The sequence below is a fragment of the Oceanobacillus picturae genome (genome assembly GCF_000612865.1).
In the GTDB taxonomy this organism is placed as follows: domain Bacteria; phylum Bacillota; class Bacilli; order Bacillales; family Amphibacillaceae; genus Oceanobacillus_B; species Oceanobacillus_B jordanicus.
Window position 1 is genome coordinate 1 of sequence record NZ_CCAX010000001.1, and the last position, 230686, is coordinate 230686.

Annotated in this window: 222 protein-coding genes, 2 tRNA genes, 1 rRNA gene, 1 other RNA gene, 1 pseudogene, 1 riboswitch and 7 other annotated features (1 of these 235 cut by a window edge); of the genes and pseudogenes, 185 read left to right on the forward strand and 42 right to left on the reverse strand. The window is 38.7% G+C overall.

What is annotated here, in order from left to right:
* Positions 1–212 precede the first annotated feature (212 nt).
* A 5S ribosomal RNA gene (gene rrf, locus BN988_RS00005) occupies positions 213–328 on the forward strand.
* Positions 329–411: 83 nt separating this feature from the next.
* Here the strand turns inward: rrf and BN988_RS00010 are convergent.
* Together BN988_RS00010 and BN988_RS00015 are read right to left on the reverse strand one after the other, a co-directional pair.
* Complete coding sequence (locus BN988_RS00010) at positions 412–612, reverse strand: hypothetical protein (protein ID WP_036572016.1); 201 nt, start codon at positions 610–612, stop codon at positions 412–414.
* Between the two features lie 96 nt (positions 613–708).
* The gene (locus BN988_RS00015; RefSeq protein ID WP_036572017.1) at positions 709–1959 is read right to left on the reverse strand and encodes a BaiN/RdsA family NAD(P)/FAD-dependent oxidoreductase; all 1251 of its coding nucleotides are present in this window, start codon (positions 1957–1959) and stop codon (positions 709–711) included.
* 189 nt (positions 1960–2148) lie between these two features.
* On the opposite strand from BN988_RS00015, the gene BN988_RS00020 reads away from it, so the two are divergent.
* From BN988_RS00020 to BN988_RS00040, 5 genes are all read left to right on the forward strand, one after another.
* On the forward strand, positions 2149–3771 hold the full coding sequence (locus BN988_RS00020) for a putative polysaccharide biosynthesis protein (protein ID WP_036572018.1): 1623 nt from the start codon (positions 2149–2151) through the stop codon (positions 3769–3771).
* Between the two features lie 11 nt (positions 3772–3782).
* Entirely contained in the window at positions 3783–4502 is a 720-nt protein-coding gene (locus BN988_RS00025) for a pseudouridine synthase (protein WP_036572019.1), read from the forward strand.
* A gap of 10 nt (positions 4503–4512) precedes the next feature.
* On the forward strand, positions 4513–5091 hold the full coding sequence (gene thpR / locus BN988_RS00030) for an RNA 2',3'-cyclic phosphodiesterase (RefSeq protein WP_036572020.1): 579 nt from the start codon (positions 4513–4515) through the stop codon (positions 5089–5091).
* Complete coding sequence (locus BN988_RS00035) at positions 5066–6001, forward strand: NERD domain-containing protein (RefSeq protein ID WP_081779320.1); 936 nt, start codon at positions 5066–5068, stop codon at positions 5999–6001. Before thpR ends, BN988_RS00035 begins: the two co-directional genes overlap by 26 nt.
* A 79-nt stretch (positions 6002–6080) precedes the next feature.
* A complete protein-coding gene (locus tag BN988_RS00040; protein WP_036572021.1) occupies positions 6081–6899 on the forward strand; it encodes a phosphotransferase family protein in 819 nt (272 codons plus the stop codon).
* Here BN988_RS00040 and BN988_RS00045 read toward each other — a convergent pair.
* Positions 6886–7173, reverse strand: a complete 288-nt coding sequence (locus BN988_RS00045; RefSeq protein ID WP_036572022.1) for a YtzH-like family protein — start codon at positions 7171–7173, stop codon at positions 6886–6888. The two genes, BN988_RS00040 and BN988_RS00045, sit on opposite strands and share 14 nt — an antisense overlap.
* 76 nt (positions 7174–7249) lie before the next feature.
* Here BN988_RS00045 and trmB point away from each other — a divergent pair, with 76 nt between their 5' ends.
* Together trmB and BN988_RS00055 are read left to right on the forward strand one after the other, a co-directional pair.
* Positions 7250–7894, forward strand: a complete 645-nt coding sequence (trmB, locus tag BN988_RS00050) for a tRNA (guanosine(46)-N7)-methyltransferase TrmB (protein WP_036572023.1) — start codon at positions 7250–7252, stop codon at positions 7892–7894.
* A gap of 101 nt (positions 7895–7995) precedes the next feature.
* Positions 7996–8850 carry a YtnP family quorum-quenching lactonase gene (locus tag BN988_RS00055; RefSeq protein ID WP_036572025.1) on the forward strand — a complete coding sequence of 285 codons (855 nt, stop codon included), beginning with the start codon at positions 7996–7998 and terminating at the stop codon, positions 8848–8850.
* A 49-nt stretch (positions 8851–8899) separates the two neighbouring features.
* Here BN988_RS00055 and BN988_RS00060 read toward each other — a convergent pair whose 3' ends face one another.
* On the reverse strand, positions 8900–9214 hold the full coding sequence (locus tag BN988_RS00060; RefSeq protein WP_036572026.1) for a PepSY domain-containing protein: 315 nt from the start codon (positions 9212–9214) through the stop codon (positions 8900–8902).
* A gap of 306 nt (positions 9215–9520) precedes the next feature.
* On the opposite strand from BN988_RS00060, the gene BN988_RS00065 reads away from it, so the two are divergent.
* Positions 9521–10591, forward strand: a complete 1071-nt coding sequence (locus BN988_RS00065) for a M42 family metallopeptidase (protein ID WP_036572028.1) — start codon at positions 9521–9523, stop codon at positions 10589–10591.
* Positions 10592–10721: 130 nt separating this feature from the next.
* Positions 10722–11225, forward strand: a complete 504-nt coding sequence (locus BN988_RS00070; protein WP_036572030.1) for a DUF84 family protein — start codon at positions 10722–10724, stop codon at positions 11223–11225.
* 25 nt (positions 11226–11250) lie between these two features.
* Here the strand turns inward: BN988_RS00070 and BN988_RS00075 are convergent, their stop codons facing one another.
* Positions 11251–11691 (reverse strand): YtoQ family protein, encoded by a 441-nt coding sequence (locus BN988_RS00075; protein WP_036572032.1) that lies wholly within the window; start codon positions 11689–11691, stop codon positions 11251–11253.
* A 388-nt stretch (positions 11692–12079) separates the two neighbouring features.
* Between BN988_RS00075 and BN988_RS00080 the strand changes: the two genes are divergently transcribed.
* The 8 genes from BN988_RS00080 (at position 12080) to BN988_RS00115 (ending at position 20162) form a co-directional block, all read left to right on the forward strand.
* Positions 12080–12394 (forward strand): thioredoxin family protein, encoded by a 315-nt coding sequence (locus BN988_RS00080; protein ID WP_036572033.1) that lies wholly within the window; start codon positions 12080–12082, stop codon positions 12392–12394.
* 59 nt (positions 12395–12453) lie between these two features.
* A complete protein-coding gene (locus BN988_RS00085; RefSeq protein ID WP_036572034.1) occupies positions 12454–13260 on the forward strand; it encodes a DUF1444 domain-containing protein in 807 nt (268 codons plus the stop codon).
* Between the two features lie 15 nt (positions 13261–13275).
* A complete protein-coding gene (gene ytpR, locus BN988_RS00090; RefSeq protein WP_036572036.1) occupies positions 13276–13878 on the forward strand; it encodes a YtpR family tRNA-binding protein in 603 nt (200 codons plus the stop codon).
* Positions 13879–14024: 146 nt separating this feature from the next.
* Positions 14025–16301, forward strand: a complete 2277-nt coding sequence (locus tag BN988_RS00095) for a DNA translocase FtsK (RefSeq protein ID WP_036572038.1) — start codon at positions 14025–14027, stop codon at positions 16299–16301.
* Positions 16302–16370: 69 nt separating this feature from the next.
* Positions 16371–17480: a nicotinate phosphoribosyltransferase gene (locus tag BN988_RS00100; RefSeq protein ID WP_036572040.1), complete on the forward strand. Its 1110-nt coding sequence runs from the start codon at positions 16371–16373 to the stop codon at positions 17478–17480.
* A 130-nt stretch (positions 17481–17610) separates the two neighbouring features.
* Complete coding sequence (gene murC / locus BN988_RS00105) at positions 17611–18915, forward strand: UDP-N-acetylmuramate--L-alanine ligase (RefSeq protein ID WP_036572042.1); 1305 nt, start codon at positions 17611–17613, stop codon at positions 18913–18915.
* 381 nt (positions 18916–19296) lie between these two features.
* Entirely contained in the window at positions 19297–19701 is a 405-nt protein-coding gene (locus BN988_RS00110; protein ID WP_036572044.1) for a DUF948 domain-containing protein, read from the forward strand.
* A gap of 29 nt (positions 19702–19730) precedes the next feature.
* Positions 19731–20162 carry a YtxH domain-containing protein gene (locus BN988_RS00115; RefSeq protein WP_036572047.1) on the forward strand — a complete coding sequence of 144 codons (432 nt, stop codon included), beginning with the start codon at positions 19731–19733 and terminating at the stop codon, positions 20160–20162.
* Positions 20163–20304: 142 nt separating this feature from the next.
* Here the strand turns inward: BN988_RS00115 and BN988_RS00120 are convergent, their stop codons facing one another.
* A complete protein-coding gene (locus BN988_RS00120) occupies positions 20305–22431 on the reverse strand; it encodes a cell division protein FtsA (RefSeq protein WP_036576189.1) in 2127 nt (708 codons plus the stop codon).
* 133 nt (positions 22432–22564) lie between these two features.
* Between BN988_RS00120 and BN988_RS00125 the strand changes: the two genes are divergently transcribed.
* From BN988_RS00125 to motS, 4 genes are all read left to right on the forward strand, one after another.
* Positions 22565–23638 carry a bifunctional 3-deoxy-7-phosphoheptulonate synthase/chorismate mutase gene (locus tag BN988_RS00125; protein ID WP_036572050.1) on the forward strand — a complete coding sequence of 358 codons (1074 nt, stop codon included), beginning with the start codon at positions 22565–22567 and terminating at the stop codon, positions 23636–23638.
* Between the two features lie 140 nt (positions 23639–23778).
* Positions 23779–24771 (forward strand): catabolite control protein A, encoded by a 993-nt coding sequence (gene ccpA / locus BN988_RS00130; RefSeq protein ID WP_036572052.1) that lies wholly within the window; start codon positions 23779–23781, stop codon positions 24769–24771.
* Positions 24772–24843: 72 nt separating this feature from the next.
* A complete protein-coding gene (motP, locus tag BN988_RS00135; RefSeq protein ID WP_036572054.1) occupies positions 24844–25668 on the forward strand; it encodes a flagellar motor protein MotP in 825 nt (274 codons plus the stop codon).
* Positions 25658–26440, forward strand: a complete 783-nt coding sequence (motS, locus tag BN988_RS00140) for a flagellar motor protein MotS (RefSeq protein ID WP_036572056.1) — start codon at positions 25658–25660, stop codon at positions 26438–26440. Before motP ends, motS begins: the two co-directional genes overlap by 11 nt.
* Positions 26441–26479: 39 nt before the next feature.
* Here motS and BN988_RS00145 read toward each other — a convergent pair whose 3' ends face one another.
* The 4 genes from BN988_RS00145 to BN988_RS00160 all read right to left on the reverse strand — a co-directional run bounded on the left by BN988_RS00145 (position 26480) and on the right by BN988_RS00160 (position 32332).
* Entirely contained in the window at positions 26480–27634 is a 1155-nt protein-coding gene (locus BN988_RS00145) for an acetoin utilization protein AcuC (RefSeq protein ID WP_036572058.1), read from the reverse strand.
* Entirely contained in the window at positions 27631–28284 is a 654-nt protein-coding gene (locus BN988_RS00150; protein WP_036572059.1) for an acetoin utilization AcuB family protein, read from the reverse strand. Before BN988_RS00150 ends, BN988_RS00145 begins: the two co-directional genes overlap by 4 nt.
* The gene (locus tag BN988_RS00155; RefSeq protein ID WP_036572061.1) at positions 28285–28941 is read right to left on the reverse strand and encodes a GNAT family N-acetyltransferase; all 657 of its coding nucleotides are present in this window, start codon (positions 28939–28941) and stop codon (positions 28285–28287) included.
* Positions 28942–29341: 400 nt separating this feature from the next.
* Entirely contained in the window at positions 29342–32332 is a 2991-nt protein-coding gene (locus tag BN988_RS00160; protein WP_036572062.1) for a transglycosylase domain-containing protein, read from the reverse strand.
* 118 nt (positions 32333–32450) lie between these two features.
* Positions 32451–32665: a binding site (T-box leader), on the forward strand.
* Positions 32666–32825: 160 nt separating this feature from the next.
* Here BN988_RS00160 and tyrS point away from each other — a divergent pair.
* A complete protein-coding gene (tyrS, locus tag BN988_RS00165; protein ID WP_036576191.1) occupies positions 32826–34100 on the forward strand; it encodes a tyrosine--tRNA ligase in 1275 nt (424 codons plus the stop codon).
* Positions 34101–34222: 122 nt separating this feature from the next.
* On the opposite strand, the gene rpsD is transcribed toward tyrS, so the two are convergent.
* Entirely contained in the window at positions 34223–34825 is a 603-nt protein-coding gene (gene rpsD, locus BN988_RS00170; protein WP_036572064.1) for a 30S ribosomal protein S4, read from the reverse strand.
* Between the two features lie 344 nt (positions 34826–35169).
* On the opposite strand from rpsD, the gene BN988_RS00175 reads away from it, so the two are divergent.
* Positions 35170–37002 (forward strand): sensor domain-containing diguanylate cyclase, encoded by a 1833-nt coding sequence (locus tag BN988_RS00175; RefSeq protein WP_051557586.1) that lies wholly within the window; start codon positions 35170–35172, stop codon positions 37000–37002.
* 141 nt (positions 37003–37143) lie between these two features.
* Here the strand turns inward: BN988_RS00175 and BN988_RS00180 are convergent, their stop codons facing one another.
* The gene (locus tag BN988_RS00180) at positions 37144–37629 is read right to left on the reverse strand and encodes a GAF domain-containing protein (RefSeq protein ID WP_036572066.1); all 486 of its coding nucleotides are present in this window, start codon (positions 37627–37629) and stop codon (positions 37144–37146) included.
* A 129-nt stretch (positions 37630–37758) separates the two neighbouring features.
* Between BN988_RS00180 and refZ the strand changes: the two genes are divergently transcribed.
* The 6 genes from refZ (at position 37759) to BN988_RS00210 (ending at position 44824) form a co-directional block, all read left to right on the forward strand.
* A complete protein-coding gene (gene refZ / locus BN988_RS00185) occupies positions 37759–38391 on the forward strand; it encodes a forespore capture DNA-binding protein RefZ (RefSeq protein ID WP_036572068.1) in 633 nt (210 codons plus the stop codon).
* 200 nt (positions 38392–38591) lie between these two features.
* Positions 38592–40283: a septation ring formation regulator EzrA gene (ezrA, locus tag BN988_RS00190; protein WP_036572069.1), complete on the forward strand. Its 1692-nt coding sequence runs from the start codon at positions 38592–38594 to the stop codon at positions 40281–40283.
* Between the two features lie 114 nt (positions 40284–40397).
* On the forward strand, positions 40398–41537 hold the full coding sequence (locus BN988_RS00195; protein ID WP_036572071.1) for a cysteine desulfurase family protein: 1140 nt from the start codon (positions 40398–40400) through the stop codon (positions 41535–41537).
* Between the two features lie 6 nt (positions 41538–41543).
* Positions 41544–42746: a tRNA uracil 4-sulfurtransferase ThiI gene (thiI, locus tag BN988_RS00200; protein ID WP_036572073.1), complete on the forward strand. Its 1203-nt coding sequence runs from the start codon at positions 41544–41546 to the stop codon at positions 42744–42746.
* A gap of 96 nt (positions 42747–42842) precedes the next feature.
* Positions 42843–43043, forward strand: a complete 201-nt coding sequence (locus BN988_RS00205) for an alpha/beta-type small acid-soluble spore protein (RefSeq protein WP_036572074.1) — start codon at positions 42843–42845, stop codon at positions 43041–43043.
* A 176-nt stretch (positions 43044–43219) separates the two neighbouring features.
* Positions 43220–44824: an amidohydrolase gene (locus tag BN988_RS00210; RefSeq protein ID WP_036572076.1), complete on the forward strand. Its 1605-nt coding sequence runs from the start codon at positions 43220–43222 to the stop codon at positions 44822–44824.
* 52 nt (positions 44825–44876) lie between these two features.
* Here BN988_RS00210 and BN988_RS00215 read toward each other — a convergent pair whose 3' ends face one another.
* Complete coding sequence (locus BN988_RS00215) at positions 44877–45677, reverse strand: NAD kinase (protein WP_036572077.1); 801 nt, start codon at positions 45675–45677, stop codon at positions 44877–44879.
* A gap of 157 nt (positions 45678–45834) precedes the next feature.
* Here BN988_RS00215 and BN988_RS18235 point away from each other — a divergent pair, with 157 nt between their 5' ends.
* The 5 genes from BN988_RS18235 to BN988_RS00240 all read left to right on the forward strand — a co-directional run bounded on the left by BN988_RS18235 (position 45835) and on the right by BN988_RS00240 (position 49864).
* Positions 45835–46422 carry a DUF2953 domain-containing protein gene (locus BN988_RS18235; protein WP_187120227.1) on the forward strand — a complete coding sequence of 196 codons (588 nt, stop codon included), beginning with the start codon at positions 45835–45837 and terminating at the stop codon, positions 46420–46422.
* A gap of 14 nt (positions 46423–46436) precedes the next feature.
* On the forward strand, positions 46437–46889 hold the full coding sequence (gene ytfJ, locus BN988_RS00225; protein ID WP_036572079.1) for a GerW family sporulation protein: 453 nt from the start codon (positions 46437–46439) through the stop codon (positions 46887–46889).
* A gap of 145 nt (positions 46890–47034) precedes the next feature.
* Positions 47035–47535, forward strand: coding sequence for a thiol peroxidase (gene tpx / locus BN988_RS00230; protein WP_036572081.1), 501 nt, complete (start codon positions 47035–47037; stop codon positions 47533–47535).
* Between the two features lie 154 nt (positions 47536–47689).
* Positions 47690–48676, forward strand: a complete 987-nt coding sequence (locus tag BN988_RS00235) for a class I SAM-dependent methyltransferase (RefSeq protein WP_036572083.1) — start codon at positions 47690–47692, stop codon at positions 48674–48676.
* A 6-nt stretch (positions 48677–48682) separates the two neighbouring features.
* Positions 48683–49864 (forward strand): acetate kinase, encoded by a 1182-nt coding sequence (locus BN988_RS00240; protein WP_036572085.1) that lies wholly within the window; start codon positions 48683–48685, stop codon positions 49862–49864.
* Between the two features lie 92 nt (positions 49865–49956).
* Here BN988_RS00240 and BN988_RS00245 read toward each other — a convergent pair whose 3' ends face one another.
* The gene (locus BN988_RS00245; RefSeq protein ID WP_036572087.1) at positions 49957–50385 is read right to left on the reverse strand and encodes a universal stress protein; all 429 of its coding nucleotides are present in this window, start codon (positions 50383–50385) and stop codon (positions 49957–49959) included.
* Between the two features lie 177 nt (positions 50386–50562).
* On the opposite strand from BN988_RS00245, the gene BN988_RS19035 reads away from it, so the two are divergent.
* Together BN988_RS19035 and ald are read left to right on the forward strand one after the other, a co-directional pair.
* On the forward strand, positions 50563–50724 hold the full coding sequence (locus tag BN988_RS19035) for a hypothetical protein (RefSeq protein ID WP_182858829.1): 162 nt from the start codon (positions 50563–50565) through the stop codon (positions 50722–50724).
* A 167-nt stretch (positions 50725–50891) separates the two neighbouring features.
* Entirely contained in the window at positions 50892–52010 is a 1119-nt protein-coding gene (ald, locus tag BN988_RS00250; protein WP_036572089.1) for an alanine dehydrogenase, read from the forward strand.
* Positions 52011–52045: 35 nt separating this feature from the next.
* On the opposite strand, the gene BN988_RS00255 is transcribed toward ald, so the two are convergent.
* On the reverse strand, positions 52046–53143 hold the full coding sequence (locus tag BN988_RS00255) for a M24 family metallopeptidase (RefSeq protein ID WP_036572090.1): 1098 nt from the start codon (positions 53141–53143) through the stop codon (positions 52046–52048).
* A 143-nt stretch (positions 53144–53286) separates the two neighbouring features.
* Between BN988_RS00255 and BN988_RS00260 the strand changes: the two genes are divergently transcribed.
* From BN988_RS00260 to BN988_RS00285, 6 genes are all read left to right on the forward strand, one after another.
* Positions 53287–53799 carry a DUF4178 domain-containing protein gene (locus BN988_RS00260; RefSeq protein WP_036572092.1) on the forward strand — a complete coding sequence of 171 codons (513 nt, stop codon included), beginning with the start codon at positions 53287–53289 and terminating at the stop codon, positions 53797–53799.
* 13 nt (positions 53800–53812) lie between these two features.
* The gene (locus BN988_RS00265; protein WP_036572093.1) at positions 53813–54478 is read left to right on the forward strand and encodes a PspA/IM30 family protein; all 666 of its coding nucleotides are present in this window, start codon (positions 53813–53815) and stop codon (positions 54476–54478) included.
* A gap of 74 nt (positions 54479–54552) precedes the next feature.
* Positions 54553–55188 (forward strand): DUF4247 domain-containing protein, encoded by a 636-nt coding sequence (locus BN988_RS00270; RefSeq protein ID WP_036572095.1) that lies wholly within the window; start codon positions 54553–54555, stop codon positions 55186–55188.
* Between the two features lie 15 nt (positions 55189–55203).
* Positions 55204–55599 carry a DUF350 domain-containing protein gene (locus tag BN988_RS00275; protein ID WP_036572097.1) on the forward strand — a complete coding sequence of 132 codons (396 nt, stop codon included), beginning with the start codon at positions 55204–55206 and terminating at the stop codon, positions 55597–55599.
* Positions 55600–55717: 118 nt separating this feature from the next.
* Entirely contained in the window at positions 55718–57253 is a 1536-nt protein-coding gene (locus tag BN988_RS00280; RefSeq protein ID WP_036576202.1) for a polyamine aminopropyltransferase, read from the forward strand.
* A 73-nt stretch (positions 57254–57326) separates the two neighbouring features.
* Positions 57327–58007 (forward strand): metal-dependent hydrolase, encoded by a 681-nt coding sequence (locus tag BN988_RS00285; RefSeq protein ID WP_036572099.1) that lies wholly within the window; start codon positions 57327–57329, stop codon positions 58005–58007.
* 41 nt (positions 58008–58048) lie between these two features.
* Here the strand turns inward: BN988_RS00285 and BN988_RS00290 are convergent, their stop codons facing one another.
* On the reverse strand, positions 58049–59275 hold the full coding sequence (locus BN988_RS00290; protein ID WP_036572101.1) for a prepilin-type N-terminal cleavage/methylation domain-containing protein: 1227 nt from the start codon (positions 59273–59275) through the stop codon (positions 58049–58051).
* 64 nt (positions 59276–59339) lie between these two features.
* Here BN988_RS00290 and BN988_RS00295 point away from each other — a divergent pair, with 64 nt between their 5' ends.
* The 12 genes from BN988_RS00295 (at position 59340) to BN988_RS00350 (ending at position 69159) form a co-directional block, all read left to right on the forward strand.
* Complete coding sequence (locus BN988_RS00295; protein ID WP_036572103.1) at positions 59340–59759, forward strand: type II secretion system protein; 420 nt, start codon at positions 59340–59342, stop codon at positions 59757–59759.
* Positions 59756–60208 (forward strand): hypothetical protein, encoded by a 453-nt coding sequence (locus BN988_RS00300; protein WP_036572104.1) that lies wholly within the window; start codon positions 59756–59758, stop codon positions 60206–60208. The genes BN988_RS00295 and BN988_RS00300 overlap by 4 nt, the downstream gene beginning before the upstream one ends.
* A complete protein-coding gene (locus tag BN988_RS00305) occupies positions 60201–61835 on the forward strand; it encodes a GspE/PulE family protein (protein ID WP_036572105.1) in 1635 nt (544 codons plus the stop codon). The genes BN988_RS00300 and BN988_RS00305 overlap by 8 nt, the downstream gene beginning before the upstream one ends.
* Before the next feature lie 12 nt (positions 61836–61847).
* Entirely contained in the window at positions 61848–62888 is a 1041-nt protein-coding gene (locus tag BN988_RS00310) for a type IV pilus twitching motility protein PilT (RefSeq protein ID WP_036572106.1), read from the forward strand.
* Between the two features lies 1 nt (position 62889).
* Complete coding sequence (locus BN988_RS00315; RefSeq protein WP_036572107.1) at positions 62890–64089, forward strand: type II secretion system F family protein; 1200 nt, start codon at positions 62890–62892, stop codon at positions 64087–64089.
* Positions 64090–64133: 44 nt separating this feature from the next.
* Positions 64134–64216, forward strand: a riboswitch (cyclic di-GMP riboswitch).
* Positions 64217–64252: 36 nt separating this feature from the next.
* A complete protein-coding gene (locus tag BN988_RS18475; RefSeq protein ID WP_036572108.1) occupies positions 64253–64609 on the forward strand; it encodes a prepilin-type N-terminal cleavage/methylation domain-containing protein in 357 nt (118 codons plus the stop codon).
* A gap of 87 nt (positions 64610–64696) precedes the next feature.
* A complete protein-coding gene (locus BN988_RS00325) occupies positions 64697–65449 on the forward strand; it encodes a prepilin peptidase (RefSeq protein ID WP_036572109.1) in 753 nt (250 codons plus the stop codon).
* 15 nt (positions 65450–65464) lie between these two features.
* Positions 65465–66364 (forward strand): type IV pilus biogenesis protein PilM, encoded by a 900-nt coding sequence (pilM, locus tag BN988_RS00330; RefSeq protein WP_036572110.1) that lies wholly within the window; start codon positions 65465–65467, stop codon positions 66362–66364.
* Positions 66365–66369: 5 nt separating this feature from the next.
* The gene (locus BN988_RS00335; RefSeq protein WP_036572112.1) at positions 66370–66924 is read left to right on the forward strand and encodes a hypothetical protein; all 555 of its coding nucleotides are present in this window, start codon (positions 66370–66372) and stop codon (positions 66922–66924) included.
* Positions 66905–67444, forward strand: coding sequence for a type 4a pilus biogenesis protein PilO (pilO, locus tag BN988_RS00340; RefSeq protein ID WP_036572114.1), 540 nt, complete (start codon positions 66905–66907; stop codon positions 67442–67444). The genes BN988_RS00335 and pilO overlap by 20 nt, the downstream gene beginning before the upstream one ends.
* Before the next feature lie 107 nt (positions 67445–67551).
* Positions 67552–67779 carry a hypothetical protein gene (locus tag BN988_RS00345; RefSeq protein WP_036572115.1) on the forward strand — a complete coding sequence of 76 codons (228 nt, stop codon included), beginning with the start codon at positions 67552–67554 and terminating at the stop codon, positions 67777–67779.
* A 72-nt stretch (positions 67780–67851) separates the two neighbouring features.
* On the forward strand, positions 67852–69159 hold the full coding sequence (locus BN988_RS00350) for a DRTGG domain-containing protein (RefSeq protein ID WP_036572116.1): 1308 nt from the start codon (positions 67852–67854) through the stop codon (positions 69157–69159).
* A 25-nt stretch (positions 69160–69184) separates the two neighbouring features.
* On the opposite strand, the gene BN988_RS00355 is transcribed toward BN988_RS00350, so the two are convergent.
* Complete coding sequence (locus BN988_RS00355; protein ID WP_036572118.1) at positions 69185–69496, reverse strand: YtpI family protein; 312 nt, start codon at positions 69494–69496, stop codon at positions 69185–69187.
* A 161-nt stretch (positions 69497–69657) separates the two neighbouring features.
* On the opposite strand from BN988_RS00355, the gene BN988_RS00360 reads away from it, so the two are divergent.
* Complete coding sequence (locus tag BN988_RS00360; protein WP_036572119.1) at positions 69658–70602, forward strand: DHH family phosphoesterase; 945 nt, start codon at positions 69658–69660, stop codon at positions 70600–70602.
* A gap of 102 nt (positions 70603–70704) precedes the next feature.
* Here the strand turns inward: BN988_RS00360 and BN988_RS00365 are convergent, their stop codons facing one another.
* The 3 genes from BN988_RS00365 to BN988_RS00375 all read right to left on the reverse strand — a co-directional run bounded on the left by BN988_RS00365 (position 70705) and on the right by BN988_RS00375 (position 71907).
* A complete protein-coding gene (locus BN988_RS00365; protein ID WP_231495179.1) occupies positions 70705–70899 on the reverse strand; it encodes a hypothetical protein in 195 nt (64 codons plus the stop codon).
* A 184-nt stretch (positions 70900–71083) separates the two neighbouring features.
* Positions 71084–71575 carry a sporulation membrane protein YtrI gene (gene ytrI / locus BN988_RS00370; protein ID WP_036572122.1) on the reverse strand — a complete coding sequence of 164 codons (492 nt, stop codon included), beginning with the start codon at positions 71573–71575 and terminating at the stop codon, positions 71084–71086.
* Positions 71575–71907, reverse strand: coding sequence for a YtrH family sporulation protein (locus BN988_RS00375; protein ID WP_036572123.1), 333 nt, complete (start codon positions 71905–71907; stop codon positions 71575–71577). Before BN988_RS00375 ends, ytrI begins: the two co-directional genes overlap by 1 nt.
* Before the next feature lie 139 nt (positions 71908–72046).
* On the opposite strand from BN988_RS00375, the gene dnaE reads away from it, so the two are divergent.
* The 8 genes from dnaE to BN988_RS00415 all read left to right on the forward strand — a co-directional run bounded on the left by dnaE (position 72047) and on the right by BN988_RS00415 (position 82748).
* Positions 72047–75412: a DNA polymerase III subunit alpha gene (gene dnaE, locus BN988_RS00380; protein ID WP_036572125.1), complete on the forward strand. Its 3366-nt coding sequence runs from the start codon at positions 72047–72049 to the stop codon at positions 75410–75412.
* 104 nt (positions 75413–75516) lie between these two features.
* Entirely contained in the window at positions 75517–76755 is a 1239-nt protein-coding gene (locus tag BN988_RS00385) for an NAD(P)-dependent malic enzyme (RefSeq protein ID WP_036572126.1), read from the forward strand.
* 31 nt (positions 76756–76786) lie between these two features.
* Positions 76787–77419, forward strand: coding sequence for a FadR/GntR family transcriptional regulator (locus BN988_RS00390; protein ID WP_315970419.1), 633 nt, complete (start codon positions 76787–76789; stop codon positions 77417–77419).
* A gap of 127 nt (positions 77420–77546) precedes the next feature.
* Entirely contained in the window at positions 77547–78407 is an 861-nt protein-coding gene (gene accD, locus BN988_RS00395) for an acetyl-CoA carboxylase, carboxyltransferase subunit beta (protein ID WP_036572128.1), read from the forward strand.
* An 8-nt stretch (positions 78408–78415) separates the two neighbouring features.
* On the forward strand, positions 78416–79360 hold the full coding sequence (accA, locus tag BN988_RS00400; RefSeq protein ID WP_036576210.1) for an acetyl-CoA carboxylase carboxyl transferase subunit alpha: 945 nt from the start codon (positions 78416–78418) through the stop codon (positions 79358–79360).
* A gap of 177 nt (positions 79361–79537) precedes the next feature.
* Positions 79538–80497, forward strand: coding sequence for a 6-phosphofructokinase (gene pfkA, locus BN988_RS00405; protein WP_036572129.1), 960 nt, complete (start codon positions 79538–79540; stop codon positions 80495–80497).
* 21 nt (positions 80498–80518) lie between these two features.
* Entirely contained in the window at positions 80519–82282 is a 1764-nt protein-coding gene (gene pyk / locus BN988_RS00410) for a pyruvate kinase (RefSeq protein ID WP_036572131.1), read from the forward strand.
* A 76-nt stretch (positions 82283–82358) separates the two neighbouring features.
* Positions 82359–82748 carry an FxsA family protein gene (locus BN988_RS00415; protein ID WP_036572134.1) on the forward strand — a complete coding sequence of 130 codons (390 nt, stop codon included), beginning with the start codon at positions 82359–82361 and terminating at the stop codon, positions 82746–82748.
* Positions 82749–82755: 7 nt separating this feature from the next.
* Here the strand turns inward: BN988_RS00415 and ytvI are convergent, their stop codons facing one another.
* Complete coding sequence (gene ytvI, locus BN988_RS00420; protein ID WP_036572135.1) at positions 82756–83865, reverse strand: sporulation integral membrane protein YtvI; 1110 nt, start codon at positions 83863–83865, stop codon at positions 82756–82758.
* A 282-nt stretch (positions 83866–84147) separates the two neighbouring features.
* Here ytvI and citZ point away from each other — a divergent pair, with 282 nt between their 5' ends.
* The 22 genes from citZ to BN988_RS00530 all read left to right on the forward strand — a co-directional run bounded on the left by citZ (position 84148) and on the right by BN988_RS00530 (position 106731).
* Positions 84148–85263 (forward strand): citrate synthase, encoded by a 1116-nt coding sequence (gene citZ / locus BN988_RS00425; RefSeq protein WP_036572138.1) that lies wholly within the window; start codon positions 84148–84150, stop codon positions 85261–85263.
* 74 nt (positions 85264–85337) lie between these two features.
* A complete protein-coding gene (icd, locus tag BN988_RS00430; RefSeq protein ID WP_036572140.1) occupies positions 85338–86609 on the forward strand; it encodes an NADP-dependent isocitrate dehydrogenase in 1272 nt (423 codons plus the stop codon).
* 341 nt (positions 86610–86950) lie between these two features.
* Entirely contained in the window at positions 86951–87889 is a 939-nt protein-coding gene (gene mdh, locus BN988_RS00435) for a malate dehydrogenase (protein ID WP_036572141.1), read from the forward strand.
* 212 nt (positions 87890–88101) lie between these two features.
* A complete protein-coding gene (locus tag BN988_RS00440; protein WP_036572143.1) occupies positions 88102–88578 on the forward strand; it encodes a MaoC family dehydratase in 477 nt (158 codons plus the stop codon).
* Positions 88579–88879: 301 nt separating this feature from the next.
* Positions 88880–89575 (forward strand): response regulator transcription factor, encoded by a 696-nt coding sequence (locus tag BN988_RS00445; RefSeq protein WP_036572145.1) that lies wholly within the window; start codon positions 88880–88882, stop codon positions 89573–89575.
* Positions 89572–90948 carry a two-component system histidine kinase PnpS gene (pnpS, locus tag BN988_RS00450; RefSeq protein WP_036572147.1) on the forward strand — a complete coding sequence of 459 codons (1377 nt, stop codon included), beginning with the start codon at positions 89572–89574 and terminating at the stop codon, positions 90946–90948. The genes BN988_RS00445 and pnpS overlap by 4 nt, the downstream gene beginning before the upstream one ends.
* 319 nt (positions 90949–91267) lie before the next feature.
* Positions 91268–93907, forward strand: coding sequence for a DNA polymerase I (gene polA / locus BN988_RS00455; RefSeq protein ID WP_036572149.1), 2640 nt, complete (start codon positions 91268–91270; stop codon positions 93905–93907).
* Positions 93908–93922: 15 nt separating this feature from the next.
* Positions 93923–94753: a DNA-formamidopyrimidine glycosylase gene (gene mutM, locus BN988_RS00460; protein WP_036572151.1), complete on the forward strand. Its 831-nt coding sequence runs from the start codon at positions 93923–93925 to the stop codon at positions 94751–94753.
* A 12-nt stretch (positions 94754–94765) separates the two neighbouring features.
* Positions 94766–95377, forward strand: coding sequence for a dephospho-CoA kinase (gene coaE / locus BN988_RS00465; RefSeq protein ID WP_036572152.1), 612 nt, complete (start codon positions 94766–94768; stop codon positions 95375–95377).
* Positions 95378–95497: 120 nt separating this feature from the next.
* Positions 95498–96529 carry a glyceraldehyde-3-phosphate dehydrogenase gene (locus BN988_RS00470; RefSeq protein ID WP_036572155.1) on the forward strand — a complete coding sequence of 344 codons (1032 nt, stop codon included), beginning with the start codon at positions 95498–95500 and terminating at the stop codon, positions 96527–96529.
* Between the two features lie 288 nt (positions 96530–96817).
* Positions 96818–97198, forward strand: a complete 381-nt coding sequence (gene speD / locus BN988_RS00475; protein WP_036572157.1) for an adenosylmethionine decarboxylase — start codon at positions 96818–96820, stop codon at positions 97196–97198.
* A 215-nt stretch (positions 97199–97413) separates the two neighbouring features.
* The gene (locus BN988_RS00480) at positions 97414–97803 is read left to right on the forward strand and encodes a hypothetical protein (protein ID WP_036572159.1); all 390 of its coding nucleotides are present in this window, start codon (positions 97414–97416) and stop codon (positions 97801–97803) included.
* Positions 97804–97843: 40 nt separating this feature from the next.
* Positions 97844–98326 carry a transcriptional regulator NrdR gene (gene nrdR / locus BN988_RS00485; protein ID WP_036572161.1) on the forward strand — a complete coding sequence of 161 codons (483 nt, stop codon included), beginning with the start codon at positions 97844–97846 and terminating at the stop codon, positions 98324–98326.
* Between the two features lie 31 nt (positions 98327–98357).
* Entirely contained in the window at positions 98358–99683 is a 1326-nt protein-coding gene (locus BN988_RS00490) for a replication initiation and membrane attachment family protein (protein ID WP_036572163.1), read from the forward strand.
* A gap of 27 nt (positions 99684–99710) precedes the next feature.
* Positions 99711–100640, forward strand: coding sequence for a primosomal protein DnaI (dnaI, locus tag BN988_RS00495; RefSeq protein ID WP_036572165.1), 930 nt, complete (start codon positions 99711–99713; stop codon positions 100638–100640).
* 200 nt (positions 100641–100840) lie between these two features.
* The gene (ytxC, locus tag BN988_RS00500) at positions 100841–101698 is read left to right on the forward strand and encodes a putative sporulation protein YtxC (RefSeq protein WP_036572167.1); all 858 of its coding nucleotides are present in this window, start codon (positions 100841–100843) and stop codon (positions 101696–101698) included.
* 54 nt (positions 101699–101752) lie between these two features.
* Positions 101753–101977 (forward strand) — a binding site (T-box leader).
* A gap of 53 nt (positions 101978–102030) precedes the next feature.
* Positions 102031–103974, forward strand: a complete 1944-nt coding sequence (gene thrS, locus BN988_RS00505; RefSeq protein WP_036572169.1) for a threonine--tRNA ligase — start codon at positions 102031–102033, stop codon at positions 103972–103974.
* A gap of 160 nt (positions 103975–104134) precedes the next feature.
* Positions 104135–104257: a sequence feature (ribosomal protein L20 leader region), on the forward strand.
* Positions 104258–104329: 72 nt separating this feature from the next.
* Positions 104330–104833 carry a translation initiation factor IF-3 gene (gene infC, locus BN988_RS00510; RefSeq protein ID WP_036572171.1) on the forward strand — a complete coding sequence of 168 codons (504 nt, stop codon included), beginning with the start codon at positions 104330–104332 and terminating at the stop codon, positions 104831–104833.
* 31 nt (positions 104834–104864) lie between these two features.
* The gene (rpmI, locus tag BN988_RS00515; RefSeq protein WP_036572173.1) at positions 104865–105062 is read left to right on the forward strand and encodes a 50S ribosomal protein L35; all 198 of its coding nucleotides are present in this window, start codon (positions 104865–104867) and stop codon (positions 105060–105062) included.
* 60 nt (positions 105063–105122) lie between these two features.
* Positions 105123–105479: a 50S ribosomal protein L20 gene (gene rplT / locus BN988_RS00520; RefSeq protein ID WP_036572175.1), complete on the forward strand. Its 357-nt coding sequence runs from the start codon at positions 105123–105125 to the stop codon at positions 105477–105479.
* Between the two features lie 294 nt (positions 105480–105773).
* Complete coding sequence (locus BN988_RS00525) at positions 105774–106049, forward strand: DUF1294 domain-containing protein (RefSeq protein WP_036572177.1); 276 nt, start codon at positions 105774–105776, stop codon at positions 106047–106049.
* Positions 106050–106158: 109 nt separating this feature from the next.
* Positions 106159–106731, forward strand: a complete 573-nt coding sequence (locus BN988_RS00530) for a TVP38/TMEM64 family protein (RefSeq protein ID WP_036572178.1) — start codon at positions 106159–106161, stop codon at positions 106729–106731.
* 57 nt (positions 106732–106788) lie between these two features.
* On the opposite strand, the gene BN988_RS00535 is transcribed toward BN988_RS00530, so the two are convergent.
* Positions 106789–107181: a hypothetical protein gene (locus BN988_RS00535; protein WP_036572179.1), complete on the reverse strand. Its 393-nt coding sequence runs from the start codon at positions 107179–107181 to the stop codon at positions 106789–106791.
* Positions 107182–107416: 235 nt separating this feature from the next.
* Here BN988_RS00535 and dut point away from each other — a divergent pair, with 235 nt between their 5' ends.
* Both dut and BN988_RS00545 read left to right on the forward strand, forming a co-directional pair.
* The gene (gene dut / locus BN988_RS00540) at positions 107417–107851 is read left to right on the forward strand and encodes a dUTP diphosphatase (protein WP_036572180.1); all 435 of its coding nucleotides are present in this window, start codon (positions 107417–107419) and stop codon (positions 107849–107851) included.
* 101 nt (positions 107852–107952) lie between these two features.
* Positions 107953–109038 (forward strand): M42 family metallopeptidase, encoded by a 1086-nt coding sequence (locus BN988_RS00545; RefSeq protein WP_036572181.1) that lies wholly within the window; start codon positions 107953–107955, stop codon positions 109036–109038.
* 278 nt (positions 109039–109316) lie between these two features.
* Here the strand turns inward: BN988_RS00545 and BN988_RS00550 are convergent, their stop codons facing one another.
* The 6 genes from BN988_RS00550 to sspI all read right to left on the reverse strand — a co-directional run bounded on the left by BN988_RS00550 (position 109317) and on the right by sspI (position 115275).
* Positions 109317–109949, reverse strand: a complete 633-nt coding sequence (locus tag BN988_RS00550) for a lytic transglycosylase domain-containing protein (protein WP_036572182.1) — start codon at positions 109947–109949, stop codon at positions 109317–109319.
* A 76-nt stretch (positions 109950–110025) separates the two neighbouring features.
* Entirely contained in the window at positions 110026–110694 is a 669-nt protein-coding gene (locus tag BN988_RS00555) for an ABC transporter ATP-binding protein (RefSeq protein WP_036572183.1), read from the reverse strand.
* Positions 110678–111823 (reverse strand): ABC transporter permease, encoded by a 1146-nt coding sequence (locus tag BN988_RS00560; protein WP_036572184.1) that lies wholly within the window; start codon positions 111821–111823, stop codon positions 110678–110680. The genes BN988_RS00555 and BN988_RS00560 overlap by 17 nt, the downstream gene beginning before the upstream one ends.
* The gene (locus BN988_RS00565; protein WP_187120228.1) at positions 111820–113031 is read right to left on the reverse strand and encodes an ABC transporter permease; all 1212 of its coding nucleotides are present in this window, start codon (positions 113029–113031) and stop codon (positions 111820–111822) included. Before BN988_RS00565 ends, BN988_RS00560 begins: the two co-directional genes overlap by 4 nt.
* Positions 113032–113065: 34 nt before the next feature.
* Positions 113066–114646 (reverse strand): DUF6583 family protein, encoded by a 1581-nt coding sequence (locus BN988_RS00570; RefSeq protein WP_036572186.1) that lies wholly within the window; start codon positions 114644–114646, stop codon positions 113066–113068.
* A 407-nt stretch (positions 114647–115053) separates the two neighbouring features.
* The gene (gene sspI / locus BN988_RS00575) at positions 115054–115275 is read right to left on the reverse strand and encodes a small acid-soluble spore protein SspI (protein WP_036572188.1); all 222 of its coding nucleotides are present in this window, start codon (positions 115273–115275) and stop codon (positions 115054–115056) included.
* Between the two features lie 165 nt (positions 115276–115440).
* Between sspI and BN988_RS00580 the strand changes: the two genes are divergently transcribed.
* From BN988_RS00580 to pheT, 3 genes are all read left to right on the forward strand, one after another.
* On the forward strand, positions 115441–116178 hold the full coding sequence (locus BN988_RS00580; protein WP_036572189.1) for a TrmH family RNA methyltransferase: 738 nt from the start codon (positions 115441–115443) through the stop codon (positions 116176–116178).
* Between the two features lie 420 nt (positions 116179–116598).
* Positions 116599–117633 (forward strand): phenylalanine--tRNA ligase subunit alpha, encoded by a 1035-nt coding sequence (pheS, locus tag BN988_RS00585; protein WP_036572191.1) that lies wholly within the window; start codon positions 116599–116601, stop codon positions 117631–117633.
* A 13-nt stretch (positions 117634–117646) separates the two neighbouring features.
* On the forward strand, positions 117647–120073 hold the full coding sequence (gene pheT / locus BN988_RS00590; protein WP_036572193.1) for a phenylalanine--tRNA ligase subunit beta: 2427 nt from the start codon (positions 117647–117649) through the stop codon (positions 120071–120073).
* A 64-nt stretch (positions 120074–120137) separates the two neighbouring features.
* Here the strand turns inward: pheT and rnhC are convergent, their stop codons facing one another.
* Complete coding sequence (gene rnhC / locus BN988_RS00595; protein WP_051557592.1) at positions 120138–121073, reverse strand: ribonuclease HIII; 936 nt, start codon at positions 121071–121073, stop codon at positions 120138–120140.
* A 151-nt stretch (positions 121074–121224) separates the two neighbouring features.
* On the opposite strand from rnhC, the gene zapA reads away from it, so the two are divergent.
* The 12 genes from zapA (at position 121225) to uvrC (ending at position 134385) form a co-directional block, all read left to right on the forward strand.
* On the forward strand, positions 121225–121488 hold the full coding sequence (zapA, locus tag BN988_RS00600) for a cell division protein ZapA (protein WP_036572195.1): 264 nt from the start codon (positions 121225–121227) through the stop codon (positions 121486–121488).
* A gap of 2 nt (positions 121489–121490) precedes the next feature.
* Complete coding sequence (locus BN988_RS00605; RefSeq protein WP_036572197.1) at positions 121491–122030, forward strand: CvpA family protein; 540 nt, start codon at positions 121491–121493, stop codon at positions 122028–122030.
* 235 nt (positions 122031–122265) lie between these two features.
* Entirely contained in the window at positions 122266–123984 is a 1719-nt protein-coding gene (gene polX / locus BN988_RS00610; protein ID WP_036572198.1) for a DNA polymerase/3'-5' exonuclease PolX, read from the forward strand.
* Between the two features lie 25 nt (positions 123985–124009).
* On the forward strand, positions 124010–126355 hold the full coding sequence (locus BN988_RS00615; RefSeq protein ID WP_036572199.1) for an endonuclease MutS2: 2346 nt from the start codon (positions 124010–124012) through the stop codon (positions 126353–126355).
* A 21-nt stretch (positions 126356–126376) separates the two neighbouring features.
* On the forward strand, positions 126377–126784 hold the full coding sequence (locus BN988_RS00620; protein ID WP_036572201.1) for a DUF350 domain-containing protein: 408 nt from the start codon (positions 126377–126379) through the stop codon (positions 126782–126784).
* Between the two features lie 173 nt (positions 126785–126957).
* Positions 126958–128667 carry a long-chain-fatty-acid--CoA ligase gene (locus BN988_RS00625; RefSeq protein WP_036572202.1) on the forward strand — a complete coding sequence of 570 codons (1710 nt, stop codon included), beginning with the start codon at positions 126958–126960 and terminating at the stop codon, positions 128665–128667.
* 131 nt (positions 128668–128798) lie between these two features.
* On the forward strand, positions 128799–129383 hold the full coding sequence (locus tag BN988_RS00630) for a TetR/AcrR family transcriptional regulator (RefSeq protein ID WP_036572204.1): 585 nt from the start codon (positions 128799–128801) through the stop codon (positions 129381–129383).
* A 16-nt stretch (positions 129384–129399) separates the two neighbouring features.
* Positions 129400–130173, forward strand: coding sequence for an enoyl-CoA hydratase (locus BN988_RS00635; RefSeq protein WP_036572206.1), 774 nt, complete (start codon positions 129400–129402; stop codon positions 130171–130173).
* A 27-nt stretch (positions 130174–130200) separates the two neighbouring features.
* Positions 130201–130974, forward strand: coding sequence for an electron transfer flavoprotein subunit beta/FixA family protein (locus BN988_RS00640; RefSeq protein ID WP_036572208.1), 774 nt, complete (start codon positions 130201–130203; stop codon positions 130972–130974).
* A 29-nt stretch (positions 130975–131003) separates the two neighbouring features.
* Positions 131004–131978: an electron transfer flavoprotein subunit alpha/FixB family protein gene (locus tag BN988_RS00645; protein ID WP_036572210.1), complete on the forward strand. Its 975-nt coding sequence runs from the start codon at positions 131004–131006 to the stop codon at positions 131976–131978.
* Positions 131979–132192: 214 nt separating this feature from the next.
* Positions 132193–132507 carry a thioredoxin gene (trxA, locus tag BN988_RS00650; protein WP_036572212.1) on the forward strand — a complete coding sequence of 105 codons (315 nt, stop codon included), beginning with the start codon at positions 132193–132195 and terminating at the stop codon, positions 132505–132507.
* 87 nt (positions 132508–132594) lie between these two features.
* Positions 132595–134385: an excinuclease ABC subunit UvrC gene (gene uvrC / locus BN988_RS00655; RefSeq protein WP_036576215.1), complete on the forward strand. Its 1791-nt coding sequence runs from the start codon at positions 132595–132597 to the stop codon at positions 134383–134385.
* An 88-nt stretch (positions 134386–134473) separates the two neighbouring features.
* Here uvrC and BN988_RS00660 read toward each other — a convergent pair whose 3' ends face one another.
* Complete coding sequence (locus BN988_RS00660; protein WP_036572214.1) at positions 134474–134911, reverse strand: DUF2507 domain-containing protein; 438 nt, start codon at positions 134909–134911, stop codon at positions 134474–134476.
* Positions 134912–135227: 316 nt separating this feature from the next.
* On the opposite strand from BN988_RS00660, the gene BN988_RS00665 reads away from it, so the two are divergent.
* The 4 genes from BN988_RS00665 to BN988_RS00680 all read left to right on the forward strand — a co-directional run bounded on the left by BN988_RS00665 (position 135228) and on the right by BN988_RS00680 (position 138937).
* On the forward strand, positions 135228–135848 hold the full coding sequence (locus tag BN988_RS00665; RefSeq protein ID WP_036572216.1) for a succinate dehydrogenase cytochrome b558 subunit: 621 nt from the start codon (positions 135228–135230) through the stop codon (positions 135846–135848).
* Between the two features lie 28 nt (positions 135849–135876).
* The gene (sdhA, locus tag BN988_RS00670) at positions 135877–137640 is read left to right on the forward strand and encodes a succinate dehydrogenase flavoprotein subunit (protein ID WP_036572217.1); all 1764 of its coding nucleotides are present in this window, start codon (positions 135877–135879) and stop codon (positions 137638–137640) included.
* A gap of 2 nt (positions 137641–137642) precedes the next feature.
* Complete coding sequence (sdhB, locus tag BN988_RS00675; RefSeq protein WP_036576218.1) at positions 137643–138407, forward strand: succinate dehydrogenase iron-sulfur subunit; 765 nt, start codon at positions 137643–137645, stop codon at positions 138405–138407.
* Between the two features lie 89 nt (positions 138408–138496).
* On the forward strand, positions 138497–138937 hold the full coding sequence (locus tag BN988_RS00680) for an acyl-CoA thioesterase (protein ID WP_036572220.1): 441 nt from the start codon (positions 138497–138499) through the stop codon (positions 138935–138937).
* Positions 138938–139049: 112 nt separating this feature from the next.
* Here the strand turns inward: BN988_RS00680 and BN988_RS00685 are convergent, their stop codons facing one another.
* On the reverse strand, positions 139050–139274 hold the full coding sequence (locus tag BN988_RS00685; RefSeq protein WP_036572221.1) for a helix-turn-helix domain-containing protein: 225 nt from the start codon (positions 139272–139274) through the stop codon (positions 139050–139052).
* 357 nt (positions 139275–139631) lie between these two features.
* Here BN988_RS00685 and BN988_RS00690 point away from each other — a divergent pair, with 357 nt between their 5' ends.
* From BN988_RS00690 to BN988_RS00725, 8 genes are all read left to right on the forward strand, one after another.
* Positions 139632–140036 carry a MarR family winged helix-turn-helix transcriptional regulator gene (locus BN988_RS00690; protein ID WP_390620588.1) on the forward strand — a complete coding sequence of 135 codons (405 nt, stop codon included), beginning with the start codon at positions 139632–139634 and terminating at the stop codon, positions 140034–140036.
* 22 nt (positions 140037–140058) lie between these two features.
* Complete coding sequence (racE, locus tag BN988_RS00695) at positions 140059–140880, forward strand: glutamate racemase (RefSeq protein ID WP_036572223.1); 822 nt, start codon at positions 140059–140061, stop codon at positions 140878–140880.
* A gap of 193 nt (positions 140881–141073) precedes the next feature.
* The gene (locus tag BN988_RS00700; protein WP_036572224.1) at positions 141074–142141 is read left to right on the forward strand and encodes a GerMN domain-containing protein; all 1068 of its coding nucleotides are present in this window, start codon (positions 141074–141076) and stop codon (positions 142139–142141) included.
* Positions 142142–142286: 145 nt separating this feature from the next.
* On the forward strand, positions 142287–143036 hold the full coding sequence (gene rph / locus BN988_RS00705) for a ribonuclease PH (RefSeq protein ID WP_036572225.1): 750 nt from the start codon (positions 142287–142289) through the stop codon (positions 143034–143036).
* A 13-nt stretch (positions 143037–143049) separates the two neighbouring features.
* Complete coding sequence (locus BN988_RS00710; protein WP_036572226.1) at positions 143050–143658, forward strand: XTP/dITP diphosphatase; 609 nt, start codon at positions 143050–143052, stop codon at positions 143656–143658.
* 61 nt (positions 143659–143719) lie between these two features.
* Positions 143720–144229, forward strand: coding sequence for a metallophosphoesterase (locus BN988_RS00715; RefSeq protein WP_036572227.1), 510 nt, complete (start codon positions 143720–143722; stop codon positions 144227–144229).
* Positions 144230–144562: 333 nt separating this feature from the next.
* A tRNA-Gly gene (locus tag BN988_RS00720) sits at positions 144563–144636 on the forward strand.
* A gap of 9 nt (positions 144637–144645) precedes the next feature.
* Positions 144646–144719 (forward strand) — tRNA-Arg (locus tag BN988_RS00725).
* Positions 144720–144814: 95 nt separating this feature from the next.
* On the opposite strand, the gene BN988_RS00730 is transcribed toward BN988_RS00725, so the two are convergent.
* On the reverse strand, positions 144815–145570 hold the full coding sequence (locus tag BN988_RS00730; RefSeq protein ID WP_036572229.1) for a MerR family transcriptional regulator: 756 nt from the start codon (positions 145568–145570) through the stop codon (positions 144815–144817).
* Positions 145571–145654: 84 nt separating this feature from the next.
* Between BN988_RS00730 and BN988_RS00735 the strand changes: the two genes are divergently transcribed.
* A complete protein-coding gene (locus BN988_RS00735) occupies positions 145655–146344 on the forward strand; it encodes a CPBP family intramembrane glutamic endopeptidase (protein WP_036572231.1) in 690 nt (229 codons plus the stop codon).
* A 113-nt stretch (positions 146345–146457) separates the two neighbouring features.
* Here the strand turns inward: BN988_RS00735 and BN988_RS18245 are convergent, their stop codons facing one another.
* Positions 146458–146784, reverse strand: a complete 327-nt coding sequence (locus BN988_RS18245) for a hypothetical protein (RefSeq protein WP_051557594.1) — start codon at positions 146782–146784, stop codon at positions 146458–146460.
* Between the two features lie 463 nt (positions 146785–147247).
* Between BN988_RS18245 and BN988_RS00745 the strand changes: the two genes are divergently transcribed.
* The 8 genes from BN988_RS00745 (at position 147248) to BN988_RS00780 (ending at position 157540) form a co-directional block, all read left to right on the forward strand.
* Positions 147248–148234, forward strand: coding sequence for a tetratricopeptide repeat protein (locus BN988_RS00745; RefSeq protein ID WP_036572232.1), 987 nt, complete (start codon positions 147248–147250; stop codon positions 148232–148234).
* Positions 148235–148379: 145 nt separating this feature from the next.
* Positions 148380–149666: a trigger factor gene (tig, locus tag BN988_RS00750; protein WP_036572234.1), complete on the forward strand. Its 1287-nt coding sequence runs from the start codon at positions 148380–148382 to the stop codon at positions 149664–149666.
* A gap of 346 nt (positions 149667–150012) precedes the next feature.
* The gene (gene clpX, locus BN988_RS00755) at positions 150013–151290 is read left to right on the forward strand and encodes an ATP-dependent protease ATP-binding subunit ClpX (protein WP_036572235.1); all 1278 of its coding nucleotides are present in this window, start codon (positions 150013–150015) and stop codon (positions 151288–151290) included.
* Between the two features lie 327 nt (positions 151291–151617).
* Entirely contained in the window at positions 151618–153951 is a 2334-nt protein-coding gene (gene lon / locus BN988_RS00760) for an endopeptidase La (RefSeq protein WP_036572237.1), read from the forward strand.
* Complete coding sequence (gene yihA / locus BN988_RS00765; RefSeq protein ID WP_036572238.1) at positions 153938–154519, forward strand: ribosome biogenesis GTP-binding protein YihA/YsxC; 582 nt, start codon at positions 153938–153940, stop codon at positions 154517–154519. Before lon ends, yihA begins: the two co-directional genes overlap by 14 nt.
* Positions 154520–154995: 476 nt before the next feature.
* The gene (locus tag BN988_RS00770; RefSeq protein ID WP_036572239.1) at positions 154996–155808 is read left to right on the forward strand and encodes a transporter substrate-binding domain-containing protein; all 813 of its coding nucleotides are present in this window, start codon (positions 154996–154998) and stop codon (positions 155806–155808) included.
* Positions 155809–156115: 307 nt separating this feature from the next.
* Entirely contained in the window at positions 156116–156784 is a 669-nt protein-coding gene (locus BN988_RS00775) for an amino acid ABC transporter permease (protein ID WP_036572241.1), read from the forward strand.
* A 15-nt stretch (positions 156785–156799) separates the two neighbouring features.
* Positions 156800–157540, forward strand: a complete 741-nt coding sequence (locus BN988_RS00780) for an amino acid ABC transporter ATP-binding protein (RefSeq protein WP_036572243.1) — start codon at positions 156800–156802, stop codon at positions 157538–157540.
* Between the two features lie 45 nt (positions 157541–157585).
* On the opposite strand, the gene BN988_RS00785 is transcribed toward BN988_RS00780, so the two are convergent.
* Positions 157586–158068 carry a LiaI-LiaF-like domain-containing protein gene (locus BN988_RS00785; RefSeq protein WP_036572245.1) on the reverse strand — a complete coding sequence of 161 codons (483 nt, stop codon included), beginning with the start codon at positions 158066–158068 and terminating at the stop codon, positions 157586–157588.
* 228 nt (positions 158069–158296) lie between these two features.
* Between BN988_RS00785 and hemA the strand changes: the two genes are divergently transcribed.
* From hemA to BN988_RS00825, 8 genes are all read left to right on the forward strand, one after another.
* Positions 158297–159667: a glutamyl-tRNA reductase gene (hemA, locus tag BN988_RS00790; protein ID WP_036572247.1), complete on the forward strand. Its 1371-nt coding sequence runs from the start codon at positions 158297–158299 to the stop codon at positions 159665–159667.
* An 18-nt stretch (positions 159668–159685) separates the two neighbouring features.
* Positions 159686–160504 (forward strand): cytochrome C assembly family protein, encoded by an 819-nt coding sequence (locus tag BN988_RS00795; RefSeq protein ID WP_036572249.1) that lies wholly within the window; start codon positions 159686–159688, stop codon positions 160502–160504.
* A gap of 21 nt (positions 160505–160525) precedes the next feature.
* A complete protein-coding gene (gene hemC, locus BN988_RS00800) occupies positions 160526–161455 on the forward strand; it encodes a hydroxymethylbilane synthase (RefSeq protein ID WP_036572250.1) in 930 nt (309 codons plus the stop codon).
* On the forward strand, positions 161455–162216 hold the full coding sequence (locus BN988_RS00805) for a uroporphyrinogen-III synthase (RefSeq protein ID WP_036572251.1): 762 nt from the start codon (positions 161455–161457) through the stop codon (positions 162214–162216). Before hemC ends, BN988_RS00805 begins: the two co-directional genes overlap by 1 nt.
* A 5-nt stretch (positions 162217–162221) precedes the next feature.
* Complete coding sequence (gene hemB / locus BN988_RS00810) at positions 162222–163205, forward strand: porphobilinogen synthase (RefSeq protein ID WP_036572252.1); 984 nt, start codon at positions 162222–162224, stop codon at positions 163203–163205.
* A gap of 50 nt (positions 163206–163255) precedes the next feature.
* The gene (gene hemL / locus BN988_RS00815) at positions 163256–164545 is read left to right on the forward strand and encodes a glutamate-1-semialdehyde 2,1-aminomutase (protein WP_036572253.1); all 1290 of its coding nucleotides are present in this window, start codon (positions 163256–163258) and stop codon (positions 164543–164545) included.
* A gap of 419 nt (positions 164546–164964) precedes the next feature.
* On the forward strand, positions 164965–166134 hold the full coding sequence (spoVID, locus tag BN988_RS00820) for a stage VI sporulation protein D (RefSeq protein ID WP_036572254.1): 1170 nt from the start codon (positions 164965–164967) through the stop codon (positions 166132–166134).
* 81 nt (positions 166135–166215) lie between these two features.
* Positions 166216–167229: a phosphotransferase gene (locus tag BN988_RS00825; protein ID WP_036572256.1), complete on the forward strand. Its 1014-nt coding sequence runs from the start codon at positions 166216–166218 to the stop codon at positions 167227–167229.
* Here BN988_RS00825 and BN988_RS00830 read toward each other — a convergent pair.
* Complete coding sequence (locus BN988_RS00830) at positions 167226–167414, reverse strand: hypothetical protein (protein ID WP_036572259.1); 189 nt, start codon at positions 167412–167414, stop codon at positions 167226–167228. The two genes, BN988_RS00825 and BN988_RS00830, sit on opposite strands and share 4 nt — an antisense overlap.
* Positions 167415–167551: 137 nt before the next feature.
* Positions 167552–167790 (forward strand) — a binding site (T-box leader).
* A 166-nt stretch (positions 167791–167956) separates the two neighbouring features.
* Between BN988_RS00830 and BN988_RS00835 the strand changes: the two genes are divergently transcribed.
* The gene (locus BN988_RS00835; protein WP_036572261.1) at positions 167957–170602 is read left to right on the forward strand and encodes a valine--tRNA ligase; all 2646 of its coding nucleotides are present in this window, start codon (positions 167957–167959) and stop codon (positions 170600–170602) included.
* A gap of 305 nt (positions 170603–170907) precedes the next feature.
* Here BN988_RS00835 and BN988_RS00840 read toward each other — a convergent pair whose 3' ends face one another.
* Both BN988_RS00840 and BN988_RS00845 read right to left on the reverse strand, forming a co-directional pair.
* The gene (locus tag BN988_RS00840; protein WP_036572263.1) at positions 170908–171786 is read right to left on the reverse strand and encodes an ATP-grasp domain-containing protein; all 879 of its coding nucleotides are present in this window, start codon (positions 171784–171786) and stop codon (positions 170908–170910) included.
* Positions 171779–172696 (reverse strand): ATP-grasp domain-containing protein, encoded by a 918-nt coding sequence (locus BN988_RS00845; RefSeq protein WP_036572264.1) that lies wholly within the window; start codon positions 172694–172696, stop codon positions 171779–171781. Before BN988_RS00845 ends, BN988_RS00840 begins: the two co-directional genes overlap by 8 nt.
* Before the next feature lie 86 nt (positions 172697–172782).
* Here BN988_RS00845 and BN988_RS00850 point away from each other — a divergent pair, with 86 nt between their 5' ends.
* The 26 genes and pseudogenes from BN988_RS00850 (at position 172783) to yajC (ending at position 195379) form a co-directional block, all read left to right on the forward strand.
* Complete coding sequence (locus tag BN988_RS00850) at positions 172783–174063, forward strand: bifunctional folylpolyglutamate synthase/dihydrofolate synthase (RefSeq protein ID WP_036572268.1); 1281 nt, start codon at positions 172783–172785, stop codon at positions 174061–174063.
* 148 nt (positions 174064–174211) lie between these two features.
* Positions 174212–175117, forward strand: coding sequence for an SPOR domain-containing protein (locus tag BN988_RS00855; RefSeq protein ID WP_036572270.1), 906 nt, complete (start codon positions 174212–174214; stop codon positions 175115–175117).
* A gap of 176 nt (positions 175118–175293) precedes the next feature.
* Positions 175294–175981: pseudogene (gene radC, locus BN988_RS00860) on the forward strand (RadC family protein).
* A 918-nt stretch (positions 175982–176899) separates the two neighbouring features.
* The gene (locus BN988_RS00865; RefSeq protein WP_036572273.1) at positions 176900–177940 is read left to right on the forward strand and encodes a rod shape-determining protein; all 1041 of its coding nucleotides are present in this window, start codon (positions 176900–176902) and stop codon (positions 177938–177940) included.
* A 12-nt stretch (positions 177941–177952) separates the two neighbouring features.
* Positions 177953–178843: a rod shape-determining protein MreC gene (mreC, locus tag BN988_RS00870; RefSeq protein WP_036572275.1), complete on the forward strand. Its 891-nt coding sequence runs from the start codon at positions 177953–177955 to the stop codon at positions 178841–178843.
* On the forward strand, positions 178840–179379 hold the full coding sequence (gene mreD, locus BN988_RS00875) for a rod shape-determining protein MreD (protein WP_036572277.1): 540 nt from the start codon (positions 178840–178842) through the stop codon (positions 179377–179379). Before mreC ends, mreD begins: the two co-directional genes overlap by 4 nt.
* Positions 179380–179495: 116 nt before the next feature.
* A complete protein-coding gene (minC, locus tag BN988_RS00880; RefSeq protein WP_036572280.1) occupies positions 179496–180179 on the forward strand; it encodes a septum site-determining protein MinC in 684 nt (227 codons plus the stop codon).
* A complete protein-coding gene (minD, locus tag BN988_RS00885; protein WP_036572282.1) occupies positions 180172–180969 on the forward strand; it encodes a septum site-determining protein MinD in 798 nt (265 codons plus the stop codon). The genes minC and minD overlap by 8 nt, the downstream gene beginning before the upstream one ends.
* 115 nt (positions 180970–181084) lie before the next feature.
* Entirely contained in the window at positions 181085–181855 is a 771-nt protein-coding gene (locus BN988_RS00890) for a M23 family metallopeptidase (RefSeq protein ID WP_036572284.1), read from the forward strand.
* A 4-nt stretch (positions 181856–181859) separates the two neighbouring features.
* On the forward strand, positions 181860–182705 hold the full coding sequence (locus BN988_RS00895) for a site-2 protease family protein (RefSeq protein ID WP_231495180.1): 846 nt from the start codon (positions 181860–181862) through the stop codon (positions 182703–182705).
* A 79-nt stretch (positions 182706–182784) separates the two neighbouring features.
* Positions 182785–182860, forward strand: a sequence feature (ribosomal protein L21 leader region).
* 17 nt (positions 182861–182877) lie between these two features.
* Positions 182878–183186, forward strand: coding sequence for a 50S ribosomal protein L21 (rplU, locus tag BN988_RS00900; protein ID WP_036572291.1), 309 nt, complete (start codon positions 182878–182880; stop codon positions 183184–183186).
* 12 nt (positions 183187–183198) lie between these two features.
* Entirely contained in the window at positions 183199–183525 is a 327-nt protein-coding gene (locus BN988_RS00905; protein ID WP_036572292.1) for a ribosomal-processing cysteine protease Prp, read from the forward strand.
* Positions 183526–183539: 14 nt separating this feature from the next.
* Complete coding sequence (gene rpmA / locus BN988_RS00910; RefSeq protein WP_036572294.1) at positions 183540–183830, forward strand: 50S ribosomal protein L27; 291 nt, start codon at positions 183540–183542, stop codon at positions 183828–183830.
* A 403-nt stretch (positions 183831–184233) separates the two neighbouring features.
* The gene (locus BN988_RS00915) at positions 184234–184773 is read left to right on the forward strand and encodes a Spo0B domain-containing protein (RefSeq protein WP_036572295.1); all 540 of its coding nucleotides are present in this window, start codon (positions 184234–184236) and stop codon (positions 184771–184773) included.
* A 12-nt stretch (positions 184774–184785) separates the two neighbouring features.
* A complete protein-coding gene (obgE, locus tag BN988_RS00920) occupies positions 184786–186066 on the forward strand; it encodes a GTPase ObgE (RefSeq protein WP_036572297.1) in 1281 nt (426 codons plus the stop codon).
* A 32-nt stretch (positions 186067–186098) separates the two neighbouring features.
* On the forward strand, positions 186099–186956 hold the full coding sequence (gene pheA / locus BN988_RS00925; protein WP_390620589.1) for a prephenate dehydratase: 858 nt from the start codon (positions 186099–186101) through the stop codon (positions 186954–186956).
* Between the two features lie 182 nt (positions 186957–187138).
* The gene (safA, locus tag BN988_RS19265; protein ID WP_051557597.1) at positions 187139–188092 is read left to right on the forward strand and encodes a SafA/ExsA family spore coat assembly protein; all 954 of its coding nucleotides are present in this window, start codon (positions 187139–187141) and stop codon (positions 188090–188092) included.
* Positions 188093–188331: 239 nt separating this feature from the next.
* Positions 188332–189075 carry an NAD(+) synthase gene (nadE, locus tag BN988_RS00935; RefSeq protein ID WP_036572301.1) on the forward strand — a complete coding sequence of 248 codons (744 nt, stop codon included), beginning with the start codon at positions 188332–188334 and terminating at the stop codon, positions 189073–189075.
* Between the two features lie 72 nt (positions 189076–189147).
* Positions 189148–189660 carry a YhcN/YlaJ family sporulation lipoprotein gene (locus BN988_RS00940; RefSeq protein WP_051557598.1) on the forward strand — a complete coding sequence of 171 codons (513 nt, stop codon included), beginning with the start codon at positions 189148–189150 and terminating at the stop codon, positions 189658–189660.
* 240 nt (positions 189661–189900) lie between these two features.
* Complete coding sequence (locus BN988_RS00945) at positions 189901–190632, forward strand: YebC/PmpR family DNA-binding transcriptional regulator (RefSeq protein ID WP_036572303.1); 732 nt, start codon at positions 189901–189903, stop codon at positions 190630–190632.
* Positions 190633–190976: 344 nt separating this feature from the next.
* Complete coding sequence (gene ruvA, locus BN988_RS00950; protein WP_036572306.1) at positions 190977–191582, forward strand: Holliday junction branch migration protein RuvA; 606 nt, start codon at positions 190977–190979, stop codon at positions 191580–191582.
* Positions 191583–191597: 15 nt separating this feature from the next.
* A complete protein-coding gene (ruvB, locus tag BN988_RS00955) occupies positions 191598–192599 on the forward strand; it encodes a Holliday junction branch migration DNA helicase RuvB (RefSeq protein ID WP_036572308.1) in 1002 nt (333 codons plus the stop codon).
* Positions 192596–192793 (forward strand): DUF2905 domain-containing protein, encoded by a 198-nt coding sequence (locus BN988_RS00960; RefSeq protein WP_036572310.1) that lies wholly within the window; start codon positions 192596–192598, stop codon positions 192791–192793. Before ruvB ends, BN988_RS00960 begins: the two co-directional genes overlap by 4 nt.
* 15 nt (positions 192794–192808) lie before the next feature.
* Positions 192809–193834: a tRNA preQ1(34) S-adenosylmethionine ribosyltransferase-isomerase QueA gene (gene queA, locus BN988_RS00965; RefSeq protein WP_036572313.1), complete on the forward strand. Its 1026-nt coding sequence runs from the start codon at positions 192809–192811 to the stop codon at positions 193832–193834.
* Between the two features lie 108 nt (positions 193835–193942).
* On the forward strand, positions 193943–195082 hold the full coding sequence (gene tgt / locus BN988_RS00970; protein ID WP_036572317.1) for a tRNA guanosine(34) transglycosylase Tgt: 1140 nt from the start codon (positions 193943–193945) through the stop codon (positions 195080–195082).
* Positions 195083–195121: 39 nt separating this feature from the next.
* On the forward strand, positions 195122–195379 hold the full coding sequence (gene yajC / locus BN988_RS00975) for a preprotein translocase subunit YajC (protein WP_036572319.1): 258 nt from the start codon (positions 195122–195124) through the stop codon (positions 195377–195379).
* 232 nt (positions 195380–195611) lie between these two features.
* On the opposite strand, the gene BN988_RS00980 is transcribed toward yajC, so the two are convergent.
* Positions 195612–195995: a TIGR04086 family membrane protein gene (locus tag BN988_RS00980; RefSeq protein WP_036572322.1), complete on the reverse strand. Its 384-nt coding sequence runs from the start codon at positions 195993–195995 to the stop codon at positions 195612–195614.
* A 142-nt stretch (positions 195996–196137) separates the two neighbouring features.
* Between BN988_RS00980 and BN988_RS00985 the strand changes: the two genes are divergently transcribed.
* Positions 196138–197436 (forward strand): ArsB/NhaD family transporter, encoded by a 1299-nt coding sequence (locus BN988_RS00985; protein ID WP_036572327.1) that lies wholly within the window; start codon positions 196138–196140, stop codon positions 197434–197436.
* A gap of 178 nt (positions 197437–197614) precedes the next feature.
* On the opposite strand, the gene spoVB is transcribed toward BN988_RS00985, so the two are convergent.
* The gene (gene spoVB / locus BN988_RS00990) at positions 197615–199168 is read right to left on the reverse strand and encodes a stage V sporulation protein B (RefSeq protein ID WP_036572328.1); all 1554 of its coding nucleotides are present in this window, start codon (positions 199166–199168) and stop codon (positions 197615–197617) included.
* Between the two features lie 129 nt (positions 199169–199297).
* Between spoVB and BN988_RS00995 the strand changes: the two genes are divergently transcribed.
* The 7 genes from BN988_RS00995 to dtd all read left to right on the forward strand — a co-directional run bounded on the left by BN988_RS00995 (position 199298) and on the right by dtd (position 208451).
* Positions 199298–199600, forward strand: coding sequence for a post-transcriptional regulator (locus BN988_RS00995; RefSeq protein ID WP_036572332.1), 303 nt, complete (start codon positions 199298–199300; stop codon positions 199598–199600).
* A 96-nt stretch (positions 199601–199696) separates the two neighbouring features.
* Complete coding sequence (gene secDF / locus BN988_RS01000; RefSeq protein ID WP_036572334.1) at positions 199697–201949, forward strand: protein translocase subunit SecDF; 2253 nt, start codon at positions 199697–199699, stop codon at positions 201947–201949.
* A 220-nt stretch (positions 201950–202169) separates the two neighbouring features.
* Positions 202170–202499 carry a LapA family protein gene (locus tag BN988_RS01005; protein ID WP_036572337.1) on the forward strand — a complete coding sequence of 110 codons (330 nt, stop codon included), beginning with the start codon at positions 202170–202172 and terminating at the stop codon, positions 202497–202499.
* 143 nt (positions 202500–202642) lie between these two features.
* Positions 202643–204964, forward strand: a complete 2322-nt coding sequence (gene recJ, locus BN988_RS01010; protein WP_036572339.1) for a single-stranded-DNA-specific exonuclease RecJ — start codon at positions 202643–202645, stop codon at positions 204962–204964.
* A complete protein-coding gene (locus BN988_RS01015) occupies positions 204954–205466 on the forward strand; it encodes an adenine phosphoribosyltransferase (RefSeq protein ID WP_036572342.1) in 513 nt (170 codons plus the stop codon). The genes recJ and BN988_RS01015 overlap by 11 nt, the downstream gene beginning before the upstream one ends.
* Before the next feature lie 250 nt (positions 205467–205716).
* Positions 205717–207921, forward strand: a complete 2205-nt coding sequence (locus BN988_RS01020) for a RelA/SpoT family protein (protein ID WP_036572345.1) — start codon at positions 205717–205719, stop codon at positions 207919–207921.
* 86 nt (positions 207922–208007) lie between these two features.
* A complete protein-coding gene (gene dtd / locus BN988_RS01025) occupies positions 208008–208451 on the forward strand; it encodes a D-aminoacyl-tRNA deacylase (protein ID WP_036572348.1) in 444 nt (147 codons plus the stop codon).
* Between the two features lie 210 nt (positions 208452–208661).
* On the opposite strand, the gene BN988_RS01030 is transcribed toward dtd, so the two are convergent.
* Entirely contained in the window at positions 208662–209726 is a 1065-nt protein-coding gene (locus BN988_RS01030) for an N-acetylmuramoyl-L-alanine amidase (protein ID WP_036572351.1), read from the reverse strand.
* Positions 209727–209838: 112 nt separating this feature from the next.
* On the opposite strand from BN988_RS01030, the gene BN988_RS19040 reads away from it, so the two are divergent.
* The 4 genes from BN988_RS19040 to ssrS all read left to right on the forward strand — a co-directional run bounded on the left by BN988_RS19040 (position 209839) and on the right by ssrS (position 213709).
* Positions 209839–210012 carry a hypothetical protein gene (locus tag BN988_RS19040; protein ID WP_182858769.1) on the forward strand — a complete coding sequence of 58 codons (174 nt, stop codon included), beginning with the start codon at positions 209839–209841 and terminating at the stop codon, positions 210010–210012.
* A 51-nt stretch (positions 210013–210063) separates the two neighbouring features.
* Positions 210064–210282: a binding site (T-box leader), on the forward strand.
* 105 nt (positions 210283–210387) lie between these two features.
* Positions 210388–211677, forward strand: coding sequence for a histidine--tRNA ligase (gene hisS / locus BN988_RS01040; RefSeq protein ID WP_036572355.1), 1290 nt, complete (start codon positions 210388–210390; stop codon positions 211675–211677).
* Entirely contained in the window at positions 211670–213451 is a 1782-nt protein-coding gene (gene aspS, locus BN988_RS01045; RefSeq protein WP_036572356.1) for an aspartate--tRNA ligase, read from the forward strand. The genes hisS and aspS overlap by 8 nt, the downstream gene beginning before the upstream one ends.
* Before the next feature lie 70 nt (positions 213452–213521).
* Positions 213522–213709, forward strand: a non-coding RNA gene (ssrS, locus tag BN988_RS18485) — 6S RNA.
* Positions 213710–213827: 118 nt separating this feature from the next.
* Here ssrS and BN988_RS01050 read toward each other — a convergent pair.
* The gene (locus tag BN988_RS01050) at positions 213828–214496 is read right to left on the reverse strand and encodes an RsfA family transcriptional regulator (protein ID WP_036572358.1); all 669 of its coding nucleotides are present in this window, start codon (positions 214494–214496) and stop codon (positions 213828–213830) included.
* Between the two features lie 363 nt (positions 214497–214859).
* On the reverse strand, positions 214860–216137 hold the full coding sequence (locus BN988_RS01055; protein ID WP_036572359.1) for a replication-associated recombination protein A: 1278 nt from the start codon (positions 216135–216137) through the stop codon (positions 214860–214862).
* A gap of 211 nt (positions 216138–216348) precedes the next feature.
* Between BN988_RS01055 and cymR the strand changes: the two genes are divergently transcribed.
* The 14 genes from cymR to udk all read left to right on the forward strand — a co-directional run.
* Positions 216349–216768, forward strand: a complete 420-nt coding sequence (gene cymR / locus BN988_RS01060) for a cysteine metabolism transcriptional regulator CymR (protein ID WP_036572361.1) — start codon at positions 216349–216351, stop codon at positions 216766–216768.
* Positions 216769–216858: 90 nt separating this feature from the next.
* On the forward strand, positions 216859–218001 hold the full coding sequence (locus BN988_RS01065; protein ID WP_036572363.1) for a cysteine desulfurase family protein: 1143 nt from the start codon (positions 216859–216861) through the stop codon (positions 217999–218001).
* Between the two features lie 15 nt (positions 218002–218016).
* Complete coding sequence (gene mnmA, locus BN988_RS01070; protein ID WP_036572364.1) at positions 218017–219129, forward strand: tRNA 2-thiouridine(34) synthase MnmA; 1113 nt, start codon at positions 218017–218019, stop codon at positions 219127–219129.
* A gap of 15 nt (positions 219130–219144) precedes the next feature.
* Complete coding sequence (locus tag BN988_RS01075; protein WP_036572367.1) at positions 219145–219807, forward strand: tetratricopeptide repeat protein; 663 nt, start codon at positions 219145–219147, stop codon at positions 219805–219807.
* Positions 219808–219826: 19 nt separating this feature from the next.
* Positions 219827–222139, forward strand: a complete 2313-nt coding sequence (recD2, locus tag BN988_RS01080; RefSeq protein WP_036572370.1) for an SF1B family DNA helicase RecD2 — start codon at positions 219827–219829, stop codon at positions 222137–222139.
* Between the two features lie 66 nt (positions 222140–222205).
* Positions 222206–222394, forward strand: coding sequence for a hypothetical protein (locus BN988_RS01085; protein ID WP_182858768.1), 189 nt, complete (start codon positions 222206–222208; stop codon positions 222392–222394).
* 48 nt (positions 222395–222442) lie between these two features.
* Positions 222443–223504: an AI-2E family transporter gene (locus BN988_RS01090; RefSeq protein ID WP_051557601.1), complete on the forward strand. Its 1062-nt coding sequence runs from the start codon at positions 222443–222445 to the stop codon at positions 223502–223504.
* A 165-nt stretch (positions 223505–223669) separates the two neighbouring features.
* Positions 223670–223882: a binding site (T-box leader), on the forward strand.
* Positions 223883–223935: 53 nt separating this feature from the next.
* Positions 223936–226575, forward strand: coding sequence for an alanine--tRNA ligase (alaS, locus tag BN988_RS01095; RefSeq protein WP_036572374.1), 2640 nt, complete (start codon positions 223936–223938; stop codon positions 226573–226575).
* Between the two features lie 174 nt (positions 226576–226749).
* Positions 226750–227019 carry an IreB family regulatory phosphoprotein gene (locus tag BN988_RS01100; RefSeq protein ID WP_036572375.1) on the forward strand — a complete coding sequence of 90 codons (270 nt, stop codon included), beginning with the start codon at positions 226750–226752 and terminating at the stop codon, positions 227017–227019.
* Positions 227020–227433, forward strand: coding sequence for a Holliday junction resolvase RuvX (ruvX, locus tag BN988_RS01105; protein ID WP_036572377.1), 414 nt, complete (start codon positions 227020–227022; stop codon positions 227431–227433).
* A 13-nt stretch (positions 227434–227446) separates the two neighbouring features.
* Entirely contained in the window at positions 227447–227734 is a 288-nt protein-coding gene (locus BN988_RS01110) for a DUF1292 domain-containing protein (protein ID WP_036572378.1), read from the forward strand.
* 314 nt (positions 227735–228048) lie between these two features.
* Positions 228049–229167: an endolytic transglycosylase MltG gene (gene mltG / locus BN988_RS01115; protein WP_036572380.1), complete on the forward strand. Its 1119-nt coding sequence runs from the start codon at positions 228049–228051 to the stop codon at positions 229165–229167.
* A gap of 477 nt (positions 229168–229644) precedes the next feature.
* Entirely contained in the window at positions 229645–230283 is a 639-nt protein-coding gene (locus tag BN988_RS01120; protein ID WP_036572383.1) for an O-methyltransferase, read from the forward strand.
* A 15-nt stretch (positions 230284–230298) separates the two neighbouring features.
* Positions 230299–230686, forward strand: partial view of a uridine kinase gene (udk, locus tag BN988_RS01125; RefSeq protein ID WP_036572385.1) — the 5' portion only. It continues 251 nt past the right edge of the window; the window shows 388 of its 639 coding nt (coding positions 1–388); the start codon lies at positions 230299–230301; its stop codon lies beyond the right edge, outside the window.

Below are 230686 nucleotides of genomic sequence, written 5' to 3' on the forward strand. Positions count from 1 at the left end.
GTGACACGTGGAGCTGACGGATACTAATAGATCGAGGACTTAACTAACATTTTCTATGATTCGTTGTTACCTCTTATTTAGTTTTTAGGGTATAAATAAAAACCCCTTGCATTTTCTTTGAAAAATGCATATAATATGGTCAGTTATCAAGGAAGTTTGAAGTGATTCATTTTCTTTCTATGAGAAACACAAAATGACCTATATGAATTAGGTCTGGTAGTAATAGCGGAGAGGTCACACCTGTTCTCATGCCGAACACAGAAGTTAAGTTCTCCAGCGCCGATGGTAGTTGGGGCTTTGCCCCTGCAAGAGTAGGACGCCGCCAGGCAATTTTAAAAAAGGTTATGCATTTTGTATGCATAACCTTTTTTTTGTAGAAAAAATAAACGTGCCATTATGGCACGTTTACTTTTAGCTCATTCCATACGGTCCGAGTTGCTCCGTATTCTCTCCGTCCTGTATTTTGCTACTCCCACTCATCTGTGTAACCAATGGGACCATTTTTTCTATGGTTTGATTGAAGTTTTGGTTATTCTTCGTCATCGTATAATACGTTGCAGCTCCTACTCCGACGGAAGCTAATATAGGTAACCACATTCCATTTTTCTGCATGTCTAACCATCCTTTCCTTGAAGCAGATTTTTTGTCAGACATGCTTAGGTTGGACGTAATACAGTAAGTCATACAAGGTAGCTAATACCAATAATATTAATCTGCTGCATTACTTCCCGCAAGTCTTCCTGTTACCAATGCGGAGGTAATATTATACCCACCAGTATAACCATGAATATCTAATATTTCTCCACAAAAGAATAACCCATTCATTAACTTAGATTGCATGGTATTAGGGATAATCTCTTTAATGGAGACACCACCTCCTGTAACAAATGCCTTTTCAAGGGGCAAGGATCCCTGTACATTAAATGTAAAGTTTTTCATGTCGGCTATAATACTGCGTATTGCCTCATGAGAAATATTTGCTCCATTTTGTTCAGGTGAAATTCCGTTAGCCTGTAAAAGATAATCCAAAAAGCGTTCTGGCACTAATCCTTTTAAAATGGTCTTAATAGAACGTTTTGGATGTTCTTTCATTGCCTTTAATGTTTCATCTAATAAAACATGCTCTTTAGTGGAAGGGATAGCGTCCAAGTGCATGGCTACTTGATCAAGACCGTTCATAAGTTCTTTTACAACAAATTGAGAACAACGAAGAACAGCAGGTCCTGAAACACCAAAATGGGTGAAAAGCATGTCCATCTGGTGTGTTATAATTGGCTTACTTTTTTTGTTAAGTACAGAGAGTGATACATCCCGTAGCGACAAACCTTGCAAAGCTTTCTCTTGGATAAACCTTTCATTTGAGGTTAGAGCAACTTCTGTTGGATAAAGCTCTGTAATCGTATGTCCAGCTTTTTTGGCCCAGGCATAACCGTCGCCTGTCGAGCCTGTATGAGGTACTGCTTTTCCTCCAACTGCGATTACAACAGAACTTGTTACAAAAGCTTGTTTGTCTTTCAAAATAACATGATGTGGTTCTTCATAAGAAAAATGCACTGCATCGACTTCAGTTTCTAACTTAACGTTTACCTTTAATTCATCTAGCTTATTTATTAGTGCATTTACAACTGTTTTTGCAGAATTGGAAACAGGAAACATTCGACCATGGTCTTCTTCCTTGAGTTCTACTCCTAGTTCTTCAAAAAAAGAGATAATATCATAATTATTAAAGACAGAAAATGCACTATATAAAAACCTACCGTTACCGGGGATGTGCTTAATGACTTCATCTTCTGGCAGACGATTTGTCACATTGCAACGTCCTCCACCAGAAATTGCTAATTTTTTACCTAATTTTTTTCCTTTTTCAATAAGCATGGTATTGGCACCCTTTTCAGCAGCCGCTATCGCAGCCATTAAACCTGAAGGGCCTCCACCAATTACAATTACATCATATTTCAATTTCTTCATTCCTTTCCTATGTATCATACCACTGGTATAATGTGATCTCAACGTTCAAGGGGGCGTCTAAAAGGTATTTCAATTGATGCCTTCTTGATATTCTTGAATGAATAAAAATTATCGTTATTAGAAACCTGTCTATTTATGATAAAATAGCAGATAGAATAGAAATTAGATGCAGGTGAAAAAATGTCGAATATAATCAGAGGCACCATGTTATTAACAGGTGCTTCCTTTTTATCAAAACTCCTTGGCATGCTTTATGTTATTCCATTTAATGCCTTGGTCGGAGAGACGGGAGGCGCGCTGTTTCAATTTGCGTACATTCCCTATAGTATATTTATTAGTATTTCAACCATTGGTGTTCCTTTAGCTGTTTCAAAGTTTGTGTCGAAGTATAATTCGGTTGGTGATTACGAAACAGGAATGAGGATGTTTAAAACAGGTATGACCATGATGGCGGTGACAGGACTGCTCTCGTTCTTGGCACTGTTTTTTAGTGCAGAATTACTTGCCGAACAAATGATTACCAGTAAGGATCCTGGTAGTATTTCCGTAGCAGATGTAACTTTTGTAATTCGTATGGTGAGTGTTGCATTGATCGTAATACCTGCAATGAGTATAGTGAGAGGGTTCTTTCAGGGGAATAATTCTATGGGCCCAACTGCAGTCTCTCAAGTAGTTGAACAAATCGTTCGTATTGTCGTTTTGCTAGGTGGAGCGTTTGTAATTTTGAAGTTTTTAAATGGTTCCATTACGACAGCGGTCGGATTTGCCACATTTGCTGCCTTTATTGGGGCACTAGCTTCATGTGTCGTGTTGTACATTTACTGGCGTAAGCGAAAGCCATATCTTACAAAGCAAATGCAACAGCAGCAATATACGTACGATATACCAACAAAGAGTTTAATAGCTGAATTGTTTCGTTATGCAGGTCCGTTTGTTTTGGTTGGTTTAGCTATTCCATTATATCAACTAGTTGACTCCTTTACCTTTGAACGGGCTATGGTTGCATCGGGTAGGCAAGATATATGGGAATTCTCCTTTGCTGTAATTAGCAATTATGGCCATAAACTTGTCATTATCCCGATAACACTGGCAACAGGGTTATCGCTTGCGATTATACCTGCAATGACCAAGTCATTCACGCAAAGAAATAGAGAGTTGCTTACAAAACAGGTTAATCAAACCCTACAAATCGTATTGGTGCTTGTTGTTCCAGCTATTATTGGGCTATCCCTGCTATCCGGCGAAGCTTATGGTTCTTTATTTGGTGCAATGAAAAGGATTGATGTATCTGGCCCCTTGCTAGGGCTTTATGCACCAGTTGCTTTGTTTTTTGCGTTGTACAGCGTATCCTCTGCTATATTGCAAAGTGTAAATCAGCAGAATTATGCTGTTATAAGTTTGCTTATAGGATTACTAGTGAAGATCCTGTTTAATATTCAGCTTATTCATATGTTTGGTGCTAAAGGAGCAATTATCGGGACAGCACTTGCTGCAATAATTGCAGTTGTACTTAATTTATATCGGATCAAAACATCCATCGATTTTTCCTTTAAACAAACATTCAAGCGGACGTTGCTTATTCTAATCTTCGTCATCTTTATGGCAATCACGATATGGCTAACCAAGTTTGTAGGAGGCATGTTTATACCTTATGAGGAAACGCGGACTGGCGCTACGATTATGCTAGCCTTAGCTGTCCTAACCGGTGGTACTGTTTATATGTGGTTTGCTTACCACTCTACATTACTTGAACGCGTGCTGGGAAACCGGATTCGTTTCCTGGATCGAATTTTTAGTAGATAGGAGAGACAAGGATGCGAGTTGATAAGTTACTGGCGAATAGTGGCTATGGCAGCCGTAAAGAAGTGAAAAGTCTATTAAAAGGAAAACAAGTAACACTCAACGGCATAGTCATAAAAGATGGAAGCACCCATGTAAATCCAGATACTGACAATGTTGAAGTGAATAACAAGAAAGTAAGTTACGAAAAATATATCTATCTTATGATGAACAAGCCACAGGGATGCCTTTCTGCTACAAAGGATGCTCGGGATAAAACTGTCATAGACCTATTGGGTAATGAAGAAAAGACCTACCAGCCTTTCCCGGTAGGACGTCTCGATAAAGACACAGAAGGGTTGCTGCTTCTTACGAATGATGGACAGCTAGCACATGAGCTGACTTCTCCAAAAAAGGATGTTAAAAAGCGCTACTATGCCAAAATTAATGGGGAAGTCCTTCATAGCCATGTAAAACTGTTCCAAGAAGGGCTCGTGTTAAAGGATGGGTACCATGCAAAGCCGGCTTGGTTGGAAATAATACAGTCAGGGACTACATCAGAGATAATAGTTACCGTAACAGAAGGAAAATATCATCAAGTGAAGCGTATGTTTGAAGCAGTAGATCGAAAGGTTCTCTACTTGAAACGTTTAGAAATGGGTGAGTTACAATTGGATAAATCCCTTTCACTTGGTGCGTACCGACCGCTTACAGAACAGGAAAAAGCGTATTGCTTCTCCATTAAACGTAAATAGAGGTGTTAACATGGGCAATCATTATTTTATCGCTGTTCCATTACCTGATCCTATCAAACAAGATTTATCAAGACTTCAGGCAAAGCTAAAAGAAAATCTTACGTATAAGCAATGGCCAGTCTCGGAAGATTTTCATATAACATTAAAGTTCTTCGGTGATTTATCCGATAATAAAGTACATCAACTAAAGGAACATTTGCCAGAGATTCAAAAACAATTAGCTTTTTCAATAAATGTTGGGAAAATAGGTTTCTTTGGTGATTCGAAAAGACCACGGGTATTATGGTCGGGAGTAGAAAAAACGGAATCCCTTCAGAGTCTTTATTCAGCCGTCGAAGAGATAGCTTCAGCTTGCGGTATTGTGAAAGAGAATAGACCATATCGTCCTCATATCACCATAGCTAAAAACTGGCTAGGTGAAGCAAAGGGAGAGCAAATAGAACAACTGGCTCACATGCACAATGAACAACAGATAATGAAGGTGGATCGAATAGTGCTCTATCAGATTTTTCCACAACAGCGACCGAAATACCATCCGGTTGCCACTTTTGAATTAAAGGGAGATGGTGATACTGGCTCAGCTGATTAAGTTGCAAGATTACATCACACGTTATGAGTGGGATACATATCGATATCCCAGTCAATATATAAGATTAAAGCAGGATAATTGGAAAAAATTATATGATCGTTGGTTAAACCCAATTGAAGAGCCCGAAAACTCGACACTTGATGACACGGATAGTTCTAGAATTTCCAAATTAAAATCATTTTTAAAAAAGGATGCTATTACATCGGAAGAAGTAGAAGCAGAACCAGAACAGGTACTTCCTAATACCGAAGCTGAGCTCAAACAATACTTTTTAGATCAACTATTTGATTTTCAGCTGAAATGGGCCACATCTACAGTGACGGAGCGTTCTATCATGCACAAGAAATATCGAGACGATTCGTTATTGAAATTCTTTCTGCAACGCTTTCCCGACTCTTATTTGCTCCTTTACTTTCCAATATTTTCAATAAAAAAAGCCCCTGTGGATGGCGAGATTCTTCTCATTGGACCACTAGGAATTGAAATAATATATATAGCAGAAACGGAAGATGAAGCATCCTTTATTGCTGGCGAGGAAAGAACTTGGACGATCCAGGGAGAAAAAGAAAGTAAAAAGATGCTAAATCCGTTGATTGCATTAAAACGAACAGAACAAATTGTCCGGAGTATTTTACGCACGAAAGACATAGAGTTCCCTGTGTACAAAACAGTTCTTTCCAGAACCAACTTAATCATTAACCATTATGAGCCCTATCAAACAAGGATGATTGATAAACGTTCCTTCGAAGAATGGTTCCAAGAGAAACGTAGCTCTTCTTCCCCGCTGAAGAGTAGTCAACTTAAGGCTGCAGGCACATTATTAACACATTGTCAGACCACTTCTGTAAAACGACCTGAATGGGATGAAGAAGCGATAACCTTTACATTTGCTGATGATGAAAAGAAATAAAATTTTAAAGTTGTATTTTTAATTCAATCCCTATAAAATAAGTAGTTGAATGCTATTTTTTGAAAGATGTGAGGAATATATGGTGAACTGGCTGAAGCAAGTTCTAGGAAAAGGCTGGGAAGTAACTCCAGCTGGTGGGCTTACTGGCGATGCATATTTAGCAACAAAAGAAAACAGGCGGTTGTTTCTTAAGCGAAACTCTTCACCTTTTTTAGCTGTACTATCAGCAGAAGGGATCGTCCCAAAGTTGATTTGGACCAAACGTATGGAGAACGGGGATGTCATCACAGCCCAGGAATGGCTGGATGGGAGAGAATTAAAACCTGCTGAAATGCAGCGTTACCAGGTAGCTGAGTTACTACGTAAGATACATGATTCCTCTGAATTACTCCATATGTTAATGCGGATTGGTAAAAAACCCGTCACTTCTGATGAAGGGTTTCTTTATATAACTGGTAGACTACAACAGTTGGGAATTGCTGAAAAGCATGCTTCTGTTGCTACAGCAATGTCATATTTGGAACAAATGCTCCCTGTTACGAGGCATCAACAGCAGGTTGTTTGTCATGGAGACTTAAATCACAACAATATTCTTCTGACCAATGAAGGCCATCTTTATTTAATTGATTGGGATAATGCAATGATCGCCGACCCTGTAATTGATTATGGGATGGTACTAAAATGGTATATTCCTCAGTCAGAGTGGGATGATTGGCTCCACCAGTATGGTGTATCAATGGACAGAGAGCTTGTTGAGAGAATGTTTTGGTATTTGCTTGTTGATGCTTTACATTACGTATGTTGGCATAGTGAGCGAAATGAGTTCGACAAAGTTACGGAAAGACTGCACAATCTTGATGAATTAAATAGCTATATTAAAACATCTATTTTGCTGTAAATTGATTAATTGCGCCAATCCATTGTTCAATATTGGCTTGATTCGCAGTAATATGCTCAGGAACGCTAGCAGCATTTTCACCCTGGGTGCCATAACTATATATATCTGGTAAGATATGGGCTAATTGCGTATCAGTAATACGATTTTCTGATAACATTGACTGGACAAGTCTCTTTATTTGTTGATATTCTGATACATTTCCACAACATTCTCCTGATTGCTCATCCAGTATATCCAAAAGAAGTACTAATTGATGATTGGTTGTTAAAGACATGTTCGATCACCTCTTGTCTTATTTTCAGCATTTTTAATAATAATATACACATTATAAACAGAGAAAGGTGCTATATATGCGTCAACGACACAAACCGTGGGCAGATACTTTTTTACAAGAGAATACACATCTAGTCATACCACAAGCTCAACAACATAAAGGCAAATGGAAAGAATTGTTTGGGAATGATAAACCTGTGCATGTTGAAATTGGCACGGGAAAAGGACAGTTTCTAGTTGGGATGGCTCAGCAGCATCCTGATATCAATTTTATCGGCATAGAATTAGCTAAAAGTATAGTAGTAACAGCTGCACAAAAGGTGTTGGATGCCCAACATAAGAATATTTTATTGCTAAATGAAAATGCCGCTGATTTCCGGGAAATTTTTGCTGATGGAGAAATTGCTTGTATTTATCTTAATTTTTCTGATCCATGGCCAAAAAACCGCCATGCTAAAAGAAGATTGACATATCAAAGTTTTTTAGAGCAATATCAAGAAGTTCTTGCGAATACCGGGGAAGTCATTTTCAAAACGGATAATCGTGGTCTATTTGAATATTCGCTTGTTAGCTTTTCACAATTTGGTATGCGTTTAAATGAAGTGAATCTTGATTTACATGCCATAGAGGACCCTTTGAATGTGATGACAGAGTACGAAGAAAAATTTTCAGCAAAAGGGCAACCAATATATCGATGCCGGGCGTTTTTCCCAGGCACTTAAGAACCTCCTAGTAGGTTCTTTTTAAATGAACAAATTGGTAACGCTTGCAGTAATTTCGAAGCTTTTGCTAAACTAAATACAGTATGGAAAGGGGAAAGGTTATGGAGAAATTACAAGTAGGCAGAGCCACATTGACCTGGTTACGGGGCGGCGTTACGCATATGGACGGTGGAGCAATGTTCGGCGTGGTACCAAAGGCATTATGGAGTAAAAAGTACCCAGTCAATGACAAAAACCAGATAGAGCTGCGTACAGATCCGATTTTACTACAAATTGACGGTAAAAACCTTCTAATTGATAGTGGGATCGGCATCGGGAAATTTACGGATAAGCAAAAAAGAAACTATGGGGTACTAGAAGAATCTTTCATAGAACAGTCCCTAATAGAACTCGGCTTAACCGTTGCGGACATCGATGGGGTTCTCATGACCCATATGCACTTTGATCATGCCTGTGGATTAACAGTAAAAGAAGGGGACACCTATCAATCTGTTTTTAAAAATGCAGTTATTTATACAACTGAAACAGAGTGGGCGGAAATGCGTAATCCTAATATTAGGTCTGTTAACACGTATTGGAAAGAAAACTGGGAGGCCATCAAAGAACAGGTTCACCCTTTCTCTAAACAAATGGAAATTTTGGATGGGTTACGTATAATACATACAGGGGGGCATAGTGACGGGCATGCAATTGTGTATTTCCAAGACGGGGATGACAGCTTTTTACACATGGCAGATATTATGCCGACTCATGCGCATCAAAACAAGCTCTGGGCACTTGCCTATGATGACTATCCTGTTACAAGTGTACATGAAAAAGAGAAATGGATGGCTACGGGGTATGCCAATAAAACGTGGTATACCTTCTATCATGATGCATTTTACAGAGCAATTAAGTTTAACGAAGACGGCGAAAAGATGGATAGTGTAGAGAAACAAGAATATACAGAGAGTTAACAATAAAAAACCAGACGACTTAGAAAAGTGTCTGGTTTTTTATTGCTTTTTAGGCCGTTTGTGTGGCGCCTAGAACAGCGCCAGTATCTACGTCAACGTGGAATTCATATTGCTTATTTTCTCCGTCGATGGTACGTGTTACCCCGCCACGGTAAGCATTATAAAGCAAGCCATCTTTTTCTATTTCCTCTGGTTTCATGTAAATCCATGATCCGCTTATAGGTCCTTGCTTCTTAAATGTTTCTTTTGCATGCTTCAGTGCTTTTTCAGGTGTAACACTTTGATAGTTATCGAATTGTTGTTTTGCCATATAGCCGATTACTGCACCGATTCCGGCGGCAAAGACTACTCGTTTTACACTCATTCTTCATCACCTCATGCTAAATTTTTGTTTGTAATCTCGTATATTATTTTCACTTAATAGTATAACTTATCCAATTAAAAATAGAAAATAATAAAATCGATATAGTGAAACTTTACTAATTAGCGATTTTCTAACCCTCCTGTAAGGATAAGCCAAAGACTACCTGCTTACCTTTTTTTGTTTTCTCTCCAGCTTCTTGTTCAGAAAGAACTACTGGTAGTTTTATAATGGATAAAAGTGAATAGTGGAAAGAGAACGACACTTTCCGGTATACTGATTATATTACATACTTGAAGGTGGGATAAGATGAAGCAGGATACATTGGAGCTTTTTAGAAACTTGACTGAATTACAAGGGGCACCAGGAAATGAGCATGCTGTAAGGTCTTTTATGAAACAAGAGCTAACAAAATATGCGGATGAAATTATACAAGACAACCTTGGTGGTGTCTTTGGTGTGAAAAAGGGAGACGAAAACGGACCTAAAGTAATGGTAGCAGGTCATATGGACGAAGTTGGTTTCATGGTTACACAGATTACGAAAAACGGTATGATACGGTTCCAAACACTTGGTGGCTGGTGGAGCCAGGTTCTTCTTGCACAACGGGTGCAAGTGATGACAGAAAATGGCCCAGTTGTGGGTGTAATTGGATCCATTCCGCCACATAATTTAACTGATGCGCAACGTCAAAAGCCGATGGAAATTAAAAACATGCTTATTGATATTGGAGCAGATGATAGAGAAGATGCCGAGAAAATAGGGATCAAGCCAGGACAGCAAATTGTCCCATTAACCCCGTTTACTCCTATGGCAAATGAAAAGAAGATACTGGCCAAAGCTTGGGATAATCGCTATGGTTGCGGATTATCTATTGAATTGTTAAAAGAGCTGCAAGGTGAAAAGCTACCAAACCAACTTTTCTCAGGGGCTACCGTTCAAGAAGAAGTTGGACTGCGTGGTGCGCAAGTAGCTGCTAATATGATTAAGCCAGACATTTTTTACGCATTGGACGCTTCGCCTGCAAACGATGCTTCTGGTGATAAAGAGGAATTTGGTCAGCTTGGACAAGGTGCGCTCTTACGTATTTTTGACCGGTCTATGATTACCCACCAAGGAATGAAAGACTTTGTTCTTGATACAGCAGAATCTAATAATATACCTTATCAATATTTCATTTCCCAAGGGGGAACAGATGCTGGACGTGTTCATCTATCCAATAATGGAGTTCCTTCAGCAGTCGTAGGGATATGCTCTCGTTATATTCACACATCTGCTTCTATTATCCATGTAGATGATTACGCAGCAGCAAAGGAATTGATTGTAAAATTAGTAAAACAAACAGATGCTAATATGGTAGAACAGATCAAAAAGGCTTAATTTTTCAATCTGCTTGATCTGATAAAGTATATCTAGTCTAATAAAATTCTTTGTTCCAGACTTTTTTGCAGACATGCTATGATATGTTGCAAGAAAGTCTGGAGTTTTTATTTTTAGAAGAGGTGAAAAGATGAATATAGTAGTAGGGTCCAAAAATCCAACAAAAGTAGAAGCGGCTCGAGCAGTGTTTACTTCCGATAGCATTGCCTCATTTGATGCTCCTTCTAATGTTTCCTCACAACCAATAACAGACGAAGAAACGAGAGAAGGGGCAATAAACAGGGCGAAACAATGTGCAAGCAATGATGAAGCAGACCTCGGCATTGGTCTTGAAGGCGGCGTGATGGAAGTGGATGGGGAGCTCTTCTTATGTAATTGGGGTGCGCTAGTCACAAAAGATGAAAAGATCTATACAGCTAGCGGTGCCCGTATCGCTTTACCAAGAGAGTTCGCTAAAGAACTTCATTCCGGCAAGGAACTAGGAAGTTTAATGGATGGTTATGCTCAAAGAGAAGGGGTCAGTAAAAAAGAAGGTGCTGTAGGTATTTTGACAAATGATCTTGTAAGTCGACAGGCGATGTTTGAACATGTATTAACATTATTAAAAGGCCAGTGGAGATTTTGGAACAAATAAAAAGCAGCGGAGTCGCTGCTTTTTTCTATGCATAGATATAGGCTAGTACTTCTAGTGCTTGATCAATTGTCTCAACGGTTACGTTTGCTTTATTACTTAACTCTTTTAATGGGTGTATTAAGGAATCTGGTCTCACAATAATGGTGGGTTTGTTTAGTGCTATAGCAGTGCTTGCATCCATTGCTGTATTCCATTGCTTGTATTGCTCTCCAAATAAAGCAATGACAACATCTGCTCTATTCATTAACACTTCTGTCCGCAGATTATTTACACTTGAAGCAGCATCGTCCTTGTATAGATTACTAGGTTGTTTACCAAGAATTTGTTCCCCTATGTTGTCTGAAAGCTCATGGTTTGTTTGCGGGGAGACAAAATGGAGGGGGAGCTTCTTTTCCTCCGCTTTTTGTTTTAGTTCGTTTCGCCAGTCATCGTGGATTTGTCCTGCTAAATAAACGGTTAGTTCCATTATATTCCTCCTCTATCTTTTTTTACCCCGGAGCAACCGTCCGTAAGACTCCCCCTTCAAAAACATATGGTGAAATCGTTAATTTTTAGTGGGAGTAAACGGACGCTAACACCCCGATTCTTTCCGCTACCAATCAGTGGGGGAAGAACGAAAATCCCACTGATTGAAGGTTCACTTTATATCGTATCGAAAATGACAGCCCTTGCAAAGAAATTAGCCTTCTGTGATAAAAGACGATACACTTTTGTTCCTTTCGTTTTCATAGTACAATATTTTCCGATTGTATATGATGTAATAGGTGAAAGTTTGAATTTGTTCCAGCTAGTATAGCCTTGATAATTGAATCTAACTCAAAAGAAAGATATGATATGAAAGGGAGTTGATACAAATGAAAAATCTTGAAACAGTTGAACAATTTAATGAATGGAAAAATAATGAAAATGTTATAATGTATTTCACTGCAGGCTGGTGTCCCGATTGTGTTGTTATCGAGCCGGTACTGCCAGAAATAGAGGAAGAATTTCCATCCTTTACGTTTATAAAAATAAACCGAGACAATTTTATTGAAATTTGCCAAGAACATGATGTATATGGAATACCAAGCTTTCTTGCATTTTCGAATGGCAAGGAAACAGGGAGGTTTGTCAGCAAGGATCGAAAAACAAAAGAAGAGATAGTGGAATTTATACAGGGACTTTCGTAGTCAATATAAAATCATTCCCTGTCCTTGATGGATGAAGTATGGACTAAGGAGGATGTAAGATGAAAATGACATCATTAAAATTAAAGCAAATTTTGCAGGAACGCTTGTCAGATACACGATATCACACATCCTACAATCGAGATAAGGACACATTTCGTGTGGAGTGGAAAGAATCAAGACAAGGTATAACCATAACATTACCTAACGTTGTTGCGAAATATAATCAGCGAGGCCAAGAAGCAATAGAAGAGCTCGTTGAACATATTACAGAGGCACTGCGGATTATGAACGAAGAACACCAATTGGCTGGAATGGAAAAAAATATTTTCCCTGTTATAAGGGCAACCTCTTTTCCTAATAAAACAAAGGCCAATAAAGAATTAATTAACAGGGAACATACTGCAGAAACCCGGGTCTACTATGCTTTGGATCTAGGCAAATCCTACCGCTTAATCGACAAGGATTTGCTTGAAAGCGAAGGATGGACCGAAGATAGGATTAATGAAATTGCTACGTTTAATTTACGTTCACTCGATTGTGATTATAATAAAGATACGGTAGCGGGCAATGATTTTTATTTTATTGCTAAACAAGATGGTTATGATGCAAGCAGAATACTTAATGAAGCATTTCTAGAAGAAATGAAAGCAAATATGAAGGGTGAAATGGCCGTAGCTGTACCTCACCAAGATGTTTTTATTATTGCTGATATCCAAAATAAGACCGGCTACGATATTTTGGCACAGATGAATATGAAATTCTTTGCAGAGGGAAGAATACCGATCACATCTCTACCCTTTATTTACGAAGACAAGCAGCTGGAACCAGTATTTATACTTGCAAAAAATAAACCAGAGAACAATTAGGGAAGGAAGAGTTAAATGGATGTATTTTATAACCCAGATGGTATTGGTGATGTACTTATCATTCCACTTAAAACAGGGGATCGTTACGAGCTAAAACATGATAAAGCAGGAGATATTACAAGAATTACGGATTCAGATGGAGCAATATTAGGCTACAACATATTTCAGGCTTCAAAGCACTTCACAAAGCTAACAAATGGAAAAAATACCATGACAGAAGCGTTGCTTGATGAGGTGAAGGAGTTATTTGCAGCAGAAAATGTAACGGACTCATTAGACTTTGACCTATCTCCGAAATTTGTTGTAGGTCATGTTTTAAGTAAAGAACCCCATGAAAATGCAGATAAATTAAGTGTCTGCCAAGTAGATGTAGGAAGTGAGACATTACAGATTGTCTGTGGTGCACCTAATATTGATAAAGATCAGTATGTTGTTGTTGCAAAGGTTGGCGCAACGATGCCAAGTGGTCTACAGATCAAACCGACAGAATTACGAGGTGTTCCTTCGAATGGTATGATATGTTCGCAAAAAGAGTTGGGTCTACCAAATGCACCGAAGGAAAAAGGGATATATGTCTTAGAGGAATCTTATACACCTGGGGATACGTTCACATTTTAATGGGAGCCAAAGTGTACTTACTATGGTATACCAAGCGAGAACAACCTTTGTTATTACATGGGTTGTTTTTATTTTGAGATCTACAATCCATATAAAACCTGTTAGAATGGTAATACACGACTTATGTATGAAATGAGTGATTAAAAATGTGGGATCAGTGGAAGAAAAAGATAAAAACACTCTTTGTTGAAGAGGAAGAGCAAGAACAACCAGAGCTAAAACAACAACACAAGCAAACACAGGATCTGCAGGCAAAGATGATGTACCAATATCCGAAAAAACCAGCTTTTCGGTTTCCTGTTATCCCAGATCAGCATGCAGATAATACTGATACTTCGACTTCTGTGGAACGAACAAGAGAAGTTCATGTAAAACCAAAACGAACAGTTAACAAAGAAGAAAAAACTTATCCAAATTATGGTAATAAAATTTACAAGAAAGAAATAGATACACCATTTAAACGTACAGAGGTGCCATCCCCTATATATGGGTTCCAGCAACGGAAAAAGAATAGTCATATCGAGGATGTTCCAGCGTTCAAGCGGAAAGAGGAGAGACATACAAACGAACTACCGATCTTGGATGAACGACAGGAAGTGGAGGATGTAACCAATACACCAAACCTTGTACATAAAGAGACCAGTGTTGAGAAAATGGCCGCTACTATCGAAGAGGTACAGCCTGTGGTTAAGGAACAAAGGGAGGAACCAGTAAAAGAACCGGCAGAGCAATCCTTTGCAAAAACGCACACAGAGACCAATGAAGGGCCTCAGGTAGGAACAAAAGAATCTTCGTCATATGAGAGAGAAAAGAGTAGCAGAAGCAATAGTACTGGTTCTGGAAACAGGACATCCGTCCAAGGCCCATTCAATGTCATTATGACACCAAGGGACAAGAAGCAATTATTTGAGAAACAAAAACAGCAAGAAAAGCTCGTGCAAACAAGCAGTTCGAATAATAATTCTTCTATTGTGACGAGACAAGCCGAAGAAGAGATTGTAGAAAACACAAAATCAATTCCAAATCATCTCCTAAATGATCCTGTTCAAAAGGATAATGCTGATCATATGTGGATAGAAGAACAGCAAGAATTACTGGAACAGACATTAAAGCACTTTAATGTCCGGGCGAAAGTGGTTAACGCAACACAAGGCCCTTCTGTAACACGATTTGAAGTCCAACCTGAGCTAGGCGTAAAGGTTAGTAAGGTGAAGAATCTAAGTGATGACTTAAAATTAAATATGGCTGCTAAAGACATTCGAATTGAGGCACCAATTCCTGGTAAAAATACCATTGGAATTGAGATCCCGAACCCTAACCCGCAAATGGTTGGTTTACAGGGGATATTTGAATCAGAAGCTTTTAAAGGCAGTGTCTCCCCTTTAACAATTGCACTGGGGTTAAGTATTGAAGGTCAGCCATTAATCACTAACATACAAAAGATGCCCCACGGGCTGATTGCAGGTGCGACGGGCTCTGGTAAAAGTGTTTGTATAAATACCATTTTAATCAGTCTTTTGTATAAAGCTAGTCATGAGGATGTTAAGTTTCTACTCATTGACCCGAAAATGGTAGAACTCGCACCATATAACGGTATTCCTCATCTTGTATCTCCTGTTATTACAGATGTAAAAGCAGCTACAGCTGCTCTGAAGTGGGCGGTTAGTGAAATGGAATCGCGCTATGAGCGATTTGTACAAGAGGGTGTCCGAGATCTTGAACGGTTTAACCAAAAGATATTAAAACAAGGTAGACCATCCGAGAAAATGCCATATATTGTCATCGTTATTGATGAGCTGGCAGATCTAATGATGATGTCACCACAGGATGTTGAAGAAGCAATTAGCCGTATTGCACAAAAGGCAAGGGCTTGTGGAATCCACCTACTTCTAGCGACACAACGACCTTCAGTAGATGTTATAACAGGTTTAATTAAAGCAAATATTCCCACCCGGATTGCATTCAGTGTATCCTCACAAGTAGATTCAAGGACCATTTTGGATACTGGAGGTGCTGATAAACTACTGGGTAAGGGAGATATGTTGTTTATCGAAAATGGAGCAGGTAAGAGTATTCGCCTACAAGGACCATTTGTTTCTGACGAAGAGATCGAGCGGGTTACAAGCTATGCCAGAGGGATTGCAGAGCCAAATTATTTGTTTGAGCAAGAACAGCTGCTCGAACAGATAGCAACAGATGACGAAGAGGATGAATTAATGGAGGACGCCATTGAATTTGTGTTGCATCAGAACAGTGCAAGCACTTCCCTTCTGCAACGCCATTTTAAGATTGGTTATAACCGTGCAGCGCGCTTAATAGATGCACTTGAAATGAAAGGGATTATTTCAGGGCAAAATGGGAGCAAGCCACGAGATGTTTTAGCAACGAAGGCACAAATAGAGGAATGGCAGCTGAACGATTAGCCTTGTTTCCCATATCTTTTTTCTATATGATAAGAGAAACAGATTATTAGATGTAAGGAGAAACAAATAATGAAGGAAATCTCGCAAAAATTAGAAGGGAAAATCAACCGGTTAACGAATAAGACATTTAAATTCGATGAACGTATTAGAGAAGGTTGGTTTTCCGCAGTATATTTTCTAAAAACAAAGGAAATAGCAGAAAACAAATTACCTGATAATAGTGTTACCATGCAATTTTTTCAGAAAGAGAGTGCTGTTTTATGTGGGACAGATGAAGCAATCGCATTGCTACACACTTTTGCCAAAAATCCCGAAACTCTAGAAATCCATTCGCTTAAAGATGGCGACAAAATTAGTCCTTTCGAGTCTGTATTAACAGTGACTGGAGCCTATCAGCAGTTCGGTTTCTTAGAGGGGATAATTGATGGAATATTGGCAAGAAGAACATCTGTCGCTACAAATGTATACAATGTCGTAAAAGCAGGCAGAACCTCCGGAAAGCAAAAGCCCGTCATCTTTATGGGGGATAGGGATGATCACTATACACAGCAGGCTGGAGATGGCTATGCTGCATTCATTGGCGGATCAACTGCACAGGCTACACACGCTATGAATGAATGGTGGGGGAAAGCAGGAATGGGAACAATGCCTCATGCCATGATCCAGATGTTCCGCGGCGATCTTGTTGCAGCTTCAAGAGCCTATCATGAAATGTACCCTGATGATGACCTTGTAGCACTTGTTGATTACAATAATGATGTTATAACAGATTCCTTAAAAGTTGCGCATGAATTCGGCAAGGATCTAAAAGGTGTACGCCTGGATACTTCGCGAACACTCGTAGATAAGTACTTCTTAAGGAATCATCATGTAATGGGAACCTTTGATCCTCGTGGCGTAAACCCTGAACTTATTTTTGCACTTAGAAAGGCACTGGATGATGAAGGGTTTGATTACGTAAAAATAATGGTTAGCGGTGGTTTCACCGAAGAACGAATCACCTCTTTTGAAAAAATCGGAGTGCCTGTTGATATGTATGGTGTTGGTGGTAGCTTACTTAAGATCAACATAGGGTTTACCGGTGACAACGTATTACTAAACGGTACACCTGAAGCAAAAGAAGGTAGGCGCTATCGACCGAATCCCCGACTTGAGAAGGTAGACTTTCTAAAATTGTAAGCTCAAGCTCATGGCGGCAACTTATTATTTAAATCCTTCTCTCATTTTGCTATAATAATAAAATAGGTGTAAAAATTTATCAGCTAATAGTTAAATAATCCTTTTTACGCACAATTTGGAGGTTCTTTTTATGACAACTTACCATTTTATTGGTATAAAGGGGACGGGAATGAGTGCTCTAGCTCAGATTCTTCACGATTCAGGTGAAAGAGTACAGGGCTCCGATGTGGAAAAACACTTTTTTACACAGGAAGCATTGGAGGAAAAGAACATTCCGATTCTCCCTTTTTCAGAAACGAACATTAAAGAAAATTTCACAATAATTGCAGGCAACGCTTTTTCTGATGACCATTCAGAAATAAAAGAAGCAAAAAGACAAGGTCTAACATTTTATAGGTATCATGAATTTCTTGGAGAATGGCTAAAACAATATACGAGTATCGCTGTCACGGGTGCACATGGTAAAACGTCGACTACAGGACTACTGGCACATGTCTTAAATGAAACGTTCCCTATATCCTATCTAATAGGCGATGGAACGGGCAAGGGACATGTTGACAGCCGTTATTTTGTTTTTGAAGCATGTGAATATCGCAGGCATTTTCTTAGTTATGAACCGGACTATGCAATTATGACAAACATTGATTTTGATCATCCGGATTATTTCACAAGCATTGATGATGTTTTTGAAGCATTTCAATCTATGGCAGACCAGGTGAAAAAAGGAATTATAGCCTGTGGAGATGACGAAGAGCTTCAGAAGATCCAAGCGAAGGTGCCGGTTGTTTATTATGGCTTCGCTGCTACTAATGATTTTCAAGCTCAGAATGTAGTGGAAAATGATGCAGGAACAACTTTTGATGTATTTGTGCGAAACACGTATTATAATACATTTACTATTCCAATGTACGGCAATCATAATGTCTTAAATGCGCTTTCTGTTATCGCGATTTGCCATTATGAAGAGGTTAAGGCAGAAGATATTAAAAAGATGGCGACATTCGAAGGTGTTAAACGCAGGTTTACGGAGAAAAAGGTAGCCAATCAGGTGTTAATTGATGATTATGCACATCATCCAAAAGAAATTACTGCAACGATTGACTCAGCAAGAAAGAAATATCCAAATAAAGAGGTCGTCGCTATTTTTCAACCTCATACATTTACGAGAACAAAAACATTTCTTGATGAATTTGCAGAAAGTCTTTCATTGGCAGACCATGTCTATTTATGTGACATATTTGGATCAGCCAGAGAAGAGGCAGGCAAGTTGACAGTGAATGACTTGCAACAGCGGATTGATGGAAGTGAAGTGTTACAGCTTGACCATACAGATGTTTTAATGGAGTATGATGATGCTGTGCTTGTTTTCATGGGTGCAGGAGACATACAAAAATTTCAAGAGGCTTATGAAGAAAAGAAAAACGTACGAAACTAATCAAGTAGAAAAGAATCTGTTATCAGGTTCTTTTTTTTTGAAAAAAATTGCAACCTCATCGTAATTTTTTATTTATGGATAAGTATGTTGTCTCTGTCGTCTGCTGTTGAGTGTGAGGTGTAACCGCGTATGTAAACACCATTCACCGCTTTTGTAAATATTATTTAAAGGGATTATTATATATATGTCGAATTAATAATAATAGAGGTAGTTTCACGAGCATGTTTAGTTCTTTTGTGTTAGGGTATTTATAAAAAAGGATTATTGTTGGTATAATTAATACGTATAAATTATACTTAAATGGCTTAATGGTTTGTCCTTTTTCATGCAAACAATGTCTAGTAGCCATACTATTGACAACAGAAGGAGTGATACTACAAAATGGAAATAATGCTTTATATTGCTGCATTGATTGTTGCGGTAGCGTTTGCAGTACTTGTTGTGTACGCAATTATGACATTGAAAGCAACAAAACAAACAATGGACAATGTTAAAGACTCACTGGATGGTTTGAACACCCAAATGAAGGGCATTACGGATGAGACCACCCAGCTCTTAACGAAAACAAACAGACTTGCTGATGATGTACAACAGAAGTCTTCGAAACTTAATGGAGTATTTGATGGAGCGAAGGGATTAGGAGAGACAGTGAGAGATTTTAATAACTCTCTAAGACAGCTGTCTGGCAGTATATCTCGCACAGCAAATCAAAATCCTGAAAAAGCAACACAGGCAGTTAAGTGGGCTTCAACACTGATGGAAGTATGGAAAAAGAAAAGTAAATAATAATAGTAAACATAAAAGGAGGATATCGCATGGCTGAAAATAACAACATAAATACAAAAGATTTTATTATTGGTACACTGATTGGAAGTATGGTGGGTGCAGCAGCAGCATTATTGCTTGCTCCTAAATCCGGTAAAGAATTAAGAAGTGATATTAATCAAGGGGCTGGGCAAGTAAAAGACCGTGCCAATGAATGGAAAGACACTGCCCAAGAGAAAAGTGTGGACTGGAAGGATAAAGCGTACACTACTGGTGCTGAGCTTAGACAAAAAGCAATGGATACAACATCGCAGTTATCCAAAAGCGCGTCAACAAAAACGAAAGAAATGACTAGCACAGTAAAGTCAAAGCTAAACCGAAAAAAATCTAAAGAAGATCAGGCACAACAGGCAGCTAATGATGTTGCCGAAGCAATAGAAGAGGCTACAGAAGAGTTAGAAGCAGCTAAGAATCAAGGATAGTCATCATATTATTTAAATTGAGAAGTATTTAAAAGTGATATAATAACAAATATGCCGAGCATTTATTCAAACCTCTTCGTTTGAATGATCGCTCGGCATTTTTCATGACATTTAAAATATAAGGTAAATCAAATAGTCCTAATTACCAGGTAATCCGAAGCTGGTCACCATGTTGAATCTCTGCGTCAAAGGAAGCGGGCACATCATTTATAAATAGTTTGAAGTCTCCACTTACTTTACTAATATCTATATCAATGTAACGAAAGATGTCTTGAAAAATAAAAGGCTCCACTTCTTTAGCTTTCATGCTTAAGTGATCCAGATTTTTCAATTCAGATTCAGGCAGAACAGTCTCTCCATCTCGTTTTACGGAGTAACAAGGGCTTTCTAATTCAATGTACTGCCCATTAAAGTAAACAGAAATGGTGTTTACAGCCTTTTTACCTAGCACGGTAAATAAATCGGATACAAGTGGGGTGCTAGCTGGTTCTATGGTCAGTTGATCGTTGTTATGAAGCACCTTGTCATCATTTACTTGATTATTGTTAACAAAAATTCTAGTTTCTCCTATCGAGAGCTTTACTTCCTCGTCATTTACATAAACCGAGAAAGAGCTGACCTGCTGTGATGCCTCTTTGCCAATATGCGGCAATAAATTTTTTACAGTTGTTTCATTTTCAAAGGTAATGTTATCTCGATCTTTAACAACATAGGTTTTAATTTGTTTTTTTCCATTTACGAAATAATTGGCATAACGTTTAATAGGTTGATTATTAAAATAGATTACTTTGGATGGAAGGTCTCCAATAAACTCTTCTAAAGTAATTAGAGCAGAGGAGCCATCTTCGCCTTTCTCTACCTGTACATTGTCGTTATTCAGTATAGTTTGTTCCACAGTTGCCTTAATGCCATTCACAGACAGTTGTGGTGCCTGTCCAAATTGCCCTGGTATTGTAATTTCCTTTCCATTAACGGTCGCCATAACAGCAGACCCAGGGCGACCATACATTTTTTGAATATCTATACCAGCCTGAATGAGGGCATCTCCAACGGTAAGTTGTTTCATTTCAAACATACGAACCTTTTGCTTATTTACATTAACCGTTACATAGTGAACTGGATTCTGTTTAGCGGCAATTGCGATACCAATAGGTGTCACAAAATCGGGGCCTTTTGGTAAAGTTTCCGATGAAACTAAATTTTGAATCGCATCAATTCCTCTAACTGCTACACGGTTCTCTGGTAATCTTAGTTTATCTGCTAATATTTTTGAAATCTCAGGTGTTAAACTACCACCACCTACCAACATGACGGCTTTCGGAGGAGTTGCATTTAAAAGTAGTATTTCTTCTGCTACTTTAGAGGCAAGGTATTCTACTTTATCGCGTATTTCTCCTACTAAGGCATCGTAGGTAATGGTTGTTTCGAATCCAAGAATATCAGCAACCATAGCTTCTCCATCATTGACAATATCTCGTTTTGTCTGTTCAGCCAAAGGAAAGTCCAGGAGATATGTATCACTAATGGCTTCTGTAATTTCATCTCCTGCCACTGGAACCATTCCGTAAGCAGCAACTGTGCCCGCATTTGTAATGGCGATATCACTAGTCCCAGCTCCAATATCAACTAAGGCTACATTAAGCCTTCTCATTGACTCAGGAACAAGAACATGAATAGCTGCTATTGGCTCTAAGGTAAGAGCGTCCATTTCAAGCGCTGCTCGTCCTAAGGCAGCCAATAGAGATTCAACTACGATTTTAGGAAGAAAAGTGGCAATAATTTCTACAGAAGCTTTCTCCCCGCTCTGATCAATCAGAGATCCAATTCTTTCCTCATCAATTTGATAGTGTAAAATGGAGTAGCCAACACAATAATAATTATGATAATTTTCTGCCTGCTCCTCTTGAGCGAGCTTGATTTGAGCAGCTTGTACGGCACTTAACTCCAAGTGTTTGATTGTTTCCTCTTCTACAATTGGCTGTTGATTCAGCTCGATCGTAGAGGTTGCCTGAGTTGTTTTCAAGGCTCTCCCTGCTGCTGCCACACAAACCTTATGCAAGCTTCCGTGTGTTTGTTCAAGCTTTTCTTTAACTTCTCGAATAATATCCGATACGGCTACCACATTATGTATTTGCCCATCTCGCATCGATCTTTCGGTATGTTCCTTTGTATAATAATCAATTACTTTAAATTTCGTTTCTTCTTTTTCTAAGATAATCCCTGTTACGGAGCGTGTTCCGATATCTAAAGCAAAAATACGATCGTCCATCATAAAATAACCCTTTCCCTCATAATCTGACTCTATTATAAACTTTTAGAAACTTTTTATCGACAAAGAAAAAGATATTAGCTATAATTGTCTCTAATTATTAAAAAACTGCAATCACAAGGGGAGTAGAAATATGAATGAAATGGATCAATTAAGAGAGCAAATGGACAGTGTGAATCTGGAAATCTTAAAGCTTATTAATCAACGAGCTGAGATTGTACAACAAATCGGTCAAATTAAGGCAAAGCAAAGTATGAACCGATTTGATCCAGTACGGGAAAGAGATATGCTGAATCAAATTACTAGCAAGAATGATGGACCATTTCAAAAAAGTACAATTGAACATATCTTTAAGGAGATATTTAAGGCGAGCCTTGAATTGCAGGAAGATGACCATAGTAAAGCATTACTAGTCTCAAGGAAGAAAAAGCCTGAGGATACAGTCATTGAAATTAATGGAGCGGCTATTGGGGACGGGAACACCCACTACGTGATGGGACCTTGTGCTGTAGAAAGCTATGATCAGGTAGATCAGGTTGCAGCAGCTGTTAAAAACAAAGGCATAAAGCTATTAAGAGGTGGCGCATTTAAACCACGTACATCTCCATATGATTTTCAGGGCCTTGGTATAGAAGGGTTACAAATCTTGAGAAAAGCTGCAGATAAGCATGGCTTAGCTGTTGTAAGTGAAATTGTAAATCCTGCACACCTTGAAGAAGCACTTGAATACTTAGATGTAGTTCAAATTGGAGCTCGTAACATGCAAAACTTTGAACTGTTAAAAGCAGCTGGTGACATAAATAAACCAGTTTTATTAAAACGAGGCTTGTCCGCTACGATTTCGGAATTCATTAATGCTGCAGAGTATATTATCTCTCGAGGAAATGGAAATATTATTCTATGTGAGCGTGGAATTCGGACATATGAAAAAGCAACACGAAATACGCTTGATATCTCAGCTGTTCCTATCCTGAAGCAGGAAACACACCTACCGGTTATGGTGGATGTGACCCATTCCACAGGGAGAAGAGACATCTTGTTACCTACAGCAAAAGCTGCAATCGCAATAGGGGCTGATGGTGTGATGGCAGAAGTTCATCCAGATCCTGCTGTAGCTTTATCTGATTCTGCTCAACAGATGGATATACCAATGTTTAATTCTTTTATGGATGATATTATAGATGTAGCAAATAAATTTAATCGATAATATAACAAATCCTTATGAATGTCGATTTAAAGGCTGAGCCATCACTTGATGATTCGGCCTTTAAATTTTTTGTAATTTTATTCATTGTAGAGTATGATAAAAAAATATAGGTTGTTTAGTTAAATAGGAGGTAAAGGAAATTGAATATTACAATATATGATGTAGCGAGAGAAGCTAATGTCTCCATGGCCACAGTATCTCGTGTAGTAAACGGGAATCCAAATGTGAAACCTACCACAAGGAAAAAAGTGCTTGCGACAATAGAACGTCTTGGCTACCGACCAAATGCTGTAGCAAGAGGACTAGCAAGTAAAAAAACAACTACTGTCGGGGCCATTATCCCCGATATTTCAAGTATCTTCTTTGCGGAGCTGGCTAGAGGAATAGAAGATATTGCCACCATGTATAAGTATAATATTATTTTGAGTAATTCCGACCAAAATAAAGATAAAGAATTAGGCTTAATCAATACCATGCTAGAGAAGCAGGTAGACGGGATTATTTTCATGGGTGGAGATATTTCGGAAGAGCATGTACAACAATTTAAAACATCCTCTGTACCAGTAGTATTGGCTGCTACCTATGATGAGAACGGCGAAATACCTTCCGTTAACATTAATTATGAAGAAGCGGCTTATGAAGCAACGAAATACTTGCTTGAACGGGACAGCCTACCTGCTTTTGTTTCTGGACAAGAAGATTCACATATTAATCTTCTTAAATACAATGGCTACAAAAAGGCATTGAAAGAAGCTTCTGTAGAGTTAGATGAATCGCTTGTTGTAAAAGGGGACTATTCCTATGACTCAGGTATTGATGCAGTTAACCAACTGCTTGAGTTGGACAAGACGCCAACCTCTATTTTTGTAGCTTCTGATGAAATGGCGCTTGGTGTCATCCATGGTGCGCAAGATAAAGGCTACAATGTGCCAGAAGATATAGAAGTCTTTGGGTTTGATAATACAAGACTATCTACAATGGTAAGGCCAACATTATCTACAATTGTTCAGCCGATGTATGATATCGGGGCTGTTGCAATGCGTCTCTTAACGAAATTTATGAACAAAGAAGAAGTAGATGATAAAAAAGTTGTGTTGCCACACCGAGTTGAAAAAAGAAACTCAACAAAGTAAAAAAGATGCCGATATAAAGAATAGAGAGAATCTTCATTCCCTTATTCCATTGTGACTTTGAGGAGAGAGAATATGAGAAAACGCGATATATTAACTCCTATCGGCATCACGTTAGGTTTTATCATGATCATGCTTGCCATAATGTCAAAAGGTGGTACCAGCGGCGCTACATTATTCTTGGATGTTTCATCCATCTTTATTGTAATCGGAGGTTTAGTTGCTTCCATGCTAATAAATTTTAAAATGGAGGAAATTAAACTCACTAGAAAAATTATTAGTGAGGCTTTTCACAAGAATGATCAGCGTCTCCCTGAGCTAATAGCGTTGTTTATCCGATTATCTGAGAGAGCCCGTCGTGAAGGCATACTTGCATTGGAAAATGAATTGGAAGATGTAGATGAGCCTTTTATTAAAAAAGGGGTCTTACTTGCAGTTGATGGGATGGAACCGGAAGTGATCAGCGATATTATGAACGCTGAAATCACGGCAACTGAGGACAGGCACTATAAAGGAAGAAATCTAATAGAAAAGGCTGGGGAGTATGCTCCGGCTTGGGGAATGATTGGTACATTAGTAGGGCTTGTACTGATGCTTAATAATTTACAGGACCCGGCCAGTCTCGGGCCTAGTATGGCAGTAGCTCTTCTAACAACTTTATATGGTACGGTCCTAGCGAATCTTGTATTCGTCCCCATGGCAAATAAATTAGAGAGCAAAACAGAAGAAGAAGTATTTATTAAACAGGTCATTATTGAAGGGGTTATGGGCGTTCAGTCTGGACAAAACCCACGCATTCTTGAAGAGAAACTATCTGCTTTTCTTTCCAGTGAGATTAAAAACCAACAGACATCGGTTGAAGATGAAGGTTTTGTAGGAGAGAGAGTTAATGAAGCGTAGGAATATAAGACGGAACAAAAACAAAGGTGCACCGAAATGGATGGTTACATATTCGGATATGGTGACCTTAATCCTTGTATTTTTTATCCTGTTATTTTCCATGTCGCAAATTGATTCGGTGAAATTTGAAGCAATCTCAGAATCCTTTCGAAATCGAATGATTTTTGATTTCTACCCATCCCCAGTTCCGATGGAAAATCCAACTGAGCATACAAGGGATGAGGAAAGTGGTAAGAATTCGAATGAATTTGAGAATCCAACACAACTGGAGAACAAAACAGATGATGACGATACAACACGACAGGATTCCTTGGACAACCTTATGGAAAATGTTGATCAATACTTAGATGAAAACGAGTTAAATAGTGTTATTTCAGCTACCCGTACGGATCAAGGGGTCGTACTGGTGTTGCAAGAAAGTATATTGTTTGATTCTGGTGAAGCGGAAATACTGGCAAGCGGAAAACCTTTTCTATCAAAAATTGCTTCCATGTTAGACAGTTTGCCAAATAATGTTAAAGTGGAAGGGCATACGGATGATAGGCCAATAGACAGCTTTAGGTATCCTTCCAATTGGGAACTGTCAGGAGCTAGAGCAAGCAGTGTCATACGTTATATGATAGAAGAAAATAAGTTCGATGAATCACGTTTTTCTTCAGTAGGGTATGGAGATACGAGACCACTAGTTGAAAATACTTCGGAAGAAAACTGGGCAAAAAACCGACGTGTCGAGATTGTTATATTAGAAGAAAGCCAGGGAGATGATGAGTAAACGCCATCTCCCTGGCTTTTTGTTAGGAAGGAAATTAGGTCACATAATTTTTTTTGTGTATTTTAACATGCTTTGTAATAGCTTCTCATTTTTTTCTGTTATTTCTGCTCTTCGGGGTATGGAAACAATCTCCTTTTCATCCTGCCAATACGCTGGAAGGGAAGTAGGCGCCTCCTTTTCCCACTGCTTCAACCAGGTAGTAGGGATCTTCCCTGTAAGGGCGCTGCCTTCATACATAATGTTCCAGAGTTGGCCCCATGCCCTTGGGACAACTCGCCAGATATCATATCCACCGCCACCTAGTGCAATCCATCTGCCACCACAATATTCGTGCGCGATTTCATGCGCAATTTTGGGGATATACTCAAAACTTCTCATCGTACTACATAAATGAGTTAATGGATCATAGCAATGCGCATCTGCACCGTTCTGTGTGATAATAATATCAGGCTTGAAAAAATCGGCAACTTCTTTGATAGCGCTGTCATAAACGGAAATAAATGAATCGTCCTCTGTAAATGCATCTAGTGGTAAATTAAAGGTATATCCATGGCCTTGTTTGAGTCCACGCTCATTTACATTTCCGGTCCCCGGGAAAAGGTATCTACCTGTTTCATGGATAGATAGGGTGCAGACATTCGGGTCATCATAGAAGGCCCATTGTACTCCGTCTCCGTGGTGCGCATCCGTATCCACATATAACACCTTTAAATCATACTTTTCCCTGAGGTATTTTATTGCCACTGCTCCATCGTTATAAATACAGAAACCAGCTGCTTTTCGTTTAAATCCATGATGAAGTCCACCTCCCAAGTGGAGTGCATGCATAGTCTGCTCTTCCATAACAGCATCGACCGCTGTCAGTGTACCGCCTACTACATAACTTGCAGCCTCATGCATATTCGGAAATATAGGTGTATCCTCCGTGCCCAGTCCAAATTGTGTAGCCTCACTTTCTGTTAACTGGGACTTACTCGCCTTTTTAATAGCTTGAATGTAAGCTACATCATGAAAAAGTGCGAGTTCGTCCTCTGTTGCTATCCGAGGAGCTAGCACTGCCTCTGCAGATAATTGACCTGTTGCCTCTAATAGCTCCTTTGTAAGCAATACACGTTTTTGGTTAAACGGATGATCTTTATTAAAGTGATAGTTTAACGTATTTTCTGAGAAGACGAACGCTGCGGAACATTTCATTGTTTTGGCCCCGGAATATTATTTGGCCACATTAGATCATACCCCGCATCTCTTAAATCCTGAATAATAGGGAGAGGATTCATCGTCTGGATCCGGAAAACAAGTATTTTGTAGGCGGGATCATCTTTATACGGATACACTAATACAGAAACAATATTTACTTTCCTTTTACCAAATATAGATGTAACTTCAGGAAGGATCCCTGGCCTATGCGGCACTCTTACTTCAATATGAGAGGAAGGCACATTCGTACCGGTAAGCTGAATCAATGTCTGAAGCATGTCCTTTTCTGTGACAATGCCAACAAGCCTATTATCCTTTCTCACAACAGGGAGGCAAGCAAATTCTTCATCATAAAAAATTCGAGCTATTTCTTCCACAAAATCAAGCGGATGAACGGTAACGACGGGACTACTCATAATGGTGTGAAGCTCATTTTTTAATTCTTCTGCCACTGTGTTATTTTTAAATATAGACGGAGAAGCATCGCGGATATCCCTATCAGAGATAATTCCTATTACATCTTTATTCTTCTCTACAATTGGGATATGTCGAATACGATTTAGTTGTAAGATGTGCAATGCTTTTTCAATCGTATCTGTTGGTGATAAAGTAATCACGTCTCGATTCATAATTTCTTCTACTAGCATTTAAAGCCCCTCCCTCATATTGCGGTATTGATGTCGCTGTAAGAAGCGCAGCTTATCAAAAGTCGTGACGGAATCATTAGTGACTTCTTTGCCAATTCTAACCATTAAGCAATTTGCTGGATGTGAAATGATTTCTGGATCATCGGTTGGAGCGGGGAGGAGGCCACCAGTAGCCATCATCTTCTCCATCACTTTCCGGTAGTCCCAAATGCTTAGTTTCGTTCCATCCAAATCCCAGTGCCAATAATACTCAGTCGAAATAATAATATAATTCTCCATATAGTCATCCATCATGGAGACTTGCAATAAACCTGAGGCTAATTTGGCTCCCCGATAGGAGGGAACTACTTCAATTGCGCCAAGTTCCATAAGTTCTTCCATCTTGAACTCGGACCAGCGTTCCAGCGGATCAGGGTGCAAATAAGTCACATAACCAATTATTGTATCTTCGGTTCGGGCAACTATAATTCTTCCTTCAGGGAAATCGGCTATACTGCGTAGTGCTTCAAATTGTTTTGGAGCGGGTCTGAATGCAGTCAGGTGTTCATGAAAATGGAAGTTTCCAAGTTCTTCACTGGACAGGGGACCTTCAATTGTTATACTGTCTCCATTATTACTTTCACGGCATAATGCTTGATAAGTTTTTGTATGTTCCAACTTTTTCACCACCTAATCTGTAAAACTAATACGCTTACATTCATTATACTAGATTACCGAACATTTATCCCGCCTCAACTGGCAGTAAAACCCCCACTTCAAGAATTTGGGAAGCAATCAAGCGTTCTAAGTGAGGGGAGGTAGGGAAAACCCACCAAATGAAGTTTCACTTTATTTAGTAATAAATGTGAAAAGGGTGAAACTTATCCTTTTTCAAAGTGTAGGACGCTGGGAAAAGGATCTATGGATAATCTTCCTTGTGATCTTCATTCACAATTATGCGTATTTCTCTACATAAAAAAAGTCGAGCGAACTCAAAACTCACCATGGAGTTTCAAAAGATCGCTCGACTTGTTCGTTTGCTAGGAAACTATAGCCAAGATATTACGAATAAGACGCGTTATTGTTCGTCCTCGCTATCATCTTGGTTATTTTCCTCATCTTGACTGCTTTCTTCATCTTGACTATTTTCTTCTTTTTCTTCTTCTTGGTCGTTATTGCTTTCTTCTTGTTGTTTATCTTCTTTTTTGCTTTCGTTATTTTCATCTGCTGTTTTTTTCTCATTATCGGTTTCCTTGTTTGAGTCAGGTGTTTCGGGCTCTGGCTCAGACGTATTACCAACCATTATTTCTTTTGAGGCAGCGGATTCTCTGCCGAAATAGTCAACAGCTTTTACGTGATAGATAGCATTATTGTTTCCGATGGTATAACTTGTTTCGGTCGTACTTCCTACAAGGCTAAATTTACCACCAGCCTTCGTAGCGCGATATACCCTGTATCCTACCACGTCATTGCTGCCTGATTTCTTCCAAGTTAATTTGCTTCCAGATTTGCTTAAGGATGTTGGTGCAGAGGGGTCTTTCCCGTCATCCTCAATGGCATCTCCTATTTCTGCTCCAGCTCCAGGTACACCAATCCTCTTCCACTTTTCTGTTTCTGTTCTAGGGTACAGTTGGGTAAGATCCGGTAGCTTATCATACCCGTTTCGTTTAAGAAACTCAGGGCTAAACATAAGACCATCTCCTGTTACAAACTCATCAGGAGTATTTGCACCTGCAACTACTGCCTTACCATTCACAATAACAGAGCTTCCGCTCACTAAGCTGTCATCCGTTTCAGTTGGTACATATTTCGCATTAAATAAATCTGATTTTACTAGTCCAGCTTTCTCGCATAATTCAGAAGGAAGCATTCCTGAAATCGCACAATAGCTTCGTTGGACAATACCGTCCGGACGTTTGAATGTTTCACTTGGTGTCACTAGCTCTGGATTAATTGCGGCAGCACTATTGATCAGCTCAGCCCATAATTTAAGGTTACGGTGACTATAATTTGTGCTCGCATTATTAATAGGACGATTGTTGTCATATCCAATCCATGTGCCAAAGGTAACGTTTGGATTTGTTGCAACGAACCAGGCATCATGATAATTATTTGACGTACCGGTTTTACCTGCCCAATCTACACTTCCATTTGATAGCTGTGGTCTCAGGTAACCAGCTGTTCCAGAACTAATAACATCTCGCATCATATCAATCGTTAAATACGTTGTTTGCGGACTGAACACTTCTACTGGCTCCGCTTTATGTTCATAGACAACATCGCCGTCTTGATTTGTTATCTTTTCAATCATATACGCGTCAGCGAATTTTCCGTTATTACCAAAGGTAGTAAATGCATTAATATTTTCTTCGAGGGTTAGTTCTGCTACACCTATTGATAGGGAAGCAATACCATACAGATCTTCGCTTATTGAAGTAATACCCATTTTCTCAAGGTACTTTTCTGCAGGATTAATATCCATAATACGAGAATAAATATCTGCTGCAGGCACATTATATGAGTTCTGTAAAGCCGTTCTAGCAGAGACGATTCCATGATAACCACCACCGTAGTTACCTGGTTCTCCATAATTCCAGCCACCTGATATCTGTTTCTTCACGTCAGCGACTGGGCTACCTGGTTGTATTACTCCTTCTTCCATCGCTGGGGCATAATCTAATAATGGCTTCATCGTACTACCATTTGAACGAACAACATTGTCGGAAATATAATTAATATTGTTATTTTCGTCATATCCTCGACCACCGACAAAGCTAATGATTCTACCGGTACTGTTTTCAATGAGCATTCCACCAGTTTGGACTCTCTCTTGTACTTCTTCTGTTTCGCCAGTTTCACTATTTGTCTCTGTAACGGTCACAGTTGGACCATAGTTATCATAGTTTGTCGCAACTTCTTGAAAAGCTTCATAGATGTCCTTATCAATGGTTGTATGAATATTGTAGCCGTTTTTCCGTAAGTCTCTTTCAGCCTTCACTTCATAGTCTTCCTTCAAAGCACTATCCTTCTCGAGATCATCTTTCGTGTAACCATCTTTCTCGGCTAGTTGATACATAATAACTTCTGTGGCCTTTTTTTCTACTTCAAAAGTTAAGTACGGATATTTCTCCACAGGGGAAGGGGAAGCTTCTTTAAAATCAGCCACAATATCATAATTGATGCTTTCATCATATTCTGCTTTTGTTATGTAGCTGGATTCGAGCATCCGGTTAAGCACTGTTTTCATTCGATTAATTCCCCGCTGTAAACCGTCCTCGTCTTTTAGATCTCCTCCGTTAAGAAAAGGAGTATAAGCGGATGGACTTTGTGGGAGCCCCGCAAGATATGCAGCTTGTGCAATATTGACGTCTTTTGCATCCACGCCAAATATTCCCTGTGCCGCTGTTTGTACACCGGCAATGTTGTTTCCGGAAGCGTCTCTACCATAAGGGACAATATTTAAGTATGCTTCAAGAATTTCATCCTTTTCAAAAAAGCGTTCCAGCCGTAAAGCAAGTAATATTTCTTTTGCTTTTCTTTCAAACGACACTTCGTTGGTTAGGATTTGGTTTTTAATCAGTTGCTGTGTAAGGGTACTACCACCTGTTTTTACTTCGGAATTTGTTACTTCCTGTAAAACTGCGCGCAGAATAGCCTTTGGCACAACACCATGGTGCTCTTCAAAGTTCTCATCTTCTGTTGCAATTACTGCATCCAGTAAGACTGGTGAGATGTTTTCTAGGGTGACTTCTTCTCTGTGTAAGTCAGACTGGACGTCGCCGAAATATTTGTCATCAGCAAAGTACAGCTTAGACGTTTCTTCATAGTTGTAAATGTCCTGTTGCATCGTTTCATAGGAGAGAACAGGCTCATCTTTTACCAATGAAGCAAAATATCCAGCCCCTACGCCGCCAGCAAAAAACATGCCAATAAAGCCAATTATTAAGAAAAACAGTAATACATTCCATCCTACGTCATAGGAAATCCGGGAGGAACGCTGAACCTTTCCAGATTTCCAGATTGATTTTAGCTTTTCCATATATTGATGAAACCGTTGTTTCCAATTCATCGCAAAACCTCCTAAAATACCTTTCTTATTATAGCATAATAATAGAATGGGGAGGAAAGATTTTCGGTTCGGTAATTGCTTTTTTAAATCAAATATGGTATAGATAAATACTATAAGATAATTTGTGTTGAAGGAACGAAGTAGTCGAGTAAATCCCTATTCTAGAGAACCGGCGGGTGGTGAAAGCCGGGATATATTTACTGACGAATTACATTCCGGAGCAATTTCGATCGTTTTGAGCGTTCGGAACGGTGGCAACATCGTTAACAATCCGAAGTGGCAGATTTTAAATTTGCAACAAGGGTGGTACCGCGTGTTAAACTCGTCCCTTTTTTATAGGGAGGGGTTTTTTTATTTTCCGCGCTAGAAAGTAATGACAAGGAAGTTAAAATTTTGAAGTCCCAAGTATAAGAAAAACGCACACATTCGTTTTAGGATGAGCGAAGGTGAGTTTTTTAATTTAGATTAAAAATGGAGTGTGAAGAGAATGGATATGGATATCTTACAGGACCTTGAAACAAGGGGACTAATACATCAGACAACGGATCGTGAGGCACTTGAAAAGCAATTGCAAGAAAAACAGGTAACATTGTACTGTGGGTTTGATCCGACAGCAGACAGTCTGCATATAGGACATTTGCTACCAATTACAATGCTAAAACGTTTCCAGAAAGCAGGACATCGCCCGATTGCCCTTGTTGGTGGAGGGACAGGAATGATTGGTGACCCAAGCGGAAGAACAAGTGAACGCTCTCTTAACGAGAGTGAGGTCGTTAAAGGGTATAGTGAAAAAATTAAGCAACAAATTGCCGGATTACTTGATTTCGATAAGGGCGAAAATCCAGTCGTCGCTAGAAACAACCATGACTGGCTTTCAAGCATGACAGTAATTGATTTTCTTCGTGATGCTGGGAAGCATTTTGGGATCAATTATATGCTCGCAAAGGAATCCGTTTCTGCACGTATCGAACAAGGGATCACATTTACAGAGTTTAGTTATATGATCTTGCAATCTCTTGACTTCCTAAAGCTTTACGAGCAAGAAAATTGTACATTACAAATTGGTGGTAGTGATCAGTGGGGGAACATTACCGCTGGTATGGAGCTAATTCGTAGGTCAAGAGAAAACCAGGAAGAAGAAATAAAAGTATTCGGCTTAACTGTACCACTTATCACAAAAGCCGATGGTACCAAGTTCGGGAAAACTGCTGGTGGAGCAATTTGGCTTGATCCAGAGAAAACCTCTCCTTATGAGTTTTACCAGTTCTGGTTAAATACAGACGACAGGGATGTTATCAAATTCCTTCGTTACTTTACTTTCATTTCAGAACAAGAGATGGAGCAGTTGGAAAAAGAGGTTAGTGATCAACCGGAAAAAAGGGAAGCACAGAAACGTTTAGCTGAAAAAATGACAGTTATTGTTCATAGTGAAGAAGCATTGGAACAGGCGAAGAAAATTTCTGCATCTTTATTCAGTGGTGATCTGAAAGACCTCTCTGGTGTTGAAATTAAGCAGGGATTCAAGGATGTTCCAACACATGAGCGTGCAAAAGAAGAAGTTGGGCTAATAGACTTATTGGTTGAGGCAAAAATCTCTTCTTCTAAAAGACAAGCGAGAGAAGATATCCAAAATGGTGCCATTTATGTGAATGGGGAAAGAGTGCAAGACTTGCAACATATTATTGGCCAGGAGGACCGAATCGAAGATGAATTTACCATTATTCGAAGAGGGAAGAAGAAATACACGTTGATTCGTTACGGCTCTTAATGAGTAGAACGTGAAAGACGGGAGTTGCTGCTGGATGCAACTCCCGTCTTTTACTAAAGATTAATAGAAAAAAGCCTGAAATACTTGTTAACAAGCATTTCAGGCTTTTCTTTAAGAAACGATTAACGAGAGTAGAATTCAACGATAAGTGCTTCGTTGATTTCAGCTGGAAGTTCAGAACGCTCAGGGTAGCGAGTGTACGTACCTTCCATTTTGTCAGTGTCAATTGTTACATATTCAGGTACGAAGTTGTTTACTTCCACAGCCTCTTTAACGATATCGAGGTTTTTGGATTTTTCACGTAAACCAACTACTTGACCTGGTTTTAGACGGTATGATGGAATGTCAACGCGTCCGCCATCTACTGTAACGTGACCATGGTTTACAAGCTGACGAGCTTGTCTGCGAGTACGGGCAAGACCCATACGATAAACGATGTTATCTAGGCGAGAATCAAGAAGGATCATGAAGTTTTCACCATGAATACCTTTCATTTTCCCAGCTTTATCAAACAAGGTACGGAATTGACGTTCGTTCAATCCATACATGAAGCGAAGTTTTTGCTTCTCTTGTAATTGTAAGCCATATTCAGAGACTTTTCTGCGTTGGTTTGGTCCATGTTGACCAGGAGCGTAAGGACGTTTATCTAGTTCCTTACCAGTTCCAGTTAATGAAATGCCAAGACGACGTGATTTTTTCCATACTGATCCAGTAAAACGAGCCATAAGACATTTCCTCCTTTTTATTTTATTTGCATAAAATAAGCGAGCGTGTTCCTATACGTTGTCCATTATGTTTTCATGTACCATCGCTCCAGCAGCTAAGAGTTACGCGATACACCTCATTCAAGTGATGAGGAACAAAATGGTTTCAAGCGTCCGGTTCACATAGGCTACTTTATTATTTTACACAAGGAATAGTATATAATTTCTTAGCTTATAAGTCAACCTTTATTGAGAAAACGAATTTAACGGGTAATATAATAGGAAATTAGGACTAGTTCGTTTATAATGATAACTAGTTAATTAGAGCACAATTCGTTTCGATATTAAGATAATAGGTGATAACTATGAAAAACACAGAATTGCTTATGGACAAGCTACGGAGTTTATACTTTGATTTGGCATCAACCCCCCTTGAGCAAAGTGACGCGAATACGCTATGTCGTGTTGCTGAGTGTATATGTAAAGTTCTCCCTGTTTCCTATTCAGGATTTTATTTGTTTAATGAATGGCAGAGAGAATATGAACTTTGTATATCAGATAGTCTTATCAGGGAAGTTCCTTTAAAAGAACATAGATTGTCAGAGAATGTCATGATGGGGGAGGAAGTTAACCATCAAATAATTCTAGAAAAGCAGGTCACCTTACTACATATTTTACCGGAAGAAGGACCCAAAGCCATATTGTGTATGGAACAGGAATTCCCAACTCCAGTAGATGAGTTGGCAGTTTTGAAGGCGGAAACGGAGAAGTTAATTTCCCTCTTACAATTAGATGGAAGAAGGATGAGAAGGAATCATGCGTATTTATTTGAATTAACTTCCCATCTGCTGTCTCTCACCTCTCAAAAAAAGATATTAAGTGAAATTGTTCAAGGACTTCGTAAACTATACCCGGAACTAGCTTATAATCTTTTGCTTTCACAGGATACCGAGTTAGAAGCAGAACTTCCTGTCAAAACGATAGAATATAGTGATGATGTGATAAAACGTGTAAGTACTTTGGCCTTTATTTCAGGGGAGATACAAATAGAGGAGCAATTAGATAAAACAGGCTGTTCCTTATATGCACCATTGGTAGGGAAACAAGGTGTATACGGGGTCCTCCAAGTGATTAGTGATAAAGGAATGTATATTCCCGAAAAGGAAATAAACTTTATATCCCAGATTGCTAGTACTGCCGGCAAGGCTATCGAAAACGTCACGCTTTATGAAAAATCAAATCACCTTGTCTCAGACTTAAAGTTAATTAATGAAGCTACACACAAGTTGAACTCGAATCTTGAAATGAAAGAGATCATTAATCTTGTCAGAGAGCAAGTAATGGATGTTTGTCATGCCTCAGAGGTCGGTTTCATTTATTACAACGGGGATAATGAAGAAAGGTTCGATGTTCTAACTGGAAGTACAGCGTTTTTTAATACAAATCCAGGAAGGAGATTTGCTGAGTATTTGAAAGACCATACAGATTGTAATGGGGAGCCATTGCTTAAAGGAGATTTTGATAGAATTGATCGATTTCCATACCGGTCTATTATAGCTATTCCGATGAGCCATTCTGACACAGTTCATGGTATTATTGCAATCTTGCACGAACAACCATATTTCTTTTCATTTAATACATTTAAATTAATACAATCACTCATACAGCATTCAACCTTAGCGCTGACAAATACAGTACTTAAAGATAAGTTGAAAAAGGCTGTTAAAACAGATTTTTTAACAAAACTCTATTCACGAAACTATTTAGAAGAAGAGATAATCGCTCATATGGCGACAGGTGAAATGGGAACATTAATCCTATTCGATATTGATGACTTCAAATCAATTAATGACACGTATGGACATCATATTGGTGATAAGGTATTGATACAGGTAGCGGACCTTGTTAAGTCAATTGTAAACAACCGGGACCTTGCAGCTAGATGGGGAGGAGAAGAACTCGCTGTCTATGCACCTACTATTACTATTAACGAAGGTGTGCAAATAGCTGGACTAATTCGAAGTCAAGTCGAAAAGCATACAAATCCGTCTGTAACTCTCTCTTGTGGTGTGTCCTCATGGGAACATACGGTTACAGATACTGTTAGTGAACTCTTTATTAGAGCAGACAAAGCTCTGTATGAAGCCAAAAACAATGGCAAAAATAGTGTTGTTAGATACGTGAAAAATAAGTCTTAGTTTACTAAAAGCCCGACGGTTACTCGGAAATTCTTTTCTAGAATACGAGTTTCATCGGGCTTTTTATATCTTAAAGAATATCTATTTAATTTTAACAATCAGTGGGGGAAGAATGAAAACCCCCACGATTGAAGTTTCACTTTATCCGGCTAAATGCTTTTCAAGTACATGGACAAACTGTTCTAAGTACGTTTGATCCACTTCGTCAAAACGATCTGAATTTGGGCTGTCTATATCAAGTACTCCATAAATTGTCTCGTTTAGTAGAATCGGTACAACGATTTCTGAGTTTGTCGCCCCATCGCAAGCAATGTGTCCAGGGAATGCATGCACATCCGCAATGCGTTGAGTTGCTTTTTCTTTAATAGCTGTGCCACATACTCCTTTGCCGTAGCCAATCCGGATACATGCTGGTAATCCTTGGAAGGGCCCTAATACAAGTTCATCTTCCTTCCAAACGTAAAACCCTACCCAATTTACGTCAGTGAGAAACTGATTTAATAAAGCAGATGCGTTTGCAAGTAAGGCAGTATGGTCATGCTCGCCTTCACTAAGTGCATCTACTTGCTTCACTAATAATTGATAGTCCTTTTCTTTTTGGCCTGAGTATGCTGTTGATTGAAACATATATGCACACTCCTTTCATTGTAATGTATGATAAGTTTGCAAATTCGACATCGTTAATTTTTTTGTCGAGCAAAAAATGCAGGATTACCCGTCTCTTTGTCGTAAAGGACAAGTAAGGAGTTGAATAGGATGAAACCAAACACATCAAAACAAAAAGTGATTGACGCAGCCTCGTCCCTGTTCTTTCAAAAGGGTTTTCATGGTACCTCGGTACGAGATATTGCAGAGCGTGCTTCTGTTAACGTGTCGCTCATCAGCTATTATTTTAAAGGAAAGCAAGGTCTTTTAGAATACGCTGTTTCGTATTATTATGAAGCATACTTGAAAGCGATAGAAGAAACTTTGCTCGAAACAGAACAGCTTTCTGCACTTGATCAATTGAAAGAGTTAATTTCAACTATTATACATTATAAACAAATGCATCATCAATTCTCCTGTTTTATTCATAGAGAACTGTCGTTGGATTCCGTATTTGTTAGGGAAATGGCGGTAACATACTTAGCAAAAGAAAACTTCTATGTAAGCAAGGCATTTGAAGCGGTTATTCGCGTTAATAAAAAGACAGACCCTGAGGAACGCAGTTTTTTACTCATGCAATTTAAAGGAATGCTGACTACACCATATATATTGCATAATGAATGGAAAAATCAAGTGGTTGGACAATACTCCCACAGGCAATTTGCTGAAAAATATGTGAAAAGTATCCATCACTGGATTGATTTCGCTGCAAAAGAGCCTGCTGACAAGACTGCTTCCTCTTAAAACGCATCTTTTCATACAATATGTTCATGAAAAATAAAGCATTAAATGTCGAAGCTGCAAATTATTTGTATTTTTTTAGCCAAAAACACTACGAACATGGTATTATAAGTACTATCATATTAAATAACGGTTTTTATGTTCTTCAAGAGGCTCTTCAACGTTTCATCCTCTTAAATAGGAATATAGTTAGGAGGCAATTTATGGCATACTTCATAGGAATTGTACTAGTTATCATTACATTAATTATTATCGGTCTTATTCTCAGAAAACGTGTATACGATGTCGTGGATCGTTACGAGGCTTGGAAAATGGACATTATGGGTCGGAACATTGCCTCACAGTTGGGAAGGATAAAGACATTAAACTTATCCGGAGAAACGCAGGATAAGTTTGAATCCTGGAAGGAACGCTGGGAGCATATCTTAACGAAAGAACTTCCTGATATTGAAGAGCATTTATTTGATGCAGAAGAGGCAGCGGACAAATACCGTTTTTCTAAAGCTAAAAAGACATTAAATAATGTAGAAGAGATTTTGCAAACAATCGAAGCTAACATAGAGAAACTACTTGCGGAAGTAGACATGCTGTTAGAGTCGGAAGAGCAAAGCCGAAAAGAAATGGACACTTTAAATCCTAAAATAAAAGCAATGAAAAAAGCACTTTCCCAAAACCGCTATCAATATGGAAAAGCCGAGCGATATTTCGATAACCAACTAGATACACTACAGGAAAAGACCTTGGTGTATGAGCAATCCACTGAGGCTGGAGATTATATGGAGGCTAAACAGATTGTCGATGAACTTACTATCGAGATTCATGAGCTTGAGGAGCAATTTGACGCATTTCCTTACTATTATAAGAAATGCAAACATGAGCTACCGGCACAATTAGATCAATTATTTTCCGGTCTTAAAGAGATGAAGGATGAAGGGTATCATGTCGAGCATTTGGCATTTGAAAAAGAGATACGTACATATCAAGAACGTCTAGCAAGTACAGTTGAAGCCATGGAAAAAGGCGAGACAAAAGAAGTAGAAGCAACTATGGAAGAAATGGAAGAGCGTATAAAAGAAATGTACGAGCTACTGGAAAAAGAAGCACTTGCCAAGAGCTACCTCGACACACAGGTACCAAGCTATCAGCAGGCTGTAGCAGATATGAACCAAGCTTTTCTAGACACGAAATCTGAAGTCGAGCAATTAAAGAAAGCCTATTACTTTGAAGATGGCGATATGGAACGCTATATGGCTTTAGAAAAGTCGATTGGAAAATTAACGGTTGAGCTAGAAGAACTGTCAGAAAAGCTTACAAATGATAAAGCTTCGCATTCGGAACTTAGAAATCTGGTAGAAGATGGATATATCCAATTGGAGGAAATGAAAGAAAATCATGAAGCCTTCAAGATACGGATCCGAAATCTGCGTAAAGACGAGTTGGAAGCAAAAGAGAAGTTGACGGAAATGCGCAATCAATTGTATGATATACAACGTAAATTAAAGAAGAGCAATGTACCTGGCATTCCGACCTTTATATGGAATTCCATGGAAACAGCGTCAGAGAAAAATAATCGCGTTATTAAAACACTCGAAAAGCAGCCATTGGATATGGCCGAAGTACAAAAGGCGTTAAGCGATGCTGCAACTGCCGTTGAGCAAGTAGCAGAGCAAACAGATATGATGCTTGAACAAGCGTATCTGACAGAACAAGTTATTCAATATGCTAATCGGTACCGCAGTCAATATCCATTACTTGCTGCAAAGCTAGCTGAATCAGAGCGCTTATTCCGTGCTTACGAATATGAGCTTTCATTAGAGCAAGCAGCCAAAGCAATTGAAGAAATTGAGCCAGGTGCTCTAAAACGTATAGAGGAATATCAGTTGACTGCAAATTAAACGATATAGGTAGCTTAAATAAATATTCATTAAAAAGAAAAAGGATATTATAGAAATATCCTTTTTCTTCTGTGTTCTAATATAATAAAAGGTTCATTGCAAGGAGTCCATATTATGATTTATTTAGATAATAGTGCAACAACAAAGCCTGATCCAGGTGTATTAACTAGTTTTGAACAAATCTCAAGCCATTATTTTGCAAATCCGTCCTCCATTCATCCTTTTGGTGGGGAAGCGGAGAAGCTATTGAATATGGCAAAGAAACAAGCAGCTGAGCTGTTGAGAGTGAAACAAGAAGAGGTTGTTTTCACCTCTGGGGGAACAGAAGGTAATAATATGGCGATTAAAGGTATTGCGTTACAGCACCAGCAACGCGGTAAGCATATTATTACAACGGAAATAGAACATCCTTCTGTATTTGAAGCGTGTAAAAGCTTAGAATCACTTGGTTTTGATGTTACTTATTTACCAGTTGATCAATCTGGCGTTGTTTCTGTACTTGATGTGAAAGCAGCAATTAGGAAAGATACCATTCTAATTAGCGTCATGCATGTGAATAATGAATTAGGGAGTATACAACCGATAAAAGAAATTGCTGACCTTGTTGCAACATACCCGAAATTATTTTTTCATGTAGATGATGTACAGGGATTAGGTAAAGTACCACTTACATTGTCTCATTCGGGCATTAATTTATGTACGATGTCAGGGCATAAGATTAATGGACTTAAAGGCACGGGGATCTTATATGTAGACAAACGAACAACACTTTTCCCTTTATTTCATGGTGGTGAACAGGAACGAAACCTACGATCTGGTACTGAAAATGTAGCTGGTACTGTATCGGTGGTAAAAGCTCTTCGTCTCATTAAAGAAAAAGAGGCTACAAAGCTTGCCAATCTATCCAGAGTCCGAGAATTTCTTCTCCATTCTTTAAAGGAAATACCTGAAGTAGTTATAAACACTCCAGATAACGCAGCCCCACATATTGTCAATTTTTCTGTGCCGGGTACAAAACCAGAAGTAATGATTCATATACTGGCAGAGAAGGACATCTATATTTCAACCAAATCTGCTTGCTCTTCTAAACAGTCGGATGAGAGCAGAATTTTGGTGGCATGTGGTTTTCCTCGAGATCGAGCCATATCTGCATTAAGAGTGAGCTTATCGTATGAGACTACGAAAGAAGAAATTCAACAATTTATAGAAGTGCTGAAACAGGCAATACATCAATTTAAAAAAGTTATGGAGTAGATAATAATGGAATATGATCACATACTAATTCGCTACGGTGAAATGGCGTTAAAAGGGAAGAACATTAAGAAATTTATTATAAGACTGCAGGAAAACGTTCAACAAAAGCTAAAAGCTTTTCCTAATGTAAAGGTAAAACGCACCCAGGGAAGAATGTTTATCATTTTAAATGGCTCAGATCCTGTCCCGATTATCGAAAAGTGTAAAGACATATTTGGAATTCAAAGTTTAAGCCTTGCTATAAAAGTAGAAAATGAACCAGAAGCAGTGAAAGAGGCAGCTCTTTATGCTTTGAAAAACAGTGAAGAGGTTAAAAAGTTTAAAGTGACGGTGAAACGAATTAATAAAGATTTCCCTATCCGTTCCCAAGAATTTAACCAAATTCTTGGGGGACACCTTTTAAGCAATACAGCAGGATACACGGTTGATGTCCATCAGCCAGATTTAGAAATAAAAGTAGAAATCAGAAATGAAGCAACGTATATTACATCAAGTGTTGTAAAAGGGCTAGGAGGCTTGCCTGTAGGGACTTCCGGGAAATCCCTTCTTCTATTGTCAGGAGGAATTGACAGTCCTGTTGCAGGGTATTTGGCAATGAAACGAGGCGTTCAATTAGAAGCGATTCATTTTCATTCTCCGCCGTTTACAAGTGATCGAGCAAAACAGAAGGTACTGGATTTAGCAAAACAACTTACCAGATTTGGTGGTTCCATTAAGGTGCATATCGTTCCTTTCACGAAGTTGCAACAGGAAGTATTTAAGTCAATACCTGATGGCTACGCGATGACGATTATGCGTCGCATGATGATGCGAATCAGTGAGAGGGTTTGTGAGCAGGAATCCATCTTGTCCATGACAACAGGAGAGAATCTTGGACAAGTGGCAAGTCAAACCATGGAAAGTATGAACACAATCAATGAAGTGACGAATTATCCCGTGATTCGTCCTCTCGTTACGATGGATAAATCTGATATTATCCATATCTCTCAGCAAATTGGGACGTATGAAACTTCCATATTGCCATATGAGGATTGCTGTACAATTTTTGTACCTAAAGCACCAAAAACGAAGCCAAAAAGAGAGAAAGCTAATTATTATGAATCCACAAAAGATTATACTGCGCTGATAGAGGAAGCAGTTTCTGGCATTGAAACAGTGAAGGTTACGGCAGAAACAACAATGGAACCAACGTTTGAAGATCTGTTTTAAATACAACTGATTTTTTTCTAAGATTTACCAGCTTAATCCGTGCATGTTTTCCCCTGAGATAACACATTCTATAGTTACCAAGGGAGGTGAACTAACATGGCAAGTAACAATTCTTCAAATCAATTATTAGTTCCTGGTGTTCAACAAGCATTGGACCAAATGAAGACAGAAATTGCTAGCGAGTTTGGAGTACAACTTGGTGCTGATACTACTTCTCGTGCCAACGGTTCGGTTGGAGGAGAAATTACGAAACGTCTAGTACAAATGGCTGAACAGCAATTTGGCGGACAGAAATAACAATTACAATTTTATAATTTATGGTTAGGACTGTCCGGAATCGGGCAGTCCTTAATTTTGGGCAAAATGAAACACTGGATAATTTTGAAAAATAGATATAAAAAGCTATATTACTTGCTAAACTGAAATATTCTTTTTAAAGTAAGATTAAACATATCTAGAGAGGGAGAGCACCTATGGGGGTACTTTGGTTTGGTGGAAACATTTACACGATGGAGAAGGAAGGAACTGCAATTGAAGCTGTCTACACTGAAGAAGGAATAATAAAGGATGTTGGCACTTATGAAAAACTATACCATACTTATGTAGCGTCAATTGAGCAAGTGGAAAACCTTCAAGGTAAGACAATGCTTCCTGGACTTGTAGATAGTCATTTACACATAATAGGCCATGGAGAAAAGCTACTCCGGTTAGATTTATCTCAAATGAAATCAGCGACAGAAGTAGTGGAGGCGCTGAGCAATCGGACCGCCAATCTAAGTGAAGGTGAGTGGCTGATTGGAGAAGGATGGAATGAAAATCAATGGCAAGACGCTTCCATCATACATAAAGAAGTGCTTGATAAAATTAGTCCCCATAATCCAATGATGCTTTCACGTGTTTGTCGACACGCCATATTAGCAAACACCAAGGCAATGGAGCTAGCAGGCGTAACGGAGGAAAGTCCTGATCCTCAAGGTGGCATTATCGTACGAGACGATGCAGGAGAGACGACAGGATATTTTTTAGATACAGCACAGGAACTCATTAAAAATGCCATGCCAAGTGTGTCACAAGACTATCTTGAGCAAGTTATTAATATTGCTACGGATGATCTTATGTCAAAAGGTTTAGTTGGTGGGCATAGTGAGGACTTAAACTATTATGGCGGTTTTCATAAAACATTTGGTGCGTTCAAGAATGCCATTGATGGAAAGGCGAGAAAGTTTAAAGCACATTTACTTGTCCATCATGAAGTGATGTCAGACATGGTTGATGAAGGACTAGGCTATCTTGAAGGTACCGAATATGTAGAATTAGGTGCAGTTAAGATCTTCTCTGATGGTGCACTTGGTGGCAGAACAGCATGGCTGACAGAAGAATACGCTGATGAAAAAGGGAATTACGGTGTGGCTATTCATAATGAAGAAACGCTTGAACATATAGTGAAAGAAGCACGGCGACATGGTTTACCAATTGCAGTTCATGCAATAGGAGATCAAGCTGTTGATGCAATAACTGGAATCATAAAAAAGCACCCATTGTCTAATGGGGCAAGAGACAGAATTATTCACGGACAAATCCTAAATGAACATTCTTTAAAAATGTTGAAAGAACTTCCCGTAGTAGTTGACATTCAACCTTCCTTTGTATCATCTGATTTTCCATGGGTGCTCGATAGAATAGGGGATAAACGGTTGGGCTTGTACTATGCATGGAAAACATTACTTGATGAAGGCGTAAAATGTGCGGGTGGATCAGACGCACCCATTGAGGAAGTTTCTCCCTTATTAGGAATAGAGGCAGCTGTAACGAGAAAGTCACAGATTGATAATCAGGTATACCGTCCAGAAGAACGTTTGAGCGTGTTTGAAGCAGTAACATTATACACTTCAGGCAGTGCCTATGTAATTAACCAAGAGGAAACTAGAGGCAAAATCGCACCTGGATTTAGTGCAGATTTTACGGTACTAGAAGAAGATATTTTCCAAGTACAACCGGAAACCATTCATGAAATTAATGTAGCAATGACAGTTATAGATGGAAATATCGTATATAAAAATGCCCCATCTCCATTATAGGAGAGGGGGGTTGTGTTTTGTTAAGAAATAACTGCAAGCTTCGATCGGAATCCTACAAAAACGTTCGTTTAACGCGATCCCAGTATGAATTGTCTTTAAGCTTCACTGTTTTAATTGCTTTGTCACTAAGTGTTATATTTAGCTCATGAATATTTCGAATAGAATAGGCTTCATTATCCAAGCCGATTATCGGATAATCATTTCCGTCCTGGATGATCTCTAATGATAATTTTCTATCACTGTTAAGTACAAAAGAGGAACCGAGTGTTCTGTATCGATTATTATTAATGGAAGCGAGCTCCGACACTTGGAAGCAAGGAATTTTAGGATCTATAACCGCGCCATTCGTTGATTTGTTATAGCCTGTACTTCCAGTTGGTGTTGCTACAATTAGACCGTCACCCCGGAACGTTTCAAAATACATATCGTCAATTTTAACGTCAATTACAATTGATTTAATTAAAGTAGAACGAACACTTAATTCGTTTAGACATTCAAAGGATGTTTCACCATTAACCTCCACGTTAATTACAGGGAAGCGGCGAACCTCCATCTCTGCATGCCTCATTGTATCTAGCATGTCATCAAAGTTGTCCATATTAAAATCACAATACAAACCAGACTCATTAGAGCGTGTAATTCCCGTATAAAGGCAATCCTCGCGAAAACCTGTTTTTCTGACTGCCTGCAAGAACATGCCATCTCCGCCAATACTGACGATTATATTTGCATTCTGTGGGTCCTCTACAATGTTAAAACCGTTTTCTGTTGCAAGGTCAAATAAAGTTTCTAATTTATTCTGTAATTCCTCATCCTTTTTATAATAAAAAAAGATATTTCTACGTTGCTCCATTTCTTTCCATACCTCCAATGCTAATTAGATACAAATATATCATACCATTTTGAAAGCGATTTAACCAAAAAGAGGAATATTGGAAGAGTAAAAAATGGAAATGTGTAGCAAAATAGTAATAGCTAACCAAATGAGCATGAGCGAAATGGGGTTTCCTATGATCTGGATGACGATTCTCCTTATTCTGTTATTAATTTTTTTACTACTCATCACTCGTGTCTACGTTACTGCTAACCTTATTTATACAACAGACAATCATTGGTTAGAGCTTCGTATACATGTGCTTCGTATTTGTGTCTTCCGCAGAAAAGTACCTATAGAAGCCGGTACTTCCGAGAAGGGCGCTCGCAATATATCCTTTTCCAACGTGAGAAGTGTATTGAAGCGGGAATTTCATATTGTGAAGGGACTTGGAAAGTCAGTGATTAACGTGCTAAAGCGTGTCCGTTTTCATAAACTTGTCTGGCATACAGAAGGAGGTACTGGTGATGCTGGAAGTACAGGACTTGTGGCTGGTGGGGTATGGTCAATCAAGGGAGCCATAATCTGTTACTTGGTACAGCATAGTCAGATGAAATGCAAACCTGTCATTCAAGTAGTTCCTCATTTTCAGCAACCATGTTTTTATACAAAAGTAGAATGCATTGCATCCTTACGAATTGGGCAAGCTATTTACGCTCTCGTCCTTATGTTAAAAAATACTGTAATTAAGGGAGAATCGTTTCAACCTAAAACTGAGGTATAGGAGGTAGATTAACTATGGAAGAACATCCAATACAAGGATTAATGACGACAGCAATGGAAAACTTAAAGGACATGATCGAAGTAAACACCATTATCGGAGATCCAGTTGAATCACCTGATGGGAGTGTTATTATCCCAGTTTCAAAACTTGGGTTTGGTTTTGCGGCTGGAGGTAGTGAATTTAATGCCGGCAAATCACAAGGTGATAGTGAAGTAGAATTGCCTTTTGGTGGAGGAAGCGGGGGCGGTGTTTCCATTACACCTGTGGCATTCCTTATTGTCAGTGAAAGAGGAATCAAAATGGTTCACCTTGATCAACATACTCATATTTATGAAAAGATGCTTGATTTTGCTCCACAAGTGGTTGAGAAAGTGCAACAAATTATAAAAGATTCCACACAAGGAAAAAAACCAAAAGAACAGCAATCTAGAAAATCCAAAGATTCCCCGTCTCAGTACGATATTTAAATGATTAGGCTTTCAATTTACAGAGTATGATGAATGTAATGGTTTTCAATAATTTATTGCTGAAATAAGGCAGAAATTGTTGGACAAGGTCCAAATTTATATTCATAATACAAGGGAATACAATTATTTAGGAGGAATGCTTCATATGGCAAATGTTACATTCCATCAAGACCCTGTCACATTAGTTGGGAAAGAAGTAAAGGTTGGGGACAAGGCTCCGGATTTTAAAGTTTTGAGCAATGATCTCAACTCTGTATCCCTTGGTGATTATGACGGGAAAGTAAAACTAATCAGTGTCGTTCCCTCAATTGATACAGGGGTATGTGCTGAACAGACAAAACGCTTTAATGATGAAGCGGATAAGATAGGTAATGTTAAAGTGTTAACAGTAAGTATGGATCTCCCTTTTGCACAAAAGAGATGGGTCAACAAGCACGAAATTAACAGTCTTGATACACTATCGGATCACCGAGATGCAAATTTTGGTCAGAACTACGGTGTGTTGATAGAGGAATTACGATTGTTGGCGAGATCGATTTTTGTTGTTGATTCGAACAACAACATCACATATGTTGAATATGTCAGTGAGGTAAGTAACCACCCTGACTATGATGCTGCATTAGATGCTGCCAAGAAAGCAGAATAATCGACTCCAATCTCTCTCGCTAATTAGTTGAGAGAGATTTTTACTGTGAAAACACTTTCAGTAAATTTCATAACATGTTTAGCTACCATTGCTTTGTACATAGCCATTTGTTTTGGTACAATAGAAACGCTTTAGGAACGAATGGAGGATTGTAATGGGGAAATCAAATGTAGAGCTATTATATGAATGGCTAGATCAAACAACGAACCTTATTCAACAACAACGTCATGAACCGTATTTGGATAGCCTGGCAACGACGATGGAAATTTTGTTTATGCAGGAAATACCAGAGAATCAAGATGACATAACTTCACATAAATTGCAGCAATCTATAACAGAACTTGACCTAACGGATTTTTCGAAAGAGGATGTTCGAAAAGCGACACAGTTGGCAATGCTAAAAGGGATGAAGGATTCAACTCAACAGCAACATTTGATGACACCTGAAACCGTAGCTTTGCTTGTTGCGTATTTCGCAGAAAAGGTAATGCTTGCAAACGAAAAGGTGCGGATATTTGATCCAGCAGGTGGTACTGCTAACTTGCTATCCACAGTGCTTGATCGATTACAACAGCCGGTTGAAGCATTTGCTTCAGAAGTAGATCCTACGTTGATACAGCTTGCTGTTATGAATGCTAATTTACAAGAGAAGCAAATCGAATTTTTCCATCAGGACAGCATTCGACCGTTTTTACTAGACCCAGTTGATTTGGTAGTGGCAGATTTACCAGTAGGCTATTATCCTGATGATGTTCAGGCAGCACAATATGAGCTGAAAGCTGATGAAGGACATTCATATGCCCATCATTTATTCATTGAACAAGGGATGAATTATACCAAACCAGGCGGCTATATGATTTTTGTCGTACCTGATTTTCTGTTTGATAGTGATCAATCGGACAAACTCCACCGTTACATCCAGGAGTATGCACATATTGTTGGGGTTGTTCGTTTACCTGAAAGTGTTTTTAAATCAGAAAAGAATGTAAAAAGCATTCTCATTCTGCAGAAAAAATCGCAGGATTCTCGCCCGCCAAAACAGCCTTTGCTTGTACAAATGCCATCATTGAAAAACACCAACGCCATGGCAGATATTTTAGGACAAATGAATAATTGGTTCCAAACGTATAATAAGGAGTGAGCAACAATGAGTAATGTATTGGCAATTAATGCTGGTAGTTCATCTTTGAAATTCCAATTAATAAAAATGCCAGATGAGGAAGTAATGGCAAAAGGATTAGTAGAACGTATTGGTCTTCCAGAAGCAGTTTTCACCATTGAAGTTAATGATAAAGAGGATAAATTTGTTGGAGACATCCCGAATCATGAAGAGGCTGTAAAGAAATTATTAGCTTCTCTAACGGATACAGGCGTTATTACATCCCTTGATGAGTTAGATGCAATTGGCCACAGAGTGGTTCATGGTGGAGAAAAATTCAGTGATTCTGTCAAGTTGACAGACGAAGTAATTCAAAGTATTGAAGAGGTTTCAGAGCTTGCGCCACTTCATAACCCTGCCAATTTAACCGGAATTAATGCATTCAAAGAAATTTTGCCGAATGTGCCAATGGTAGCAGTATTTGATACAGCGTTCCATCAAACGATGCCTGAATCATCTTACCTATACAGTCTTCCATATGATTATTACGAAGATTATGGAATTCGTAAATATGGTTTTCATGGTACATCCCACAAGTACGTTTCACAACGCGCTTCTGAGCTAATGGGCGTTCCACTTGAGCAATTAAGACTAATCTCATGTCACTTGGGTAATGGTGCTAGTATTGCAGCTATACAGGGTGGAGAATCTATTGATACGTCTATGGGCTTCACTCCATTAGCTGGTGTGACGATGGGAACACGTTCTGGAAACATTGACCCAGCACTTATCCCATATATTATGGAGAAAACTGGTAAGACAGCGGAAGAAGTAATGGACGTTTTGAACAAAGAAAGTGGAATGCTTGCACTTTCTGGATTCTCTAGTGACTTGCGTGATATTGAGCAACAATCAGGAGAAAACAAGCGTGCAGAACTAGCACTTGAAGTTTTCGCTGGCCGTATTCACAAATATCTCGGTTCCTATGCTGCAAAAATGTCTGGTGTAGACGCAATTATCTTTACAGCAGGTGTTGGGGAGAATAGTGCAACAATCCGTGAAAAAGTTTTACATGGTCTAGAATTCATGGGTGTATATTGGGACCCTGCACTAAACCAGATTCGTGGAAAGGATCAGTTCATTAACTATCCGCATTCTCCAGTTAAGGTTATTGTTATTTCGACTAATGAAGAAGTTATGATCGCTCGTGACACGTTGCGATTAGCTTAGATTTTTATAAAGGTTTTGCCATTATGAAGTGGCAAAACCTTTTTTAATCGGTTGATTGTTCCATTTGCTAATTTTAAGTAGATATGCTGTTTTTATCTTACAACTAACACGTCACACGAGGCATATCTCGTAATACTTTCGGAAACACTTCCAATTAAAAATCTTTCAACAGCACTCATTCCAGTAGCCCCACATATTATGAGATCTGCTTCGAAATCCTGTGCTATATCTTTTGCTATTTTGACCTTTGGGGAACCATATGCTACAGAGCGGACCAGGTCCTTAACTCCAGCAGTTTTTGCATTTTCAACATACGTATCAAGTAATTCTTTAGCATAGCTGTCAGCTCTTTCGGAGAGCGTACGATCATATGCCTCTGCGGAAGCAAACGTACGGGAATCCACGACATGTGCAAGAATTAAACGCGCATGATTGCGTTTTGCAATATCTAGTGACTTTTTAAAAGCCTTTTCAGACGCCTGAGAACCATCTACAGCTACCACAATATTTTTATATTCCATGCTACATCTCCCCCTTTCCTTTAAGTATATACCCATATAATTTGAATCACAATTGAAATCTTTTTTGTTATATAAATTTTCAATACTTTTTAGAAGCAGTTAATTGGTTTTACTGGAAAGAAGTAGGTAAGATAACGTGTCACGATTATGGACAACCTATAATGGGAGGTGATAATCTTGAGCAAACAAAAGAAAGATAATTCTCCAGAAAATATTTTTGAAGATGAGAAAGGCGTTGCAGCTGTACAGAACCAATTAAATGAGAGCTATCAAAGTGGTGTCGTTGAACAGCTGCACAACAATAAAAACATTCATACTTTTAATAACCGCAGAAGATAATATGCAGAAATAAGTCCTTCTTTTTAACGAAGGATTTATTTCTTCTTCCCCTTTGCGTAAGAATTTGGTAATGTAGCTTTAGGTACATAATGTAGTATAATGTTTGTGTGTTGTAAGTGCTTTCATGAAAGTAATTATGATTATACAGAAATTGGAGGGCGAGAGCGATGAAAATAGGGATTCCAAGAGAAATTAAAAACAATGAAAACAGAGTTGCTATGGCACCTTCCGGGGTACATACGTTATCTGATGCAGGACACGAGGTGTATGTGGAAACAGAAGCGGGATTGGGATCTGGCTTTACGGATGAACAATATATAGAGGCCGGTGCTATAATTCTGGAATCAGCACGGGAGGTTTGGGCGCAGGAAATGGTCATGAAAGTTAAGGAACCACAGCCTGAGGAGTATGAATATTTCTATGAAGGTCTTATCCTTTTCACTTATTTACATCTTGCAGCAGAGCCTGAGTTAACGAAAGCATTAATTGAGAAAAAGGTGGTTGGAATAGCGTACGAAACTGTACAGCTGGACAATCGTTCCTTACCATTGCTTACACCGATGAGTGAGGTAGCAGGAAGAATGGCCTCCCAAATTGGCGCACAATTTTTGGAAAAGCCTAAGGGTGGAAAAGGAATTTTATTAGCTGGTATTCCAGGTGTTAAAAGAGGGAAGGTAACGATTATTGGAGGCGGAGTCGTAGGAACAAATGCAGCAAAAATAGCTGTTGGTTTAGGAGCTGATGTCACAATCATTGATTTAAGCCCGGAACGTTTACGCCAACTTGACGATATCTTTGGCTCTAAAATTAATACGATGATATCCAATCCGCTTAATATTGGACTAGCTATTTCAGAATCGGATCTAGTTATTGGTGCAGTACTTATCCCAGGTGCCAAAGCTCCGAAGCTTGTGACAGATGAAATGGTGCAACAAATGCCCGAAGGTTCCGTGATTGTAGATGTTGCCATTGATCAGGGCGGCATTTTTGAAACGAGTGACAGAATTACGACACATGACAATCCTACTTATTCAAGACATGGCGTTCTCCATTATTCAGTGGCGAACATGCCTGGCGCTGTACCGAGAACGTCTACTATCGGTTTAACGAATGTAACAGTTCCGTATGCACTACAACTTGCTAATAAGGGGTATATAAAAGCCTGTTTAGACAATGAAGCTTTGTGTAAAGGCGTAAATACGTTAGATGGTTACGTGACGTATGAAGCTGTCGCAGCATCACACGGACTTGAGTTTGATGATGCACATGTATTGTTAGAAAGATAAAAAAGAAAGCCTGCAGATAGTCTGCAGGCTTTTGCTTACTCAATAATTTGTAGATCCTTTGGATATGCGGTTAAGATTTCCGCTCCTTTATCTGTCATGTATACCATGTCCTCGATTCGGACGCCACCTTGTCCTGGTACATAGATACCTGGTTCAATGGTATAGCACATTCCCGTTTTCAATGGGAGTGTGTTATTGCTGTGCATGGACGGGTATTCATGAGTTTCAATACCTAAGCCATGCCCTAGACGGTGGGTAAAGTAGTCACCATAGCCCGCAGTTTCAATATGACCTCTCGCAATTTGGTCGAGCTTTCCAACAGAGGTTCCTACTTCAGAAGCCTCAATCGCTTTTTGTTCAGCTTGTAATACCGTTTTGTAGATGTTTTCTTGTTCTTCGGTAATTGATTTGTATGCTACTGTTCTGGTAATGTCAGAACAATATCCTTCAAAAATAACACCAAGATCAAATAATACGATATCGCCTTTTTCAATCTTTTTCATACTTGGCGTTCCGTGTGGAGAAGCAGTTTTTGTTCCAGATAGAGCCATCGTATTGAAGGACATTTCCTGTATGCCTTGTTTCTTCAACTCATATTCGATTTTTGCAATTAGCTCCAGCTCACTTACGCCCTCCTGGATTGCTTCTACACCTGTTTTGACACCGAAATCAGCTAGTGCTGCTGCCTGCTTTAATAAAGTGTATTCTTTTTTATCTTTTACCACTCGTAAGTTGGCCAGTATTTCCTTACCATCACGAATAGTTGTATTCGATAGATACTGTTTTATTGCTTCGTAACGTTCTAATGTAATGTGATCATGTTCCAATCCAATGGAGGCTGGGACTTGGTTGGAGTCTTTTAGCCTTTTGGAGAAAAGCTCCCAAGGGTTTTCGTGATCACGGTAGCTGATAATTTCAAATTGCCAGCCTGCTTGTTTTGCATCCTCTACCTCCATTGATGGTACAATAAGGATAGGGTCCATGCTGTGAGATACATACACTGCAATTAAGCGCTCATGTGGCTCCGTATAGTAATTGCTTAGATAATAAAAGTTGGCTTTTGATGTAACAAACATACTATCGAGATCTTGTTCTTTCATGCTTTTTAATAATGAATCTATTCTACTTGTCATATAGGCACTCCTTCATATGTAGTGTTATACTAAAGTATAACAGAGAATCCCAAATGTAAAAAAATATTACTTTTTGAAACCAAATTCTTTTTAGAACGTAATACCTAATAGCAACAAAAGATATAATGATGTGAGGTGAGTTAATGGGGCTATTTTCCAGGATCTTTTCCAAAAAAAAGAATGATACAGCAGCTCCTCAAGAAAGAACAGTGCTTTCCATCAAAGTTGGCGATATTATCACCTATGACCTTAGGGACTTTGAGGTTGTTGGAAAGATAACATATAGAGATGGGAGCTATGAGTGGTATAGTTATCAATTGCTGGAAGGAAATGATACCATTTGGTTAGCGGCTGAAATGGATGATGAACTGGAGTTGGGGATATATCGAAAAGTACAAATTCCGATTCAAAAGCCGTATCCAAAAGAAATAACGTATGAAAACAGCAAATACTACTTGGAAGAGACAGGTTCAGCTAGGGTGACGGGTGAAGGAAGAAGCGCCTCTTTAAATGGTTCAGAAACCCACTATGCTGAATACATGGATGAGACAGAGCAAAGCTACCTCAGTTTTGAATCCTGGGGTACGGAAATAGAAGCTAGTTACGGTTATTCCATTGAAGCATATGAAATTAAAATATTAGCAGGATCTAAATAGGAGGAGAATATATATGTTTAAATTTTTTGGTCGAATGAAAACAGTTGTAAGTTCAGAGTTAAATGCCATGCTTGATAAAGCAGAAGATCCGGTAAAAATGCTTGATCAGTTTATGAGAGATATGGCAGAAGATATTCGAGAAGTAGAAGCAGCTGTTGCCAAGCAGATTGCCAATGAAAAAATGTTGAAAAGAAAAGCCAATGATGCTCAGGCAATGGTTGAAAAAAGGCAAAAACAAGCAGAACAAGCGATAGAGGCAGGTAATGATGACCTAGCTAGACGTGCACTGGAAGATAAAAAAGATCATGAAGCTACAGCAACCACATTGAACGAATCTTGGGAGCGTGCTGAACAAGATGCTACTTCACTTCGCTCAAAGCTTGATGAAATGAAAAAAGAATATCAAGAAATGAAATTGAAAAAGGATTCATTAAAAGCACGTGCTGAATCTGCAAAAACGAGAACGAAAATGAATCGTACGATGTCTTCTATCGGTAACGATGATTCCAAGCGTGGATTTGAGCGTATGGAAGAGAAAGTGATGCAATTTGAAGCAGAAGCTGAAACAAGTGAAGACATGTCCCAATCTAGTCGTACACTTGATGACGAGTTTGAAGATTTGGGCAAGAACGAAGTGGATGATGAACTAGCAGAGTTAAAGAAGAAAATGGGAAAATAAATTAGTTATTAATAGGAGCAGTACTGCTGCTCCTTTTAATAATATAAAACTTTAGTAGAGAGAGGGGGATTTTATTGTACAAAAAATGGCTGTTACTTGGAATGGTAATCATTATGCTAGGCGTACTTGCAGCATGTGGTCCTGGCGGTATGGAACAAGATGCCAATGTTAGTGCGGGTGATATGCCGGATGAACCGAGCAAATCTGAACTAGCTGCCGCTATAGAATCAGACAACAGTAATGAAATTGATGATTTAGTAGAGGAACATTTCCCTCTGCTTGATGTAGTGAATGGTGATACATATGAAGCGGAAATTTTTGCTACACAGCGTTTTACTAAAGAAGAGCTCGTATCATTGTTTTCTTCCGCTATAGAGCCGGAGAATGTAAGTGAAGAAAAAGATAATCAGCAAATCATGGTTTATCCAGATGACTTTGTTACACTGAAGCATAGTGAAAGCGATGATAACGTGATTTTAATTGAAGTTGCCAGTGAGGAGTTTGTTCGAAATAATTACTCACCAAGTTTTCTGCAGACGTATTTTACCTATCGACTGCTCGACAGTTTCTTAGGGAATGGCTGGAGTAATCGTAGAGCACGTTCTTGCCAATCGGGGGATTGCTATGGTGGTTATAAAAGTGGAAGTTACGGAGCGCCAAGTCGTGGAAGTGGAACATTCCGTGGAGGCGGTCCAGGTTCCGGAAAATAAAAGGAGGGTTTTTAGATGCAACCATTTATTGATACACTAATTTATTTTGTAATATCTGTCGTTATTGTATTGATCGGACTAATTATATTTGAAAACATGACAAGAAAATATAAAGACATGGAAGAAGTAAAGAACGGCAATCAGGCAGTTGCGTTATCGATTGCCGGCAAAATTATCGGTATTTGTATTGTATTAGCATTTGCAATTTATCACAGCATTCAGATTCAAGAAACCATCATTTGGGGACTGTTTGGTGTTGTTCTGCAAATGATCGCATACGCTGTGTTTGATCTGCTTACTAGAAAATTTTCTGTAGAAGAGCAGTTACTTAAGAACAACCTGGCAGTCGGAATTATTTCCATGGCTGTATCTATTGGTTTAGCATTAGTCATCGGTGCTTCCATAACCTAAAAAATATGGCGATTGTTTAAAACGGATTAAAATGGCTTCCGACGTTCTCTGACGCGGAAGCCACATTTATTTTCATGGAAGCAAGAAGATGGAGTGATTAAAAGTGAAAGATGCAGCTATGAAGAAAAGTACAATTATCTACTGGGCTTCAGGAATTGTATCCATTTGCGGTATTATATTCGAAGTGCTATTCGGCGCACTGGGGTCTTATATATTAGGCGATGGTGTAAAACAATACACCTTAACCATTTCTCTTTTTCTTACTGGTATGGGGATTGGGGCAAGTCTAAGTGAAAAAGTGATGAAAAACCTGATTATTTCTTTTATTTGGGTTGAATTTGGAGTAGCAATAATTGGTGGCTTCTCAAGCTTTACCATGTTTGGAATCACCGCAATTGCACCTGAGGGGACAGATGCCTTCTACCTCTACTTTATCACCGCATTAGTCGGTGCATTGACAGGTTTTGAATTACCTATACTAATTAGGAAAGCAAATGAGATAGGAGTATCACTTAATCGAAGTACAGCTAGAGTCTTATTTTCTGATTATGCCGGTGGCCTAGTTGGCGGTTTGCTATTTGTGTTCCTATTACGCCCTCAATTCGGTATGGTAAAATCAGCCTTTTTAGTTGGTTGTATTAACGTCACTGTTGCTTTGATTGTATTGTGGCTTTTTCGTAATGAAATTCGCCATTTTATAGTGCATGCTGTCTTTGGTGGCGTTATCGCATTGTCGCTCATTCTCGGACTGTTTTTTGGAGAAGAGCTCGCCTTTAGTTTTGAACAAAAATTATATAAGGATCCCATATTACATATGGAAGAAAGTAGCTATCAAAAAATTATCCTAACTAAAGATCAGAAGGACGTGCGTCTTTATTTGGACGGTTCATTGCAACTTAGTTCTACGGATGAATACCGTTATCATGAAACACTTGTGCATCCAGCGATGTCCTTTATAGATGAGCCTAAAAACGTGTTAATCTTAGGCGGTGGGGACGGGGTTGCTGCAAAAGAGGTATTGAAATATGATGGCTTAGAATCAATCACTCTAGTGGATCTTGATCCTGCTGTTGTCGAATTAGCGAATACTAATAAACAGCTATTGAAATTAAATGAGGGATCTTTAAAAGACCAAAAAGTGACAGTAAAAAACATGGATGCTTTTAAATATCTGGAAAATAGTGATGAATGGTTTGATGTTATTCTCGTTGACCTTCCAGATCCAAATAACGAAAGTTTAAACAAGCTTTATACAAAGGAGTTCTATTCGTTGGCAAGAAACCACCTAACAGCAGAAGGGGCGATGATGGTACAGGCTACAAGCCCTGTTTTTGCAAGAGAGGTTTATTGGACGATTTCTGAAACGATCGCTTCTACAGGCCTAAATACAGAGAATCTTCATGTGGATGTGCCTAGCTTCGGTAATTGGGGATTTGTCATGGCGAGCAGAGAGGAAATTGATATTCAAAACCTGACAATTGAGCCCGAAACCAGGTTCCTAGAGGAAGATATGTTAGGCAGCTTAACCGAATTCGGTAAAGATGAAGATCAAGAGATGATTGGGAAGGATGGGGAGGAAACGGTGTTAAAACCAAATACCCTAATCGATCCTCATTTAATTCAAATTTATGAACGTGCTTGGGAAAATTACTAAACGGGTAAAGGAATAGAGAACTTCTTATAGAAGAATAGTAGGGAGACAATCTTTAAAAAAGGAGCGAGATATCATGAAAGTATCTTATCACGGACATTCCGTAGTAAAAGTAGAGACCGCCACACAGACGATCCTTTTTGATCCATTTATCTCAGGTAATGAGGCATGTGATTTAAATGCCGACACGATTAAAGCAGATGTCATTCTACTCACACATGGCCACAATGATCATGTAGGGGACACGTTTGAGATTGCGAAGCGAAGTAATGCATTAGTCGTGGCACCTAATGAGCTTGCAGAGTACTTAGGCAATAAAGGATTGAGGACACACCCAATGCATATAGGCGGGAAGCACACATTCGAGTTTGGCCAAGTAAAATTCACACAGGCATTCCATGGTTCCGCCTACACACAAGAGGATGGATCAACTGTCTACACAGGTATGCCAGCAGGTATTTTATTAACAATTGATGGTAAGACCATTTATCATGTTGGGGATACTGGATTATTCTCAGACTTAAAATTAATTGGTGAAATGAACGACATTGATATTGCATTTGTACCAATTGGTGATAACTTTACCATGGGACCAGAAGACGCATTGGTTGCAGCTAAATGGATAAACGCTAAGACAACAGTGCCAGTGCATTACAATACCTTCCCAGTGATCGAGCAAAATCCAGACACATTTGCTGAGAAAGTGAGTGTGGGGGAAGGTAAAGCGATGAAAATTGGTGATGTTGTGAAGCTTTAGATAGGTGCTATAAGAAAAGCCAGGGAGCGGGTGCTCTCTGGCTATTTTAGTTGATAAATATTATACCCTCCAGGAGAAAAGCATTGCTTAGCGGTGTCCAGAACTTTTAAGTTAGAGTATAATGGTTGTTTAAACTCTGCCTCACCCTTAATACACATTGTACCTGCTCCCCATTCTGGGGTTATTGGACCATCAAATATAGCATTACCTTCTACTAAAATTATCGAGTTTTCTTGGAAGTGAAGCGATTTGTGGAATCGTGCGTCTCCTTTAATTTCCAATGTAGCATTCCCCATCATGTTAACATTGTTAAAAAAAATCCCATTTTTGCCTACCTTAAGGCTATTATTTTCTTGTAAGTTAAGATCCTTTTGAGACGAAAATGACCCATTAACATCCAAAGAGGCATTTCCCATAAGTTTTAAGCCGTTCTTAAAATTAGCATCTTTTCCGATTTGGGTAGTAGTGGACTCTTGTAATACCATATTGTCTTCAGCTATTAAATGACCGCCTATAGAAAGGTTACTTGCCCTTTTTATAGTTGCTGGACCACTGAGCTTAGCACTTTTCTTTACAATTAAATTGGCATTTTGTTCGAGGTTAAGCGATTGGTCTGTAAACAAATTATGGTCGATTGTAAATTTTATTTTCTGAAAGATAGATATGTTGTTAATAATCCAAGCACTACCGTCATGGACGGTAGGATTTAAACAAGAATTCCATTCACCTATTTGGTAACGGCTGAATTTAGTATTACCATAATAGTCACAATCTCCCTCTTCTCCAGGTGAATAATCTTCTTCGTCATTTTCTACATCATCAATATCATCGCTGTTTTCTAGTTGAATAGCTAGATTATAAGGCTCCGATTTGTTCCAAGTCGTTTCAGTTGTATATGTTTTATCGGTCTTACTTTTGACAGTTAGTTTAACCTGCATTGCCTCTGAATTATTAGCGTTTGTAAAACAACCATTTTCCTCTGTCAATTCTTGTTCGCCATTTGTTAAGTTAATAGAAACAACTTCTAGATCTCCATGTTCTCCGTCATAACAAATATTACGACCTTCCGTAAACTGATTTCTCATCTCACTAAGTAATACATTGGTATTTTGCTTCAAAGAGATATTAGCACTTGCCTCTTCTTCACTGCCTAATAGTTGCATTAAGACACCAGCAGATAATGTGATGACAATTGCTAATAAACCAAGTGCAGCAAGGAGTTCAACAAGTGTAATCCCTTTTTCATTATGAAGTTGTCGAAAATTCATATTTTCACATCCAATAAAAATGCTATAATAGGATAAAAGTCACATGTGAGGCGTGGTTATCAGAATGGTAAAAAAATCTTTTAACAATGATCGTGGTTTTACCCTTATAGAGATTATAGCATCAATAGCGCTTCTCGCACTAGTTATTATGGTACTTCTGCCAATATTTCCACAAATTTTTAAGTGGACTGGAAAAACGGAAAATGAACTTACTGCAAGTAATTTAGTAGGCCAAGTAGCCTATGCTGTTAAAAATGATAGAGTAGAAGATTGGTATCCTATCCCTGTCAAAGAGTGTAATGGGGAGGAAAAGGGAATTTCATATAAGACCTACACATTAAATAATATAAATTACCAGAGTACTATAGGTCTTTGTAAAGAGGCATCTGTTAATCTGTATCGCGCAGAAATAAAGGTTTATGGGGAAAACAATAACCTTATTAGTGAGTCTTATACATATATAAAAAGTGAGGAAAAACCATGAACTTGAAAGGTGAAAGGGGCGCGGCGCTAGTCTTAACTCTTTTAATGATTACATTACTGCTCTTATTCGTAACGATGTTGTCTGGACAAGTTATTCAAACAACAAAACAAGTTACGACAACAGAAAAACGTATTGATGCAGAGTTAGTTTCGCAAATGGGGATAGATTATGTGCAATCTGTTTTAGACACGTATGAATACAATGAGGTCCAAGATGTAATGGATTATTTGTCAACAAAATTGGATGAGTACTTGCAAATTTCAAAAACGAGAAATCCGATCCTTATACTGGATGAAGCTAGGCAGTTCGAAATTGAACTACCAGACCCTCTTCCTGAGGTTATTGAAGGAGAAGATTTAGAAGTTACCTATAGAAGTATTGGTAGATCAATGGATCAGACTATAGAAACTAACGATACTATTACCATAACCTTTGAAAGGGATGAATAATTTGATTACGCGTAAACGTCTTGGTGACTTGCTCCGGGATGCTGGACTGGTTACAGAACAACAAATAAACGAAGCGATAGAAAATAAAAAAAGCAACCAAAAACTTGGTGATGCCCTCCTCGAGCATGGCTTTATAACAGAAAAGCAATTGATTGAAGTGCTGGAATTCCAACTAGGCATTCCACATGTGTCGCTATATCGATATCCAATCGATGAAAATGTCCTCCAATTCGTAACAAGAGAATCTGCGCAGCAAAATTTGATTATGCCATTGCAGATTAGTGGTACGGAACTTATGGTTGCAATGAAAGATCCTATGGATTATTTTGTCATAGATGACTTGGAAATGGAAACAGGTTTTAGCATTTCACCAGTTATTGCTGCCAAGGATGATATCCTGTTTGCGATCAATAAATATTATTACAAAAACGAACCAGAAATGATCGATAACAATAAAAATGGGGAAACCGAAGCGCCGATTATTCAGTTGTTTGACCAGTTGCTTACAACTGCTGTTCAGTTAAAGGCGAGTGATATACATATCGATCCTCAGGAAGCAGCCGTTCAAGTCCGTTATCGGATTGATGGGAAACTGCAAACAGAAAAGATTGTTGCCAAGCAGATGCAAAATGCCTTGATTGCCCGGATAAAAATTTTGGCAGACTTAAATATTACGCAGACAAGGCTGCCGCAGGACGGAAGAATTAGAACGACGGTTGGTTTAACACCAGTGGACCTGCGAATTTCTTGTCTACCAACAGTTTACGGAGAAAAGGTTGTTATTCGAATACTGGATTTAAATCAAGCATTAAAGAAAGTTAATGAGCTAGACTTCTCGCAAAGCAATCTCAAAAAATATGAAGATTTAATAAGCCGTCCTTCAGGTCTTGTGCTCTTAACAGGCCCTACAGGTTCTGGAAAAACATCTACATTGTATGCGGCACTACATCAATTAAATTCAGAAGCGGTTAATATCGTGACAGTAGAAGACCCTGTGGAGTATCAGTTAGAAGGAATTAATCAAGTACAAGTGAACAGTTCTGTTGGATTATCTTTCTCAAATGGCTTGCGTTCCATTTTACGACAGGATCCTAATGTAATCATGGTAGGGGAAATTCGTGACCAGGAAACAGCAGAAATTGCAATTCGCGCTTCCCTAACAGGTCACCTTGTTTTTAGTACCCTTCACACCAACAGTGCAGTGGATGCGATTCCTCGTTTAATAGACATGGGAATTGAACCATATTTAGTTGTGTCCTCCTTATCTGGTGTCGTAGCCCAAAGGCTTGTTCGCAAGCTTTGTAGAGATTGTTTAATAGAGAGGCCTGCAACAGATATGGAAAAGGAGATCTTTGAAAACAATGGAATGAGCGTAGAACACGTCTATGATAGTGAAGGTTGTTCCGTTTGTCACCAACGTGGTTATCGTGGAAGAATTGTAGTCCAAGAGGTACTTGTAATCGATGATGCGATTCGCGGAATGCTATTGAATAATGGCTCTATGGCTGACATAAGAGCCTATATGAAAACCCAGGGAACAGCATTTCTGATGCAGGACGGACTTGAAAAAATTAAAGCTGGAAAGACGTCAATGGAAGAGATTATGCAAGTCTCCATTCGATTGTAGGGGGTAGTGAAAATGCGTGACATAATTGAAGAATGGCTTACAGAAGCATATAACGAGAATGCGTCAGATGTGCATTTAACAATTGGGAAAGCCCCCGTTTTCCGAATAAATGGCAAGCTGGTCGAGCAGGACAAGCCCAGGTTAAAGCCAACTGAAACGAAGCAAATTGTACAATCTATTATACCGGAAACTTTATGGGAAACGTTAGAGACGACGAGAGAGTTAGATTTCTCTTATGGTATTCAAGGAGTTTCCCGATTCCGGATAAATGCGTTTTATCAGCGCGGGGAATTATCTTTGGCAATTCGTATTATCCCGAACCGTATACCGTCAATTGAGGAACTGAATCTTCCTTTGGTAACGAAGGAAATTGTTCAGGAACCACAAGGACTTGTTCTGGTTACAGGGCCGACAGGAAGTGGTAAAAGCACGACACTTGCTTCCATGATTCATTTCATTAATCAGACAATGCAAAAACATATCATTACATTGGAAGATCCGATTGAATATATGCATACTCATAATCAATCAATTATTGATCAACGTGAGGTTGGATTTGATACAAAGAGTTTTGTTAATGGCTTAAGGGCTAGCCTAAGGCAAGATCCGGATATCATTTTACTTGGAGAGATGCGTGACCTTGAAACGATCTCTACAGCTATAACAGCTGCAGAGACGGGTCACCTCGTTCTAGGAACCCTTCATACAACAGATGCTGTTTCTACAATTGAACGGATTATTGATGTGTTTCCACCAGCACAGCAAACGCAAATACGTATTCAGCTATCAACGATTTTAAAAGCGGTAATTTCTCAACGTCTATTGGTCACAAAGGATCATACAGGAAGAAGGGCAGCAACTGAAGTGCTTCGAAATACTTCCGCTGTAAAGAACCTTATTCGAAATGAGAAATTGCATCAAATCCAAAATGTATTACAAACTTCAAGAGATCATGGAATGCATACATTAGATATGGAATTGAAGCGACTTCTGCAAGAAGACCAGATTTCCATGGAAGCAGCAGCACCGTTTATGCAAGGAAGGAGCTCCTAGTATGGACTTTCAATATGTCGGCAAACGGATGTCGGGTGAACGAATTAAAGGGAAAATTGATGCCGATTCAAAGCATCGAGCTCTTAACGAATTAGAAAAACAAGGACTCTTAATAACGCGAATCGAGGAAACGAAACCGTGGAATAAAGATATTATTTTGAATAAGCGTGTTAAAAACAAAGACTTTGTTCTATTCCTAAGACAATATTCTACACTGATTCATGCTGGTATTACCATAACAGATGCGACAAATACGATGTCAAAACAAACCGATAATTATGCGCTTCGTACGGCCTTAGATGATATGCTTAAACAGTTAGAGCAGGGTGTCTCGCTATCTACTGCAGCGGAAAAACACTCCAATGTTTTTCCTGAACTACTTGTAAATATGATTCATGCTGGAGAAGTGAGTGGGAAACTAGATGAAATTCTAAGCCAAATGGCTGATTATTACGAGAAAGAATATCGCAACAAGCAGAAAGTCGTCTCCGCTTTGCTATATCCAAGTGTGGTAGGCGTTATTACGCTCGTCTTAAGCGTTTTTTTATTGGTATTTATTGTGCCACAATTTGTAACAATGTTTCATTCATTTGGAGAAGAAATACCTCCATATACGCAATTTATCTTAAGTCTTAGTGACTGGCTTGGTGTTTATTGGTGGAGCATTACTCTTCTTATCGTATTACTAGTTTTTCTCGGCAAATATATGTTACGATATGATAGTTTTCGTTTTCGTATAGATACGTATAAGTTACGTTTTCCTTTTCTTGGTGTCCTTGCGCATAAGGGAGCATTGGTCCGGATGACGCAAACATTAAGCACATTGGTTAACAGCGCAGTTCCTATATTGGAAGCAGTCGAGATAACAGAAAAAGTTGTTGGGAACAAAGTGATACAAGAGGTACTGCATGATTCAAAGGAAAGTCTAAGTGAAGGTGAGTCGATAACAAAACCAATGAAAAACCACTGGGTTATACCTCCACTAATTATTCAAATGATGCAAATTGGTGAGAAAACAGGAACTTTAGATCAAATGCTAGCAAAAGCGGCTTCTTTCTATGAAGAAGAAGTAGAACAATTATCAAATAGAATTAAAACGTTAGTAGAGCCACTTATGATTATTGTTCTTACGTTCATCGTAGGTGGTATCATAACTGCTGTTGTTATCCCAATGTTTTCTATGTTCGAAAATTTACAATAAAAATGTGGCAATTTGTAGTTTCGTATACTATAATAGTACTAGGTAAATAGACGGATGCTATGAAGGATTATCTCTATGTGGGCACTTTGATAATTTGGAGCAAGTAGTGCAACCGACCTGACTGTGTTACTAAATATACATATTTAGAGAGGCGGGGATTTTTATGCTTACACGCATGAAAAAAATGTTGAAAAAAGAAAAAGGATTTACGTTGGTAGAGCTTCTAGCTGTTATTGCAATTTTAGCTATTATTGTGGCGATTGCGGTTCCTACAATTGGGAATGTGATTAGCAAGTCAGAGGAGAAAGCTACTACAGCTAATGAAGAATTGGTGGAAAATGCTGCAAGACTTGCCGATGTATCGGATGTTACTCCAGCTACTGGTTCTGCCTATACGATTGGTGAGTTGAAGACTGCAGGTTTCCTAGATGTTGGAGACGATTTTGAATTAAAAGGAACTGTGTTAGTGGAAACTACTACTGATGGCGGTAAAACTTTTACTTACACCGACCCAAAATAAATTAATCTATTAACCAAGCAACGCCCTTGCCCCAAAGCAGGGCGTTTTCTTCAATTTTAAACATCTTTAACATGAGGGAGTACGTAAATGGAAAGTGTCATGATTTTATTGTTTTTCGCTTTAGGCTTGCTCTTTGGGTCTTTTTTTAATGTGGTTGGACTGCGGGTTCCAAAGAAAATTCCTTTTGCGAATGACCGTTCCAGATGCCCAAACTGTGACCATCAACTGGCGTGGTACGATAACATACCGCTTTTATCATTCGCCATACAGCGGGGTAAATGTCGATACTGTAGAAAACCGATTTCTTCCATTTATCCAGTTGTTGAGGCACTGACAGGCGTGCTTTTTGCACTTAGTTACATACAAATTGGACTGCACAAGGAACTTCTTACTGCTTTGTTGCTCGTTTCGATGCTTATGATCATCCTTGTGTCAGATCTTGCTTATATGCTTATACCGAATAAGGTTTTATTATTTTTCTTGCCATTCCTCGCTATCATGCGCATTCTTGAATCTCTGGAACCTTGGTGGAGCAGTCTAGTAGGAGCCATTGCGGGTGTGGTAATTATTGCTCTTGTTATTATGATTAGCAGGGGTGGTATGGGCGCAGGGGATATGAAGCTTTTTGGTGTACTAGGGATTGTGCTTGGGTTACAAGGCACTCTTCTAGCTTTCTTTCTATCCTGTATCATTGGAGCAATAGTCGGGCTGTTGTTAATCGTGCTAAAAATAATCGACCGAAAGCAGCCGGTCCCCTTTGGGCCGTATATCGTGCTCGCTTCCCTGATAACATACTTCTATGGTGACGGATTAATAGACTGGTATATTACAATACTCTAATAAGGGCGTGACAGCATGGGATTTATGTCGAATGGCAGGGTTAATATCGTGATTACGAACCGAAAATTACGGTATACCTATCACAAAAGCAATAAGATGGAAGGCTTGCAAGAACACGGAGAGCTAGAGCTTCCTCCTTCTGTCTTAGAAGAAGGCAAGATAATGGATAAAGCTTTATTTTCTGAGCTCATCAGACAGCTTGTTCACGAGCATAAATGGAAAAGAAAAAAGCTTTTATTTGCGGTCCCTGATGATACGGTAGTAATCAGGCAATTAGAAGTGCCAGCAGCTTTATCAAGAGAAGAAGCGAAAGGCTATATCGAAACACAGCTGGGAAATAGTATTTATTTACCTTTTTCCAATCCTGCTATCGCGATTGATTTTCTTGAAAAACAGGTTGACAAGCAACATGTTTTACTGTTTGCCTATCCAAAAGAAAAGATAACGGATTATGTTGATGTTTTTGAACAGCAAGGACTGCGTCCCGTGGTGGCAGATTTGACCTCCTTGTCTGTATATCGTTATTACATGGCCACAAGGCAGGAAACAACACAACACCATATCCTTCTCGTTCACTGGAACGAAGATGCGCTTGTATTAACGGCCTTCAAAGAAAACAAGCCTGTATTTACAAGGAACATGAAGGTGGAACAAGCAACAGAGGAAGTAGATATGGAGCGAACTATTGATGAGTATTTAATTGAAATAAATCGCATCATTGATTTCTACCAATATTCCATTACAAAAGGGGATGCCCAAATAGAACTTCTTTTATTATCAGGTGATTATCCTGGTTTACCAATATTGAAACAACGATTTACAGAGTCAACCTTAGTGGTAGAGGATTTTACAAATGGCGAGCTACCTTCAAAATACACAGACGTTCTTGGTCTGGCAATGAAAAATGAGGTTTAAGCAACATGACTACGGAAATTAATTTTATTAAAAAGCAACCAAATAAGAAGCTTTTCCTAATCTTTTCTACAGGTGTGTTTTTGCTTCTTGCCTGTAGTATATTGACCGTTTTATTATTCCAGAAAAATAGCGTGGAGAAAGAAATTTCTGCTTCTGAAACCTATCTAACAGAGTTGGAGATTAAAATTGCTGAGCAGCAACAAGACACTGCGGGAACAAGAGAAATGGAGCAACTGCTTAATGAGATACAAGGAATTAAAGGAGAAGCCACGCCAGTAATACCTCTCTTTCATGTTGTGTACGGATTATTTGGTGGAGCCGAACAACTAGTGAGCTATGAAAATGTTTCTGCAAATTCATTTGTTGTGACAGCAAGTTACCCAAGTATGGACGATGTGGCAAAGTTTATCGCTGAGGTGTCAGATCTAACGTATGTGTCAGAGGTACAGTTAACGAGTGTTATCACAATGGAAGAAAACTATGAAGCTGTGTTAACTGTTCAATTGCAAGAAGAAATTCTAATGGAGGAGCTGAGCACACATGAGGAAGGCATTAAATAAAAAGCATTTATTTGTGTTGGTCAGCTCACTAATTGTACTCGTCCTCGTATATTTATTAGGATATCAACTTATGGTAAAACCACAGAAAAGTGAAGCGGATAGTCTACATAGCCAGGTATCCATGTTTGAAAAACAAGTTACTGCCAGCAACGGTAAAACGGAGAAAGATGTCACGGAAGATTTTACGACTATTACGCAGTTGATTCCTGATTATTTAGCAATGGATTCCTTATTACGCGAGATACAGAAGTTGGCAAATTCCAATGACATACGTATTGATTATATAGGTGCAATGAACGGAAATACGGAAGATACCGACGTTACGGAAGAAGAGACAACAGGGGTTGAGGAAGCTACCTATACGATGGAGGTCACTGGTGAAAGTGTGGAGAAAGTAAATCAGTTCTTAGATGCCTTACTTGAAGGGGAAAGATTAATTACAATCGAAACATTAAATTTGAACCAGGACGGGGATTCGTTATTTGCATCCATTTCCTTTTCTACTTACTATGCGGAATAGCCTCACAGAGGGCTATTTTTTTAACCTTTTTTCACCGGTGCATCTCCGATTGATCAAGTTCTGTTTTATGGACTTTTTTCATACATTGGTCAATAGGAGGAGATATTATGCGAAACTATGCTATTTTAAGGCTATTGTTAGCGGGATTTTTGCTATATTTTGCTTGGCCGGTAATTCCCTATGCAAACACGACAGTGGAAATGGTGTTTTGGGGAGGATGGCTCGGCTTTCTGTTCTTAGTTGTTGGAGCTAACTTTGCAACGTTTTTACAAATGACCAAACCACCAATTATGGAACAGCAAGAATCAGAGCGGCGCAAGTCCCATAATTATTGAGTTTCACTAAGAACAACTGTATAATAAAAGTTAAATATCGTACTAGTACAGTTGAAAGTTGGTGGGACACCATTGGCAACGAAACATGAGCAAATTATTCAACATATCCTGTCCCTATCTGTAGGCCATAAAATTTCAGTAAGGCAAATTGCAAAAGAACTAGGTGTAAGTGATGGGACAGCATATCGTGCAATTAAAGAAGCAGAGAATCAGGGAATCGTTAGTACCATAGAACGAGTGGGGACCATTCGAATCGAAAGAAAAAACAGAGAGAACTTCGAGAGGCTTTCCTTTGCAGAGGTAATTAATATTATTGATGGACAAGTTCTTGGTGGAAAGACAGGACTACACAAAACATTAAATAAATTTGTGATCGGTGCTATGCAGCTTGACGCCATGATGCGCTATACAGAGGCCAACTCCCTATTAATCATCGGGAATCGTGTCGAAGCCCATGAATTAGCATTAAATGAAGGCGCTGCAGTATTAATTACCGGTGGGTTTGATACAGAGGACCATATAAAACGATTGGCAGATGAAAAAGAATTGCCGATTATTTCCACAAGTTACGACACATTTACTGTAGCTGCCATGATTAATCGGGCCATATATGACCAACTAATCAAAAAGGAAATTGTTTTTGTTGGGGATATTTTCACTCCTTATGAAGTCTCTTGGTTTTTACAGGCCGGGGACACAGTTGGCGAATGGTATGAGTTAAATGAAAAATCTGGCCATACGAGATTTCCGGTTATCGATGATAGCAATAGGGTATTAGGAATGGTTACTTCAAAAGATGTGGTAGCCAAAGAAGCTAGTCTGTTAATCGATAAGGTTATGAGCAAGAACCCACAGGTCGTCCAGGCGAAAACGTCACTAGCCTCTGTTGCGCATATGATGGTATGGGAAGGCATCGAAGTCGTTCCGGTAGTTGACCAAGCCTCTCGTCTACAAGGGGTTATTTCCAGGCAGGACGTCCTAAAAGCCTTACAGCAAATTCAGCGGCAACCACAGGTTGGAGAGACCATTGACGATATTGTGTCACGATCGTTAATTGATTCTGAGGATGATAAACCGGTGTACCATGCAGATGTAACTCCGCAAATGACGAATCAACTTGGAACGCTTTCCAATGGAGTGTTTACTTCCTTAATCACTGAAGCGAGCAGTCGACTGTTAATGCATTACAAAAAAGGTGATTTAGTAGTTGAAAACCTCACCGTATATTTTCTTAAGCCAATGCAAATTGACAGCAAGCTTGTGATTAAACCAAAGTTGTTAGAAGCAGGCAGAATGTATGCGAAAATAGAAGTGGAAGTTTACAATGAACGAAAAATTGCAGGGAAAGGCTTAATCATGGCCCAATTGATTGATCGTTAGTAAGGTCCAAATTAAAAAGCTGACACTATTCGTCAGCTTTATAACCTGCAGGATTTAACCGCCTGTATTCATTTTTATAATGTCTTGCTTCCTTAAACCCAGTGTAAAGTTGAAAACCGCCTAGTGCGAAGAATAAGATACCGATAAAAAGAGATAATTGGGTTTGATAATACACATATTGATTAACGCCAAAGAATAACACGAAGCTACCTAGGCACATACGGGATCTTGCGTTAAAATAAACCTGTGTGAGACGATCCTTTGTTTTTAAGATCGCAACCTTGTAGTACACATAGAACACAACGGATAGGATGATAATAACCGGGAAAATAAACATGAAATCACTCCTAGAAAGTATGTATACGGATAAACCGTTTTACTTATTATAATGCGACTAAACCAGATCCAGCCCGGTGGACTGACTGATGCATCTTTATATATTGTAACTTTTTTGTATCGGTTTAGCCAGAAAGAAATGAAAATTGTGGAGGTAACGAAATGTCGATTCAGCAAATAATAGACACAATTAAGGCCTATGACACGATCATAATTCATAGACACGTCCGTCCAGACCCCGATGCGCTTGGGTCTCAAGGCGGGCTAAAAGAAATCATTCAAGCATCATTTCCAGATAAAAAGGTATATGCAGTAGGAGAAGTAGATGCCTCCCTGGAGTTTTTATTGAAAATGGATGTGATACCAGATGATACGTATAAGCAGGCGCTTGTCATAACCTGTGATACAGCCAATACCGATAGAATAAGTGATTCTCGCTATAATCTTGGCGACAAATTAATTAAAATTGACCATCATCCTAATATAGATCCATATGGAGATCTACGCTGGATAAATACGGAAGCAAGTTCTACAAGTGAAATGATTTATGAGTTGTACCTTCATGGAAAAGAGGAAGGCTTACAACTGAATGATAAATCAGCAGCTTCTCTTTATGCTGGCATTGTAGGGGACACTGGAAGGTTCCTATTCCCGAGTACAACGAAGAAAACTTTTCAATATGCCTCTGATCTTGTAACATATGAGTTTGACAGAACGGCACTTTATGACGGCATATATAACGTTAAGCAGCATATTGCAAGACTCCGTGGCTATGTTCTTCAACGCTATGAAATATCACCAAATGGCTTAAGTACAATTAAACTAACCAAGGACATTCTAGACTCTTTTCAGGTGGAACCAGTTGAGACAGGGCAACTTGTAGGTATCTTAGGCGAAGTGGAAGGAATAAAAGCATGGGTGTTTTTTATTGAGGAAGAGGACTTAATCCGTGTTAGACTAAGATCTAAAGGTCCGATTGTAAACGAGATTGCCGCAAAGTATAATGGTGGCGGTCATCCAATGGCTTCAGGAGCAACCGTATACAGCTGGGAAGAAGCAGAACAGGTTGTACAAGATTTAGAGGAAGTTTGCAAGGCATTTAAATGATAGACAGAGCGATTAGGGGAAGCATATACTGCTAAGCCGAAATAAGCCAGACGAATTCGACTGTATCTGAAGTTCGAATACGTTTGGCTTTTTCTTTGGAGTTTAAGTATAGTTATATTTTTCAGGGATGAGTGGAATAATCCAGCAGCCTTTTTGGGTTTCGTCATAGTGAACTTGTAGTTGCTCCTTTTCAATTCCGCGTTTTAGAATTCTAATAAGTTCGCGGGATTTAGCGTATGCAGTGTGGCCATTTCTTAATTGAGCTAGCTTTTCATCGCGCAGTTTATAATAAGACATGATGAGCATCTTATAACCATTCCCCTTTTTAAGGATATTATATGAAAAAGGATAGGTAAAAGGTGTCTCTCTATTGATAATAAAATCAAATTGTATCCGGTATAATTCTTTTATCTCCAACAACATGGCGGTGTCTCGACATGTTGAGTTAGAGGCTAGGGCCATGTGTTCTTCAATTTGACTACTAATTTACGGTTTCTGCTTCTAGAAAGACTTTGACTGTTTCGGATATGGTTAGTTTTCGAACGGTAAATTGGTAATGAATATCGTCTATGGTATATTCCTTATTTTCAATAGCAGAAATGAGGAGTTGGTCGATTTCGTCGACAATAGAGACACTTTGCCCCGTAATATGACTTATTTCATCCTTTACTAATTCTTCAAGTTTTGGAACAACGAGACTGTCCAATGAAATTTCCTCCGCATTTTCAATTGTTATATCTATCGCCGAAACAGTAACGGGGGTTTTTAAGTTTTCCGTATCCTTTAAGAGTGCCTCATTTTGATTTTTTAAGTCATTAACTTGGGAAGTAAGTTCAAGATTTTCTTTCAGCTGATTTTCATACATGGTGCCATGCATAAAAATAAAAATAATGTATGCAATAATTCCACCGACTAGTGAACCTGCAAAGAAACGCTGCCATGTTTTCTTCTTATGGTAAGGTGGAATATGCATTAGGATACTTCCTCTTGGATGAGCCATTCAATGAGCATGACGGCAGTCTTAACGCCACCCATAGCACAAAGTATCAATACAATTTGGCGAAAGATATCCATGGTTGAACCATCAAAAATTCCTCTTTCAAAATTGCTAAGTGCATCAAATGTTCCCCCAATTGCTGCAGCGATTGCCCAAATACGCAGTTTTTTTGCAATAGTGGCGATTGCCGATAATGGAGCATCCCCTGTAGCGAATTCCCCAATACTTCCGATAATAGATCCGCCCACCATTACGCCAAAGGCGATAAAGAAGCAATGTATGGCAGTAGCGAAAAAACGTTCTTCCATGAAAACGACTCCTTCCGAAGGCATGTCCTTACCATTTTATGAGGAGATTGAAGGCGTTATGATAAATAATCAGCATATACGTATGCATGTTCTATAGAGATTGTTATAATAGGAGTGAAAGAATAGAAGGCGGGATACTATGTCATATACGCATTTGCAAGTTAGAAGTGGCTATAGTTTTTTTAATAGCACCATCACGATAGAAAAGCTAGTACAAAGAGCAAGTGAACTAAATTTTGATGCGATCGCGTTAACAGATGAGAATGCCCTTTATGGCACTATTCCTTTTTATAAGGCATGTAAGGAAAAGGGAATCAAACCAATTATCGGGATGATCATTCAAATAGAAGATAAAGAAGACAACCAGGAGCAATGTGTGTTGCTGGCAAAAAATAATACGGGCTATCAATCGCTTATTAAAATCAGCACATGGATTCAACAACAAGACCAGGAAACGATTGATGCGGAAATGCTGCAAAATCTAGCACAAGATGTGGTTGCGATATTCACGCTAAGTAACTCCACATTTAGAACCCGTATGGAAACCGAAACGTTTGAACAATTACAGTCCTACATAAAAAACTGGGAGAGCCTCTTTGAAAAAGAAGACTTTTATTTAGGTATACAGAATATTCGAATTTCAAATGATGAAAAAATGCATTCTGTCCTTAAGGACTTAAATGAACGAGCTGGTGTAGCAGTCACAGTAATACATGACGTACGCTACTTAAATGCACAAGATGATATTGTATTTGATTGCTTGCAGTCAATGAAAAATGGTGAGAGTTGGGAAGTGAGTCAGAACGGGGCAGGTAACTCAGAGCGATACCTTACATCATCTGAGGAGATGGAGAATTCTTTCCATCCCTTTTGGCCAGAGGTTTTACTTGAGACAGAAGCGATAAAACAAAAATGTAATGTCTCGATACAATTTGGAAAGCCACTGCTTCCATCCTTTCCTGTGCCAGATCATACGGATGCGCAAACGTATCTAGAGGCTAAATGCTTTGAAAATCTAAATAAGAAATATAACCCAGTTACAGAAGAAGTTAAAAATCGACTTGAAGTGGAATTACGCATTATTGCAGAGATGGGATTTAGTGATTATTTTCTGATCGTAGCTGATTTTATCCAATACGCCAAAGCTAATCGAATTATGGTTGGTCCGGGTAGGGGATCAGCAGCAGGTTCTTTAGTGGCCTATTTACTGGAAATTATTGATGTTGATCCGATAAAATATAACTTGCTGTTTGAAAGATTTCTAAACCCTGAAAGACGGACAATGCCAGATATTGATATTGACTTTTCAGATACGAGAAGAGATGAAGTAATTGAATATGTGCGAGATAAATATGGAGATGACCATGTAGCACAAATTATTACATTCGGTACCTTTGCAGCAAGATCAATTCTTCGAGAAGTAATGAAGACGATGGAAATAGATCAACAGGATACAACATATATATTAAAGCATATCCCATTGCAAGCTAAGTTACCGATCCCAGAGCTTGTAAAGCAGTCAGCGGAGCTTGTTTCCTATATAAAACAGTCTCCTCAATTAAAAACATTGTTTTCCATAGCGGCTAGATTAGAGGGATTACCGCGACACGTCTCAACACATGCTGCGGGGGTCGTTATTAGTGAAGAAGCTCTTGTGGAACATATCCCATTAAGACCTGGGACAGGCACCACAATGCTTACACAGTTTCCAATGAATGAGCTTGAAGAGTTAGGACTGCTTAAAATCGATTTACTAGGTTTGCGTAACCTATCTCTAATTGAGCGAGTCGTCCGAAACATTCATTTTTCCTATAAGAAGCAGGTCGATGTACATAACCTCGAACAAGGAGATGACAAGACTTTTTCCTTGCTTAGACAAGGAAAAACAAATGGTGTCTTTCAGCTTGAGTCACAGGGAATGCAACAGGTTCTACGTAATTTACAGCCTACATCCTTTGAAGATATTGTTGCCGTGAACGCCCTTTATCGTCCAGGTCCGATGGAGTACATTCCAACCTATATAAAGCGTAAGAATAACAACGAACAGATTAGTTATCCGCATCCGGATCTAGAGCCAATTTTAGCCAATACTTATGGTGTCTTAGTTTATCAGGAACAGATTATGCAGATTGCCAATAAAATTGCCGGCATGTCCTTAGGCGAGGCGGATGTTTTACGTCGTGCTATTAGTAAAAAGCAAGAACATGTATTACAAGAGCAAAAGGAAATTTTCGTACAAGGCTGTCTGCAACATGGCTACGACAAAGCAGTTGGTGAGGAGATTTTTGCTTGGATTGTTCGCTTTGCAAATTATGGATTTAATCGTAGCCACGCTGTGGCCTACAGTATAATATCCTATCAGCTTGCCTTTTTAAAAGCACACTATCCAGCTGCCTTTTTTACCGAGTTGCTAAGTTCTGTAGCCAATCAGCAGGAAAAAATGCATCAATATATTCAAGAAATTAAAGAGCTGGGAATACAACTCGCAGCGCCATCTATTAACTTTAGCTATGGCCGTTTTTCTGTAGAAGGTTCTGGTATTCGTATGGGGCTTTCTTCTATTAAAGGGGTTGGCAATCAAGTGGTACAAGAGATTATTCGTGTAAGGAAGGATGCCCCGTTTAAAGACCTGTTCGATTTTTGTCTGCGTGTGTCCCATAAAATGGTGAACAGAAAGACATTGGAACTCCTTATTATGGCTGGAGCCTTTGATGAAACAAAAGATAATAGGGCTAGTCTTCTAGCGTCAATCGACCGGGCGCTAGAGCAAGGAGAGCTGTTCAAAGAATTTCAAGACCAGCCGAGTCTGTTTCAGGATAAAATTGAACTTGAGGCAGATTATGTCGAAATAGAGGATTTTAGTCCGCTGAAAAAATTGTCAGATGAAAAAGACCTTCTGGGAATTTATATATCCAGCCATCCTTTGCATGCTTACAGGGATTCGCTGAGGAGAATTGGTAATTTATCTATTTCTGCGGCATTAGCTCTAGAAACTAAAAAAGAAGTACAGTGTACCGTCATGATTCAACGCATCAAAACAATCCGCACGAAGCGTGGAGAAAATATGGCATTTCTTACGCTTAATGATGAAACGGGTGACATGGATGCAGTGGCGTTTCCAGAGCTATATCGAAACACTAGGAAATTAATAGAAGAAGAGAATGTAGTTATGGTTAAAGGAAGAGTGGAGGAACGTAATGGAACGAAGCAATTACTGCTAAGTAATTTAACGTCCTTCGAAGAAGCAGCATTAGAGAAAACGGAGAAAGAAGAAAGACTGTTTATCCGTACAACGGGCGAGGACAATGAGGAAGACTTAAAAGCGATCCGGGAAATTGTGAAGGAGCACCCCGGTGCTGTACCCATTATTGTCTTTCGGCAAAAACAACGAAAATCTTACAAGCTTGATAGTGAATACTTTGTAGATCCTTCGTATAAATGCGTACAAGCTTTAAAACAATATTTTGGCGATGAAAATATTGTACTCGACAAATCAGCAAAATAAACTATACTTTACAGAGTTTTACCATCTGTTATAATGTAATGGTTAAGGGTGGTCTGACCACTTTACGGCAATTTCTACTGCTAACAAAGGAGCGATAATCTAATATGGCAAGCTTAAGAGACGAAGCATTGCATATGCACAAAGTGAACAAAGGGAAGCTTACTACCCAATCTAAGGTACCTGTTACAAATGCAGAGGAACTTAGTTTGGCCTATTCTCCAGGTGTAGCTGAACCTTGTAAGGAAATCTATGATCGCAAGGAAACAGTCTATGATTACACAATGAAAGGGAACATGGTTGCAGTAGTCAGTGACGGATCTGCTGTATTAGGATTGGGAAACATTGGACCAGAAGCTGCATTGCCGGTAATGGAAGGGAAATCAGTCCTTTTCAAAAGCTTTGCAGGGGTGGATTCATTTCCTATATGCCTGGCGACACAGGATGTAGAAGAAATTGTTCAAACAGTAAAATTAATGGAACCTACATTTGGCGGGATTAATTTAGAAGATATCGCCGCACCGAATTGCTTTATTATTGAAGACCGGTTAAAGAAGGAAACGAACATTCCTATTTTTCATGATGATCAACACGGAACAGCAATTGTAACAGTTGCTGGACTAATTAATGCACTTAAACTAGTTGGAAAAAGTTTCTCCGATATCAAAGTCGTTGCGAACGGAGCAGGTGCTGCAGGGATAGCAATTATTAAACTTTTATATAATTTTGGTGTACGTAATATGATTATGTGTGATTCGCGTGGGGCAATATTTGAAGGGCGTTCCTATGGCATGAATGATATTAAAGAACGCGTCGCGACTTTTACAAATCAAGAGAAGAAAGAAGGCAGTCTAGAAGAAATACTAGAAGATGCCGATGTCTTTATAGGAGTCTCTGTTGCAGGAGCTTTATCGAAAGAAATGGTAAGTAAAATGAGCGATGATGCCATCATCTTTGCTATGGCAAATCCAGAGCCAGAAATTATGCCAGAGGATGCGAAGGCAGCAGGTGCTAGAGTAATTGGTACAGGCCGTTCTGATTTTCCTAACCAGGTAAATAATGTGTTGGCTTTCCCGGGGATTTTCCGTGGGGCTTTAGATGTTCGTGCGACTCGAATTAATGAGCGTATGAAAGTAGCTGCTGCTAATGCAATTGCTTCCTTGATTACCGAAGAAGAACTCAATGAAGATTATGTTATCCCTGGACCATTTGATTCCCGAGTGGCACCAATTGTTGCCAAATCAGTCGCACAGGCTGCGATGGAGTCTGGTGTTTCCAGAATTGAAGTTGACCCAGAAGAAATAGCAGAAAAAACGAGAAGGTTAACCCAAATAGATAATAAATAGGCGGTAGAAGGAGTGGGTCAGGTCTGTGGCTATGTCATCGAAGCAAAAGGTATACCAGGGCGTGTTGCAGGAAATACGTCAATACATTGATCAACAACACTTAATGCCCGGTGATAAACTTCCTTCAGAAAGAGAGCTAGCTGATACACTGCAGGCAGGCAGATCCTCCGTAAGGGAAGCATTACGAGCAATGGAACTGCTTGGTCTTATCGAGACGAAAAGAGGGGAAGGTACGTTTCTTAGTACGTATCGCCCTTATCAAACTGTAGAGCTATTATCATCCTTCATTTTAAAAGAGGCAAGAACAAGGGAGGACTTGTATCTAGCCAAGAAAATTCTTGAAAAGGAAGCGGCGAAACTTGCGTTTAGCCGAATGAATGTGCAGGATTTGGACAAACTCGAACAGTTACTTCATGATCCAGTCATGGGGCCAAACGATCGGCATGTTGCTTTCTTTAAATATTTATTTACAAAGTCGGAGAATCTATTGCTAGCCAGGGTTTGGCAGCTAATGGAAGAATTCTCCCATACGATTAACAAGCTATATTACAGCAAAGTTTTTTACATAGAGCTTGTAGAGTTGTATTCAACGAAAAATTATGAGTTAATTGAGCCTTTATTCGAGTCACTCGCAGTACAAGACGACGACAATCAATTTGAATAATTTTATTATATTTTTATAAACAATTTGAATTCTATTAAAGACGTTCATAAAGCTGAGCAAGCTCGGCACAAGCACTTGACAAGAAAATGGTATGATGCCAAGTGGTGTTGAAAAAGGAGGAATTACCTTGCTTAAAGATCTTTTTGGCAAGCGGAAGAAATATGCAACCATTCCAAATCACCAGGCGAAAACAGATGTGCCGGAAGGTTTAATGCAAAAATGCGATGGGTGTCACAAAATTTTCTACCGTAAAGAGATGAAGAAAAATTTAAATGTCTGCCCTAACTGCGGCCATCATCATCCACTATTAGCATGGGATAGAATTGAATGCCTCTTTGATATGGAATCTTTTCAAGAATGGGATAAGGATTTAATCACAAGCAATCCATTACAATTTCCTGGTTACGATGAAAAAATGGAAAAGGACCGCTTGAAAACAGGTTTGAACGAAGGCGTTATAACTGGAAAAGGCTTTATTGACGGCCAGCCAGCAGCAGTTGCTGTAATGGATTCAAGCTTTCGCATGGGAAGCATGGGTTCTGTAATAGGTGAAAAGATTGCAAGGGCGATTGAAAATGCTAGAGAAGAATCTCTTCCGTTTATCATCTTTGCTGCTTCTGGTGGGGCCAGAATGCAGGAAGGTGTTCTTAGTCTGATGCAAATGACAAAAACCTCTATTGCAATCAAGCGATTCAGCGATGCAGGTGGTTTAATGATTTCCGTTATGACTCATCCGACAACAGGTGGTGTTTCAGCAAGCTTTGCCTCACTGGGAGATTATAACTTTGCTGAACCAGGCGCACTCATTGGGTTTGCCGGGAGAAGAATCATTGAACAAACGATACGGGAGAAATTACCAGATGACTTCCAAACGGCTGAATTCCAATTAAAGCATGGCCAATTGGATAAGGTGGTTCATCGACAAGAGATGAAAACCCTATTTACTACGCTACTTGACATGCATAAGGAAGGCGGCGAAATTTCGTGAAGCAAGTGATGGAATTTGAAAAACCAATTGTTAACTTAAAGGAAAAAATTGCCGAGCTGAAAAATTTCACGAAGGATAGTGAGATTGACTTATCAGAAGAAATAAGTACTTTGGAAAAAAGATTGTCCGTTCTTGAAGATGATATATACGGAAATCTTAAACCATGGCAGCGTGTACAAATGGCCCGTCATCAAGACCGGCCCACAACTCTAGATTATATAGAAAAACTTTTCAGTAATTTTATTGAGTTTCACGGTGATCGTTTATTTGGTGATGACGAAGCAATCGTAGCAGGTATCGCGTATTACAAGGACCGTCCTGTTACCGTCATTGGGCATCAAAGAGGGAAAGACACCAAGGAAAATATAAGACGTAATTTTGGTATGCCACATCCTGAAGGATATAGAAAAGCATTAAGGCACATGAAACAGGCTGAAAAATTTAACCGACCGATCATTTGCTTTATTGATACAAAAGGTGCTTATCCAGGAAAGGCTGCAGAAGAACGTGGTCAAAGTGAAGCTATCGCTAGAAACTTAATGGAGATGGCGGGGCTTAAGGTTCCAATTATATGTATTGTGATAGGTGAAGGAGGAAGCGGTGGTGCACTTGCCCTTGGGGTAGGAGATCATATCCACATGCTGGAGAATTCTACATACTCTGTGATTTCCCCAGAAGGAGCAGCCGCACTTTTATGGAAAGATTCCGGCCTAGCACAAAAAGCTGCGGAAACAATGAAAATTACGTCCTATGATTTGAAACAGCTAAAGGTGATTGATAATATAATCCCAGAACCAAAGGGTGGGGCCCATAGAGATCTAGAACAGCAAGCAGACTATATGGACCATGTCATTGAACAATCGCTTAGCATGTTGAAGAAATATACTCCAGAGGAACTATTAGAAAAACGCTGGGAAAAGTATAAGCAAATTGGGGACTTTACAACATTGTAAGGTTGGACTGTTCTTAGGTTATAATAATAATACTTGGAAGAGGTTGACTTTGGAGTCAACCTCTGATTACTTTCATTAGCACTGTGGAAACAGTATAATTAATTGCTATTTTTTCTATTTCCCATTATCTTTGATAGTGAAGAAATATTTAGCAGTGAGGACAGAGGTGGAACGAATATGAAAAGAATTGGTGTATTGACCAGTGGTGGAGATGCTCCGGGAATGAACGCAGCTATTCGGGCTGTCGTTAGAAAAGCCATTTACCATGATATTGAAGTATATGGAATAAAATATGGTTATCAAGGATTAATGGAAGGAAATATTGAAAAAATGGAAATAGGCTCTGTAGGAGATATTATTCACCGCGGAGGCACAATAATTTATTCAGCAAGAAGTGAAGAATTCAAAACAGATGCAGGGCAAGAAAAAGGCATTGAGCAACTTAAAAAGTTTGGAATTGAAGGATTAATTATCATAGGTGGAGATGGTAGTTTTCGTGGGGCTCAGAAGCTAACGGAGAAAGGCTACCCTTGTATTGGTATCCCAGGAACAATTGATAACGATATTGCTGGAACTGATTTTACAATTGGCTTTGATACAGCGTTAAATACCATAATTGAAGCGATTGATAAGGTTAGAGACACAGCTACTTCTCATAAACGGACTTATATCATTGAGGTAATGGGAAGAGACGCAGGAGATCTTGCTTTATGGGCGGGACTTGCTGATGGTGCAGAAAGTATTCTTATCCCAGAAGTAAAAGACGAATTTGATGAAGTCATTGAACGGCTAAAACGAGGCCATGAGCGTGGGAAAAAGCATAGTATCATCGTCCTAGCAGAAGGTGTAGGCAGTGGCTTCGATTATGGAAAACGAATCGAAGAAACATCAGACTTGGAAACAAGGGTAACTGTACTAGGTTATATCCAACGTGGTGGATCACCTACTGCTTCAGACCGTGTACTCGCAAGCCGACTTGGTGGCTATGCTGTTGATTTATTACGTAAAGGGGAAGCTGGGCGTATGGTTGGAATCCAGAATAATAAATTGGTAAACCATGATATTTTGGAAATCCTTGCACAGCCACATACTATCGATAAAGACATGTACCAGCTTTCAAAAGAATTATCTATATAGGAACATTAGGAGGTAACTAGAATGAGAAACACAAAAATCGTATGTACAATTGGGCCAGCTTCGGAGACTATTGATAAGCTGGAACAATTAATTGAATCCGGAATGAACGTGGCAAGATTGAATTTTTCCCACGGTGATTTTGAAGAGCACGGAGCACGAATTAAAAATATAAGACAAGCTGCTGAAAACACAGGGAAAACAGTAGCTATTTTATTGGATACAAAGGGACCAGAAATCCGCACTGGGAAATTCCGTGATGGAGAAGCAGAGCTTATTCAAGGAGAAGAAGTATATGTTTCCATGAATGAAGAGCTTGAAGGTACTGCTGAAAGATTCTCGGTAACATACAGCGGTCTGATTAATGATGTCCACGAAGGCTCCAAAATATTATTAGATGATGGTCTTATTGAATTGGAAGTTTTAAGTGTTGACCATGATAATAATGAATTAAGAACAAAAGCTTTAAATTCAGGAACAATTAAAAATAAAAAAGGTGTCAATGTTCCAAATGTATCTGTGAATTTACCAGGTATTACCGATAAAGACGCCAACGATATTACGTTTGGTATTGAGCAAGATGTTGATTTCATCGCAGCATCTTTTGTTCGTCGTCCATCTGACATCTTGGAAATTAAAGAATTACTTGATACACACAATGCTTCACATATTCAAATTATCCCTAAAATTGAAAACCAGGAGGGTGTTGACAATATCGATAGCATCCTGGAAGTAAGTGATGGGCTTATGGTTGCACGTGGTGATTTAGGAGTAGAAATACCGCCTGAAGATGTACCGCTTGTACAAAAACAGTTAATTAAAAAATGTAATACAGCAGGGAAGCCTGTTATAACCGCAACGCAAATGCTTGATTCTATGCAACGCAACCCTCGTCCGACAAGAGCAGAAGCTTCCGATGTAGCGAATGCTATCTTTGACGGAACCGATGCAATCATGCTTTCAGGGGAAACAGCTGCAGGAATTTATCCAGTAGAATCTGTTCAAACGATGAGCAATATCGCAATAAAAGCTGAAACAGCGCTAAACCATGAATCCATTCTGAAAGATCGCTCTAAACATGTAGATATGACGATAACAGATGCAATTAGTCAGTCTGTTACACATACAGCAATGAATCTGTCAGTGAGTGCGATTATTACTCCTACGGAAAGTGGTCATACTGCAAGAATGATCTCCAAATACCGCCCACAAGCACCAATTGTGGCAGTAACTTTTGCAGATCGTGTAAAACGTCAACTTTCTCTTGTATGGGGCGTACACGCTGTACCAGGAGAGAAAGCAAATTCTACTGATGAAATGCTTGATATTGCTATCGAAAAAGGATTGGAAACTGGCGTTGTAGAACATGGAAGCAGAGTAATTATTACTGCCGGTGTCCCTGTAGGACAAAGTGGTACAACTAACCTGTTGAAAGTACATGTGATTGGGGACGTTATCGCAAAAGGACAGGGAATTGGAAAACGTAGTGCTTATGGAAAAGCTATCCATGCAAAAAGTTCACAAGAAGCCATTGATAAGATGGATGATGGAGACATTCTAGTAACATACGGCACAGAGAGAGAAATGATGCCTGCAATTGAAAAAGCCGGAGCAATTATAACAGAAGAAGGAGGACTAACCTCACACGCAGCTGTTGTGGGATTAAGTCTAGGAATTCCAGTTATCGTTGGCGTTAAAGATGTCTTTGATGTCATCACAGAAGGACAGGTAATTACCGTTGATGGTACAAAAGGGGATATCTATAAAGGTCATACAAGAGTCCTTTAATCCGTAAGAAAAAAGAAGGGAGACCTTCTTTTTTTCTTATATTTTAAATTAAATTTATTTAAAGGGAGGTACTGATATGCGCTGGTTGTTACTTAGCATGCTCCTATTATCTGGGTTGGAAATAGGAATGTTTATTTGGGTAGGTGGAATGATTGGGCCATGGTGGGTGGCACTCTTGATAATCCTTACTGGAATTATTGGTGTTTCACTTGCTAAGCAGCAAGGGGTTGAAACATGGAACAAAGCGCAACTCTCTATGCGTAATGGATCAGCCCCTACTCCTTATATCATTGATGGTATTTGTATTTTAATTGGTGGGATTTTTCTTTTCACACCTGGTTTTATTACAGACATCGCCGGTTTTATTCTCGTTATCCCATATACAAGAGCACCGTTCAAAGCTTACATCGGCAAACTTATTACGAAGATGATGAGTAAGAACACCATTATTTATCGCAAATGGTAGTGGTAGGTTATCCTTTCACTATAAATTGCCATATCTTCTGAGGTATTTCGGCTTTGTAAAACGCGTTAACAAGAATTAATAGTACAGGCGCAATAAGGAAGCCAAGCATGCCAAGCATTTGTACACCAACAAACAAGATAATAAGTGCTGCAAGCGGGTGTAACCCAATACTAGAAGCCAGTACTTTCGGTTCTAGGATCTGTCGTAAAATGACGATAATCATATAAATAACAATCAGGCCAATCGTCAGTGGGAAATTACCTGTCATATAAAGATAGAGAATCCAAGGGATAAATAGGATGCCTGTCCCAACATATGGCAAGAGATCCACACATGCTGCCAAGAAGGCAATGGTCAGTGGATGATCAACTTGCAGTACGATTAGGCCGATAAGTATGACAATAAATGTAATGAAGATAAGTGTAACCTGCGCCTTTATATACCCTGCAGTAGCTTTTTTTAGTTGAATCATAATTCGTTGTCCTGAACTATTAATACGAGCTGGAAGAAGGGATTTCATTTTCGTATTTAATAAATCCCAGTCATTTGTAATGATAAAAGAAGCCAAAACGATGAAAATAATAATGGTAACCGAATTTGGAAGTGTGCTGACAAAGGCAGGTATGGATAACAGTAGCTGTTGCAGAAATTCTGCAGCGGCTATTGCCATATTATTTGCAAAATCTGTAACTTTTTCTTTAATTGAAATTTGCTGATCTTCGTCTAATGTGTGAATAAGTGAAGCTAACTTCTGATAAAAGGGTAATAGATAGCTGTTCGTAAGATGGTCCAGTATCTGTGTGCCTTTTGCAAAGTAACCGGGGATTTTATCTGCAATAGATATGACACCATTAATAATTTCATTTACAATAAAAAAGATAAAGCTAATAAACGTAAAAAAGGCAGCAACGATGACTGTCAATGTTGCCGCAATCCGAGGAAATTTAAAACGATTTTGTAAAAAAGTCACAGCTGGATGCATACCCAGTGACAGCATTATGGCAATAATTAGTGGATAGATGAATTTGGCAGTATAATGAAACACTAAGAAAATAACTGTACATAGTAAGATGACAATAAATAAGCGCAACAGTTGATAAGAAAGCTGCTTGTACATAAAACGACCCCATTCATTAAAATAATGACGTATACTTTTTATTTATGCTTGTAAGTGAAGGTTTAGACTTACCAGTTTAGGGCGATTTTGAAAGGTGTAATGTAAGGAAAAAATTTACTTTTTTTAAAATTAATCTGTAATTTAATCGGTTTCAATTCACATTACATTCGAAATACTTTATAATTACCCTTGGGGATGGCAATATGAAACTATGAATATATTGTCGATTTTTAAATGGTCCTAATTGAATGGAACAATTAATAGAAAAAGGAGAGGTTTTCAATGACAACAACGAAAGGGCTTGAAGGCGTTGTAGCAACACAATCTTCCATAAGCTCCATCATCGATGATCAACTAACATATGTCGGTTACAAAATCGATGACTTGGCGGAAAATTCCAGCTTTGAAGAAGTAATTTATCTATTATGGAATCAAAAACTACCAAATAAGTCAGAGTTAGATGCTTTCAAAAAAGAGATAGCAGAAAATATGTCGTTGCCAGATGCAGTTATTTCTCATTTGCGTTCTTATGACCTGTCTACCGTTCATCCAATGGCAGCTTTACGTACAGCGGTTTCTTTACTTGGTCTGTATGATGAAGAAGCAGATGTTATGGATGAAGTGGCTAACAAACGGAAAGCGTTACGAATTCAAGCTAAGATATCAACAATTGTAACTGCTTTCGCAAGAATTCGTCAGGGTAAGGAGCCAGTACAGCCTAAGCATGACTATAATTATGCTGAAAATATTTTATATATGCTGAATGGCAAGGAACCAGAAGCAATCGAAGTTGAAGCGATAAATAAAGCGTTAGTTCTTCACGCAGACCATGAGCTTAATGCTTCTACTTTTACCGCCAGAGTGTGTGTCGCAACATTATCTGACGTTTATTCAGGCATTACGGCAGCAATCGGCGCATTAAAAGGGCCATTACATGGTGGAGCAAATGAACGAGTTATGCAAATGCTTACAGAGATCGGCGAAGAAGAAAATGCGATCCCTTACATTAAAAAAATGTTAGATAACAAAGAAAAAATTATGGGGATGGGGCACCGCGTCTACCGTGATGGTGACCCACGTGCTAAATTCTTGAAGGAAATGTCCAGACAGCTTACAGAGCTTACAGGACAATCTAAATGGTACAATATGTCGGTCGAGATTGAAGACTATATTAAAGAGACAAAAGGTCTTCCTGCAAATGTAGATTTCTATTCTGCTAGTGTTTACCATAGCTTGGGAATCGACCATGACCTGTTTACACCAATCTTCGCAGTGAGTCGTACATCAGGATGGCTTGCCCATATTCTTGAGCAATACTCAAATAACCGACTGATTCGTCCACGTGCTGAGTACAATGGACCAAGATCACCTAAATACGTTTCAATTGAAGAAAGATAAAAGAGATAGTTAGACACAGATAACGGGGAATGCGTTATACTAGAATCGAGAAAAGAAACAGGAGGTTTTTAACAATGACACAAGGAACAAAAATTACAGTTGAAAACGGAAAAATGAATGTCCCAGACGTTCCAGTAATTCCTTTTATTGAAGGAGATGGAACTGGCCCGGATATTTGGGCTGCAGCTAGCAGTGTAATTGAGGCTGCTGTTGAGAAGGCTTACAATGGCACGAAGAAAATAGAATGGTTAGAAGTATTTGCTGGTCAAAAAGCATTCGACCAGACAGGGGAATGGCTGCCAAAGGATACTCTTGATAAAATCAATGAATACAAAATTGCAATTAAAGGACCGCTTACTACACCAATTGGTGGTGGTATTCGTTCATTAAACGTTGCTTTACGTCAAGAGCTTGACTTATTCACATGCTTGCGTCCTGTACGATATTTTGAAGGTGTACCATCTCCAGTTAAACGACCAGAAGATGTAGATATGGTTATCTTCCGTGAAAATACAGAAGATATCTATGCAGGGATTGAATGGCAAAAAGGTTCAGATGATGTTAAAAAGGTTATTGAATTCCTTAAAAATGAGATGAATGTAAGCAACATTCGCTTCCCTGAAACGTCTGGTATTGGTGTGAAGCCAGTATCTGAAGAGGGTACAAAACGCCTAGTACGTTCAAGTATTGAATATGCACTGAATGAAGGACGTAAGAGTGTTACTTTAGTACATAAAGGTAACATTATGAAATTTACAGAAGGTGCTTTTAAAGCATGGGGATATGAAGTAGCTGAAGAAGAATTTGGTGATAAAGTCTTCACTTGGGCTGAATATGATCGCATTGTAGAAAAAGATGGAAAAGATGCTGCAAATAAAGCACAGGACGAAGCTTTAGCATCAGGCAAAATCTTAGTTAAGGATTCAATTGCCGACATTTTCTTACAACAGATTTTGACTAGACCGAAAGAATTTGATGTTGTAGCTACAATGAATCTTAATGGTGACTATATTTCAGATGCCCTTGCAGCACAGGTTGGTGGAATTGGTATTGCACCAGGAGCAAACATTAATTACGATACAGGGCATGCTATTTTTGAAGCTACTCACGGTACAGCACCTAAATATGCAGGACTGGACAAAGTAAATCCATCATCTGTTATCCTATCTGCAGTATTAATGCTTGAACACCTAGAGTGGAGAGAAGCAGCGGACTTAATTACGAAGGCTATGGATAAAACAATTGCATCCAAAGTAGTTACGTACGATTTTGCTCGACTTATGGATGGAGCAAAAGAAGTTAAATGTTCAGAGTTTGGTCAAGAACTTATTAAAAACATGAACTAATTATAAGCTATAGAATCTCTGAGTTCGGGACATTACAAAAAGTATTAGTCAAGAGAAGGACGATAGCTAGAATAAGCGTAAGAAATATACGGAGACTCCTTGAAAATCAAAAATCGATTTTCTGCGTGCGATACAATGCTGTCGAAGTCTTCCTTGTCCTATGGGAGGAAGGCCTAGGCGAGACCCCGGAATGCAGAGCATCCGGAGGCTCACCAGCCGCCCATGGAAAGCGGAGTATATTTCTGAGGCGATTTTCCAAAGGCTAATCTTTTAGATTTATCTTTTGCGTAAATACGTTTGTCCCGTCCTCACTGCAAATATTGTAAAAGGGGGACGTTAAAATGGCTATTAAAAGAAGTAAAATATCAGTAATCGGATCAGGCTTCACTGGAGCAACAACTGCTTTAATGTTAGCACAAAAAGAATTGGGCGATGTCGTGCTTGTTGATATTCCAAACATGGAGGATCCGACAAAAGGAAAAGCATTGGACATGCTTGAAGCAAGTCCAGTACAAGGTTTTGATGCGAAGATTACAGGTACGTCTAATTATGAGGAAACTAAAGATTCCGATCTTGTCATCATTACAGCTGGGATTGCTAGAAAACCAGGCATGAGTCGTGACGATTTAGTTAATACAAATGCTAAAATAATGAAGACTGTAGCCAAGGAAGTCGTTAAATATTCTCCTGATACCTTTATCGTAGTGTTAACAAATCCTGTTGACGCCATGACGTATACTATATTTAAAGAATCTGGATTGCCAAAAGAACGCGTAATTGGTCAATCTGGTGTATTGGACACAGCTCGTTTCCGTACATTTGTGGCCCAAGAATTAAATCTTTCTGTTAAAGACATAACAGGATTTGTATTAGGTGGCCATGGTGATGACATGGTTCCATTAATCCGTTATTCGTACGCAGGAGGAATTCCGTTAGAAAAGCTTATTTCCAAAGAGCGCCTTGATGCCATTGTAGAACGTACACGCAAAGGCGGGGGAGAAATTGTAGGCCTTCTGGGTAATGGAAGTGCTTATTATGCTCCTGCTGCTTCCCTAACCGTTATGGCGGAAGCAATTCTTAAGGATCAACGTCGTGTTATACCATCTATTGCTTACTTAGAAGGAGAGTATGGTTACAGCGATATTTACTTAGGAGTGCCAACAGTGCTTGGTGGAAAAGGTATTGAAGAAATCATTGAACTTGATTTAACTGAAGAAGAAAGAACTGCGCTTGATAAATCAGCAGATTCAGTTAAAAATGTCCTAAGTATATTGGGATAATTATGAAAGCCCTCTGCAGTTTCCAAATTGCGGAGGGTTTTTTTATGATTATTTTTACGATGAAGACTTTCTTTCATCTAGGTGAACAAATTCCTGATTGTATTTTTGTTATTTGCTTCCCCCTTTAGTACCTAGGCGCTTTGCATTTGTTCTGGTAAAGTAAGGTAAGGTTTGATATAATAGAAAGCGCTTACAATACGGAGGTGGTTGCAATGTTAGGGAAGAAAAGAAAGCTTGGCATGACGTTGAAGGATATACAGATAGGGGAAACGTATACGGCAATCAAAGTTATTGAGGACAAAGAGTTATTGCTCTATCTAGGATTAACAAATGATGCGAACCCATTATATATTCAGCATGATTATGCTTCACAGACTCCATATAAAGCCCCAATTGTTCCGTCAGTCTTGCTGTTTGGGATGGTATCCTCCATCGTATCAATGCATCTACCTGGTCCAGGTAGCCATATTACACAGCATGAGATGGCTTTTCCAAAGCCAGTTCTACACCAGACTGAAGTAAGGTTTAACTTAGAAGTAATTGCTATAGATGAAAAAGATCATACTGTTTCAATTAATGTTACAGGGTACGATGTGGATGGAGATAAGGTTATCATTGGAAAGTTGCAAGTTTGCCCGCCATATAAACCAAATTCGTTAACCGCAACATCCTTGAAAAACTTTTTCTGATCAAGAAAAATACTTATTGAGCCAAGTCGAACGGGCAACATGACGTTCGACATTTTCTTTTTAAAGAGGTTGTAAAGGGGGAAGTTTTGGGTCTGTGGTATGCGAGTTTTGCTCTTCATTCTTTCGCTATCTTAAGATGTATTGTTTCTAGATCCCCATTTTTAGACTGTTTTTTGTAAATTTTAGTTAACAAAGTTTTTAATATGTTCACATTGTCACCTATTCATTGTAAGATGAGGGTAGGTCGAACGTAATTAAATGGTAATAGATACGATATTCTCTAGAGAAATGGGGATTTTGAATGAAACAGAATATACTTATTGTAGATGATGAGAAGTCCATTGTGACACTTCTTAATTTCAATATTGAGAAAGCAGGATTTCAGACAGATGTAGCATATGATGGAGCCGAAGCGATTAAAAAGGCTGAGGCAAATGACTATGATTTAATCATTCTTGATCTCATGCTTCCGGAAATGGATGGGATGGAGGTATGCAAGTATCTCCGTAATAACAAAATTGATACACCTATCCTCATGCTCACTGCTAAAGATGAAGAGTTTGATAAAGTACTTGGTCTTGAATTAGGCGCTGATGATTATTTGACTAAACCGTTTAGTCCTAAAGAAGTAATTGCCAGAATGAAAGCTATCCTAAGACGATCTAACAAGGTAAGCAAATCAACCTATTCCTCTTTAAAAATAGGGGAACTAATTGTCTACCCTGAGCGGTATGAAGCTGAAATTGCTGATAGGGTCATAACATTTACAAGAAAAGAATTTGAATTACTCCATTATCTGGCGAACAATAAAGGAAAGGTAATTTCACGTGATCAACTGTTGAGTGGTGTTTGGGATTATGATTTTGTTGGAGATACAAGAATAGTAGATGTCCATGTATCACATTTACGAGATAAAATCGAACCGGACACCAAAAAACCTAAATATATTAAAACAGTTCGCGGTCTCGGGTATAAATTGGAGGAGCCTACTACATGAAAGCACTCTTTAAAAAACCACTAGCTACTTATTTATTTGGCATTTTCATTGTGGTTTTCGCCACAGGACTTGTCCTGTACCAAATTGTTGATAACATAGTTATTTTAGGGTCTGTTCTGCTAACCCAGTTTATAATTTTAACATTATTTTTAATGCATCTTTATGAACGTTACATACGTCCGATAAAGAAAGCAACACGTACCATTGAGGAAATAGTGAAGGGAAACTACCGTGCTAGATTCCATCATCCTAGCAATGATAGCATTGGTTTATTAAGTGCAAAAATAAATTCCCTTGCTCGGAATATTGGGGAGTTCGCCAGGCACGAGAAGATGCAATCGGAGCAATTATCAACTGTGATTGATAATACGCAAAGTGGTCTTATTCTAGTAGATGCAAAAGGGTATATTCATTTTGTTAACCGGAAATTCATCCACATCTTTGGTGGTGTACCAAAAGATTATAAGGGACACCTATATTACGATATATTAGAAAATGAAATTATTCATGAAACGGTACAAAAGACATTCTTATATGAAAAAAACGTAAAAGAAGCGTTTACCCACTTTAAAGGCATTGATAAAATCTATTTGGAAATTGTCGGTGCACCAATTTTTAATGAAAAAGGCATGCTGAAAGGTGCGGTATTAGTCATATATGATATTACAGAAATGAAAAAGCTGGAGTTAATGCGCAAGGACTTTGTTGCCAATGTTTCGCATGAACTGAAGACTCCTATTACATCGATTAAAGGGTTTGCGGAAACACTTTTGGATGGCACGATGGATGATAAAGAAGCTAGTAAGGAATTTCTCGGTATTATTTATAATGAGAGTGAACGTTTGCAATTACTAATTGAAGACCTCCTTATCTTATCTCGACTTGAAAAGGAAGATTTCCAGCTAGTATTATCTGAAATTAATTTAAAACAAGTTGTCGCAGAAGTGGCCATGTTAATGAAACATAAAATGGATAAAAAGAAGCTTTCGCTATCCGTTAATATTAGTGATGAAGCAATAATAAAAGCAGATAAAGAACGTTTAAAGCAAGTCATTATTAACCTTCTAGACAATGCGATCAATTATACCCCTGTCAATGGGCAGATCTGGATTAATGGTGAAAACACTAATGACAAGGTTATGATAGAAGTGAGGGATACAGGAATTGGGATAGCCCAAGAAGCATTGCCACGTATTTTTGAACGTTTTTACCGTGTTGACAAGGCGAGGAGCAGAGATACAGGTGGCACGGGGCTTGGTTTAGCTATTGTAAAACATATTGTGGAAGTCCATAGAGGGGATATTCAAATCAGTAGTGATCTAAACAAAGGCACAACGGTGTCTGTTACATTTAAAAAAGAACTGATCGATTAATATTTTGTATAGCATATGGAGAATGGAAGAGGGTGCCCCTTTTGGCTATAGGGTCATCTTCTTTCTTTTTATCTCGGTGCGACCGTCCGTAAGACCTCCACTTCAAAAACATGTGGTGAAACCGTTAGTTTTTAGTGGGAGTAAACGAACGCTAACACTCCGATTTCTTCAACTAACAATCAGTGGGGAAAGAATGCCCCCACTGATTGAAGTTTCACTTTCTATCCGGTGGCTCTATTCCTGTATATATTTTTTCACTTTCATGAAAGAGAATGATACTATAGGGGTAATGAAGATTCAGGAATGGAGGATTATTACGATGTCTGAAAAGCTTGTTTTAATAGATGGCAATAGTATTATATACCGCGCTTTTTTCGCACTTCCTTTGCTAAATAATGACAAAGGTGTTTATACAAATGCGGTGTATGGATTTACGACGATGCTACTTAGAATTCTGGAAGAAGAAAAACCAACACATATGCTTGTTGCGTTTGATGCAGGAAAAACGACGTTTCGTCACAAAACCTATAAAGAATACAAAGGCGGTCGGCAAAAAACGCCTTCAGAGTTATCAGAACAATTTCCCCTTTTAAAAGAAGTATTAGATGCCTTTCATATTCCTCATTATCAACTGGAAAACTATGAGGCAGATGATATCATCGGTACGCTTTCTAAAACAGCTGAGGAAAATAAATGGGATGTCACAGTTATTTCAGGGGACAAGGACTTATTACAACTTGTTTCTGATTCGGTAACTGTACGCCTAACGAAAAAAGGTATTAGTGAGGTAGAAGAGTATAATCCAGCCTTTTTAAAGGAAAAAATGGAGCTGCATCAGGATCAGATTATTGATTTAAAAGCACTTATGGGAGATAGCTCAGATAATATCCCCGGGATCCCTGGTGTGGGACAGAAAACCGCCACGAAATTGTTGAAGCAGTACAATACGTTAGAAGAGCTCTATAACCATGTGGATGAGGTAACTGGGAAGAAATTACAGGAAAAGCTGATTACATACAAAGACGATGCGTTTATGAGCAAAGAGCTTGTGACCATAGATCGCGAGTCTCCCATCACAATTAAGGTGGAGGACATTGCCTTTAATGGCTACCAACCAAGTGATGTTAGTGGAATTTTTAAAGAGCTAGGTTTCCAGTCATTGTTAGACAAACTTGAAGGAGATGTATCAGCAGAAGAACCAACAGAAACGGAATTGCAGGATATTGAATTTCAAATTGTTGAAGAAATTCATGAATCCATGTTTCTTGGAGATGAATCCATCGTTGTGGAAACACTTGGTGAAAATTATCACCAAACGGAAATCGAGGGCTTTGGGGTATTTAATCGCGAGCAAGCCTACTTTATCCCAACAGAAATTGCTTTATCTTCAGAAGCATTTAAAACATGGTTAGAAGACAGTAGTAAAAAGAAAGCAGTCTTTGATGCGAAAAAGACACTAGTAACACTCCTTCGAAATGGGATTCACATAAAAGGAATTACGTTTGATATGCTGCTTGCCTCTTATTTGCTGAATCCATCAGATAATAATCATGACATCCCTGCTATTGCAAATAGAATGGGAAAACAAGTTGTTCTCTTTGATGAGGAAGTTTACGGCAAAGGTGCGAAACAAAAGGTTCCAGAACAGGCAGTATTAGCAGAACACGTTGTTCGTAAAACAAAAGCATTGTTTGATTTAACAGAAAAAATGAATCAGCAGCTGATTGATAATGAACAGAAGGAATTATGTACAGAGTTAGAGATGCCACTTGCTTTAATTCTTGGTGAGATAGAACACTACGGTGTTGAGGTGGACGTTGAGAGACTTGAGGAAATGGGTATTGATTTGAAATCTAGACTAGCTGAATTAGAAAAAGAAGTACATGAGCTTGCAGGTGAAACCTTTAATCTTAACTCACCTAAGCAGTTGGGGCCTATTTTATTTGAAAAGTTACAGTTACCTGTTGTGAAGAAAACGAAGACAGGCTATTCAACTGCAGCAGATGTATTGGAAAAGCTAGAACATGAACATGAAATTATTCCAAAGTTACTTCTTTACCGTCAATTAGGTAAGCTTCAGTCTACGTATATCGAAGGATTGTTAAAAGTAGTAAATAAAGACACAAATAGAATTCATACACGCTTTAACCAGGCATTAACACAAACAGGCCGTTTAAGCTCAATTGACCCTAACCTGCAAAATATCCCGATTAGACTGGAAGAAGGCAGGAAAATTAGACAAGCTTTTATTCCTTCTAAGGAAGATTGGATCATGTTTGCAGCCGATTATTCACAGATTGAATTAAGGGTGCTAGCACATATAGCAAATGATGAGAAATTGGTGGCTGCCTTTAAAGAGGATTCCGATATTCATACGCAAACGGCAATGGATGTATTTCATGTAGAAAAAGACGAGGTTACCGGGAATATGCGGCGACAGGCCAAAGCGGTTAACTTCGGTATTGTATATGGAATTAGTGACTTCGGACTATCACAAAATCTAGGTATCACCCGCAAGGAAGCAAAAAAGTTTATTGAGCGTTATTTTGAGAGCTACCCTGGGGTTAAGGCTTATATGGACGAGATTATCCAAGAAGCAAAGCATCAAGGATATGTCACCACACTCATGAAGCGAAGAAGATATTTACCGGATATTACGAGCCGGAATTTTAATCTTCGTAGCTTTGCAGAAAGAACAGCAATGAATACACCAATTCAGGGTAGTGCAGCAGATATTATTAAGAAAGCCATGATTGACTTGCATGAAAGGCTTAAGGAAGAGAAGTTGCAGGCGCGTATCCTGTTACAGGTCCATGATGAATTAATTATTGAAGCTCCAAAAGAGGAATTAGACAAGTTAAAAGAAATAGTGCCGGAAATGATGGAAAAGACAGTGGATCTTATTGTTCCGTTGAAAGCAGATTATGCTTATGGTTCCAGCTGGTTCGACGCGAAGTAAGGAGAGACGAAAAACATGCCTGAATTACCTGAGGTAGAAACGATTAAAAATACGCTTAAACAATTGGTATTAAATAAAACAATTGAGCAGGTGGAGGTCTTCTGGCCCAATATTATAAAAGAACCAGATGATGTGCAGCAATTTCAAACATTACTAAATGGACAGACGATTTCGGATATAACAAGAAGAGGAAAGTTTTTACTTTTTCAGCTAGATGATTACGTTATGGTATCTCACCTTAGGATGGAAGGGAAATATAGTGTAGAGCCACCGGGGGAAGCGGTTAAAAAGCATACTCATGTAATCTTCCGTTTTACAAATGGCGAAGAACTTCGTTATAACGACGTTCGGAAGTTTGGTACAATGCATTTATATCAACGAGGCGAAGAGCTTCTTAATAAACCGTTGAATCAATTAGGTCCAGATCCATTTGATGCTACTTTTACATTTGATTACTTCTATCAAAAGTTGAAAAAAACAGAGCGGGTAATTAAGTCGGCCCTCTTAGACCAAACCATCGTTACAGGTCTTGGGAATATTTACGTAGATGAAACATTATATAAAGCTGGTGTCCATCCTTTAAAAAAAGCTAGTAAACTAACCAAAAAGGAAGTAAAGGCTATTCAGGAGCAAGCTATTGAAACATTAGCTGAGGCAGTCGAACTAGGTGGTACAACCATTCGTTCCTATGTAAATGGACAAGGGCAAATGGGAATGTTTCAACAGTCCCTATATGTATACGGACAAGAAAATAAACCTTGTAAGAAATGCGGTAAACCGATTATGAAGATGAAAGTTGGCGGCCGTGGTACGCATGTTTGTAGTACCTGCCAAAAAAATAATTGAGGTGGGAGAATAGTGACGCTTATAATTGGACTTACTGGAAGTATTGCCAGCGGGAAAAGCACCGTTTCTCTCATGTTTCATGATCTTAATGTACCGGTAATCGATGCAGATAAAATTTCTAGAGAAGTAGTAAATCCTCATGAGGATGCATACAATAAAATAGTGGATACATTTGGCAACAGTATTTTACAAGATGATAAAACCATAGACCGGGCAAAGCTTGGTGAAATAATATTTAATGACCACGTGATGCGAGAGAAACTTAATAACATCGTGCATCCTGCAGTACGTGAAAGGATGCTTGCTAAAAGAGATGCCTTTGTAAAAGCAGGTGTACCAACTGTTGTATTGGATATTCCTTTGTTATTTGAGAGTAATCTAACGCACCTTGTCGATAAGACGCTTGTTATTAGTGTGACAGAATCGGTCCAGCTAACTCGGCTAATGACTCGGAATGGCTATAATGAGCAAGAAGCAAGGCAACGCATACAGTCGCAGATTCCTATTACAGAGAAAGTAAAAATGGCAGATGCTGTCATTGATAACAATGGTACAAAGCAAGAGACGTATGAACAACTTGAACAGTTACTTCAACAATGGAGAGACCTAACTACTGAAAACTAACATCCGAACCTGACAATTTTGTCAGGTTTTTCTTTTTAATAAGACACACTAATTAGTTTTTATGTTATACTTATTTTGAAATATCTCGAGTAAAGTATAGCTTAACGGGAGGTTGTCTAAATGGGGAAGACAAAAATCGCGATAAATGGGTTTGGAAGAATTGGCAGAATGGTTTTTCGCCAACTGATATTGGACAGTGAAATTGAAGTGGTTGCAATCAATGCAAATTATTCTGCAGATACTTTGGCACACCTAGTTAAATATGATAGTGTACACGGTATTTTTTCAGAAGAAGTGAAAGCGCTTCAAAATGGATTGCAAGTAAATGAAAAGAAAGTAAAGATAGTAAATTCAAGGGAACCGGAGAAGCTTCCGTGGAAAAGCCTTGGGGTTGATATAGTTATTGAAGCAACAGGTAAATTCAAAACAAAAGAAAATGCTGGTAAACATATAGAGGCAGGAGCAAAAAAAGTAGTTATCACAGCACCAGGAAAAGGGTTGGACAGAACCATTGTAATGGGGGTGAATGAGACAGAATATGATCCCCATACGGATCACATTCTTTCCAATGCTTCCTGTACAACAAATTGTTTAGCGCCTGTTGTAAAAGTATTGGATGACCATTTTGGAGTAAAGAATGGCTTGATGACAACGGTCCATGCTTTTACAAACGACCAAAAAAACATCGATAACCCACATAAAGATCTTCGACGGGCGAGAGGTTGCACCCAATCGATTATCCCTACCTCCACAGGAGCGGCCAAAGCGTTAGGTGAGGTTTTACCTCATTTGAACGGCAAATTGCATGGTATGGCACTAAGAGTACCTACACCAAATGTCTCGCTAGTAGATTTAGTCGTAGATCTGAACCATCAGGTTACAATAGAGCAGGTTAACAAGGCTTTTGCTGATGAAGCAGCTGGAAGTATGAAGGGGATTTTACATTATAGTATAGAACCACTCGTTTCCATTGATTACACCACTACAAATTATTCAGCAATCATTGATGGACTATCTACTATGGTAATGGAAGGGAACAAAGTAAAGGTGCTTGCATGGTATGATAATGAGTGGGGATATGCTAAACGTGTAGGTGATCTAACAAAATATGTGGGGAAATATATGTATCGCACTTCTGCAGTGGTGTCGTAAACTACTTTCAAGCTGTATATTTTTGGGGGGTCAACCAGTACGGCTATAGATAAAACATATAATAGAAGTATTAGAAAAGAGAGAAAGATTGTTATAAGAACAACAATTATCGAACTTCTTTTTTTCGAAAAAAACGTGTTGCAAATCGAGTAGAAAACATATATACTTTTCGTTGTACTTCCTGATTAAATGGTTTATCCGCTTAAAGGGTTAGGACCTCATCGGACTAACTTTCCCCCGTGGCGGTGTTAGAAATCAGGAGGATCACCATAAATAAGGGGGATTTATATGGATACAATGGGAAGACACGTTATTGCCGAATTATGGGATTGTAATATTGATAAATTAAATGATATGGGATTGATAGAACGAATTTTTGTGGATGCAGCACTTAAAGCTGGTGCAGAGGTTCGAGAGGTAGCATTTCACAAGTTTGCACCACATGGTGTGAGCGGTGTGGTTATCATATCAGAATCACATTTAACCATCCACAGCTTTCCGGAACATGGTTATGCGAGCATTGACGTATATACTTGCGGAGACATTATTGATCCAAATGTTGCAGCAACATATATTGCTGAAGCGCTAGAGTCTAAAACTTTCGAAAAAGTTGAAGTTCCACGTGGTATGGGACCGGTAAAAGCAGGAAAATTCCAAAGCGTATTATAATATAAGAACAGGTTGACTAATTCAGTGATCAAACACTGCTAACTAGTCAACCTTTTATTTTCCCCTAAGTATAGCCACTCTTATGATGTTCAGTCTAGAGGAATTCCCTGAAACATGTTAAGATTAATAGTAATCTATTAAAGATGGATCTATTACATAGCGATCAGAATTCTTGCATTTAAGTTTGAGAATATATTCATGATGAGGTGTGCGATATGGGTGTTCGCAATACGATTGGAAAATATTTAAGTAATCATGCGGAAACAAAGGAAGATCACTGGGACGAGTCACTTAACACACATTACTATAAAACATCAAAAGACAAGGGATTACGTGCCCTTGAAGATATCATTAAAAATTCACCATCCTATGAATTAAATGCTGTATCAGCAGAACATGGCGAGATCAGTATGTACGTAAAAAAGGGGAAAAAGGCCTTTGTTGTAGCGACCGTTATTATGGTTAGGCCATATCAGACAGCCATTGATTTTTCGGTTACTACAGAGTCAGCCTTACCTTTCGATTTGGGCTATAGCTCAAAGTTAATCAAAACATTATACAATGAACTAAACAAACATTTGCAGCTAATTACGGATAAAAAATAGATTTCCTTCATGAAAAGACATAAAGGGGGGACACCACGACATGAGATGCTCCAATTGCCAATATAAAAGTACAAAAGTATTGGATTCGCGACCAATAGAAGAAGGTCGTTCCATTCGAAGACGAAGAGAGTGTGAAGCGTGTGGTTTTCGTTTTACTACCTTTGAAAGAATTGAGGAAGTACCGTTAATCATTGTGAAAAAGGATGGAACAAGACAGGAATACAGTAGAGAAAAGCTTATTCGTGGCTTAATAAAGGCATGTGAAAAACGCCCCGTTCCACTTGAGAAAATTGAAGCGGTAGCGATAGATGTTGAGAAAGAATTGCGAAACACTGGCATGTCTGAAATTGACAGCAACGAAATTGGAGAAATGGTGATGGACAGGCTTTCCGAAGTAGATGAAGTGGCATATGTCCGCTTTGCATCTGTTTATCGTCAGTTTAAGGATATTAGTGTATTTTTCGATGAGTTAAAAGATCTCATTAAAACAGATAAGAATGACGGTACACGTTCTAAACCGTAGTAAATTGGGTTAAGCGAAAGGGTTAATCACGATGAATTTTATTGGTAAAATTTTGCCTATTGAAGGCTATTATGTGGTGGTGAAATCATCTTTACCTGTCGACTATGCAAAATCATTGACCCATTTGTATCAGCCACTGATCGGAATCCAAGCTGTTACATTGTATTTGACATTATTGCATGAAGTAGAATTACAAAAGGAAGATTCACCTCAGACACATCATACATTAATGAATTATTTAAATCTCCCTCTTGATGAAATTTACCAGGCACGATTAAAGCTAGAGGGGATTGGACTGTTAAAAACGTACGAGAACAAGGGTGAAATGCAAAACTATTATACCTATGAGATCCAAAGCCCGTTCTCTGCAAAAAGCTTTTTCTTAGATGGTATGCTTACACAATTACTATACCATCACATCGGTAAGGATAAATTTGAACTATTACAGGAACATTATACAAAACAACCAGTCACAAAAGGGTCAAATATAACGGCCTCCTTCAATGAAGTGTTTCAAACCTTTCAGCCACAGGCTCCAGCCAATAAGGTGAAGCAGGACGAGAAAACAGCTTCAAGTGAAGCAGTATTTGATTTTACTTGGATGGAACAGATGCTTAGGCAACGCATGATACCAGCACAGCGTGTGTTAACTGGTGAGAATAAGCGACTAATCATTCAAATGATGCAGTTATATGATTTGGAAACTTTTGAAATAGAAAAGTCCCTTTTATGGGCACTTACTGAGGATAATGTACTTCACGCTGAAGAATTTAAAACAGCGTGCCATGATTTATTTAAATCAAAGTACAAAGAAACGGATATACAGTTAACCGAAAAACAATCGAGTCCAACACAGATATCGTCCCAAGAAGTCGTCACGAAGGAAGATCAATTAGTTATGGAACTTGAAAAGATATCTCCCAAACAGTTATTAGAGGATCTATCAAGCGGTAACCATGCTTCTGATCAGGATATGAAAGTCATCAGAGAAGTTATGACATCACAAGGACTTCCTTCTCCAGTCATGAATGTATTAATTCATTATGTGCTGCTCCAGACTAATATGAAGCTATCCAAGGCCTACTTGGAAAAAATCGCCAGCCATTGGTCTCGAGCCAATTTAAAGACTGCAAAGGAAGCAATGGCTTTTGCGAAGAGAGAAACAAAGAATTTCCAAAAAGGTAACCAAGCTACTTCAGGCTATAGAAAACCGGCGTCAAAAGAAATTATTCCGGATTGGTTCAAGGAGCGGAAGAAAAAGCAACCCTCCACTGCAAAGGAACAAAATGTAGATAAAGAAAAAGAACAACAGGAAATTGAGGCATTACTACGCCAATTTTCAGGTGAAAATAAATAAAAATAATCATTTGCAAGGATGATTGAGATGAAACCAGTACAATCTGAATTAAAACGCTGGATGGAGCAAAATGAAAATTTCCAGGAAAACTATAACCGTACGAGACAGGAAGTATTAGCTGACCCGGAAATAAAGGAATTTTTAGCTGCACATCCCGAATTAAAAAAGAACGAAATTAATAAGAGTTTAATAAAGCTCTATGAATATAAGACACAGTCAAAACAATGTGATCGCTGTAAGTCCTTTGGTAGTTGCCAGAATATGCTCCAAGGCTATTCGCCAATTCTGCACGTGGAAGATAACGAAATTCATCTTTCCTATGAAAAATGCCATAGTAGAGTTGATTACGAAAGGCAGCAAAAGCAGCATAAACTAATTAAAAGCCTATTTATGCCGAAGGAAATTATGCAGGCAACGATAGCTGATATTGACAGTGATCCCGAGCGAAGTGAGGCTGTTAGGCAGCTTTTACATTTTGTAGGACAGGTTAAAGAAGGGTTACCTAAAAAAGGTATCTACTTTTACGGACCATTTGGCGTGGGAAAAACGTATTTTCTTGGTGCTTTAGCAAATCAGTTGAAGGAGAAAAATATTTCCTCGACTCTAATCTATATGCCTGAGTTCGTAAGGGAAATAAAAGCTTCCTTTAAGGATGACTCGATTAATGATAAAATCGATTACTTTAAAAAGGCTGATGTCTTAATGCTTGACGATATTGGGGCAGAACTTCATTCAGCTTGGTTCCGTGATGAAATTCTGGGATCTATTTTGCAATATCGCATGATGGAGGGACTGCCGGTGTTTTTCACATCAAACTACAGTATGGATCAGTTAGAGGGTCATTTGGCTACCACTCGTGGTGGTGTAGAGGAAGTGAAGGCAGGTAGAATTATGGAACGAATAAAACAGGTAAGCAAAGAAGTGCGCATTGCCGGAGGAAACCGAAGAGACATCTAGTTTCTATGGGCTTGAAACTAGATAGGTAAATAGAAGATCTCCAATTTACTTATTAAAAATAGCTGGTGATAGAGCTTAGGACTCTGTTACCAGTTTTTTCTTTTTATTTACTATATTGACTAGTTTCAGTTGTTTATTCATTTTTTGTTCTCCTCGTCCATATAATGTAACAGTTTGGTGTTGGGTGAGGGTGATGATGATTGCTTGAAGTATATTTTGAGTCAGACAAAGAAGTAATCCGATTCTGTGAACTGTTATTTCGCTACAATAAGGGAATCGAGTTACACTGGAAAACCAATAAAGATTGGGGGAATCATATATTATTTGAAAAAGAGATAAAGTCAAATGAACTATTTGATGCCATTTCGAAGGCGATGGTTGAAGTATTTGTTACCCACCGTTTAACAGCAATGATAAACGCCATTATTGAAGAATATTATTATTATACAAACCAAGATGAAATGGAAAAAATACTTGAATTAACACAATGGATATTTGCAGGGGAAGATGAGGATAGTCGTCGTGTCAGAAAAGACAAAGATCCTAGGCAACTCTTAATGTCGCTTTTTATGGCAAACTTAAAAAACACGCCTACGGTGCATTATGATTCTATCGTAAAGTTTCGCTTAAACGCATTTAAAGACAAGCTAGTTCATTATGTAGGATTGGCAATAGATGAGTTCAAACGGGAAGAGGACCATCAAGAGTTTGTTTATTTGCTCCGTGAATACATTGCCAAAAAAGAGCCTAGCTTTAAAATTATTCATATTTTACAGGGCGATCCCTTTTCCTTTTTTAAGGAGAATGGAAAAAGGTTGTCTAAAATGGAACTACACTTGCTCATGCAAAAGGAACCGTTATATATTGTTGGGCTCGATGAAGATGAACTTAATTTGGCACCGCTTGTGGCTATGGCTCCAGAGAAAATTAAAATTTATGGAGACCATCCATCAGAGCCAAAAACCCTAACAGTTATTAATGTTTTTCAGGAAAGAGTAGACTTTGAACCATACAATAATTTTCCTTTCGCTTTTTACTTAAACAATCGCCAAAAATAGGGCTTGCATTTCTGTATAGCAACAGATATAATACTGATTATAAATTATCTCAACTTAAAGGTTTTGAGAAGGACATGATTTGTTGGACTGAGTTAGTACAGAGATGGGAGCCTTGGCTGTAAGCTTCCTCTATACCATCAACTGATTACCCCCTTTGAACCCTGCTGTGGAAATGAAGTAAATAGCAGCGTATGATCTGCGTTAAAGATGTTATGAAGCCGTAATTTATTTTTACGGAAACTTGGGTGGAACCACGACGTGTCAGCGCTCGTCCCTTTGCAAATAAGCAGAGGGATGGGCGCTTTTTAATTGTAGAGAAGGAGTGAGCAGAAATGTCAGAAGCAGTAACCATTATTTTTCCTGACGGAGCTGAAAAACAGTTTCCAGCAGGATCAACAGGAGAAGATATTGCGAGTTCTATCTCCAGTGGACTAAAAAAGCAAGCAGTTGCAATTAAACTGGATGGTGAACTAGTTGATTTAAAACGTGAGCTTTATCACGGTGGCAAAATAGAAATCGTCACCTATAAAAATGATGAAGGTATTGAAGTAATGCGCCATTCTACAGCTCATTTGATGGCACAAGCAATCAAGCGCTTGTATGGTGACGTTAATTTTGGTGTAGGTCCAGTGATTGAAGAAGGATTCTATTATGATATCGAAATGGATCAATCTGTAACACCAGAAGACTTACCAAAAATTGAAAAAGAAATGAAGCGTATTGTGGATGAAAGCTTGGAAATTAAAAGGATAGAAGTATCCCGTAACGAAGCAAAGGAAATGTTTAAGGACGATCACCTCAAACAAGAATTAATTGATGCCATTCCTGAAGAGGAACAAGTGACAATCTATAAACAAGGTGAATTCTTTGATCTTTGTCGCGGTATTCACGTTCCATCTACGAATAAAATAAAGGCATTTAAATTGTTAAGCATCTCTGGGGCATATTGGCGTGGAGATAGTAATAATCAACAACTACAACGTATCTACGGAACAGCTTTTGAAAAGCAAAGCCAAGTGGATGAGTATTTGCGGATTTTGGAAGAACGTAAAGAACGAGACCACCGTAAATTAGGCAAAGAGCTTGAGATATTTACTGTCTCACAAAAAGTTGGACAAGGGCTGCCTCTGTGGCTTCCAAAGGGTGCTACTATTCGCCGTAACATTGAACGTTATATTGTAGACCTTGAGGAACGCTTAGGTTATGACCATGTATACACCCCAGTACTGGGTAGTGTTGACCTATATAAAACAAGTGGCCACTGGGATCATTATCAGGATGACATGTTTCCAGTAATGGAGATGGATAATGAAGAATTAGTTTTACGTCCTATGAACTGCCCACATCATATGATGGTGTATAAAAACCAACTATATAGTTACCGTAACTTACCTGTGAGAATTGCAGAGTTAGGAACAATGCATCGCTATGAAATGTCTGGTGCCTTGGCTGGGTTGCAGCGTGTACGTGCGATGACATTAAACGATGCCCATATCTTCGCTCGTCCTGACCAATTGAAGGATGAATTTATTCGGGTAGTAGAGTTAGTACAAAAAGTATATGAAGACTTTGGTATCGAAGATTATTATTTCCGTCTTTCCTATCGTGACCCTGAGGATAAAGAGAAGTATGTAGATAATGATGCTATGTGGGAAAAAGCGCAAGCCATGCTGAAAGAAACAATGGAAGAAATGAATGTAGAGTATGTAGAAGCTGAAGGAGAAGCAGCATTTTACGGACCAAAGCTTGATGTTCAGGTGAAAACAGCTCTCGGCAAAGATGAAACACTTTCCACAGTTCAATTGGACTTCCATCTGCCAGAACAATTTGATCTAACCTATATTGGGGAAGATGGAAAAGAGCACCGCCCAGTGGTTATTCATCGAGGTGTTGTTTCTACAATGGAACGCTTTGTTGCATTCTTAATTGAGGAATACAAAGGAGCATTCCCGACTTGGTTAGCTCCCGTTCAAGTAAAAGTGATTCCTGTATCTCCACAAGTTCATCTGGAATATGCAAAAAAAGTGGCCGACGACCTTCGTTTAGAAGGTGTACGTGTATCCCTTGATGAAAGAGACGAGAAAATTGGGTACAAAATACGGGAAGCACAAACACAGAAAATCCCATTTGCACTCGTTCTTGGTGATAATGAGATTAATGAAGGTGCCGTAAATGTAAGACGCTACGGTGAAAAAGCTTCCAACACCTTATCTTTTGAGGCATTTAAACAATTAATTAAAGAAGAAATAACAAGTAAAACATTATTTAAAAAATAGATATCTAAAGGGTAAATCCGTTTTTAAAGGATTTACCCTTTTTAAATGGAGATATTTATGATAGAATGAATTTTGGTTAAGAAATCAATGTTGTTTACCATGTGTTGACAGCAGTGTTTATAAATGATATGATAATTAAGTTGAAAACATTATATGATCTTAAGACAAGAAGAAGCACCCGCTTCTCACCTGATCGACGCTCTATTGCAGTTGACTGGTTCCGAACTTTTTTAAACGATTGGAGACGTGTGGGTGCATTTTGTACCGACGCTTTTTTAATGTATATGATTCGCTTGTCAATAGAGATCAGAAACATGCAAAATAACTTTGGAGGTGGCTGGCTATTAGCAAAGATATGAATGTTAATGAGAAAATCCGTGCTAGGGAAGTACGTCTTATTGATTCAAACGGTGATCAGCTTGGAGTGAAATCACGCCAGGAAGCACTTGAAATCGCACAAACAAGAAACCTAGATTTAGTGTTAGTTGCACCGAATGCGAAACCGCCTGTTTGTCGGATTATGGATTACGGTAAATTCCGTTTTGAACAACAGAAGAAAGAAAAAGAAGCACGTAAGAAACAAAAAATCATTAATGTTAAAGAAGTACGCTTTACTCCAGGAATTGGCGATCATGATTTTGAAACAAAACTTAAGAACGCTAGAAAATTCCTAGAGAAGGGTGATAAGGTAAAAGCAGCAGTCCGTTTTCGTGGACGTGCTATTACCCACAAGGAGCTTGGACGTGAGGTGCTAGATCGTTTCGCTGAAGAAGTGAAAGATATTGCAACCGTTGAAACCAAGCCAAAAATGGAAGGTCGTAATATGTTTATGATGATCGCTCCAGTTAACGAAAAATAATATTTGGACAGCTTACGAGGAGGAAATAACTATGCCAAAAATGAAGTCCCATAAAGGTTCTCAAAAACGTTTTAAGAAGACTGGAACTGGAAAACTTAAACGCGCACATGCTTACACAAGCCATATGTTCGCAAACAAATCTCAAAAGCAAAAACGTAAACTTCGTAAAAGTAACGTTGTATCTGCTGGAGATTTCAAACGTATCAAAACAATGCTTCCATACAAATAAGTTAAGAAGCACATACGAATAAAAAGACTACTATGAGATGTATTTTAGGAGGGAATTTATATGCCACGTGTAAAAGGTGGAACAGTAACGCGTCAACGTCGTAAACGCGTCCTTAAATTAGCAAAAGGTTATTATGGTTCAAAGAGAACGTTATTTAAAACAGCAAAACAACAAGTAATGAAATCAGGTCAGTATGCTTATCGTGACCGCAGACAGAAAAAACGTGATTTCCGTAAACTATGGATCACACGTATTAATGCTGCAGCTCGTTTGAACGACCTTTCGTACAGCAAATTAATGCACGGTTTAAAAGTTGCTGGTATTGATATCAACCGTAAAATGCTTTCAGATCTTGCTATTAATGATGAGCAAGCATTCGCTCAATTAGCAGAAAAAGCTAAACAAGCCGTTAAGTAAAAAACGTTTAGGTACAGCTATTTCTAGTGGAGCTAAGTCTCCATCTGGTTCGGCTCTAAATGGTAGAAGACCAAATCTTTTATTTTATAAGAGATCTGGTCTTTTTTACACTTGAGGAAAGTATAAAATTCCAGCAAGGAAGCAAAGTCGACGCAGTTGAAATTTTGAGGTTCCAAGTATAAGAAAAACTTACACATTCGCTAAAGGACGAGCGAACACGAGTTTTTTAAAATAGCATAATACTTAGTCTATCATGTAAAATTATCAAGTAATTATAAGAAAGAAGGTATTCCAATGGATGAGCTGAATGGATTGCTGCTATATCTTCTAGGCGTTAACATCATTGCATTTATTATGATGGGTTTAGATAAGCAAAAAGCAAAGAAGAGACAATACCGTATACCCGAAAGGACGTTCTGGCTTTTAGCGATTGTTGGTGGAGCTCTAGGGGCGATTTTGGGAATGCAACGATATAGACACAAGACCAAGCATAAAACATTTGTATGGGGAATGCCTATCTTACTATTAGTCAATATAGCTTCCGTTGTATATCTGCTTTATTCCATTTAAAACTTTACATAACGCTCTATTAGGGCATAATCCGACAATGACCATCATATAATGAGGTGAGGAGGTGGGCAAAGAGGCTTGAGCAGGCTCTGAAGCGAGGAGGTTTGTTATGGAGCTGTTTGGAAATTACCTGATGGCGTTTATTGAAACAGGAGGATTTTTGGCACCGTTGTTATTCATCAGCTTTCACTTATTAAGGCCGTTATTTTTCCTTCCAGTTGTTTTCATTTGTATCTCCGGAGGGGTGCTGTTTGGTGCGGTTGCTGGCAGTGTTTATTCATTAATTGGTATTACGTTATCCAGTATTATGTTCTACTATGTAATTCGTTGGATGCCCGGAACGTTTAACAAATTAGTCCGTGTCAAACATAAATTAATCGGGAAGCAGACCTCATTCACACCATCTCAAATTGCATTACTTAGGCTTGTGCCATTTATCCATTTTCACTTACTTTCCCTATGTTTAATGGAAATATCAGCTGGCTTTAAGGATTACACAAAGTCTGCACTTATTACCAACATTCCATTAGCCTTTGTTTACACATCCATTGGTCAATGGATTTCTAATTTAACCCCACTTCATATCTTCATTTTCCTAATGGCTCTGCTTCCTTTATTATACTTATTGAGACGAAAAGAGATAATAATTAAATGGAATGAATTCTTCCACCCAGCGACATAATTTAATGAATAAACCACTCATCTGATGATGAGTGGTTTTTAGTTTGTTTTATACTATTTACTCAATGCTTGTAAGAAGCAGCTGATTTATTGGATGCTTCCATTCAATACTTGCATATGGATATCGCATTAAAATTTCTTTCTCCATAAAATAAAGATCATCTCTCGTAAGCCCTCTTAGTTCAAGGGGATCTCGTACCGTAACATGGATGTTAACTACTTCAAATGCATCCTCGGTTGTACCTAAATACTTTTCTCCTTCAAATAAACAACCTTTATAGACAAACTGCACATTTTTTTTACTATTATTTGGTTCGTCAAGAAAGAAAAATTCATTTGCTTCCTTAGCCAGACGCAGCCGCCGTGAAGGATTGCGATAGTATTGTATTAATGTATAAACGAGGAGTACCAGTGCGATGATAACTAGTACGCGAAATAGAATCACAATCATAAAGATACACGTCTCCCTGCAGATTAATACTCGTTATACGTATACCAAGGGAGGAAGGTTTCACTTTTTGACTAAAAAATAATTTCATGACTTAAGTTTTGTCTTGTTTAATATTAAAGGTCCAATCATGTTAAAATGAAATGATTGTAATGTTGATTAAGAAAGGCTGAACAAGTGCATCGCGATCGACGCACACATATTGTAGCTAGATGGAAATAGGGGAGAGGTTGATTACATGACATATACATTAAAAGTAAAATTAGTTGATGAGGAAGCAACATTACCATTCCGCGCAAATGAAGGGGATGCTGGGATGGATTTATTCTCAATTGAAGAAAAAACAATTAAAGCAGGCGAGTCAGCTTTAGTAAGAACAGGAATTCAAATTGAGTTACCACAAGGAACAGAGGCACAGGTAAGGCCTAGAAGTGGGTTAGCTTTAAAGCACTCTGTTACAGTTCTGAATAGTCCTGGAACAATTGATGAGGGGTATCGAGGAGAGATAAAAGTAATCTTAATTAACCACGGGAAAGAGGATTTCCAGGTTTTGAAACAAATGCGAATTGCCCAAATGGTTGTCGCGCCTGTCGCACAAGTAAAACTAGTTGAAGCAGTCACCTTATCTGAAACTGCTAGAAATAAAGGTGGATTTGGATCCTCTGGAAGATAAATGAGGATGCCTTATTAAAACTAAGTCTTCTGTTTTGTTATTTTTCAAAAAACGGTTATACTGAAAAGGAACATTATATTATAGGAGGTACTTGTACATATATGGCAAAATTAGATGAAACATTAACGATGCTGAAAGATTTAACTGACGCTAAAGGTATTTCAGGTAATGAAAAAGAAGCAAGAGAGGTAATGCAAAAATATATCTCTCCATATGCAGATGAGGTTTATACCGATAATCTGGGGGGGTTAATTGCTAAAAAAACTGGCGATGAAAATGGACCAAGCATTATGGTTGCAGGTCATTTGGATGAGATTGGCTTTATGGTAACACGAATCGATGAGAAAGGCTTCGTTTATTTTCAAACCATTGGCGGATGGTGGAACCAAGTTATGCTCGCACAACGTGTAACGATAATGGGAACTAAAGGAGATGTAACTGGTGTAATTGGTTCAAAACCACCACATATTCTCTCTGCAGAAGCACGTAAGAAACCTGTAGATATCAAAGATATGTTTATTGATATTGGTGCTTCAAGTAAGGAAGAGGCAAAAGAATTTGGTGTAAAACCTGGAGATTCCATTGTCCCTTATTTTGAGTTTACCCAAATGAATAACGAGAAATTGCTAATGGCAAAAGCATGGGATAATCGTATCGGATGTGCTATCGTAATTGAAGTGTTAAAACAGTTAAAAGATACAGAACATCCTAACGTTGTATATGGAGTGGGAACTGTTCAAGAGGAAGTCGGACTGCGTGGTGCTAAGACAGCTGCACATACAATAAAGCCAGATATTGGTTTTGGTGTTGATGTAGGAATTGCTGGAGATATGCCAGGTGTATCAGACAAAGACGCTGACAGTAAGCTAGGAGAAGGCCCACAGATTGTTTTATATGATGCTTCTATGATATCTCACAAAGGAGTGAGAGATCTTGTTTTAGCGACAGCTGACGAGAACAACATCCCTTATCAGTATACCTCTATCGCGGCTGGTGGTACGGACTCAGGTTCCATTCACTTAACTGCAAATGGTGTACCTTCATTATCTATCACGGTAGCTACGCGCTATATTCATTCTCATGCAGCAATTTTGCATCGTGATGATTTTGAAAATGCTGTTAAAATCATTGTAGAAACCATTAAAAAACTGGACGCAGATACAGTAAAAGACATTGTACTAAGTTAAGCAGGGATACGGAAATACCTTGCATAGACTAAAGAGTATAGAATAAAGAAACGCCGAACGAAATAGGAATTCTAAAAGAGTTCCCGTAACGTTCGGCGTTTATATGTCCACATTTTTTTGCCGCGGTGCAAACATCCGTAAGACTCCCACTTTAAAACATAAAGTTAAACCTTTAGTTTTTAGTGGGAGTAAACGGTCGCTAACACCCCGATTCGTTCAACTAACAATCAGTGGGGGAAGAAAGAACCCCCCACTGATTGTAGTTTCACTTTATGAAACTATGCAAAGTAGCTGTTCATAACATTTGTTACATAATTTTGTGTTTCTTTAAATGGTGGGATTCCTTGATGTTTGTCAACATTACCTGGACCAGCATTATAGGCAGCAAGTGCCAATTCCATATTTCCGTTATATCGACTAAGCATCTGACTTAAGTATTTTGCTCCGCCTTCTATATTTTGCTGGGCGTCAAATGGATTTGTTACTCCAAGCCCTTTAGCTGTAGCTGGCATCAGTTGCATGAGACCTTGGGCACCAGCGGTACTACGTGCGTTTTGGTTATAATTGGATTCATTTTTAATAACCGCATGTATAAGTTTTTCATCCAAGCCATACTTCGTCGCTGCTTCTTGTACATATGTATTATACTGTGTAGCAGCACCAGTTGCCTCTGTTGTGAAAGACGGTGACGGGCTGGATTGTATTGCAGTATAAAGAGTATTCATATTTGAAACATTTTTATTTAAATCAGCACTCTGAGTTGTTGCCTGGTTTATTCTTTCCTGTAGCATTTGTTTAAATGCTAATTCCATCATGGGGGAACCATTAGAGTAAGGACTTGAGCCAGAAGATGAAGTCAACGTAGCCATTGCCTGATATTGAATCATTTGTTGTAACTCTCTTATCTCCATAGTAACTGCCCCCTTTCTCTTTTAAAATAGCTTACAGGATTATTTTACTATAATCTATCTATTATGCAATATAAATTTAAACTGGAATAATAGACTTACCTGCTTCTTCAAGTAGGTTTTTATAAAAAGGATCTTCACCGATACAGATAATTCGATCACATAATGAGATAATTTCATCCATATCATGGGAAGTATAAACGATGATTTTGCCTTCATCCATAGCTAATCGTTTTAGATAGTTGCCGATCTCTTTGCGCGATTTAAGGTCTATACCTACTGTAGGCTCGTCAAGCAACAGTAGATCCGGATCATGAATTAGACTGATTGCAATGTTTAATTTACGCTTCATCCCACCAGACAAGGACTTAACAGGGTCCTTCCATCTATCAAGCTTCATATCCAAACAAAGTTGTTTTAGCTGGGTTTTAGTTCTATTGGTCCAGGCCAGCTTTTCAAAAAACACCATATTTTCCTCTACGGTAAATTCATCCCATAAGGCTATTTCTTGGGGGACAAACCCAATCTGTTTTCGGAGATTCTTTTTATCTTCAAAATTTCTTTCATACAGTGATAGGCTACCATTAGTTGGTTTTTGTAAGGTGGCAAGGATCTGAAGCAGAGTAGATTTCCCCGCACCATTTTCCCCAACCAATCCGATGACTTCTCCTGGGTTAACGATGAAACTAATATCTCGTAATACTTTTCGCGCTCCGTAATTTTTTGATAGGTTATGCACCTTTAACATTTCTCTTCTCCTTTCGTACAAACCATATTGCAATTAAGATAACAAATACTATGTTCCATCCATATCCAATTTCTTTAGAAAGAAAGGATGCTAGTGGATTTCCTAATTGAAGCCATGGATAGCGACTTATTAATCCTTCGGTCGGAAGAATGGCACCACTTACAATGGCAATTAAAAGTGTGAGCACAAACGAGAAACCATAATAGACAGGTAATTTATTAATCCATATGGCAAGTATGAATGCTCCCATTAAAACGGTAAGTCGAAAGGAGAGGACAGCTAAGGTTAATGCCAGCGTTACAGCTTCTCCTAAGAATTTGTAAAATACTGCAATTGTTATGATGTCTACAATGATAAATAACAGCAGATATAACATAGCATTTCGCAGTAGATAAGAGTTAAGTGCTATTCGCATAAAGAAAAAACGTGGCGATAAGCTCTTGCGTCGTTCCCGTATAATCCAATCCATTACCATAAAGGTCGAAAGGATTGAAAAAATGGCCCATAATCCCCAGGGATTAAATAAAACAAATCGGTTTTCATCCTCTTTTGTGTTGGCATTTAAAAACGTAAAAGAAGTCTGTAGTAAGTTTTCTTCTGCTTCTACTTCCTTACTTTTGTCCACGATTTCTTCCCATGTCCAAATTTGTCCTGTATTAGGATATTGTTCACTAAGTTCCTGAATAGTGAGCACTGCTTTCGTTCTACCGGTATCCTGCTGTACGTAGGACATCACCATTTCCGCAATAGGAGAGTAAGCAAAGGATAGGTCTGAACGATAGCTCTTGATCAGACGATTTCTATTTCCTTTTTTTATTTGTTCCTCATAGCCTTCCCGTATGATAAATACACTATCAAGCTGGTGCTGTTCCAGCTGAGTTAAAGCTTCATCTTCAGATAGTTGTTCAACTCGAATGATGGGTGTTTGTTTGATAGAATCAACCAAGTCCAATGCCATAGGGGTGGTCTCTTCTAAGACAATTCCTACCGGTACCTTGCTGTCTTGTTGTAGGGAATTCGTTAATCCCATAATGGCCAGAGTAGCAATAATAGGAAATAGGAGCCAAAAAAGAAGCGATCCCCAATGCTTTTTTAAATGGATGAAGCGTGTTTGAAGAATTGCTTTCATTCCTGAATTCGCTCCTTTCCTATAGCTGTCCCTATAAAAATAAGAGTAGTAGCCATCGTTAGAAGCAAGAGTGGAATATAGTCAACAAATACTCTGTTATTTAAAACAATTTCTTGCACCCAATGGAGTGCCTCCACTGAGGGAACATAATCTATAAATTTTTGGAAAAAGACTGGAAAGTAAATCGTCGGGATAAGTGCACCACTTATTAAAAGGTACACACCGCTTACTATACTTTGAAGTAACAATCGTAATTTTTGCGAGAAAATTATTATTTCTACCATCCCGAGAGCAAAGAGAAATTGAGTACTATAAAGCAAGCTAAGCAGTAAGACTCGTCCATAGTCTTTGATCGTCATATCCCAATCAAATAATGAATGAAAAAGAAAAAGGGCAATTGCGGAAAATAACGTAGCTACCATAAGTGTAACGCTCATTTTGGCTAAGGTTTGCTGTAACTCGGTAACACCATATAATTTCATCCGCTGCTTAAGTCGCACAGTGTCTTCCTTAGATAAGAAGTTATATATAACAAAAAGCCATAATGTTACAAAAGTAAACCAAAAAGACAAGCTATAATAATTCAGTGGGTTAGATGTAGCCGCATTGCTAATTTCACTTTCATTTACTATTCTGTCTTTTCCAATTGTATAGAAAAAGTATTCCTTGAATTGTTCAAATAATAGATCGCTTCTTGTTTGACTATCCATGTCTAACTGCTTCGCATAATAATTAATGGTCAGGATATTAGCCTGTGAAGCACGTATGTGTCGTGTCACGCTTTCAATTAACTCTCTTACTAATTGGCTCTGTGCCGGTTGTGTTGGATTACCTACAATTGGGAACTCTACTGATCGACCTTGATATAGGTCTTCTGTAAACTCTTTTGGGATGATTATATAAGCACTCAAGCTGTCATCTTCTATTCGTTCAATCGCCTGCTGTTCTTCCATTCCTCTAAGTTCGAGGAAAGAGCTCAGCGGGGTCTCTTCAATTAATTGACTCACAAGTTGTGTTTCTTCCGATTGGTCTTGATCAACGATCCCGACTTGAACAGGGGCATGCTCATCGTTAATAAAAAACTGAAGTATAATAAATAGCACAAGACCAGTTAATAAGATCGGAAAAAGCAAAAGAAGAGGAAGTGAGAGCCACTTCCTCCTAAACTGTAATACATTATTTTTAACAAATAATCTTACATTCCTCATGAAATGCATTCTAGCACTTCCATTTCTTTAAAGATTAAAAGCCTGCTCCTCCGTAAAGAAGGTTTGAAACCCATTGCTGGAATTGTGGTGTTACCTCAGTATTGAAGTATTGTGACAATTCATCCATGCTCATACTTCCTATATCTTTCACGTTGTCCTCGTTTGGTAGCTCGACACTATCAATTGTTTTCCCTTCAACAGCAGCGTGTAAGGAGAACATGTCTTGACTCATATCTGGCGTGTTCACAGAGAAGGAATGTTCAGAAGTCATTTGATCACCTTCATAATTTGCATTTCCAGACCAAATTAAGCTTCCTTCACCATTCATTGGATCTTCGAACGAGAATGTCCGCTCAAACTCACGTGCTGTACCATCAAGTGTTTCTTCACCAGTGTAAGAAAGAACCGTATCAGCGAAAGTTAACGCAAGTGTATCCGTTGCTTGATTATCTTTCCAGGATAGGTCTCCTGTTAAGTTCATCGTACCTTCTGTATACCCATCGTCATAACTGAAATCATAATTAAATGATTGTTTTGCATCTTCAAGAAGTTGTGTGCCTTTTACAGCCAAGGTAACGGTATCCTCATTTTCTGTTGAACCTAATTTAACAGAGAAATCTCGCTGGGCAATTAAATCATCTGTGACCCAAATTGTAGAATTTAGTCCATCTGGGATGCTTACTTTATCTATTTCATCAATTCCTTCTTCTAAACCAGCTTCAAAATCGGCGATAAATTGGTCAGCATCAGGCGACATTGCTGTACCACCAAACTGTTGTAAAGCCATTTGCTCACGAATCATTTCCTTTAGTTTTTCATCGTCTTTCATTTTCTCTAATGTTTTAACGATAATGTCTTTAACCTGTTCTTCAGAAAGATGTAGACTAATTTTTTCTGTGTCTAAAGAGTGATCTTGGACTTTAATAGATTCTTCCGTTTGTTCAAATGCATCTTCAGGTAGCTCTTCAAAAATCATCTTTCCATATTCTTCTTTAAAGTACTCTAGATCTTCCGAGTTTGTTCCTTCAAATAATTGTTCTAGATTCATAGATTCCTCACCTGTGAAGGTTTCCGGGTCTACTTCTTTTAATAAAGGTCCAAGGTCTTCATCTTTTAGTTGTAATATTTCATCGATGAATGGTAGGCCTAGAAGAATCTTCTCTGCTGTAACATGGAATTGAACCCCATCTATCTCCATTCCCCCGAATGATGCAGCTAGTTCTGTGGATATTTGTTTTTCTTCCATGTCAGCAGCAGTTGTTAAGGTGATAGTAGAGTTATTAATGATCTGGCTAGGATCCAATCCCATTCCGTATCCCATCCCACCATTTGGGTCATTATATTCAGCTGATAACTCAACTGTTGACTCAGTAGGATTTTCTTCTGATGTTTCTAACCAATCCATTTCCGGTTGGTATCGATCTTCAAATTTATCACCTATGTAATCAAGTGAGTTTTTCTCTGCTAAAAAGTACTGAGCCTTAGCCGAATTGTCTAATAATATAAAAGCAGCTACACTACCTCCTATCACTAAAACTGCGGCAACAATGATTGCAATAAGTCCTTTGGATACTCCTTTCTTTTTCTCTGGAGTATTGTTTACAGTTTCATCCATTATCTTGCTCCTCTCCTTTGTCCTTTATCATTATTATATATGCTTAGAGTAAAAATACATAACGACAAAGTATCTTCATTCTTTTTATCAGATAAAAAAAATATAGTCAAATGGTTTCACAAAGGTAGGTAAATAGATTGTCATACCAAGGCTTATAATACTTTGACTTCAAGATAATTAAGAGGGTAATTTGGCCTTGTTTATTTCCGTAATTTGTAAATATAATTGGTAATTTCAAGAAATTGAATCGATGTGCGTAGGTCTTTTTCTTTATTTTAAAAAAATAGATGCGAATCGCATCTATTTTAGTATCGGTCTATTTATTGCTTTACATGACCAGGTTTTTTTAGTTTTTTGTCTAGCATTGAGCGCCAAAGCGTAAACCTACTTCCCTTTTTGCACTTATTTTAGCTAGCAGTTGCCTTTTTAACACCTTGCTCAAGGGCGTCGATCATTTCTTGTTTTTCTTGTTCATCTGATGCATTCCAAATTAATTCAAATAGCACACCTAAACCCGGAAGCATTTTTTCTTCTCCATCCTGGATGGCATCCACGATGGTTGCTTCTAATTGGGATTGGTCATTTGTCGCGATATTTGATAGTATTGCTTTCCGTAAATTTAAATCCATTTCTATTCACCTCTTTTAGAAAAATTAAAGCTAGGGATAGTTTGACCAGGAAGTAAAATAATATGTATGATAATAAAAATGGATTTAATTAATACAAGGATTACGAATGCAAATTAATAATAATCGGATGTTTTAGCTAATTTTAATATGAAGGATGAAAAGTCTATGATCACCTCAGCAAAAAATGAAAAAATAAAAGCGTTACGTAAGCTACATAAGAAAAAGGAAAGAACGGAGACAGGAACTTTTCTAGTTGAAGGAAACCACTTGGTAGAAGAAGCATGGAAAAGTAATTGGACTATTATGGAGGTTATTGCCCAGGAGGGTGTTGAGCTACCGAAATGGTGTGAAGAAATACAAGTTATTTTTGTAACAGAACAAGTATTTCAGCATGTGTCCCAAACGAAGTCTCCTCAAGGGATTGCGGCGGTTGTAAAAATCAAACAAGCAATGGTCGATTTAGATAATCATCTGTTGTTAATTGATGCTATTCAGGATCCCGGAAATTTAGGAACGATGATTCGCACTGCAGATGCAGCTGGATTTGGTGGCATCATCCTTGGTTCAGGCACTGTTGATCTCTACAATGATAAAGTGGTTAGATCAACGCAAGGATCTCTGTTTCATATTCCTATCAAAGCAGCACCCCTAGATACAGAAATAAAGCAATTAAAGCATAATGGGTACACCATTTGGGCTACTGCTTTGCAAAATGCACATAATTTTAGTGAAACCAACAGAAATAGCAAAGTAGCACTTATTCTAGGAAATGAAGGTGCTGGTGTACAACAAGTTTTACAGGAAAAAGCAGATAATGTGGTGAAAATTCCTATTTACGGGGAAGCAGAATCTCTTAATGTTAGCATTGCAGCTGGAATTTTAATGTACTATATTAAAGGATAATGTTGCACAAGTAATTTAAATTGCATATAATAAGTGTATTCTTAATAGAAAAGCGAAGAAAGAGACAGATAACATGATCATGTGGGAAAGGGAAAAAATGCCTTGACTGAAAGCATTTTTACCATAACGACTGTTATTATTTCACTCTAGAGCTGACACCGGGACCCTGTTTTATACTACAGGTAAAGGTGATCCGGAACATTCCGTTATCATGTTAGAGCTGGATGCATTTTGTACGTTAATGCGTCAATTAGGGTGGTACCGCGAATTTATAGCCTCGTCCCTTTTCTGGGATGGGGCTTTTTGTATTCTTTTTTAAACGAGTCACTTCTCTCATTGTTGGTTTAAGCAGTTAAAAAAGAAGTATCTTTTAATAAAGAACCATGCGGCATTTACAAAGATAGAAGGAGGTAAAACAGTATGAAGGAACAATTGGAAACAATTAAACAAGAAGCACTTGGTAGGATTGTGAGTGCAAATGAATTAAAAGAGTTACAGGACATTAAGGTTGCCTACCTTGGAAAAAAAGGTTCTTTAACCAGTGTATTACGCGGGATGGGTAAACTATCAAAGGAAGAGCGTCCAATTATTGGGGAATTAGCAAATGAGGTACGCGAAACAATTACGACAGCCCTTGAAGAAAAGGGGCAAAAACTTGAAGAGCTCGCACTTGAAAAACAGCTGGAGGAAGAAGCAATAGATGTCACCTTGCCAGGTCGTCCAGTTAATGTTGGGGGAGAGCACCTTCTAACAAAAATTGTAGAAGAAATTGAAGATTTATTTATTGGGATGGGTTATGAAGTAAGAGAAGGTCCAGAGGTCGAAACAGACTATTATAACTTTGAAGCATTAAATTTACCTAAAGGCCATCCAGCAAGAGACATGCAGGATACATTCTACGTAACAAACGAATTATTAATGCGAACACATACTTCTCCTGTGCAGGCAAGGACGATGAAGGAATTTGACGGAGATCAGTCGGTCAAAATGATTTGTCCTGGAAAAGTGTACAGAAGAGATACAGATGACGCAACACACTCCCATCAGTTTACACAGATAGAAGGGCTTTATGTAGGGAAAGACGTCCGCATGAGTGATTTAAAAGGAACATTGGATCAGTTTGCGAAGAAGATGTTTGGGAAAGATCGGGAAATCCGTTTACGCCCTAGCTTCTTCCCATTTACAGAACCATCTGTTGAGATGGATATCTCTTGTAAGGTATGTAATGGCCAAGGGTGCTCTGTATGTAAGGGCACAGGCTGGATTGAAATTCTCGGTGCAGGTATGGTACATCCAAATGTGTTGGAAATGGCCGGGTATGATCCGAAAGTATACACTGGTTTTGCCTTTGGGATGGGTCCAGAACGAATTGCCATGCTGAAATACGGTGTGAATGATATTAGACAGTTCTATACAAATGATAAACGATTTTTGAAACAGTACCATAACGCGTAAGGAGGTAGAGGCAATGTTAGTATCACTTAATTGGTTAAAGAATTATGTAGATATTGGAGAGATAAGTCCGGAGCAGTTAGCTGAAAAAGTAACAAAGTCCGGTATTGAAGTGGAAAGTGTGGAGTACATTGCGGAGAAAAGTGAGAATGTGGTCGTAGGATATGTACAATCCTGTGAAAAACATCCTAATGCAGACAAGCTAAATCTATGTCAAGTTGATACGGGAGAAGAAACGTTACAGATTATCTGTGGTGCACCGAATATCGCGCAAGGACAGAAAGTTGCGGTAGCTAAGCCAGGGGCTGTGTTGCCAGGTGACTTTAAAATTAAGAAAGTCAAATTACGTGGCGTTGAATCAAACGGTATGATTTGCTCACTACAGGAACTTGGGATCGAAGAAAAATATGTACCAAAAGAATTCGCTGAAGGAATTTTTGTTTTTCCTGAAGATGTAACAGTGGGAGAAAGTGTAGAACCATTATTAAACCTTAACGACGCTGTACTTGAATTTGAATTAACACCCAATCGTGCGGACTGTCTTTCCATGTTAGGGGTAGCCTATGAAGTTGCTGCACTACTGGATCAGCCACTCCAACTGCCAAGTGAGGAAGTAGAAGTTACAGATGAAGATGCTGCAGACTATATAAAAGTTGAAGTCGAAGCTAAAGATTTAAATCCGTATTATGGAGCTTTTGTTATTAAAGATATTCAGGTAAAGGATTCGCCACTTTGGATTAAAAATCATCTAATCGCAGCGGGTATTCGCCCGATTAACAATGTAGTCGACATTACCAACTTTGTAATGTTGGAGTATGGTCAGCCATTACATGCATTTGATTATGACCGCTTGCAGTCAGAAAGTATCGTGGTTCGACGTGCTAAGGATGGCGAGACACTTGTGACGCTTGATGAGCAGAAAAGAACACTTTCAGAAGAACATCTGGTTATTACGGATGGTAACAAGCCTGTTGCATTAGCCGGCGTAATGGGTGGCCTTGATACAGAAGTTCATGAACAGACTAAAACGGTATTACTAGAAGCCGCTTATTTTGAATCGTCTGCTGTAAGGAAAGCAGTGAAGGATACCGGTTTACGTAGTGAGTCAAGTACACGTTTTGAGAAAGGAATCGATCCAAATAGAGTAAGAGAAGCAGGTCAAAGAGCATGCCAACTTTTAACACAATATGCTGGTGGGAAGGTCCTAGCTAATGTGGTTGAATTCGACCAAATTGATCGAACCGAGAAAAAGATTAAACTTGTGACAAGTGAAGTAAATAAGCGACTTGGAACAGAGATAACAGCTGAAGATATTGCTGATATATTTCGCAAGCTTCGTTTCCATTTTGAACAGGACCTTGAAGAATTTATTGTCTATGCACCAACTCGCAGGGGCGATATAACCATTTTTGAAGATTTACTCGAAGAAATTGCACGTGTATATGGGTACGATAACTTGCCTTTTACATTGCCAGAAGGGGAAGCCCATGCTGGGGCGCTTACAGAGACACAACAGCTAAAACGGGATGTGAAACGCTACTTACAAAGTGCTGGACTTATGGAGACAATAACATACTCCTTAACAAGCTCGGCGAAGATCAGCCAACTAATCAGTCCAGAAATTCAAACATTAGATCCACAAGCTGTTGCACTATCAATGCCGATGAGTGAGGATCATAAATATTTAAGGTTAAGTCTTTTGCCAGAGTTGTTAAGTACTATTTCCTATAACCAGGCAAGAAATCAAGCAGATCTGTTTTATTTTGAGCTAGGTAAAATCTTCGTTTCCCAGGAAAAGATGATTACGAGCCAACCATCTGAGCAACTTAGAGTTTCTGGTGCACTTTCTGGAAAATGGATGGAGCATCCTTGGCAACAGGAGAAAAAAGAGGTTGATTTTTATGTAGTGAAAGGCATAATGGAAGGATTATTCGACTACCTAAAATTACCCGTCTCCTTCAAAAAAGGGACAATACCACAGATGCATCCAGGAAGAAGTGCTGTAATACTTATTAATGGTAAAGAAGTCGGCTTTATTGGCCAAGTACACCCTAGTTTACAAAAGGAAAGTGGGCTTAAAGATACGTATGTATTTGATGTGAATATGGAAGAAGTAATTGCCGAGCATAGTGCTGTTCCTTCCTATAGTCAAATTCCGAAGTATCCTTCCATTTCAAGGGACATTGCCTTTATCATGGATAAGCAAATTCCTGCTGGTGATGTGAAACAGACGATTGTCGAATTAGGAGCTCCATTAGTGAAACAAGTGGATATATTTGATGTCTATCAAGGAGAAAACATTGGGGAAAACAAGAAATCAGTCGCGTACAGCTTAGTATATCAGCATCCTGATAAAACTCTTACAGACGAAGAAGTAGAAGAGTCTTACACTAACATCCTTCATCACGTAAATGAGAAATATGATGCATATGTAAGATCATAATAGTGATATTAGAAGCCGATCAATTAGTCGATACGATTAATTGGTCGGCTTCTTTTTTAGTTACTTATAAATAGGCTTTCGCTTTTGTGGTATTTGCAAAATGGGTCTTAGCACATTGGTTTAATGCATCTTCACCCTGTTCGGTGATGAGCCTGGCGATTACTTGGTCAACTTTTTTTGATGCTCCTTTCGGTATCGTAACACCAAGTTTTTCGGATAGCCTATCTATTTCATCGAGAAAACGACTTCTAGCAATGATTGATCCAGCTGCAACTGCAATGGAGTAGCTTTCTGCCTTTGTCATAAAATAGGTCTTTTCTGCAAGTAATTGTTTTTCCGAAGCAATATGCCGCTTATAAATTGCTGGCTCACAAAACTGGTCAATTAATACACCCTCCAGGGGTTTATCTTCTACTTTCTTTAAAAGGCTTTTAATGACAGAGTGATGTAGCATAGCCTTCATTTTACCTTGTGACCAGCCACTGGCCTGTAGTTTATTGTACTTTTCATTTGCTAGCACCATCAGCGTATAGGGGATGTTCATTTTTACAATTTCCCTTGAAAGCTTCCTTATGGTAGCATCGGTTAGGTTTTTGGAATCCTTTACCCCCATTTTTTTCAACGTATCAATTTGGTCTGCACTTACATAAACGCCAGCTACTGTGATGGGGCCAAAGTAATCTCCTGTACCAGCTTCATCTGTTCCTATATGGCTCTGGGAAAATAAAGTGGAAGGTGGTGCATATGTGGATTGCGGTTTCCCTGTGGAATTCTCTTTTTTTGTGGAAGTGTTTACTGTTGCATCTGTCCATTTTCCTGCTTCTTTTTCAGGACTTCCGCCTTGAAATAAAACCTTTCCAGATTTGTAGGCTGTTATGACCGCATGTTCGGTCTTTGCCCGAAAAACCGCTCCCTGTGGAGTAGTAGTTAGAGATGTATGATAATGTTGCATCATTTTCTTAATTGTATTATATGGTAACGTATGCACAGACTGTGGCATTTACTCAACTCCTCTTTTTCCGATAGATTGACTATAGCAAAAACAGCGACAGAAGAAAACGGGTTTGTTCCATGATATCTCGGTTTCCTAATTCATTCACTTCATGTTAATATAAGATGTAGAATTTTTTATCAGGCAGGAGGGTATTCCCGTGACCCAAAATAATAAATCGCGGATCACTGTTGATATACATAATAAATCATATACGATTGTTGGGGAGGAATCTGCAAGTCATGTTCGCCTCGTTGCCAGCCTAGTTGATCAAAAAATGAATGAAATCCAAGAGGCTAACAGGCACCTAGATACAACCAAGCTTGCAGTACTTACAGCCGTGAATACAATGAATGATTACTTAAAATTAAAAGAGGACTATGCAGCATTATTAGGTTCATTAAAAAAGAAAGAGGATAACTAGATATGTTTGATCTTATCATACTGATTATATTAATTTTTGGTTTATTCGTGGGATTGAAGCGAGGGTTCATACTCCAGCTATTCCATTTATTAGGGTTTGTTTTGGCCCTAATAGCAGCATCTCTCTACTATGATAATTTGGGTCCGAAGCTAAAACTGTGGATACCTTATCCCGATTTAACAGATCAGGGAGCTTGGGCAGATTTTCTTCAAGCACTTCCGTTAGAAAGTGGTTTTTATAATGCCATTGCCTTTGTTATCATATTTTTTGCAGTCAGAGTTATATTACAAATTATTGCCTCAATGCTTGATTTTGTGGCATCTTTACCTGTCTTGAATTCAGTAAATAAACTGCTTGGTGCAGTGCTGGGATTTTTAGAAGTTTATCTTTTATTGTTTATTGTCCTGTATATTTTGGCCCTTACGCCAGTTGCCAGCATACAATCATGGATAAATGACTCTTCCATTGCCCTTGGGATGTTAGAAAACACCCCTTATTTATCAGAGAAGTTAAAGGATCTTTGGTTTAATACAGTGGCCTAATCTGATTGAATAAACTAACTATAAATGAAAAAGCAATAGATGCACCATAACTGACTGGTTCAAGTAGTAGTGATACAGTTGTATGTCATGTACAATAGGTATTAACTAGTTTGAATCAGTCTTTTTTACACGTGAGGAATGTATAAAATTATGGCCAATAAGCAAAGTTGGCGTAAAAATAGTGGCCATGCTCAAAGGTTAGAAAGAGAATATTAATGAATGTAGGTGAATTAAAATGAGTGTAAATAAAAAAGATGTTATTAAATTACTTGAAAAAATTGCAATCTATATGGAATTAAAAGGTGAGAATACGTTCAAGATAGCTGCATACCGAAAAGCAGCACAGGGCCTTGAGAAGGATGAAAGGTCGCTTTCTGCTATTGAAGACTTTCAAAAAATCAGTGGGATTGGGAAGGGAACCAGCTCGGTAATAGAAGCATTCGTTGAAACAGGTAATTCGGAAACACTTGCACAATTAGAAAAGGAAATACCAGAAGGACTCATCCCTTTATTAGATTTACCTGGTCTTGGTGGTAAGAAATTAGCCAAGCTATATCAAGAACTTGGGGTAAGGGATGGAGCATCTCTAAAAGAAGCATGTGAAAATGGACAGGTTGAGGCATTAGCTGGTTTTGGGAAGAAAACGGCAGAAAAAATTCTTTCTGCACTAGAGGAAGTGGGGAAACGTCCAGAACGTCTGCCAATTGCTATTATGCTTCCAATTGCTGAAAAAATTGAAGCATACTTAAGCCAGGTTAGTGAAATCCAGCAGTACTCCCGTGCTGGTAGCCTAAGACGAATGCGAGAGACGATTAAAGACATTGACTTTATCATTGCGACCGAACAGCCTGAACGTGTTAGAGAGGCATTATTAAATATAGAGAGTCTTAAAGATGTAATCGCAAAAGGAGATACAAAGGTATCTGTGACACTTGAGGATATTTATGATATTAATGTAGATTTTCGTTTGGTTGATCAGTCCGAATTTGCTTCTACCTTGCATCATTTTACAGGGTCAAAGGATCACAATGTTGCCATGCGACAACTTGCGAAGTCTCGGGGCGAGAAGATCAATGAATATGGGGTAGACGTGGAAGAAACAGGTGAGACATTACACTTTCCTACTGAAGAAGCCTTCTTTAAACATTTTGGTTTACCATATATCCCTCCAGAAGTAAGAGAAAATACAGGAGAAGTTGAGGAATTCCTCCCTTCAAATAGCTTACTTGAGCTTACTGACATTCATGGTGACTTACATATGCATACCACAGCAAGTGATGGAGCACAGTCACTGGAGGAAATGGTAGAAGAAGCAAGAAGAAGAAACTATCGCTACATTGCGATTACAGATCATTCTAAGTACCTGCGGGTGGCAAATGGTCTTGATGAAGATCGTTTAAGGAAACAACGAGAACAAATTGAAAAGCTAAACGAAACATATAACGATATCCATATTTTTGCTGGAGTGGAAATGGATATACGTCCAGATGGAACGCTCGATTTCTCGGATGACTTCTTAAAGGAAATGGATTTTGTGATTGCTGCGATTCATTCCAATTTTAATCAGTCGAAAGAGAAAATAATGGGTAGGTTACAGACAGCGCTTGAAAATCCCTACGTGTCTTTAATTGCCCATCCTACAGGTAGGTTGATCGGAAGACGGGATGGGTATCAAGTAGATATGGAACAACTTATCAAAAAAGCAAAAGAAACAAATACAGCTTTAGAAATAAACGCCAACCCAAATCGCCTAGATATAGCTGCAGAGTGGGCCAGAAAAGCCCAAGAGGCAGGGGTGAACCTCGCAATAAATACGGATGCGCATAACTATCAAATGTTGGAGCATATGAAGTATGGAGTAGGCATTGCCAGAAAAGGTTGGATTGAAAAAGATACGGTTATGAATACGTGGTCCGTTGAAGAGCTAAAGAAATATTTTTCACGGAATAAATAAGGAAGAAAAAAGGAGTAACACTTTTATGAATGAGCGAATCCTACGGGTAATGGAATTCGATAAGATTATAGATCAATTAAAAGACCATGCAGCAACATCTTTAGGTAAACGTCTTGCTGTTCAAACAAAGCCATCTGTTGTAATGGAAGAAGTCATACAGCGCCAGAAAGAGACGGATGAAGCTTCGCAAATTGTGCGTTTAAATGCAGAACTGCCGCTTGGTGGTATTTCTGACATACGGGCAAGCATCAAACGCTCGGTAATCGGAGGTAGCTTAGGGACTGACGAATGTTTAGATGTGGCAAATACCATTTATGGTGGAAGGCAAGTTAAAGATTTTGTTGGCAAATTGGAAGAAACGTACCCTATCTTAGAAGAGCTTGTGGAGCAGATCACCCCATTAAGAGAACTTGAGCAACTAATAAAAAGCTGTATTGATGATCACGGTTATGTGATGGATAGTGCTTCCCAGAAATTACGCAGTATCCGTTCTTCTATAAGAACCTATGAAAGCAGAGTCCGGGATAGGTTGGAAAATTACACACGAACTAATAGCAATATGCTTTCGGACGCCATTATTACCATTCGTAATGATCGCTATGTACTGCCTGTAAAGCAAGAGTACAGAGGAGCGATAGGTGGCATTGTACATGATCAATCATCCTCAGGTCAGACATTGTTTATGGAACCTAAAGCAATCGTTGACTTTAATAACCAGCTCCAAGAAGCATCGGTAAAAGAAAAGCAAGAGATTGAAAGAATTCTTCAGGAAATCACCGAACAGATTGCATTAGAGGAAGCCCCATTACTAATCAATATCGAAGTATTATCAGATATCGATGTAATGTTTGCTAGAGCAAAACTGGGTAAACAAATGAAGGCTTCGATGCCGAAAATGAATGATAATGGAATAATTAAAATGCAACAAGCAAGACATCCACTCATCCCCAAAGAGGAAGTGGTCCCGAATGATGTGGAAATTGGAGAGTCATATACCTCTATTGTCATAACAGGCCCCAATACAGGTGGGAAAACAGTCACTTTGAAGATGATCGGATTATGCACGCTCATGGCACAATCTGGTTTACAAATTCCCGCATTGGATGGCTGTGAGCTTGCTGTGTTCCAACACGTTTTTGCCGATATTGGAGATGAACAATCGATTGAGCAAAACCTGAGTACCTTTTCATCGCATATGACCAACATCGTAGATATCTTGAAGAAGGTTGATGATAAGACACTAGTTTTATTCGATGAACTTGGAGCGGGTACCGATCCACAAGAGGGAGCAGCACTTGCGATGTCCATCCTAGATGATGTGATAAGTAGAGGAGCAAGAGTAATTGCAACCACTCATTACCCTGAATTAAAGGCCTATGGTTATAACAGAGAAAATGTCGTGAATGCTTCAGTAGAATTTAATGTGCAAACGTTACGACCAACTTATCGTCTGTTAATTGGCGTTCCGGGTCGCAGTAATGCTTTTGAAATCTCCAAAAGACTAGGGTTGGATAATCATGTGATCGACCAGGCTAAAGGGCTGATCGGTGTTGATACAAAGAGCGTTGAAAACATGATTGCCTCACTCGAAGATTCACAGCTTTCGGCTGAAAAAGAATACGAAGAAGCACATCGAACGCTTATAGCAAGTGAAGAATTACATCAAAACATAAGAAATGCCTGGAACCAATATGAACAGAAACGAGAAGCTTTATATAAGAAAGCGGAGGAAAAGGCAGAGAGAGCATTAGCAAAGGCCCGTGAGGAAGCCGAGCTAATTGTAGATGAAATTCGTAAAATGAAGACAGAGACGAAGTTAAAGGAACATGAGTGGATCGAAGCGAAAAAGATGCTAGAAGAGGCACAGCCTAAGCTACGACAAAAACAAAACGACCAACAGCCTTCCGCGCCGGCGCAGTCCAAGAAAGAGATCAAAGCTGGTGATGAAGTGAAACTTCTGAAACTTAATCAAAAGGGAACGATTGTAGAAAAAGTTAGTGATAAGGAATTCCTTGTACAAGTTGGTATAATGAAAGTCAAAATGAAGCGCGATGATCTCCAGCCATTAGGAAAGCAAAAACAAACATATGAAAAACCCCTCACTACAATACGTGGGTCTAATTATCATGTTAGTACAGAACTTGATCTACGTGGAGAAAGGTTTGAAGATGCTCTTTTAAAACTAGAAAAATATATTGATGACAGCTTACTTGCCGGGTATGGGAAGGTATCCATCATACATGGTAAAGGAACAGGTGCCCTGCGCAATGGTGTAAAAGAGTTTGTCAAAAAGCATCCGAGAATTGCGGGGCAGAGATCTGGAGAAGCGGGAGAAGGCGGTAGTGGAGTTACCGTCATAGAATTGCGTTAGTGACAAATAGGAGGAAGCGCTGTGAGCACATTTTGGGAAAATGTTATTGTTGTAACGGCTGCTAGGTACAGTGTGGTTATATTAGCCACACTTGTGTTCCTAGCCATATTTGAAACAGTAACATCTTATAGAAATTGGGAAGAGATAAAAAAGGGAAATTTAGCAGTGGCAATGGCGACCGGTGGGAAAATATTTGGTATAGCTACCATTTTTCGTTTTTCCATTGAGCATAATGATACGGTGCTTCAAAGTATAGGCTGGGGAGCATTTGGCTTTTTGTTATTATTGTTTGGGTATTTTATTTTTGAATTTCTCACTCCAACAATAAAAGTTGATGAAGAAATAGGAAAGGGAAACAAAGCTGTTGGTTTAATTTCCATGATGATATCCATTGGATTGGCCTTTGTTATTGGGGTTAGCATAGAATAGGGGAGCGTTATTATGATACTTGACAGGCTGGCGAAAATATTAACAGTTGTAGCGGTTATTTTTATGATAGTTGGCATCGTTTATTTATTTAAATAAAAGTTACATAAAATTTTCAAAAATTGAAATTTACCGTTATAATGAAAATAGTATAGTAATAAAGGAGGAGATATAGAATGGGGCAGAGTAAAAGATGGTTAAAGCATTACCCCTCTGAGATACCTACCAGTATTACGTATGACAGGAAGCCCTTGCACGCTTTCCTTGAAGAAAGTGCTTCCCGATTCGCAAAAAAGAAAGCGCTTTATTTTATGGGGAAGGAGATAAGTTTTGAGGCGTTATATGTGGAAGCAAAAAAAATGGCATCCTTTATGCAGAAGGAAGGGCTGAAAAAAGGCGATAAGGTCGCCATTATGCTACCAAATTGTCCTCAGGCGGTAATTGGGTACTACGCTACACTTATGGCTGGGGCAGTTGTTGTACAGACTAACCCTCTTTATAAAGAAAGAGAACTGGAGTACCAGTTAAAAGATTCAGAGGCAAGCTTCATTATTTGCTTGGATGTTCTCCTTCCTACCGTTACCAACGTTATTCCTAAAACAAGCATTATGCACACAATTGTCACGGGCATCAAAGATTACCTACCATTTCCCAAGAATATGGTTTATCCTTTTATTCAAAAAAGACAATATAAAATGGTCGTGAAAGTAGAAGAATCAGAGATAACCCATAGCTGGCAAAAAGCAATTTCCGCATTGGAAACAGCTTACCAAAAAGTGGATATTGATCCAATGGAGGATCTTGCATTACTGCAATATACGGGTGGCACAACAGGATACCCTAAAGGCGTTATGCTGACACATTACAACTTAGTTGCTAATGTACAAATGTGTGACGCTTGGTTATACAATACAAAAGGTGAAGAGGATATTGTTCTCGGAGTTCTGCCCTTCTTTCACGTGTATGGGATGACAACCGTCATGAATAACTCTATTATGGTAGGCTCAAAAATGGTATTACTGCCTAAATTTGATGCAAAGGAAGTATTGAAAACAATTGATAAGCAAAAACCCACGCTCTTCCCAGGAGCGCCAACCATCTATATTGGTCTGCTAAACCATCCTGATCTATCTAACTATGATTTATCCTCAATTGAAGCCTGCATCAGTGGATCCGCCCCGCTTCCTATCGAAATACAGGAGCAATTTGAGAAATTAACTGGTGGTAAATTGGTGGAAGGGTATGGACTAACAGAAACCTCGCCTGTAACCCATGCGAACTTTGTATGGGAAAACAGGATTAATGGAAGTATTGGAGTACCTTGGCCTGACACAGAATGTAAAGTCGTGCTAATGGAGACGGATGAGGAAGCAGAAATAGGTGAGATTGGTGAAATTGTAGTAAAAGGACCGCAAGTAATGAAAGGTTACTGGAATAACAAGGAAGAAACAGATCAAGTACTGAAAGATGGGTGGCTATTCACTGGAGACTTAGGATACATGGATGAAGATGGGTATTTCTATGTAGTTGATCGTAAAAAAGATATGATTATTGCAGGTGGGTACAACATTTATCCTAGAGAAGTGGAAGAAGTGCTATACGAGCATGAGGGTATTCAAGAAGCGGTAGTGGCAGGAGTTCCAGACGCATATCGAGGAGAAACTGTTAAGGCCTACATCGTACTTAAGACTGGATCTACTTTAAATGAAGAAGAATTAAATCGTTTTTGTAGAAAGCATTTGGCAGCATATAAAGTACCAAAAATTTATGAATTCAGGACAGAACTACCGAAAACAGCAGTCGGGAAAATACTTAGACGTAGCTTAGTAAACGAAGAAAAGGAAAAACGGAAAGAGGAAGAAACGGAACACATTCAAAAAGCATGAGCCAATATGGCTCTTGTTGGAAAAGTTTGGACAACTTATATCGGTTGACAGATATCATCTTTGATCGTAAAATGAAATATGAATGATGATTCATTCATTTGATTATTTCTTGTTTAGATTAGGAGATTAAGATGAATAAACGAAAACCAAAGTATAAGCAAATTATTGAGGCAGCAGTGGAAGTAATAGCTGAAAATGGTTATCATGCCTCACAGGTTTCAAAGATTGCCAAAAAGGCAGGGGTTGCAGATGGCACCATTTATCTATATTTTAAAAACAAGGAGGATATTTTAGTCTCTGTTTTTGAAGAGAAGATGGGACAGTTCATAGAACAAACCGAAAACTCCATTGAGCAAAAAGAAGATGCGAATAAAAAGCTTTTAGCATTAATTGAAATGCATTTTCAGCAATTAGCAAGTAACCCACATTTGGCTGTAGTAACGCAGCTAGAACTCCGTCAGTCTAATCCTGAGTTGAGGGTGAAAATTAACCAAGTTTTAAAGCCGTATTTGACTTTGATTGACAGTATAATTAAGGAAGGTATGGAGGATGGGCTTTTTCGAAAGGAATTAATTCTACCGCTAGTAAGACAAATGATATTTGGTACATTGGATGAAACGGTAACCAATTGGGTAATGAAAGAAAGGAAATACAACCTAGTAGATCAGGCTGGAGACGTTCACCAATTACTTACTAATGGCCTTACTGTAAAATAACAAAGGAGGGAGAAAGATGTCTATATTAGCTTATGATGTAAAGGACGGGGTAGCTTATCTAACTATTCAAAGTCCACCTGCTAATGCGCTCTCCAGCACACTTCTGCTTGAATTGGAAGAAAAACTAAAAAAAGTGGAAGCTGATAAGAGTGTGAAAGCAATTGTATTAAAAGGAGAAGGAAGGTTTTTCTCAGCAGGGGCGGATATAAAAGAGTTTACTTCTTTTCAAGATTCTTCAGATTCTAAATCACTAGCACAAAAAGGGCAAGAGCTTTTTAACAAAATAGAACATTTTCCAGTACCAGTTATCGCAGCGATTCATGGGGCTGCGCTTGGTGGAGGATTGGAACTGGCAATGGCATGCCATATTCGAATTGTTACAAAAACGGCTAAGCTTGGGCTGCCTGAACTTACTCTTGGTATCATTCCAGGTTTTGCGGGAACACAGCGCTTACCGCAGCATGTAGGGAATGCCAAAGCATATGAAATGATTTTATCTGGTGAACCTATATCTGGGGAGGAAGCATATCATTTTGGGCTTGCCAATAGGGTCGTGGAAGAGGATGAATTGTTTACCGAAACTAGTAAACTTGCAAAAAAAATTGCAGAAAAAAGTAGACCTTCCATTCAGCATATTATGAACTTAGTGCCTTATGCGAAAACGGAACTCTTTGACAGAGGGTTGGAGGCAGAAGCAAATGCATTTAAAGAAGTTTTTGGTTCCCAGGATGCTAAAGAAGGTATCCAGGCATTCTTGGAAAAACGCAAGCCAAACTTTATAGATAAGTAATCCACTTTTAATTGAGGAGGAACAAAATTGGATATATACGTACTGTTAAAAAGAACGTTTGATACAGAGGAAAAGATAAACATATCGTCAGGGAAAATTGAAGATGACGGCGCTGAATTTATTATTAATCCATATGATGAGTATGCTGTTGAAGAAGCAATTAACCAACGGGATGAGCATGGAGGAGAGGTTACAGTAGTAACGGTAGGAGATGAAGAATCCGAGAAACAACTCCGTACAGCGTTGGCAATGGGAGCGGATAAAGCAGTCTTAATTAATACGGAGGAAGATTTAGAAGATGGAGATCAATATACTACTTCACGTATTCTTGAAGCGTATTTTAAAGATAAACAAGTCGACTTAATCCTTGCTGGTAATGTTGCGATTGATGAAGCGAGTGGACAGGTCGGACCGAGATTAGCTGAATTGTTGGGTATGCCTTATATTACAACGATCACCAGCTTAAAGATTGATAATGAAACAGTTTCCTTAGAAAAAGATGTAGAAGGAGACGTCGAAGTCATAGAATCAACACTGCCTTTATTGGTGACATGCCAACAAGGTTTAAATGAACCAAGGTATCCATCACTTCCAGGCATTATGAAAGCGAAAAAGAAACCGCTTGATGAGCTGGAATTAGATGATTTAGACCTTGATGAAGATGAACTTGAAGCGAAAACGAGAACAGTCGAGATTTTTCTGCCACCGGAAAAAGAAGCTGGAAGAGTTCTTGAAGGGGAAATTGGTGATCAGGTTCAAGAGCTAGTATCTTTACTTAAAAATGATGCAAAAGTGCTATAAAACCGTTCAGTCAGAAAGGGGAAGACGTAATGAGTGATAAATTTTTAGTTATTGGTGAAGCAAGGGAAGGTACATTACGAAACGTGACCTATGAGGCGATTGCAGCAGCTAAGAAGATTCAGCCCGAAGGTGAAATTGTTGGCATAATATGCGGTGATACAGATCAAGGAAGCCAAGCTGAGGAAATGATCTATTATGGCGCAGATAAAGTAATCACAATAAAGCACGATAATTTGAAAGCGTATACGTCAGAAGGTTATGGGCAGGCCATACTTTCTGTAATAAAAGAAGAAGCGCCTTCTGGTATTGTTATGGGACACACCTCGGTTGGTAAGGATCTTACACCAAAGCTTGCAAGTAAATTAGAGAGTGGTCTGGTCTCAGATGTGGTGGATTTAGAGCTAGATGGGGGAACTCCAGTTTTTACAAGGCCGATATACTCTGGTAAAGCATTTGAAAAGAAAACGGTAACAAGTGGGTTAACATTCTTTACAATAAGACCAAACAATGTACCAGCACTGGAACGAGATGAAAGCCGGAAAGGTGACGTTATCACAAAAGATATAGATGTTGCAGGTATTCGAACTGTAATTAAAGATGTTATTCGAAAAGCAGCAGAAGGAGTAGATCTTTCTGAAGCGAATGTAATTGTTGCGGGTGGTAGAGGTGTCAAAAGTGAAGAAGGCTTCAAGCCATTGTATGAACTAGCAGAAGTACTTGGTGGAGCAGTCGGGGCCTCGCGTGGAGCATGTGATGCTGAATACTGCGATTATTCTCTACAAATTGGCCAGACTGGGAAGGTTGTTACTCCAGACTTGTATATTGCTGTAGGTATTTCTGGAGCAATTCAGCACCTTGCCGGAATGTCTAACTCTAAGGTTATTGTTGCCATTAATAAGGACCCTGAAGCAAACATCTTTAATGTAGCTGACTATGGAATTGTTGGGGATTTATTCGAAATCCTTCCATTGTTAATTGAAGAAATTAAGAAAATGAAGCAATAGAAAAAGCTATTGCTTTTTCTATTGTCTGTCCAGTTACTGCGGCCCGGAGGACCAGGTCATGCCGACGTTGACCCACAGGACGGGTCGGTCCTAGACGGCGTACCTAGTACAGGGCTCTGCGCTTTTCTTATGTATAAGCAAAGTATTCGCAAGGAAATAATAACGATGGTATACTCGGTGTATGATTTAAAGCTTCACTTAAGGAGGAATTAGAATGGCAATTACGAACGTAACAGATCAAAACTTCGCTAAAGAAACTGCTGAAGGACTAGTGTTAGCTGATTTTTGGGCACCTTGGTGTGGACCTTGTAAAATGATTGCACCAGTACTCGAAGAAATCGATGGCGAAATGGAAGATAAAGTACAGATCGTTAAACTTGATGTAGATGAAAACCAGGAAACTGCTGGTAAATATGGTGTTATGAGTATCCCTACACTACTATTGTTTAAAGATGGTAACGTAGTAGATCAAGTTATCGGTTTCCAACCTAAAGAAGCGCTTGTAGATCTTATTAACAAGCACGCGTAAAAATGGTATAGTGAATAGAAAGTAAATTAAAATCCCTTGTTGCCTATGTAACAAGGGATTTTCTAAGTGATAAAAGGAATGGATAACATGAATCAGACGATTAAAGAGAAACTGGCTGTACTGCCATTACAACCGGGCTGTTATTTAATGAAAGATAAACATGGTACCGTTATTTATGTTGGAAAGTCAAAGCTTTTACGGAATCGCGTTCGTTCTTATTTTACTGGTGCTAATGACAGGAAAACACAGCGACTTGTGCAGGAAATTATAGATTTTGAATACATTGTAACTACATCGGAGATAGAAGCTCTGATATTGGAAATGAATCTAATTAAGAAGTATGACCCTAAGTTTAATGTCATGCTCAAAGATGATAAATCCTACCCTTACCTAAAAATTACGTCTGAGAGACATCCTCGATTATTAATAACCCGTAAAGTGAAAAAAGATAAGGGAAAGTATTTTGGCCCATACCCGAATGTTATTGCAGCAAGAGAAACGAAGAAACTACTAGATCGCTTGTATCCATTAAGAAAATGTAATAACCCACCAGGGAGAGTCTGTTTATACTATCACTTGGGACAGTGTAAAGCATGTAGTGAAAATCCTCCTTCTAAGCAGGAATATTTTTCAATTGTGCAGAGTATCTCTTCCTTTTTACATGGAGGATATAAAAAGATTAAAGCCGATCTTAAGCGAAAAATGTTGCTGGCTAGTGAGCAACTAAACTTTGAACGTGCGATGGAGCTCCGTGATCAAATTGAGCATATAGAAATAGTAATGGAACAGCAGAAAATGACACTTAATGACAATGCGGACCGTGATATCTTTGGCTTTAGCTATGACAAAGGCTGGATGTGTGTTCAAGTGTTTTTCATAAGGCAGGGGAAGCTAATTGAACGTGATGTCGCGGTGTTTCCTTTCTTTGATGATGCAGCGGATACATTTCTCAGCTATGTCGGAAGGTTTTATATACACCAGCATCATCCAAAGCCGAAGCAGATTCTTGTTCCAATTGGTATTGATAATGATTTGGTGAAGGAATTATTAGAAGTAGATGTCCATACGCCATATAGAGGACGTAAAAAAGAATTGGTGGAATTGGCGACCAAAAATGCAGAGATCGCATTGAAAGAGAAATTCTCTCTTATAGAAAGAGATGAAGAGCGGACCATTGTGGCGGTTGAACAGTTGGGGGAAACACTTAACATTGAGACACCGCATCGCATTGAAGCCTTTGATAATTCAAATATTCAGGGTACGGATCCTGTTTCTGCAATGGTTGTCTTTATAGATGGAAAACCAAATAAAAAGGAATACAGAAAGTATAAGATTAAAGATGTAGAAGGACCAGATGACTATGATACCATGCGTGAAGTTGTTCGTCGTAGATACTCGAGGGTACTTAAGGATGGATTGCCATTGCCAGATATGATTATAGTCGATGGTGGAAAAGGACAAATGAGTGCAGCGTTAGATGTTTTGGAAAACGAATTAGGGCTTGATATTCCGTTATGCGGATTGGCGAAAGATGACCGCCATAAAACGAGTGAATTATTGTTCGGCTTCCCACCAGCAGTAATCCCGTTAAAACGTCAGTCGCAGGAGTTCTACCTTGTCCAAAGAATACAGGAAGAAGTCCATCGTTTTGCTATTACATTCCATAGACAGTTGCGGGGCAAAAACTTGTTCCAGTCAGAGCTTGATAAAATACCAGGAATTGGTGAAAAGCGGAGAAAATTGCTTCTTACTCACTTTAAATCAGTGAAGGAAATAAAGAAAGCAACTGTTACCGATATCACAAAATTAGGTATTCCAACAAACACTGCTGAAGATATTTTAGAGCATTTAACGAAAGAAAATAAGGGTAGCGACTAACATTTATTAGTCCCAAAATATGAAAAGCCACGTAGCATTTATGCTTCGTGGCTTTTCAATATAGAGCTTTCTAATAAGCTCATTAAATTTATTTCGTATACATAATATTGAATTGGACTTGGTGGATTTTTCGATGTATATCCTCTGTGCACTCACAATCGTGTCCCACTAATCTTTGTACAGCTTCTGCAAGAAATCCGGCTTCAAGTCGAAAATCAGTATTTAAGGGGGCTTGAAGTCGTTGTGCCACACTATCGGCCATCAACTGAAAGACTAGCTCCTTTTTCTTTTCTTTTACTAGCTCCAATTTTCCCCACCCTAATTTCTCGACAATATCATAAATATCCTCCATGGTTTCAAGAGCAAACTTTCTAGCAAGATTTCGTCCCATAAAATAAAGCAATGTATCGGATTCACTACCAAATATTTCAGGTAAACCAATGTATCGAAGTATATCGTATCCGGCGCCAGTGCTTTGAAGGTTAGTTAATAAAGAATTATCAAGTGTATCTTGTTCCTTTGACATGAATGTCATCCTTTCCAAATAGGTAGCCTGCTTCTTATGTATGAAGAAGTAAATTGCTAGTCTTATTATCTATATAATTAACGAAATTAGCAAGTGTACCGTTGGAAGTTACGCTTAAAAGTTTATTTTTTTCGGGAAGACTTTCTATAAGAATACGGTAACGTTTTCTTGACGCTTTTTCTAGTTAGAAGTACAATAAATATGTCGCAAATTGTACATTATGCAAATAGTAAGGGAGCAACACATAAACATATACTATTGGATAATGTTACTAGTTATGAAAATCGTAAACTTTGAAACTAAGGGGGGGTAACACATGGCAGAGCATCGTGAGTTTTTTTACAGGAGATTACACTCACTGTTAGGCGTAATACCAATCGGGCTCTTTCTGGTTCAGCACTTGGTGGTGAATCATTTTGCTGTGTATGGTGAAGAAAGTTTTAATAAGGCAGCTGGTTTTATGCATGGACTACCATTTAGGCTATTGCTTGAAACCGTAGTCATTTATCTGCCAATTCTGTTTCATGCAATACTAGGGGTCTATATTGTATTTGTCGCGCGAAATAACATGAAAAGATACAACTATTTCCGAAATTGGATGTTCTACGTACAGCGATTCACAGGCATTGTAACACTTGTATTTATTGCCTGGCATGTATGGGAAACACGGATACAGCTAGGGATGGGTAATGTAGATCTTGATTATAGTCTAATGGAAAATATTTTAACGACTCCATTTATGTTCTGGTTCTATATTATTGGTGTCATTTCTACTACTTTCCATTTTGCAAATGGTTTATGGAGTTTCCTTGTAACATGGGGCTTCACACAGTCACCAAAATCTCAAAAAATCGCTACATATGCAACATTGCTAATCTTTTTAGCGATAAGCTATTTAGGTGTAAGAACATTAATTCAATTTGCTTACGGCGTTTAATTTATAGAAAGAGGAGTGAGTGTTCATTATGAGTAATCGCAAAATTGCTGTTGTTGGCGGCGGACTTGCCGGCTTGATGGCAACAATCAAAGCAGCTGAAGCGGGTGTAAATGTAGATTTATTCTCTATTGTACCTGTTAAACGTTCTCACTCTGTTTGTGCACAAGGTGGTATTAACGGTGCAGTTAATACAAAAGGGGAAGGGGATTCTCCAGATATTCACTTTGATGATACAGTATACGGAGGAGACTTCCTAGCGAATCAGCCTCCTGTAAAAGCAATGTGTGACGCAGCTCCAAGTATTATCCATATGTTGGATCGGATGGGTGTAATGTTTAACCGGACACCAGAAGGGCTACTTGATTTTCGCCGTTTTGGTGGAACGCAACATCATAGAACAGCGTACGCTGGGGCAACAACGGGACAACAATTGCTATATGCATTGGATGAACAAGTTCGTCGCTATGAAGTTGAAGGGCTTGTTAATAAATTTGAAAGCTGGGAATTTGTTGGCGCCATTATAGATGACGAAGGAACAGGTAGAGGGATTGTAGCACAGGATATTAAGACACATGAAATTAAATCTTTCCCTTCAGATGCAACAATTATTGCTACCGGTGGTCCAGGAATTATTTTTGGTAAATCTACCAATTCAATTATTAATACAGGCTCTGCTGCAAGTGTGCTTTATCAACAAGGTGCAAAATATGCAAACGGCGAATTTATTCAAATCCATCCAACTGCAATACCAGGTGATGACAAGCTTCGTCTCATGAGTGAGTCAGCTCGTGGAGAAGGTGGACGTGTTTGGACTTATAAGGATGGAGAACCATGGTACTTCCTTGAAGAGAAATACCCTGCTTACGGAAACCTTGTACCTCGTGATATTGCTACACGTGAAATTTTTGATGTATGTGTTAATCAGAAGCTTGGAATCAATGGGGAGAATATGGTTTATTTAGACCTTTCCCATAAAGATCCAAAGGAACTGGACGTAAAACTTGGTGGGATTATCGAAATCTATGAAAAGTTTGTAGGTGAAGATCCTAGAAAAGTTCCAATGAAAATTTTCCCTGCTGTTCATTACTCAATGGGTGGTCTATGGGTTGATTATGATCAAATGACAAATATCCCTGGGATTTTTGCTGCTGGAGAATGTGACTATTCCCAACATGGTGGAAACCGATTAGGTGCTAACTCGTTGCTTTCCGCTATCTATGGTGGTTCGGTAGCTGGCCCTAATGCTATTAAATACATCGACGGACTGGATAAACATGTAGATGATATCTCTCCAGAGTTATTCGAGAGAACTGAAAAAGAAGAACGTGAGAAGTTTGAAGCATTAATGAATATGAAAGGTACAGAAAATGCCTATCAAATTCATAAAGAGCTAGGCGAATGGATGACGGATAATGTAACAGTTGTTCGAGATAATGAGAAACTATTAAAAACCGATAAGAAAATACAAGAGTTGTTGGAGCGTTGGGAAAATATTAACATTAATGACACTTCTAGATGGAGCAATCAAGGTGTAATGTTTACCCGTCAGTTGAAAAACATGCTTCACCTAGCTCGCGTTATAACAATCGGTGCATATAATCGTAATGAAAGTCGCGGTGCGCATTACAAACCAGAGTTCCCTGATCGTAATGATGAAGAGTGGTTGAAAACAACTGTTGCCGCATTTAACCAAGAGACAGAAGAGCCTGTATTTACATACGAACCTGTAGATACGTCTCTAATCAAACCACGTAAGCGCGATTATACAAAAAAAAGTGAAGGGAGTAAGTAATGATGGCTGAACAACAAACCGTTACGTTTATTATTACCAGACAGGACAGTCCTGAATCTGCTCCTTATGAAGAAACATTTCATGTTCCTTACCGAAAAAACATGAATGTTATCTCTGGCTTAATGGAAATACGGCAAAACCCGGTAAACGCGAATGGTGATAAAACCGCTCCTGTATATTGGGATATGAACTGTTTAGAAGAGGTTTGTGGAGCATGTTCTATGGTCATTAACGGAACAGCTAGACAATCTTGTGCAGCCCTAGTAGATAAATTAGAGCAGCCGATTCGTCTTGAGCCAATGTCTACATTCCCTGTTGTAAGAGATCTAATTGTTGACCGTGAACGAATGTTTGATGCATTAAAACAAGTAAAAGCTTGGATTCCAATTGATGGAACGCATGATCTAGGACCAGGACCTCGTATGCCTGAAAAGAAACGTCAATGGGCTTATGAGCTTTCAAAATGCATGACATGTGGTGTTTGTCTAGAAGCATGTCCTAATGTGAATGATAAGTCTAATTTCATTGGACCTGCAGCATTATCACAGGCACGTCTTTTCAATGCTCACCCAACTGGTGAAATGAATGCAAGCGAAAGATTAAATGGTTTAATGGAGGAAGGCGGTATTGATGGGTGTGGTAACTCACAAAACTGTGTACAAGTTTGTCCAAAAGGGATACCTTTGACTACATCTATTGCAGCCATGAATCGTGCTACAAACATTCAAGCATTTAAAAATTTCTTTGGTAGTGATCAAGCACATTAAGTGGTAGTAAAAGCCCCCTTTTGCCTCGATGGGTAACAAGGGGGCTTTGTGCTACACTATTATTTAGCGAACAATTGGAGGACTAAATAATGAAAACGATATCATATATTGAAAATCTAGAGGAGTGGAGAAGTTCTTTTTCTTTTTCCACACCTATAAAAATTCGATTTTCCGAGACGGACATGTTTGGACATGTTAATAATGTCTCTCCCTTTATTTATTTCGAACAAGCAAGAATTGAATTTTTAAAATCAGTTGGCTTATTCAATACCAAGTCTGAAGATGCTGGTATACCAGTGGTCGCCGATTTACAGTGCGACTACCTGCAACAAATGTATTTCAATGAAAACTTAACCATGTATGTAAAAGCGAATCATGTTGGCAATACGTCAATTGATATTCACTATATGGGGGTGGTTGATGGGAAAGTCGCTTTGACGGGAAGAGGAAGACTTGTTTATGTTCACCCTAAGACTGGGAAACCTATGCCAATTAGTGAAGAAATAAAAAAAGAATTGCTGGCAACATAGATTAAAAAAACTGTAGACACCCTACAGTCCATTAAGCTTAGTATGGTCCTGAAGTAATATCTCTCCATATACAAACAAAACCGACTTCCTGTTGAAAGTCGGTTTTTTAAATCTAGAGCTTTAATTCCCCCATACGAAGGAGCTCTACAACAGCTTGTGATCGCCCCTTGACTCCTAACTTTTGCATAGCATTTGAAATGTGATTGCGGACAGTTTTTTCTGATATGAAAAGCTCTTGAGCAATGTCTTTTGTTGTTTTATCCTGTACTAACAATTCGAATACTTCCTTCTCTCGCTTTGTCAGTAGTTGCTTCGGTTTAAACTCGTTGTCCTTCAAATGTTAACCCCTCCTTGCTCTTATAGAGCTGCAAATTGAAGGGAAATTATTTAGTCTCTATAAAGTATGAAGGGGATGAGAAAACGGTGCGTACAATTCCAATAACTTCAATGTGAAACAGATGAAATTTTGGTATAATAGGTTAATCATTTATTTTTATACCGATTGTGGCTATAATGGGAACAGTAGAATAGGACTAATTTAAAATGAAACATTTTGGCTGTTTACTGAATATTATAGGTTGAAATCCTGTTTACATGATAGTGGTTATCTTTAAGAGCAATGAAAGATCATTAGGGGGTTACATTTTTGAAAACCGATGCATCTACGATCACAATAAACAAAATAGAAAAACGTATGCGCTATATATCAGGTATTATTAAACAAAATGGACGTAAGATTTTAAATAACTATCCAATTACCTCCCCGCAGTTTGTTGCATTGCAATGGTTGCTTGAAGAAGGCGACTTAACAATAGGTGAATTATCAAATAAAATTAGTTTGGCATTTAGTACAACGACTGATTTGGTGGATCGTATGGAAAGAAATGAACTGGTAGAACGCGTTCGCGATTCTAAGGACAGAAGGGTAGTCCGAATTCATGTGTTAGAAAAGGGAGAATCCATCATTGAAGAGGTAATTCAAAAGAGGCAGGAATATCTTGGTGAGGTGCTTGATAAATTTTCCCTTGAACAAACAGAGCAATTAAGTGAGTTGCTCGATTTTTTACATGAAGAAATGATACAAGTAGATAAAAAATAATAGAAAAGTAGAGGGGATTTTTGTGGAGCAGGCAATCGGGGTCATTGACTCTGGGGTAGGCGGACTCACGGTAGCATATGAGCTGATGAGGCAGCTACCAAAAGAAAAATTAATCTATCTTGGAGACACAGCTAGATGCCCATATGGTCCTAGATCGGAAGAAGAAGTGAAAAAATTCACTTGGGAGTTAGTAGATTTTTTGCTGGAGAAAAATATTAAGATGCTCGTGGTAGCGTGTAATACTGCAACGGCGTTTACACTACAGGAATTACAGGAGAAATTAGATATTCCGGTTATCGGTGTTATTCAACCTGGTGCAAGGGCTGCCATTAAGTTTACGAGAAATAATAATATTGGGGTCATAGGAACAGAAGGAACAATTCGTAGTGAGGCTTATACCAAAGCACTTGAAAGCATCCATTCAAGCATAAAAGTAAATGCACTGGCCTGTCCGTTATTCGTACCGATGGTAGAACAGGGGATATTAACTGGGAAAAAAGCTCAGGAAGTTGTAGAGTCATCACTATCTCCCTTAATGGAAGGCGAGATGGATACATTGATACTTGGCTGTACACATTATCCTTTGCTTAAACAAACGATACAAAATGTAATGGGAGAGCAGGTGACAGTTATCTCATCGAGTGAAGAAACAGCCAGAGAAACGAGTACTATCCTCGATGTGCATAATATTATTAAAACAGGTGATGTCATACCTGTTCACGAGTTTTATACAACAGGTGAGTTGGAAATCTTTATTGAGATTGCTAAAAGTATATTCAAAGATCCATATTTACAAATGGTTACTATAAAAAAAGCTCAACTTGGGCAAACCCAGAAAACCTAATTTCATAGGTTACTGGGTTTTTTATTTATTTATTAGAAAGAATGGCCTTATCTTGCAAAATCGTGAAACATACTATTTTTCGACTTATATATAATGCATTTATTTCTTTCTCACTTATTTTTATCTTGTTTTGGTCTATTTTCACTGGAGGCTCGTATACATAGTAGTACAAACCATCCTAGGGGGGAAAGACATGTATAAGCGCGGGATATTATTAACAGGAAGTGTTACAATGGCCATATTATTATCAGGTTGTTTCCAGGGAGAGGAATCGCTGGAGGACATGGATCCACCACAAAATGCATCACCCGTTGATAATTTAGAAGACGGAGAAGAGAATGAAAGTGTGACATGGGACGGTGAAGAAACGGTCGTTAACGAAACAGTACCAAGAGAACTGTACTTAGTGGATGCAAATGGCATGGTAGCGGCACAGACTATAGAATTGCCTAATCCAGAATCAAAAGAGGTAGCTTCTCAAGTATTGGAACACTTAGTTAAAGGTGGGCCAGTCACTTCTATGTTGCCAAATGGATTCCAGGCGGTGCTGCCAGAAGGAACACAAATTCTTGGAGTAAACCTTCAGGAAGACGGTACGATAGTGGTCGATTTCTCAGAGGAGTTCCAAGACTATGAAGCAAAAGAAGAATTACAAATACTTGAATCAATAACCCATACACTGACCCAGTTCGATAATGTAAATACCGTTCAGCTGCAAATTAATGGACATGCGGTAAAGGAAATGCCAGTCAATGGCACACCAATTGGTGAAGGCTACTCTAGGGCAAACGGAATTAATGTTACAGAAACAGACAACACTGATTTAATTAATAGTAAAGCTGTTACGATGTATTATCCAACAGAGCATGATGAGAATCGTTACTACGTTCCCGTAACACAATATGTAGAGACAAATGAGGAAGACATTTATGCTTCCATTGTACAATCACTACTCGAGGGACCTGGTTTTAATACGAACGTGCAGCATGTCTTTAATTCTACTACTCTCCTAACAGGGGAACCAACACTTAGTGACGGTGTACTGAACCTAACATTTAATAAAGATATCTTACTGAAAGATGGAGAAGGTGTTATCGCAGACGATGTGATGGAGACGATTGTAAGGACATTGACAGAGCAGGAAGGTATTGAAGCAGTCGATGTAAAAGTAGAGAATGTCGAACAACTGGTAAATGAAAACGGCGAGACTTATGAGGAGCCTGTTACGAAACAACAATTTACACCAACTGAAAAGCTTTAAACGAAGGGGCTAAGCAATATAGCCTCTTTTTTATTTTTTAATCTTTAGGTTCGGGGCTTAAAATAGCCTTTTCTTATAATGTATTAACGTGTTGATTTCGTGCAAAATATGTTAAGCTATTGGTTGAAACAAGGAGGAGACATTCATGAGAAACGATGAAAGAAAAATAAATAGTTTACGGTCTGTAAATATTACAGCGAACTATATTACGCATCCAGAAGGCTCTGTGTTAATTGAGGTAGGTAATACAAAAGTAATATGCAATGCAAGTATTGAAGACAGAGTTCCACCATTTCTTCGTGGTCAGGGAAAGGGCTGGATTACTGCTGAGTATGCTATGCTACCAAGGGCTACAGAGCAGCGAAATATTCGTGAATCTTCTAAAGGGAAAGTTAGTGGAAGAACAATGGAAATTCAACGTTTAATTGGCAGAGCTTTACGCTCGGTTGTGGACTTGGACAGTATAGGAGAGCGTACTGTCTGGGTAGATTGTGACGTTATTCAAGCGGATGGTGGTACGCGCACAGCTTCTATTACAGGTGCATTTGTTGCTGTCGTCTTGGCATTCGGCAAACTATTAGAAGCAAAGAAAATCAAAAGGATGCCTGTTACACAATTTCTTGGTGCCGTATCAGTTGGTGTTTTACCAGATGGCACGGAAATATTAGATTTAAATTATGAAGAAGATTCTCAAGCAAATGTTGACATGAACATTGTTATGACTGGACAGCAAGAATTTGTAGAAATACAGGGTACAGGTGAGGAAGCTACCTTTACCGCTAATCAATTACAGACGATGCTCAAGTTAGCTGGAGAGGGAATAGAGCAGATTTTTGAAATACAACGTGAAACACTCGGTGACTTAGCTGAACGAATTGGTGAAACATTAGAATAACGGAGTGATTGTAATGGAACAAGTTCTCATAGCGACTAGGAATGCGGGGAAAGCTGCTGAATTTAAGCAATTTTTTTCCCATTATCATATCGAGGCATTGTCTATGCTTGATCTTGAGGAAGACATACCAGATGTTGAAGAAACTGGTGTCACCTTCGAGGAAAATGCAGCACTAAAAGCCGAAGAAATTTCTACAAAATTGGGGATACCTGTACTTGCGGATGACTCAGGATTGGTAATTAACGCTTTGAATGGTGAACCAGGTGTATATTCGGCCAGATATGCTGGCCTCGATAAAAACGATGATGCCAACATGGACAAAGTATTAAAGAAGCTGCAAGGAGTATCGAGGTTGGAGCGCACCGCCCGATTTGTTTGTGTTATTGCGTTGTCCATACCTGGAGAGAAAACAATCTTTCGAACTGGCTTCTGTGAGGGACACATTGCGGAAACAAAAAGCGGAACAAACGGTTTTGGTTATGACCCTATTTTTATACCAAACGATCAAAAGAAGACGATGGCTGAATTAACTGCCGAAGAAAAGAACCGTATTAGTCATAGAACGAAAGCTATTCAGCAGTTTGATGAATGGATAAAAGGGTATAAAGAAAGAAAAGCATAAGGAATTGGTTTTCTCTAATCATGTTGCCGCTGTGAGATTATACATATTTGGGGTGAAATAAATGACAAAGGTTCTTATAATAAGTGATAGTCATGGATTAACAGATGAATTACTGCAAATTAAAAAAGAGCATAATTTAGAATACATGATCCACTGTGGAGATTCTGAACTGGATCTTGATTCTGAGGAGATGGAAGGTTTCTTTAAAGTAGCAGGAAATTGTGACATGGACACAAGATATCCAGAAGAACAGACAATGGAAATTGATAAAATTAAAATCCTTGCTGTGCATGGTCACTTGCATAATGTAAAACAAAATTTGTTAACAGCTGGGTATCGTGCTGAGGAACTAGGTGCACAGGTCATTTGTTTTGGTCATACGCATGTGGCAGGCGCGCAACAGGTGAATGACCAGTTATTTATTAATCCCGGAAGTATTCGCCAGCCAAGAGGAAGAATGGAAAAGACGTATGCTATCATGGAGTGGGAAACACCAGGAGAAATTGACGTTACATTTTACACATTGGATGGCAAAGAAGTAAAAGATTTAGCTTCTCATGCATCCATATAAACGAGGAAAAAGAGACCTGCTAGGCTATTTTTTCACCAAGCCAAGCAGGTTTTAATCTTTTTTTAATAAAGTGTTGACATTTTCTCGATTTATTAATATAATATTTCTTGTCCGTTAAAAAAGTAACGAACAAAACAAACTGCTCTATGAGGGACAATTATTCATACATACATATCCAATGCGGGTGTAGTTTAGTGACGAGCAAGGCATCTACCGAGTAAACGTCGAGTTGCCTCGAAGCATGAATCATCTGTGAGTATTCTGGAAGATGTAGAGGCAGTAAAGATCTATTTATAAAACGTGTTATAATGAAAACACAATTGCATATTCTATGCGGGTGTAGTTTAGTGGTAAAACCTCAGCCTTCCAAGCTGATGATGAGGGTTCGATTCCCTTCACCCGCTCCATACATACTTGTCCCAGTAGCTCAGCAGGATAGAGCAACAGCCTTCTAAGCTGTGGGTCGCAGGTTCGAATCCTGCCTGGGACGTCTCCAAAAACCTTGCAAACACTTCGTTTGTAAGGTTTTTTTATATTCTACTTCTATGTATTTAAAAAGCCCTCTGGCAATCTGGGCTTCTTACACTAAGCTCTCACCTTATTATATTGTTCTATCGCTTCATCCAAATATTCTAGGATGCTTTCATCGACTGCATATAATTTCATTGCCTGTGAATCTTCTTTTGATTTTCTAGCCTCCCAAAATTTTCTTTCCAAATCACTATTTCCATTAAACATTTCTTTCGATAAGAGTAACGTATCTTCCGCTATAATTTGAGCTTCAACGGAGCTAGGGGAGTTTCCTGTATTCATACTTAATTCAATTCTTCTTATTAAATTAATCCACTTTTTAATATTGGATGAATCTGACTCCATTTTGGGGAGGTTATTTTCCAAAATTTCTTTTTCTTCCTCAACAAATAATTTAGCCATTATCTTCTTTTTATTTTCATTGCTAGAGTCAGGATCTTTGGAAACAAGAGGTAAAAGTCGCTCCCATGGTATGGAGCCTTCCAGCTTAATTGTATTAATAAGCGAATTTGTGTAGGCTAAGGCCTTCTTTAAATCTTCTATATTTGTAAGAAGCTGTTCCTTGTGGATTTCCACAATTTGTTCTATTGAGACTTGATTTATCATTTTTTTTATATTATCCAAAGACATAGAGGTTGATTTTAGTAGCAGAACTTTTTGGAGAAGTAGAATATCTTCTTCTGTGTAGCATCGCTTACCATTTTGATCTTTAACATGTGGTACTACTAAGCCAATGCTATCGTAATAACGAATTGTTCGTTTAGTTATGTTTAGTTTTTTTGCAACTTCACCGGTAGAAAAATATTTCATACAAAATTCCCCTTTTATCCTTGCAGGTTACGTAGCGTAATCTTTTATTCTAAATATACCATATTATATTTGGAGGAATCAGAATTGAAACATTTTTTTGAAGCAAAATGGACATCTAAGGAACTTATCATTTTACTGATACTTACTTTTTTAATTGTACCTTTCGCGTTAGAAGGACTATTACAAGAGCTATTAAGCAGCATTTTCCATAGTAATCTATATGCCGGTACGTTAACAGGATTGATTATGGCGATTGTTTTTACTACTGCTGTGTATGTGGTGGCTTTAAGGCCATTTAATTATAGTTGGCGAGAAATAGGGATTCATTCCTTTAAGGAGGATTACTGGAAATGGATATTTGTTTGGCTACTAATCTTAATTGCAACGAGTATCGCGCTTGTAAGCATAATGGACTTATTTGGTATAGGTACTGATAATGATAAAACAGAATCCTTAAAACAAAATATAAACTGGATAAACATAACGGTTGGCTTTGTCTCAGCCGCAATAATTTCTCCCATGTATGAAGAGATGTTTTATAGAGGATTTCTTTATAAGTGGTTTAGAGTTAAATGGGGGTTAGTACCTGGCCTCTTCTTTAGCTCCATAATATTTACGCTTGTTCACATACCTACGTATAATACGTTGCCTGTCAATTTTATTTCCGGTTTAATTTTCGCTTGGACTTACGAAAAAACAAATTCTATTATACCTGGTATGATTATTCATGGAACTTTTAACGGGATAGCGGTTATTCTAACTACTATAGCTTAATATATTTCGTTCGCCATCGTTCGTTTAAAATGTCTATTAAATTGAATGAAAAAAGAGCCTGCTCTTTTTAATAAAGAAAGCAGACTCTGCTCCATTTCATATAACACAATAAATTAACTTCTGTGTTTTTTATTACGTTGGTTTACACCGAGTACATTATTTCTATTATTACTGCACCTTCTTCTAGGTTGTTGTTCAGCTTCTTCGGCTTCTGCATCAACTTCTTCATTCTCACTATTAGCTCTAACATCACAACCGTTGACATAAACTTTTACAATATTATAGTTATTGTTCTTGTTTTTTAGATCATTCTCATTGTCATTCTCGTTGTCAACGTCGATATCGCTGTCAAAATCTACATCTGCATGCGCTTTAGCAAAGTAATATTCTTGGTTTCCATTCTGATCAAAGCTTCTGTTCTGACTTCTTCTTTTTCCCATTGTATTTCCCTCCTTTTATCTTGATAATGTATCTTATTCTAAAAGTGATAGTTTGGAATGGCAGTTTGCTCAAGTCAATCGTCTGTTTTTAGTAGAGGAGATAGTTTAAAGTTTAGTGGCTTTTGAAGGCGCGGTTCAAGATGGGTTATAGCAAACATTAAGTATCTGTGTTAAACTTTCTAGAAAAATGATTAAATTATATAACACTTACTATTTCGGCATGTTGACTTAGATTCATGTTATAATTACATAGCTTAGTTTTACATAGTATACGGTGGTCTGTAAGTGATTTGCGCTTATACATAGGTCTTACTTAAAAAGTTGTTAATTTAAAGAAACAGGCCAAAATCTCTTTTATTGGATTTGAAATTCTTTATAAAGAGGTTTATTTATACAAAATCAGGGTATGTATCTCTATTGACTGATTAATAATAGAATAAATACGTTGGAAAGGAGGAAATTGATGCAGCAGCATACAGAAAAAGAGAATGTTATTCTCTTCCCAAAGTGGAAAGATGTATTGGAAGAAGAGAGTGTGCAGGCTCTTAAAGATAAAAGGTATGAAGAGGCGCTTTCGAAGTTGGACAAATTGCTAAGCTACCACATAAGATCCCATGAGATAATAATTGGCAAGCTGATTTGTCTAATGGAATTAGACCGACATACTGAAGCACAAGAGATATGTGAGGAATTACTTACAGAGAAAGATGAGCATTATTATCATTACGTACATATTTATTTGACCATTTTATTTCAGACGAACCAATATGAATTGTTAATGGAGCAAGTGGATTATGAATTTGAAATGGGTGATGTTCCATCGCCATTAGAAGAACAATTTCAACAGTTATACACAATGAGCAGTAAGATGAAAGCAGATTTAACCGTGGAGACGTCAAGCTCTCAACTGAATGGTCTCGTTCAAGCCGCCGAGGAAGAGGATCATCAGGAGCAGTGGAGAATTGTAGAAAGTTTACGGCAAATGTCCGCACTACCAACTAAAACAATTCCACCGATGCTTGCTAATGAAAAAGTACACCCTGTAGTCAAAACGGTAATCATGCAATGGTTAGCGGAATCAGATTATAACCAAGAGGTAAGCATACATAAGTTTGGAAGGGAGCGCATCGTAACACCTTCCGAGTTAGAAAAGCTTGATGATATTGCGATATTGCATCAAGCCCGAAGTTTATTGGAAGAAACCGAGCAGAAAAACCCTACGTTATTTGATATGCTAGAAAAATTGTTATTTCGTTTCTTGTATGTACATTATCCAATACTCCCCCCTTCAGAGGAAGTATTCCAACTTGCTGAGGCAATAAAGCATGTTGGTCAGGAATACCTAGGTATACATATGGAAGAGGAGTCACCGCAATCTGAGAAAATGCAACAGTTTAGCGAAGAGGTTATGCTATGTGACTCCCTATACTTAAGCATTATTGAAGAGTAGTAGAAGCTGGGCTTGAAATGCTTGAAAGGCATAGTAATTATGTTATAATAAGATGGTTGTAAATTTAGATCATTATATAAGTAGTTATCATAATGAACGTGTAAAATGATTGGAAACAATAGATTTGATTTTGGAGGGAAATTTTATGTCAGTAAAATGGGAAAAACAAGAAGGAAATGAAGGGGTTCTTACTTTTGAAGTCTCCGCAGAAACGTTTGATAAAGGATTAGATCAAGCTTTTAAAAAGGTTTCCAAGGATGTTCAAATTCCTGGATTCCGCAAAGGGAAAATTCCGCGTAAAATCTTTGAAAATCGCTTTGGTGTAGAAGCTTTATATCAAGATGCTGTCGACATTGTTCTACCAGAAGCTTATATCAGTGCAGTAGAAGAAGCAGAAATCGATCCAGTAGCACAGCCGGAAATTGATATTGAAACAATTGAACAAGGCCAGCCACTTGTTTTCACTGCTAAAGTGACAGTTAAACCAGAAGTGACACTAGGTGAATACAAAGGTCTTGAGGTAGAAGAACAGTCTGTTGAAGTAACAGATGAAGATGTTAACCATGAATTGGAGCATCAACGTCAGCATCACGCAGAACTAATTGTAAAAGAAGAAGGTAGCGTAGAAGAAGGCGATACTGTTGTTATGGACTTTGAAGGCTTCCTAGACGGAGAAGCTTTTGAAGGTGGAAAAGGTGAAAACCATTCACTAGAAATTGGTTCCGGGCAATTCATCCCAGGATTTGAAGAGCAATTAGTTGGAAAAACTCCAGGTGAAGAAACAGAAATTGAAGTTACATTCCCTGAAGATTACCACGCTGAAGAACTTGCAGGTAAAAAAGCTACATTTAAAGTAAAATTAAATGAAGTAAAAGCAAAAGAACTTCCAGAGCTTGATGATGAATTCGCTAAAGATGTAGACGAAGAAGTAGAAACGCTTGAAGAATTGAAGAGCAAGAAAAAAGAAGAACTTGAAGCTCAAAGAAAACAAGATGCTGAAAATCAAACAAGAGAAACATTAATTGAAAAAGCTTCAGAAAATGCTCAGGTTGAGATTCCTGAAGCAATGGTGAACACAGAGCTTGATCAAATGGTTAAAGAATTTGAACAGCGTCTACAAATGCAAGGGATGACAATGGAAATGTATTCTCAGTTTTCCGGTCAAGATGAGAGTGCTTTAAAAGAACAAATGAAAGAAGATGCTGAAAAACGCGTCAAAACAAACCTTACACTGGAAGCTATTGTCAACGAGGAAAACCTTGAGGTTACCGAAGAAGACGTAGAGGCAGAGCTTGAAAAAATGGCGTCTATGTACGGAACTGAATTGGATCAGTTGAAACAAATGCTTGGCGGAAATACTGACGCTGTAAAAGGCGACCTTAAAATGCGCAAAGCAATTGAATTTCTTGTTGAGAACAGTAAAACTGTCTAATACAAACAAATTTGTTTAGACTCAGTTAGATAAGGTAAATACTAAAACAAGGTGCAGAGAAGTCGCACCTTGTTTTCTCATATTACTTTCCATTTGTTATCTTAGCCCCTAGGCTAAAAAATATGATGGAATATCTGTTTTAATTAAAATACTTAATTTTAGAAAGTTACATATAGTATAAGTAGTATGATTTGACTTTTACGGATTATTATCCATAATTAGATTATGCTATTGTTATGAAAGTGTATCGCTTTGTATTTTAAATTTGATCTGATATGATGACTATGAAAGTTGAATCCTGAAAATTCCATTCAGGTGGAGATTTAAACTTTTAGGGGTGAAATTAATGTTTAAGTTTAATGAAGAAAAAGGACAACTGAAATGTTCGTTTTGTGGAAAGAGTCAAGAACAAGTACGTAAGCTAGTTGCCGGACCAGGCGTTTATATATGTGATGAATGTATTGAGCTTTGCACGGAAATTGTGGAAGAGGAATTAGGTACAGAGGAAGATACTGAACTGAAAGAAATTCCAAAGCCAAAAGAGATCTGTGAGATACTAGATGACTACGTAATTGGACAGGACAAAGCAAAGAAAAACCTTTCAGTTGCGGTATATAACCACTACAAACGGATCAATTCCCCAAAAGCCACTGGTGATGATGTGGAATTGTCTAAAAGTAATATTTCAATGATTGGCCCAACTGGTAGCGGGAAAACACTTCTTGCTCAAACGTTGGCAAGAATCATTAATGTACCGTTTGCAATGGCGGATGCTACCTCTCTAACTGAAGCAGGTTATGTAGGAGAAGATGTTGAGAATATCCTACTTAAACTGATCCAGGCAGCGGATTACGATGTAGAAAAAGCAGAAAAAGGCATCATTTATATTGATGAAATTGATAAAGTTGCACGTAAGTCTGAAAATCCGTCTATTACAAGAGACGTTTCTGGTGAAGGGGTACAGCAAGCGCTATTGAAAATTCTAGAAGGAACTGTAGCGAGTGTACCACCACAAGGAGGCCGTAAGCATCCACATCAAGAATTCATTCAAATCGATACAACAAATATTTTGTTTATCGTTGGTGGAGCATTTGATGGTATCGACCAGGTAATTAAACGTCGTCTTGGTAAAAAAGTCATTGGGTTCGGCTCAAATGAGAAGCAACAGGATTTTGAAATGGGTGAACTACTTTCTAAAGTGCTGCCAGAAGATCTACTTCGTTACGGTTTAATTCCTGAATTTATCGGTCGTATTCCTGTAATTGGTAGCTTGACACCATTAGATGAAGAAGCACTTGTAGAAATTCTGACCAAACCTAAAAATGCGTTGGTAAAACAATACGAAAAACTATTCTCAATTGATAATGTTGAATTAGAAATTGAGGAAGAAGCATTAAAAGAAATTGCTAAGAAAGCAATAGAGCGAAAAACAGGGGCCCGTGGTCTAAGGTCCATTATTGAAGGAATTATGCTTGATGTGATGTTTGAATTGCCTTCAAGAGATGATATTGAAAAATGTGTTATTACGAAAGACACCGTATTGGAAGAGAATGGCAGTCCTAAACTTATCTTCCGCGATGGAACCGTCAAAGAAGGAAATAAAGAGCCTAAAGAAAGTGCCTAAGCCTTTCTAAAGCATATTGCTGTTTTACAAAGATACGGAACGGGTAGCACAAGACTGTCTTGAGTGATTTAGTTGCCAAGACAGTCTTTTTTTGCATCTTTGGCTAGAGTTGTAAGCATCCATTTCGCACATACTAATCCCAAATATTCCCCATTTATTCCGAGGTTATTTTTCTGATTAGGTTGAGTTGTTGAAGGGAATGCTACAATTAAACAAGATGTATAGCGTTTCACGTTTACAAATGGTTCAGCTTTATATAAACTTTAAGAACACATAGAAGAATTTAAACTTATATAATACATATTAACGAAATACGGAGGTCGTTTCATGACTAAAGAGACAATACAACTCCCTCTCCTGCCTTTGCGTGGGTTACTGGTTTTTCCATCAATGGTAATACATTTGGATGTAGGAAGGGATAAATCCATTGCTGCACTCGAGCAAGCAATGATGGGGGACCAAACCATTTTTCTTGTTGCACAGAGGAAGGTAAGTATGGATGAACCGGAACCTCAAGATATCTATTCCATCGGGACTATGGCAGTAGTAAAGCAAATGTTAAAACTTCCTAATGGCACAATGCGTGTGTTGGTTGAAGGTTTACACCGAGGTGAGATCATTCGTTACACAGAAGATAGTGGTGATGCATTTCAGGTAGAGATCGAGAAACGAGAAGATATACACGGTGACTCGAACGAAGAGGAAGCACTTATGCGCTCTTTATTAGGGCTTTTTGAACAATATGTATCCGTTTCTCGAAAAGTTAATAAAGAAACCTATGCAACGGTTGCAGATATAGATGAACCTTCAAGGCTAGCTGATCTCATTACCTCGCATTTATCTCTAAAAATAAAAGAAAAACAGGAATTGCTGGAAACACAGAATGTCATAGCAAGACTCAAATATCTTATTAAACTTATCACAAACGAAAAGAAGGTACTTGATCTTGAGAAGAAAATTGGGCAACGAGTAAAGACTTCAATGGAAAAAACGCAAAAAGAATATTACTTACGCGAACAGATGAAGGCGATCCAGAAGGAACTTGGAGAGAAAGACGGTAAAACAGGGGAAGTTGGACAGTTAAAAGATAAAATAACGAATTCCGATATGCCCGATAATATTATGGAGGTTGCACTCAAAGAATTAGACCGTTATGAGAAAGTACCACAAAGCTCTGCGGAAAGTTCTGTTATTAGAAATTATTTAGAATGGCTAATTGCATTACCTTGGACACAACAGTCTGAAGATACTATTGAAATAAACAAGGCTGAGGATATCCTTAATACTGATCACTATGGGCTAGATAAAGTGAAGGAACGAATATTGGAATATCTTGCTGTTCAAAAATTAACCAATTCTATTAAGGGACCGATCCTTTGTCTTGTAGGCCCTCCTGGTGTGGGGAAGACATCACTGGCAAAATCGATTGCGCGGTCTATTAATCGAAACTTTGTACGTATATCTCTAGGTGGGGTTAGGGACGAGGCTGAGATTCGAGGACACCGCCGAACCTATATTGGTGCAATGCCAGGACGGATTATCCAAGGGATGAAAAAAGCAAAGACAACAAACCCTGTCTTTCTTTTAGATGAAATTGATAAAATGTCTAATGATTTCCGTGGGGATCCCTCATCCGCAATGCTTGAAGTATTGGACCCTGAACAAAACAGTAACTTCAGTGATCATTTTATTGAAGAAACTTATGATTTGTCGAACGTATTATTTGTTGCGACCGCAAATTATGTGAATAATATTCCAGGTCCATTGCTGGATCGGATGGAGCTTATTTCTATTGCCGGTTACACAGAAGTGGAAAAGTTGCATATTGCGAAAGAACATTTATTACCAAAGCAACTAAGAGAAAACGGGCTTAAGAAAAGCACCCTGCAAATGAGAGATGAAGCGTTATTAAAATTAATACGTAGATACACACGTGAAGCTGGAGTTAGAAATTTAGAAAGACAGCTTGCGACAATTTGCAGAAAAGCTGCAAGGATCATAATATCTGAAGAGAAAAAGCGCGTCATTATTACCGAGAAAAGTCTTGAAGAGCTGCTGGGCAAACCTATTTATCGTTATGGCCTAAGGGAACAAGAAGATCAAGTAGGCACGGCGACAGGTCTGGCATATACCGCAGCTGGTGGAGACATACTTTCTATTGAAGTATCCCACTATCCTGGTAAAGGAAAGCTAACACTTACTGGGAAGCTTGGTGATGTCATGCAGGAGTCTGCACAAGCAGCATTTAGTTATATACGTTCAAGAGCCACAGAACTTAAAATAGCGCCTGATTTTTATGAAAAATACGATATTCATATCCACGTACCTGAGGGCGCTACACCAAAAGATGGACCATCAGCAGGGATTACGATGGCTACCGCCCTAGTTTCGGCACTAACAGGGCGTGCAGTAAAGAAAGAGGTCGGGATGACCGGGGAAATTACGCTACGTGGAAGGGTTCTTCCAATCGGTGGACTGAAGGAAAAATCTTTAAGTGCACATCGTGCAGGGATAACGACAATTATTATTCCGGCTGAAAATGAAAAAGATATAGAGGATATTCCGGAGAGCGTGCGAAATGAATTAACCTTTATCAAAGTTTCACACTTAGATGAGGTACTAAAGTATGCACTGGTGGAGGAGAAAAATGAAAGTAAATAATGCAGAAATTGTAATTAGCGCAGTAAGTCAAAAGCAATATCCAGGTGATCGCCTGCCGGAGATTGCATTGGCTGGAAGATCGAATGTTGGAAAATCTTCCTTCATAAATAAGCTTATTAATAGGAAAAACCTTGCCAGAACCTCATCCAAGCCTGGGAAGACACAAACCCTCAATTTCTATAAAATAAATGAAGTATTTTATTTTGTAGATGTCCCTGGGTATGGTTATGCCAAAGTCTCTAAAAAGGAGAGGGAAAAGTGGGGCGTCATGATGGAGGAGTATTTCGAAACACGCGAAACACTTAAAGCCGTATTGTTAATAACGGATGTCCGGCATGAACCAACGAACGATGATATCCAAATGTACCACTTTCTAAAGCATTATGACCTGCGTGTTATTATTGTTGCTACAAAGCTTGATAAGGTACCTAAAAACAAACGTGCCAGCCATGTAAAAAGGACAAAGAAGGCATTAGAAATGGACGAAGAGGACCATCTCCTGCCGTTCTCCTCAGAAACAGGGGAAGGGAAAGAAGAAGCGTGGAGATTGCTAAGCCAATATATCTAACCTTGCTTTAGAATATTTTCGTCTTAATATAAGCTCTTCGATGTACTTAAGTTCCCTTCTATATATGCAATTTGCTAAATCAAATTATATACAGTCAGGCACCAGTCAAAACGATTTGAATGGTGTTTGGCTTTTTTATTAGGTAAAAATGTCTTGTCGTACGCATGGAATTTACTACATAGCTAAGTTAATAGGCAAGGAAAATGGGATTCTCTTGAAAAAATAGACTTTTTTAAAATTTTTAAGAATTTAGGAGTATTGACGAGTTAATACGGGTATATATAAGAAGGAGAGAGGTAATTACACCATATTTAAATTATTTATACATACATGTGGTGAAATGGGAAGATAGGAGGTTGGTAGTAAGAAGCGTAGATTGCTATAATTTTACTTATCGGTGCGCGACAATAGAGCGAGTACAAGCGTGTATCCGGAATAAAAACAACGTAGCATATTAAAGAGAGGAAGATTAACGGATGAAAAGACTGAATATTGCGATTTTTTCTGCTTTAATTCTTTTATTATTGGCAGCGTGCGGATCAGAAGAGGGTAGTACAAACGCCGATTCAAGTGAAGCAGAAGCAGGTGGGGAATATAATCTGATAAAAGATGGCAAGCTTACATTTGCTGCTTCGGGAGAGTTTAAGCCTTTTAGTTATATGGAAGGCAGTGAGATGGTTGGATATGATATCGCAGTCGGGGAAGCCATTGCTGAAAAACTAGGATTAGAACCTGTTCAGCAAAAAGCTAAGTTCTCGGGTATTGTTACAGGTGTAAATGAGGGACGTTACGATATCGCGGTAGCTAGTCATACTATTACGGACGAACGGAAAGAGCAGGTTAATTTCACTGAACCATATTATTATTCAGGTCCGGTTATTTATACACGTCCTGATAGTGATATAACTTCGGCGGATGACCTTAAAGGCAAGGAGATATCCGTGTCACGAGGTTCTTCTTATGTATCCATCGCAGAGGAATATACGGATAATATTCCCCAAGTTGACAGTGATGTAGTAGCACTACAATCATTAGCAAGTGGTCACCATGATGCTGTAATCACGGATGATATAACAGGTATCACGGCAATTGAAAATGGGCTGGAGATTGAAAATCGTGGCCAACTTGGTGTGAGTAATCAAGCTATTGCCGTTAACAAAGAAAATGAAGAACTGCTTAATGCAATTGATGAAGCGCTTCAGGAGATGAAAGATAGCGGTGAACTTGCAGAGCTAGCTGAAGAGTGGATCGGTGAAGACATTACAGAAGAACCAGAAACAACGGAATAAAGAGAAAGAGGTCGGGACATAACAAAAAGGTTTAGTCAAAAGGCGGATGATAGCTAGAATAAGCGTAAGAAATATACGGAGACTCCTTGAAAATCAAAAAACGATTTTCTGCGTGCGATGTAAAGCTGTCGAAGTCTTCCTTGTCCTATGGGAGGAAGGCCTAGGCGAGACCCCGGAATGCGGAGCATCCGGAGGCTCACCAGCCGCCCATGGAAAGCGGAGTATATTTCTGAAGCGGTTCTTCATTTGCATTTATCTTTTGCTTAAATACTTTTGTCCCGTCCTCTTTGTACGAATAAGGAGATGAATGTTGTTGTCGTCAATCTTAAGTTTCTTCGATATATTTATAGATAGCTTTGATGTATTTTTAGATGGGCTTTGGATTACATTTAAATTATCAATCGCCTCACTACTTATTGCTTGTGTAATCGGTCTATTCTTTGCTATTTTAAAAATTTCTAACATTAAAATTTTACAATGGATTGCAGATGCGTATATTTGGATCGTTCGTGGTACTCCGTTAATTGTTCAAATCTTTATTTTGTATTATGGACTTACGGATATTTTCCTAATGCCGATGTTTTGGGCGGGGGTAGCAGGTCTGGCATTTCATAGTGGAGCATACATTGCAGAGATCATCCGAGGGGCCATTCAGTCTATTGATAAAGGGCAGTTGGAAGCAGGTCGTTCTTTAGGAATGACGAGTGGACTGACGATGCGTAGAATTATCCTTCCCCAGGCTTTTCGCCGGGCAGTTCCATCTCTAGGCAACCAATTTATTATTGGAATAAAAGATTCTTCGCTTATTTCCTTCATTGGAATGCAGGATCTTTTTGGTGTGGCAAGTACAATGGGTTCAAATACCTTTGACTACCTTCCGTATTTCATTACGGTAGCCATCTATTACCTGTTCATTGTCTTAATTCTTACATTAATAGTAAATAAAGTTGAAAAGAAATTAGCGCAGAGCGATTGATTCAGGAGGTAAACGATGAGTGAAGTAAGAGAAATGATTCGAGTAGAGAAGCTTAATAAATCCTTTGGCGATTTACACGTACTGAAGGACATAGATATGACAGTTAACGAAAGTGATGTTGTTGTATTAGTTGGGGCTAGTGGTTCAGGAAAAAGTACATTATTGCGCTGCTTAAATTTCCTCGAAATCAAAAATAGTGGGACTATAACGATTGAGTCAGAAAGGGTGGAGAAAGAAACCCACAACTTAAACAAGATCAGAGAAAAGGTTGGAATGGTATTTCAGCATTTTAACTTATTTCCTCATAAAACGGTTCTCGGTAATGTAACAGAAGCACCTATACAGGTGAAAGGGCTTAGTCGACAGCAGGCAGAAAAGGAAGGGAAAGAGCTGTTGGATAAAGTGGGCCTTGGTGACAAATATAATGTTTACCCGTCAACATTGTCAGGAGGGCAAAAGCAACGTGTGGCGATTGCTCGAGCACTTGCCATGAAGCCTGATGTAATGTTGTTTGATGAGCCTACTTCTGCACTAGATCCTGAGCTAGTAGGAGAAGTGCTTGCTACCATGAAAGAGCTTGCGGTGGAAGGAATGACAATGGTTGTTGTAACACATGAAATGGGCTTTGCCCGAGAGGTTGGGGATTGGGTGGTATACATGCACGATGGTAAAATTGTGGAAACTGGCAATCCATCTGATTTATTTGATCGCCCACAGGAGGAGCGGACAAAAGCATTTTTAAGCTCCATCTTATAAAGAAGTTAAAACAAGGGGGAAATCAGCTAACAAGGCTGATTTCCCCTATTTCCTTTTCATAAGTAAATACAATCCAATTAAAATTAATACAACTGGCCAAAATTGTTCAAGTGTATCAATCACCTGATAAACCCAGTCGAGCCAAGGGGGGAGTGATACAGAGAATATAAGCAGGATAGAAACGGCAGTAAGAATAACCCCAGGGAAAAGCCCTTGTTTGACCTTTGTCCGTCTAACAAGGAAGGCAATCCCAATAATTAGAGGATATACTGCCCAATGATCTATCCAAAAATCATAATGCTGTATGCCGTGCAAATGAATGCCGATACCAAGTAAAATCGAGCCACTGAATAGATTATGATAGCTTTTGGAAGTATAACTATGTATAAGAAGAGCTAAACCGATAATAATGATAATGGTCTGCCATGAATAGAAATCGGTTATAATCGGAAGTTTTAATTGACGCAATAAGAAAAAGATACCGATTCCTATTAGTATATATGCTGGAAGTGCGTTTTGTTTTTTCACTATTTCACAAACCTTTCCTCATATAGGTTGATTTCTTGCCTATTCAATCTTATTTATGATACAGTACATTCGTACTAATTCATATACGTTATATCCTAACACATTGTTTCAGAATCTGTTCACATTTCTCTGCAATGTGACTGGATACACATGTTATAATATAGTTAATATGTCGAAAGCCATGGCACGAAGTTGGACTGGCTTGAAAGTTTTATGGGGGTAGATGTGATGCATATACTGAAGGTTGGGTTTAACTACAAAACAGCCCCAGTCGAAATTAGGGAAAACCTTACTTTTTCCGAGGATGCACTCTCTGATGCAATGGTAAAGTTAAATGAGCAAAAGAGTGTGTTGGAAAATGTTATTGTTTCCACCTGTAATCGTACGGAAATTTATGCTGTAGTGGATCAAGTCCATACAGGACGTTATTATATTAAAAAATTCATGACTGATTGGTTTGATATTGATAAAGCAGAACTTTCCACCTATTTGCGAATTGCTGAGGATGATGCTGCTATTGAACAGTTATTCCGTGTCACAACAGGCCTCGATTCCATGGTCGTTGGAGAGACGCAAATCCTTGGGCAAGTGAAGCATGCCTTTTTAACTTCCCAAGAGGGCGATACAACGGGAACTGTGTTAAATGAACTGTTCAAGCAAGCGATCACATTTGGTAAACGGGCGCAAAAAGATACAGCTATAGGACAAAACGCTGTATCTGTTAGCTATGCTGCAGTCGAGCTAGCAAAGAAAATTTTTGGTGATTTGCAGAACAAGCATGTAGCAATTCTTGGTGCTGGGAAAATGGGTGAACTTGCTGCCAAAAACCTGCAAGGTTCTGGAGCAACGGAAATTACAGTATTAAATAGAACATTGGAAAAAGCAGAATTGTTAGCAAAAAAATTCGCAGCAAAAGCGGTTCCGTTAAATGGGCTATCAAATGTCCTACTTGATGCTGATATACTAATTACGTCAACAGGTTCTGATGATGTTGTATTGACTAAGAGTATGCTTGCTCCAATTCAGAAAAAGCGCAAAGGCAGTCCGTTATTTTTAGTGGACATTGCGGTCCCAAGAGATTTGGATCCTGCGATAAGTGAATTGGACAATGTATTCCTGTATGATATTGATGATTTACAACATATTGTGGATGAAAACCTTGCTTCAAGAAAAGCAGCAGCGGAGCAGATTGAGATAATGATTGAAGGGGAAATTGTTACTTTTAAGGAATGGTTAAAAACGCTTGGTGTTGTTCCTATTATTTCCGCACTGCGCCAAAAAGCTCTTTCTATTCAAGCTGAAACGGTACAAAGCATTGAGCGGAAGATCCCTGACCTAACAGAGAGGGAGAGAAAAGTAATTAACAAACATACCAAAAGCATCATTAATCAGCTTTTAAAGCAGCCAGTTACACAAGCAAAAGAAATGGCTGGAAATGACAAAGCAAAAGAATCATTGGATCTGTTTGTGGAGATATTTGGAATAGAGGATGAGTTACAGGAAGAACTTGCGAAACAGGTAAAAAAAAATAGTACTTCCAAAAAAATAAATAAGAACGAAGTATCCTTTCCAATGCTGGACAGTATGACAACCATTTGATGAAAGGATTTTCAGATGATGTTTGAACTGAAATGGGTTTATGAATTCATTTTAATTATTTATGGACTAAGTTTGATTGGGTACTTTATTGATTTCATCCAGAACAACCGGAAGGCAAATAAAACAGCTTTCTGGTTGCTTTGTATGGTATGGGTTATTCAAACGTTATTCTTGCTGTTTGAAGTCATTTTAGAACATAATTTACCAATTTTCACGTTTACAGACAGTCTTTTCTTTTATTCTTGGGTGCTTCTTACATTATCGCTTATCGTAAATGCATTATTTACGATTCACTTTATTTTGTTTTTCATTAATTTATTTAGTTTCTTTATTCTATTACTCTATATTTCCACAAAAGCTCAAGAAACTTTCGCAACAGGCGGAGTGCGAATAGTAGATGAAATGCTTGTGGCCCATATCTCCCTGGCTATTTTATCTTACGGTTTCTTCACGCTTTCCTTTTTCTGCTCACTAATGTATATTGCGCAATATCGAATACTGAAGGAGAAGAAAGGTTTAAAATGGATATGGCGTTTAGGAGATTTAAAAATGCTGGATCGGTATGCGCTACTAGCCATCACAATCGGAGTGCCTTTGTTATTAATTGCCATCACGCTAGGCGTTGTTTGGGCTTATGTGTCCAGCTCAGAGTTTTATTGGTTTGATCTAAAAACAGCGGGATCCATTCTCGTATTGCTCGTCTATATTGTATATCTTTTATTACGTGTAGGCCGTGGATATAATGGGAAGCGCATTGCAATATATAATTCTGCCGCATTTCTGATGTTATTGGTAAACTTCTTTTTATTTAGTGTACTTTCAAATTTTCACTTTTAACGATCATATAGGAGGATATTTATGCGAAAAATCGTAGTTGGTTCAAGGAAAAGTAATCTTGCGCTTACGCAAACAAATTGGGTGATTGATCAATTAAAGAAAGCGGGCGTACGGAATGAGTTTGAAGTAAAGAAAATTGTAACGAAGGGTGATCGCATTCTCGATGTTACGCTATCTAAAGTTGGAGGAAAAGGGCTTTTTGTAAAAGAAATCGAGCAGGCAATGTATGACAAAGAAATTGACTTTGCTGTACATAGTATGAAAGATATGCCATCAAGCATGCCAGAGGGGCTGACAATCTCTTCTATACCAGTTCGTGAAGATCACCGTGATGCTTTTATTTCAAAAGGAAATGTTGCCCTAAAGGATCTTCCAGAGGGTGCCATCATCGGAACAAGTAGTTTAAGGCGGGCTGCGCAAATGCTTGCTGAACGGCCAGACGTATCAATCAAATGGATTCGCGGGAATATTGAAACGCGAATTCGGAAATTGCAGGAAGAAGACTATGATGCCATTATTCTGGCTGTTTCTGGTTTGAAACGGGTTGGTTTGAGTGAAGAACTTATTACAGAATACCTTGAGCCGGATGTTTGTGTACCAGCAGTTGGACAAGGGGCACTCGCTATTGAATGCCGAGAAGATGATCAAGAACTGCATACACTTCTAGATCTAATTAATGATCAATATACAACAATAACGGTAACAGCAGAAAGAACCTTCCTTCATTTATTAGAAGGTGGTTGCCAAGTTCCGATTGGCGGATATGCATACTTGGATAAGGAAGAGATAGTACTGACAGCACTCGTAGGAACACCAGACGGTAAAACTATCTTGAAAGAGGTTGTACGAGGAACAGATCCTTATAAAGTTGGGGAAGAAGCTGCACGTCTACTTGCCGACCAAGGGGCTAAAGAAATAGTGGAGAGGGTAAAAGAGGAGCTGGACAGCTAATGTCTTTTTCCCTTATGCAAAAAAACATCTTGGTTACAAGGGGAGCTGAACAGGCGAATCTCTTTGCCGATAAAATTACCCAACACGGGGGTAATCCGGTGGTCGTTCCTCTGTTAGAAATCGTGTGTAAGGAAACAGATTTTACTTGGGAAGTATTGAGAAACCTATCTCAGTATGACTGGATTTTGTTTACAAGCGCTAATGGAGTTGATTGTTTTTTTGAGTTAAGGAAAAAGCTAGAGAACTCTTCTTCTATTTCCGCCAAAATTGCCACAGTAGGGGAAAAAACGAGTAGTGCTTTGAAGCGATATGGGTATGAGGAAAACTTTGCACCAGAAACATATAATGCGAACTCAATGGCAAGCGATTTTTTAAAGAGATTTCCTGCCCCTGGTAAATTATTACTCATCCGGGGCAATCGTTCCAGGAAGGTGTTACCCGAGAAATTTCGTCAAGCTGGGTTGGATTTTGATATGCTGGAGGTGTATGATACACATTTCAGTTATGAAAGAAAACCTCAGCTTATTGAAGCCGTTACTAAGAATAATTTAGACTATGTTAGCTTTACTAGCCCTTCAACCGTAGAAGCTTTTTGTGAAATGGTGGAGAATATACCAGATATCATCCCCTGTGTTTGTATAGGGAGCACAACGAGTCAAAGGGCAAGAGAGCTTGGGTTTCAATATATTTTAACACCAACTAAATTTACCATTGATGGAATGATACAAAGCATAAGTGATCACATTTTAAGGAAGGGATAGATAATATGTCAAATACATCTGAGTTTAAACGACATCGCAGGCTACGTAGTTCTGCTTCCATGCGTTCATTAGTAAGGGAGACAACATTAAGCACCGATGATTTTATATACCCTTTATTTATATTAGAAGGAACAAATATTAAAAACGAGGTTCCTTCCATGCCTGGGGTTTTTCAGGTAACACTCGATCGTCTAGAAGAAGAACTTAAGGAGATCCATGAGTTAGGAATTAAAGCAATTATGTTGTTTGGTGTACCGAACGAAAAGGATGAAGAAGGAACAGGCGCATTTATTGCGGAAGGAATTGTACAACAAGCTACGAGAAAGGTAAAAACAGGGTATCCTGACATCCTCGTTGTAGCAGATACATGTCTTTGTGAATACACGTCCCATGGCCATTGTGGTCTAATCCATAATCATGATGTTGACAACGATGCATCTCTTCCACTGTTAGCGAAAACAGCAGTTTCACAAGCTGAAGCAGGTGCAGATATCATTGCACCCTCTAACATGATGGATGGTTTTGTAACTGTAATTCGTCATGCGTTGGACGAAGCGGGCTATACAAATATCCCAATCATGTCTTATGCCGTAAAATATGCTTCAGCATTTTATGGCCCATTCCGTGATGCTGCGGACAGTACGCCGCAATTTGGGGACCGTAAAACGTACCAAATGGATCCTGCAAACCGCCAGGAAGCATTGAGAGAAGCTGAATCAGACGTTGCAGAAGGTGCAGACTTTTTAATCGTGAAACCTGCCCTTTCTTATTTAGATATTGTGCGTGATGTTAAAAACAATACGAACGTTCCTGTAGTGGCTTATAATGTAAGTGGGGAGTATTCCATGGTAAAAGCAGCTGCTTTAAATGGCTGGATTAATGAAAAAGAGCTTGTGATGGAAAAATTAACTTCTATGAAACGTGCAGGCGCAGACTTAATTATCACATACTTTGCAAAAGATGTAGCGAAATGGTTGAATGAAAAGTAAGAGCCTACCTGCGGGACAGGATAAAATTCAATAGAGGTGATTGATTCGATATGATTAATTTAACAAATTCAGAAGATGCATACAAAGAAGCGGTTGATTTAATGCCAGGCGGAGTAAATTCTCCTGTACGTGCATTTAAATCTGTTGGCATGTCACCTGTATTCATGCAATCAGGCAAAGGTTCCAGAATTTACGATATAGATGATAATGAATATATCGATTATGTACTTAGCTGGGGACCCCTTATATTAGGACATGCAGATGACCGAGTAGTTAGTAAATTAAAAGAAGTTGTTGAAAAAGGGACAAGCTTTGGTGCCCCAACTTTACTCGAAAATGAGTTGGCACAATTGGTTATAAATCGTGTGCCATCGATAGAAATGGTGAGAATGGTTAATTCTGGTACAGAGGCTACCATGAGTGCTTTAAGGCTTGCTAGAGGGTATACCGGAAGAGACAAAATTCTTAAATTTGAAGGGAATTATCACGGCCATGGTGACTCCTTACTTATTAAAGCAGGTTCGGGTGTAGCAACATTAGGTCTACCGGATAGTCCTGGTGTACCGAAAGGAGTAGCAGAGAATACCATTACTGTGCCTTATAATGACATGAAAAGTGTTCGCTATGCATTTGAACAATTTGGCGATGATATTGCTGCGGTAATTGTTGAACCGGTTTCCGGTAATATGGGTGTTGTTCCTCCACAGGATTCCTTCCTGCAGGATTTACGTACCATCACGGAAGAAAATGGTACACTTCTTATCTTTGATGAGGTAATGACAGGGTTCCGTGTAGGTTTCCATTGTGCTCAAGGCCATTTCGGAGTGACACCAGATTTAACATGCCTTGGGAAAGTGATTGGAGGCGGTTTGCCAGTAGGTGCTTACGGTGGTAAGCGTGAAATTATGGAAAAGGTAGCTCCAACGGGGACAATTTATCAAGCAGGTACCTTATCAGGTAACCCACTTGCCATGACGGCAGGACTGGAGACACTCAGTGCTTTAGACAAATCCTCCTATGAGCAAATAAATAAAAAAGTTGATCGCTTGATGGAAGGGTTTAAAGAAGCTGCTCATGCCCATGACATTCCACTGCAGATTAATCGGTCGGGTTCCATGGTAGGTGTCTTCTTTACTGATCAAGAGGTAATTAATTATGAGACTGCACAATCAGCCAACTTAGATTATTTTGCTCAATATTATAGAGCGATGATGGAGCAGGGAGTATTCCTTCCACCTTCACAATTTGAAGGATTATTCCTTTCTACCTCACACACTGATGAAGATATTGAAAAGACAATTAGTGCTGTTAACCATGCCTTTGCGTCAATAAAAAAATAATTTCAAAACTTTGCTATAGAAACGCCGCGTGTGATTCGAATTCCTTGAGAAGCCGAGTCAACGCGGCGTTTCATTTTTATTGAAATGAATGAGTATTCATTTATCGTGGTGAAACCGTCCGTAAGACACCCGCTTCAAACATGAGGCCGAAACCGTTAGTTTTTAGCGGAGTAAACGGACGCTAGCACCCCGACTCGTTCAGCTAACAATCAGTGGGGGAAGAATGAAAACTCCACTGATTGAAGTTTCACTTTACAAGCTTTGAAAGTGAATTTTTTCTACACATTTTTACCTGGTATGTCCATTCTTTTTTGGGGTTATAGACAGAATCGGCTAAATCAAGCATATCCCTAATTTGTCGTTCATATAGATGAATAAGACATATAAACATATGGAATATGTTGAAGGGAGGAAGCTAGGTGTCAAATGATCGCTCAGTTTTTAGTTTTGAATTGAATGAAGTTCTTTCTTTTGAAAGAGGTCAGGAAGTCGCGGAGATGAAAGGCATTTCGTTAGAACCTGATATTTCGATACAACCTTTTAATGAATATATTTCAATACGTGGAGTTATTGAGTTAAAAGGGGAATATCAGAAGGTTGCTTCTCAGAAAGAAGATACGATTGAGCTAGAAGACTATCAAGCAAAACGTTTTGTTGAAAAAGTCGAAGAATACCCAGATGGTAGAGTTGAATTTACCCACCGTTTCCCAGTGGAAATTTCTGTACCTACTTATCGCGTACACAATCTTAATGACGTTTCAGTCTATATCGATTCCTTTGATTACGAGATTCCAGATGAAAGTAGTCTTAAGCTATATTCTACCATTGAGATATATGGGATAAGTGAAATAAAGGAAACACCGAGAAATGAAATAGACCAAGCAAACGTGGAAGAGGTAGCGAACGCAGAGCAAGAATTAAGAGATGACACGGAACAACCACATCTTTCATCTAAGACGCTAGAAGAGGATGAGCAGCCAGATGCAATAGGCAATGAAGAAAGGGAAGAAAGCGAAGAAAGCGAAATACAAGATGACGAATCTCTAATAGATAGAGAAAAATTGGATTTCGAGTTTGAGTTAAAAGAAAAAGAAGAGCCATCAGAAGAGGTTAAAGCCTTTCCGTTTTCTCCTCCTGAAATTCCAGAGCTTAAAAAAGAGTTGGATGATGGTATTAAAGAAGAACCAGAAGAAGGCAGATGGAAATATAAAGAAACGAAGTCCTTTAGTGAGTTTTTTAACAAATCTGCATCAGAAGAAAGTAGTAGTGAAAGTGAATCTGAGATATTAGATGTAGAAGAAAACGAAGAAGATTGGGAAGAATCCACGGTAGAGTATGACGTACAGGATAGTTCAGAAAACCGTGAAGACCCTGTTCAAGATGTTAGCTACCTATCAGACATGTTCCGTGATAGTGAGGAGGAAAAATATACAAAGATGCGTCTTTGTATCGTGCAAGAAAGGGATACAATCGAATCTATTGCAGAGCGCTATCAGGTTACAACACTACAACTTATCAAGCAAAACCAGCTCGATGACGAATTTGAAGTGTCAGAAGGACAACTGTTATACATTCCAAAGAAGAGATAAATTTAATTCACTGCCCCTTGATTAAAAACAAGGGGTAGTACTTATTTAGGAATAACAATTCCTCTAAGGTGGTGAGCTAGAATGGAAGCCGAAAATATATTGCAGTCTTATTCTGTATACCCATTGTCTATAGAAAAGATTACGAAACGTTTGTGGAAGATAAGCGATGGAAACCGCAACTATGCACTAAAAGAAAGCAAGCTGTCTTCCAGTACGATCGTAAATTGGGAAAAGTCATTTAAATTGGCTGAGTATCATCAGCTACATGCTATTTTGCCAGTATATATGACAAGAAATGGTCAACTATATCAGGAGCATCTCGGAAGCTTTTATTATCTTAGTCCATGGGTCGACCATGATAACGGTAGAGGCACGGAACGAAACATTGCCGATTTTTATAGCAACCTTGGTGCTGTGCATGCAAAAACGAAACAGACTAAACAAATTGAAAAAGACACTTTCGTTCGTGAATTTGGTACATACAAGCAGGCTTGTGAAACACTTTTTAATGAATTAAACAGAACGGTTGATCGTTTTGAGCGAAACCACTATATGTCTCCATTTGAATTATTGGTATGCTCACAGTTTCGCGATATTGACATGGTGTTTCAGGTTTTGAATAAACGCCTGGACCAACTTGTTTATGTGTCCAACGATGAGCAAGTAACCTGGAATAGTAGTTTTTGTCATGGGCAGTTAAGCAGAGATCATATAGTGCATCACAACAGTGCCCAGCTTATTAATTGGGAACAAGCTCGATATGAGAATGCTACAATGGATTTAGTGCGTTTTTATCGTTCCGAAACGCTTGATTATGATGCCCCAATAACTGCCTATACAGAGGAATTTCATTCTTACATAAAGGAAAATGAACTAACTGAAAAAGAGTTACAGCTTTTGACCATCCATTTACTGCACCCATCTTCCTATTTTCGGTTAGTTCAAGAATATCTTGAAGACCCTTCAAATCAAACAATGTTAGCGAGAACGAGACAATTACAACGTGCATACAGACAGCTAACTTTTGGCCTGCAATGGTCTGATTATGTGGAAAAGGAGCATGAAATAATAAATTTTGATGATCTAGATAGCTAAATCCACTCCAAATAAAAAGCTATAAAGACCCCAACGATTAAACCAAGTAAAAAAACATCAAATGTAGTCGGAAAAAATAATGTGCGGACTAACTGAAATATCAGGATAGGTAATGTGACCTTTTCGGCTATAAACAAGCAGTTTCTTGCCCATGGTGGGAGTTTATATCGGTAATAACGGGCCATTATAATCTTCTCCTTTCTACCCCTTCACTTTTTGTGTGTGTTTTAATATACTATGTATAAACATAGGGTGATTGTGCAACCCTGCTAAATAATAGTTGACGTAAATACAGCTTAACTATAAAATGTATCTAGATATTATAATAGTGATGATGGAGAAGAGTACAGAATGAGCTGTCTAAAGAGAGGGAAACAGATGGTGAAAGTTTCCCGGCTGAGCGTGTTCTGGAAGGTCGCTCCTGATGCTGCATCTTTGAACGCTTACGTTAGTAGGAGAATGCCGGTTACAAACCGTTATCAATTAATGAAGTGTACAGGTCTGTATGTGACCTGTAAACAAAGGTGGTACCACGGAAAATAGAACTTTTTCGTCCTTTCTATAGGATGAAAAGGTTTTTTTTACGTTAAAAAGTATAAAATTTTTAGCTAGGGAGAAGTGACGACGTAGGTAAAAATTAAAAGTACCAAGTATAAGAAAGACGTACAGATTCGTTAACCGACTAGCGATTGCTATTTTTTCTAAATGGAAAAAGGAGGATTAAGATATGAGTGAACAAGAAAAACAAGCACTGTCTGCAAAGTATAACCCGCAGGAAGTAGAAGAAAACAGGTATCAATTTTGGTTAGATGGAAAGTACTTTGAAGCAGAAGGGAAGGATTCTAAGAAAGAGGCCTATTCTATTGTAATTCCGCCACCTAACGTAACAGGAAGACTCCACCTTGGCCATGCATGGGATACGACCATGCAGGATACGATCTCAAGAATGAAGCGAATGCAAGGATATGATGTACTATGGCTTCCTGGTATGGACCATGCTGGCATCGCTACTCAGGCTAAAGTAGAAGCGAAGCTAAAGGAACAAGGAACGAACCGCTATGAGCTAGGTAGAGAGAAATTTCTCGAAACTGCTTGGGAATGGAAATCCGAATATGCAGATTTTATTCGTTCACAGTGGGAAAAATTAGGCTTAGGATTAGATTATTCTCGTGAACGCTTTACGCTTGATAATGGATTGTCAGAGGCAGTTAAAGAAGTGTTCGTTAAACTGTATGAAAAGGGCTGGATTTATCGTGGCGAGTATATTATTAACTGGGACCCGAAAACCAAAACCGCACTTTCAGACATTGAGGTTATTTACGAGGAAGTACAGGGGAAATTTTATCACTTACGTTATCCAATTAAGGATAGTGATGAGTATATCGAAATAGCCACCACTCGACCTGAAACGATGCTTGGTGATACAGCAGTTGCCGTACATCCGAAAGACGAGCGTTATAGCCATTTAATTGGTAAGAGAGTTATCTTACCAATTACTGGTCGGGAAATAGAAATTGTTGCCGATGATTATGTAGATAGAGAATTTGGTTCAGGAGCTGTTAAAATAACTCCCGCACATGATCCGAATGATTTTGAAATTGGAAATCGACACAATCTGGAAAGAGTCCTTGTCATGAATGAGGATGGAACAATGAATGAAAAGGCTGGGAAATACGAAGGTTTAGATCGTTTTGATTGCCGTAAGCAGATTGTGAAGGATCTTGAGGATATGGGCGTGCTATTTAAAATAGAAGATCATATTCATCAAGTAGGACATTCGGAAAGAAGTGGAGCGGTTGTAGAGCCTTACTTGTCTACACAATGGTTTGTAGATATGCAACCACTGGCAGATGCTGCAGTGGAAATGCAACAAACAGAAGATAAAGTCAATTTTGTACCAGATCGATTTGAACGCACCTATCTAAACTGGATGGATAATATTCGAGACTGGTGTATCTCTCGACAGTTATGGTGGGGCCATCGGATTCCTGCTTGGTATCATAAAGAAACAAATGAATTGTATGTTGGCAAAGAAGCTCCGGAAGACAGTGAAAACTGGGTACAGGATGAGGATGTACTTGATACATGGTTCTCTTCTGCATTGTGGCCATTTTCTACAATGGGCTGGCCAGATACAGATTCAGACGATTTCAAACGATATTTCCCAACAGGTGTATTGGTGACTGGATATGACATTATCTTTTTCTGGGTTGCACGAATGATCTTCCAATCGAAGGAATTCACCGACGTTAAACCTTTTAATGACGTATTAATTCATGGATTAATACGCGATGCAGAAGGCCGGAAAATGAGTAAATCCCTTGGAAACGGTGTTGATCCAATGGATGTAATCGAAAAATATGGAGCAGACTCTCTACGGTATTTCTTATTAACAGGGTCTACCCCAGGGCAGGATCTCCGTTTCCATTGGGAGAAAGTTGAATCAACTTGGAATTTTGCCAATAAAGTATGGAATGCTTCTAGATTCTCACTAATGAATATGGAAGGCTTTACGTATGAAGATATTGATTTGTCAGGGGAAAAATCTCTAGCAGATAAATGGATACTGGCCAGACTTAATGAGACAATTGGACATGTAACAAAAAATAATGAGAAATACGAGTTCGGTGAAGCGGGCCGTCATTTATACAACTTTATATGGGATGATTTGTGTGATTGGTATATTGAGATGGCAAAACTACCATTGTATGGTGAGGATGAAGACCGGAAAAAGACAACTCGCTCTGTACTTGCCTATGTTTTAGATCAGACGATGCGTATGTTGCACCCATTCATGCCATTTATTACAGAAGAAATTTGGCAACAGTTACCACATGAAGGATCTTCTATCACCATTGCAAAATGGCCAGAAGAAAATCCTGCATTTGATAACGAACAAGCGGTAAATGAAATGAAACGTCTCGTTTCGATCATCAAATCAGTGCGAAATATTCGAGCTGAAGTAGACACACCAATGTCTAAACAAATTAAACTGCTTATCCAAACCGAATCAGCTGTAATTTCAACAGAGTTAGAACATAACCGTCATTATCTTGAACGTTTTTGTAATACAAGTGAGTTAGAAATAGCTGAGAAGGTTTCAGTACCTGAGAAGGCGATGAGTTCGGTGGTTACTGGAGCGGAGCTTTTCTTCCCACTTGAAGGGTTAATTGATTTCGAAAAAGAATTAGAGCGGCTTGAAAATGAGTTGGCTAAATGGACGAAAGAAGTGGAACGTGTTCAGAAAAAGTTAGCAAATCAAGGGTTCGTCAGCAAGGCGCCAGAGCATGTAGTAGAAGAAGAGAAACAGAAAGAAAAAGATTATTTAGATAAGCAAGCCAAAGTGAAAGCAAGATTACAGGAATTGAAATAACGTTAAGTTAAAGAGGTCGTGACATAACTTATTTTACACGTTAGGAAAGTATACAATTTCAGCAAGGAAGCAAAGTCGACGCAGTTGAAATTTTAAGGTTCCAAGTATAAGAAAAACGTACACATTCGCTAAAGGATGAGCGAAGGCGAGTTTTTCTAATTAGTGAAAAACTAGATGTGATATAGGATCTCTTATTATCACACCTGAAATACACTTCAAAATTAGGATGTCACTTCTTTTGCAAATGAAAAGTCCGAACTAGATTGAGTAGAAAACAATCATAGTTCGGACTTCTTTTTTAATAGTTATGTTCGAGCTTGGTGGTTCCTGTTCAATTCATCTTTAATATGCTGAATATAGATCTTTAAAATATTGACATCACTTACAGCACTAAGTGTCCTGGAACCAACAATGTCTTCTATTTCGTTAAACAGAAGGGTTCCTTTTTCATCCAATAGAAAGTCAATACCAACCATTCCAAATTCAAATGAAGCGATGATTTTTTCAATTTGACTTTGTTCCTTCTCACTTAATACATAAGCTTCAGCAGATCCACCAAGTTTGTAATTGGCACGGAAGTCTTTGTCACTCTTTCGCAAGACTGCCCCAATTATTTTATTCCCTACCACAAATACACGAATGTCTTTACCAAGTTGTACCTTACATGACTGGATCACCATATAGTCAGAATCAATGGAAGGGATTGATTGTTCGAACATGGAGATATCCTCGATCAAGAATACCTGGGACCCACCTCTACCACGCGGTTCTTTTAAAACAAATGGAAAATCGATAGGAGGTTGTCCATGCAAAGCATCTTCTTTTCTAAGGAAAAAGCTGTCTAACATTGGAATACCTAATCGTTGTATAGCAAGATGAGTCATTGCCTTGTTGTTTGCCATATATGATATTGCAGATGAGTTAAAGACATGAATACCAATGAACTCAAGTTGTTTGCTTAACAATGTATCGATTGTTCTTATAACGGCAAAGTGTGGAAAGGAGACGAACTCACCTTTCCATTTTATTATAGGCTGATCATTACTTATCCCAATGAGGAGATCTTCTCTATAAATTAGGGAAAGCAAGACATCTTGCTGGGAAGCCTCTGATATAAACCAGTCTATATACGAGCGATTTTCCTCTGCTTTTTCTTTATCATAAATAAGCCACCCATTAATCATGGCTATTCCTTATTCTTCCATCCTTAATAACTTCTAAAACATACTGCACCATATGGTCGGCGACATTTATTCCAGTGCAATCAAACATGCTGCGTATATGGGCGTTAGAATTAATCTCACAAACGATGGGGTATTCGTCTTCACCAATAAGTAGGTCCACTCCAGCAAAATCTGCTCCTATTGCCTTGGTCGCGGCTATAGCCAGCTCTTCTTCTTGAACTGAAGGAGTGTAAGTTTGAGTGGTGCCGCCGGCAGATACATTAGCGCGAAAATCATTCAATGATTGTCGTTTCATGGCAGCCACCACTTGATCGCCGACTACGTGAAGCCTAAGATCTTTTCCAAAGCTGGAGGAAATAAAAGCTTGATAAAGATATGGTTTCCCTTGAAGTTCAAGTACCTTTTTGTGTAGTTCATCTTCGTCATGGATTAGATAAACTTGCTCGCCAAATGACCCAAAAGCTTCTTTTATTATTAGAGGAAAGCCGAGCTCTTTGGCAATGATATGTACGTCCTCTAAATGAGTATTGTCTTTCATAAATACCTTCGGGGCCACAATAGTAGCTGGCAGGGGAATATTATATTGGGATAGTTGCTGAAACGTAGCGATTTTGTCATCACTTACCTCAATTGCAGATGAACGATTGAACACTGGAATTCCAAGTAGTTCCAGTTGCTTTGCCAGATAGATATCTTTATCAGCGAAAACGACATAATCCGGTAATGATGGCGAATTATCAGATAAGATTTTTATATTATTTGTTTGTAATGATACAAGCAACTCATTATTTTTATAGATAGTTGTGGAACTCCCTTGCTTTAAGGCTGCCTCTTGTATCCATTCAGCAAAGTCGAGAAACTTGTTACCTTTTAGACTTCCATTATAAACAATCCAACCGTGTAAATTCATGAGAATGCTCCTTTCTGCTATACTAATTCTAGTTTAGAATTTCTAGAACTTAAACTATCATAATACACTATAGGCAGGGGATATATATGTTTGCAACATTTGACCAGGTGGTTGATTTCTTTGAACAAAGAAAAACTTTCGGAATCAAACCAGGCCTTGAGCGAATAAAAGCACTATTGAGACTTTCCGGCGAACCTCAAAAACAGATGAAAGCTATTCATATTGCTGGTACGAACGGCAAAGGATCAACCTCTCATTTCTTAAAAGACGCACTTATAGCCAATAACTACAAAACAGGGCTATTCTCATCGCCTAGTCAAACGCTAACGGGGCATATTTGGATCCAAGACAGACCAATCACGGAAGCTGCGTTCATTATAGAGTTAAATAGACTCTACCCAGTTATTAACGTACTCGATGAGCAAGATATGCATCCGACAGAGTTTGAGATTATGACAGCAATCGCTTGTCTCTATTTTTCCCAGCACACCGATATTGCTGTTATAGAGGCTGGTATGGGTGGTAGGGAGGATACCACAAATTGTTTTGTACCGATCCTATCCATTATAACAAATGTGGCTATGGATCATACTGGCTTTTTGGGTGAACGTATAGAGCAAATTGCCTACCATAAGGCTGGTATTATAAAAAAAGGAATACCTGTTATTACAGGTGATCTGAAGCTGAATGCAAATCGCGTCATTGTAGAGGAAGCAAACAGGTGTGAAGCAGATCTTTATCAACTCGGCGACCACTTTACCATTCGTACACCAGTAATTAAAAACGATTTACAACATGTGACGTGGCAGGATGGCTCTCCCATGACTCACACATTGCAACTGCAAATGAAAGGCGTTCATCAGGCGGAAAATGCTGCTTTAGCAGTAAAGGCAATAAAACTACTTAAGCAAAAAGGTTATATGATGGATCTATCTGTTGCCCTAACCGCTATGAAGCATACAAAAGTGCCTGGAAGATTTGAGCAAGTTTGTCACGATCCGCAGGTAATCTTGGATGGTGCACATAACCCAGACGGGATTGAGTCTTTCCTTTCTTCTGTACAGACCTATTATCCGAGCAAGGAAAGACATCTTTTGTTTGGTGTTTTTAAGGACAAAGACGTGGAGGTAATGCTAGACAAACTGCGGTCTTATTTTGCTACGATAACCTTAACAACCTTCGATCATCCTCGTGCAGCTAGTAAAGATGAACTTCAATCATTTCTTGTTAACGACCCTTCTCTGTACTTTGTTCCATGGCGGGAAGCGGTTAGTGCTATGAATGATGCAAAAGCTGTTTATTTTATTACAGGCTCTCTTCACTTTATTATGCAGGTTGAAGACTTTTTCGATATATGTAAAAGATAAAATCTGTCGTTAAAAATTGATTAGCAACGTTTTAAAACGGCGATTTATGTCTAAAGGTTTTTTGATAGTGTGACAAGATTCTTCTTACTTTTCAAACGACGTATGCTAGAGTGTGTGTAACTACCATTCCAGTATCGGAGGGGAAAATGTGGACAAGGACAAAATGGTCGTGTTGTGGGAAAACGGGAAGCAGATTAAGGTAAAAGTAAATACCTCTTCAAGTAATTTGTCTGACCCCCGATCCAAGGAAGAAGCAGCAGCATCGGTGGAACGACTGCAGGATAATGAGGACGTACCACTTTTTCAAAGAAAGATGCCAAATAAATTTAATTCAAAATCGAATAAGCCTAAACGTTGGGGGGCTCTTAAGCCTGTTTTGCTTACCATTGCATCTGCATTGGGGGTAGGGACATTATTGGGAATTATCATGCTTCGAATGTTTGGCACGATTGATCCAGAGGTACCAACAAATGGTAGTGCTGCTGTCCCAGCAGAAATAGAAACAGCTAATGAGGAAAGTAGTAATGCCGAAGTAGCACTTGAACCAGTGAACGCTTTTGTTTTACAAGCAGGTGTTTTTTCAGGGAGAGAGAATGCTTCAGAATGGGCTGAAACATATAAAGAAGCTGGCGTATCGACCATTTTGTGGGAGAAAGACAATCAATTCTATCTCCTGGCAGGAATGGCACAAGATAAAGAGGGAGCAACACAGCTTCGGGACGAGATGACCAAGGACGGGTTAGAATTTTATGTGAAGGAATGGAGTACTGGAGCAGGCACGTTGCATGTATCAGAAGATAACAAAGCTTGGTTAGAGCAGTTGCAAAAAAACTGGATTGAAACCAAAAAGGGACTTTCAAATGAACGTCCTTTTGAAAAAGAATCATGGGACAAGTTGGCTCAACTAATACCCAAACAAGCTGGTCAATTCAGTCCACTTGCTGAAGAAGTGAGAAAAAGCGCGGAATTGGCAGAAGATTTAACTTCACAAAAGGCACAACATCAACTTCTTTTGTTGTGGAATCTCTATACGAATTCAGCGGATAAGCAATAATAGAGTAACTACAAACAATTAGATTATCTAATGACTAACCTATTTAAATAACGCATTTTATCTAGTAGAAAAAGCATATTTACCAAAAAAGCTAATGACGGAAATATTATTTTATAGAGTTGTGCTGTTCGCTAGTAATTATATAATGGAGGATATTAAAGAAAGGATGATAGACGATGACAGTTTCCTCCATTATGATTAAAAATGTTCCCAAAAATGATCGCCCTCGCGAAAGGATGCTGGAGTATGGTGCAGATCACTTATCAAACCAGGAATTACTGGCTATCTTGCTTGGTACGGGGACGAAAGCTGAATCTGTAATGGCCCTTTCAAATCGTGTACTTATGCATTTTGAAGGGCTCAAACTGTTGCATGATGCAACAATCGAAGAATTGACCGCTATTAAAGGGATTGGTTCTGCAAAAGGTGTTCAACTCTTATCCGCAATTGAACTGGGAAAGCGTATGAATCAATACAAACCGGATGTTCGTTATGTCATTCGATCCCCAGAAGACGGAGCGAATTATGTCATGGAAGAAATGCGCAGTTTACGACAAGAGCACTTTGTTGTTCTCTTCCTAGACGAAGAATCAAGTCATTCATAGGCAAACCATTTTTATCGGCAGTCTCAATGCTTCCATCGTTCACCCTAGAGAAGTATTCAGAGAGGCAGTCAAACGTTCAGCAGCTTCTATTATTGTCATCCACAACCACCCTTCAGGTGACCCCACCCCCTCTAAAGAAGATATCCATGTAACGAGAAGATTAGTTGACTCAGGAAAAATGATCGGTATTGAGCTATTAGATCATCTTATTATCGGGGATCGCAAATTTGTCTCTTTGAAAGAAAAAGGATATGTGTAAATAGAAAGACTAAGCGTGGCAACTCTAATCTAATATGTTTCGATTGGAGGTTTAATTGCACTTTAATGAGAATAGATTATTAGATGGTAAATAGTATTAACGGAAAATGCCCAACTCGAATATTTTATTTATAAGATGTAAATGTACAGGGGTTGGGACGTATGAATAAGAAATACAGAAATAATTCAAAAAGCTACACCAGAACAAGATGCAACACTTGCTGGAAGTCTAAAAGTCGCCTGGGTCGCAGGATTACTCAGTACATTAGGAGATGCATTAGGGACCTATGCGGCATCATTAGCTATTGAAGAAGCGATCGAAGATGAAGCCCTACAGAATAAAAAAGATGAACAGTTAGAAAAAAGGCTAGAAAATCTGGAAAGGCAGTTAGAGACAATTCAAAACATGTTAAAATCGAAATAATTGACGATTATAGTTAATTCTGGCACGTAAAAAGGAAAAAAGGTCTGAGTTCAATTATTTTTTGAACTCAGATCGATTACAAATACTATCAAGAAACCAAAAATAAAAGGAATTAATGAAAAATAATTATTAGCATAGTACTTGCACCATACATAGCGAAATGTAACGCCACACTAACAAGAAAAAACAACATACAACAGAATTAAATTAGCTTACTTTATTTAAGATATGTATGTATAATATTGTTTGCAATCGAAACATGTTAAAAATCCTAATAGAGGTTATGGATAATACTATCTATTTTATGGATTTTCTCGTATAATTATATTGACGAACATATAGACAGCGCCATTTTTCGATTTTATTTTGAAAGTGGCGCTATTAAGATTGTTACTCAGACAGTCTTAAGTACGTGCATGTAATGAAGGTAAAGAACCTGACAGCACATAACATATAAATAATCGATATAGTGTGATTTTGGAGAGGGAGATTTGATTGGGAATTTTTAATTTATCTCAAGATTTGGGAATAGACTTGGGTACCGCCAATACTCTGGTTTTTGTAAAAGGAAAAGGCGTGGTAGTACGTGAACCTTCTGTTGTAGCGAAAAACATTCAAACAGGTGATGTGGAAGCAGTTGGAAACTCTGCCCGTAATATGATTGGCAGAACACCTGGTAACATTACAGTTATTCGTCCAATGAAGGACGGAGTAATAGCTGATTATGATACGACAGCAGTTATGATGAAATACTATATAAAAAAAGCAATGAAAAATCGATCTTATTTTGCAAAAAAACCAAACGTGATGGTTTGTGTTCCTTCAGGGATAACCATGGTGGAGGAAAGAGCTGTCATTGATGCCACTAAGCAAGCAGGTGCGAAAGAGGCATTTCCAATTTCAGAGCCATTTGCTGCAGCGATTGGTGCTGGCCTTCCGGTATGGGAACCGACTGGAAGTATGATTGTAGATATTGGTGGCGGAACTACAGAGGTAGCAGTGATTTCATTGGGTGGCGTTGTAACGAGCCAATCCATTCGTGTAGCTGGAGATGATATGGACGAGGCGATTATTTCCTATATTAAAAAGAATTATAATTTACTCATTGGTGAACGTTCTGCTGAGTCTATTAAAATGGATATTGGAACAGCAGGAGAAGTTACTGGAGACGATGAGATGGACATCCGGGGCCGGGATCTGTTAACAGGATTGCCGAAAACCATTACGATCACAGCAAAAGAAATTGCCACGTCGCTTGAAGATACGGTGACAGCTATTGTAGAATCTGTGAAGACCACGCTCGAGAAGACGCCACCCGAACTTGCGGCAGATATTATGGACCGTGGAATTGTTCTTTCAGGTGGAGGATCTCTTCTTCGAAACATTGACCAGGTTATCAGTGATGAAACAAAAATGCCTGTTTTTGTTACAGAGGACCCGCTAGAAAGTGTGGCAATCGGTACAGGTAAATCTTTAGATTACATTCAACATTTCCGTTCCCATCCGAATGTATCATCACGACCTACAATAGATTAAGCAGGTGTTAAGATGTCATTTTTACGTAGAAGAAAACTATTTATTTTTTTGATTGGCTTTATCGTCCTTGTTGCTTTGATTGGTTTCTCATTAAGGGATAGGGCGAATTTAACGATTGCCGAACAGTTTGTACTTGATACAGTAGGATTTGCACAAAAAGTAGTACACACACCAGTTAATTTTATAACCGACATCTTTACAAATATTGATGATTTTCGTGACACGTACACAGAAAACCAGGTATTGAAAGAGAAATTGGCAGAGTATAAAGGATTAATTTATGAAGTTCAAGGATTAAAAGCGGAGAATGAAGAGCTGAGAGAAATTGCGGATCTAAAGGAATCGGATCAATTGCGTAATTTTACGCCAATTCAAGCTTCTGTTATGTCTCGATCTCCGGAACGTTGGGTTGAACAAGTTACGATTAATAAGGGAAAAGATGATGGAGTGGCTGAGAACATGGCTGTCATTACACCCGACGGCATGATTGGAAAGATCCTTACTACATCTTCGTCTACTGCTAAGGTACAGTTATTAACAGGATTCGATCAATTTAACCGGATCTCTGCCTCTGTTTCTCGTGAAGACGGCGATAAAGATATAAGAGGTATGATAGAGGAATATGATGAAGAATCTGGCTCCCTTTTATTCCGAATAATAGAGGAATCAGATAAAGACCTTAAGGAAGGAGAGTTAGTATTCTCCTCCGGACTAGGCGGTGTTTTTCCTTCTGGTTTACCAATTGGTGAAGTGAAAGAAGTGGTACCAGACCAGTATGGGTTAACACGGACTGCTTTAGTAGAGCCAGCGGCCGATATGTATGATATTAACCAAGTAATCGTGGTGGACAGAGCCATGGATGAGGAAGAGGACACAGCAGACAGTGAGGAGGAGGCTGAATGAAGCGGCTATACCTCCCACTAATCCTGTTTCTATTTCTTGTATTGGAAGGTGTGGCACTCGATCTTTTGCCAGGAAGTCTTTTGACAGGGGACCTGCTGATTGTGCCGCACTGGGTTCTTATATTTCTAGTCTTTATCACGATTTTTTATGATAAGGAGACGACTTACTTTTCTATCATTTATGCACTTACTTTTGGTCTGTTAATTGATGTGGTATATACGGGAATATTAGGTGTATATATGTTTTCCTATGCATTTGCTATATATATTACTCACCTTTTGAATAAAATGTTGCACGGAAATATCCATGTCAGCATTTTATTGGGGGCTGTAGCGGTCATACTTTCCGATATTTCTATCCATGTTATTTATTTGGTAGCAGGAGTAAACGATATGATGTGGAAGGACTACTTTATGACACGTTTACTTCCAACACTTATTTCCAATCTTGTTTTCTTGGTCGTTCTTTATCCTATTGTGGTAAAGCGTCTTACTACTTGGGGACAAGAACAATTATCTAGAAGTAATACATTATAAAAAGTATTGTGCTACTATGTTTGTACCATTGAAGAAGTGTTTATAACGATCGGGTTCTTGAAAAGCTGATAGTAAGTTGAATTATTGCTAAGGTAACAGTAATGAGGTGAGTAATCGTGCTTGATAAAAAACAGTTTATAACCATAAAGGGTACAAAGGAAGGACTCACTTTATTTGTTGATGATTCCTGTACTTTTGAGCATGCTTTAAATGAATTGCGTGAAAAAATACATGCAAGTCGCCCGAAGCATGATGAACCGGTTGTATCCGTTAAAGTGAAGCTAGGTAATAGATATGTACAGGAAGAACAGAAAGAAATATTAAGAAAAATTATTGCCGAGGATGAAAGGTTTACGATTGACTCGATTGTCTCCGATGTGGTCCGAAGAGACGAAGCTTTGCAATGGCAAGAGGCGAGTGAGGTTAAAACGGTTAATCGTATTATACGTTCAGGACAGGTGCTGGAAGTTACAGGCGACCTACTTTTGATAGGAGATGTAAACCCTGGAGGAAAAGTTGTTTCGACAGGTAATATCTACATAATGGGAAGACTGAATGGAATTGCTCATGCAGGCATTAATGGTGACAAGCAGGCTTTTATTACAGCCTCCTATATGAAGCCAAGTCAGCTTAGAATTGCAGAATATATCAGTCGTGCTCCAGATTATGAATCTGATGGTGTGTATATGGAATGTGGTCTCATTGATGAAGAACAAGATAAAATCGTAATAGACCGACTACAAGTTCTTTCACATAAAAGCGAAATAAGCGGATTCGGAAGGAGAATGCAAAATGGGTGAAGCAATTGTTATTACATCGGGAAAGGGTGGAGTAGGGAAAACCACTACGACAGCCAATATAGGTACAGGTTTAGCACTTATGGATAAAAAAGTATGCTTGATAGATACTGATATTGGTTTGCGAAACTTGGATGTTGTGATGGGGCTTGAGAATCGAATTATTTACGATATTGTTGATGTAATAGAAGAGCGCTGCAAACTTAAACAAGCCTTGATTAAAGACAAGCGTTTTGATTACTTATCCCTCTTACCAGCAGCTCAAACAAGTGATAAGTCGGCTGTTACAGAAGAAGGTATGAGAAAGATTGTTGGAGAATTAAAGCAGGAGTATGACTATGTAATTATTGACTGTCCTGCAGGCATTGAGCAAGGATTTAAAAATGCTATAGCGGGTGCTGATAAAGCAATTGTTGTTACTACTCCTGAAAAATCAAGTGTAAGAGATGCTGATCGAATTGTAGGGCTTTTAGAACAGGAAAGTATTGACCCGCCACTCCTCGTTATTAACCGTATTCGTAACCATATGATGAAAAATGGCGATATGATTGAGATTGATGATATTGTGCAAATTTTATCCATCGATTTAATCGGGATTGTGGTGGATGATGATGATGTTATAAAGGCATCTAATAGTGGGGAGCCCGTAGCTCTCCAGCCAAATTCAAAAGCTTCTATTGCCTATCGTAATATTGCGAGAAGAATTCTTGGTGAAACAGTTCCCCTCCAATCTCTTGAAGATGAAAAAGGTGTTTTTCAGAAAGTGAAAAAGTTTTTAGGTATACGTGCATAATAGTAAACTAGTAACCTGAGAATACGAGGAATAACTCGTGTTCTCAGGTTTTTAACATATCTCCCAAAAGTCGCTCATAAACTTGTACAAAAGTATGAGAAGGATTGTGAGGATAATGGATAATGGAGTTAAAAAGGTTAGGCAATCTATTAATCAAAGAAAGAAAGCTCGCGGGATAACAGGGAAAGAAGCTGGCAAAAGACAGGTAACACCTGTCTTTCCACAAGATGAAGAAAAGCATGGTTATATGCCCATATACGATGGTCAGGGAGCTACAGGGGGCAAAAAGAACAGTATAATGGGTGGTTTTCTGTTAAAAGGAATTTTATCTACCATGCTGTTTTTTGGTGTGGCCTTAGTATGGGAAATTAATGCTCCGGTATTGCAATCCCCAAAGGAGTGGACGAGCGGTGTACTCACAGAGGAGTTTCCGTTTGCTAAAGTTAACCACTGGTATCAGGAATCATTTGGCACACCATTGGCTGTGCCCCCAAATGGTGACAAAGCTGAAAGCGTTACAGAGGAAGTACTTGCTTTGCCTGTATCGGGGAGTGTAACAGAGTCTTTTCAAGCTAATGGAACTGGGATTATGATAGCACCTGAAGATACCTCTGCTGTGTCAGCTTTGCATGATGGCGTTGTAGTGTTTGCTGGGAATGATAGCTCCACTAATAAAACCATTAAGATTCAGCATGCTGATGGAAGTGTATCAACGTATGGGGAACTTAGTGACTTGAATGTTCATCTTTATCAATTTGTAAAGAGCAGTCAGCCGATTGGGCATTTTACGCCTCAGCCAGATAGTACCACCGTATATTTTGCCATTGAAAAAGATAAGGATTACATTGATCCTGTGCAGGTAATTAAAGTTGACGATAGGGAGTAATTACTTGCCAAAAATCCATTTCCACCCCATCTTACTTGCTTTTTTCTTCATATCCTTTTTGACGGGTACTTTCGTAGAAATGGCAGTAATACTACTTATTGTGTTAATTCATGAACTTGGGCATTTTACGATGGCGAAATGGTTTGATTGGAGAATAGGCACCATAATGCTTTGGGTGTTTGGTGGGGTAATGAAAACAGACGAGCATGGGACCAGGCCCATTGCCGAAGAAGCTCTCGTCACAATTGCTGGACCACTACAGCATGTATGGATCTATGCAGGCATATTTACTCTATCGCATAGCGGTTTGTTGCCAACTTCTTTAATCGAAATGATGTTATACTATAATACAGCTATCCTATTATTCAACTTACTACCTTTATGGCCACTTGATGGAGGAAAGCTATTGTTTTTGTTGCTTGCCTTAGTACTTCCATACAAACGTGCCTATCATATCGTTATACTCTTTTCTATGGTGTTAGCGGTGGCTTTTCTTCTTGTACAACTGATTCTTCCTTCTTTCACGTTAAGCACATTTCTTATCGCGCTCTTCTTATTTATGGAAAACCAGTCAGAATGGAAACAACGTCATTACGTGTTTATGCGATTTTTACTAAAACGTTATGAAAAAAAGACCAAGATAATGAAAAATAAGCCACTGTATGTATCATCAGAGAGCTCTTTGATGAGCGTGTTTTCTGGCTTTAGCCAAGAAAAAAGGCATACCATCTATGTGACAGATAAATATGGTAGGCATACTGTATTAGAGGAGCAGGAATGTTTGCAAGCCTATTTCAAGCATAAAAAATATCATCAAAATGTTGGGGAGATTATAGAGAAAGGTGCTTGAAACATAGAGAATTTGTCGTACGACACCTTGACAAACCTAGTTAATACATGGTAACATCAATACGTTATTCATCGTAGCACCAGTGCTACAACCGCACAGAACAGGTTTGGATAAACTCTTGAGAGAGTACCTGAATGGCGAGTCTGAGTTAATTAAGGAGGTGCAAGTTATTATGTACGCAATTATCGAAACAGGTGGAAAGCAAGTTAAAGTTGTGGAAGGCCAAGAAATTTACGTAGAAAAAGTCGCAGCAGATGCAAATGACGCTGTAACATTTGAAAAAGTTCTATTCGTAGGTGGAGACGATGTGAAAGTAGGCGCACCATATGTTGAAGGTGCAACTGTCACTGCTAAAGTTGAAAAGCATGGTCGTCAGAAAAAGGTTACAGTTTTCAAGTTCAAGCCTAAAAAGAACTATCATCGTAAACAAGGTCATCGTCAGCCTTATACAAAATTAGTTATTGATAAAATCAATGCATAAAGGTATTTCTCTATGATTCAGGTTACAATTTATCGTAATGACAATCGAATAACCGCATTTAAACTTTCTGGACATGCAGATAGTGGACCTTATGGCTATGATCTTGTTTGTGCAGGAGTATCAGCAGTATCGATTGGTACAGTAAATGCTGTTATGACACTGTGCGATGCTGATTTACAGATTGAGCAAGGTGAGGATGGCGGATATCTTTATGTCCAGATTCCCACCAATGCAGTGGATAATATCGAACAGGTACAACTCCTGTTTGAAGGCATGCTGGTATCATTACAATCTATTGAGAGTGAATATGGAGAATTCATTAAGATTCGTACTTTATAAGGAGGTGCAGTGGTATGCTACGTCTTGATTTGCAGTTTTTCTCACAGAAAAAAGGTGCTGGTAGTACTAAGAACGGTCGTGATTCAGAATCCAAACGTCTTGGTGCTAAACGTGCTGATGGCCAATTCGTAACTGGTGGTTCTATTCTTTACCGTCAACGCGGTACGAAGATCTATCCAGGTGAAAACGTTGGTCGTGGTGGAGATGACACACTTTTTGCAAAAGCTGACGGCGTTGTTAAGTTTGAACGCTTTGGCCGTGACCGCAAAAAAGTTAGTGTTTATCCAGTGGCACAGGAAGCATAACATTTTGCATGTACGTAAAAAACTCCAACTTTCTTAAGGTTGGAGTTTTTTTAGTATATGAAACAATATACCCTTGTCCGAAGAAAAGAATAAAGCTATATTCGGTACAGAAGAGTATCTTATGTTATGCTAGTTTAAAATGGTAGGCCCTAAGCCTGTCCATGCAATTAAGGTGCCCCAGCCTTTCTAAAAAGTAATCTGCACAGATGTCTAGCTCTGAGTGTCAAGCTAGGTGACTTCGCAAATCGACTTTTAGCTAGGATGATTTGTCGACTGATTGGAACCAGCGTCTTAGTCGTCTCCCTAATACGGCCACTCCACGCTTTTCTAATTACATATACTTCTCTGGTTAGGAAGATTACTGGTTTTTCTGCTATACTTTGATATGTAATGGAGGGAAGACATGAACGAGAAGGATGTTATCTTATTACTGCAGCATTATCGTCATGATTTAATGAACCATTTACAAATTATTCATGGCTACTTAAGTATGAATAAAACAGACAGAGTGGAGAGTAAAGTCCAAGAAAGTCTGGAATATTACAATGAAGAAAGAAAACTCATGCATTTACAAGGCACGTTATTAACATTGTGGGTCATCCAATTTAATGGCTATTATGAAGATTTTCGTCTGACCTACCAAATACATACCGAAAATAAAAAAATATCCCAATCAGATGAGCAATTGGTTAGACAATGTAATCGTGTTATATCACTTATTAGTCACTTACACGAAAAAATGGAGCTATTTGAGGCGAAGCTCCTTCTCGAAGATACAGATAAACAAGAAGTTTTACGTGTCAAATTGTCCATTAATGGGAATTTTAAAGACAAAGAAGAAGTAATGAAAGAGCTTAATGGCTTGAAATTGGAATATCAAATGAGTATAGAAAATACCAATGACGGAATCATGTGTACGTTTGCAATTCCGTGTGAAATATGAGGTGAGTCAACAATGTTTGTAGATCAGGTTAGTGTGTATGTGAAGGCTGGAGATGGCGGAAATGGACTTGTCGCCTACCGTCGCGAAAAATATGTTCCGAAAGGCGGTCCTGCTGGCGGAGACGGTGGAAATGGCGGCGATGTTGTTTTTGAGGTTGATGAAGGGTTAAATACCTTAATGGACTTTCGTTATAATCGTCACTTTAAAGGCAAGCGTGGCGAAAATGGGATGAGCAAAACACAGCATGGTAAAAATGCTGCACCATTAGTAGTTCCCGTTCCCCCAGGCACTACGGTTATTGATGAAGAAACCGATGAAGTTATTGCTGATTTAACAGCACATAAGCAAAGGGCTATCATTGTCCATGGTGGACGTGGCGGAAGAGGAAATACAAGGTTTGCTACACCCAGAAATCCTGCACCAGATATGGCAGAAAATGGTGAACCAGGGCAGGAACGAAACATCAAAGTCGAACTTAAGTTAATTGCCGATGTTGGATTGGTCGGTTTTCCAAGTGTAGGTAAGTCGACGTTTCTTTCTGTTGTAAGTGCCGCTAAACCGAAAATTGCTGATTATCATTTCACAACGCTTGCTCCCAATCTGGGTGTCATCGACACAAGTGATCAGCGTAGTTTTGTTATGGCTGACTTACCAGGTTTAATTGAAGGGGCCCATGAGGGAGTGGGACTTGGCCATCAGTTTTTACGCCATGTAGAGAGAACAAGGTTGATTGTTCATGTAATTGATATGGCCGGAACAGAAGGTCGGGATCCTTACGATGATTTTGTAAAAATAAACCAGGAACTAATAGAGTATGATATGAAACTTACAGAACGCCCACAAATTATAGCAGCAAATAAAATGGATATGCCTGGTGCTTCAGATAACTTAGAAATGTTTAAAGAACAGCTTGGTGAAGATATTCCCGTTTACGAAATATCTGCTTTAACTAAAGAAGGCTTACGTGATATTCTATTTGCAATTGCCGACCAACTGGATGCTATTCCTAAGGTTGCTCCTAAGATGGACGAAGTTGAAGAAAAAGTTATCTATCGCCATACAAAAGAGGATGCACCATTTGAAATTACGCGTGACGATGATGGCGCGTATGTCCTTTCAGGCGTTAAAATTGAGAAATTGTTCAAAATGACGGACTTTGCAAGAGATGAAGCAGTCCAGCGTTTCTCTAGACAAATAAGAGGAATGGGCGTAGATAAAGCCCTTCGTGAACGAGGTGCGAAGGACGGCGATACGATTCGACTGCTTGATTTTGAATTCGAATTTATCGAGTAATAGATGCAGTTTTAAGGGAAATAGGGGGAGAAATTTTGTCAGCAACTATTGGTTATTTGGGACCTAAGGGGACCTTTACAAAACTAGCTGTAGATGCAGCATTTAATGGGGAACATAAAGAAAGCTATGCAACCATTCCAGAATGTATTGACGCAGTAGAACATGATGAGATAGATATCGCTGTTGTGCCACTTGAAAATGCAATCGAAGGGACGGTCCAGCTAACAGTAGATTATTTGGTACACCAAGTAAGACTACCAATTGTGGCTGAAATTGTAGTGCCTATACAGCAGCATTTGTTGGTACAACCGACCTTTCAGGGTGGCCTTGGGGATATTACGGAAGTGCATTCTCATAGTCATGCAATCGCCCAATGTCATCAATATCTTCACCAGTCGCTACCTGAGGCTAAGATTCAATACACCACTTCAACAGGGAAAGCTGCAGAGATTGTAAGTAAGAGCGATTTGCCGATTGCTGCAATTGGAAACAAATTAGCAGCAGAGGTGTATGGTCTCAAACTGTTAGAGGAAAACATCCATGACTATTCAAATAACCATACTCGTTTTGTGGTACTTTGCAAGGAGGAAAAAAAGCTAAAAATTAAACATCCTGTTAGCATAGAGAAAACCAGTATGCTCATTTCCTTACCTAGTGACCAAGCTGGTGCTTTGCATCAAGTCCTGTCTGCGTTCGCTTGGAGAAAAATGAGTTTGTCTAAAATAGAATCTAGGCCAATGAAAACTGGCTTAGGAAATTATTTCTTTATCATTGATGTCGATCAGCCCTATGATGATGTATTGTTTCCAGGAGTAAGAGGGGAATTAGAAGCTTTGGGTTGTAATGTAACGATAATGGGGACATATCCCGTTTATAAGTTAACTATTTAAGTGCATCATCTTATGCCGCCTATTTTTTTGAGATAGGCGGTTTTTCTGTTGTTAAAAAGTCATTCGTAAAAAAGTCTGGTGGTGACTTTTTCTAAAAATATCTTTCAACTTTTTCTGTATGCTTGCATATGTTGATATAGAGTAATTAGCCCAGTTCTATATCGAAAGGAGTTCGGTTCGTTTTGAAAATACACATTGTGCAAAAAGGAGACACACTCTGGGAATTATCCAAGAAATATGGGGTAAATTTTGAAGAGTTAAAGCAAATGAATAGCCAATTGTCGAGCCCTGATATGATTATGCCTGGAATGAAGATTAAAATTCCGAGCAGTTCTAAAGCTGTAAAACAGGAACACATGCCAAAAAAGGAAACGGTAAAGCAACCATACAAGGATACCTCCCCTAAACCGATGCCAGTAATAAAGGAAGATGAAAAAGAAATGCCAAAACCACAGATGCCTCAAATGCCGCAGATGCCAAACCAGCCCATTATGCAAATGCCAATTCTAGAACAGGAATTTCAAAATTATACGACGATTAACTTCCCAGAAACACACCATCATGTGCAGCCGAAGAAAGAGATGAAAAAGGAAAAGCCGAAAGAGAAGCCAAAGGTTGAAGCTAAAACCTATCCGAAGCCATCCCCACAACCACAACCGCAGTACCACATGCAGCCACAACAGGCACCAACACATACGGTCCCAATGTGCTGTCACATCGTACATCCATGTTATCCACCTGTTCCATTTCCGGTAATGGCCCAAGTTTCTGACTGGCCAATGGGACCAATGCATGCTATGGACTCACATCACGGTATGGCTCCTGCGCATATGCAGCAAGGTAAGGACGATTGCGGATGTTCTGGACCAAAAATGCACGGTAACCCTCATCACATGATGTTCGATCCTATGCAACAACAAATGTTCATGGGGCAGCAGCCATTTCAAAATCAGGGGCAACAGCCATTCCAGAATCAAGGACAACAGCAATTTCAACAACAAGGGCAGCAGCCGTTTCAACCGCAAATGTTTCCACAACAATTTGATGGTATGTCGAATTTTGCTCCGACGCCCCCAGCATATCCTGATTTTAGTAATCGAGAGGAAGATAAGAAGGATTCAACTAAAAGTGAATAGCATAAACATAGAGACGAGAAAAGATATCGTCTCTTTTTTTTGGGAAGAACTCTACATATAGGTTCCAACGTTACTACTATCTTTTATGTTTGTATTTTTAAGAGACGGGAATAAAAGCTTGTAGGTAATAATATGTACAAGAAAGTGTAGATGAAACGCTTTAAACGTCGTTATTTTTTTAAAAAAAGTGAAATAGTGATAAAATGTTTAATATTGAACATTTAAAAGGAGAGATAGCAGTGGAAAAACAAGTAGACCTTATTGTACAGTGGTTACGCGACCAAGTTAAGCAAGCTGGAGTAAATGGCCTCGTGGTAGGGATTAGTGGTGGATTAGATTCTGCCGTCGTTTCGCATTTAATTCAACGTGCCTTCCCAGACAATTCCTTAGGTGTTTTGCTTCCAATTTATACAAGTGATTCGAATTTGGATGATGCCAAGCAGGTAGTGGAAAGCAGTGGAATTAAATCTATGACAGTTGATCTTACAGAGACACATAAAATTATGTACTCTGAAATCAAAGACAGTTTAAATGAAAGCAACACATTCATTGAAGAAAATGATAAATTAGCTGGTGCTAATCTGCGCGCACGCCTTCGTATGAGCACGTTATATGCACTGGCAACGAATTATAACTACATGGTAGTTGGCACAGATAATGCAGCAGAATGGTATACAGGTTACTTTACAAAGTACGGTGACGGTGGTGCTGATATTCTTCCACTCGTTGAATTTACAAAGCAGGAAGTTCGCGACTTGGCAAGTTACCTTGGGGTTCCTAGTCATATAGTTAAGAAAAAGCCAAGTGCTGATCTATGGGAAGGACAAACGGATGAAGATGAGATGGGAACAAGCTATGATACAATTGATGCCTATCTAAAAGGAGAGCAAATCCCTGAACACGATAAAGAAATTATTGAATCCTTGCATAAAAAGTCTGCCCACAAGCGTGAGGCACTTCCGCAATTTAAGCGCGAGCAATAATGTGTAATTCCCTAAAATTGACTGTGTAAAAAAACCTTCCTTATCCAAACTATGGATAAGGGAGGTTTTTTTATGAAAAGAAAATTAGTGTTTGGGCTAGCATTGTTGATACTTACTGGATGCAATTCTGGTACCGAGGAGCAAGGGCAGTCAGATGATAACCAGCAAAAAACAGAGTATATAAATTATGAAACTGAACAAGAACATAAAGAAAGAGAACATGGGAAAGAGCTATCTATAGGTGAGCGAGGGGGCTACCCGCAAAGTAAACAAGAAGGTGCCAATGATGCTGATTTTGAAAACGGTTACTCAGATGCTTATACGAACGAAGAGGCGTTATGGCTATCCGAGGAATTGGAGAATCGCAAAGATATTGTAACAGCACAGGTTGCTTCAACGGAAGATCAAATTTTAGTAGGGCTCATACAAAGGGAGTATGCTACAGAAGATGTACCAAAGCGTGTGAAAGAGGAAATTCAAAAATTGCTTCCAGATACAAAAAAGGAGATTATTGTCTTTACAGATAATGCTTATTGGGAATATATGAAGAATCGAGATGCAAAACCAAATGGAAATACGCCTTAATAAATGACGTTATCTAGCCATTAGTTTTATATCCCTCTTAAAGTGACTGAAAGTCCTCCAATTCCAGAAGGGAAAAGATATCTAACTTTGAAGTGGGATAAACTGTCAGTAAAGGGCCTGCCCGGTAAAGGAACATCTGGAGGAAGAGGTAGTGAACGCCCCCTAAATGAAGTTTCGCTTTATGAAATTCCTTTTTTTTGGTATAGTTAAAAAGGAAATTTCTAGAGAGGAGAATGTCCGATGGCTGGTCATTCTAAATGGAAGAATATACAAAGAAGAAAAAATGCACAAGATGCAAAAAAAGGTAAAGTTTTTATGCGCCATGCGAAGGATATATATACTGCTGCCAAACAGGGAGGCGGGGACATCGCAACAAATGCGTCTCTACGTCTGGTAGTAGATAAGGCGAAAGCGGATAATATGCCTAATGATAATATTGATCGTGCTATAAAAAAGGCAACTGGTACACTTGATGGTGCTAGCTTTGAGGAACTAACGTATGAAGGGTATGGCCCCGGTGGTGTTGCAGTTATCGTTAATGTTTTAACAGATAATAAAAATCGTACAGCTGCAGAAGTTCGCCATGCATTTAAGAAAAATGATGGCAACCTTGGAGAAAATGGAAGTGTTTCTTTCATGTTTGACCGTAAAGGGTATATCATAATTGCGAATGAAAATGGAGAAATTGATGAAGATGAACTTACCTTAGAAGCTCTTGAGGCAGGAGCAGAGGACATTACAACAGAAGAAGAAGCCTATGAAATCTTTACTGAACCCGAAAACTTCCAAGATGTCGTGACACACCTAACAGAAAATGGGTATGAAATAGCTGATTCTGAAGTAACCCTCTTTCCACAAACATACAGTGCTCTGAATGAAACCGAGGAGAGCAAAATGTTAACTCTTATTGAGACGTTAGAAGAAAACGAAGATGTACAGGACATTCACCATAATTTAGAAGAATCAAATTAATTCATTAACAAGGAAGTTTCTATTCCCGTTCGAGGATAGGAGCTTCTTTTCTTGTCGGCTTGGAAATTATAAAATTTACAGCTAGTGGATAATCCTTGACAGGGATAGCCACGTCCAGCTCCAGCGCCCAGCGACTAGCGCAACTTCCCTCACCTTCGTACGATAATTCAACATCGGCTTCCTTCGGTTGCCGTGTTTCCCTTATCTCCTACGGCTCAGTCCAGTTCGTACGTCGCTAAACGGGCGCTTGCGCTTTTGTTCGGTAAATATGCGTAATAACTGTAAGTTTCGCTGATTGTAAAGTTATGATAAAATAGTGAAAGGATTGTAAAGGAGACGGATGAATGATTGCATATATTAAAGGAATGCTTACATATATTTTAGATGATTCCATCATCATGGACGTTCAAGGTATTGGCTACGAACTATTTTGTGCCAATCCTTTTGTGTTTCAGTCGTCGTTACATAAAGAGATTAAGATTCATACATATCACCACGTAAGGGAAGACGCGCAAATTTTATTTGGATTTAAAAATGAAGAAGAGAAATTTTTGTTTACCAAACTAATTTCAGTTTCCGGGATAGGTCCAAAAGGAGCATTGGCAATACTCGGAGGAGTGGATGTAGCAGGCATTGCAGCAGCGATTGAACGGGAAGATGACAAATTCTTAACCAGTTTTCCAGGGGTTGGGAAAAAGACAGCAAGGCAAATTATTTTAGATCTAAAAGGTAAGCTTACAAACGTCCTTACCATCACCGAAGTGGAAACAGATATGGCTAATGCAAAGCATGCAGATGCAGAAGGTCTTCAGGAGGCTGCAGAAGCTTTAAAGGCGCTTGGATATACGGATAGGGAAATAAAAGGTATTATGCCAGAGTTAAAAGCAACGGATAGTAAAAACGCGGATGAGCTTATTAGAAAAGCATTATCTTTATTAATGAAAAAGTAGGAGAGGGGGAGAATAATGGAAGAACGTATGGTTACAGGAGAATTTCAAGAAGAAGATTCAGTTGAGCTAAGTCTTCGGCCTTCTGCTTTAAATCAGTACATTGGACAGCAGAAGGTTAAAGAAAATCTTAGTATTTTTATTAAGGCAGCTAGAATGAGAGAAGAACCATTGGACCACGTTCTGTTGTATGGCCCTCCAGGATTAGGGAAAACCACATTAGCAGCAATTATTGCAAATGAAATGGGAGTGCAATTTCGTTCCACCTCTGGACCCGCCATAGAACGAGCTGGAGATCTTGCAGCTATATTGTCTTCTTTAGAACCTGGTGACGTGCTGTTTATTGATGAGATTCACCGCCTTCCGCGTTCTGTAGAGGAAGTATTATATCCTGCAATGGAGGATTTTTTCCTCGATATTGTTATAGGCACAGGACCGAGTGCAAGGTCGGTTAGGATCGACTTACCCCCATTTACATTGGTAGGTGCTACTACAAGGGCAGGACTATTATCTGCACCTCTTCGCGATCGATTTGGCGTACTTAGCCGCTTGGAGTTTTATGAAGCGAAAGATTTATGCTCTATCATTGAGCGAACAGCCGAAATTTTTCAAACCAGTATTACAAAGGAAGCTGCAACGGAAGTGGCCAGACGTTCTAGAGGCACCCCGAGGATTGCAAATCGTTTGCTAAAAAGAATTCGAGATATCTCGCAAGTGAAGGGCGAGGTAGAGATAAGCGCAGATACGACAGCTGATGCTTTAACGATGTTACAGGTAGATGATGAAGGACTTGACCACATCGACCATAAGCTATTAAAAGGAATGATAGAAAACTTCCAGGGTGGACCTGTTGGTTTGGATACAATAGCTGCTACAATTGGCGAGGAATCTCAAACAATTGAAGATGTTTACGAACCATATTTATTACAAATCGGTTTTATCCAAAGAACACCAAGAGGGAGAATTGTCACACCAAAAGCTTACCTACATTTTGGAATGAAAGTGCCTGGCTCAGAATGAGTATAGGTAAATTGCTTATTGTCGCAGGGATTATTATGGTCCTTATTGGAATTATCTGGACGTTTATTGGGAAATTACCTGGTGATTTTTCTTTCAAGAAGGGAAATGTCACACTGCATTTTCCAATTATGACTTCAATTATTGTAAGTATTATACTTTCCTTGGTATTCTTTATCTTAGGAAAGTTTCGTTAAGTAAGGAGATGCAACATGAATATAGAAGATTTTGATTTTCATTTACCAGAGGAACTAATTGCACAAACACCACTCAAGGATCGTACATCCTCGAGACTACTTGTCCTAGATAAAAACAAGAAAGAACTGGATCATAAGAAATTTAAAGATATAAAAGATTATATTAAACCAGGTGACGCCCTTGTACTAAATGATACGCGCGTATTGCCTGCAAGACTATACGGTGTGAAGGAAGACACAGGAGCAAATATTGAAGTGCTTTTATTACATCAAGAAAATGGAGATACTTGGGAAGTACTAGCTAAGCCTGCAAAAAAAGTAAAGCAAGGATCTGTTATTACGTTCGGTGACGGAAAGTTACAAGCTACTTGTGTAGGATTGAAAGAGCATGGTGGGCGAGTAATGGAATTTTCCTATAGCGGCATATTTTATGAAGTTCTTGATGAGCTCGGAGAAATGCCTCTTCCTCCATATATAAAAGAAAAGCTACCTGAAAAGGAAAGATACCAGACTGTATATGCAAAAGAAGAGGGTTCGGCTGCAGCACCTACAGCAGGGCTTCATTTCACAAATGAATTGCTTGATGAGCTCAAAGCAAAAGGAGTTACAGTATCTTTCATAACCTTACATGTGGGATTAGGAACGTTTCGTCCAGTAAGTGTAGATAATATTGATGATCACCAAATGCACTCGGAATTTTATCATATGTCCCAAGAAACAGCTGATACACTAAATCAAATAAAAGAGCAAGGTGGAAGAATTATCTCAGTAGGTACAACGTCCACTAGAACGTTAGAAACAATCGCTAGGGATAATGGCACGTTTGTGGAAACAAGTGGCTGGACAGATATTTTTATTTATCCACCATACCAATTCCGTGCAGTTGATGGGCTTATAACAAACTTTCATCTGCCTAAATCTACGTTAATTATGTTAGTCAGTGCATTGGCAGACAAAGATTCCATTTTACATGCCTATAAAGAAGCAGTAAGAGAAAGATATCGGTTCTTTAGTTTCGGCGACGCTATGTTAATTATTTGATTCGATAATGAAACATTCTGAATGTGCATACTAGAGACTACTTAGAAAGTAAGTGTAGCATGAGGATAGATTCCTCATGCTTAATATATTAAAAAGGACGAATACTTTATGACACCCATAACATATGAATTAATAAAAACATGTAAACAAACAGGGGCGAGATTGGGACGGGTCCATACACCGCACGGTTCATTTGATACTCCAACATTCATGCCAGTCGGTACACTCGCAACTGTGAAAACAATGAGTCCTGAAGAGCTTCAAGAGATGAATGCGAATATCATCTTGTCTAATACGTACCATTTATGGCTTCGACCAGGAGAGGACATCGTAAGAGAAGCTGGAGGATTACACAAGTTTATGAATTGGGATGGCGCTATTTTGACTGATTCTGGTGGATTTCAAGTCTTCAGTTTGAGTGACATGCGGGAAATCAAAGAAGAAGGAGTTCATTTTAGAAACCATCTAAGTGGAGATAAACTCTTTTTATCACCAGAAAGGGCAATGGAAATTCAAAATGCGCTTGGATCAGACATCATGATGGCCTTTGATGAGTGTCCACCATATCCTGCCAGCTATGAGTATATGAAATCTTCTGTAGAGCGTACCTCGCGCTGGGCAGAACGTTGTCTAGAAGCGCATCAACGACAACATGATCAAGGCTTGTTTGGTATAATTCAAGGCGGTGAGTATGAAGATTTACGTAAATTAAGTGCACAGGATTTAGTTTCCTTAGATCTACCCGGCTATGCAATTGGCGGGCTATCTGTTGGAGAACCAAAAGATGTCATGAACCGTGTATTAGACTTTACGGCTCCCCTAATGCCGTCTAATAAGCCACGCTACTTGATGGGAGTTGGTTCACCTGATTCCTTGATTGATGGAGCTATTAGAGGGATTGATATGTTTGATTGTGTGCTTCCAACAAGAATCGCACGTAATGGGACATGCATGACGTCAAATGGACGACTTGTTGTACGAAATGCAAAGTTCGCTAGAGATTTTGGGCCGATTGACGAGAATTGTGACTGTCATGTATGTAAAAATTACTCCCGTGCATACATTCGCCATTTAATTAAATGTAACGAAACATTCGGTTTTAGGCTTACTACTTATCATAACCTCTATTTTCTGTTAAAATTAATGGAGCAAGTCCGAACAGCGATTGCTGAAGATAGACTTGGTGACTTTAAAGAAGAATTCTTTGAGCAATATGGTCTGAATAAACCGGATGCGAAGAACTTCTAAAGAGGTTTTTTATATATTTTGAAAGGAGGGAATACAAAAATGGATATGCTAATATCACTATCACCAATTATTCTTATGTTTGTAATCTTCTATTTCTTGCTAATACGTCCACAACAAAAACGCCAGAAGCAAGTGAAACAGATGCAGTCAGAGCTACAAAAAGGCCAATCCGTTGTTACGATCGGTGGATTCCACGGTGTTGTTCACGCTATCGATGAAAACACTGTCGTAATTCAGTCTGGTGACGGCACGAAGCTGACGTATGACCGTTCAGCAATCCGTGAAGTTAGACAATAGTAAGTAGTCTAAGGTGCCACCATAGGCATTTCTCCTGTGGTGGATGGTTTTTAAGTAACATTATGTATCTAATACATAGAAAAACGAAGTTAACGGAATCTTGTTAACTTCGTTTTATTTTATTTTATTTCTAGGAAATAATATTGGCATACACGTTTGCTAAAGAAGCGAATGCTAGTTTGTCAACGTTACATACCCTTCGTATTCTACCAAAGTATACGAATAAACTTCCCTACTTCTCAACCTGTCCTCCGGTAATATTAACACCTATTACACCGCCAAATAAAGCTACGAGAATATAGGCTGTATGATGTATGGTCTGTTCCATGCTAAACCCGACTTGATATCCTAGATATTGGACAAGGAATGTAAACAATGTAAATCCCATTCCTGTTAAAGCTCCAATAATCCACCCCTTGGCTTTGCTTTTGGCTCCAGCTACCATTCCACCTATAAATAGAGAAATTAATCCAATTACGAGCGTTACCCACGTTAAGGCCGGTTCATTAAATGTAGAAAAACGAAGTAGCAACGCTAAGATGAAGCTGGCAAGTAGTATAAGACCTAACACGATAATCCACCCATACAATAGGGCTGTAAATTGTTGTTTGTTCACTCATTATCCCCCCCTGAGATTGTCCACTTACATTAATAGTATTCAAGAAAAAATAAAATAGACGAAAAATATTTTAGTCTGTCCTCACATAGAAATAGTATAGAAAGCAATATCTATAACGAATTGTGAAAGTGGGTGAGAAATGGACGTCCTTCTTGCAACAATAATATTTATAGTTAGCTATTTGTTCATTATGACTGATAAAATAAACCGAGCAATAGTAGCACTATCTGGAGGAACCCTCTTATTATTAACTGGAATTTTTACAACCCAGGATATATTTACAGAATACATCGACTGGGCTACAATTGCATTGCTATTTTCTATGATGGTGCTTATTTCTATTACAGAAAAAACGGGCTTATTCACCTTTATTGCAATCCGCTTCGCACAGCGGGTAGGGGGAAGACCTATTCCACTTCTAGTAGGTGTTGGAGTATTAACCGCGGTAGGTTCAGCAATGCTTGATAATGTGACAACCGTTCTTATTTTTGTACCTATTCTCCTAAGAATCACAAAACTATTAAACATACCATCCTTTCCATACTTATTAATGATTATATTTAGTTCAAATATAGGAGGTGCTGCAACATTAATTGGCGATCCTCCGAATATTATGATTGGACAAGCAGTAGAACATCTAACTTTTCTTTCTTTCTTTATACATGTGGGCCCAATTGCCTTGATCATGTTTCTAACCATGATACTTTTTATTTACCTTTGTTTTAGAAAGACGCTGTCAAGTTCAGTGATCGATGCTAGGGAGTTAGAAAAGATGGATGCTGCGGCTCATCTACATAAGACACCCATGCTTTATAAATCGATTAGCGTTCTTATATTAACGATAACAGGCTTTCTGCTTCATGCTTTTGTTCACATTGACCTAACCGCGATTGCGTTAGCAGGAGCCCTGCTTTTACTGTTTCTAACCCAAGACGAATTAGAAGCTGAGAGGGTTTTTGAAAAGGTAGAATGGGTTACGCTATTTTTCTTTGTCGGTTTATTTACGCTTGTAGGTGGGCTACAAGAGGTTGGAGTAATTGATGAACTTGCTCGTGCTATTGTCCTTACAACAGATGGGGATTATGTAAATACTACGTTGTTAGTGCTTTGGGTATCGGGGATTTTCTCTGGAATAGTGGATAACATTCCTTTTGTAGCTGCAATGATCCCTGTAGTACAGGAGTTTGAAAGCTATGGGATGGTATACTTGGATCCAATATGGTGGGCACTATCGCTCGGTGCTTGCTTAGGTGGGAATGCTACACTAATTGGGTCTTCTGCAAATGTGGTAGTTGCCGGATTGGCAGAGCGTTCAGGTGATAGAATTTCATTCGTTCGATTTATGCTGTTTGGGGTGCCAATCGTGTTACTATCCCTCGTTATTTCAACGATTTATATATATTTACGATACCTATTACCATATATAAGCCAGCTATAAAAACCTGCCATCTGGCAGGTTTTGTTGCATAAAAAGAAGACATGCTTAGGTTTTAACCATAGGCATGTCTCGTTTTTTCATGGCGATAAATGTTATCGATTTGTGAATGAAGGGAGGCCGATAAAATGGTTCACTGCATAGGCGGCGTTCACTAGTATAGATGCCTGCGCTCATGTTATTACTTCAGCCATTTTTTAAACAAGGGTAATTGTATAAGTTCTTCTCTTGAGATAAATCGAAGGATAAAGAGAGTGATAACATAAAAGATAAGAAGAATGCTGAGAGCAAGTATAAACAGAATTAAATTTGGCCCCATAGATTCATATAGATTTCTGATCCAAGATCCGATCACCCATGTCGTACCGATTAAAAGAATCATTTTACCAATATCGAGCAACGGAATGGAAAATTGAATGGCTTTTTGTAAGGCTGCAAAGTGAAGTAAAGTAACAAGTACTACACCAACAGACATGGCAATAGCTACACCATGAATCCCAAAGCTAGGATTTGATGCGAGAAAGAACAATACACTTAATTTACACAGCGCCCCGATTAAGCTATTCCACATGGCTGGTTTTGCTAAATCGAGTGCTTGTAGTGCTGCTTGTAATGGTGATTGGACATAGAGTAAAATGAAAAAAGGTGCCATTAATACAAGCAAGCTACTAGCTTTGTCTGTACCGTACATATAGGTGAGGATTGGTGAGGAAAACAGGCATAGCACTACTGTTGCAATGGCGCCGGAAGCGAATGACAAGCGAATGGATTGATGGATACGGTAATGGACCAAGCCCTTGTTTAAATTGGCTTCTGCCTCTGAAATAGACGGAACGAGAGCGATGGACAAGGAATGTGTAATAAATGTTGGTAAAAATAGTAAGGGGAAGATATAGCCTGTGAGCTCTCCGTATTGCTTTGTTGCTAGTGAACTTGAAATGCCTGCAATAGCGAGACTTTGCGCAACAAGTATGGGTTCTAAGAAATTTGTAAAGGAGCCTATCATTCTACTGCCTGTACTTGGAAGAGCAATGGAGAACAGCTCTTTTACTGTAGAACGGCTAGATTTTAAATAGCTAAAAAATTTCGTGCGTATTTTAATTTTTTTCTTTCTTTTAAACATGTAAATCATATATAAGAGGGAAATAAACTCTCCCAAGATGACACTAATCATGGCGCCTGCTGCTGCAAACTCTACGCCATATGGAAGTAATAGCTTAACGAAAAAAGCAACACATGTTATTCGAACAATCTGTTCGATCACTTGTGCATAGCTCTGTGGCTTCATGTTCTGCTTACCTTGAAAGTACCCTCTTAGAACAGAGGATATTGCAACAATAGGAATGATAGGGCTAATAGCCATTAAAGGATACAGTGTCCGTTCATCTGTCAAAAGTGAGGTTGCGACAAAGGGTGCTGCAAACATAAGACCAACAGTAAATAGAACACTGGTTATTCCTGTAGCGATTAATGACACGATTACTATTTTCTTCACTTTTTGTGAATCATTTTTAGCTTCTGCTTCCGCAACCCTTTTGGAAATGGCGACAGGAAGCCCTAGCTGAGTCAGTGTCATTACCATAAATAAAGTGGGGAGTGCCATCATATAAAGGCCAACACCTTCTTCTCCCATGAGCCGAGCTACGACAATCCGATTTATAAAACCTAGAAATCGGGTAATCATACCAGCTAAAATTAAAATAAGTGTGCCTTGCAGAAATGTTTGTTTGGTCATTATAGCCGACCTGCCTTCTCAAATAATAATTTTTCATATACAATGATATATATGCTTGCAAGTGGGCCAAGCATGACAAGAAGGATTAAAGAAGAAATAGATTCTATTCTCCTTGTAAGGAGGGACACTATGGAAATTGTACAAACTGTATCAGAATGGAAAGCCATGATTTTACCAACATTAGAGAGTAAGGCTGATGAATTTCAAATGATGGGATACTCAAGGGCTAATCCCGAAGAGATCTGGGACTGCCTAGTTAAAAAGGTTTGGAAAGGTGATCCAGAAAAACGAATTTATGAAGTGGTGCAAGATATTTTTCACCTTGGATCTGGAACCTATATTAGTTATCTGACTGTAGCGGCTTACCAGGATGATAATTTATTTGCATCCATTTCTGCTTTAACTGCGGGTGGTCAAGAAGATGGTGGATAGTTTACATAATTGCAAAAGATGGTTTAATTCCTAGTAAAAATTTAGTGAAAAGTATTGGCTGGAAAGATCTGGCCAATTGTTTGGAGGCAAAGAAAAATGAAAAAGAGAGGCAGAATCGTCGCCTTTTTTCTGATCGTACTTATTTTTGGGGGTCTGATCGGATCAACGGTTACTGGTGTAACGAAGGATATTAATTTAGGATTGGATCTTCAAGGTGGTTTCGAGGTTCTCTATGAGGTAGAGCCAGTAGATGAAAGCCAAGAAGTAGATAGGAAATTACTTGAATCAACTGTCCAGATATTAAATGAACGTGTTAACCGTTTAGGGATCAGTGAAGCGAGCATTGATATTGAGGGAGAAAATAGAATACGGGTGCAACTTGCCGGTGTACAAGATCAGACAGAGGCAAGAGAAATCCTCTCAACCTCTGCAAGATTATCTTTCCGAGATGTCAATGACAATGAGCTATTAAACGGTAACGATGTGAAAGAGGGAAGTGCGAAGCAGGATTTTGATCAGACGACAAATGCACCGATCGTCACATTGCAATTAAAGGATGCAGCTAAATTTGGCGAAGTCTCAACGCAGATTAAAAATATGGGAGCGCCAGATAATTTACTTGTCATCTGGATGGATTATCAGGATGGCGATTCTTTTGCTGCTGAATCGGAAAAAGAAGATCCAAAGTATATTTCCGCACCGAGCATCACACAAACGCTAAATACTACAAATGTCATGATTTCTGGGAATTTCACTGTTGAATCAGCACAGCGTTTAGCTGATATTATAAATTCCGGTTCATTACCTGTTCATATGACGGAACTGTACTCTACTTCCGTAGGGGCACAATTCGGGGAAATGGCATTAGATAAAACCGTTTTTGCTGGCTTTGTCGGTGTAGCATTGATCTTTATATTTATGATAATTGTTTATCGATTACCAGGATTTGTAGCGGCAGTTAATTTAAGTATTTATATCTATTTAATACTTGTTATCTTCGAGCTCATGAATGGTGTGTTGACACTACCAGGAATAGCTGCACTTATTTTAGGTGTCGGGATGGCAGTAGACGCCAATGTTATAACGTTTGAACGAATTAAAGAAGAATTACGGACGGGAAAATCTGTAATAGCGGCATTTAAAACAGGTTCTAAAAACTCCTTGTCGACTATATTTGATGCAAATATTACGACATTGCTAGCTGCTGCAGTCCTCTTTATGTTTGGTACTAGCTCAGTGAAAGGTTTTGCCACAATGCTGATTGTCAGCATCGTAGTAAGTTTCTTGACAGCTGTATTTGGTACAAGGTTGTTACTAGGACTCTGGGTGAAGAGTAAAGTGTTAAACAAGCGTTTAGGTTGGTTTGGGGTTAAAAAAGAGTCTGTGAAGGATATTTCCAGTAAAGAACAACCTGAACCAGAATTCTTTAAGAAAAAACTTAACATTGTACAACATCGCAAAAAATTCTTTGCTATTTCTATCGCTATGGTAGTAGTGGGTATTGCCTCATTACTTCTGTTTAAGTTAAATCCAGGGATTGATTTCACCAGTGGTTCTCGGGTGGAAGTAACGGCAGAAGAGACCATAACTGAAGAGCAAGTTACATCTGACTTTGAAAGCCTCGGCTTAGAAGCTGACGTCATTATTTCAGGTGATAATAATGACCGAGGTGTTGCAAGGTTTGATAAAGTGCTATCGGAGGACAAGGTTTCTGAAGTGACCACATATTTTGAAGATGCGTACGGAAGTTCACCAAATATCAGTGTGGTATCCCCGATTGTTGGGGAGGAACTAGTGAAAAATGCACTATATGCAGTTGGAATTGCATCCATCTTTATGATTATTTATGTTGCGTTCCGATTTGAATTGTTCTTTGCAATAACAGCGATTATCGCATTGTTGCATGATGCATTTTTTGTTCTTGTTATTTTCAGTATTACCCGCATCGAATTTGATGTCACGATTGTAGCTGCAATTCTTACGATTGTCGGTTACTCGATAAACGATACGATTGTTACGTTTGATAGAATTAGGGAAAATCTGCGTAAAGAGAAGCGGATTAAATCGTTTAAGGATCTCGCAGTTATTGTGAATAGAAGTCTTGTACAAACTTTAACAAGGAGCTTGAATACAACTATAACGACATTAATAGCCGTTTTAGCATTCTTGTTCCTCGGGGCTTCCCCTATAACAGGATTTGCTATTGCATTAACTGTAGGACTAATTGTCGGAACATATTCTTCTCTCTTCCTAGCTGCGCAAATTTGGTTAGTTTGGAGAGGGAAAATGATTAAGAATAAACCTGTAGACTTTACCAAGAAAAAACGTGTGGAAGGTCCACAAGTATAGTAAAACATTTATAAGCCTTAACTAAAGCTAAAGTCGAACAGAATTTGAAGGCTCTTCCTTCGAATCTGTTCGGCTTTTTTTATTCATATCAGTATAAGAAAACCTAGAAACCACTTGCTTAGTTGATGTTTAGGTTAATAAATGCTCACTAGTTTCTTGCTTAATTAAAGCAAATCCAGGGTATGATACTTAAGAATGCGATAATAGAAGGAGGAATTACATGAAAGGGCAAGGCTATGTTATTTTGGCAATTATTTTTGTTATTATTGTGGCAGTGTTTGCAGTAACTAATGTAGATCCAGTGGAAGTTAACTATTTATTCTGGACAGCGGAGTCCCCGCTTATTCTAATTATTCTTTTCTCCGTCTTAATGGGAGGAATTATTACTGCTGCGGTGGGTGTGATTCGAATGTTTCGCCTACAGCGACAAGTTCGAAGTTTACAAAAAGAAAATGAAACCTTGCATACCCAATTGCGCGAAAACGACTTAGAGCCTAGTGAGAACATCCAGAATGATACTGATATAAACCAGGTAGACGAGATAAAGTGAAACTTCAATCAGTGGGGTTTTTGTTCTCCCCCACTGATTGTTAGTCTTACGGACGGCTACACCGGGATAAAATAACTATGGAAGAAAACAGCATTGCTACCCTTGACTTACTCTTGTATAATAGATTAGTCAGGGGTGAATTTATGTTACAAAGCAAGACAAAATGGAGAAGTAAAGAAATAACGAATGTGGAAGACCATTGGATGGACGACTCCATTACGTTATCGCCAATTATCAAAGAGCTTTTAGTTCAGCGAGGTATAAAGACTGGCGAGGAGGCTAGACAATTCCTCTCACCTGATATAAGTACATTACATAACGCTGCAGACTTCGATTCCATTGAGGTAGCTGCAGATCGTGTTCGAGTGGCTATTGACCAACATGAGAAGATTCTTGTGTATGGAGACTATGATGCCGATGGAGTTAGCTCTACAACAGTTATGCTCCTTGCATTAAAAGAGCTTGGCGCAGAGTGTGATTACTATATTCCAAACCGCTTTAATGAGGGCTATGGCCCAAATGAAGCTGCTTTTAGAGAAGCGAAAGAACAAGGCTATGCACTTATTATAACAGTGGATAATGGGATAGCTGCAGTACATGAGGCAGAAGTAGCTAAAGAGATCGGTCTGGACTTAATTATAACCGACCACCATGAAATTCAAGAGCAGCTCCCTGATGCATATGCAATTATACACCCAAAACGCTCTACAGCTGATATTTTTCCAGAATTAGCAGGAGTTGGGGTTGCCTTTAAATTTGCAGAATACCTACTGGGATATTTCCCAAAACAATTTCTTCCATTTGTGGCTATTGGGACAATTGCTGATCTTGTACCACTGGTCAGTGAGAATCGCGTCTTGGCTTATCATGGATTACGAGCTCTTGCCCAAACCAATAATGTTGGGTTACAGGAACTTATGCGTGTCTGTAATATTGAAGGGGATGTGTCCGAAGAGGATGTTGGCTTTTTAATTGGTCCCCGAATCAATGCTGTAGGAAGATTACAGGATGCCGATTTGGCTGTACAGCTTCTCATGACAAACGATAAAACGGAAGCGGAAGAGATCGCTACAGAGATTGACCAAATTAATGTAAAAAGACAACAAATTGTAAATGATATAGTCAAAGAAGCCGAAAAAATGGTGGATCCAAATCAAGAAAAAGGTGTCATTATTGTAGCAAAAGAGGGCTGGAATGAAGGTGTGCTAGGTATTGTTGCATCAAAGCTAGTACGAAAATTTGATCAGCCTGCGATTGTATTAACTAAAAAGCCGGAAACCTCCCAAGTAAAAGGTTCTGCTCGAAGTATCCCTGCTTTTGATTTATTTAAAAATTGTATGACTGTAAGGGACTTATTTACTCATTTTGGCGGGCATTCACAAGCGGCTGGCATGACATTACCACTTGAGAATTTGGATGAATTGCAAATTCAGTTAAATGAACTCATTCGTAATGAACTAGCAGAAGAAGATTTTAAACAGTTGTTAGAAGTCAGTAGTAAAGTGAGTATACAAGATGTTAATGAGAAGCTTGTTGACGAAATAGGAAAGCTTGCTCCTTTCGGAATGAAGAATCCTAAACCTATATTTCAACTGACTGCAATCCCGTCTGAATTAAGACAAATAGGGAGCACGAAGCGGCATCTTAAGTTATTATTTAAAGAAGAAGGAAAGAATGTAGAGGGAATTGGTTTTGGGTTTGGTGAGCTTTACCCACATATATCTCCTAATACCCCTGTAACGGTTGTTGGGGAGTTGGGAATAAATGAATGGAACGGCAATAGAAAACCCCAAATCGTACTGCAGGATATGGAAATTAGACAGTGGCAGTTATTTGATCACCGTGGAAGAAAGAATATAAATCTCACCCCATATATTGAGCACCATAACGCTAACCTAGTAGTTGGTAATCCGGAAATTGGTTTGGGGGGCGACGTACAATATATTCAATATGACGCCATGGAAGTGGTACCTGATACAGATGCCCTTTACATCTACGATATGCCACAGGATCTTTCAAAATTAAAAGAGATAATACAAAAGGCAAAACCACAAAATATTCATGCATGTTATTATATAGAAAACAGTGCCTTTTTGAATGCTTTACCAACACGCGAAGACTTTAAATGGTATTATGCTGCTCTATTAAAGAAAAAGGTTCTTGACCTCAATAGTGAGATAAATGTAGTCATGAATACAAAAGGGTGGAGCAAGGAACGCATCTATTTCATTTCAGAGGTGTTTTTTGAACTCGGCTTTGTTAAAATAGATAACGGTATTATTACAGTGAATCCAAAACCAGATAAAAAAGATCTTTTGGAGTCTTCTGCATATCAGACACAGCTAGAACAAGCTGAAATAGAAAAGACATTATATTACTCAAATTACAACGAATTGAGAAACTGGTTCAATAATTGCATGGACCAAGTGGAAAGTCCCAAGGAGGAACTAAGTTATGGATTATAAACAATATGTAAAAATAGTAGAAGATTGGCCAAAAGAGGGTATTCGTTTTAAAGATATTACGCCTTTGATGGATAACGGGAAAGCTTTTAAATCAGCTGTTGACGAAATAGTGTCGTTTGCAAAAGAGAAGGAGATTGACATTGTAGTAGGGCCTGAAGCACGTGGATTTATTGTTGGCTGCCCGGTTTCCTATGCGTTAGAAGTTGGGTTTGCACCTGTAAGGAAAGAAGGAAAGCTTCCACGTGAAGTTATTAAGGTAAACTATGGTCTTGAATATGGAAGTAACGTGCTGACTATTCATAAAGATGCAATCAAACCAGGACAACGTGTATTGATCACGGATGATTTGCTTGCAACAGGCGGTACAATTGAAGCAACTATAAAGTTAGTGGAAGAATTGGGTGGTATTGTAGTTGGGTGCGCTTTCATAATAGAATTGAGTTACTTGGATGGTATGGAAAAACTTGACGGATATGATGTACTTTCCTTAATGAGCTATTAATTACTGGAATGAAGAACAGGTCTGATGGAATAATCTCCGTCAGACCTGTTCTTCTAAATTTCACATAATATATTTTTATTTTTTAATCATTGTACATACGTGTCGGAAAAGCATATAATATGCATTATATAGTTTTTTACTACCGTTATATATTTTATCAGTTAAGAAGCTAATGAACGCTAAAAATTGAAATGAAACGCATTTAAAATACATTCGGAACATAACGAACTTTTCCAAACAAGGTGATTACATGGCAAAGGATAATATAGTATCAATAGAAGACATTATTAAAAAGGTGCGCGAGTATCTAACAGAAGAAGATGCTACGTTTATTAGGCATGCATATAAATTTGCAGAAAATGCCCATGCGGAGCAATTTCGTAAATCAGGGGAACCCTATATTATTCATCCAGTACAGGTCGCAGGAATTCTAGCTGACTTAGAGATGGATGCAGAAACAATCGCTGGAGGTTTCCTACATGATGTGGTAGAGGACACAGAAATAACTGTGGAAGAACTGGAGACTGCTTTTAATAGAGAAGTAGCATTGCTAGTTGACGGTGTTACCAAGTTGGGTAAGATTAAGTATAAATCGAAGGAAGCGATACAGGCAGAAAACCATCGCAAAATGTTTGTCGCGATGGCAAAAGATATTCGAGTTATATTAATCAAACTTGCTGACCGCCTCCATAATATGAGAACCTTAAAACATCTGCCTCCTGAGAAACAACGCCGCATATCTAATGAGACCCTTGAAATTTTCGCACCTTTGGCACATAGGCTAGGAATTTCAACGATTAAATGGGAACTTGAAGATACAGCACTACGTTATTTAAATCCACAGCAATATTACCGTATTGTTCAACTGATGAAGCAAAAAAGGGATCAACGAGAATCCTATATAGACGAAGTAATGAACGAAGTCACGAAGCAATTAAATGACGTAAATATACAGGCGGAAATGTCCGGTAGGCCGAAGCACCTATATAGCATTTATCACAAAATGGTGGAGCAAAATAAACAGTTTAATGAAATATATGATCTTCTTGCTGTACGTATTCTTGTGGATAGTATTAAAGACTGCTATGCAGTACTCGGCATTATTCATACGTGCTGGAAACCCATGCCAGGGCGCTTCAAAGATTACATTGCGATGCCTAAGCCTAACCTTTACCAGTCACTTCATACGACAGTAATTGGGCCAAAAGGGGATCCACTGGAGGTACAAATCCGTACGAAAGAAATGCATGAGATTGCCGAGTACGGCATTGCTGCGCATTGGGCCTATAAAGAAGGAAAGCAGGCGCATACTAGTAAGAAATCTTTTGAAGAAAAGCTAACATGGTTCAGAGAAATACTTGACTGGCAGAATGAAACACATGATGCGGAAGAATTCATGGAGACATTAAAAGTCGATCTATTCTCCGATATGGTTTATGTATTTACACCTAAAGGCGATGTAATTGAATTACCTTCAGGATCTGTTCCGCTTGACTTTGCTTATAAAATTCACACCGAAATAGGCAATAAAACAATCGGTGCTAAGATTAATGGGAAAATGGAGCCACTTGATTACATTTTAAAAAATGGCGATATTATTGAAGTGATGACTTCTAAACACTCTTACGGGCCATCACAGGATTGGCTGAAGATCACCCAAACTTCACAAGCGAAGAGCAAGATTAAGCAATTCTTTAAAAAGCAACGGCGCGATGAAAATATTGCAAAAGGTAAAGAAGCAGTAGATCGTGAAATCCAAGCGTTTAGTTTGGAACCAAAAGAGGTTCTGACACAAGAGAACTTGCAAAGGGTATATGAGAAATTTAATTTTATGAATGAAGATGATATGTATGCAGCTGTCGGGTATCAAGGGATTACAGCAGCACTTATCGCTACAAGACTTACTGATAAAATTAGACAGACCAAACTAAAAGAACAAGATCTTGCTCAGACCATTGAAGAAGTAAAGACAACGGAACTTAAAGAGAAAAAACCTCATAAGCGGGATTCAGGTGTCAGAGTAGAAGGTGTCGATAATCTCTTAGTTCGTTTATCCAAGTGTTGTAACCCAGTTCCAGGTGATGAGATTATGGGATATATCACAAAGGGAAGAGGCGTTTCCGTGCATCGGTCTGATTGCCCAAATGTTCAAACCGATGAAGCTAAACAACGCTATTTGCATGTAGAGTGGGAAAAGAACCACTCTGTCCAAAAACAATACCATGTAGAGTTGGAGATTTCTGGATATGATCGCCGAGGCCTTGTAAATGAAGTATTACAGGCAGTAAACGAAACGAAAACAAATATTACCTACGTAAATGGTAAATCAGATCGAAATAAAATGGCGCTCATACAGATTACTATTTTAATCCACAATACGGGGCACCTACGCAAAATTGTAGAGCGAATTAAACAGATAAAAGATGTTTATACCGTTACAAGAACTCTGCAATAGTTTTTTTAATAACAAAAAGGGCCAAGTTTTTAACGCATGGAATTTAATGAAACTTTTAATAAAGAGCAGATCGGGGGAATGCCTGAATGAAAGCAGTAATACAACGAGCGAAAGATGCCCGTGTTTTAGTGGGTGGCGAAGTTGTTGGCAGCATTGACAATGGACTGGTCGTGTTGCTGGGAATTACCCATGAAGATACGATAGAGGACGCAAAATATCTAGTACAGAAAATCATTCACCTCCGAATCTTTGAGGATGAAAATGAAAAAATGAATTTATCTTTACAAGATACGGATGGGAGTCTGCTCTCTATATCACAGTTTACCCTCTATGGAGATACGAGAAAAGGCAGAAGGCCAAACTTTATGCAGGCTGCCAGGCCAGATGATGCGTTAGAGCTCTATAATCAATTCAATGAGCTTGTTAAAGAACAAAATATTCATGTGGAAACAGGCAAGTTCGGCGAAATGATGGACGTGCAGTTAACGAATTCTGGACCTGTGACTCTCATTATTGATAGTAAAGAGTAAGAATGTGAATGAAAAGTATAAAGATAGAGTGAAGAACTTCTTACAGCGCATTAGAACAATGATTGCTGAAGCGTAATAACCAGAGTTATCAGTTAGAGAATCTTAGCATCTCGTGGTAAGGATTATAGCTAATAATAAGACAATAATAGTATGAAAAAAAGCTGGACAAAGTCGAATAATTATTCGAACATGTCCAGCTTTTTCTTTCGATCACTCGTTAGCAAAGTATTTACCCAGGCCGTTGACAATCCCGGAAACAAGTTTCTTTTGGTAAGCAACTGTTCCAAGTAAAGACTCTTTATCTGGGTTGGATAGGAAGCCTAGTTCTAAAAGTGCAGAAGGCTGCAAGCTTTGCCTTAGAACTAGAAAATTCCCATGGGTAACACCTCTGTCTGTTGCTTCTGTTTCTTTTACCAGTTCTGATTGAATGTAGGAAGCAAGAACTTCATTCTTTCCTTTATAAAAATAGGTGCCGATCCCGGTAACATCAGGGTGTTCTGGTATGCTATTATAATGTATGCTAATAAAGGCATCTGTTTCCATCGTGTTGGCATAGCTGACTCTGCTGCTCAATGAAATGTATTCATCCTCTGGGCGAGTCTTTAATACTTCAGCGCCAAGCATGGTAAGTTCGCTTGCTAATTCCTGTGCGGTTAAAAACGTTACATCCTTTTCAAGTACCTCAGCGGAACCAATCGCTCCAACATCCCTTCCGCCATGGCCGGCATCTATAACAATGGTCTTGTTTTTAAAGACTGAAGAAGAAGTAGATGAGCTAGGGCTCTTCTTGATTATCCGTTTGGATACAAAGCCAGATAAATCATCGTTGGAAACCTCTAACCAATCTTCCTGATCACCAATCACCTTAAAGGTATCTCCTTTTTCAGCAAACCCAACAATCTCCCCTTCAGTTGAGGGGGCGGACCGGATATGTGTGTTATCAAATGGAATAGTCATTGTTTCTACAGAGCTTGTGCTCGTTTCCGTTACCTTCTCATCTTCTTTTTCTTCCTCTGCCATCTTTGTGAAGGAACTCGTTACCCAGCCGTCCTCTTCATTAAATTGGATTCTCATCCAATCTCCTTGCTCTTCAAGCAGTTCGTATGTATCTCCAGAATTTCCACTTCCAATTACGTCAAAATTAGTACCAGGTCCGCTACGTATGTTTACACTGTCTCCTGTAAGTTCTATTTCATCAGCAAAAATAGTAAAAGGGAATGCAAACCACATTACTGCTAAACTGAAGAGGGTAAGCCATTTTCTCTCTATGCGCAAAATAGTTCCTCCTAAATTATGTACTCTTTACCAAAGTATAATAAAAACAGAGCGTTTAGGCAAAACTAATGGTAAGTTAGGAAATCTTAAAGGATCTTGGAGGGAAAATCGTATGCGATATGGTGAGAAACAATGGACTTCCGCTAATAACAAAGAATTATTTGGCGTGAATCTACATCGGTTTGTAGAGATGGAGGGACATGCTAATCATATGGAAATAGCTCAGGAATTTGGAATTTCCTTAGGTGAAGTGAAAATGCTAAAGAAAAAACTGAATCGTGCTTGACAATCCTCCATGTAGCAATTAATATAATAGTCATTCCATAATACACGAATAAAAGAACCGATGACGGAAAAAGTAGTGGAGTCCCACATAAATAAGAGAGAAAATGCCAGAGGCTGAGAGCATTTTCACTTGATGGCTCAACGAAAGACACTCCCGAGGCTTTATGCTGATATGTAAGTATAAACGTTTTGCAGGCGTTAACTGTGAAGAGCGGATGCAATATTATTGCATCAACTAGGGTGGCAACGCGGGTGAACTCCCGTCCCTTATTTTTAAGGGACGGGAGTTTTTTATGTTTTTTAGAAAAAACGCGAGAACCACGTGCACAGAAAATAATAGTGTTTTATCAAATGAAGTTATATAGGAGGATTTGCAATGAATATGAAGGCGCCAAGAGGTACTGTGGACTTACTTCCTGAAAACACGAGGAAATGGCAGTATGCCGAGAAAAAAATAAAAGATATTTGTGATCGTTACAATTTTAATGAGATTCGTACACCAGTTTTTGAGCACACCGAATTATTCCAACGCGGTGTCGGGGATTCTACAGATATTGTCCAAAAAGAAATGTATACCTTTAAAGATAGAGGTGGACGGAGTCTAACTCTTAGACCAGAAGGGACAGCGTCTGTTGCCCGTGCCTATGTGGAAAACAAATTATTTGGTACTCCTATTCAGCCAACAAAGTTATACTATTTTGCGCCGATGTTTCGATATGAACGTCCACAAAAAGGGAGAATGCGGCAGTTAAACCAGTTTGGAGTAGAGGTGCTAGGAAGTGCTGATCCGGCGGTGGACGCTGAAGTTATTGACTTAGCTATGACGTGTTATAAAGAGGTAGGGTTAACTTCATTAAAACTCGTTATTAACTCACTTGGTGACAGTGAAAGTAGAGACAATCACAGAAGAGCGCTTGTAGAGCACTTTTCACCTGTTAAGGAAGAACTATGTAGTGACTGTCAAATAAGGCTAGAGCAAAATCCGCTTCGAATCTTAGACTGTAAAAAAGATAGGGAACACCCTGCCATGAAAAATGCGCCATCAATCCTAGACTACTTAAACGATGAATCAAAGAATTACTTTGAACGGGTTAAAAGCTATTTAACGATGATGGGCATTGAGTATGAAGTTGATAAAAATCTGGTTAGAGGACTTGATTATTATAATCACACAGCTTTCGAAATCATGAGTGAAGCAGAAGGTTTTGGTGCCATCACAACATTAGCTGGCGGAGGCAGATATAATGGCCTTGTCGAAGAGCTAGGCGGTCCTGACACGCCGGGAATTGGATTTGGAATGGGATTTGAGCGTCTCCTTATGGCACTAGAGGCTGAGAATAAGCAAGTCGCAATAGAGGAGCAATTAGATTGTTATGTTGTTGCAATGGGCGACCAAGCTGAAAAAGAGTCTGTGAAAATTCTTCATGAACTACGAGCTGTTGGAATCCAAGCAGATAAAGATTACCTCGGACGTAAAATGAAGGCGCAATTTAAATCTGCTGATCGCTTTAACAGTAGCTATGTGCTAGTGCTAGGCGATGAGGAATTAGAAAAGCAGATGATAAATGTTAAAAACCTTGAGACAGGTGATCAAATCGAAGTCAAGCTACAAGAAGTTGTTTCATACATGAAAGAAACGTTGCAGGGAGGCAAAGGAAATGAGTGAAAGAGTATACGCAGGAACACTACGCGACGCGCATATTGAGCAATCCGTTTTACTAAAAGGTTGGGTACAAAAAAGACGTGATCTTGGTGGTCTGATTTTTATAGATCTTCGTGATAAGTCAGGACTCGTTCAGGTTGTTTTTAATCCGGACATTTCCAAGGAAGCATTGGAGACTGCTGAGGCAGTAAGAACAGAATATGTAGTTGAAATAAAAGGAAATGTTGTAAAAAGAGATACATCCACGGTGAATCCGAATATGAATACCGGGACAATCGAAGTACTTGCAAATGAATTAACGATTATTAACAAAGCAAAAACGCCTCCTTTTGTCATTCAGGATGAGACAGAAGTATCCGAAGATTTGCGATTGAAATATCGTTATATGGACCTGCGCAGAGGGCCACTTCAAGAAACATTTAAGTTGCGCCATAAAACAACGCAGGCAGTGAGGAATTACTTAAATAACAATGATTTTCTTGAAATGGAAACACCTATTTTAACGAAGAGCACACCAGAAGGAGCAAGAGACTATCTGGTACCAAGCAGAGTTCATGCTGGAGAATTTTATGCTTTACCGCAATCTCCTCAACTGTTTAAACAGTTAATTATGATGGGTGGATTTGAAAAGTATTATCAAATTGCACGCTGTTTCCGTGATGAAGATCTAAGAGCAGACCGTCAACCAGAATTCACACAAATTGATATTGAAACATCCTTTATGTCAAGTGATGATATTATGGCTATGACGGAGGAAATGATGAAACAAGTCATGAAGGAAGTTAAGAATTTAGATATTACACTTCCGCTTCCGAGAATGCCATACGATGAAGCAATGGCTAGATATGGTTCCGATAAGCCGGATACTCGCTTTGGTATGGAACTAACACATGTGACAGAAGTATTAGCAAACTCTGACTTTAAAGTGTTTAAAAGTGCTATCGAATCAGGCGGTAAAGTTTGTCTGTTAAACGTAAAAGGGCAGGCAGCTAATTATTCAAGAAAAGACATTGATAAACTAACAGAGTTCGTTAAAGTTTATGGTGCAAAAGGAATGGCTTGGCTGAAAGCAGAAGGAGAAGACTTAAAAGGGCCAATATCAAAATTCTTATCAGAAGATGAAGTGAAAGGGATTAAAGAGACTGCGGATGTAGAAGACGGAGATCTTCTATTATTTGGTTCTGATAAAACAAGCGTTGTATATGACAGTCTTGGTGCACTCCGATTAAAATTGGGAAGAGAACTTAATCTGATTGATAACGATTTATTCAACTTCCTATGGGTAACGGATTGGCCGCTACTAGAGTATGATGAAGAGCTTGGTAGATATTTTGCTGCGCATCATCCGTTTACATCACCTGTTGAGGAAGACGCTTCCTTGTTAGAGACAGATCCAGGTAATGTAAGAGCAAATGCATATGACCTTGTTTTAAATGGATATGAGCTTGGTGGGGGATCTATTCGTATATATAAGAAAGAACAGCAACAACAGATGTTCCGCGTACTAGGCTTTACTGAGGAAGAAGCAAATGACCAGTTTGGCTTTTTGATGGAAGCACTGGAATATGGAGCTCCACCTCATGGGGGTGTGGCGCTAGGATTAGATAGAATTATAATGCTATTAGCTGGAAGAACGAATTTACGAGACACCATCCTGTTTCCAAAAACAGCTTCTGCATCTGACTTACTTACAGAAGCACCTAGTCCGGTGAGCCATACCCAGTTGGATGAGCTTTCAATCGGGTTAACAAAAAAAGCCACAACTGAGAAAGAGTAAGACGAAGAAATACTACCGTTGAAAAGCAACGGGGTATATGTTAAGATAAATTTACAAAATCATAAAGTTATTAATCCTGATGTGTTCGTCTGAATAAAGTGTTTGACCGAACAACTGATTATTTGGGAGCTCGTTTCGTTTCTGTGTTGCGTGCAGGCCTCCCCCTTGTGGGAGGAAGCATAATATATGCAGAACAGAGCACCCACCTGCTATGAGCGGGATCAAAACTTGTTACCGGACGGCACAATCGGGATTACTACATAAAACAACCCCCCTGTAGAAATAATACAGGGGGGTTGTTACTTGATAGATAAGGGAGGAAAAATCGAGCCTCATATTATGCTTTACAGAAGCAGTCGCTTGCGCTTTTGTTTCCTTAATTTCCTTGAGCAAGTTGCTGAAGGTTTCCGTTTTTGTCCATACGGAAAGCTGGTGGGGCTGAAGCTCCAGTTTCTTCTAGGACGGTCATTTTTCTTGCTCTATCCATAATTTGGATGAACACCTGATAATCTTCTTGAATGGTTGCAAGCTGATTCTCAGTTTGTTTCAGTTGGTTATTTAATTCTTTTACTTCTTCTTTTAATTTTGTATTCTCTTGTTCCATTTGAGCAAGAGAAGCTTTTGATTGATTGGAAGCATAGTAGTCTTTTTTAACATCCTTTAGAAAGCGAATCACGGTATCCATGGTGATAGGTGTGCTTTCAACTACTGCAGGTGGTGGTGTTTGCTCCACAGGTTGATAGTCGCTTTCGGAAGTTTGCGCTGCAATGTGAGCCACGGGTTTCATTACGCGTGGAGAATGTCCAGCTAAAGCGCGTTTCTTCTCTTTTCTCTGTCTTTTTGCAAGATCAATAGCATTGTCATACTTTGTACGAACTTCTGCATTCCAGCGAAATCCACATGCAGCAGAGGTACGATTTAGTTTATCCCCTACTTCATCAAACGCATTTAATTGTGTACTACCTTCTCTAATGTGGCGTAAAACGGTTTCCGCCAACAATAAATCATCTTCATGGGACCATGCATCCTGTCTTACTTTAACCATTTGGTTCAACTCCTTCATCGATAAAAATAAATCATAGATTTCATGTTTTATAATGTTATCTTTACCGATATGGAGTCATTTTATACCTTGATTATGAGAGTCGTTCTTTTTCTTGTACTTTAAAAAAATATTATCGCCAGGCTTCTCTGTTTCTGTATTATTTGTCATACTACTTTCTCTTGAGAAAACAGGCTAGTAGTTAGGGAGACCTTAACCCGGTGCAACCGTCCGTAAGACTACCCCTTCAAAACATGAAATAAAACAATGAGGTTTAAGAGTAAGTAAACGGACGCTAACACCCCGATTCGTTCAAATAACAATCAGTGGGGGATATTGAAAACCCCCACTGATTGAAGTTTCACTTTATTGTTTCTTCTCACTCTGTAGCTTTTCATACACTTGTTTCATGGCTGATTCAAACTTACCTGTACTCTTTGGCTGGTAATAGTGTTTGTTTTTAATAGAGTCAGGCAGGTATTGTTGGTCGATCCAGGCATTATCATAGTTGTGAGGGTATTTATATTCTACGCCTCGTCCGAGTTTACTGGCTCCCTGATAGTGCGCGTCTTTTAAGTGGGATGGTATTTCTCCACTTCTCCCATTCTGGATATCTGCAAGTGCTGCATCCAATGCTTTATATGCAGTATTTGATTTAGGAGAAAGACATAATTCTACAATGGCAACGGAGAGGGGGATGCGAGCTTCCGGAAAGCCTAAACGTTCAGCTGCCTGTACCGCAGCAATAGCCCGTGGGCCAGCTTGTGGGTTTGCAAGCCCGATATCCTCATAGGCGGTTACAATCATTCGGCGTGCAATACTATCAAGATCGCCTGCTTCAATCAGCCTTCCCAAGTAATGGAGCGCCGCATCGACATCGCTCCCACGGATAGATTTTTGAAATGCTGATAGGACGTCATAATGAGCATCGCCCCCTTTATCATGAGAAAAACTTTTCTTTTGCATACATTCTTCTGCTATATTTAAGTCAATTACGATGTGTCCATCACTGTTTTTGGGGGTAGAAGCCACCGCAAGTTCCAGTCCGTTTAGAGCTGATCGCATATCCCCATTTGCACTTCCGGAAAAGTGACTTAATGCTTCATCTGTTAGTTCTATTGTCAGGTCACCAAAACCCTCCTGATCATCTTGAATTGCTCTTTTGATGGCTACCTTAACATGGTCCTCAGACAATCGATGAAGCTCAAATAAATGACACCTACTTCTTATTGCTGGATTAATTGAATGGTAGGGATTGCTCGTTGTACAGCCAATCAATGTAATTAAATTACTTTCTAGGTGAGGAAGTAAAAAGTCCTGTTTCGCTTTATCCAGCCTGTGTACTTCATCCAATATTAAAACGAGTTGTCCACGCATTTTTGCTTCTTCTACAGCAATTTCCATGTCTTTCTTCTTATCTGTCACAGCGTTCAGTTTTTTAACAGGCAAACCAAGACTTTTGGCAAGTGCCTGAGCCATTGAAGTTTTGCCAGTGCCGGGTGGTCCAAATAAAATCATTGAAGCTAATCGGTTCGCTTCTACCATTCTATAAATAATTTTTCCTTCTCCAACCAAATGCTCCTGTCCAATAATCTCATAAATGTTTGCAGGTCGCATTCGAAAGGCAAGTGGTTTCTGTTTCATTTATACCGCCCTCTATAGTAAAATAGTAGTTTCTTTAAAAAAATGTACATTCTATTGTTTTTTCAACCCATCTAAGTAGTGTTACATGAGTAATAGATATGTCTAACCTTAGCTTAAGCATGATGCCGATAAAATGCAAGAAAGACAAGATTCGTGCTATACTATCATGTATAAACAGGATAGCATTGTACTTAAAATAGAGGTGTAACAAGTGAAGATTTCAACTAAAGGAAGATATGGTCTCACCATTATGATCGATCTAGCTAAAAAGCACGGTAATGGGCCGACCTCTTTAAAAAATATTGCAAGAGAAAATGATTTATCAGAACACTATTTGGAACAGCTAGCATCTCCGTTGAGAAACGCGGGGTTAATTAAGAGCATCCGAGGTGCATATGGGGGGTATATCCTGGCAAAAGAACCTGCCACGATTAGTGCAGGAGATATTATCCGGGTTTTAGAAGGACCTATCACGCCAGTCGAGGGCATTGAGGACGAAGAGCCTGCTAAGCAAGCACTATGGATGCGAATAAGAGATGCAGTGAAAGATGTTTTGGATACTACAACACTAGAGGATTTGGCGAACCATAACGGGGAGCAGCCTGAAGAAGGCTACATGTTTTATATATAAAGTGAAACGCCACTCTGGTGGGGGTATGATGGTCTCACTATAAGGTAGGTAAATCATTTCGAGATAAATTGTTTGGAAGGGTCGATTACAATGGAACAAATCTATTTGGATCACGCAGCCACAAGCCCAATTCACGAAGAAGTAATTGCTGCTATGAATCCGATATATACAGACGTATTTGGTAACCCGTCCAGTGTTCATTCGTTTGGTCGAAAAGCGAGACAGCAGCTGGATGAAGCGAGAAGAGTATTAGCAGGAAGCATCCATGCTAATGAAAAAGAGCTTATATTTACAAGTGGTGGTACAGAGGCAGATAATATGGCCTTAATCGGAACGGCCTTAGCTAATCAGCATAAAGGAAAACATATTATCACGGTAAGCCAGGAACATCATGCGACATTGCATACTGCAGAAAAACTGGAGAAAATGGGATTCGAAGTTACCTATTTACCGATTTATAAGGACGGTAAAATAGCAATAGAGGATTTACGTACTTCTCTTCGGGAAGATACGATTCTCGTCTCTATTATGTTTGTAAATAATGAAACGGGAATCATACAGCCAATTGAAGAAGCAGCGAAGCTTGTGAGTCAACACCAGGCATATTTTCATACAGATGCAGTCCAGGCATATGGATTACTGGATTTGAATGTAAAGGAAATGGGTATTGATCTGCTTACCGTTTCTTCTCATAAAATAAATGGCCCTAAAGGAATTGCCTTTTTATATGTAAAGGAAGGTATTGCAATGCAGGCATTGCAATTTGGCGGTGAACAGGAGCGAAAACGTCGCCCAGGTACAGAAAATGTTCCGGCTATTGTAGGTTTTAAACGAGCAGTTGAAATAGCTATGGAGAAGCGACAAGAGAGAAATAAGCTATATCAAAGCTTTAAGGATCACTTCGTACAAATATTAAAAAATAATGAAATAGATTTTGCTATAAATGGCGATCCGGAATCGGCGATTGCTTCTATTGTAAATATTAGTTTTCCTGGAACCAATGTGGAAGCACTTCTTACTAATTTTGATCTTAGCGGAATTGCTGCTTCAAGTGGTAGTGCTTGTACAGCAGGTTCAGTAGAGCCCTCCCATGTACTTAGTGCGATGTTTGGTGAAGGGCATCCATGTACAACTAATTCCATCCGATTTAGCTTTGGACTTGCGAATTCAAAGGAAAATGTAGAAGAAGCTGCAGAAAGAGTGTCCAAAATAGTAAAACGATTAGTTTCATAAAAAGGATGAATGAAAATGAAAAGAATTGAAGATACAAGAGTTGTAGTGGGCATGAGCGGAGGAGTAGATTCCTCTGTTGCAGCTTTACTATTAAAACAACAAGGCTATGATGTTGTCGGGATATTTATGAAAAACTGGGATGACACAGATGAATTTGGAGTTTGTACAGCAACAGAGGATTATGATGACGTTGTACGAGTGTGTAACCAATTAGATATTCCTTACTATGCCGTAAACTTTGAGAAACAATATTGGGATAAAGTATTCACGTATTTCCTTGATGAATACAAAGCTGGTAGAACACCGAACCCAGATGTAATGTGTAATAAAGAAATAAAATTCAAGGCTTTTCTAGACCACGCTATTTCACTTGGAGCGGACTATTTAGCAACAGGCCATTATGCTCAAGTTCGTGAAACAGATGGACGAGTTGAAATGCTTCGTGGGGTGGATGATAATAAAGACCAAACTTACTTCCTAAACCAATTGACAGAAGAAGTTCTAGAGAAAGTTATGTTCCCACTAGGGCACCTTCCAAAATCTGAGGTTAGAGAAATAGCAAAGAAACATAACCTTGTAACGGCAGATAAAAAAGACAGTACAGGAATTTGCTTTATCGGCGAACGAAATTTCAAAGAGTTTTTGAGTGAGTACTTGCCAGCACAACCTGGAGAAATGAAGACATTATCTGGAGAAACAAAAGGAAAACATGATGGCTTAATGTACTATACAATTGGACAACGTCAAGGACTTGGAATTGGTGGAGCAGGAGATCCTTGGTTTGTAGTCGGTAAAAATCTTAATGATAATATTCTCTATGTGGAGCAAGGTTATTCTCATGATACCCTGTACTCTGACGGCCTAATAGCAACTGATTTAAATTGGATTAACAAAGATAGAGTAGAAAACACATTCACATGTACAGCTAAATTTAGATACCGTCAAAAAGATAGCAAGGTTACGGTGTCATTGCTGGAAGATGGCAAGGTAAGAGTTGATTTTGCTGAAATGGAACGTGCTGTTACACCAGGACAAGCTGTTGTATTCTATGATGGTGAGGTTTGCCTAGGTGGCGGTACGATAGATGAAATTTTAAAAGATGAGAAAGCACTAAATTATGTTGGATAAATAAGGGGTTTTTAGATGGATAAAAACAAGCAGGCTATTGCTTATATGCAAGATAATAAATTTGAAGAGGCAGCAGCTCTTTTTACGGAAGTAATTGAGGAGCAGCCAAATGATCCTGTTGGATACATTAACTTTGGTAATTTACTATTGCATGTTAATGACCAAGAGCGTGCCCAACGTTTTTTTGAAAAGGCCATCGAACTAGATGAGAAGGCTGCTACTGCTTACTATGGCTTAGGAAATTTATATGTTGAACAGGCTAATTATGGAAAAGCACAGTTCAACTACCAAAAAGCGATTGAACTTGGTTTAGAAGAAGCAGATGTGTACTATATGCTTGGTATGACATTCCTGCAACAGGAGCACGATAAGCTAGCACTTCCTTATTTACTTAGGGCCGCTGAACTGGCACCAGACGATGAGGAAATTCTCTTTCAATACGGACTAGCACTTGCGCAAAGTGATCACATCTCGGATGCTGGTTCTGTGTTTGACAAAGTCATCCGTTTAAATGAGGCACATAGTGATGCGCACTATAACCTTGGAGTTATTGCACTTTTTGAAGATAAGATAAATAAAGGGTTGGAGCATTTTGACCGTGCGCTTGAAGCTCAGCCTGATCACGTTCTGGCACAGAACGGAAAGAAAAACGCAGAACAGTTACTAAGCGAAATGTAAGATTGTGGGGTTGTGTTAAATGGAAATGGGCAGGCATTCCGAGGAAGAAAAAGTTGGCTATATAAAAGGAGAACTAGTCTACACCATTTTTCATAATGAGACAGAGCATTTTTCTATTGCGAAGATTAGAATACTGGAAACAGATGAAGATTTTCAAGAGAAGGATGTTGTGGCAAAGGGGTATTTTTCCACTCTCCAGGAAAATACACCCTACTTTTTTTATGGAGAATTTGAAAAGCATGCCAAATTCGGAATGCAGTATAATGTTCACTCCTATAAAACGTTTATTCCAGATACGAAGGATGGGTTGGTGGCGTATCTTTCCAGTGATATTTTTTACGGGATTGGCGAAAAAACAGCCGAAAAAATAGTTGGGAAGCTTGGGGAAAGTGCTATTTCAAAAATCTTGAATGACCCTAAAGTTTTAGAGAACGTCCCAGGGATAAAAAAAGAGAAGGCAGAATCTCTTGCTAGAACGTTGCAAGAGAACCAAGGTTTTGAACATGTTGTTGTTCATCTTGCAACTTACCATATTGGTCTAAAAATGGCACAGAAAATTTATCAGGCGTATAAAGAAGAAGCGATTGATATTTTGGAAGAGGATCCATATCGTTATGTTTTTGATATTGAAGGCTTTGGCTTTCAAACAGCTGATGAAATAGCCGGACGAAATGGACTTGCCCCCACACACCCTAATCGTATTGGAGCAGGCTGTATTTATGTGTTGCAAAAAAGCGTTCAAGAAGGCAACGTTTATATGCCATTGGATGAATGTACTACCAGGGTTCTCGATTTGCTAGCAACAGTCGACTTAACACATGATGTCATTCACAACAGATTGACAGAGTTAAATACTGAGAAAAAGATTATTCTTCAAGAAGGCAATGTTTATTTGCCTTCCCTTTATTATGCAGAAGATGGTTTTGCAGCACAGGTAAAACGCATTATGAGTGAAGAGACAGATCATGAGACTCCAACTGCAGAATTAATGAAAATCATCGGATCGATGGAAGAAGAGGAAGTTTTGAGCTATGGGAAGGAACAGTTTGAAGCGATCAATCAGGCAATCCATTCCAAAATGATGATATTAACTGGTGGGCCAGGGACAGGAAAAACAACTGTTGTGAAAGGTATTTTAAATGCTTATGCCTCCATCCATAATCTCTCGTTAAACAAAGAGGACTACCAGGATCGCTCAGAGTATCCGTTTATTCTTACGGCACCAACTGGCCGTGCTGCAAAGCGTTTAACAGAATCAACTGGACTTCCTGCCGTTACCATTCATCGCTTGCTTGGCTGGGACGGAGTAAGCGGTTTTGAAAAAGGCGAAAGCGAACAACTTGATGGGAAGTTTCTAATTATCGATGAATTTTCTATGGTAGATATTTGGCTTGCAAACAGTTTGTTTAAAGCTATTCCTAAAGACATGCAGGTGTTAATCGTAGGGGACGAGGACCAGCTTCCTTCTGTCGGTCCTGGCCAAGTCCTTTCTGATTTACTTAGCAGTGGATACATTCCTTTTGTACGTCTAACCGAAGTTTACCGACAAAAAGAAGGATCAAAAATTATTCAGCTTGCCCACGAAATAAAAAATGACCAGGCGACCAACCTGGAAAATGATAAGGATTTTAGCTATATTTCTTGCTATGAGCCGCAGCTTCTAGACGTTATCGTAAAGATTTTTTCTAAGGCAATGGATAAAGGAATTGAAGTCCGTGATATTCAGGTGCTTGCACCAATGTATCGCTCACAGGCCGGCATAACGATGATTAACAAGGAACTTCAGAAATTGGTCAATCCAAAAACACCGCAAAAGCGAGAGGTACGTACACAGGATGCAGTATTTCGTGTAGGAGACAAAGTGATTCAGCTCGTTAACCAACCTGAAGATGGTGTATATAATGGTGACATTGGTGAGGTTGTAGCCATTTTTACGGAAGATGAAAACACAGATAATGTGGAACAACTTGTCATCGTCTATGATGAAAAAGAAGTGGTGTATGAAAGGAAAGACTACACAAATATTATGCATGCCTACTGTATTTCGATTCATAAATCACAAGGTAGTGAATTTCCGATCGTAATATTACCAGTAGTGTCTGCGTATAACCGAATGCTCCGCAAGAATTTATTATATACAGCAATTACCCGTAGCAAACAATCCCTAATTATTTGTGGGGAACAGCGTGCGTTCGTTCGCGGTATTGAAACAATGGATACAAATAAACGCTATTCAGCTTTAAAAGAACAACTGCAAGCACGACTTGAAAAACCATTAGATGTAAGTGAAGAACACGAAGAAGAGGATATTTCGCCTTATGACTTTATGTAATGTATAATTTGTTACAATTTGGGTAAGCCTAGCTTAATAAGTTTTATGTTAAAGGGGCTTGAGTTAATGCGTTGTCCGAATTGTAATGGCAGGGATATAGGTAAAATTGGCGTACAGCAATATTATTGTTGGACTTGTTTTATTGAAATGGCGGTCGTCAACGATGAGCTAAAAGTTCACCAAGTTGAAGCAGATGGCTCGCTTAGTTCGCTAGATGATCTTTTCTCTCAAGAAGAAAGAAAAATACAATGGTAGTCACCTGAAGCATTAAACGAAGTATGTAGTATGCGAGGGGGACGGACTATGTTCAAAGACAGGAAGGGATTGACTATTCTCTACTGGTTAATCTTTGGTATTTTTCTTTTTTTATTTGTTTATTTAATGATAAAGCTGTTCCCATTTTACGGAGCTGTATTTTCTTTTCTATGGCATTTATTAGCCCCTTTTATCATTGCTTGTTTCATTGCGTACTTGCTTTACCCTGTCATAAATCGAATTCACAGCTTAGGTATTCCAAGAAGCTTGGCAATTTTACTCATTTACTTATTATTCTTCGGAGGTGTGGGTTACTTAGTCTATCGTATTTTTCCAGTTATGTTAATCCAAATCAGGGACCTAAATGAACAGCTTCCACAATTTATTAGTATGTACGAAAAACTTATCTATCGAATGTATGAATATACTTCCTTCTTACCTGAAACGGTCCATGATAAAATTGATGAACTTATTATTCGACTCGAAGGTTTTGTGAATGGTTTGCTTTCAAATATAATAGAAAGTACGACAAAGATATTCGATATGATTGTCGTCATAACGGTTATTCCGGTCCTTGTATTCTATTTTCTCAAGGATGATACCAAAATTAAATCCTATATTAAAAGATATATTCCGGAAAAGTATAAGCCAAGGACAGGTAAAATGGTAAGAGCGGTAGATGAAACAATTGGTAATTATATTCGAGGTCAGTTAATTGTTTGTCTATTTGTGAGCATAACCTCTTTTATTTTATTTCAATTACTTGGTTTGCAGTATGCCCTTCTCTTAGCACTCATTATGGGGATTACAAATATCATACCTTATTTTGGCCCTATCATTGGGGCAGTTCCTGCCGTAGCAATCGCGTTAACAATGTCAGGAAAAATGGTTTTATTTGTTATCCTATCGGTGTTTGTAATGCAGTTAATTGAAAGTAATCTACTTGCTCCTTATATTGTTGGAAAAAGCATAAATATGCACCCTATTGCCATTATATTTGCATTATTACTTGGCGGACAGCTGTTTGGTGTATTTGGTATGATCCTTGCTGTACCTGTCTTTACTACGTCCAAGGTCATCATAAAGCATTTGCTTCATACAGAGCATTAACTTAGGTGGTTTAATAGAGTTTTAGTGGAATGCGGCAAGAGGTTATCAATTCTTGCCGTTACCCTTTTACCCGACGTCTCGGCTTTTTCTTGACATTGGCTAGAATGTTTTCTATAATATCGCTGAACTATAATAAAAAACTGTGCATAGTTTAATAACAATAAAACCAATACGTAGAAGGTTCCAAGTACATGAGAGTCGATTGATAAGAGAGGGTTTTCCTTGGCTGAAAGAAAACCTGAATAGAGACGCATGGAATGCTAAACCAGAGTGCGGTTAATCCCCGTCGGTTTCATACCGTTACCATGATCAAGTGATGAATAAGTCTTATACTTATTTGTAATTAGGGTGGTACCGCGAACGAAACTCGTCCCTGCATTGTGCAGAGAGGGGTTTTTTTGTTTTCTATAAAACATATAGGAGGTATATGGATGAAACAGTTAACATCTGCAGAAGTAAGGCAAATGTATATCGATTTTTTTAAGGGAAAAGGACATCGCGTAGAACCAAGTGCATCACTCGTTCCACAAGAGGATCCGACATTGCTATGGATTAATAGTGGGGTAGCTACACTGAAAAAATATTTTGATGGTAGGGTGATCCCCGATAATCCACGACTTGTAAATGCCCAAAAATCTATCCGAACCAATGATATCGAAAATGTTGGTTTCACAGCAAGACACCATACATTTTTTGAAATGCTGGGTAATTTCTCAATAGGGGATTATTTTAAAAAAGAGGCAATTGAGTGGGCATGGGAATTTTTAACGAGCAGTAAATGGATTGGATTTGATCCAGCATTGCTTTCTGTTACTGTTCATCCAGAAGATGATGAAGCATTTGATATTTGGTTACATGACATAAAGATTCCAGAAGAACGCATCATTCGTTTAGAGGAAAATTTCTGGGATATTGGGGAGGGCCCAAGTGGTCCAAACACAGAGATCTTCTATGATAGAGGAGAGAAATACGGGAATGATCCCAATGACCCTGAACTGTATCCTGGTGGAGAAAATGATCGCTATTTAGAAATATGGAATTTAGTGTTCTCACAGTTTAACCATAATCCAGATGATACGTACACGCCATTACCTAAGAAAAACATTGATACAGGTATGGGACTAGAAAGAATGGTTTCGGTTATCCAGGATGTTCCTACTAACTTTGAAACAGATTTGTTTATGCCTATTATCCAGAAAACCGAAGAACTTGCGAACACCAAGTATGGAAAGACAAAGACAGGGGATACAGCATTTAAAGTGATTGCCGACCACGTCCGTACAGTTAGCTTTGCAATAGGCGATGGAGCAGTTCCTTCAAATGAAGGGAGAGGCTATGTTCTTAGAAGACTATTACGTCGTGCCGTACGATTTGCTAAAGAGATCGGCATAGAAAAACCATTTATGTTCGGACTTGTCGAAACAGTAGGCAACATCATGAAGGAGTTTTATCCAGAAGTGTTAAAACAACGTGAACTGATTGAGAATATCATTAAAGTTGAGGAAACACGTTTCCACGAAACCTTAAATGATGGCTTAGAGATTTTGAGCACGATCATTAAAAAAGAAAAAACAAAGGGTAGCAATGTCTTTCCAGGGGTGGAAGTCTTCCGTCTTTATGACACGTACGGTTTTCCTAAAGAATTAACGGAAGAGTACGTGGAAGAACAAGGATTTACGATCGACCTTGAAGGCTTTGAAAAAGAAATGAAGAAACAGCGTGAACGTGCAAGGAATGCCCGTCAAAAAGTAGATTCTATGCAGGTTCAAGATAGTCTTTTAGGAGATATAGACGTAGACAGTGAATTTGTCGGCTATAACGAGCTGGAAAAAGAAACAAAACTTGCTGCCATTATTAATGAAAATGAAAGAACAGATGTAGCAAAAGAGGGCGAGGAAGTCTTTTTACTACTTGATCGCACCCCATTTTATGCCGAAAGTGGTGGACAGGTAGCGGATAAAGGCTGGCTCTATTCAGAAAAAGGGACTGCTTATGTAAAGGATGTTCAAAAAGCGCCAAAAGGGCAGCATGTTCACCATGTAACAGTAACCGAAGGAGAGCTTCGTACTGGGGATAACCTCAAAGCGAAAATAGATAATCCGTTTAGAGCGGCAGTCGTGAAAAACCATACTGCAACACACTTGCTACACCAAGCATTGAAGGATGTACTAGGTGATCATGTTAATCAAGCTGGTTCCCTTGTGAGTCCAGATCGACTGCGCTTTGACTTTTCTCATTTTAACGCAGTGACAGATGAAGAATTACAGCAAATTGAAACAATTGTAAATGAAAAAATATGGGAATCTATGCCGGTTAAGATTGAGACGATGCAGAAGGACGAAGCCAAAGAAATGGGGGCAATGGCCCTGTTTGGTGAGAAATATGGTGATGTTGTCAGGGTTGTACAAATGGAAGACTATAGTATTGAACTTTGCGGTGGCTGTCATGTTTCCAATACGTCAGAGATTGGTCTGTTTAAGATCAGCTCAGAAAGTGGGATTGGGGCAGGAACAAGAAGAATTGAAGCAGTTACGAGCAAGCATGCTTACACATTCCTGAATAGTAAGCTGCATGTATTACGAGAGGCTGCAAGTCAAGTGAAATCAACAGATGAAAACGTTCCAGAGCGTATTAATGGTCTATTCCAGGAAATTCGCACACTACAGAAGGAAAATGAATCATTGAACGCGAAACTTTCCAATGTAGAGGCTTCTTCCATTTTAGATAAAGTAGAAAAAAGCCAAGATATCCCGTTTCTTGCTCAAAAAGTAAATGTAAAAGATATGAACCAGTTACGGAACATGGTTGATGAATTAAAACAAAAACTAGGATCTGGTGTCATTTTATTAGCAGCAGAAAATAATGGAAAAGTGCAACTAGCTTCAGGTGTTTCCAAAGATTTAATTGAACGTGGCTTACAGGCTGGACAACTTATCAAGTTAGCAGCTGGAATTTGTGGCGGTGGTGGCGGTGGCCGCCCAGATATGGCACAAGCAGGTGGAAAAGACACCAGCAAAATCGGTGATGCTCTATCTGTAACGAGCGAATATATTGCGGATAATCTGAAATAATTTCCTTTCAGCTTGTAACGAGCGATAGGAATAAGTATAATGAAACACACAGACATGTTAGAATGAATTTAACGGTGACAGGTTCGGGAAAATCTGTTTGCAGGCTGGTTTGAATAGAACAAATCTATTAATCAAAGCAGAAATAAAGTGTTATTCTAAGATCGAGGTGTCATGATGAGCTCAATTGATAAAACGATGAAATTTAATTTTTCGGAGGAACCTTTTGATCAGGATATAAAGGAAATTCTTTTTACCGTGCATGAAGCGCTACGTGAAAAAGGATATAATCCGATCAATCAGATTGTGGGTTATTTACTATCAGGTGATCCTGCATATATCCCGCGCTACAATGATGCAAGGAATTTGATCCGTAAAATTGAGCGGGATGAAGTCATAGAAGAGCTGGTCAAATTTTATTTAGAACAACAGCAAAGGAATAACTAAATGAAAATACTAGGACTGGATGTAGGCTCCAAAACAATCGGTGTTGCTGTAAGTGACGCATTTGGTTGGACTGCTCAAGGGCTTACTACAATCGAATGGAATGAAGAGAGCATTACTTCTGCAGACTCAAAACTTGCAGAAATTATAGCAGAGAACGAAATTGGAAAAGCCGTCATTGGCCTTCCTAAAAATATGAATGGTTCTATTGGGGAACGTGGCGAAGCATCTCAGCGTTATGCAGAACATATCGAAAAAACCCATCACATTGATACCGTATTATGGGATGAACGTCTAACGACTGTAGCTGCTGAACGTGTTCTTTTGGAAGCAGACATGAGTAGGAAGAAAAGGAAGAAAGTTATCGATAAGATGGCTGCCGTGATGATATTGCAAGGCTTTCTAAATCAAAAATAAAGGAGTGATATAAATGGCACTAGAAGAAAAAGAGCGTATCATAATACCGGATGAAAACGGGGAAGAACATTTATTTGAGGTTTTATTTACTTTTGATGTAGACAAAACAAGTCATTCGTACATCGCTGTTACACCAGTGGAACAGTCAGAAGACGAGGAAGTTGAAGTATATGCTTTCCGTTATGAAGAGAAGACAAAAGATGATGATGACTTATCTTTATTCCCAATCGAATCAGATGAAGAATGGGAAATGGTTGAAGAAATGCTACACACACTTGCAGATGAAGAGAACGAATCCTAAAAAATGCACAACCTGCTGGTGTCCTAATAAGGGGCACCAGCTTTTTTTGAGCACTATTATTTTTTCTCGTCTATGATTTCAATAGAGACATACAATGATTCATTTCCCTGTAAGCAATTTCTACAATAATTCCCTCAAATGTGTCTATATCTACTAAGGAAAATGGAATGGGAAGTAATATATTTTGTATGATTATGTTAATTCTCTAGGCAATAGCAATAAGAAATGTAACTCGCACCTGTCGAATTGTGGGATTATAATGGCATATAATCGTATATTTTAGTATAATATAGCGGATGAGAGGGGGATACTTAATGTCCAAGAAGAAAAAGAATGGCAATTTTAAGGACAATCTCATTGCTCGAAGTGAAGAAGCTAAAACGGTGAGAAAGATTGTAGCAATCATTATCATTTCATTGCTTCTTATACTTATAATTGGTAGCATATCCGGCTATTTGTATGTTAAATCTGCATTAGAACCTGTGGATCCTTCTAGTGATGAAGAGGTTACCGTTGATATACCAATTGGTTCTTCAACCTCTACTATTGCTGCAATTCTTGAAGATAATGGGATTATTAAAGATGAGCGGATATTTCGTTTTTACATAAAGTTTAAAAACGAATCAGACTTTCAAGCTGGGGAATATACATTCACACCGTCTATGTCAATTGATGAAATAATTGAATCACTCAAAGAAGGCCGAGTAATTGCGGAGCCGGTACATACTGTTACTGTTCCTGAGGGTAAAACGATTGAGGAAATTGCTGAAATATATGCCGAGGAACTGTCGTTTACAAAAGAAGACTTTTTAAACACTGTAAATGACCAGGCATACATTGAGCAACTTATCGAAGCATATCCTTCGATACTAACAGAAGACATCCTTGACCCAGAGATAAAGACACCTCTAGAAGGATATTTGTTTGCCGCAACGTATAATTTCTATGTCGATTCGCCATCCGTAGAAGCGGTGATCGAAGAAATGTTGAATAAAACAGACTCCGTTATTGCAGAATACCGAGAGGCGATTAATGAATCCGATTTTAGCCTCCATGAAGTGTTAACCTATGCGTCATTGGTTGAAAAGGAATCTGCAAATGAGGAACAACGCAAGAAAATTTCTGGCGTATTCATAAACCGAATGGAAGAGGGAATGAAGCTTCAGACAGACCCAACTGTTCTATACGCTCTGGGAGAACATAAAGATAAAGTACTGAATAAAGACCTAGAAATCGAATCGCCTTATAATACGTACTATGTAGACGCACTTCCTATAGGGCCAATTGGCAATTTTGCAGAGAGCTCACTGGATGCTGCATTACATCCTGAGGATTCAGATTTTCTTTATTTTTTACATGATGGGGAAGGCGATATCTATTACGCCGAGACCTATGAAGAGCATTTGGAATATAAGGATGAACATATTAATTAAATCTAATAGAGGTTGTTCAAAAAATCCGGTAAAAATGACACATCGAATTTCTTTGTTGGCTTGCTTTTTTGTTCCTCACGTATTAAAGGAGTTTAATGAACTTCTGTTAGAATCGTCCACGTCCTGTGGACAACACAGAAGTCACCACATCCTGTGAAAGCCCGGTACTCAAAGCTACGCCGCCTCGAACTTCTCGGTCCTTTATAACCTCCTTTTTGAACACGCACTAATAGGGAGTGTGAATGAGACGTTCACATTTCCCTTTTTTACACATTTGGAAAGTATAAAATTTTAGCTAGGGAGAAATAACGACGTAGTTAAAATTTTGAAGTCCCAAGTATAAGAAAAACGGACACATTCGCTAAAAAGATGAGCGAATACGAGTTTTTTTAACACAACGAAACAATATAAGTCTATATAGCAAAGTAACAAGTTTTAAACGTAATGAGTTAGAGTACAAGGAAAAGAGGTAGTTGCATGTATCTAAAAGAAGAAATGAACAACTATTTAATTGACCTTTTACCAGCGAAGGAAGCATGGATAGAAGAGATGGAAGCGGAGGCGGTAACTGACCACGTCCCAATTATGGATAAAGTCAGTATGCATTTTGTAACGCAATTAATTCGCATGTATCAACCAAATAGAATATTAGAGGTTGGTACGGCTATTGGATACTCTTCATTACGTATGCTGCAAGCAAACCCTGAAGCAAGCATTGTTACGATCGAACGTGATGAAAAAAGATATAAACAGGCTTTAGAGAGAATCCGTCAGCAAGGAAAAGAGAATAATATTTCTGTTATTCTAGGTGATGCCTTAGAAGAAATCCCTAAATTGGACGGAATGTTTGATTTAGTATTTATCGATGCAGCAAAAGGACAATATAAGCGATTTTTCGAGCTAGCTAGTCCAATGTTGTCTACGGGTGGCGTTATTCTTTCAGATAATGTATTATTCAAAGGGTATGTCGCTGAGCCTGAGATGGCAACTGGTCGATATAAAAAAATGGTGGGTAAAATTATTGATTACAACGAATGGCTAATGCAGCACCCACACTTCACAACGTCTATTGTTCCCATAGGTGATGGGGTAGCAATTAGTGTACGAAAGCCCTGAAAGGAGTAACAAAGAATGCAAGATAGACCAGTAGTAATTGGTGTAGCAGGGGGAAGTGGTAGTGGAAAAACTTCTGTTACTAGATCTATATCCCAGCGCTTTACCGATAAAACGGTGCTCGTTATTGAGCAAGATTATTACTATAAGGACCAAAGTGATCTACCACTAGAGGAGCGGTTAAACACAAACTATGACCATCCTTTAGCGTTTGATAATGACTTATTAATTGAACATTTACACGAGTTATTAAGAAATAAACCAATAGAAAAGCCTGTTTATGATTACAAGCTACACACACGTTCAAGTGAAGTAATTCCTGTAGAGCCTAAAGAAGTTATCATCCTGGAGGGAATCTTAATTCTTGAGGACCCTAGACTGGTTGATTTGATGGATATAAAGGTAT

What these genes read in the sequence shown, in the direction of transcription:
- BN988_RS00010 (WP_036572016.1), bottom strand. Translation starts at nt 612, where the DNA reads ATGCAGAAAAATGGAATGTGGTTACCTATATTAGCTTCCGTCGGAGTA.
- BN988_RS00020 (WP_036572018.1), top strand. Translation starts at nt 2,149, where the DNA reads ATGTCGAATATAATCAGAGGCACCATGTTATTAACAGGTGCTTCCTTT.
- BN988_RS00025 (WP_036572019.1), top strand. Translation starts at nt 3,783, where the DNA reads ATGCGAGTTGATAAGTTACTGGCGAATAGTGGCTATGGCAGCCGTAAA.
- thpR (WP_036572020.1), top strand. Translation starts at nt 4,513, where the DNA reads ATGGGCAATCATTATTTTATCGCTGTTCCATTACCTGATCCTATCAAA.
- BN988_RS00035 (WP_081779320.1), top strand. Translation starts at nt 5,066, where the DNA reads ATGGTGATACTGGCTCAGCTGATTAAGTTGCAAGATTACATCACACGT.
- BN988_RS00040 (WP_036572021.1), top strand. Translation starts at nt 6,081, where the DNA reads ATGGTGAACTGGCTGAAGCAAGTTCTAGGAAAAGGCTGGGAAGTAACT.
- BN988_RS00045 (WP_036572022.1), bottom strand. Translation starts at nt 7,173, where the DNA reads ATGTCTTTAACAACCAATCATCAATTAGTACTTCTTTTGGATATACTG.
- trmB (WP_036572023.1), top strand. Translation starts at nt 7,250, where the DNA reads ATGCGTCAACGACACAAACCGTGGGCAGATACTTTTTTACAAGAGAAT.
- BN988_RS00055 (WP_036572025.1), top strand. Translation starts at nt 7,996, where the DNA reads ATGGAGAAATTACAAGTAGGCAGAGCCACATTGACCTGGTTACGGGGC.
- BN988_RS00060 (WP_036572026.1), bottom strand. Translation starts at nt 9,214, where the DNA reads ATGAGTGTAAAACGAGTAGTCTTTGCCGCCGGAATCGGTGCAGTAATC.
- BN988_RS00065 (WP_036572028.1), top strand. Translation starts at nt 9,521, where the DNA reads ATGAAGCAGGATACATTGGAGCTTTTTAGAAACTTGACTGAATTACAA.
- BN988_RS00070 (WP_036572030.1), top strand. Translation starts at nt 10,722, where the DNA reads ATGAATATAGTAGTAGGGTCCAAAAATCCAACAAAAGTAGAAGCGGCT.
- BN988_RS00075 (WP_036572032.1), bottom strand. Translation starts at nt 11,691, where the DNA reads ATGGAACTAACCGTTTATTTAGCAGGACAAATCCACGATGACTGGCGA.
- BN988_RS00080 (WP_036572033.1), top strand. Translation starts at nt 12,080, where the DNA reads ATGAAAAATCTTGAAACAGTTGAACAATTTAATGAATGGAAAAATAAT.
- BN988_RS00085 (WP_036572034.1), top strand. Translation starts at nt 12,454, where the DNA reads ATGAAAATGACATCATTAAAATTAAAGCAAATTTTGCAGGAACGCTTG.
- ytpR (WP_036572036.1), top strand. Translation starts at nt 13,276, where the DNA reads ATGGATGTATTTTATAACCCAGATGGTATTGGTGATGTACTTATCATT.
- BN988_RS00095 (WP_036572038.1), top strand. Translation starts at nt 14,025, where the DNA reads ATGTGGGATCAGTGGAAGAAAAAGATAAAAACACTCTTTGTTGAAGAG.
- BN988_RS00100 (WP_036572040.1), top strand. Translation starts at nt 16,371, where the DNA reads ATGAAGGAAATCTCGCAAAAATTAGAAGGGAAAATCAACCGGTTAACG.
- murC (WP_036572042.1), top strand. Translation starts at nt 17,611, where the DNA reads ATGACAACTTACCATTTTATTGGTATAAAGGGGACGGGAATGAGTGCT.
- BN988_RS00110 (WP_036572044.1), top strand. Translation starts at nt 19,297, where the DNA reads ATGGAAATAATGCTTTATATTGCTGCATTGATTGTTGCGGTAGCGTTT.
- BN988_RS00115 (WP_036572047.1), top strand. Translation starts at nt 19,731, where the DNA reads ATGGCTGAAAATAACAACATAAATACAAAAGATTTTATTATTGGTACA.
- BN988_RS00120 (WP_036576189.1), bottom strand. Translation starts at nt 22,431, where the DNA reads ATGGACGATCGTATTTTTGCTTTAGATATCGGAACACGCTCCGTAACA.
- BN988_RS00125 (WP_036572050.1), top strand. Translation starts at nt 22,565, where the DNA reads ATGAATGAAATGGATCAATTAAGAGAGCAAATGGACAGTGTGAATCTG.
- motP (WP_036572054.1), top strand. Translation starts at nt 24,844, where the DNA reads ATGAGAAAACGCGATATATTAACTCCTATCGGCATCACGTTAGGTTTT.
- motS (WP_036572056.1), top strand. Translation starts at nt 25,658, where the DNA reads ATGAAGCGTAGGAATATAAGACGGAACAAAAACAAAGGTGCACCGAAA.
- BN988_RS00145 (WP_036572058.1), bottom strand. Translation starts at nt 27,634, where the DNA reads ATGAAATGTTCCGCAGCGTTCGTCTTCTCAGAAAATACGTTAAACTAT.
- BN988_RS00150 (WP_036572059.1), bottom strand. Translation starts at nt 28,284, where the DNA reads ATGCTAGTAGAAGAAATTATGAATCGAGACGTGATTACTTTATCACCA.
- BN988_RS00160 (WP_036572062.1), bottom strand. Translation starts at nt 32,332, where the DNA reads ATGAATTGGAAACAACGGTTTCATCAATATATGGAAAAGCTAAAATCA.
- tyrS (WP_036576191.1), top strand. Translation starts at nt 32,826, where the DNA reads ATGGATATCTTACAGGACCTTGAAACAAGGGGACTAATACATCAGACA.
- rpsD (WP_036572064.1), bottom strand. Translation starts at nt 34,825, where the DNA reads ATGGCTCGTTTTACTGGATCAGTATGGAAAAAATCACGTCGTCTTGGC.
- BN988_RS00175 (WP_051557586.1), top strand. Translation starts at nt 35,170, where the DNA reads ATGAAAAACACAGAATTGCTTATGGACAAGCTACGGAGTTTATACTTT.
- BN988_RS00180 (WP_036572066.1), bottom strand. Translation starts at nt 37,629, where the DNA reads ATGTTTCAATCAACAGCATACTCAGGCCAAAAAGAAAAGGACTATCAA.
- refZ (WP_036572068.1), top strand. Translation starts at nt 37,759, where the DNA reads ATGAAACCAAACACATCAAAACAAAAAGTGATTGACGCAGCCTCGTCC.
- ezrA (WP_036572069.1), top strand. Translation starts at nt 38,592, where the DNA reads ATGGCATACTTCATAGGAATTGTACTAGTTATCATTACATTAATTATT.
- BN988_RS00195 (WP_036572071.1), top strand. Translation starts at nt 40,398, where the DNA reads ATGATTTATTTAGATAATAGTGCAACAACAAAGCCTGATCCAGGTGTA.
- thiI (WP_036572073.1), top strand. Translation starts at nt 41,544, where the DNA reads ATGGAATATGATCACATACTAATTCGCTACGGTGAAATGGCGTTAAAA.
- BN988_RS00205 (WP_036572074.1), top strand. Translation starts at nt 42,843, where the DNA reads ATGGCAAGTAACAATTCTTCAAATCAATTATTAGTTCCTGGTGTTCAA.
- BN988_RS00210 (WP_036572076.1), top strand. Translation starts at nt 43,220, where the DNA reads ATGGGGGTACTTTGGTTTGGTGGAAACATTTACACGATGGAGAAGGAA.
- BN988_RS00215 (WP_036572077.1), bottom strand. Translation starts at nt 45,677, where the DNA reads ATGGAGCAACGTAGAAATATCTTTTTTTATTATAAAAAGGATGAGGAA.
- BN988_RS18235 (WP_187120227.1), top strand. Translation starts at nt 45,835, where the DNA reads ATGATCTGGATGACGATTCTCCTTATTCTGTTATTAATTTTTTTACTA.
- ytfJ (WP_036572079.1), top strand. Translation starts at nt 46,437, where the DNA reads ATGGAAGAACATCCAATACAAGGATTAATGACGACAGCAATGGAAAAC.
- tpx (WP_036572081.1), top strand. Translation starts at nt 47,035, where the DNA reads ATGGCAAATGTTACATTCCATCAAGACCCTGTCACATTAGTTGGGAAA.
- BN988_RS00235 (WP_036572083.1), top strand. Translation starts at nt 47,690, where the DNA reads ATGGGGAAATCAAATGTAGAGCTATTATATGAATGGCTAGATCAAACA.
- BN988_RS00240 (WP_036572085.1), top strand. Translation starts at nt 48,683, where the DNA reads ATGAGTAATGTATTGGCAATTAATGCTGGTAGTTCATCTTTGAAATTC.
- BN988_RS00245 (WP_036572087.1), bottom strand. Translation starts at nt 50,385, where the DNA reads ATGGAATATAAAAATATTGTGGTAGCTGTAGATGGTTCTCAGGCGTCT.
- ald (WP_036572089.1), top strand. Translation starts at nt 50,892, where the DNA reads ATGAAAATAGGGATTCCAAGAGAAATTAAAAACAATGAAAACAGAGTT.
- BN988_RS00255 (WP_036572090.1), bottom strand. Translation starts at nt 53,143, where the DNA reads ATGACAAGTAGAATAGATTCATTATTAAAAAGCATGAAAGAACAAGAT.
- BN988_RS00260 (WP_036572092.1), top strand. Translation starts at nt 53,287, where the DNA reads ATGGGGCTATTTTCCAGGATCTTTTCCAAAAAAAAGAATGATACAGCA.
- BN988_RS00265 (WP_036572093.1), top strand. Translation starts at nt 53,813, where the DNA reads ATGTTTAAATTTTTTGGTCGAATGAAAACAGTTGTAAGTTCAGAGTTA.
- BN988_RS00275 (WP_036572097.1), top strand. Translation starts at nt 55,204, where the DNA reads ATGCAACCATTTATTGATACACTAATTTATTTTGTAATATCTGTCGTT.
- BN988_RS00280 (WP_036576202.1), top strand. Translation starts at nt 55,718, where the DNA reads ATGAAGAAAAGTACAATTATCTACTGGGCTTCAGGAATTGTATCCATT.
- BN988_RS00285 (WP_036572099.1), top strand. Translation starts at nt 57,327, where the DNA reads ATGAAAGTATCTTATCACGGACATTCCGTAGTAAAAGTAGAGACCGCC.
- BN988_RS00290 (WP_036572101.1), bottom strand. Translation starts at nt 59,275, where the DNA reads ATGAATTTTCGACAACTTCATAATGAAAAAGGGATTACACTTGTTGAA.
- BN988_RS00295 (WP_036572103.1), top strand. Translation starts at nt 59,340, where the DNA reads ATGGTAAAAAAATCTTTTAACAATGATCGTGGTTTTACCCTTATAGAG.
- BN988_RS00300 (WP_036572104.1), top strand. Translation starts at nt 59,756, where the DNA reads ATGAACTTGAAAGGTGAAAGGGGCGCGGCGCTAGTCTTAACTCTTTTA.
- BN988_RS00305 (WP_036572105.1), top strand. Translation starts at nt 60,201, where the DNA reads ATGAATAATTTGATTACGCGTAAACGTCTTGGTGACTTGCTCCGGGAT.
- BN988_RS00310 (WP_036572106.1), top strand. Translation starts at nt 61,848, where the DNA reads ATGCGTGACATAATTGAAGAATGGCTTACAGAAGCATATAACGAGAAT.
- BN988_RS00315 (WP_036572107.1), top strand. Translation starts at nt 62,890, where the DNA reads ATGGACTTTCAATATGTCGGCAAACGGATGTCGGGTGAACGAATTAAA.
- BN988_RS18475 (WP_036572108.1), top strand. Translation starts at nt 64,253, where the DNA reads ATGCTTACACGCATGAAAAAAATGTTGAAAAAAGAAAAAGGATTTACG.
- BN988_RS00325 (WP_036572109.1), top strand. Translation starts at nt 64,697, where the DNA reads ATGGAAAGTGTCATGATTTTATTGTTTTTCGCTTTAGGCTTGCTCTTT.
- pilM (WP_036572110.1), top strand. Translation starts at nt 65,465, where the DNA reads ATGGGATTTATGTCGAATGGCAGGGTTAATATCGTGATTACGAACCGA.
- BN988_RS00335 (WP_036572112.1), top strand. Translation starts at nt 66,370, where the DNA reads ATGACTACGGAAATTAATTTTATTAAAAAGCAACCAAATAAGAAGCTT.
- pilO (WP_036572114.1), top strand. Translation starts at nt 66,905, where the DNA reads ATGAGGAAGGCATTAAATAAAAAGCATTTATTTGTGTTGGTCAGCTCA.
- BN988_RS00345 (WP_036572115.1), top strand. Translation starts at nt 67,552, where the DNA reads ATGCGAAACTATGCTATTTTAAGGCTATTGTTAGCGGGATTTTTGCTA.
- BN988_RS00355 (WP_036572118.1), bottom strand. Translation starts at nt 69,496, where the DNA reads ATGTTTATTTTCCCGGTTATTATCATCCTATCCGTTGTGTTCTATGTG.
- BN988_RS00360 (WP_036572119.1), top strand. Translation starts at nt 69,658, where the DNA reads ATGTCGATTCAGCAAATAATAGACACAATTAAGGCCTATGACACGATC.
- BN988_RS00365 (WP_231495179.1), bottom strand. Translation starts at nt 70,899, where the DNA reads ATGTCTTATTATAAACTGCGCGATGAAAAGCTAGCTCAATTAAGAAAT.
- ytrI (WP_036572122.1), bottom strand. Translation starts at nt 71,575, where the DNA reads ATGCATATTCCACCTTACCATAAGAAGAAAACATGGCAGCGTTTCTTT.
- BN988_RS00375 (WP_036572123.1), bottom strand. Translation starts at nt 71,907, where the DNA reads ATGGAAGAACGTTTTTTCGCTACTGCCATACATTGCTTCTTTATCGCC.
- dnaE (WP_036572125.1), top strand. Translation starts at nt 72,047, where the DNA reads ATGTCATATACGCATTTGCAAGTTAGAAGTGGCTATAGTTTTTTTAAT.
- BN988_RS00385 (WP_036572126.1), top strand. Translation starts at nt 75,517, where the DNA reads ATGGCAAGCTTAAGAGACGAAGCATTGCATATGCACAAAGTGAACAAA.
- BN988_RS00390 (WP_315970419.1), top strand. Translation starts at nt 76,787, where the DNA reads ATGTCATCGAAGCAAAAGGTATACCAGGGCGTGTTGCAGGAAATACGT.
- accA (WP_036576210.1), top strand. Translation starts at nt 78,416, where the DNA reads ATGGAATTTGAAAAACCAATTGTTAACTTAAAGGAAAAAATTGCCGAG.
- pfkA (WP_036572129.1), top strand. Translation starts at nt 79,538, where the DNA reads ATGAAAAGAATTGGTGTATTGACCAGTGGTGGAGATGCTCCGGGAATG.
- pyk (WP_036572131.1), top strand. Translation starts at nt 80,519, where the DNA reads ATGAGAAACACAAAAATCGTATGTACAATTGGGCCAGCTTCGGAGACT.
- BN988_RS00415 (WP_036572134.1), top strand. Translation starts at nt 82,359, where the DNA reads ATGCGCTGGTTGTTACTTAGCATGCTCCTATTATCTGGGTTGGAAATA.
- ytvI (WP_036572135.1), bottom strand. Translation starts at nt 83,865, where the DNA reads ATGTACAAGCAGCTTTCTTATCAACTGTTGCGCTTATTTATTGTCATC.
- citZ (WP_036572138.1), top strand. Translation starts at nt 84,148, where the DNA reads ATGACAACAACGAAAGGGCTTGAAGGCGTTGTAGCAACACAATCTTCC.
- icd (WP_036572140.1), top strand. Translation starts at nt 85,338, where the DNA reads ATGACACAAGGAACAAAAATTACAGTTGAAAACGGAAAAATGAATGTC.
- mdh (WP_036572141.1), top strand. Translation starts at nt 86,951, where the DNA reads ATGGCTATTAAAAGAAGTAAAATATCAGTAATCGGATCAGGCTTCACT.
- BN988_RS00440 (WP_036572143.1), top strand. Translation starts at nt 88,102, where the DNA reads ATGTTAGGGAAGAAAAGAAAGCTTGGCATGACGTTGAAGGATATACAG.
- BN988_RS00445 (WP_036572145.1), top strand. Translation starts at nt 88,880, where the DNA reads ATGAAACAGAATATACTTATTGTAGATGATGAGAAGTCCATTGTGACA.
- pnpS (WP_036572147.1), top strand. Translation starts at nt 89,572, where the DNA reads ATGAAAGCACTCTTTAAAAAACCACTAGCTACTTATTTATTTGGCATT.
- polA (WP_036572149.1), top strand. Translation starts at nt 91,268, where the DNA reads ATGTCTGAAAAGCTTGTTTTAATAGATGGCAATAGTATTATATACCGC.
- mutM (WP_036572151.1), top strand. Translation starts at nt 93,923, where the DNA reads ATGCCTGAATTACCTGAGGTAGAAACGATTAAAAATACGCTTAAACAA.
- BN988_RS00470 (WP_036572155.1), top strand. Translation starts at nt 95,498, where the DNA reads ATGGGGAAGACAAAAATCGCGATAAATGGGTTTGGAAGAATTGGCAGA.
- speD (WP_036572157.1), top strand. Translation starts at nt 96,818, where the DNA reads ATGGATACAATGGGAAGACACGTTATTGCCGAATTATGGGATTGTAAT.
- BN988_RS00480 (WP_036572159.1), top strand. Translation starts at nt 97,414, where the DNA reads ATGGGTGTTCGCAATACGATTGGAAAATATTTAAGTAATCATGCGGAA.
- nrdR (WP_036572161.1), top strand. Translation starts at nt 97,844, where the DNA reads ATGAGATGCTCCAATTGCCAATATAAAAGTACAAAAGTATTGGATTCG.
- BN988_RS00490 (WP_036572163.1), top strand. Translation starts at nt 98,358, where the DNA reads ATGAATTTTATTGGTAAAATTTTGCCTATTGAAGGCTATTATGTGGTG.
- dnaI (WP_036572165.1), top strand. Translation starts at nt 99,711, where the DNA reads ATGAAACCAGTACAATCTGAATTAAAACGCTGGATGGAGCAAAATGAA.
- thrS (WP_036572169.1), top strand. Translation starts at nt 102,031, where the DNA reads ATGTCAGAAGCAGTAACCATTATTTTTCCTGACGGAGCTGAAAAACAG.
- infC (WP_036572171.1), top strand. Translation starts at nt 104,330, where the DNA reads ATGAATGTTAATGAGAAAATCCGTGCTAGGGAAGTACGTCTTATTGAT.
- rpmI (WP_036572173.1), top strand. Translation starts at nt 104,865, where the DNA reads ATGCCAAAAATGAAGTCCCATAAAGGTTCTCAAAAACGTTTTAAGAAG.
- rplT (WP_036572175.1), top strand. Translation starts at nt 105,123, where the DNA reads ATGCCACGTGTAAAAGGTGGAACAGTAACGCGTCAACGTCGTAAACGC.
- BN988_RS00525 (WP_036572177.1), top strand. Translation starts at nt 105,774, where the DNA reads ATGGATGAGCTGAATGGATTGCTGCTATATCTTCTAGGCGTTAACATC.
- BN988_RS00530 (WP_036572178.1), top strand. Translation starts at nt 106,159, where the DNA reads ATGGAGCTGTTTGGAAATTACCTGATGGCGTTTATTGAAACAGGAGGA.
- BN988_RS00535 (WP_036572179.1), bottom strand. Translation starts at nt 107,181, where the DNA reads ATGATTGTGATTCTATTTCGCGTACTAGTTATCATCGCACTGGTACTC.
- dut (WP_036572180.1), top strand. Translation starts at nt 107,417, where the DNA reads ATGACATATACATTAAAAGTAAAATTAGTTGATGAGGAAGCAACATTA.
- BN988_RS00545 (WP_036572181.1), top strand. Translation starts at nt 107,953, where the DNA reads ATGGCAAAATTAGATGAAACATTAACGATGCTGAAAGATTTAACTGAC.
- BN988_RS00550 (WP_036572182.1), bottom strand. Translation starts at nt 109,949, where the DNA reads ATGGAGATAAGAGAGTTACAACAAATGATTCAATATCAGGCAATGGCT.
- BN988_RS00555 (WP_036572183.1), bottom strand. Translation starts at nt 110,694, where the DNA reads ATGTTAAAGGTGCATAACCTATCAAAAAATTACGGAGCGCGAAAAGTA.
- BN988_RS00560 (WP_036572184.1), bottom strand. Translation starts at nt 111,823, where the DNA reads ATGAAAGCAATTCTTCAAACACGCTTCATCCATTTAAAAAAGCATTGG.
- BN988_RS00565 (WP_187120228.1), bottom strand. Translation starts at nt 113,031, where the DNA reads ATGAGGAATGTAAGATTATTTGTTAAAAATAATGTATTACAGTTTAGG.
- BN988_RS00570 (WP_036572186.1), bottom strand. Translation starts at nt 114,646, where the DNA reads ATGGATGAAACTGTAAACAATACTCCAGAGAAAAAGAAAGGAGTATCC.
- sspI (WP_036572188.1), bottom strand. Translation starts at nt 115,275, where the DNA reads ATGGATTTAAATTTACGGAAAGCAATACTATCAAATATCGCGACAAAT.
- BN988_RS00580 (WP_036572189.1), top strand. Translation starts at nt 115,441, where the DNA reads ATGATCACCTCAGCAAAAAATGAAAAAATAAAAGCGTTACGTAAGCTA.
- pheS (WP_036572191.1), top strand. Translation starts at nt 116,599, where the DNA reads ATGAAGGAACAATTGGAAACAATTAAACAAGAAGCACTTGGTAGGATT.
- pheT (WP_036572193.1), top strand. Translation starts at nt 117,647, where the DNA reads ATGTTAGTATCACTTAATTGGTTAAAGAATTATGTAGATATTGGAGAG.
- rnhC (WP_051557592.1), bottom strand. Translation starts at nt 121,073, where the DNA reads ATGCCACAGTCTGTGCATACGTTACCATATAATACAATTAAGAAAATG.
- BN988_RS00605 (WP_036572197.1), top strand. Translation starts at nt 121,491, where the DNA reads ATGTTTGATCTTATCATACTGATTATATTAATTTTTGGTTTATTCGTG.
- polX (WP_036572198.1), top strand. Translation starts at nt 122,266, where the DNA reads ATGAGTGTAAATAAAAAAGATGTTATTAAATTACTTGAAAAAATTGCA.
- BN988_RS00615 (WP_036572199.1), top strand. Translation starts at nt 124,010, where the DNA reads ATGAATGAGCGAATCCTACGGGTAATGGAATTCGATAAGATTATAGAT.
- BN988_RS00625 (WP_036572202.1), top strand. Translation starts at nt 126,958, where the DNA reads ATGGGGCAGAGTAAAAGATGGTTAAAGCATTACCCCTCTGAGATACCT.
- BN988_RS00630 (WP_036572204.1), top strand. Translation starts at nt 128,799, where the DNA reads ATGAATAAACGAAAACCAAAGTATAAGCAAATTATTGAGGCAGCAGTG.
- BN988_RS00635 (WP_036572206.1), top strand. Translation starts at nt 129,400, where the DNA reads ATGTCTATATTAGCTTATGATGTAAAGGACGGGGTAGCTTATCTAACT.
- BN988_RS00645 (WP_036572210.1), top strand. Translation starts at nt 131,004, where the DNA reads ATGAGTGATAAATTTTTAGTTATTGGTGAAGCAAGGGAAGGTACATTA.
- trxA (WP_036572212.1), top strand. Translation starts at nt 132,193, where the DNA reads ATGGCAATTACGAACGTAACAGATCAAAACTTCGCTAAAGAAACTGCT.
- uvrC (WP_036576215.1), top strand. Translation starts at nt 132,595, where the DNA reads ATGAATCAGACGATTAAAGAGAAACTGGCTGTACTGCCATTACAACCG.
- BN988_RS00660 (WP_036572214.1), bottom strand. Translation starts at nt 134,911, where the DNA reads ATGTCAAAGGAACAAGATACACTTGATAATTCTTTATTAACTAACCTT.
- BN988_RS00665 (WP_036572216.1), top strand. Translation starts at nt 135,228, where the DNA reads ATGGCAGAGCATCGTGAGTTTTTTTACAGGAGATTACACTCACTGTTA.
- sdhA (WP_036572217.1), top strand. Translation starts at nt 135,877, where the DNA reads ATGAGTAATCGCAAAATTGCTGTTGTTGGCGGCGGACTTGCCGGCTTG.
- sdhB (WP_036576218.1), top strand. Translation starts at nt 137,643, where the DNA reads ATGGCTGAACAACAAACCGTTACGTTTATTATTACCAGACAGGACAGT.
- BN988_RS00680 (WP_036572220.1), top strand. Translation starts at nt 138,497, where the DNA reads ATGAAAACGATATCATATATTGAAAATCTAGAGGAGTGGAGAAGTTCT.
- BN988_RS00690 (WP_390620588.1), top strand. Translation starts at nt 139,632, where the DNA reads ATGCGCTATATATCAGGTATTATTAAACAAAATGGACGTAAGATTTTA.
- BN988_RS00700 (WP_036572224.1), top strand. Translation starts at nt 141,074, where the DNA reads ATGTATAAGCGCGGGATATTATTAACAGGAAGTGTTACAATGGCCATA.
- rph (WP_036572225.1), top strand. Translation starts at nt 142,287, where the DNA reads ATGAGAAACGATGAAAGAAAAATAAATAGTTTACGGTCTGTAAATATT.
- BN988_RS00710 (WP_036572226.1), top strand. Translation starts at nt 143,050, where the DNA reads ATGGAACAAGTTCTCATAGCGACTAGGAATGCGGGGAAAGCTGCTGAA.
- BN988_RS00715 (WP_036572227.1), top strand. Translation starts at nt 143,720, where the DNA reads ATGACAAAGGTTCTTATAATAAGTGATAGTCATGGATTAACAGATGAA.
- BN988_RS00730 (WP_036572229.1), bottom strand. Translation starts at nt 145,570, where the DNA reads ATGAAATATTTTTCTACCGGTGAAGTTGCAAAAAAACTAAACATAACT.
- BN988_RS18245 (WP_051557594.1), bottom strand. Translation starts at nt 146,784, where the DNA reads ATGGGAAAAAGAAGAAGTCAGAACAGAAGCTTTGATCAGAATGGAAAC.
- BN988_RS00745 (WP_036572232.1), top strand. Translation starts at nt 147,248, where the DNA reads ATGCAGCAGCATACAGAAAAAGAGAATGTTATTCTCTTCCCAAAGTGG.
- tig (WP_036572234.1), top strand. Translation starts at nt 148,380, where the DNA reads ATGTCAGTAAAATGGGAAAAACAAGAAGGAAATGAAGGGGTTCTTACT.
- clpX (WP_036572235.1), top strand. Translation starts at nt 150,013, where the DNA reads ATGTTTAAGTTTAATGAAGAAAAAGGACAACTGAAATGTTCGTTTTGT.
- lon (WP_036572237.1), top strand. Translation starts at nt 151,618, where the DNA reads ATGACTAAAGAGACAATACAACTCCCTCTCCTGCCTTTGCGTGGGTTA.
- yihA (WP_036572238.1), top strand. Translation starts at nt 153,938, where the DNA reads ATGAAAGTAAATAATGCAGAAATTGTAATTAGCGCAGTAAGTCAAAAG.
- BN988_RS00770 (WP_036572239.1), top strand. Translation starts at nt 154,996, where the DNA reads ATGAAAAGACTGAATATTGCGATTTTTTCTGCTTTAATTCTTTTATTA.
- BN988_RS00775 (WP_036572241.1), top strand. Translation starts at nt 156,116, where the DNA reads ATGTTGTTGTCGTCAATCTTAAGTTTCTTCGATATATTTATAGATAGC.
- BN988_RS00780 (WP_036572243.1), top strand. Translation starts at nt 156,800, where the DNA reads ATGAGTGAAGTAAGAGAAATGATTCGAGTAGAGAAGCTTAATAAATCC.
- hemA (WP_036572247.1), top strand. Translation starts at nt 158,297, where the DNA reads ATGCATATACTGAAGGTTGGGTTTAACTACAAAACAGCCCCAGTCGAA.
- BN988_RS00795 (WP_036572249.1), top strand. Translation starts at nt 159,686, where the DNA reads ATGTTTGAACTGAAATGGGTTTATGAATTCATTTTAATTATTTATGGA.
- hemC (WP_036572250.1), top strand. Translation starts at nt 160,526, where the DNA reads ATGCGAAAAATCGTAGTTGGTTCAAGGAAAAGTAATCTTGCGCTTACG.
- BN988_RS00805 (WP_036572251.1), top strand. Translation starts at nt 161,455, where the DNA reads ATGTCTTTTTCCCTTATGCAAAAAAACATCTTGGTTACAAGGGGAGCT.
- hemB (WP_036572252.1), top strand. Translation starts at nt 162,222, where the DNA reads ATGTCAAATACATCTGAGTTTAAACGACATCGCAGGCTACGTAGTTCT.
- hemL (WP_036572253.1), top strand. Translation starts at nt 163,256, where the DNA reads ATGATTAATTTAACAAATTCAGAAGATGCATACAAAGAAGCGGTTGAT.
- BN988_RS00825 (WP_036572256.1), top strand. Translation starts at nt 166,216, where the DNA reads ATGGAAGCCGAAAATATATTGCAGTCTTATTCTGTATACCCATTGTCT.
- BN988_RS00830 (WP_036572259.1), bottom strand. Translation starts at nt 167,414, where the DNA reads ATGGCCCGTTATTACCGATATAAACTCCCACCATGGGCAAGAAACTGC.
- BN988_RS00835 (WP_036572261.1), top strand. Translation starts at nt 167,957, where the DNA reads ATGAGTGAACAAGAAAAACAAGCACTGTCTGCAAAGTATAACCCGCAG.
- BN988_RS00840 (WP_036572263.1), bottom strand. Translation starts at nt 171,786, where the DNA reads ATGATTAATGGGTGGCTTATTTATGATAAAGAAAAAGCAGAGGAAAAT.
- BN988_RS00845 (WP_036572264.1), bottom strand. Translation starts at nt 172,696, where the DNA reads ATGAATTTACACGGTTGGATTGTTTATAATGGAAGTCTAAAAGGTAAC.
- BN988_RS00850 (WP_036572268.1), top strand. Translation starts at nt 172,783, where the DNA reads ATGTTTGCAACATTTGACCAGGTGGTTGATTTCTTTGAACAAAGAAAA.
- mreC (WP_036572275.1), top strand. Translation starts at nt 177,953, where the DNA reads ATGTCATTTTTACGTAGAAGAAAACTATTTATTTTTTTGATTGGCTTT.
- mreD (WP_036572277.1), top strand. Translation starts at nt 178,840, where the DNA reads ATGAAGCGGCTATACCTCCCACTAATCCTGTTTCTATTTCTTGTATTG.
- minD (WP_036572282.1), top strand. Translation starts at nt 180,172, where the DNA reads ATGGGTGAAGCAATTGTTATTACATCGGGAAAGGGTGGAGTAGGGAAA.
- BN988_RS00890 (WP_036572284.1), top strand. Translation starts at nt 181,085, where the DNA reads ATGGATAATGGAGTTAAAAAGGTTAGGCAATCTATTAATCAAAGAAAG.
- rplU (WP_036572291.1), top strand. Translation starts at nt 182,878, where the DNA reads ATGTACGCAATTATCGAAACAGGTGGAAAGCAAGTTAAAGTTGTGGAA.
- BN988_RS00905 (WP_036572292.1), top strand. Translation starts at nt 183,199, where the DNA reads ATGATTCAGGTTACAATTTATCGTAATGACAATCGAATAACCGCATTT.
- rpmA (WP_036572294.1), top strand. Translation starts at nt 183,540, where the DNA reads ATGCTACGTCTTGATTTGCAGTTTTTCTCACAGAAAAAAGGTGCTGGT.
- BN988_RS00915 (WP_036572295.1), top strand. Translation starts at nt 184,234, where the DNA reads ATGAACGAGAAGGATGTTATCTTATTACTGCAGCATTATCGTCATGAT.
- obgE (WP_036572297.1), top strand. Translation starts at nt 184,786, where the DNA reads ATGTTTGTAGATCAGGTTAGTGTGTATGTGAAGGCTGGAGATGGCGGA.
- BN988_RS00940 (WP_051557598.1), top strand. Translation starts at nt 189,148, where the DNA reads ATGAAAAGAAAATTAGTGTTTGGGCTAGCATTGTTGATACTTACTGGA.
- BN988_RS00945 (WP_036572303.1), top strand. Translation starts at nt 189,901, where the DNA reads ATGGCTGGTCATTCTAAATGGAAGAATATACAAAGAAGAAAAAATGCA.
- ruvA (WP_036572306.1), top strand. Translation starts at nt 190,977, where the DNA reads ATGATTGCATATATTAAAGGAATGCTTACATATATTTTAGATGATTCC.
- ruvB (WP_036572308.1), top strand. Translation starts at nt 191,598, where the DNA reads ATGGAAGAACGTATGGTTACAGGAGAATTTCAAGAAGAAGATTCAGTT.
- BN988_RS00960 (WP_036572310.1), top strand. Translation starts at nt 192,596, where the DNA reads ATGAGTATAGGTAAATTGCTTATTGTCGCAGGGATTATTATGGTCCTT.
- queA (WP_036572313.1), top strand. Translation starts at nt 192,809, where the DNA reads ATGAATATAGAAGATTTTGATTTTCATTTACCAGAGGAACTAATTGCA.
- tgt (WP_036572317.1), top strand. Translation starts at nt 193,943, where the DNA reads ATGACACCCATAACATATGAATTAATAAAAACATGTAAACAAACAGGG.
- yajC (WP_036572319.1), top strand. Translation starts at nt 195,122, where the DNA reads ATGGATATGCTAATATCACTATCACCAATTATTCTTATGTTTGTAATC.
- BN988_RS00985 (WP_036572327.1), top strand. Translation starts at nt 196,138, where the DNA reads ATGGACGTCCTTCTTGCAACAATAATATTTATAGTTAGCTATTTGTTC.
- spoVB (WP_036572328.1), bottom strand. Translation starts at nt 199,168, where the DNA reads ATGACCAAACAAACATTTCTGCAAGGCACACTTATTTTAATTTTAGCT.
- BN988_RS00995 (WP_036572332.1), top strand. Translation starts at nt 199,298, where the DNA reads ATGGAAATTGTACAAACTGTATCAGAATGGAAAGCCATGATTTTACCA.
- secDF (WP_036572334.1), top strand. Translation starts at nt 199,697, where the DNA reads ATGAAAAAGAGAGGCAGAATCGTCGCCTTTTTTCTGATCGTACTTATT.
- BN988_RS01005 (WP_036572337.1), top strand. Translation starts at nt 202,170, where the DNA reads ATGAAAGGGCAAGGCTATGTTATTTTGGCAATTATTTTTGTTATTATT.
- recJ (WP_036572339.1), top strand. Translation starts at nt 202,643, where the DNA reads ATGTTACAAAGCAAGACAAAATGGAGAAGTAAAGAAATAACGAATGTG.
- BN988_RS01015 (WP_036572342.1), top strand. Translation starts at nt 204,954, where the DNA reads ATGGATTATAAACAATATGTAAAAATAGTAGAAGATTGGCCAAAAGAG.
- BN988_RS01020 (WP_036572345.1), top strand. Translation starts at nt 205,717, where the DNA reads ATGGCAAAGGATAATATAGTATCAATAGAAGACATTATTAAAAAGGTG.
- dtd (WP_036572348.1), top strand. Translation starts at nt 208,008, where the DNA reads ATGAAAGCAGTAATACAACGAGCGAAAGATGCCCGTGTTTTAGTGGGT.
- BN988_RS19040 (WP_182858769.1), top strand. Translation starts at nt 209,839, where the DNA reads ATGCGATATGGTGAGAAACAATGGACTTCCGCTAATAACAAAGAATTA.
- hisS (WP_036572355.1), top strand. Translation starts at nt 210,388, where the DNA reads ATGAATATGAAGGCGCCAAGAGGTACTGTGGACTTACTTCCTGAAAAC.
- aspS (WP_036572356.1), top strand. Translation starts at nt 211,670, where the DNA reads ATGAGTGAAAGAGTATACGCAGGAACACTACGCGACGCGCATATTGAG.
- BN988_RS01050 (WP_036572358.1), bottom strand. Translation starts at nt 214,496, where the DNA reads ATGGTTAAAGTAAGACAGGATGCATGGTCCCATGAAGATGATTTATTG.
- BN988_RS01055 (WP_036572359.1), bottom strand. Translation starts at nt 216,137, where the DNA reads ATGAAACAGAAACCACTTGCCTTTCGAATGCGACCTGCAAACATTTAT.
- BN988_RS01065 (WP_036572363.1), top strand. Translation starts at nt 216,859, where the DNA reads ATGGAACAAATCTATTTGGATCACGCAGCCACAAGCCCAATTCACGAA.
- mnmA (WP_036572364.1), top strand. Translation starts at nt 218,017, where the DNA reads ATGAAAAGAATTGAAGATACAAGAGTTGTAGTGGGCATGAGCGGAGGA.
- BN988_RS01075 (WP_036572367.1), top strand. Translation starts at nt 219,145, where the DNA reads ATGGATAAAAACAAGCAGGCTATTGCTTATATGCAAGATAATAAATTT.
- recD2 (WP_036572370.1), top strand. Translation starts at nt 219,827, where the DNA reads ATGGAAATGGGCAGGCATTCCGAGGAAGAAAAAGTTGGCTATATAAAA.
- BN988_RS01085 (WP_182858768.1), top strand. Translation starts at nt 222,206, where the DNA reads ATGCGTTGTCCGAATTGTAATGGCAGGGATATAGGTAAAATTGGCGTA.
- BN988_RS01090 (WP_051557601.1), top strand. Translation starts at nt 222,443, where the DNA reads ATGTTCAAAGACAGGAAGGGATTGACTATTCTCTACTGGTTAATCTTT.
- alaS (WP_036572374.1), top strand. Translation starts at nt 223,936, where the DNA reads ATGAAACAGTTAACATCTGCAGAAGTAAGGCAAATGTATATCGATTTT.
- BN988_RS01100 (WP_036572375.1), top strand. Translation starts at nt 226,750, where the DNA reads ATGAGCTCAATTGATAAAACGATGAAATTTAATTTTTCGGAGGAACCT.
- ruvX (WP_036572377.1), top strand. Translation starts at nt 227,020, where the DNA reads ATGAAAATACTAGGACTGGATGTAGGCTCCAAAACAATCGGTGTTGCT.
- BN988_RS01110 (WP_036572378.1), top strand. Translation starts at nt 227,447, where the DNA reads ATGGCACTAGAAGAAAAAGAGCGTATCATAATACCGGATGAAAACGGG.
- mltG (WP_036572380.1), top strand. Translation starts at nt 228,049, where the DNA reads ATGTCCAAGAAGAAAAAGAATGGCAATTTTAAGGACAATCTCATTGCT.
- BN988_RS01120 (WP_036572383.1), top strand. Translation starts at nt 229,645, where the DNA reads ATGTATCTAAAAGAAGAAATGAACAACTATTTAATTGACCTTTTACCA.